Here is a 230,686-nt window from a genome sequence, read left to right on the forward strand (position 1 = left end):
GCTTTATTCGCTACGAGATGGTTGGATAGCGCTTCACTATCCTGAATGAAACGCCCTGTGCGGAGCCGCATGCAGGGTGTTGTGGGGGCTGGAGGTTAGAGACCTCCGGCTACCCGATTATGTTTGAGATTAACTCAAACGGCTGATAATTTTTGCTGCCCACTTATCAAGTAGCTTAGCTGGTGCAAAAGATAGGAATAGACCTATCAATGGAAATAATGCCGTGAAAATTGCAGCCACTACTTTGTCTGTTTGGTCTTTAGTTGGAACACCATTGATTTCAATTGAAGCACTGGGATCTAACGCGGCCTGAGTAAAAACAAATACCAAAATACTTCCAACAAGTATCAATGTACCGCCTGCTAGACGACTTAATCCTACAACAATATCTACTTTTTTCTTTAAATCTTCGTCCATAACCAACTCAAACATAACACCTAAATATGGGGCACAAACAGGTAGGCTATAATGGCGAAGCCGCCTGCCTGTTTGTGTCCCAGCCCGCCTGCGGGCGACATAATTTTTTTGTTATGCGTAATCATTTTATTGAACCACCATGCGCCAATATCTCTACTTTATTACCCGATGGATCTTTAAGCTTCAAAAACTCTCCGGCGATGTTGATTTCGAAAGAATAAACAACCCCAGTCTTTTCGAGAGTTTTTAGAATGGTTATTTGTTTATCGCCTATATGAATTGCAAACTCTGAGCATGGGCAAGAACCATCTAAATCTAAAATTAAATCTCCTGCCAAGCATATTAGCCTTGTGTCAGATTGAGCTTTAAATAAGGATAACGTCGTGCAATAAAACTCTCTAGTTTCCTTAAAGTTAGTTGAATGAAGTGTTAGATAAATCATTAATCTTCGATGCTTCCTTGCGCATAACGGCTAATTTAAAGGGCGCTTACTCGCTGGCTATACTACCCGAAGAATGAGGGGAAGCCAGCGAGTAAGCGTCCCGGTTTAAAATTTTTTGTTAGAAGTACTTGTTAGATACTGCATCGAAATTCTCTGCAAGAACTAGATACTCATCAACCCAACCGTTTTCCATAGCGATTTCTTGTAATGGTGCAGTTGGCAAAAAGAGATACTCTATTTTGGCCAATTTAGCTTTATTCTTGGTTTTGAGTGAAATTATTGAGCTTTTAATGATATCTGTCACTTTGACAACTTCCATATCGGACCAAACCGAATCATCAGATTCTGCTAAAAATGACTGAACATCTTCTAATATAGCTACGAGTTTTTCTGCAGCGTATGCATCTATTTTTTTGTTGAATATGGAATGCCAAATATAATTCATACGGTACTTCTAACAATTTAATATCGACCCATTGGGTCGTTTTTCTACTTTAACTTGGGTCGATTATATACTTTGTGCTAGCGATAACAAATTTACCTAAGTAAGGCCACTCACTTGGAAGTAGAGATTTCTCGATATCTGGTCTGAGGACTAAAATGACCAACGGGGTCGTTTTCTTGACTATAGGAGCAAACGGTTGTTTGAATTGTTCAATCGTAAATTTTTTGATGGCCACTATTGGCACAAATCGGCCCTTTAACACTCACCAATCGAACGTCCGCAAAGCGGGTAATAGTAGTCAGTCAACCACAATTATTGACTATCTCGTGGTGGTAATCAGAGCCCCAAAAAAGTCTTTTCCAGCCAACCGATGTTTTGAACGGTAGGGCCGTAAACAGGCTTTCCAACTACCGAATGTAAATTGCTGTTCTTTTTTACTCTGGGTTGGTTTAACCCGGCTAGACGGTGTTCGCAACTGGCTCGGGTCAACATGGCTTCACTGCTCAGCCTGATTTTGCGCACACGGCGGGAAACACAATGGCAATAGGACGTATCTTCAAGGCAGATTTTCGCCTTCCTGGCTTTTTCCATTTGAATTCTTCCTGAGTGTGCTTCTTGGGTTTCCTGTTTTGCATAATCTCGGGGATTTGGAAACTGTAACCATGTGCAGTTATGATGGCTGTCCAGATAAGTAAGTGACTTAAGAAAAGGACAGGTTAATGACGATTTCACATTCCGATATGGTTAAAGTATTGGCTAAGCCCGGTGAGCAAATTGCGACTGAGATCTCCGGGGAGGATGCACATCTCATGCACATGGCGATTGGTATCAGTGGCGAGGCAGGGGAGTTGCTGGATGCTATTAAAAAACAAGTGATCTATCGCAAAGAACTGGATTTGGAAAATGTGATCGAAGAACTGGGCGATCTGGAGTTTTACATGGAAGGCTTGCGTCAGGGGCTGGGCATCACGCGTCAGCAATGTCTTCAGGCCAACATTGATAAGTTGGGTACCCGTTATCAGAACTTTCAGTATAGCAACGAAAAAGCACAGGCCAGGGCAGACAAGCCTGAGGGGCAATAACAGCATCCGGAGTGAAAATGAAAAAAGTACTTTTTGTTTGCCTGGGTAATATTTGTCGTTCACCCACGGCTGAAGCGGTTTTTAAGAAAATGGCGAAAGAGGCTGGCTTAAAGGTTGAAATTGATTCTGCAGGTACTATTGCCACTCATACCGGTGAAGCGCCGGACAGTCGCAGTATGGAACATGGTAAAAAACGAGGATATAGCTTTCACGGGCAGTTTTCCAGAAAGGTAAAACAATCGGATTTTCAGTACTTTGACCACATTTTTGCGATGGACAAGAGTAATTTGAGAGATTTGTTGGCCCAGTGTCCGCAAGAATTTCAGCATAAGGTGCAACTGTTTTTAACGTTAAGTGGTGATCCAGAGCAAGAAGTACCGGACCCTTACTATGGGGGTGATGCGGGTTTTGAACGTGTTTTAGAACTGGTTGAGAATGCATCAACCGCTTTGATAACTCAGTTAAAAAGTGCCTGAATCGCGTTGTTAGATAGAGATTTTAATTCTTTAACTAAAATAATCTAATAAGTCTCGAATTTTAGGAGGTTATCTCTTGAATCGGGCATTTATTCATGTTTTAGTTTGCTTCCTTTTTAATAGTAGAACAGGTAGTAATTCCAGTGAAACAGTGGCAGCCAGATACATGGCGTGAATTTCCAATTTTGCAACAACCCCATTATGAAGATGCAGCGAAGCTCGCTCAGGTTGAATCTGAGTTAAAACGATTTCCGCCGCTGGTGTTTGCAGAGGAAACTCGTCATTTGTTTAGTGAGCTGGCTAACATTTCGCAGGGCAATGGCTTTTTGCTGCAAGGCGGTGATTGTGCAGAGTCATTTGATGAGTTTAATGCGCCTAAAATCCGCGATACCTTCAAAGTGATTCTGCAAATGGCCATTGTGCTAACGTTTGCTGGTCGCTGTCATGTCACCAAAGTAGCGCGTATGGCGGGGCAATATGCAAAGCCACGCTCAGCTGATCTGGAAACCAGAGACGGGGTTTCTTTACCCAGTTATCGCGGTGATATTATCAACAGCTTTCCATTTACACCGGAAGCCCGAATTCCTGATCCGCGTCGCATGATCGATGCTTATCATCGCTCTGCCTCAACCCTTAACCTTTTACGTGCTTTTGCTCAGGGCGGTTTGGCAGATTTGCACAAGGTAAACAAATGGAATATGGCGTTTGTTGAGAATAATCCGTTGAAAGATCGTTATCTCGATATGTCACACCGGATTCAGGACACCCTGTCATTTATGGAAGTGATAGGTCTGAATTCAGATAACACCGCATCATTACGGGAAACGTCTTTATATACCTCTCACGAAGCTTTGCTACTGAACTATGAACAGGCTTTGACCCGTGTAGATACCTTAACTGACAAGTGGTACAACTGTTCGGCACACATGTTGTGGATTGGTGAGCGCACCAGACAGCTGGATCACGCGCATGTTGAGTTTTTCCGTGGAATTCACAACCCTATCGGTGTAAAAGTCGGGCCAGGTATGCAAGGTGATGAACTGATTGAACTCATTGATGCGTTAAATCCGGAGAACACCCCGGGTCGCTTAACCCTGATCACCCGTATGGGCGCCGATAATCTGGAGCAGAAGCTACCGGCACTGTTACGCCGGGTTAAGGCGGAAGGTCGTCATGTGGTGTGGAGTTCAGACCCGATGCACGGCAACACCAAGAATTCTTCCAGCGGTTATAAGACCCGTAACTTTGATGATATTTTACGGGAGATTCAGCAATTCTTTGCCGCACATGATGCCGAGGGAACTCACGCCGGGGGTATCCATCTGGAAATGACCGGACAGCACGCCACCGAATGTACCGGTGGTGCGTATCAGATCAGCGATGCTGATTTGGCGGAATGCTATAAAACTCAGTGCGATCCGCGTTTAAATGCCGACCAGGTATTGGAATTGGCCTTCCTGGTATCGGACAACTTACGCAAATCCGTTTAATACTGTCAGGTCGGAGAGGGGATGCAATCATATCTGGATTGCATTATCTCTACCGACTTGCTCACCATGTTAGCCAATACCTCCAAATCAATATTTTTGAGTGGACCAAGGTAAAGGCATGACTTGCCCAGTTTGTATTTGCCTAATTGTGCTAACTCTGAATCAAACGCCTCAAAACCCGGCATGATATACACCACAGTATTTTGCGCTCTGGGGGCAAATCCGGTCACAAACCAATCACCGCTGTGACCGGAATCATACTCGTAATGGTACTGACCAAAACCAATCATGGTACCGGCCAACCAGGCCGAATAACCTGACGCCTTTGCCATGATTGGCAACAACAGTCGGGCATCATTTTCCCGGTTTTTATTTTTAAGGCTGCTCAGGTAGTTGTCTATGTCGGTATGCATGGTATTGATGGCCAAAAATGACAAATTTCTCTTATTGTAGTAATCAGTTTGTAAGCGGACAAATTAAAAAAACGACAAACTATTTATACCAGCCAGGGGGAGGGACAGGAAAGGGAATGTAAAAATAAACACCGCCAACTACGCTGGCGGTGTTTGTTAGACTTTGAAAGAGCGTTATTGCGGGAAACTGAATCTGTCCATAAAAATATCCCGTTGTCCATTCCAGTCCGCTTCATAAACAATCGCTACAGTATTGTCCGGTAGCACCAGAGCACTGAATCCTAACTGGATACCCCCGCTATACAACAATGTTGAACTTACCAGGGTATTGTTTTCTATCTGCAACTCATACAGGGAGTCATGAAAGTTGCCAATAATCCGGGAAGTGCCATAAACAGAAATTTAATCTAAAAAGAGGTGGCAGAAATTTGAGCACCGGCCACAGGTGCAAAAATGGCAGCGGATTACCCTGCCACCACTTCAATGGTTTGTACTTTGGAGTAGGGCTTGTTACTTTTTTTGCCTTTAATCAGAATTGTGACTGAATGCCTGCCAGGTTCCAGGGCATGGTATTTTAATCTGTAGATCCCGGCTTTGTGCTCCGGTGAAAAGCCGGCTTCATCCTGAAAAGAGATTTCCGGAGACCCATTAAATTTAAACTCAACGTCCTGGTAGCCTTTGGGAATACGATAGTAAATTGGAATCGACGCGTCTTTACCCTGGGAAGTAAGCACTTTTTTGGCATGTTTTAATGAAATCGGTGCCACCAGTTCTTCAATGTTGGGAGCCGGATACTGGGCATGCATTACCGGAAAACGACCAAATCCTGCGGTGGCATGCCTGTCACAGGCCTGCGTACTGGTTACCACACCACTCAGCAGCGCCCCTAAAGCGAACGTCGCATGTTGAAACCACTTTGTCGTCAATAGTCGCATTATTAATCCTCGTAGGGGGTAACCTGATTCATGGCCAGTCGGTAGGCTGAAACACCCATCGGGTTTTCTTGTTTTTCTATTTTGAGGGTGCCTTCAAACCAAAATGGCTGACTGAGGTGAGTCAGTGTAATTCCTTCGCTGCTTTTGGCAAAGATAATTTGATTGGGTGGTGGCGGTGGCATGTGCAAACAGGCTCCAAAATAGGGAACAATAAAATATTCGGTGATCTTTTCATCATCGGAGGTTTCCAGCGGCACGATAAAGCCCGGGATTTTAATCTTCTGCTCCGCCATCGTTTCAACCACTCTGGTTGAGCGTAGTGCCTGCTGAAAGCGCTGTGCTTTTTCGTCTTCAAAGTTTTTTTCAGTAAAATTATCGACGGAATCTTGTTGGGAGCCATCAGCGATGTCGAATAACACATCTGGCGGATTTAGTAAGGCCTCCAGATCATCCTGTGGGATCAGTTCTATCCATTCAACTTCTTTGTAGACACCGTTGGCCTGGCTAACGGAAAACACGATATTCAAAAGCAGAAAAATGACGATGGCTGTCACGGAGCGCAATGATGACCGTTTAAATGAATTGAAAAGCATAATTGAGTTCAGGGTACAAAAAGGGAAATAAGTTTGTTGTTATAACATATCAAGATGGTGGTGTGTATTCTTAACTGGACAGTTTTGGTGCTGACATGCAAAAAAAAAGCGGCAGGTTTGAGATTTTTTTGTAACAATAAATTGCTGTTGATTGAAAATGCGCGGCTATAGGGCTAGCGTCTCATCCTCACTAATAAAACGGATAATAACACATGAAACTTTCTCTACTTGGTTCAGTGATCGCACTGGCGCTAATGGGTTGCAGTGATAATCAAACTGCGCAACAACAAAATCAAACAACTCCAACTGCTGCAGAACAAACTGCTGCACCCACAGCTGAGCAAGTTGAGGCAGAAACCGCACGTCTGAACCAATGGTTCGATGAGAAGTATGAAGAAGGTATCATGCGCAGCCCAATTCAATTGGCATTTTTGGGACGCAAAGAGCGACAGGGCGAAATTGATCAGATGTCTGAGGCGGCCTTAGAAGAAGATCTGGCATTTACCCGCAAAAACCTGGAAGAGTTAAAATCTTCCTTTGATTACAACAAGTTAACCGATGATGCCAAAATATCCTATGATGTGTGGGTGCATGAAGCTGAAGCGGATATAGCCGCAGACGAGTTCCGTTACAATGGCTATGTCTTTGAGCAGATGAACGCCATTCACACTTTCTTCCCGACGCTGCTGATATCTTTCCACACGGTGGAAACCAAAGTCGATATGGATAACTTTATCAACCGCCTGAAAGAAACCGGGCGTGCGCTGGATCAATTAGTCGAAGGCTCTAAAAAGGTAGCAGAAAAAGGCGTCAGACCGCCGTACTTTGCGTTTGAAGAAGTCATTAAATCATCACAGGCAATTATTACCGGCGCGCCTTTTGATGATGGCGAAGACAGCTCTATCTGGAGTGCGGCAAAAGGTAAAATTGCCGCCCTGGTGGAAAAAGAAGAAATCGATGAACAAACCGCAGAGCAGCTGACCAGTCAGGTTAAAGATAATCTGATGAACCATTTTCAACCTGCTTACGAAAGGCTGATTGCCTGGCAAAAACTGGATCAACCCAATGCCAGTAAAGAAGCTCAGGGCGTTAGCGCTCTGCCCAATGGTGTCGCTTATTACAATGAGCGATTAGCCAATCAAACAACTACATCATTAACCGCTGATGAAATCCATGAGATTGGCCTGAGTGAAGTGGCGCGTCTGCGTGAAGAGATGATTGCCTCAAAAGAAGCTTTTGGCTTTGAGGGTTCGTTGGCGGAATACTTTGTGTTTCTGCGGGACACCAAAGATGATGAGCGCTTGTATTATCCAAACACTGACGAAGGTCGTCAGGGCTATATCGATGATGCGACCGCCGCTATCAATAACATCAAAACCTTATTACCTGACTATTTTGGAATCCTGCCGAAAGCTGACATGGTGGTAAAACGCGTGGAGCCTTTCCGCGAGCAAGACGGGGCAGCGCAGCACTATTACCCGTCAACTCCTGATGGCTCACGTCCGGGCATTTACTATGCTCACCTGTCTGATATGACAGCCATGCCAAAGCGTGAGCTGGAAGTTATTGCCTATCACGAAGGTTTGCCAGGTCACCATATGCAAATCGCGATTGCCCAGGAGTTAGAAGGTGTTCCCACTTTCCGCACTCAGGCTGGCTTTACCGCGTATATTGAGGGCTGGGCTTTGTACACAGAATGGTTGGCGAAACAAATGCCAGGAACTTATCAGGACCCGCTATCTGAGTTTGGTCGGTTAGGTTCTGAGATGTGGCGTGCGATTCGTCTGGTATTAGATACCGGTCTCCATGCAAAAGGCTGGACTGAACAGCAGGCGGTTGATTACTTCAAGGAAAATTCAGCCATAACTGAAGAGCAGGCGCGTTCAGAAGTGCGTCGCTATATGGTATTACCCGGTCAGGCTACCAGTTATAAAATTGGTATGTTGAAGATTCAGGAGTTGTTAGCTAAAGCAAAATCCGAGCTGGGTGAGCAGTTTGACTATCGCGAGTTCCACGACGTAATTCTGGGGGGGGTGCTGTACCATTGTCCGTTTTAGAAAGAGTGGTAGACAGCTGGATCGCGTCTAAAAAAGCCTGATAACTTGTCTTTTTTGTTTTCGAAAAGGTGACCTTAGTGTCACCTTTTTTGTCTCTCTTATAATTTTGCACAACGACTTGAATCTTCAGTCAGGGCACACATATCGGGGCTTACAACAATCTTTTAAAGTTTGAAATACATGTATCCCGTCACATTAGAATCCTTATCCGCTACCCGGCGCAGAGCTGCGCAGTTTATAGAAAGTCCCTGGGTTACGCGCATCATCATTACGTTGATTTTGCTTAACGCAATTACCCTTGGACTGGAAACCGATAGAGACATCTATGCCCGCTACGGCACTGTATTGCAATGGGCTGATAAGTTTTTACTGAGTGTGTTTACCCTTGAACTGGCCATTAAATTTTATGCCTATCGCGGGCATTTCTTTAAATCCGGCTGGAATGTCTTTGACTTTGTCATTGTCACTATTGCCTGGATTCCTGCCAGTGGGCCATTATCGGTGTTACGCGCCTTTCGTATTCTGCGGGCATTGCGTTTGCTGTCCGTGGTGCCGCAAATGCGACGGGTTATTTCGGCGTTGGGGCATTCAATTCCGGGGATGTCGTCCGTGATTGGGGTGTTGCTGTTGATCTTTTATGTGTGCGCCGTACTGGCGACAAAGCTGTTCGGGCAGCACCCGGACCCTAATATGCAGGAATGGTTCGGCTCCATCAGTGCATCTGCCTATACCTTGTTTCAGGTGATGACGTTGGAAAGCTGGTCGATGGGCATAGTCCGGCCCACTATGGATATTTTCCCCTGGTCCGGCGTGTTCTTTATTCCTTTTATAATTGTCACCAGTTTCGCGGTGCTGAATTTGTTCATCGGTATTATTGTGGATGCCATGCAAATGGCACAGGTAGATTCCAGAAAAGAAGACAAGGAAGAAATGAAGGAATTCACCCACGATGAAATTATGCTGTTAAGTGAGCAAATCGATATGTTGCAAAGTCAGTTGAGCAAAATGCAGCAGCAGTTAAAGCGCCCAGGAAATACAAAGCCACTTTGAACATTTCGTCAAAGCGTAAACATTGCTCCTGTGATTAATATCATTGCCACACAAACCCATTATTTTGTTTGGTTCCAACAGAATAAACAGGTAGATGCCGTCAGTGAGTTGGTAGCATAAGTAGAAGATATGAAGATAAATACTAAACACAATGAAGTTTTTGAGTTTCGCCCAATAACCACCAGTGACCAGGCCATGTTGGTTGATTTTTTTGAAGGGTTATCTCCTGAAACCTTATCTAAATTTGGGCCTCACCCGCTTACCAGCAAATACTGCAATGAAGCACTGAACCCCAACTTAGGAAAAGATGGCGTTTCCAGGTATATTATTGCTTCGAAAGAAAAAGTTGTCGGGTATTTTATCGTTGATTTTAATGAGTATCCGCATGAGAGAGCCAGATACAATGCGTATCAGATAGACCTGGATTTTCGGGTCGATCCGGTATTCGCTCCTTGTATCGCTGATACTTATCAAAATCAGGGAATAGCCGGCAAGGCATTCAAAGCGCTGATAAGCACTTTACAGGACAGCAAGTTGCGAAGTCTGGTGCTTATGGGTGGTACTCAGGAGCCAAATACACTGGCGCGTAACTTTTACAAACGCCATGGTTTTCAGGAGTTAGGTGAGTTTTATACCGATTACAATGGATTGAACAACATTGACATGAGATTGATGTTATAGCGTGAACCGGTAATGATATACGCCAAATTCGCTGCTTCGCTCGAAGTCGACGTTGGCGTTTTCAAAGGCCCAGTTCATGGCATCGTTATCCACCAGTACATCCGCTTTAAAGTGCTTTATTTTATATTCCTTGCCCAGTTGAAAAAGACGCTTAATAAAAAAGCTACCCAGTCCCTGGCCCTGCCAGTCATCCCGCACCTGAAAGGCAATCTCGGGGATACCATCACTGTCATCTAAAATCCATTGCCCAATGGCGACAATTTCGTGTTTTGCGGTTTCCGGGGGAGACAGGGCGACTAATGCCATATCCTTGCTGTAATCGATGTCTGAATACTGTTTCAGGATCTTTTGTGGCAAGGAGCGCAGCTTGGAAAAATAGCGCATATAAACGTTTTGATCCGATAGTTTATGAAAAAAGTCTCGTAACAGGTCTTCATCCACGGCTTTGATGGGGCGGATCAGCACTTTTTTCTGATGTCTGGTGGTATGCACACATTCCCAGTTTTTAGGGTAAATAGACTTAAATGAGTGTCCTGGCTGGGCAGAATGTACCAGATAAGACTGTTTGGCCTGCTCCAGCAGCTTAGCCCGGTATTTGGGGTGTGCGATATCAATCAGCGCCAGACAGCGCTCTCTGATACTTTTACCAAACAGGAAGGCGGTACCGTATTCGGTGATCACATAGTGCACGTCAACCCGGGTAATCGTGACGCCAGAACCTTCCGGCAGTGACATCAAAATATTTGAGTTGCCTTTAATGCTCAGCGAGGGCAGCGCCACTATGGGCTTACCATTAAGTGAATAACCTGCCGCTCTGATGGAATCATCTGAACTGCCAACCCCGGCGTAAAACCGATTACCCACCGAATCAACCGCCACCTGTCCGGTTAAATCCACCTTCAATCCGGTGATAATGGAAATCAGGTTGTTGTTTACGGCAATCCGGTCCAGTCGATTAACATAATAAGAGGGGTGAAACTCAATGGCCGGATTTTTGTGGATAGCCTTGTACAGTTCACTATTGCCATAGGCGTGACAGACAATTGTTTTACCCTGATGCACATTCTTTTGGCTGTTGTTGATCACGCCTTCCTGGATCAGTTTTAACAGTTTGTCGGTGAGCAGATCCGTATGCAGTCCCAGGTTTTTGCGTTTGCGCAAATAGGGAATGAGATCATCTGTCATGGCTGTCAGGTTAAATTTCAACGTGGCGCCATCGGGAATTTCGAACAGGATGTTGGCGGCGATTTTATCTAAAACGGTCTTTTCTATTTTAAAATCACCTAACCAGGGAAATAATTCGTCTTTATCGGGCAAAGGGCTGTGATTCTCTGTCCACCAGTGAATGTTTTCAGCTTTGATCAGTGAATTGCCCGCAGTCCAGGGCATATTTTCACAGATTTCGGCAATCACGATTTGCGCCGACTCTACTGCTTCCTGACTGAAATCCACCCCGGTGCCCAGACTACAATAGCCGTTATTGTCCGGCGGTGTTACTTTAATAATGGCGACTTCAATGGGGATGCGCTTTTCCCTGATCAGGCGGTGTAACCTGGCACTGGACACCGGCATATAGTCGGTGATGCCTTCACGGATATTTTTGGCGGCGCGATCAAAAGCATAAAAAGCCGTGGTGCGGATTCGGCTGACGTTTTGTTCCAGGTGGGGCAGCTCGCCGCCGGGAATAAACTGCAATATGTTGATATCTACCAGGTTATGGGCGCCGGTGACGATGGCTTTCAATGTACAGTGCGCTGTAGCAGCAGTACTACCAATGAATATCCGGCTCCCGTCGGGCACTTTCTCAGCCACCTGATCAAAGTTGAGCTTCTTAGCCTGCCATTGTTTGGATGCAGCATAGTCAGATACGCTATTCAATGGCTTGCGAAAGCCTAACTTACGCCAAAACACGGGTGCTCCGAAAAATTAGGTTGGGGTAATCGGCATCATAGCCAACCTGACAGGCCATTACGACAGATTATTTGCCATGATTAACCCGGTTGAAGCTGTCAGGGCTTCATTTTACTATAGCGCCTTTGTGCATTGTCACACCAATATTTCAGGTAAATTTTGCAGTTCATACAATCACTTCCAATCAGTCAGCATCTTTCTGCGATAGCAGCACAACTGGCAAGTCATAAACGCCTGGTGCTAACCGCAGAACCCGGTGCGGGCAAATCAACAGCCGTGCCTTTGTACTTACTCCAGCAGGACTGGTTAGAGGGTAAGAAAATCCTGATGTTGGAACCCAGACGGGTAGCGGCCAAAGCCATTGCTCATTTCCTGGCGTCGCAGTTAGGTGAGGCCGTGGGTCAACGCGTTGGATATCGGGTGAAAAATGAGGAAAAAGTCTCTCAGTTTACCCGATTAGAGGTGGTGACTGAGGGCATTTTAACCCGTCAGTTGCAGGGCGATCCCGAGCTGACTGATGTTGCTCTGGTGATCTTTGACGAATTTCACGAACGCAGTGTAAATGCCGATTTGGGACTGATGCTGGTGAAAGAGGTAATGTCAGCATTGCGGGAAGATCTGCACTGTTTAGTGATGTCGGCCACCATAGATAGTGACGCGATTAGTAACTATCTCGATTCCGCACCGGTGCTGCACTGCGAAGGACGCACCTTTCCGGTAAGTGTGCGTTATCAGGCGAGGCACAACAAACGATTACAGGAATCGGTGTGGCAGGCAGCGCAGGAGGTGGTATGTATCGGGAAAAATGCGACAACAAACCGTGACATTCTGGTATTTTTGCCCGGGCAAGGGGAGATAAATCGCTGCATTGAATACTTTCAGGAAAAGCTGCAAACCGATAAGTGCAGCTTGTTGCCACTGTATGCGGCTTTACCACTGTCACAGCAACAAGCCGCACTGGAGCCGGACCCACAGGGACGGAAAAAAATCATTTTTGCCACCAATATTGCCGAAACCAGCTTAACCATTGACGGTATTGGTCTGGTAATCGATTCCGGTTTGGAGCGGCAAATGATTTACGATGCCAAAACCGGAATGTCTCGGCTGGAAACCGGCTATATCGCTAAATCTTCGGCCACTCAGCGCAGTGGCCGTGCAGGTCGAACAGCTGAAGGTCTGGCTATTCGGTTGTGGTCTGAAAGCCAGCAGCAACAGCTGGCAGACTTTCGCCAGGAAGAAATATTGCGTACCGATTTAATGGACACTGTGCTGGAACTGGCGGTATGGGGGCAGCGTGATTTTCAACACATTGACTGGTTAACCCCACCGCCAATAGCGCATTTTGAGCGCAGTGTTCAACTGTTAACCATGATGGGCTTTCTTGAGCAGTCAGGTAAGCCCAGCGATAAAGGCAAACAGGCCTGCCAGCTCCCCTTGTCGCCGCGTCTGGCAGCTGTGTTGCTGGCAGCAAAGGGTGAGCAGGAGCAAATGATCGCCGCTGATATTTGTGCGCTGTTAAGCGAGCAGGACGTGCTTCGAAACTTTCACAGCGTCGCCTTTTCTCACCGTCTGCAGGCACTGTGGCAGGAAGCTGACTACAAAAACTGCATTCGCTATCAGGTCTTAAAACAGGTAAAAGCCACAGCATCAAAACTGAAAATGCGGATGGGGCTTAAACACCTGATATTGCCGGCAACAGAGCAAAGCTTTGACCTGGCTGCCCGGCTGTTATTGGCAGGGTATCCCGATTTACTGGCAAAACAACGTCAGACGCAGGGCAATACCTATTTACTGGCGAATGGCAGGGGCGCTGAATTAGATATGTCTGACCCTTTGCTTACGGCCCCCTGGTTGCTGGTGCTGGATATCAACGCCCAAACTCAAAGCGGACGTATCTGGTTGGCGATGGCCATCAGTGAGCAGAATGTCAGTGAGTTTGCGGCGATACAGGCCAGCAACGAAGAGAGTGTGTATTGGGATGACAAAGCCGGAGCGGCCCGAATTAAAATTAGCCGAAAATTGGGCGCGATCGTCTATCAAAGCCAGATCAGCGCCGACCTGAGCCTACACCAAAAACAGCAGTTTATGCTGCAACAGGTGAAGGATAAGGGGTTGTCCGAATTAAACTGGACACAAGACTGTCACCGGTGGTTGCAGCGCGCAGCTTGGCTTGCTTCGGTGGATGAAACGTTTCCAGGCATTAATGAACGCGCGTTATTAAACAGCTTAGAAGACTGGTTGTTACCCTACATAGGCACAACGACAACATTACCCGGATTGCGCAAGGTAAACCTCTTGCCACTGCTCACTGCGACCCTCAACTGGGAGCAGCAAGGATTATTAGAGCAGTATGCTCCTGAGCAGTTTGTCGCGCCAACCGGCGACAGATTCTCCATCACCTATGATGCTGCCCAGGGACCAATCGTGTCGTTGCAATTGCAGTCTTTGTTTGGGTTAACGGCGACCCCGTTATTGGGGAACAATAAAGTAGCACTGCGTTTTGAATTGTTGTCACCGGCAAGGCGGCCCATACAAACCACCAGTGATCTAAACGGATTTTGGCAGGGGTCTTATCATGAAGTGGCGAAAGAAATGCGCGGTCGATATCCTAAACATCGTTGGCCAGAGCAGCCTTTGTTGGAAAAACCGGGCAAGTCATTGAAGAAAAAATCACATTAGCGGGCAAAAACCACCCCGGAGTTAGCGTCTGAGATCATCCTTGGCTCTCAAATTCCGGGGCAGTTAAAAACGAGGTTAGACGCTATCAGGCGTTGTGATCTTCACACTCTGGCTTTTGCTCGCCGTCTTTTTCATCACATTTTGGCTTCTGCTCTTCGTCTTTTTTCTCGCACTCAGGCTTGGTGGTGCCGTCGTCGTTTTTGCAATCTTCCACGCTGCTGACAACTACCGGCTGCAGGGTTTCAAGGGTGTTGGCTGAGGCGCTGGTGAACATCGCTGCAGTGATAAGGTAAGCCAAAGTAACAAATACTGTTAATTTCTTCATAGGAATGTCTCCGTGAATTTAATTGTTTATTTTCTTAATTTGGCTTCGACAGGTTGATTAACACTATCAAAGCTTCGATAAGACTATGGCGAATTCTGTGCCAACTTTTTAAGTATTTGATATTTATAGAAAATATTGTTTTTGGTGGGGTTTTAATCAGGAATTTTTGTTGGGCAGAGGCAACAGTTTTCAGACAAGGTTCAGCCGGAAACTAATTTGTATGCCTTTGTTATTTTGTAAGGTATTGAAAAATAACAAAAAATACAAGCCTAGGGGATGCTTTTCTATACTGTCTCAAAAAAGCGACAGCTTAACAGCGCAGCGCTATTGGCTTAAAGTATGGCCCCAGTTAACAGGTTAGTGCAGGGATTTAAAAAATAAACAATGCCTGATATTTCAATATCTTCAATGTCATTGCGTACGCTTATTTTATGGAGCTTTAGCGCTGTTACGCTGCCGCTGGCATTGGTGTTGGCCTCATCGATGATGAGTGTAGGGGATGTGTCTTCTAAAGGGGTTAGTGCCGTAAAGCAAGTGGCTGATGTGGTGTTTACCAGTCAACAACTCTCTGCCTTATTGAATAATATGGAGCGCACTGCCAGTCAGTTTCAGGTATTGTCAGATGCGTCCCTTAAGCAACAATATCTGGCCTACCGCACAGAGTTTTTATCTACAGTTGAAAATGCCTACGGTGGGGCGCACTCATTACACCTGGATGAGGTACTCAATCAGTTGAGCGCGGCAGAACAAAGGGTATATGTCCGGGTTGTAGGAGATGAAACCTTAACACTGGCAGCGTTGCAGAGCGGCTTTGGTGAATTGCACGGCTATGCTCAGACACTGTTCAGAATGAATAACGATATTATTTCTGCCGAAATAAACGCCATTGAGCAAAGTGCATCTGAGGTGTCCGATAAACTTTTGCGTTCAACGCTGATTTTCCCTTTTACCTTGTTACTGGCTATTTGTTTTGTGCGAATTATCAACCGACCTCTGAAGCAATTGATGCCTCAACTTAAGCAACTGGAAATTGGTGATTTAAGTCATCCGGTAAAAGTAACCGGGGCCAAGGATATCAGGGACATTGCCGTGACCATTGAGAGTATGCGGGCACAACTTTTACGCCTGGAAGAACAAAAAACCTTAACCTTGCAGCATTTGTCTCATGAACTTAAAACTCCGCTGGCTGCCATAAGAGAAGGCACCGAACTTTTATATGACGGCACGTCAGGACAGTTGAACGAAGCACAACACCATATTGCCGGGATATTGCGCAGCAGCACCGGTCGTTTGCAAAAGCTGATTGAAGCCCTGCTTGATTTGAATATCATTATTGCTGCTAAACTACCGGAACAAACCCAGTATTGTGATATTGAACAGGTGGTCTCGGGGATACTGAATGATCGCAGCCTGGAAATCAGGGCTAAATCATTAACCATTGCATTCAGCAACAGGACAAAATCACCATTGCCGATGTATGAAGACCATTGCCGGATCGTAATGGATAATCTGTTGTCCAATGCCATCAAGTTTTCTCCTGAGCAGGGCACGATTACGCTGTCGGTGGATAACAAGGGTGAGCAGACTCAGATCGTCGTGGAAGATCAGGGGCCAGGTATTCCGGTGGATGATACTGAGCAGGTATTTGAATTGTTTTATCAGGCCAATAATCAACCAGACAGCAAAGTAAAAGGAAGTGGGATGGGCTTAACCCTAACGCGGGAAATTCTCAATAAGTATGGTGCAAAGGTTTGTATGAGCAATCGTGCAGCACAGCCTGGCTGTCAGGCCATTGTTCAGTTGCCAGTTAATACGGAGACAAATTAATGCGTGTTTTGCTATGGGTTTCTGTGTTGTTTTTTATGGCGGGGTGCCAGTCTCTTACAGCATCAAAACAAAAAAACAGCGCAATTGAAATAAAATCAGTGCGCCCGACACAACAGGATTTACCGGAAATTAACTGGAGTGCGCTGTACCTTGAATACAAAGCCATGACAGTGCACGAACTTGAACAGTCGTTGCTGCAATTACAGGCGGCACCGGTTACAAAAGAATCTGCCATAAGGCAGGTTTTTATTTATCTCACACCACATTCGCCGGTTAAAAACAGCCACATGGGCAGAACACTGCTGCGCCGTTGGCTGTCAGATTATCCGGAAGAAACGACAGGTCAATGGCAACTATTAATGGATACCCTGACCGAAACCACGCGATTGTCGGAGCGTTTGCAAAAAAATACCGAAACTCATCAAAGCCTGTTGCAGCAGCTGGAACAAGGCAAAGTGCAACTACAGCAACAGATTGAGCAGCTAAAATCTATCGAGCAACATATCAATGACAGAGATAACCGAACCAACGGCAAATAATCCCATGCAACCTATTCTGGTGGTAGACGATGATGAGGATTTGTTGACCTTAATAGCAATGCGGTTACGCGGCGCCGGTTATCAGGTGGACAGCACTTTAAGCAGTGAGTCAGCTTTAGGCATGATAGAGGCCAGTCGGCCGCAGTTATTGATCACCGATATGCGCATGGACGGCATGGATGGTATGGCGTTGTTTAAAGCCGTGCGGGCTAAATATCCGGCATTGCCAGTGATCATATTAACCGCCCATGGCACGATTCCGGATGCCATAAATGCCACTAAACAAGGGGTGTTTTCTTATCTGACCAAGCCATTTAACAGTCAGGAATTGCTGGAAAATGTCGCTCAGGCACTGCGCCTTAATCCCACTACCGATTGTGATCCACAAGATGCGCAACAGCTGCCGATGGATCATGAGATCATATACCGCAGTAACATCATGAAAGAAGTGCTTCTGCTGGCCAGTCAGGTGGCTCAAACGGATGTCAGTGTGTTTATTAACAGTCAGTCGGGCACGGGGAAGGAGCTGCTTGCAAAAGCGATCCATCACGCCAGTGACCGAAGTAACGCGCCGTTTATCGCAGTAAACTGTGCTGCCATTCCTGAAACCCTTCTGGAATCTGAGCTGTTTGGTCACGTCAAAGGCTCATTTACCGGCGCAAATAAAGATCATCTGGGTCTGTTTCAGGCCGCGGATGGTGGCACTTTGTTTTTGGATGAAATCGGTGATATGCCGCTGAGTTTTCAGGTAAAACTACTGCGGGTATTACAGGAAAAAGAAGTGCGTCGGGTTGGTGACACACAATCGGTCAGCATTGATGTCAGGGTTATTAGCGCGACGCATAAAGACCTGGAACAGGCTGTGGAAGACAAAGAGTTCCGCGAAGACCTGTTTTACCGCCTGAATGTTGTGGAATTGCGCTTGCCTTCTCTGGCGGAGCGACGAGACGATATCCCCTTGCTGGTAAATTACTTTTTCCAGCAGATTTTGCAACGTATCCAAAAGCCGCTGACAGGTTATACCGATGAAGCAATGGCACTGCTGATAGCAGCCCCCTGGCCGGGCAACGTCAGGCAACTTCAGAATGTTGTGGAACAAACGGTAGCATTAAGTCAGGGGCCATTGATCTCCGGTGAACTGGTGCAGCGGGCATTACGCATGAAATCCCCTGATACCCCATCACTGTCTTCAGCAAAAAATGATTTTGAACGGGCTTATCTGGCGGAACTGTTAAATGCGACGCTGGGGAATGTTACCCAGGCGGCAAAAATAGCAGGACGCAATCGTACTGAGTTTTACAAATTGCTGGACAAGCATCACTTAAAACCCGAACAATTTCGCTAGTTACCGCATTAAAGCGAATGACTGCTGAATGTGCAGTTGATATCCGGGTTGCGTCGCTGAACGGGGTGTGACAGTGCATTTTTTGTGGCCAATCCAATAAAAATCAAAAAAATTAAAAAAAATTTCATTGCATAAAAATGGGCAACGGCAAAGGTGGGTGCAGGAGGCTTATCTGCTTGGTACTGATTCAGCTAAGGCAATTGTGTTTAATGGGTTTAGGTGTAGTAAAAGTATCCCTGATGTTGGGTCTGTCAGGGTAGCGTTGAGCTGAATAATTATGGGATTTTTTGCATTTTAATCTATCGTACTGTGATGCCTATCCTAATTTGTTCGTTTTGTTTCACCCATCTCCAAATCCCTTAAGTTGATTTAACTGAAAAGCTTGTGATATACCTTGAGTAGTTCAAAAATAAAGCAAAAGTGAGCTTGTGGTGAATACCTTTCTTGCAACAGGATCTGACAACTGCGCGCCTTCAAGGCAGTCACAGTGTGTTGATGTTGCAATGCCAGCCACTCATTGCGCTTTGCTATCCCATACCATTACCTATCCAGAATGCTCAACAGATTACCATCTGTCTGAGTGGTTTGACGAATAGTCTCTATCTGAAACTGCCCGATATTTCCGCTTGCAAATAGCGGGCGTATTCCTGCAAGCAAAAAACAATAAAAATAATCAAAAACTGTTAACAACAACTGTTGGAAAAATCTATGAAAACATCAATGAAACTGGTGTCTGTCATGACACTTTTGGCTTCGTCTGTGGCCAATGCCTGCCTCACGCAGGAAAGCGAGTCAAATAACACTGAATCCAATGCTAATGACGGCATTTGTAGTGGTGTACTGATAGAGGGAAGTATCAGCTCCCGCAATGACAGGGACTGGTATCGATTCGATGCCGCCAGCAGCGGTACTATCAGTATCTCGCTGGATCACAATGGCAATAACGATTTCGACTGGGATCTCTATCGCTCTACCGGCAGCGCTGTCGCCTCCGGGGCCACCAGCGCTGTGCCGGAAACCGGATCATACTCTGGTGGTGCCGGTGAGTACTTTTTGAAAGTGAGCCGCTACAGTGGTACGGGGTGGTATGATCTGACTATTAACTACCCTGACAGTGGTTCAGGTGGTGGTGGCGGTTGTACTCAATACGGCGCTCGCCCGAGCAAACCCGGTGGATTACAGGCGTTTATCAGTGGCAACGCTCAGGATGTTTGTATCGCTGAACCGGCACAAGGGGCTGTGTTGTTAATGGGCGGTGGTCCTGATGTGGATGCGTCGTTTAGCCAGCGGGTCAATCCGCATATTGATGGTGGTGATGTTGTCGTGTTGCGAACTTCTGGCACTGATGCTTACAACAGTTACCTGCTGCCGTTAACCGGCGCAAATTCGGTTGAAACAATTATCGTAGATACTGTTTCCCGTGCTAATTCCGATTATGTGGAATGGGCGATTAAATCTGCTGAATTTGTGTTTATCGCCGGTGGTGACCAATCTGATTATCTAAATCAATGGCAGGGCACTAAGGTGCAGACAGCACTGCAACACGTCTATAGCAACAACGGTATCATTGGCGGTACATCGGCGGGCAATGCGGTACAGGGTGAGTATGTTTACGACCCCGACGGGGTGTTAGGTGCTATCAGTGAAGAAGTGGTAACCGATTTATGTCATGAAACCGTGAATATCTCGACTAACTTCCTGAATACCCCGGTGATGGCAAATATCATAACTGATACGCATTTCGCAGAGCGTGACCGCATGGGGCGGATGGCTAACTTCCTGGCTAATATTGGTTCTGGTAACACCGCCATCGGCGTAGATGAAGACAGCGCCTTGTTTGTTACTGAAGATGGTAATGGGATTGTTGATGGCACCGGCAATGTCTATGTTTTAAAAACTGACGGACAAACCAGTTTTACGCAGGCCAGTTGTGGTCAGGCACTCATTCTGGATGATCTGCTCAATTATCGTTTGCAGCCCGGAGACACGTTTAATGTGTTAACCGGCGCATCCAGTGTGAGTCCTACGCGGCTCGATATCGATGGCCGGTACAGCAATTTTTATAATCCGGTCAATCCCTATTAATTGTTAAAATCACGCACCATTTCTGTCATTGAAGTGGTGCGTCTTTCCACCTGTCTTGTTTACTGTGTCGTTCATCTAAAAGCACTGGAAAATCTTGCGCTTTAACACTGTAATTCCGCTGTTATGCCCGCGTAGGATTTACTGGAACAAACATGAACCTCACTCGCTCATCAGTTAAAAACCCGGCTGCCGTGTTGGTTATTGTGGCCCTGGTGTTCATCTTTGGCGTTATTGCCATGTTGAAATTGCCCATACAATTAACACCGGATATTGAACAACCTCAGATAACCATATCCACCGGGTGGCGAGCGGCTGCACCGGAAGAAGTGGAATCCGTGATTATTGAGCCACAGGAAAATGTGGTGAAAAACACCCGTGGCGTGGTGGATGTGGCAACGAACATCCAGCAAGGGTTTGGCAATATTACACTGACGTTTGATGTTGGCACCAACATGCAGCAGGCCATGCTGGATGTGATCAATAATCTCAATCAGGCACCGCCACTGCCTCTGGACGTATTTGAACCTGTAGTCGCTACCGGAGGAGGCCGGGGCGGACCCAATGCTGCTTCTTTACTGGTGCGTCCCGTTCCCGGCAATGATTTGGCTGACATGGCGAATCATCAGGCCTTAATTGAAGATGTGATTGAGCCCCGCTTAGCCCGTATCTCTGGTGTCGGACAGGTCAATCTGAATAGTCAGCGCCCCCGTGAACTGCGTATTACCTTCGATCCCTATAAATTGGCGGCTCTTGGTATCTCAATCGGCCAGGTGGCCAATACGGTTTCCAGAGCGTCAGATGTGTCGGGTGGCTTTGCGGATGTCGGGCGGCGCCAGTACACAGTACGATTTGCCGGGCAATACGATTTACAGTCTTTGTCTGACATGATCATTTCTTATAGTGGCGATCGACCGGTATTTTTGAAAGACGTGGCCAAGGTGGAAAACACCCTGGTTGACCGCTTTGGATTTACACTGCGAAATGGCGCGCCCGCCTATTACATCACGGTCAGTCGTGGCAATGAAGCCAATACCGTCGCCTTATTAGATGACATTAACCTGGCCATAAAAGAACTTAATGAAGGTCCGCTGGCTGAGGTTGGCCTGATGATCGATTTGAGTTTTGATTCATCGGTGCATATTCGCAATGCGTTGTTGCTGGTAAAGAGTAATCTGGGACTGGGCGTCTTTCTGGCTTTGGGCATCTTGTGGTTGTTTTTGCGCGGTTGGAAGGCCACCTTGATCATTGCTACCACCATTCCGTTATCTGTCATGGTGGCATTTCTGGTGCTCAGTATGTTGGAGCGCAGTCTGAATGTCATCTCTCTGGCAGGCGTGGCGTTTGCTGTGGGACTGGTTTTGGACGCCGCCATTATCGTACAGGAAAACATCGTGCGTTTGCGCGGTGAAGGCATGGAAAACAAAAAGGCCGTGGTTAAAGGCGCGACTCAGGTTGCCGGTGCTTTGTTTGCATCCACCGCCACCAGTGTCGCGATTTTCTTACCTATCTTGTTTATGAAAGGTATAGAAGGGCAGCTATTTTCAGATCTGGCCCTGACCCTCTCCGTTGCGGTTATTGCTTCGCTGGTAACGGCGGTGACCGTGTTGCCCATTGCCAGTCGGTATCTGTTGTCAGATGCGCAACAGCAAGATCCGCATGAAGGCTATTGGCAAAGACTGACCAGTCTTATCATGGCGTTAACCAATACCGCTCAAAGGCGATTAGGCTGGATTGTTGGTTTAATGCTGGGGTCGGTGCTGGTAACCACCAGCTTAATGCCACGCACGGATTTTATGCCAAGAGCCCCGATTGATGGTTTCTTCTTTTCCCTGAATTTGCCGCCGGGTGGCAATATCGAGTTTCTGGACGAAGAAATGGCAAATCGCTTCCGGGATAGAATTCAGCCCTATCTCGACGGTGAACTACAACCCAAAGTTAAAAGCTATAACTTCTACAGCTACGGCCCTGATTCTACTGGCGGATTTATTTATGCCGATGATCCTACCCGGGTGGAAGAATTAATGCAGGTAGTGCAAAACGAGGTACTGGCCGGTTTGCCTGATACCCAGGTATTCTTGTTCCGTGGCTCTATGATAAACGTGACCGGTGGCGGCAATGGTCGCTCGGTTAACATTGATCTACAAGGGCCGGATATGGAGCCTCTGATGGCTGCAGCCCAGATAGGTATTCAGACCATTCAGGCGCATTTACCTGGCACCAGCGCGCAACCCGTACCGGCTTTGTCAATGGCCGAACCTGAGTTGCGCTTGATACCTGATGATAGGCGTATCACGCAGGCGGGACTAAACCGCAGTGATGTGGCCAACGCTGTGCGGGCTTTTACCGACGGACTGTTTGTAGCAGAGTACTTTGACGGCAATGATCGCATGAATGTGATTTTACGCGGCTCACAATGGACTGATCCTGATGAGTTTGCCTCATTGCCGGTTTATACCCCCCTTTCCGGTATTCAGACCCTGGGCGAGTTAGCTACGGTGACGCGTACTGTCGGACCCAGCCAGTTGCGCAGAGTGGATGGTAAACGCACTGTTACCCTGATAATACGGCCACCGGAAACCTTGTCCCTGGAAGAAGCGATGGCACAGTTGGAAGAACATGTGATCCCGGCTATCAAAGCAGAACTTCCGGCAGACGCTAATTTACTGATCAATGGCAATGCCAACCGAATGCAACAGGCGATTTGGGACATGTTGCAGAACTTTGTGTTAGCTCTGGTAATTTTGTTCCTGCTGATGACGGCGTTGTTTAAATCCGCCAAAGACAGCTTTTTAGTGCTCACCGTAATGCCGATGGCGTTGGCGGGCGGGGTGTTGGGATTATGGGTACTGAACCTGTTTACTTTCCAGTCTTTGGATCTGCTGACAATGATTGGATTTATCATCCTGTTGGGCTTGGTGGTAAACAATGCCATTTTACTGGTGGATCAAACCCGTAGCTCTGAACGGGATGGATTAAGTCGTCGGGAGGCCGTGAGTCAGGCGGTGCGTATTCGGGCACGTCCGGTGTACATGAGTACCTTAACCAGTTTATTTGGCATGTTGCCTTTGATGATCTTACCTGGCGTAGGGTCGGAAATTTATCGTGGGCTTGCCACGGTTATTGTAGGTGGCATGGCGATCAGCGCCATGTTTACTTTGATTTTGTTGCCAGCCCTGCTGCGTATCGGAGAGCAACAACAGGAAAGCCACTATACTTCTTCAACATCAGACTTTGCGGGACGGGAGTCAGTCTAATGAAAATTCACATGAAATTATCAACAGGACTTGCCTGTTTATTGTTTGCCGTTAACGTGTCAGCCCAGCAGGCACCTGCCAAACCCGTCAAGGTTGGCACAGTGGAAAAATCCGTTTTTGTTCCAACGGTGGATATTGTGGGTAGTATCTACAGCCGCAATAACGTGCAACTCACCGCCGGTGTTGGCGGACGCCTGGAGTTTGTGGCCGAGCCTGGTACTTATCTTTTGCAGGGCGAAGAAGTCGCCAGAATTGATCAATTGCCATTGCAACTACAACAGGCTGAGCAACAAGCAGAAATCAGGCGCGAACAAATCAATATCAAATACCTCGCCAGGGAAGTTGAGCGTTTACAGAATCTGCGGGAAAGCAACAGCGCTTCGGCATTTCAACTGGATCAAACCCAATCGCAGTACGACCTGGCTCGCGCCGATCTGGAGATAGCGCAACTTCGGTTGCGTCAGATCAACGATCAGCTGAGTCGGGCGATTGTCAAAGCGCCGTTTGATGGTGTTGTGACTGAACGTGTCAGAGAGGCCGGTGGCGATGTGAATCGCAGTGATGTACTGGTGACGATGCTGGATACTGAAAACCTCGAAGGCCGTATTTTCGTACCTGTAAAATACCTGCCTTTTATACGCACCAGTAAAGATGTATTGATCAAATCTGCGAATAATCAAATTAATGCGCAAATTAAGGCCATTATACCGGCCGCCGACAGACAATCTCAGTCGTTTGAATTGCGGGTTAGCTTGCCGGCCGGTGCCAATGAAAGCTGGACCAGCGGTGAACTGATAACCGCCACTATTCCGGTACGGGCACCGCAGGAAACGCTGACCGTGCACCGGGATGCGTTAATTCTCAGAAAAGAAGGCACCTTTGTGGTGGTTATCGATGATGAAAATAAAGCCCACCGACATCTGGTGGAAGTAGGACAGGGCATGAAGGAACGGGTGAGTATTCAAAGTGAAGCGATTCAGGCGGGCGATAAAGTGGCGACACGAGGCGCTGAGCGTATTCAGGATGGTCAAACGGTGACGATTGCTGTGCCCAATGCCTGACAAATAACCGCAGGCCATGCTGCAAGCACTGGCCTGCCACCCGGATCACTGAATGATATTTGATTTAGGGATCCACTTTTCACTGATTTTGGTAAGTACCCCGTTGTCCGATAACTCCTGTAATGCACTGCTGATATCTTCCCGGTGTTCAAACAAAGGGCTGGCCTTGCTGATCACGGTAAACGACTCCAGTACCGTTGATGGCTGATAAATGGACTTTTTCATAATACGTTTCAGGTGGGGGCTTTTAAATTCGACGCCATCAAACAGGGTGTCAAAGCCAGCCAGTACATCAATGCGTCCGGCAATTAACAACTCGATACCGGTTTCACGATTTTTGACATCCATTTTAAGTAAGTTATCTGCCTGCTCAAACTTTTCAAAATACACGGTGCTGCCAACGTAACCAATAACGAAGTTGTCCTGTTGTAAATCCTTGAACTCATCGATGACACGTTTGTCGTCGTAGCGTTGGTAAAACACGGTTGAATGCACATCTTTCAGGTAAGCCGGTGGGACAAATTCCAGAAAAGCGGCCCTGGTGCTGGAATAAAGTAAAGAGTGCGCCATATCCACATTTCCATCGCGCAATGCGCGCATACAGGCCGACCAGTCGCACTCGTAATAGTCGTATGTAACCCCCAGTGTCTTAGCTAAAATTTGTGTCAGATCATGTTCGAAACCGGCATAACTGCTTCCTTTTTCAGTTTTACTGATGATCATATAGGGCGGAAGATGATTGGCGATCAGGCGAATTACCGGGCGTTCAACCGCCGGCATGAGCTTTTCCTTGCCCTGCAGAGAAAAGCTACAGAACAAGTATGTTACAAGGGTAATCCAGAAAAACTTACTCAAAAATAAATACAACAGAAATTTACCCAATTTACTTTTATCATTATAGTTATCAGGGATTGCATTGAACTCCGGGACGTCCAAAGTCACCTGAATAACCTAACATTTGGCGAAGGCTTATCTGTAGCCTTCATCTTACTCGGGAGTGAATAACTATGATGGCATTTAATAACAATGATATACAAAAAGCGCTAGGTCAATTAAACCTTAGTTGTAAAAATGAATGGAAGTTGGTGGATGGGTCGTTGCAAAAGCGTTTTAAGTTCAGCAATTTTATTGAAGCCTTCGGTTGGATGAGTAAAGTGGCTATTGTCGCTGAGAAAATGGATCATCACCCGGAATGGTTCAACGTCTACAATAAAGTCGATGTGACACTGGTCACTCATGATGCCAATGGCATTACCCAAAAAGATTTTGATTTGGCCAATCAGATGGAGTTGTTAGCTCAAAGTCGGTAAATAAAATCAAAGGCGATAGCCAGCACTACACACCGAATATTCCGTAAAGATCTGGTGCTAAAGCCCATCCCTGGAGCAGAGATATTATGGCTCCTGCAGGGTATTATCCTGGGGGAAGTGAGCCTTTAGGGCGGTCAGCTGGCTGTCATAGTGACGCCATATCCCTTGTCCTTTGCGGTTAATCGGCTGTTTAACCTGCTCAGAGCTGGGGGTTTTTATGGCTCTCTCGGTTTCGTAAAAGCGCAGGCAGCTTTCTTCGAAGGGCAGATTGCAAAATGCCAGAATTCGCCTGACCTGGCTTTCAAGATCATCCAGGACATCTTCATGTTGCACCCGCAATACGAAACCGGGCAATACTTCATCCCAATGGGCCATCAGTTTCTCGTAAGCCAGATAATAGCGAGCAAGAGTGTCGAGACTGTAGGAAAACTCTTGTCCTTCACCAAATAGTTGTTTGTAGCCACTGAAACAACAATCCATTGGTGCTCTGCGGGCATCAATGACTTTGGCGTTGGGTAAGATCAGCTTGATCAGACCAAGGTGCAAAAAATTGTTGGGCATCTTATCGATGAAGTAAGGTTTGTTGCTGCGATACACCTGGGTGTCCTGAATATATTGCTCACCAAAACGGGCGTAATAGCCAGAATCGATTTGTGTCAGGTTGTCCGGATAGGCATTTTTGTTGCCCCGCAGGCGAGTAACCAGACTTAAAATGTTATGCAATTCCATCGTTCCCTCAACCTGCGAGTGTGACGCCAGAATTTGTTCAAGTAGAGTTGAGCCCGCCCTTGGTAGCCCTACGATAAATATCGGCGCGGCATCATCACAACCCACATCCGGTAAATTGGTAAACAGGGCACTATTGCAGTGGGCTATTTGGCGCTCAACCTGTCGCTCAACACTGGCAATATCGTAATTGAGTTGCGCTTGCTTTAACTGGTTACCCTTTTGAAAATGTTCAAATGCCAATGGGTATTGTTTTTTGTCTTCATAGGCTTTGCCCAATGCAAAATGAAGATGAATCCGGTCATCGGTGCTGGTGTCGTCTGTCCTGGTCAGGGATGTCATGGCTTGCAGTTCTACATCCTGAAACTGATAGGTTTTGGTATTCGCCAGACTCCAGTAGGCATCACCAAAATCTGGTTTGATTTGCCAGGCGGTGCGGTAGGCCGCAATGGCTGCCTGCAATTGACCATCAGCTTTCAGGGCATGGCCCAATAACAGGTTGATGTAAGGCTGTTGTTCATCCTGAGCCAGCAGTGCCTGATACAGTGTCACAGAGCCCTGAATATCGCCAATACCCAGAAGCGCTCCGGCTTTGGCCAGTAAAAACGATTTTTCCTGCGGGTAGTGTTGTAAAAGTGTGTCACAGGTTTGAAGAGATTGCCGAAATTTGCCAATTTGATTGAGTAATTTTATGTATTCCAGCCCGGCATAATAGTGATCGGGATACAAGGCAACACAGCTTTCCAGCACAAACTCTGCTTCGGCATAGGCTTTGAGTTGCAAACCGATTTCGCCCAGTAATGTCAGGGCTTCTGCATGGTGTTTGTTCTGACTTAAGAACTGGCGGCATAACTTATCGGCTGTGTCTAAATGTCCCTCATACATGAGGTCTCTGGCACCTAAGATGGGCTTTGGCAGCGCCGAAAGTCGCTGGGTCTGTTTGCGGGCCAGTGCCAGAGCCTGACTATTCTGTGATTGCTGATAATAACTTTCTAAATAGCGCCAACTGGCCAGTAATGCCGGATTCAGTTGGGTTGCTTTATAAAAGTGTTTTGCGGCGTCATGGGGTTGGTTAAGCGCAACATAACAATGCCCCAATTCTTGCCAACACCTGGCGTGTTCGGGATACTGCTGAATAAGTTGTTGATTGCTGCTGATAGCCTTGTCAGGAGTACCACTTAGCCGGAAAGCAACGGCCAGCAGGTAGTGCAATTCCTTTTGACTGGCGACATCTTGTTCAGTCTTTATGCCGTTTTGGGCCAGCTTTATGGATTCGGCAAACTGCCCCTGGGCTAATGCCTTTTTAATCTCTGCAATCATCAATACGCCTGGTCAATTTTACGCGTTACGGTCTCATAAAAAAGGCAGGCTGAAAAGCCTGCCTGGTGATATCGAACTTATGTTGCCTCAGAACATATCATAAGAAAAACGTACCCCAACAGTACGTGGACGGTTTGTGACCACTTTGGGAGTAAATTGCTGATTATCGATGTGCAATATCGCGCTCTCATTGGTGATATTGTCAACGTATAGCTCAATTTTCCATTCGTCGTTGGTGACACCCACCGCCAGGTTGGCTAACAGGTAACTGTCCTGAACATAACGTCCACCGCGAAATACCTCGCCATTAGAGTCGGTATAGGTAACACCTTCGTATTCAGCGGCTTCATCCTGGATTGTGAGTCCGGAGCCCGTGCCGTAAACTAACTGCGTGGTATCTTCCAGTACATAGGCATCCATTTTCATGCTGGCCAGACGGTCACCGGTGTAAACCAATGAGCCGTTTATGTAACCGCTGAGATCACCTTCCAGGTCAAAATAATACCGGGCGCGTAAATTACCGGAAAAATCAGACGAGTAGGGGAGTTCACTGCCGATGGGTGGTGCGATTCCTTCCAGTTCAGGATTAATGGCGGTCAGCTCAGTGTCCAGTAAACTGAAAGCACCATTAATGATCAGGTTCTCGGTGGCCACCCAGGTAATATCTCCGTCAATACCTCGAATTTCCGCATCACCGACATTATCGGTAAAGACCAGGAAGCTGATATTGGTGGGGTCAAACCGAGACGTTTGCAAGTCTGTGATATCCGAGTAATAGGCAGTGGCATTCACCCGCAGGGTGCCATCCAGGAAGTCACCTTTCACGCCCAGTTCGTAGTTATCCAGGGTATCGGTTAATGAGTAAACCGGTATGCGGAAACCATCAAAGGCGCCATTTTGATTTGTGGCAAGCCCGCCACCCACGCGATTGGTTACCGGTGGTCTGAAACCTTCCGAGTAGGTCGCAAACAGCAATAAGTCCCGGTTAACTTTCCAGTCAACAGAGAACTTTAAAATGGTATCATCAACCGTGAGCACTCCGTCATCATCTAACAGGTCTACTTGCAGTTGCCCGGATTCAATGGCCGCCTGAATCAATTCAGGATCTTCTCCTACAGCCATTAATTCATCAGGGTCCAAAGTACCAAAAGCCCGTAACCGGCGGGACACATCAACCGTTGTGGTTGAGCCTTTGTATTCGTCTTCAATTTCGTACCAACGGGCACCGATTGTGGCGGTAACGGAGTCTGTGATGTCGTATTCCAGATTACCAAATACGGCAATTTGATTGATATCGTGGCTGACATCATTTACAAAGCTGACATCCGGCTCGAATGGGCCACCATCACTATTGATACCTTCTGTACCAACGGTGGTGCGCTGCATATCAGAGAAGAAGGCCAGGTCAGTATTGCCCAGCTTAAATCGGCCTATGGTGTCCAGGGATTGTTCATCTAAAAATATCCCGGCTGTTAAACGCCAGCGATTAGAAGCATCAGTATTGAAGCGAAACTCGTGCGTTGTTCGGGTCGTTTGGGTGTCTTCTTTATAGAATTTACTCGGATCTAAACAGCGCTCATCTTCCGGAGTTTCCGCCTGATAATGATTACACACATAATAGGCGGCAAATAAGCCACCATTAGTGTAGCCGGTGTAATCTACATTGGACTCGATTTCCCGATTCAGGTAACCACCTGTGTATACCAGCTCTAATTGATCCAGTCGTCCTTCAATCGTCCAGGTGGTTAAGCCAAACTCGTCTTTGTTGTCATCAGGCTGAAAGCGGTTGGTTGAGCTTTCACCTTCGAGATTAGGATCGTAGGCAAATACGCCTTCAGTTTCCAATACCTGTTCAGTATGTTGGATTAAGAAGGACCAGTCCTGGTTATCGTATAACGCACTAAATCTCGCCCCTGTGTACTGGGCATCGTTAAAATCATCTTCTACCAGGGAATTGTTGGTGGGTGAGACTACCGGTGTGTTTTCCGGATCGCTCAGCGGACCACCTGAAATTCTGTCGATAACCACAGCACTACCGATATAACCACCTTGTCCAGGTTGATTGGGAATATTGTCAATCCAGCCCCCCTGTTTATCGTTGTAGGCAGCGATACGAATACCAAAATTTTCCGATACCGGCGCGTTTACGTAGGCTTCGAATGTATTGCTGGCTTCACCGCCATCGGTTGTGGACAGATCCAGGTCAATTCCGGCGGTAAATCCGCTTAAATCTGGTTTGTTGGTGATAATACGCACCGTACCTGCCTGTGAACTGGCGCCAAACAGGGTACCCTGTGGACCAGGCAGTACCTCAACCCGTTGAACGTCAGTGGCGAAGATGTCCATGTTTCGGCCTTGCATGGAAACCGGTTGTTCATCCTGATAGAAGGCAACGGAAGGTTGCAGGGCCTGAACAGACGACACGGCAATGTTTGTTTGGGTGGTGGCCGCGCCGCGAATATAGATTTCGTTTTGCCCCGGGCCTGTGCCCTGAAATACTACGTTGGGCAGAAATTCGACATAGTCCTGGAAGTTGTCTATGCCTAAGTTTTCAAGTGCGCTGCCATTGATTGCGGTAACGGATACCGGTATTTCCTGAACTGATTCGGTTCTCTTGGTGGCGGTAACTTCAATGGTTTCAAGTGCGGCCTTGCCCGTGGATTCCTGGGCGTTGACGCCCGCTGTTGCCAGCGCGGCAATGACTGCACAACAAATTCTGGATTTATGCATTGTGTGACCTATGTGTGTGTTGTTGTGATTGCGGTGAGTATTAATGTTCCCTGGGAACTTATAAGTATTTCTATTTAAAGCTTAAATGTATTTCCTGAAAACTGCAAAATAAGTATAGTTCTAATGAATAGAGTTGAGGTGAATAGAGGCTGTGTTTCCCTCAAAAATGAAATTATTAAGCCATATTAATGTGTTCGATACTTAAAATGGCCTTTATAGAATATGTCATTATAATTAGAATACGATTTTAAATGCTGAGTTTCAGCTAATCCGATAACTCAAGGAAGGCCCTCACGCGTGATTTCCGCCAGCACATTTCGACACCTTAATTTAAATGTTTTTATCGTTGCAACTATCAGCATTACGGCGCTGGTGTTGTTTACTTTGCTGGCACCGCAATTCGCTGAGTCATTTTTTGATACGTTGCAAAGCGAAATTGTCAGTAGCGGCAGTTGGTTTTACGTCTTAACCGTAGCCGTTATCTTAGTGACGACACTGTATCTGGGGTTGTCGCAATACGGTGAAGTAAAACTTGGGCCAGATCACGCTCAGCCGGATTACAATCTGGCCACCTGGTTATCTATGTTATTTGCGGCCGGAATGGGCATTGGCCTGATGTTTTTTGGCGTGGCAGAGCCGCTTATGCATTTTATGGCTCCGCCTACCGCAGAGCCTGGTGGCATCGAAGCGGTAAAAGAGGCCATGAAAATGACCTTTTTTCACTGGGGCTTACACGCCTGGGCCATTTATGCCATTGTGGCGTTAATCCTGGCCTACTTTAGTTTTCGCAATAACTTACCATTGACCTTGCGTTCTGCGCTGTACCCAATTATTGGGGACAGAGTGCGCGGCTGGGCAGGCCACTGGGTAGACATATTTGCGGTGGTCAGTACCATTTTTGGCGTTGCCACGTCTTTGGGCTTCGGTGCCGCGCAAATTAACGCCGGACTGGCCTATTTAACCGGTATTGAAGTAAATACCAGCAATCAAATTTTGTTGATGATTGCGGTTATTGCTGTGGCTACCGTGTCTGTAGTGTCAGGGCTGGACAAGGGGATTAAGATCCTGTCTCAAACCAATATGATGATGGCCGTGGCCTTGCTGCTGTTTATACTTATTCTTGGTCCAACGGTGTTTTTGCTGCAGGCCTATTTGCAAAACACCGGGGATTATTTATCTGACCTTGTGCGCAATACCTTCAATTTATTTGCCTATCAGAAAAAAGACTGGATAGGCGGCTGGACCATCTTTTACTGGGGATGGTGGCTGGCCTGGGCACCGTTTGTGGGGATTTTTATCGCCCGCATATCTAAGGGCCGTACGATACGGGAGTTTATTCTTGGTGTGATGTTTATTCCCACCGCCTTTACCTTGTTTTGGATGACCGTGTTTGGCAATACCGCCATCGATTTAGTGCAGAATTTCGATTCGAATTTAGGGGCACTGGTCAATGAAGATACCTCCGTCGCCTTATTTGTTTTTCTTGAGAGCTTCCCGTTTTCTGACGTTCTGGTGGTGCTGGCGTTACTGATGGTGGTGGTGTTTTTTGTGACCTCCTGTGACTCCGGTGCAATGGTGGTAGACATGCTGTGTTCCGATGGTAATAACAACACACCTGTTTGGCAGCGCATTTACTGGGCGTTAGCAGTTGGTGTGGTAGCAATTGTATTGTTGTTCGCCGGTGGCCTGTCAGCATTGCAAACCATGACGATTGCCACCGCCTTGCCATTTTCCATTGTCTTGCTGCTGGCTATTGCCGGTCTGATAAAATCACTGCGTATCGAGCGTCATAAAAGAGAAAGTCTGGCCTTTAGTTCCGGGCCGTTAGTGACCTGCACCAACAAAGAGGGCTGGCGTGAGCGACTGGAGAGCATTGTTACTTATCCCAACAAAAAAACCGTGGAACAGTTTCTCGACAATGTCGTTAATGAGGCGTTTGAATCGGTGCGTACAGAGTTGCTGCAATATCAACTCGAGGTGGAGATAGTTCGCAAAACCAAAGCGATAGAAATGATCGTAAAACACGGCGAAGAAATCGAATTTGTTTACGGTGTGTACCGGCGTAAACACGAGCAGCCAGATTATGCCGCAAATGAGGCCGAAAGCCTGGACAATGATCATGAACAGTCTTACTATCGCGCCGAAGTTCACTTAAGAGAAGGTGGGCAGGATTACGATATTATGGGATGGTCCACAACGGCGGTTATCAACGACATCATCGACCAGTACCATAAACATCAGCATTTTTTGCATTTGATGCGTTAATGCTTAAAAACCCGTGACCGGATTGAGATATGGAAAAAGACGAAGAATTATTGGTAGCCCTGAGAAAGGTGATTCGGGCTATTGATCTGCGCTCCAGGCAGCTCAATCGGGAAGTTGGTTTAACCGGTCCACAATTGTTAGTGATGCAAAATATCGGCAAAGTGCCGGGCATCATGGTTCGTCAGATAGCTGACAATATTAATTTGAGTGCAGCAACCGTCACCAGTATATTAGATCGTCTGGAAGCGCGGGAGTTGGTGCAACGCATCCGCAGTACTGAGGACAAACGGCGGGTAGGGGTGTTTCTGACCGAAAAAGGTCAGGAGTTACTCAACGAAGCTCCGATGCCGTTTCAGGAACATTTCCTCAATCGTTTTGCCAGTCTTGAAGACTGGGAGCAAAGTTTGATGATTGCAACTATCCAGCGACTGGCCAGTATGATGGATGCCGAGAATCTGGATGCTGCACCGGTATTGGAAATCGCCAGTTTTGACGACAAAACGGCGCATGAGCCGAGCAATAAATAAACCAGGTTTCACTTTTATGCTTTTAGGTGTGCTGACTTAAACACCCAATTACCTCTCCGGCCATGTGCTTTTTTGCCCGGTAATAATGTCACATTCAGCACCCGTCGAAAGTCGTCGCTATAACGGCTTTCCCCACGACCCGTTTTTAAATTTAAACAGGTAAAAACTTATGGGTGATATTGTCATCGTCGGTGGTGGTGCCGGAGGCTTAGAGCTGGCCGTAAAACTGGGACGCTATTTCAAAAAATCTGATACCAACGTTCTGTTGGTAGATAAAAATCGAACACATATCTGGAAGCCCTTGCTGCATGAAGTGGCAGCAGGCTCTCTGGATGCGGACATTGATTGTCTGGACTATCTGGCACTGAGCCAGAAAAACGGTTTTCAATTTCAGTTAGGAGAAGTCACAGGACTTGAACGTGCCACTAAAACCTTGAAGCTGGCGGCAATGGTCAGCGACAGCGGTGAGACCATCTTACCCGCACGAGAGATAGTGTATGGCAAGCTGGTATTTGCACTGGGATCAGTGACCAATGACTTTGGCACCCCAGGAGTTAAAGAGCACTGCATCTTTTTGGATTCGGCTGGCAGTGCGCAACGTTTTCATGTGCAACTGCTGAACGAGTTTTTAAAACTGCAATCGGATAGCAGCAAAAGCAAACTGGACATTGCCATCGTCGGTGCCGGTGCAACGGGCGTAGAGTTGGCCGCAGAACTCTATAAAACCGCTGAATTATTAAAAGCCTATGGCTATCAAAATGTGTCCTCGGCGAAACTGAAAGTCACCGTAATCGAAGCCGGTCCGCGCCTGTTACCGGCATTACCCGAGCGCATAGCGCAAAAGGTGGCTCATGAACTGCGTCAGCTGGGGGTTTCTTTGATGCTGAATACCGCGGTATCAGAAGCCAGTAAAAACGGACTACAGACCAGACAAGGTGACTTTATACCGGCTGATATGTCGGTTTGGGCCGCTGGTATTAAGGCGCCGGAATTCTTATTTGCGCTGGATGGTTTGGAAACCAATCGCATCAATCAGCTGGTGGTGGATCGCACTTTGCAAACCAGTAACGATGCCAACATCTTTGCGATCGGAGATTGTGCCCATTGCATCATGCCGGATGATACAAAAGTGCCGCCACGAGCGCAGTCTGCACATCAGATGGCCAGTTGCCTATTTGATAATATCAAACGCCTGCACACCGGGCAGCAGGCTAAAGCGTATCAATACGTAGATTATGGTTCATTGGTGTCGTTGTCGTCCTATTCAACCATTGGCAGCCTGATGGGAAGCCTGTCCAAAGGCAGTGTGTTTATCGAAGGCAAATTAGCGCGAATGGTGTACATCAGTTTGTATCGCATGCATCAGATGGTGGTCTACGGCAAATTGAAAACCCTGTTTTTTATGCTGGTTAATCGCATCAATAAGCGGTTACGGCCTACCTTAAAATTGCATTAAACCAAGGCGGTGTAGTATCCGCCCAGGCTTGTTTTTAGCCTAAACACAGAGGGGTCGTACTCAGGTACGGCCTTTTTTGTTTTTTGACTATGCTAATAGTAACGAGGTTTAGCAATGGGCAAGTGATGGCGTTATTGGGCACGTTGGTAGGTGGCATTGGGTTATTTCTGTTGGGCATGATGCTGTTAACCGATGGTCTGAAACAATCTGCCGGACAACAACTGGAACAATATTTACACGCCGGTACCCGTTCAAAAGTCAGAGGCTTCGCTTCCGGTTTTACGCTGACCGCACTGGTACAATCTTCCAGCGTGGTGACTGTTGCCACGATTGGGTTTGCCAATGCCGGATTGCTGACTATCGGCCAATCTGCCTGGGTTGTGTTTGGTAGCAATGTCGGTACCACTATGACCAGTTGGATAGTGGCGCTGGTGGGCTTTAAAATTAAAGTAGAGTTGTTTGCTTTACCTCTGGTGGGCATGGGCGCCTTCCTGCATATTTTATCCCGTGGGTCTCGTCTCAAAGCACTGGGTTTGGCTGTTTCCGGCTTTGGATTGTTGTTTATCGGCCTGAATACATTGCAAGGAGCAATGCAGGGCTATCAGGGGGATTTTAGCTTTTTATTGTCTCGCCAGTCGGAACTTTACCAAATCATCCTGTTTACACTCATTGGCTGCATTATGACCACGCTGATGCAGTCTTTCAGCGCTGCTATGGCTGTGATCTTGACTTTGGTTAATACCGGTAGTGTTCCGCTGGTATTGGGCGCAGCGGCGGTGATAGGCGCCAATATTGGTACCACCTCAACCGCACTGTTAGCCACCATTGGGGCTACAGCAAACGCAAAGCGCGTGGCCTGGGCGCATGTGATTTTTAATCTGGTGGCCGCCGTTGCGGCATTTGGCATGTTGCCACTGGTGTCAGAGATATTCACCATTGGCTACGAGCGCAAGCTAATGGGCGGCAATGCCGCTTTCTGGTTAGCTGTATACCATACACTGTTTAATTTTGTTGGGGTGCTGATAATGATATTTATCGAACCCAGAATCACTGCCTTTCTGACAACAAGGTTTGTTGAGCAGGATCGCGCCCTGAAACTGCAATATGTGGATGCCACCTCCACAGAAGTGCCAGCCATCGCCGCTCGCTCAGTGATAAAAGAATTTGAGCATTTGGTAAAACGGTTAAGCGAGCAATTTGCCACCTATTCCACCGAAGAAACCCGACAAAATGGCGCTCAATTGCGCGCCTTGCTCGGTAAATTGGATGGTTTTGTTGTTAAAGTACTCAAACAACCTATGGATAATAATCTGGTGGAAGGGTTTAATCTGGCAATCAAGAATAGTCAGACCCTATCCAACTTAACGGTTTTGGTGGAAGACCTGCACCACTTAAGGGATTCCCTCGGCAATTCAGTGCTAACCGAGACGTTGAACGAGCTGACATTAACGTTTCAGTCAGTGCCGCTGCAGTTGGTAGCCGGAATGCCGGTTTCAGCGCTCAAAATTTCCCTCAAAGAATTAGAAACCAAAAGCAGCGATGTAAACGATAAGGTGTTTCAGGCACTGCAAAATAAACAGATCCACGAAAAGCAATTACGCGACGCCAATGCACTGCTGGATGTGCAAAAGCGCATTGCCAAATTGCTGGTTAAATTACAGAAACGACGAGAAGCAATGGCTGCTCTGGTGTCTGAATGAGCCTATTGCCGGATACCGGTTCCGGACAAAAACCGTGTTTGAAACGCTGCCGTTTTGGCATCAGGTTGTGAGCGCTCGACCACCTGTAATTTTGTGTAATGTCAATTTTTTTACTCCTAAAATATGCTGCCTGCGTCGAAGTTGCCGTGATTATGAAAAATCTCTGACTTCTTAATTATTTCCAATGTAAGGACAAGTACATGTCAGAATCAAACCAATACCTGCCACATGGTAGCTATCTTCTAACGGCTAAAGATGTGGAGGTGTCTATCAATGCCATCAGCACCCGTGTTGACGGCTCACATAACCCCAATGCTGCTGTGACATACCCGGCCACCGAAGCCCGTCATATTGGCGACATTATTAATGAAAACGGTAACCTGGTTGTGGGAGGCGGCAACGGAAGCAGGCCAAACCCGACCAATCAGTTCGGTGTTTTCGTACCTGCCGGTAGTTATCAATTAACCAGTATTGGCATTCACGTTACCATTCAGGCGCTATGTAAAAAAATCGATGGAAGCTGGGTGCGCTCTGTGCCGGTTCGCTACACTGCCAAAGACGCTGCGCAACTGGCAGATATATCCAATATCGACGGCCAACTGACGTTAGCTGAAAAGTAACGGTTTTTATTCAGAAGGGCAGAGTAGCAGCAAATCCGGCGGCACTAACGCTAACCACGATCTATGTTATTTTTACTCTGCCCCGTAAACGCCGCCCTCCCGAATAATATCGACCCGCCAGGCTCAATTAACCTGTAATGGATTGTAATACCCATCACCCCGAATACTTCATAGTCTTTTACTAAGCCTTGCGGTAAATGCGGTTAAACAACAGGGCGACTCACTAATTAAACTTGTTAAGAGGAAAGACTCATGGCGGCAACTTCAATTGAAATTAAATTGGTAATGCAAGGTGGTGGCGACTATCAGGAAGGCGTATCCGGATTGGTAGTAGGAAATCTGGTTGACCCTAATACCGGAGAATACTGGTACGGCCCATGTGATGCGAATCCCTGGACCTGGCATAACGAAGGTTCTAACGTAAATAGTTTTGCTCTGATGGCTAACTATGCTTATGGCAACAACGAAGCGACAGCATTTTCACAACTGGTGATTGAACCTCAGAATTTGTCGGCAGGAAATCACAAAGTCGTCGCTGTGCTGGAAACGGCTGATATCGAGGGCAGCGATACTAACCAGATTTTGCGTTTTAAAAGCGTCACCCTGGATGGTGCTGCCAGCCACGATGTGAATATCACTGAGTGGGGCAATGGACAGCAACCAACATCCACTTTTGCGCAAACGGTTGTCTGATGGGCGAACAAACATGACTTTGGGTTTTGCTGTTGTACAGCGACAGCAAACCAAAGTCACTTTAATTTCTATTGTTAGTGGCCCAACGGTTTTTCAGCGATATTCAGGCATAGCCTGTCCTAAGTGAGACTAATATTCAGCTGCTTTGTTTGACTTTTTTCGGCGCTGCAGCCTAATTCAACTACTGGCCATTGTTTGAAATCATTGTCGGGCCGCCGACTACGCCTTAAGGTGACCGGGCTGTGAAGTGACCCCCTTAAGAATCCCCCGCAGCCCCTGACGCGCAACAACATAAACATCGCCATCAGAACAACGACGACCATCAATGACAGCATCCCTGTGCCGGGCATTGATTGAGCTATCATCCCTGATAGCTCTCATCGTTGTTTTAACTGATGTCTTAATTTATTGCGCGTAAAGGGAGTTTCGGATTAGCACTTCGAACAAATATTGGTTTAATCGAGCCTGAAGGCGAATCTGTTTTGCTTTGTCTTTAAATGAGTTCTTTTGTTTCTGGACACTATGGTCATTAGATGAGCATTCATGTTCTCGCCTTGCTTTTCATACTTGAATGGTAAAACTTACAGGTTAAATTATGAGCACATTATTTAATTAATTTATGCGGTTGCACTGTGCAGAAAAGCAACGGATAATCAGTTGCGCAAGTAATGAATAAATTTCAGAAAAATTCAGATCAGGGATAAATCAGGATGAAGAAACGAATGTTAAGTGTGCTCTTGCTGGCAGCATTAAGCGCACCACAGGTAATGGCGGAAACGGTAACTGCCGAGAGTCAATTCCGTAACGCTCAGTCAGGTGAACAACACCAGCGGCGAGGACAGCAAAAGCAGGTACAAACCTTTACCCTGAATCTGTGGGCACCTGATGAAGTACCGCCAGCAGAAGCCAAACTGGCGGAAGTGGGAGATAGTTATCATTACCTCTATACCCCGGATAGCCTGAACTTTTCTATGGATGACACCAATCGCATCGTCAAATTCCGTTTTCATGATGATACCCAAAATCGCTATCAGTTTCGCTGGATAACAGCACAACACCCGGAAGATGTCACCCTCACCAAAAAGACAACCAGCAAAATCAATCTGGCCTTAGATGATGGCGAAATAGCCGAAAGTACCTATTTTGAGGTGTGGGTTTACGACACCGAAACCGGACAGCGATTTATGTGTGATCCTGACCTTGTAATTATAAGACCGCCCAATTAAATATTTGCGAGATGTAATCACGTGTAATTGAATCAATGGAAAAGGTTATTTAATCTTTAGTTAAATTTAAGTTTTAAAGTCAATTAAATTCAGGAGAATGATAATGTCAAATGCGGATGTTAACCTGGTTATAGAACCATGGACGACGGCCAATACTCATTTTAACTTATATGTTGAAAACCCCGGCACAGACGAAGAGTTTTTGGTTGCCGAATTTGCGGGTGAAAAATTTCCGTTAACTGGAGAACAACCCTTTGTTAAATTGACCTTCATTGGTAAATATGATCCAGACAGCTACCAAACTGGAAATCTGTTGTTTAATATCAAGACATCGGGATATACATTTCACAAAAACGATCATGGCATTAAGCCCGATAGTAAAGCTGGTAATTTTAATGTTACTGCAACATTGCAGACCCAAACCACCTGCGATGTCGGCCTGTCAATGGTTCAAAGTGAGGAAGGAAGTTTTAGTTTTAACTTTGACCTGAAGAATAATAATGGTGGGAAGAGTCATTTGTTTGATCCTGTAATAGTAATTATACGCCCACCACAGTAAGCTTTATAGATGATATTTAGTGATCACATCGTGAAAGTTGAATTCGGTCATTGATAGAAGTTAATTTTTCAAACTCTGTAAAATGACACAATTCATCAAACCAAGGGATGTAAAACCAGATTTTCCCTATCCCTTGGTTTATAGCTTCCTCTACGTGTAGCAGTGCTGATTTCGATTCATTTAACTTTGTTGAAATCATTGCGAAAGTAAACAACATGTTGGGATGAGTTGGTGCATGTTGTTTGGCGTAGTTAATTGTCTTATGGGCTTCATTTAATTTATCTAAGTGCATCAATGCTTGAGCTCGGGCTATTAGATTAGCCATATCATTTTTATTTTCTGTGACTTTTATGACTTTATTATAAACGACCAATGAGCGCTCTTTTTTTCCGGAGAGTAAAAGCGCATCTGCATAGTTTATTAAATATCCTATATGTTCTTCATCGTAATTCAGGGCTAATTCTGCAAATTCTAGAGCATTCGCGTATTCTTTTTTTAGCATGCTAACTATTGCTAGATTTGTGAAGGTAGCACCACTTGGTGATATGTCAGACATGGTTTTATATATTTTAATTGCTTCATCAAGCAAGCCTTGTTGTAGGTAAATACCTGCCAGCAATGTATTCACACTGTTAAGATTTCGATTTAGAGCTCTTGCATTTTCCAAACTTTCTAAGACAAGTTTCTGATTTCCCATCCACCAATAATTAACGGCTAAATGGTAATAAGCTATGGCTGTTGGGCGTATTTTAATCGCCTTTTGATACTCAAAAACTGCATCTTCGAAACTCTTGGTCTTCTGAAAGTAATTAGCTCTGAGTAGGTGCAGTTTTCCTTTGGGCAGTTGGCTTATATGAAGTTCACTCAATATATTATTAGCTACATCATATTGCTCTTGTTCTAATGCTAGCGCAAATCCATCAACCAAATAAAGTTCCGAACGTTTGAGCTCGCTGGGTACTGATTTATATACTGTCAATGCTTTAGATATCAATTGATCGTTATTGTTGTTTACATAAGCCTCTAACACCAACTCAAAATACAAACTATATACCGGATAAAAATAAGCATTGTTTTTAATCAATGCTTCCAGTCTTTCCAGCGATGTCTGGGTGTATTGTCCTTCTGTATACACCTGATAATAAATTTCCAAATACTCAGCATAATCCTCTTCGGAGATCACCAGGGATTTAGCGTTAATTTCAGTGATATTGCTATAGAGATTAGTTAGCTGAGTTTGCGCAAACTGATAAATGGGCTGATAACTTTCCAAATAGATGGGATTTTGCAGGCGGTTGGTGGTGTGCCATTTGGCTTCTTCGCCGTTATTGTCAGGTGTTTGATTATAGAGAGACAACACCAGTTCGCAGTGTTGTGCGTTACAAATCAGTTCCGGTGACACTATGTCATCAGCACCGGTACTTTTACCTATCAGGGCGATATCTCCCTGGGTATCGTCTAGTTCTGCTTGCGGGATCAGCATTAAATGAGGAGTGCTGATGATTAACTGTTGCAGCGCATCTTCGATACTGGTGAGTACCAGGTTTTTTTGCAGGCTTGATAACGGTTCGGTTTCGGTGATTTTGGGCTTCAGTACCGCCACATAACGGGTTTCCGGAGGCTGGTTGTTGAACCAATATAAGCCAATACTTAACAGTGCCACCAAAGCTAGGGCGAGAGCAGGTATTACAAAGGCTTTTTTGCGTTTCTGTACAGGCAGAGCTTCAACCGTTTGGGTTTCCATACCCAGCACATCTTGCCGCTCTAACATGCGTATTATTTGCTGTAACTGATCACAGCATTGTTTTGCTGTTGGACGTTGTGATGCGGTTTTATGCAATAGCCGATTAAGCAATATTACCAATTCTGCAGGTAGAGCAGGGGTAATGTGACCGGCATCCATGGCTTTGTCATTGACAATTTGTTGAGCAATGTCTGAAGCGGTGCTTTCTGTTGGGGTATCTTGCAGATTTAACCCTGTGTGTCCGGCAAAAGCGTGTTTGTCAGCTAACAGCTGAAAGGCCAGTAAGCCAAAGGAAAACAGGTCTGACGCGGTGGTCACTGTTTGGTTTTGCAACTGCTCCGGCGACATCCAGGGCAGACTACCTCTGATTTTATCCGAGGTTTTATTGTTTTTATCTACGGGCTTTGCGATACCAAAATCAGAGAGTTTGGCAATTACGTTTTCACTGTCTCGCGTATCCAGCAAAATATTATCGGCCTTGATATCACTGTGGATTATGTCGTGCTTGTGAATGGCTTCCAGCCCCTGAGCAATTTGATACAGGAGTCGCACTTTCTGGCGCAAAGTCAGGCTGGTTTCCAGCTGATATTTTTTCAGTGTGATTCCCGGCACGTACTCCATTACTATCGCTGGCGTGGGTTGTTCGATAACCGAGTGAACCTGAACTACATTGCTGTGATTTATTTTTGCTAAGGTACGGGCTTCTTGCAGAACGGCTTCAGTATATTTGGCATCTGTAATGTGGCTGTGCAGCACTTTAATGGCGACTTTACGGGCGAGTGCTTGATCCTCAGCGAGATAAACGTTCCCCATGCCGCCCTGACCCAGGGGTTTAACCGTGTTATAGCCTTGAAGCTGAGGAAAACTAGTTGAATCTGAGTGCGGTGTACTATCGTTCAATGCTATTGCCACTGGTTATTTGCTAAGAAAACATGCCATAGCCGGGCCGGCTTTTAACTATAATAATGGCTTTTCTGGATAAAATGCCAGACGTAGCGGGACTAAAATTCAAAATGTTTTTCTAAACACATTCAAGTGCTTGTGGGAATTGGCATTCCAGACTTGCGCCTTTGTAAATCGAAAAATGTTCACCACCGAAGCGGATCTTACCATTTTGACGTTCGAACAGGCGGTCGGCATTGTCGATCTGGCGTACCTGATCGGTAAATTGTTTGCGCGCCCGATGAATAAGAATATTCAGGTGATTGGTGTCCATTCCCAGATCGCGGGACAGCATTTCCATATCTACCCAACCCTGACTTTCCGCATCAATGCCCTGATTTGCATGGCGGGCTTTTTCTCTGGCCAGATGCAGGGTTAAATAATGATGGCTACGCACTTTAAAATCCACCTGACTTTCGGGGGTTTTTAATTGCAGGTGGGTGCTTTCTTCATCCAGGCTAAGGTCAAACCGAAACGCCAACTGCGCAATTTCGTGGTGTTCCAGCAACTGTGTTTCGTCGATGCGACTGAATAACTGCAGACGCCAGTTTTCAGCATCAACCAAAATTTGTTCACCATTAAACACTTTCCTGGGTGCCAGTTGCGTGCGTAAATCCTCGTAGTACCATTGTTGTTCCAGATCGTTGTAATACAGAGCAACCTGCAAGTTAGTTTCATCCGGTAACAGATTGTAATTACTCAAAAATATGGCGCGTTCAAGGGGGGCATCGGATGTTGCGGGTAGTAACAAGTTTTGTGGTGCATCAATGTCCAGCACTTTGTACAAATGCTCACGGGTATTGCAAAGTTGAATAGTATCTCCCGGCTTTAATGGGTAACTTTCACCTTTAACGAGTTTGTGCTCGTTTAGCCACACCCCGTTTTTACTCTGATCCCGCAATTGCCACTGCTGGTTTTCCCACTCGATCACGGCATGAACTTTACTGATAGCCGGGCTGTGTAACAAGGTGTCCACGGCGCCGGTAAGTCGCCCAAAGCGATGATAACTTTTAAGATAAATTGGGGTTTGGGTTGATTCGATTCTGATCAGTGCCATAGAGCTTCAATGCAATACTTGTTGGGTTTGAATTGTTATAAGAGTATCTGTTGTATCGGCCTGTAGTACGACAATTTAAGAGCGGTACAAACAGAACCTGTTGATCTTTGCTGCAAAATTGTACAGCAATGATCAACACGCTCTAATAACAGCCATATCTAAAACTATTTTACGCAGATTTTTCCATAATTGTGAATGTTATCTTTGCCAACCATTAATAGACAAAACAGCATACCTGCTCAGAATTAAGGTAGTCAGGTGTTGCGCTGGATTTTAACGTGGCTGAAAAACAGAAGCGTGGTGACAAGCAATAACGGCAGCAATGCAATGAGAAAGGTATTGGTAAATGCGATGTCTAGTTGCTTAGATGATGCGTGAAACAAGCCAGGGTCTGGCAATTGATTTGAAAATATTGCACCAGACAATGCCGTGCCTGAAAGAAGGCCAAGTTGCTTAATAAGATTAATGAGTCCAGCAATTTTCCCTGTTTGGCCTTGCTCTGCGGCGAGCATGATCTGGCTGTAACACGCTGCGAGATAGAGTTGCCTGCCACACGCCATGACTACCAAAGATAAAGCATAACCTGTCATGGCAATAAGCGGTGGCATAAATGCATAGCTCAAAGTGCCAACACAGAATACACAAAGCCCCGTGATTAACGCCTGGTGGGTGCCTGTTTTGTCTACCAGTTTTCCAGCCGGAACTCCTATGATTGCTGAAGTTATGGGGCCGATGGCCAACATAACTCCCACCCACTCAGGCGCAAGGGCTAAACGCCAGGTCAGATAATAGCTGCCAATGATAAGTGTGGACATGGCCGTCGCATCAATCAAAAAACTGCCCAGTAAAATCAGGTTGCGCTGTTTATTACAAAATAAGGCTAAGGGGAGTAATGGGGATTTAGCCGCGTACTGCGCTCTGATAAACATCAACAGGCTCAATATGAACAGTGCCAGATATTCATGGTTCAGGTTATGAGTGGTAAGCAAAACAAAGCTTGTGCAGGCAATAATCAGGAAAGTGGAGCCGGTCCAGTCAAACAACTGCTTTGGGCTGTGTTGTGATCTGTGGGAGGACGGTAGCATAAAGTGGCAGATAAACAGGCCAACTAAAGCTATAAGTGCGAGCAGCCAAAATACTGCGCGCCAGTTGCTAAAGTACAATAAGGCACCTGCGATAACCGGCCCGATTGCCGTGCCTGTGGCTGTTGCTGAGGCCATTAACCCCATTGTTTTTCCGTTATGACTTTGTTGTGAGTATTGTTTCGCAGCAGACCAAACCAAAGCCAGCATGACAGCAGTAGAAATGCCCTGCAGTATTCTAAACAGGACTAAAGCGAATATCGAAGGGGATAATGCGCACCCAATTGAAGACAGGAAGATGCCAAAACAACCCAACATCAAGGATTTGTTGCTACCATAGTTATCGCCAATACAACCGGCAATAAGCACCAACGACGTGGTGGCAGTCAGGTAAGCCAGTTGTACCCAATTAAGTTGATTCACTGGTGCGTTAAACTCAACAGCAATCTGAGGAAGAGCAACATTTATCATGCTAACCGCCATTGCAGGCAAGAGCAGTAGGAACGCCAGGGAGAAAAACACCGCCTGGTTGTTAGTGGTCATAAGTATCAGCAGTTGCAAAATTTGGGACTGGGAAATAGTATGCAACTTCAAGTTAACTTTAAGTCAAGAGGCGAAAGATGAGGACCATAGATATTGCCCAATTAGCAAAAAAATCAGGCATTCCGGCATCGACATTGCGCTACTATGAAGAGAAAAACATGATCCGCTCTATTGGCCGCAATGGCCTGAAACGGGTTTATGATGAATACGTGTTGGAGCAGTTGCAGTTTATCGCTTTGGGACAACGTGCCGGGTTTTCACTGCAAGACATTCAGTCTATGTTGGTGACAAAAGGTGGCTTTGAAGTTAACCGTGACATGCTTTCACAACGAGCAGAAGGCATAGCCCGTGAAGTTAAACAACTGAAAGCGATTCAACGGTGTCTGGAGCACGCCGCAAAATGCACTGCTGAACGGCACTCGGAATGCCCCAAGTTTCAACGCTTGTTGTCCGTAGCGGCAAAAGATGCCGCCAGAAAAAGAAAGTAATGGTGCTATCTAAAATCGCTTCATGCGCCCTGATTTTATTTCCTGTTTAAAGTCACAACTGGTGAATCTGAATTGCATAAAGTTGTCACTGAGGCAGTGAGTATGGTGAATATCACCAGGTAAAAACACCCGGCAGTCTCCCGTAGCCAGCACTTCTTTGCCTCGATTTACTAATTGTTCGTTTCCGTTGTTGTCAGTGAGAATCTTATAGGTGTTCATGGCTATAGTTCCCGATAGTACTGCATACAGCACCCAACCATTGCCATGATCATGTGGCTGACGGTAAAAATCAGCCGGTTCGTGATGGGCCAGCAGCATAAATCTGTGTTGCTCACTTTCATACAGCGTTTTTGCAGCAGGTTTTTCGTTAAATAGTGCGGCAAGCCATGGTTCTTTGGGGGAACTTTGGGTTAACGCCGTCAAGGCTGACTTTAAGCGATTGACATTGTCGCTGTTTAATCCGCTCCAGTTGTTTTCCGCCTGATGGATAAACTGTTCAAGGCTGCTTACTTTTTTAGGCTCAAGGCTGTTTTCTAATTTAGGCTCAAGGCTGTTGTGTTTCATAAATTGTATCCTTTTGAATTAGGGGAATTCAGAGGATAAAACTTCAAGTTAACTTTAAGTCAAGGGATTGTTTCGGTGTTTTATTTCAGGGTCACCATCGCACTTCGATGATGTCAGTTTCGGCGCTTAAGGATTCCACCAGGATGATATTTTGCTGGGACGGATTGATGTGAAAGTTCAACCGATCCATTGCTGGGTGAAGTGGTGCACTATGGCGACAGGGTGACTATTGAGCACCCAACGGCTTGTCGCACTTTACCCTGGCTGGTTTGGTGTTATTGGTATTGTGAGCTGAGCTTGAGTAATTCAACTGGCTGCAATGGGGTTTGGTTACGGTTTTAAGTCTTGTAATGACTGAGCTTTATAACTTTTAAGGCTAAAAAATTTAATCATTGTTTAAGTTGAAATGCCCGTTTTTCTTCTTGATAGTCCAAATTGGTACGTCTATTTGTAACTCTCAGGGGGACCAAATGTCACACATTTTATAGGTGTTTCATAAAATGTGTGACGGTATTTAATTAGAAAAACAAGTTGTAAATAGATTCAAGAATAGTCACTTTGCTTGGTGGATCAAGTGGTGGCTTCTTGCTGCCTCCTGCTTGTACAGAGGTGCTTGCCAGTGTGATTGTTAACGCTGCTGCAATGATTAGTTTCTTCATTATTGATTCTCCGATTTTTGTATTAAAAAAATGTGGCACATTTGACACAATGGAGATTATGAAGATTTCTTCGCGTATGAGCAATTTTTGGGCTAAGCTCGAAGCTCAATTGATTTTAGATGTCTTAAGCTTTCAATGATAATCATATAGATAATAAACAGTGAAAGCCCTTGAGCAATGGGAGTATTTGCGTAATAAATGATGGTCATTCTTATATCCAGAAGCTCTCTGACATAAAATTCCAGTGTAAGTGCCGTATGAAGTGCAATAAAGCAAGCGTTTGCTCGTAGTAGCATGAGATCCAAATCTAATGGTTGACCTCTTTTACCTGTTAAGTTTATTTGCCAGAAGACCCGTCTTCGAAGGGCGTATCGAACCATTATCGCTGCAGCCACCATTTAACAAGAGAGAAGAGTGAAGGGGATGCGGTCTGTGGAGAAATACCAATAAATTTCAACAGCAAATGAAAAAACAAAGAATAACACTCCAATCCATTTCAATGCTCCACGGGCAAATGAGTAGCTGCAGTATATAAAGAGCAGGTAGGCTGGCAGTTTAAACCATATTTCGTTTTGCAAAGTTCGCCAAACTAACTCTTCCATTCCTCTTTCGACAATGAATATGAGGCAAACTAACACAAGATCTTTGTTGCGCCTGAAGAATAAGGATACGGCAATAAACGTGATGATGATTATTGGATCAAATAAGTTCTCTTGACCAAAAAAATATGCCAGTGCGAGGCATATTATCGCAAAGATGACACCTGCAATTGTCTTCTCAGCAAACTCGAAAAGCATAAACTAAATGAGTTTAATGTTAAGTTTACGCAGTATATGAGTATGCCATTTTTCTTTTGTTTGTGGTTTTGCAGTCGTCCGGCAAATTTCCCACCAACGATCTTCTATGTCTGAGGTAAGACTTTCGATCTGTTGAAGGTAACAGTTCTCTATACCTACCAGCGTTTCTCGCGAAATAGATAGTCTTCCAGCAAGCTGTTGCTGTGTAAGACCTGCGTCTTTTCTAAGTTCTCTTAAAATCGCTGATTTTTCTTGGTGTTTAGCGCTGTTACTTTTTAATGCCATGATGATATGAAGCGAGTATGCTATTTCGAGTTATTATTTTCCCATAGTTCAAAACTGTAACACACAATCTGAAATTTAAAAAATTAATGATGGTTCTATTGTTTCTCTATTGTAACAGCCCGCTAATTACGCACGAAGTTCCTGATATTCATGGCGAATTTTATGGGTGAAACGAAACACGCCATTCTCAAACATGTGAGATGGCTTTGTCAGGAAAATTTTGTTATTAATTGGGGCAGGGCAAAATCTACTCAAAATTTGGCTAAAACTTACCTGACGTCCAGGTTAAACGCCATAAGTCAAACTGACTGCAAGAAGGAGAAAATAATGTCAGATAATCAAGAATCATCGTCAGAGACTCAGTCATTGTCGTTAAAAGACGATGCTGCAAAAACAAGCGCTCTGGTAGCTTACGGCCTTATGGTGGTTGGATTGTTCACCGGGATCTTCTGGATAGTTGGTGCTGTGTGGGCAATGGTTAAAAAGGAAGAAGCACAAGGTTCATTGTTTGAAGACCATTATGCCAACATTATAAAAACCTTCTGGTGGGGACTTGGTATTTCCATTGTGGGGTTTTTATTAATGGTTATCATTATCGGTCATTTTATTTTGATGGCAGTGTGGATATGGTCGATTTACCGAATCGTTAAAGGTCTTGCCAGGCTGACATCAAACAAAGCCTATCATTCGTAAGCACACCATCAGTGTACAGTACACAATCTTTACCGGAAGGTGGTATGGCCTAAAAAATCCAGGTTGTCTGGACTTTAATCACAAACACGCCCGGAAATGATACAAACTAAAGTTGGCAACTTTAAAGTGGGTGTCATGCGAATTCACAAAAACCAGCTTTTCTCCGACTGGCTTCAAATATGCGGGGTTTGAACCGAGTGAAATGTGCAGGAGATTAGGTCGTAATTGTACGAATAAAATACATGGGTTAGTCTTGGATTAAGTTTTTCACTTTCAACCTGATTGTTATGAACAAGCACGGCAATAATCCTCGTCCTAAAGATATTGAGCTTCAGGATATAGGGGCGCAAGTCCGGAACCGAAGCAACACCATCTATCAAAAACCCGCAGATCAAAAGCAAGGTATTCGTAACAACAATGGTGCAATGAAACCCAATTCTATCGGTCAGAATGCGCGCAAAAATGCGCCTCATGAGATGGAAATGATTGAGTTGCCGAAAATGAAAATGCATGGTGTGGCGCAGCAAATGCGTAATACAACGATGCAAAAAGTACATGCCGAAATTGGCAGTAACCGCAGCCCGATGATGGGAGAGGCCAATGAAAAACGCAACATTGGCTTAATGATGCGAGACGCCAGGCTGGACTATCAAATCGATCGTTCTGGCGATCATAAAGGCTTTTTTGGACGGGCCGCTAATTCCGGTAAACAGGCATTCAAAGACCTCGATAAAGTGAAAACTGCCGTTACATTAATTCCGGGTGTAGGTCTTATTAGTAATATCCGGGATGCATACCATTCCAAAAATCGGGCAAGTAGACTTTCCACCCAAAAAGAACAGTTTAACAAAGAAGCCGCGCCATTGTTTGAGACGGAGTCTAATCGGCTAAAAAATGCTTCCACTTTTTCCGCCTTAAAGGTGGCCGATCCTACCCCTTACGGTCTGTTTTCTAAAGGCGTTGTTTATGGCAATACGGGTAAAGATATCGCGACGGATAAATCCAGAAACCAACGTATTGATGCCTCCATTTTGCAGCAGCGACAAAATGAACCAATGTTGCCAATTGAAAGCCACAATGACAATCAGGCTAAAAGACATAAATTTGCGACCCAACAAAATCAGCAACTTTTTGATCTCGCTGTCAATGATCGCAAAGCCAACCAGGCTGCACGTAATCTGTTGACCAGTGCTTTTGTCAGCAATGCCAGGGGGCATCAGTCAGAACTTAAGCACCACAGCAAAACCTTAAGGGGCGTAAAAGGACACATAAGCCCCCCGCAAGGCGTCGATACTACGCCCAATCTCAAGCCTTCTGAAGTTAAACGTCAGATACAAAGTGAGCAGGCAATTAAAAACCTGAGGAAAAAGTAAAATTTCTGAATTGGTTTTAGTCGTAAACCAGAACAGTTTATTGGCAATTTGTTGAGGCACAGAACGGACATCACAAGTGCTTGTGGCACAAATGTGGCACTTTGTGCTGTTTGTGAGAGGGCATTGGTAGTGTTAATTTTGGGGTAAAGCCCTAATTAAGCGGGGCATGCTGAAAAATGGTGGCCCCACCTGGACTCGAACCAGGGACCTAACGATTATGAGTCGTGCGCTCTAACCAACTGAGCTATAGGGCCATTTTCTTCTTTGTCGCACTAGTGTGCGTTGTAACCATCCATGGTGAGCCATTCCAGCTCAGACTTCCTGTCTTCGCGTAAATTTCTCTCGACGTGATGTTAAATCACCTCTCGTCCTCTTCGAGGACCGAAATTTACCCAACTGAGCTATAGGGCCATTTCTGAATCGCTTATTGAGTGGGAGTGGTTCCCGTTAAGCGCTGCGCAGTATAGCAGTTTTATTTTTGTTGTCATTAGTTTGTCAACAAGTTGCTGCCAACTGCGCATTTTTACGGCAATTTAGCCGATTTTAATATTGAGCCTTCTGCTTAACATTATCAGTGTTCCGCCAATTAGGTACCACACAGGTAAACTGCCACCACCACCAGAAGATGAGGGCGGAGGTGTTGCCGGAGGTGGCGTGGTGGTTTGCGTCGCCTCTACTGATAAGGTGATTTGTTGGCTGCTTTGCACCGCAAAATCATCACTGGCGGTTACCTGAAGTTGTACTTCTTCCGCCGGCATGGTGAAAAATACATTTTGAGTGTCACTGTCGTTGAGTGTCACTGTGGGGCCGGAAATTTGTGTCCATTGCCACACCAGCACGTCACCTTCCGGGTCCACGCCATCGGCGCTGAGTTCAACTAACGCGCCCTGTTCGAAACTCAACGCTGACAATTCGTTGACCACCGGCGGCAAATTGCTGTCGTCATCGCGAATAACAATAGTGATACTGCCATTACTTCCAATAAAGTCCTCATTATCTGCACTGAGTTGTAGCACATAATTTTCAGTTGTTTCTGTGTCTTCGTCGTTTACGATTTGAAACTCAATAATTTTGCTTCCGGCTTCACCATCGGCCCAGGTCAGGCTGCCGGACGTTAGTTCCAAATCACTTTGTGTACTGTTGGTGAGAGCGTAGTCTACGGTAATACTTTGCTCGCTGCCGTTTAATCGGTTTAGTGTGACCTGTCCGCTGCCCTGAGTTTCCAAAACTGTCAGGGTGTCACCAGAGAAGCTGATATTGCCGTAGTTGATAACCCCGGGTATTCTGATTTCACTCAGATAGGTATCACCCAAAGTGGCACCATTGGTGGGGTTCATCAGGCGCAGGAACAGGCTTTCACCGGGTTCGCTGGTGTTTTCGTCATCGAGTGCGCTGATGCGAATGGTGCGACTGTCGTTTTCACCTTCGGCCCAGTTTAGGTCGTCCATATCAATCTGATAATCATTGCTGGTAGTAGTACCGGCAATTAATTCAACACTGACACTGGCAGCGCCGACAAAGTCTTTGATAACCTGAATTTCGATACTGTTGCCTTCTTCTACTGTCACTTTACTGGTACTAAAGCTGAAACCGCCGCTGCGGGTTTGGTCCCGTAGTACGTACAGGCCGCTGTTTATGTCACTAACCAAAATGAGGCCGCTTGGCAGGTAGGGGTATACGCCCCAGGCGCCGTTAAATGTGCTGCCATCTGAAATGGGGTAAGTATCGAAAAAACCGACGGTTTGCGGGTTTGTGGCATCGGTGATGTCTAAGATGGTTAAGCCACGTTCGTAATTAGACATGTAATAACGATTACCGCGCACAAAGCCGTTGTGATCGATTGCTTTGGTGGTACCTGTCCAGGTGCCAACTCGTACCGGGTTACTTAAGTCTGTGATGTCGAATACATACAGGGTTGAATTCAGGCCGCGGTTGCGTTCGTCCAGTTCATCGTGAACAAAGATATAGTTGCGATCTTCGCTCCACCAACCTGAATGCACATAACTGGCTGTGTCGTAGGTGGTGGTGGCCAGTTGCCTTGCATCATTGAGGTTGGTGTGATCCCATAAACGAAACTCCGCCTCGTTAAAATCCAACATCAGGGTACAACCGTATTGGTTGGCATTAATACATTGGGCCTGGCGTTCGTCGGTGATGTTTACTGATGAAGCGTCATGGGTGTACAGCAATGCATTCGCCATGGTTGGGGTGTATGCCGCCTGAGGCTGTGTTGGCTGCTGTAAAGAATAGGTGCGCATCGCACCATTGTAATTGGGCTGACCAAGGATATGTAAGCCTGGGCTGTTGTTGAGGCCGATATTTAAGGTGTAATCCACATTACTGATATACACATTATGCGCACGGGTATCAGTATTGGTGGTGTTGGCAACGGTCAGGCTACTGGGCAGGTCATTTAAATCTAAAATGGTCAGGCCTTCAGTGGCATTGTCTGCCGTCAGGTAGGCATAGGCCTGCCATAACCCCCGATCTGAATCGAAGTATTGGTACACCTTGACGTCGCGCCAGGTCGTGGCTTGTTGGGTAATTTTACCCACGACTTCGGGATTCTCAGGGTCGGCCAGGTTGACCACTGATACACCGTTGCGCAATCCAATGATGGCATACTCACAACCGGTATTGAGATCCACATGACCCCAGATGTCATTTGCGGCAGTATCTGGAAATTCTGACAAGGGTACATGGCTTACCAGGTCCACGCTGTTGCAGGCAAACTGATCGGCAGTGCCGTTTTCACAGGTCAGGCTTTGTTGCCGTTGTGCCAATGCTGCGAGTTGTCCGTTGGCTTTTTGTAACGCGACGGAAAATTGCTCTGATTTGCTATCCGCAATTACCTGAAAGCCTTTTTTCTGTGCCAACGCCCGATACTCAGGCGGCACACCAAGCAGTGTGGTTTGGTTTTTGTCAGGGGCGTGTACCTGGTAATGATCGGTGGTACTGTAACCGGCAAAGACCGGGTTGATTAGGTCTTCCAGATGCAATAAATCAGCCGGCGACGTTACCTGATAGTTGCCTTGCGCCACCAGAATTTTGTCGCCCTTTTTGGCCTGAAGCTGAGCATAAGCAATGCTTTGACAAGGACGAAAGCGATTGGCGCAATCGCCGCTGTCTTTACCAGACTGAGCCACAAATCGGGCTTTGTCGTGTTCAGAGTGGGCTAGTGCAGAAGGGGGCACCAGACTAGTGGCGAAAAATCCAGCGACAACCCCGGTGACAACCAAAGTACGCAAGTTTACTCTGTCCCTCCAGCGTCGCTGCGTCTTAGTGAATGCCGGTAAATAGGTGAATGTTGTCATAACTTTACTGTCCTTCTGAGTGCGTTAACCGCAACTGAATACCAGTCTCGTACCAAAGGCTGTGCAGTCTTACCTATGGTCTATATACTGTTCGAGTTTGTGTTAGGCTGTGGGCCGCCATCAATGCGTGTTTCCCACACCTTGTATTACTTTAAGATAGTCAATTTATCAGGAATGTCAGTGAAGGAAAAACTTTTCGCAGCAGTCATGGTTAGTTTATTACTAATGGTTTCTGCCTGTAATCGTAAACAAGACAACACACAATTGCAGGTCGCTTTGTGGTATCAGGGAGCGCAGGTTAACTGTCAGGCTATACCAATAGATAGCAACCCTTGGCAACTGGATACACTGGCATTTTACCTCAGTGATGCGAAGCTCGTCTCTGCTCAAAGCAGCTATCCGGTCAGGTTTTACAGTGACGTACCCGAGTTACAACTGATCCGATTAGATTCACACAACTGCCTGGGGCAGGTGACGTTGCGAACAGAAAAACCCTTCTCCTTCGGGGATTCTCTGGCTTTTACTTTGGGCGTGCCGTTTGATGTGAATCATCGCAACCCGGTAACCCAACCTATGCCGCTGAATATCCCGGACATGTTCTGGACCTGGCGCAATGGCTACAAGTTCCTGCGCCTGGACATGCACACCGAAGGTGATAACTGGGCGTATCATTTGGGCAGTGTTGGTTGCCTCTCTGACAGTGCCGTACGTGCGCCAAATTCCTCATGTACGCGACCTAATCGTCATCAGTTCCACCTGACAATACCCGACGCACAGTCATGGACATTGGTGCTGCACCTGGACAGGCTGATAGCAGATATGAGTCTTTCACAACAGAACCGCTGCGTAATGCATGGCGAGACTGAGCCGCTATGCGAGCATTTGTATCGCAATCTGAGTGCAGCAAGTCCGTCGATATTCAGTTTGGAACCGGTGCAGTGAGCTTAGGCCGGGTAATATTATTAATTTTTTTGTTTTGCTGTCTGACTGCATGCCAGAAAGCACCGACACCCTGGCAGTGGCAGATACCTGACGGGTTTCCCAGGCCGCAGGTGCCTGACGATAATCCGATGACTGCGGAAAAGGTTGAACTGGGCAGGCAACTCTTCTATGACCGCAATTTATCCGCTAATCAGGTGCAGTCCTGTGGCAATTGTCACCAGCAGCAGTTTGCGTTCAGCGAACCATTGCCTCATTCCAGTGGCAGCACCGGGCAAAAGGTACGACGCAACAGCATGCCTTTGGTTAACGTTGCCTATAATAGTCATTTAACCTGGGCCCACAGTGAGTTGACCACTTTGGAGGCACAAATTCTGATCCCCATGTTTGGCGAAGAGCCAATTGAACTGGGAATTACTGGCCATGAAAATAACGTATTAGCCCGATTTGACAATGATAAATATCGACCACTGTTTGCCGCGGCTTTTCCGGGAGAATCCCTCAGTTTCGAGCTAATTGTTAAAGCCTTAGCCAGCTTTGTGCGCAGTCTGACGTCATTTAATTCCGCCTTTGATCGCTACGCCTACTATGGCGAAGACGACGCCCTGAGCGAATCCGCTTTACGCGGGATGGAGTTGTTTTTTTCTGAACGCCTGGAGTGTCATCACTGTCATGGCGGTTTTAATTTTAGTCAGGCCAGTAAACACGCCGGACAGGCATTTGATGTAACGGCGTTTCACAATACCGGTTTGTATAATGAAGATGGCGCGGGTGCCTATCCTTCCTCTGATATGGGCTTGCTGGAGATCAGTCTTAAACCGGAACATATGGGACAATTCAGAGCACCGACGCTGCGCAATGTCGCGGTGTCAGCACCTTATATGCACGACGGCAGTGTTGCAACTTTGCAAGAGGTGATTGCGATTTATGCTGCTGGCGGCAGAGGCGAGGGCATAAACAACCCGTTGAAAAGCCCGTTTATGCACGGATTTATGCTCAATACCCAGGACTCGCAAGATTTACTGGCGTTTTTACACAGTTTAACCGACGAGGATTTTTTAACCAATCGACAGCACGCTGATCCCGGTGCAGAACCATGATTTCAGTCAGCCTTTAAACTGGCTTTCTACCCGAAAGTGTTGATCAATAGTGACATAAGGTGCGCCGGTTTCGGCGATCCATTTTTTGCCTTCTTCCTCACCTTTTAACATGGTGATGGTGGCAAGAGTGCCGGCCACAATGCATTGTTCCGCCCAGACACTAACCCCGGAAAGACCGTCCACCGGCCAACCTGTGATTGGATTAATGATGTGACTGTACTTTTTATCGTTCAGCACAAAACAGCGGGCGTAATCACCACTACTGGCAAGACCACCGGAGTGCAGCGCAATTTTCGCAACAGGTTCTCCTGGGATTGCCGGATGGCTGATCCCAATTTCCCAGGGTTTGCCATCAGGATGCGGACCGGCTGCAGCAATATCGCCGGCCAGATCTACCAGTCCGTGGCGAATTCCTACTTCGCCAATAAAGTTAGCCAGTACGTCTGCAGCGTACTCTTTTACGATACCGCCAAAGTCCAGTTCCATGCCGGCAACGGGTAAGCGAAAGGCCGTTTGCTCCATTGGTAGCTTTGCAAAACCGATTTTATCCAGTGTGCGGTTTATGTCTTCCTGAGAGGGGATTTGGGGATTTTTGAAATCCCAGATTTGGTGCAACACGCCTGAGGTAATATCAAACAATCCGTTGCTTTCCCGGTGAGCAATGGTGGCGTATTGCATCAGTATCCAGGTTTCAGTGTCTAATTCAAAAAGCTGCTCACTGCCAGCCGCCTTATTGATTTTGCTAATCAGGCTATCTGGTTGGTAGCGAGAATATTTTGCTTCCAGTCGGGCCATTTCTTCTACACAGGCGTTTTTGGCCTGGTTGAATTGTTGCTCTGAATCGCAATAAAAACTGAGTGCGCAGGGGGAGCCCATAGCCTTAAACTGAAAGTCAAATAAATCCATATAATCTAAAACGTAAAATCGACACCAACGCTGATCAGGGTGAAATCCAGCAGAGCAGGGTGTTCACTGTCAGCATCTGCTAAAAAGTGACCGCCACCGCTGGTGTATTTCTCACCACTGAGCATAAGTGCCCAATTTTCAAAAGCCTTTGTTATTTTTAAACCATAGGTTACTGCACCGTATTCTGACAGTCTATAGTCGGTAGAGTAATTTCCGTCGGCTCTGACTTCAGTGTGGAAGGTTTCATAAAAAAGGCGGCTGACTGTTCATAAAGTCGAACTGACGGCACAATTTGAATGCCAAAGTCCCAATTTTGGTACCAGGCTAAATCCAGCGTGTTTGAGCGTATATCCCAGTCATCGTCGTAGAAACGGTAATCCACATGGAGGGCCGCATTAACATCATCAAAAAAGTAGCGGTTTTGCACCGCCAGGGTTCGGGATATACGTTTGTCCGGTCGGGCATCGCCAATCAGCGCCCCTTCCACAAAGACCTGTTTGTAAGGATCGGACAGATAACCGCTTTTGCGCGATAATCCAAGCGCGATTTTTAACAGCCAGTGCTTGTTCATGATTCTGGCATAGCTTGCCAGGTAGGAGTTGCTGTGTTTGCTTTGTTCTGATGCCGGTCGGGTTCGGTAAATCTCGGCATCTACCGGGTTAATATCGTCGTTGCTGACATCCGCAGAAAATGCCCAGGTCGTGAGCCGATCGTCAGATTCTTTTGCATAGCCAACCGAAAAACTTTGGCTTTCATAGTCATCTTCAGAAGAACGCGCTGCGCCAAGGGTCAGTACATCTCTGTCCAGGGCTATCTTAAGAGACGCAGACAGATCTCTGCGGGTATCTTCGATAGACGCGCCACTCATGACTTGTTTAGGCGCTTCTCCTGGTAACTGAAAGGTATACCAGGGCGAAGCGCCAGACATTTTTTCGTGTTGAAAATCCACATTCAGTTGGGTGTTATCGCCAAGCGGTGCCACCAGACGAAATTGATTCACTTCGATGTCGTAGCGTTCGTATTGCTGGTTTAAGACGTTTTCCACCGGGACTGCAGATTCCTGGTAATTATAGTGGCGCACACCGAGTTGAAAATCCTGAGTAATTTGCTGGGCCTTTGCCTGCAAGGCAGGCAGGCAGGCCGCCGCAGTGGACAAAGCCAATAATGCATTGTTGTTCATGCTTGTTATCTCATCTGTTTAATTGCAGCCACAGCCACCACCGCTGTTGGTTGCGCCGCCGGAAGAGGCTTCTTTGCTGAAATAAACATGGCGATGAAATGCAGCCTGCATAGTGTCTGGTTCAAAAGCCATTTCATTTTTCGCAAATCGCCCTTTTTCCCAGGGCTCTACCGTGGTGACACAGGCCGAACAGAGAAAGCATAAGATAACGCAGAGGATTTTCTTCATGGTGTTCCTATCAGGTGCTCGATTTGTTGGATTTTTTTCTGTTTTTTGCGCTCATTAAAACCAATGTGCCGGCCTCGTATGATGCCATCTTTATCAATGACGAAGGCAACGGGCAATCCGGGTAATTTTAAGCTTTCAGCAAGTTGTTTTTCGGGATCGGTATAGATAGCGAAATCAGCGGGTATTTCGGCTAAAAATCGTTTTGCGTCATCAGCAAACTCGTCCATATTGATGGCGACAACTTTAAAGTCTTCGGTGGCGTATTTTTTTTGCAATTCATTCATAAACGGGAAGGACTTTTTGCAGGGTTTGCACCAGGACGCCCAGAAATCCAGATAGACAACCTGGCCTTTCAGTTGCGCGGTAGAAATTTGTTGGCCGGTTGCAAAATCGATTAAGGTTACTTCCGGCAAGGGCGATTCAGCATGGGCCTGACAGGCCGCCAGGTAAAATAAGGCTGCACTACACAGTTGACAACAAGCCGATAAAATTCGTTTCAAAACAATACTCCGTTATTTACTTAATCGCGGTTCAGGGGTGACTTTCAGTGCGCTGCGGCATGGGATTGCCTTTTTTCTGTTTGCCCTGGTCGCGCCATATCCAGGGCGGCACCCTCAAGGCATGCGCTTGTGACCATAACCCTTTTGCAGAATTCATCGCGTCACTCTGAGCTTCACTATAGGCTAACTGTAGCTCATAAGGCATTGCTTTGGGAGGAAGCCAGGCAAATCCCGTTTTAATCATGGCAAGGTTGATATTTTCGCCATCTACGATGATTTCGCCTGCCTCAGAAATGTGCATGTATTTGTCATAGACTTTTGAATGCAGGAACATTTTGGCTTCCCGGCCGTAAGGTTGTTCTCTTTCCGGAGCATCAATAAACTGCAGTTCTAAAGATTCAGTTGCGCCTGATGCGTGCTGCACCAGCAGCGTGTCACCATCAACAACCTGAATCACTTTACTGCCAGATACTGAAACAGGGTTGCAGGCAAAGAGGCAGGCCTGAAGTGCTATATACCATGAAAATTTGTAAAATCCTGTCATGATGTCGGGTCTGTGTGCATTGAACACAATAACTTTAGCCTTGCAAATTGTGCGGGACAACATTATTGCCAGCGTTTGGTGACTGGTTCACAAAATGCTTTATTGCCACAATGGTGAAAATTCCAACAAACTTTCAGCAAAAGCCTTAAATAAGTTGCGTTTTGAAGCACTTGCAGCTAAATAATAAGTGTTAAACCTTAATTATTCTGTTATCTTTTTTAGAGTTATTTTGTTGACTACAGACTGATATAAACGACAGAGCCTTAGAATTGGAGTAGACAATGACCGAAAGGCCTTACCTTGTAAGTGGTAGAAACACCATAATTCATAAAGTCCGCAAATTGGACTTAATTATTACCAATGGCGAAGAGCAGACGCCAATCATCGTCACTCATAAAGGTGTGAAAAAATACACCGGACGCGTGCCTGAAAACAAGCGTGAAGCCAAAATGATGGACGCCGAATTGGTGGATCTTACTTTGGGTGAATTGTTTGGTGACGAAAAAACGTTGCTGTTCGTGCAAACCATTAACGGCAAAGAATACAAAGTGGATTACAGCAAGTCTGATACGCCACTGTTTGTTAAAATTCATCAGGACAGCGTGATTTAATCTATCGCCTCTCAGTCCAGATACCCGTTTGAAACCCCTGATAAAGGGGTTTTTTATTGCCTGCAAGTTACTACTGAATGGTGTTTACCCATTGCTTCGGGCATTCGCTGGCAAATCCTTTGATGTATTTGTTTTTACCTTTGAGTTGCCGCGCTTTGCTTTGGTCAAAGATGTTTAAGCGGCAGATATCAATAGGGGTCACTTCGGAGGCATTGACCGTCGGTACAATCGTGGCTCGTTGCAGCGCCTCTGCTATCAGTTCAGAGCAAAAGAACTGGCTGAAATCTTCCCGGTTGTGCCCGATTGCCGCCAGAGGACCAAACAAACGCGGAATATCAAAGGCAGACAGCAAAGCCTGTTTAACATCATAAGGTTTAAATATTTGCGTATGTAAAAATCGATACCAGTGACTTTGTTTCAGAATTAACTTGTCTCTGGCAGCCTGATTCAATGGAAACCACCACACTTCGCCCGGGTAATATTCAATACGCTCACATAACTTATTGACCATGACCCCGGATTGACCATTCAGACGGGCGGCTTCAATGATGTTCTGCACAGTTGGACGGCCTGGATGATGCAGATTTTCGACATCCAATACCATGGCCACATGAGTAATGCTGGAGCGGGTAGCCAGTTTTACAATTCTGCTGAATTCACTTTTACCACTAAAGGCGATTAAATCTCCTGGCTGGATAAATTGTTTTATCTCCTGGTAATTACGCCGTTTAAGTTGCATTGTGGTAAAAATACTTCATTTGGTTATTTATTGGGGCGTTACGATAAACAACCTGTTATTCGCGGTCAATTATCTTAATTTTCCGGTACTTTAACGATCTGTCTTATGCTCCCGCAAAACATCGAAATTTTACTGATAAGCCACCATGGTCTGCCTAAGCTGAGAACAGAGTTAAACCTGAGTTTGACTTATCGCAGAACAACAAGTGAGGGTATCATGAAAAAATTAATATTAACCGCAATTGCAGCCACTTCCGTGATGATTTCCGGTGCAAGCTTTGCCGGGGATAAACTGGTGGAATACAAACTGGAGAATCTTTGTAAGGCGGTAAAGTCGGATAATCGATTTGATTTGTACAAAGCGATTAAACGCAATAATTTGCAAGCGGATGAAGTGGTGGAGGGGTTAATGTGCAATGGTGAAGATCCTATCACTTTTGCAAAATTAAACGGTGCGGAAAAAACTGCTAATCTGCTGATTGAACGCTCCGGATTTAATGGCAAAACCGTTATTATTGAAGATTTGGCAAAGAACTAAGTGGCTGGATGTAACAATCTGTAATTAAATTACATTTTATCAGCTATTTTTGTTGTTTCATCTCAGATTGATATTTTTGTCATATTTAATCAGTAGAATTATTTTTGTTGGGCGTAGTGACCCCAACTAAACAGTATTCAGTCTCGTAAGAGCGATACATGTTTTTATCCTGGACAAAATAGAGGGCACAGCCCTCTATTTTTTTATCTGTTTTATATACCTTGCCCGAAAATCTTTTTTATACCTTAATCTTTGGCGTTGCGCAGAACCGAGATTCCTTTGTTGTGAGACGTTCGCGAAAGCACTGGCAATACTTCAGTTGAGTGCCTGATTTCGCTGCATTGTGCCAATCACTGTTTGAATAACTGTTAACTGGGATCGGTCGCAAAGATGTAACCATCCATAAACAGGATTCTGTTTTTTCACAGCTTGTAACATCCCACTTTTGCTACTCCGGTGCTTTTGTCTACGCTTGATTTGGGGGAACAAATTCGGAGTTTAGTTGCAGGGGCATACACTGATGCAAAAAGCGTGTTTAAAGGTTTTAATTGCTGATGACGAGTTGTTGGCAAGACAAGGGCTAATGAGTCGCCTTTCCGGTTTTTCCCAACTGGAAATTTTACCACTTTGTGAGAATGGCAATGACGCCTTAAACAGTATCCGACAGCATCGTCCTGATGCGGTTTTCCTGGATATCGAAATGCCGGGATTAACCGGTATCGATTTACTCAATAAGTTACTTCAGGAAAAGGTACAACTGCCTTATGTGGTGTTCACCACAGCCCATCAAAATTTTGCATTGGATGCCTTTAATTTTGAATCCTGTGATTATTTATTAAAGCCCGTTGATGTTGAGCGCCTGACCATTTGTATCCAGCGAATTGAGAAAACCATAGAACAACAAAAAGCTTTTGCGCTGCAGGAAAAACTACAACAATTATTAACCCGAAAAACCGGTAAAACCTTGGACGGTTTTATTGAAAACCTGGAAAACGAGCATCATTGTCATCTCAATGATTTGCAAAACTATATTTCCTTTAAATCCGGTACTGAGTGGATAAAAGTTGCTTTACAGGACATCGACTGGATTGAGGCGGTAGGGGACTACATGTGTTTGCATATTAATGGTAAGCAGCAAATTATACGCAAAACCATGAAGCAACTGGAAAGTGAACTGGATTCTGCTCATTTCCCCAGAGTGAGCCGTTCTGCGATGGTTAATGCTACCAAAATTTGTAAGCTATCGCCGAATTCCAATGGGGAATATTATGCACATTTATCCTGTCAAACTGTGGTGAAAGTAACACGGAAGTACAAATACAAACTGGAGGAAATTCGCCGTAAAAACGCGCCTTGCCATTAAAAATTCGCTACTAAAATGTCGGTTATCTGAGCAACCGGCATTTATCGCCTGAAAAACGAACAAATTGCAGGAATATATTCATATATTCGACTAAAGTCGCATGGTAGTCTGTTCGATAAGTCCATATAAGTCTTTGGATATTCCCAAATAAGCTGCTATCTATATGTATAGTGTCAGTTTTTTATTTCACGCATCTGCCAACAGGGACACAAGAGAAAAATTATCGGTATGTTTTCAGTATTGATTTGTGATGATTCAATGGTTGCCCGTAAGCAAGCCGCCAAATGCTTGCCCGATGACTGGGAAGTGCAGATCCATTTCGCCAAACACGGTGGCGAAGCAATCGATGCGTTGAAAGAAGGCAAAGGCCAGTTGCTGCTGCTGGATCTGAACATGCCCATCATGGATGGCTATGAAACCCTCGAAAATATCATCAAAGAAGGTATAGATACCAAGGTTGTTGTGGTATCCGGTGATATTCAACCTGAAGCCCACGAACGGGTGAAGGCACTGGGAGCCTTAGATTTTATTGAAAAGCCGGTTAGCAAACCCGTTCTCAAAAAGATTTTGCTGGCCAATGGTGTACTGGAAGAAGTTAAAGAAGAAGTTAAAAACGAACCGGCAGTGGATGCCTTAGATCCGGATGTTCGGGATTGTTATCAGGAAATTACCAATATAGCGATGGGGCAGGCGGGAGATCACCTGGCGAGAATACTAAACGTGTTTGTTCGGCTACCCATTCCCAATGTAAATCTGATTGAAGTGTCTGAGCTACACATGATGTTGCAGGACATCGAGTTAAAAGATTCAGTGTCAGGCATATGCCAGGGGTTTGTTGGCCCGGGTATCAGCGGTGAGGCCCTGTTTATTTTAAGTGATTCCAGTTTTGGCGATGTTGCCAGAATTATGGGGATCAATGGCCAAGTCGATGATCAGGTGCAATTGGAATTGCTGATGGATGCCGCCAATATTTTGATCGGGACCTGTCTTAATGGGCTGGCGTCACAACTGGATTTGTATTTTAGTCAGGGACATCCGGTCGTTTTGGGCCAGCATCGCAGCATTTCGGAATTAATTTCCAGCAACAAATTGCGCTGGAAGCGCACGTTGGCAATAGAACTGAGTTATGGTTTGGAAGGGTATAATGTGCATTGCGACCTGGTACTGTTGCTGACAGAAGAATCCATGAAAGCCATGAATTACAAGCTTTCTCACCTCCTTGAAGATTGATGATGCAATGGAAGAATTAGACGATTTAGATGATTTAGCCGAATTCCATTGGATGATGGATATGCTGCAAACGGTGGACGTTGGTATCGTTGTTCTGGATACCCAATTCCAGATACGGGTGTGGAATGCTTTCATGGAGAGTCACAGCGGATTGTTGCCCAGTCAGGTACGGGATCGAAATTTGTTCCAGTTATTTCCTGAAATTGACCAGGCCTGGTTGCGCAATAAATGTCGTCCGGTGTTTGAGCTAAAAAATAGGGCGTTTATTACCTGGGAGCAACGTCCTTATATTTACAAGTTTCCTAATTATCGTCCAATAACGGGCACAGAAGACTTTATGTACCAGAATGTCACCTTGTCCCCCCTGACGGGTGCCACCGGAAAAGTAGACCATATGTGTATGATGATTTACGATGTCACCGATGTGGCAGCCAACAAAAAGCGCGCAGAAGCCGTGGAAGTTACGCTCAATGAGCTTAAGGAAAAGACCGGGCATCGCAGCATGTAGTCCCGCCCAACACAATGTCGCAGCGCGACTTAACTCTATTGTAAATGTGCGGTCACGCAATTTGACGTGATTTTTGTTGTGCTTGTCGGAATCGAAATGCAAATATGCCACTTATCTGTGAAAATAAAATGGTCGTGGTAGCGGTTTAGAACGGATGATTAGATTAGTAATTTTATTTCTGGGTGCAATAAGTTTGTCTGCACGTGCCGACCTCAAATGTGAGGTGGATCTCAATTATGGCATGGTGGTGACAGATAAGAGTATTCGCATTATTGATGAATCCCGAACTCTGTACCAAATCAACCATGATCATCAATTGATCGTGGCGGGGAACTGGATTGAGTTAAACGAGTCACAAGCCGAAAAACTGAAAGAACTGGCAGACGGTATTCATTACTCTGTACCTAAAATGATTATATTGGCCACCGAAGGGGTGGATTTAGCTATTGAGACTGTGGAGCATGTGTATGTTGGCCTGGTGGGCACTGACCACAAGAGTTTTGATAAACTCACCTCGGCGCTGGACAGGGTAAAAGAAAAGGTTAAAAAGAAATTTATTCACAGCCATGGCAACTATTATATTGGTCCGGGGAGCCTGGAGAATGTGGATGATCTTGTCGATCAGGAACTGGAAGCGCAAATAGAAGAAGCCATTAATACCTCATTGGGCGGCGTATTGTCAGCTATTGGTGGGTTAACTCCCGGCAATGATGAGAAAATGGAGTTGCGCATGGAAGAATTGTCCCAGCGCCTGGAAGTGATGGGCAATGAAATAGAGCGCACCGTCGGCCCTAAAGCGGATAGCCTGCGCAAAAAGGCGCAGTGGTTCTGCAATAAAATGGGCTATCTTGATCGGGTGGAAAATGAGCTCAGAAAAGAAATATCCCAGCTCAGTAAGATTGACGTTATTGTGGTGGGCCAGGGGTAGTCGTTAGTCATCTGCGTGAATACTGCTGTACGACTTGTACGGATAAAATTATGGTCTATTCTTTATACCGACTATTCTCATTAGGTAAAGGAAAACACCATGTCAAAACTCTCAGAAGCGCTCAATAACCTCAAAGATACCGCTGCGGATTTCTCCTCGCTGACGGTAACCACCTATACCGGCAATTTGTCGATAATGTTTCAAAATTCGCAAACCGTAGCTGACGGTGATACGCCCAGCCTCAGTAATATTGATTTAGACAGGTTGTTTACCTATGCCATTGGCAACGCTAATGTGACAGCCGATCCCGAAAGTAAAATCACGTTAAAAGCGATGAATGTCCATAAAATTGATGGTGATGCGGTATTGTATCGTGATGAGCAGATTAGCGACGATATTGAAAAGGCCCACAATCAGGCGGTAACCGCAGGCAGAGAGACCCGGGAAGGAATTCTGAATCTGATAAAAAAGATTGTCTCCTGAACGCCTTGTTTGCTTGTGATGCGATAAAATTGCCACTGCAGATGCAGGGGCAACCTACTTCAGACATCACATCGGCCAGATTGTTTATGCAATCCAGACTAACGGCATAGGGACTTGTATATGGATGTCGACGGATCATTCGACAGTATTGTTAAGCATCAGCAACAGGTGCAGCAGGCAATATCTGCAAAAGTTTTGGGTACACCCATTCAGGGTCAAAACAATAATCTGGCACTGTTAACTGAGCCGGTGGGTGAAGTAATATGCGAACGCTTGTACCGCCTGCAGTATCTGTCTGGCGAGCAGTGGCAAGCCTATCAACTGGCGCTGACTCAGTATCGCGCCGCTAGTATACAACCGTTGCAACAATGGCAAAGTGAATTTGCATCGGCGCTGGCCAGTTTGCAACGGGAAGCCGGATTAAAAGTCGATCGCTGGTTTGGCGCTAAGACCTTTCAGGTAATTCAGCAAGTCTTTACTTTTGAAGAACCCACACACATTGCGTTTTGGTTTAAACATCAAAACCGGGATTTTATCAACCGGGCAATCTTCCAGCGTCTTTATGCTATGGCGGTTTTACCGGGTGAAATGCCGAGACTATTCGACAATGCCGCGCCTGAATTCGCGCATCAACAGCTTGAACAATACATTAAACAAGGGTTGCAACTGTGGTCTGCCGTATTGAGAGCCTTTGACGTACCAGCTACAACGCTAAGTTCCGACGATGAATTGGTAAACTGGTTGTTTGACGTAGAAGGTTTGACCCGGCATTTGTCGGCCCATCGTTTACAGCTAAAAAACCGTTTTGACCGGGTCTATCTTGACCCTCATTGGGAGACGTTGCCTCTACAGGCGCTGTCTGATTTGAACGACACGCAACGGCAGTCGTTAGCCTTGAGGGTTATGTTGGCGCAGTCCCGCGTTGAGCTTTGGTTGCAGGGTTACGCATTGGGTAAGTCTGCAGATGAGGGTGTATTTATGCCGGGTGATACTATCCGGTATCATTTTTATAGCCCGGCCTTTACCCCTATGGGGGGATTTGGCACACAGCTGATTGGTCCGGGATTGCGAAGGCAGATGGCATTTTGGCGTGATAGCCATCATCTGTTTTCGGCGATTTCCGCGGATGACCTACCACCGGGCCTGCGCCTTGATCGCAAGGTAGTGACCCCGCTTCGTATTGCAAAAGACATCAAACAAAAACACCTGACCCTGGCCAGTATGGCATTGCATACTATTCATTGTGCAGCTGTGTTGGGAGCGTTGCCGCAACCCGACGAGTTAGAGCAACAAAACCGGTTGCAGGAAGAATATTTGAAACTAAAACCAGAGCATAAAACGACGCAAGTCTGGCAACAGGATCGACATTTTTTTGCTACCGTTTTAGACGGAGTTAAGCGCCTGTCACGTTGGTTGTGGGACAAGGTTAAATCAATATTTCAGGCGGTCACTGAAGCCGTGCAGCGGGTTGTACGTATGGTGCAGGCAATTGCCAGCAAAGGTCTGGCTTATTTTAATTGGGTGATTGATATTTTTTGTGCGACTGCCTGGTGGGTTACACAAAAGATCTGGGTAAACGAAGAAACTTTAGTGGTGGTCAGAGACAGTGATTTTGATATTGGTTTTTTAGCAGCCCCTGACTGCACTGAGGCAACGTTGCAGCAAGCCACTGACAAAATTCAGCACAAGGTCACTATGTTTCGTGCCGGTTGCATTTTGCTCTCTTTATTAATGGAGGTTTTTAAACTGGTTCTGGCTGGTGTAGGTGGTATTGCGAAATGGAAAATCGTAGACGCGGTTTGGGCTATCGCCAATTTCTATCGCGCATTATCTGAAGAAGATATCGCCTACCTTGATAGTGCGATGGCAATGGAGCTGGTGTAAATCACTGTTCAGATTCACAAATTCTTACTAATCAGGCTCCAATTGATTTTTTATCTTGTGTTTTAATACCGACACTTTAGCAAATTGTATTTAGTGACAGGAAGGCAGCGTGAAAACAGCGATTTTAGGGGTATTTTTATGGAGTTTTTTCAGCGTTGCCAATGCGGCCAGTCTTTGTGCTCGAGATTGTGCTTTTGTGCTCAAAGAGCAGTCCGGGAAATCAATAACCATTATCAATAATGAACGTGTTAATCAGGCCTTCACGCCGTATTCAACGTTTAAAATCCCTAACACACTCATCGCATTGGAAACCGGCGTTGTAGAGGATAGCTCACAACTGCTTAGCTTTGATACCAATACCTACCCAATAAAAGACTGGTGGCCGGAAGTGTGGCACAAAACCCCTTTGAATATCCGGACTGCTTTTCAAAAGTCGGCACTGCCTGTTTATCAGGCCATCGCTACGCAAATTGGTGTGCCACGAATGCAGCACTATATAGAGCAGTTCGGTTATGGGAACCAGGATATTTCTTCCGGCCTGGATAGTTTTTGGTTGAACGGTAGTCTTAAGATTTCTGCTATGCAACAGGTAGAGTTTTTACAACGTATGTATAGCGGACAATTGCCGGTTTCGGAATCTGCCTTAGCCCTGTTTAAACAGGTAATGTTAGTGGAGCAAACAGAGGAATACACACTATATGCTAAAACCGGTGGCGGGCCTGTCGCAAAAGACATAGTGCTGGGCTGGTATGTGGGTATCGTTGACCGGGGCGAAGAGGTGTATTACTTCGCCCTGAATATGGACGGCAAGCGCTTCAGCGAAATTCAGCAAAAGCGCATTGACGTTGCACGATATCAATTGCAAGAGGCGGGTGTACTCTAATATTTATGGCGGACTTATTGCAAAAATAAGTTCACTCTAAGAATAAACTCAGTAGTTCATTGAGATAGCGTTTACCTAATTCGGAAACCTGCCAGTGATGGGTGGTTTCCGTTAGCAATCCTTTTTGCAGTGCTACTGCCAAACGCGATGCTATGACTTTGCTGTCTGACGACAATCCGGTGCGCTGTTCTAATTCTTCTTTGGGACAAGGTTCCAGCAAGCGAAAGCGGTTCATAAAGTATTCAAAACCCAGATCATCGGCTTGTACCTGGGTTTCTTCGAATAATTTATTGCGGGTTAAATCCATATAGCCTTTTGGATGCTTTACTTTCGCAGTACGCACAATGCGATTGTCTGCTAAGGTAACCTTACCATGTGCACCGCAGCCTATACCCAGATAGTCGCCGAAGCGCCAGTAATTAAGATTATGCTGACATTGTTGACCAGCTTTACTGTAGGCGGATATTTCATATTGCTGATAGCCAGCAGCCCGCAATAAGGCATCCCCTTGTTCCTGAATATCCCAGAGAATTTCGTCTTCCGGTAAAGCCGGTGGTTTGGAGTAAAACAGCGTATTTGGCTCTATGGTAAGCTGATACCAGGACAAATGGGGAGGGTTTAATGCAATCGCTTGCTGTAGGTCACTTAATGCATCCTGCAATGACTGTTCAGGCAATCCGTGCATAATATCAATATTAAAGGAGTTCAATCCCACACTTTGGGCGATACCCGCTGCTTTTACTGCCTCCTGGCTGTCATGGATGCGTCCTAGTCGGGCGAGTTTCTGATTATCAAAACTCTGTACTCCAATCGAAATCCGATTGACACCAGCTTTGACGTAGCCCTTAAAACGCTCGGCTTCTACGGTACCCGGGTTGGCTTCCAGAGTAATTTCAATATCCTGAGCAAATGGGATCTGTTGTTGCACACCTTGCAGAATATCTGCAATGCCTTTTGCCGAAAATAAACTGGGCGTTCCACCGCCGATAAAAATACTGTGGATTTCCCGGGGTGTTTTATTCAGATCTAAATAAGCCGCGATATCCTGTTGCAGGTCTTGCAACAGGTGCATGATATATTCCTGTTCCGGTAAATCCGCGTGTGACTGACCCTGTTTAATGCCATGGGAATTGAAATCACAATAGGGGCATTTCTGAACACACCAGGGAATGTGAATGTAAAGTGATAATGGTGGCACGGACTGGGCTTTCTGACTAAGGTTGCTGAACTAATACACCCGCGTCAATTAACTGGGGTAATAGTAACTGAATGGCGGCACCGCGATGGCTGATTTTGTTTTTTTCCGCTTTGCTCATTTGTGCCGCACTGCGTTTTTGTTCTTCTACCCAGAATACCGGGTCATAACCAAATCCATCTTTACCGGTTGGTTGCGCTAAAATCTCGCCGCGCCAGATACCTTGTGCTATTACCGGTGTCGGATCGTCAGCGCTTCGCATAAACACAAGGCAACAGTGAAACTGGGCACCTCGTTGCGCGTCTGGTCGCTCAGCCAGGGTCTTGAGCAGCTTGTCAATGTTGTCGCTGTCGCTGGCGTTTTCACCAGCAAACCTTGCAGAGTATATGCCCGGCGCTCCGCCGAGGGCGTCTACGGCCAAACCCGAATCGTCTGCAATCGCCGCCAGACCGGTTTCTGAGGCGGCATGACGGGCTTTGATAATGGCATTTTCTACAAATGTTCTACCGGTCTCTGCAACTGACGAGACATTAAAATCTGATTGTGGCCGCAGAACAATATCAAAGGGTGACAACACTTCTGCCAGTTCTTTTACTTTGCCCGGGTTCCCGGTAGCTAATACAAATTCTTGTGGCATCAATCGTCCTATTTCTTCGCTTTTGCTTTGCTGTTTTTCTTTGTTGCCGTCTTTTTCTTTTTGGGCTTTTTAGGCGCGACTTTGGCTACTTTGTGTTTTGGCTCCAGGCCTTTTACTTTCTGGGCTTTGATAATGTCACCGGTGAAGCGGCTGATCTTGCCCATCATTTCCATTTCGTGCGCTTCCACCAGGGATATCGCATTGCCTTTTTTGCCGGAACGGCCGGTACGGCCAATGCGGTGTACGTAGACATCGGCAGAGCGGGGCAAGTCATAATTGATAACGTGACTGACATCGGGTATATCAATGCCTCTGGCGGCCACATCGGTGGCTAACATAATTGGGCTGTCACCATTTTTAAAGGCGGCGATGGCTTTGATTCGTCTGTCTTGCGGCATTTCACCTTGCAAAAATACATAACGTACATTTTGTGTTTGCAGCCATTCTGCCAGCTCTGCCAGACGTTCACGGGTTTTGATGAACACGACGCAACGGTTAACCTCGTCACTTTGCAAATAGTGCAACAGCAACTGACGTTTGTGCTCCAACGTATCGGCAAAATGGATCCATTGCAGAATTTTAGGGCGCTCTTTGCGCGAAGGTGTTGTTTCCACTGAAACCGGATCATTGAGTACAGTTAAAGCAAAGCGCTCGACGTCTTTACTGTCTAACGTAGCAGAGAATAAATGGGTTTGTTTGCGCCAGCGGGCTTCAGCACAGATTTGACTGACCACTGAGCCAAAACCCATGTCGAGCATGCGATCTGCTTCATCCAGAATTATCCATTCCAGTTCCCGACAATCAAAGGCTTCACGTTCGATATGCTCAAACAGTCTGCCCGGTGTCGCTATGACGATATCAACATTACTTTCCAGTAAGTCCAGGTCTGAGCCGTAATTAATGCCACCAATAATCGTACCGGACGTAATATCGGTGTAGGTGGCTATTTTTTGCGTTTGTTCATGCACCTGCAGTGCCAGCTCACGTGTTGGCGTCAGGATCAGAATACGGGGACCGTGCGGTTTTTTCGCCGGATAATCCAGTAAATATTGGCATGCGGGCAAAACAAAAGCGGCGGTTTTCCCGGTTCCGGTAGGTGCACTGGCTAAAACGTCCTTGCCGTCCAGTGCCGCCGGAATGGCTTCCATCTGAATACTGGTGGGTTTACTAAACCCCATTTCTGCGACGGCACGGCAAAGCTCGTCGTCCAGCTGTAAATCTTCAAACATGCATTAACCCATTAAATTTTTGCCGGATTATACCTGTTTTGCAGGGCTATGTTCGATTAAAAGTGCCAGGTATAAGCGATATTCGCGAAATCCATACCAGGGTTGTTATCATTCAGACCGCCATTAGAGTAATGCATGTAACGCAAGGCGACAGATTCCCGCAAGTTTTCCCCAAATTCGAAGATGATGCCAAGTCGATCTTCAAACTGGTAATGTGAGCCAATATCTTTTCCGGCAAAACGGGTATCTTCCACCAGGGAAACGCCAATACCAAATTCCCATTTGACCGGGTACTTGTCGTAAATCCGGGCAAACTCTTTACTAAATACCGGGGAAATAGCGAAAGCAAAGTTACTTTCATGACGCACCGGATCGCCAAATTCCCAAAAATTAAGACTAAATTCCCAGTACACGTCCAGGGTGCCCAACCACCTGAAGCTGTCAATTTGGGTAACCACAGGCCGGTATCCGAGACGCAAGCCTTTTAAATTGCCTTCTCCATGAAGGTACTCAATGGAAATAGCCTGATCGTAATTGTCCTCTAAATGCCACTGTTGCGCACTTGCCGGAAAAACCGCTGCAGTAATCAACATCAGGGTTGCTAAAAAAACGTTGTGCATTGTGATATACCATTCAAATTCATTATGTACTGAATGGTATATAAATTAAATGCAAAAGATTAGCGGTAAAAATAGATGATTAAGTTCTAAAATATTGAATTAAAATTGCTTGAAATGGTATTTACGTTATTTTAACGAATGCTATGCTCAGCCTTAACCTGTGCAACAATTTGGCAACGTCGCTCGCTGAGTTCCTGCTTTATTGCCGCACCTTTAAATCCGTCCGCAATGATATTTTGCACATTGACCTGCAGCGCCGCGTTGAGGCAAGTTAGCAGGTAAGGCGCCTGAGGATAGGGGCGATGTTCAAAACCGGTACGTCCTTTGGCATCGGCCTCACAGGCAAGCAACATATCCTGAAAGCGTTCAGGCTTGCGCCAGGCATCTACACTATCAAACAATTTTATGATGGTTTGCGGCCTTAATTCAAAGGCTTTGTGGACTTTGCCGTGATGTTCACAGGTTAATTTTGCCAGGTCCGTTTCCAGTTTAGGGGCTTTAATACGTTGGCATAATTGTTCAACCAGTGGCAGCCCGGCTTTTTCATGCCCATGATGACTGGGCCAGAATTGTGGTCTGGTGAGCCCTTTTCCTAAATCATGCAACAATGCGGCAAAACGCACCGGAATACGCTCACTCAACATGGCAGCTTGTTGTAAAACCATCATGACATGGACACCTGTATCTATCTCAGGATGCCATTTTTCAGGGTTAGGCACGCCCCACAGCGCATCCAGTTCCGGGAACCAGTCTTGCAAGCCGTTGCAACTGCGCAGGGTCTCAAAATAAACCTCTGGGTTGGGTTCTGACAGTGCTTTGGCTGTCTCAACCCATACCCGTTCTGCAGAGAGTGTTTTCAGTTCATGGCTTTGTGTAATTTCGGTCATCAGTGCCAGGGTTTCCGGGGCTATTTTGAACCCGTACCCGGCATAACGCGCCGCAAATCGGGCCACTCTGAGCACTCTTAATGGATCTTCAATAAAGGCATCAGAGACATGGCGCAGGATTCGCTGTTCTAAATCTTTCTGACCACCATAAGGGTCGATGAGAACACCGTACTCATCTTCAGCCATTGCGTTGACGGTTAAATCACGACGGATGAGATCATCCGCTAAGGTCACGCTGGAGGAGGTATCAGTGTCAAAGCCCGTATAGCCTTCGCCCGATTTTTTTTCTTTACGGGCGAGGGCATACTCTTCTTTACTTTTTGGGTGTAAGAATACCGGGAAATCTTTGCCAACCTGTTGATAGCCCGCCTGTAACATCTCCCTGGAAGTCGCTCCTGTGACTACCCAGTCTCGGTCTTTTACCTGGCGACCCAGGAGTTTGTCGCGTACAGCACCGCCCACTAAATACACTTGCATTATTTTTACGTTTTCTTCATCGCTGATTCATGATTAAGGTTTATTATGCCGGAAAATGTGAATTTTTACTTTTGATGTTTTGACTTAATAAACACAAATCGTCAGGATAGCCAACCAGAATGATTTGATTCAGCGGAAACCGGACAAGCAGATATGTATCTGAATTACTTTGGGTTAAAGGATAATCCCTTTTCTATAGCACCAAATCCCGAATATTTGTTTATGAGCCCCAGGCACAGAGAGGCCCTGGCACACCTGACTTTTGGTCTAAGAGAAAGCGGTGGTTTTGTGATGCTCACCGGGGAAGTGGGTACAGGTAAAACCACCGTAGCGCGTAAACTGTTGCAGGACTTACCGGCAACAACCCAGGTCGCGATGATATTAAATCCAACCTTGTCTGCCATTGAACTGCTGGCGACGATTTGTGATGAACTTGGCATTGAATACGAGCGCCAGCTTTCCAGTCTGAAGTACTTTACTGATTTGATACTAAAAAAATTAAGTGATAATCACCAAAACAATAAGAATACCATTCTTATCATTGATGAAGCGCAGCACCTGATGCCGGAAGTACTTGAGCAATTGCGCTTGTTAACCAACCTGGAAACCAACCGTGAAAAGCTGATGAAGGTTGTGTTAATTGGACAACCAGAGTTGCAACAGTTGTTAAAACGCAATGAGTTACGCCAGTTGGCACAGCGCATCACTGCCCGTTATCACTTATTACCGCTGACGTCAGGTGAGGTAAAGGAGTATGTTGCCCACAGATTACAGGTAGCCAATGGTGATCGTGGGGTATTTAGCCACGGCGCATTGCAGGCAGCCTATCAAATTACAGGGGGGATCCCCCGGGTCATCAATTTATTGTGCGACAGAGCTTTGACCATTACGGCCAGCAAACAAATGCTATCGGTTAAGCGGCACATTTTGGTGGCTGCGGCTCAGCAAATCTTAGGTGAGGATGTGGTTAAACAGCGTCAGGGTAAACAGCAAACCTTAATGCTGGTGTTGCTGTTTCTGTTAAGCACGACGTTGGGTTTTGCCATGGGGAGTTGGTATGGCTAAACAAATTGGTATTCAGGCGCTTCAGCCTGGTATGTTTATCCTGGGCATTATTGAGCAAAATGGCCCGGTCAGGATCAAAAAAACAGGTCTGGTAACCAGCCAGGAAATGGTTCAGGGGCTGGCAGAAATGGGAGTTGTTTCGGTTGCGATAGATCCGGAAAAAACCGTAGAACTGGAAATCGAAGATACCCACCACGTTTCGCAAACACAGTTTGTGATGCAGGCCAATGAAGAATCGCCACGCCAGGATGCAGATAATCAGTTAACCGAGCAGTTTAATCGCAGCCTGTTTATGCCTTCTTTGCAAAAAGTTCCTTCGGCCTGGCGATATTATGGCACTCAGGTTGGGATAGCGGCATTGGTGGTCTTTGTCGGATTTTTTACCGGCTGGTTTGCCAGTGGCTTCGCGAATAAGAGCAGTAGCCCAGTTAGCGTCTCAGAACCGGTGCAGGATACTGCCACTTTGGTGGCTGATAAACCTCAGAATCCGGCACAATCCGTACCGGTAAAAGACTCTGTGGCTGACAATACGGCGCAAACTCAAGCTGGCAGTATTGTAGCCGCAGTTGAACCGGAAACAACGGATAAGACGCAGGAAGAGACGGCGGCGCAAAATGTCGGTGAACCTGTTTCTCGCAATCTTGCCTCTCAAAATGCGCCATCATCAGCCGATACAGAAGAGACTGTTGCGGTGACAGAGGCAGCACCAGCGGCGGCGAGTTCTGCAGTGTCACCAGAGTTGATGAAACGTTTTGAAGCGGCGATGGCGGATTTGGAAAAAGAGTCGTCGCCAACGTTAGCGGATGATGGTGAAACCCTGGAATATGGTCGTGCAGAAAACACCTATAATTCCACTGACATTCAGCGGGTTGACCAGTTGCCAGCTCGCATAATGACGCGTTTGCCCAGTATGTCTTTTTCAGCACATATGTATGCCTCTAATCCCAATGACCGTTGGGTGAAGTTAAACGGTATCGAAATGGGCGAGGGGGAATGGCTTGATGACAAGTTATTTATTGAACGCATTGAACCACAGCATGTGATCTTAGTGTTTGAAGGGCACCAGTTCAGTATGCGGGCTTTATCCGAATGGTAACATGGCGCTAATCAAAGGGGTTTTGGTTTGCAAGAGAGTGAAGCCAGAGCATATTTTTTACGGGATATGCGCAAGGCAAAAAACAACGTTGAACGCTTTTATAAAGCTCAGCACGAGTTCGGCTCTAAAAAGCACGTACAACAGTTTTTAACGGATTTTCGTCAGGCTCATGCTGGCATCACTATTTTTGAGTATCGCAAGCCCACCCGTCACCCCTGGCACTTTCACCATACGTTCTTTTATATCGAACCCAAAGCAATTGAAGAAGACGGCATCGGAAAGCTGTTATTAGTTCAGCAAACCACGCTGGATTCAAAAAAGTTAGTCAAAGGTGATCTGAGCGACATTCTTGAGGTACAGGTAACCCGCGATTTAATGCTGCATGAGCACTTTTTCACTCGTTTAATTCAACGGGCAGAGTTATCCGGACTTAAAGCCGCACTCAACCTGACGGCACATTCTCTGGCAGAAGTGTTGGTTCAGATAAAATTTGCCCTGACTCAGTTTGAAGAGGGACAGACGCTACACCTGGTGTTTCCTGACAAAGTATTCATTGTGACTTGCGAAAAGGCACAGGCATTATTGATTTTTAAAACGGTCATTTTGGCCGAATTTATGACAGAGCGACAGTTGCGGATCTATTCAGGCGCGATTGCCCAGGCAAAAGTCTCTGAGAATGGCTTTGTATCACTGCGTGAAGATGAAGAAGCCTATGAATTATTGTTCTGAGCTTCATTTTTGCGGATCCCCTCTCAGTCATTCCTCACCTTCAACAGCTTCCGAGTGATGGTTTGAAAATTTTATTAAAGTTTTTTTAAAGGGCAGCCGATACGTCTCACAGGTAGGTTTTTATTTGTGAGTGAATCTGATGGGATCAAGAGTTGTACCCTCAAACATTTTGCGTTTATGGTTTTGGATGATCGACAGTTCTGGCTCTGTTGAGTTAGAGCAAAGCGCCACCGAATCTATTTTGAAATTTTACACCGATATGAATGTCGCCCGCAAAGAGCTGGAAATGCCCGCACACTTTTGAGCTTTCCGATAACATGGCTTGTTCTGTTCCGGAATAAGCGCTGTAGCGTTTTCTTTTTTACCTGTTCCTGATTTTTACCTTGTCTTTGCTGACCTTGCCCCAATACACTATCTGAAACGTCAAGTTTAAACCTCAGAAGGAGATAGTAATGACGCCGATTGATATAGGTATCAGTGAGCAAAATCGTTTGAAAATTGCCGATGGCCTGAAGCGTTTACTGGCCGACTCATACACGCTGTATTTGCAAACCCATAATTTCCACTGGAATGTTACCGGACCGCAGTTTCGTGAGTTGCATTTGATGTTTGAAGAGCATTATACCGAACTGGCAGTTGCCGTAGACGATATCGCTGAACGCATTCGAACTTTGGATGTACCGGCACCTGGGACATACAAAGAATTTGCGCAACTGAGCTCGATAGACGAAGTGGATGGTGTACCGGAAGCCGGTAATATGGTGGATATTCTGACTCGGGGACATGAGCAGGTGGTGAGAACTGCCAGAGAAGTCCTGGCGCTTTCTCAGGCGGCGGATGATGAATCTACCTCGGCGTTGGTGTCTGATCGTATGCGAATTCACGAAAAAACCGCGTGGATGCTAAGAGCCACCAGAAAACAGTAATCAGCAATGTTCAGGATGTTGTCGCTAAACAGCGACTACATCCTTAAATGGCACCCAGAAAAATATCCCGGAAGAATTTGGTCAGGTTAATTTTAAATTCATTGGGTCTGACGGTGCATTCAATCTCATCTGCTACTTTTGCCAGATCGACTCGCTTTAACTCAGTATGGGCGCCACTGGTGACACTGTAAAAGCACATGACTAATGGTTTAATAGGCTCGTCTTTGTTGGCCTTGACAATGATCCCTAATTTGCCACTTTTCAGTTTAACCAATGAACCAACCGGGTGCACACCAATACATCGAATGAATTGCTGTACCAGTGATTGGTCGTATTTTCCGGAGGTATCGGACAACAACTTTTTTAGCGCTGCAGTTGGTGTATAGCCTTTGCGATAGGGGCGATCACTGGTCATGGCGTCATAGCTGTCGATGATCGCGGCCATGCGGCCGTAGGTGTTTATCTGATCGCCTTTTTTACCTTCCGGATATCCTGAACCATCAAGTCGTTCATGATGATCCTGAATGACGCTCAGCACCACGTCGGAGACGTTTTCTTCCTGAGAAACCAGCTCTACCCCAAAATCCACATGCATTTTAATCATTTCCTGATCTTCAGCGTGGAATTTATCGCCTTTTTGCAATAGCTCTTCCGGAATGGTAGCCATGCCAATATCCATCAGAAAACCACCCAGGCAAAGATCTTCGGTCAGTTCTTTGTCGAATCCCAGGTGTCGGGCAAAAACACCCATGTATATGGCGCTGTTGACACTGTGCTCCCAGATGTAATCCGGGGCGTCTTTAATTAAAGAGACACAAGATAATGCATTGGGGTTTTCAAAAATACTGTCGATAATTTCTGACGAGACTTTGCGGATCTCTTCAATATTTGTTTGTTCGCCGTTACGCACTTTGTCGAGCAACTTACAATGAACCTGTTTTGCCTGATCGTGTAAGGTTTGCGATTGGTTTAGTGAATCTGAAAGTGACTTTTCCGGTGCTTTGTCTGCAACTGATTCCGTTTCCTGCGTTTGTTCTGGTTGATGTTTGGCGATTTCCTCAAGATTACTTTTACTGTAATCCACTTCCAGTTCCAGAATGCCTTTTTTCTTGAGCATGGCAATGAGTTCAGGGCGTTTTATCAGACCTTGAGATTTGACTTTCAGTTGACCACTTTGTTTGGTCACACGGCTGACAAACATCCCTGGCAGGAGTTGATCTATAGGAACGATAGCGATTTGATTTTGCTGCATATTATCAATTCAATCTGTCAGGTAAATGCGAATGTTCAGGTATTAATCGAGAAGTATTGCCAATATCAGGGATATTGGCAATGACACATTAGCATAATACTGAAAAAGATTGTGTTCGAATTATGCTAACCAGGCAGGAATGTGGGATTCGTAGTTGGCTATTTCGGTTTCACTTTCCATGGTTTGACCAATAGCATCAAGACCTTTGATCAGGTTGTGCTTGTGGTGGGCTTCAATGTCGAAGCGAAAGGTATTGCCATTGCATGACAGGGTTTGCTCCGGCAGGTTAAGTGAAATTGTGCAATCCGGGTCAGCCTGAACCGCAGAAAATAAACGGTCCATTTGCTCTCCTGGCAGTGCGACAGGCAGTAATTGGTTGTTCATGCAGTTGCCGTAAAAGATATCGGCAAAACTGGTGGCAACAACCACTTTAAAGCCGTAATCAGTCAGGGCCCATGGGGCGTGTTCCCGGCTGGAGCCACAGCCAAAATTTTCCCTGGCTAATAATACACTGGCACCCTGGTGTTCTGCTTTGTTCAGTACAAAATCTGGATTGGGTTCCTTTTCTTCCAGGTCCAGATAACGCCAGTCATGAAACAGATGTTTGCCAAAACCGGCTCGGCTGACAGAGGTCAGGAACTGCTTTGGTATAATCTGGTCGGTATCCACGTTAGCGCTGTCCAGTGGCACAGCTGTACCGGTAAATTCTGTAATCCCACTCATATTATTCTGCTCCATATTGTCTGACATCTACAAATTTACCATTCAGGGCGGCTGCCGCAGCCATTGCCGGACTGACAAGGTGAGTTCTGGCACCTCGTCCCTGGCGGCCTTCGAAATTGCGGTTGCTGGTAGATGCACAACGATCGCCCGGTTGTAAGATATCGTCATTCATCCCCAGACACATTGAGCAGCCGGGCAGACGCCATTCAAAACCGGCATTAATAAAGATTTCATCCAGCTTTTCGGCTTCGGCCTGCATTTTTACCTGAGCGGAGCCCGGTACCACAATGGCGGTGACATTTGCCGCTACTTTACCTTGTTTGGCGACTTTAGCCGCAGCCCGTAAATCTTCGATACGGCTGTTGGTGCAGGAGCCAATAAATACATTGTTGACGGCTAGTTCAGACAGCTTTTGGCCGGCCAGAATGCCCATGTATTTTAACGCTTTGGTGGCGGAATCTTTTTCAACCGAATCATTAAAGTCGTCGGGGCCAGGGATCGGACTGTTAATGCCGATGACCTGACCTGGGTTGGTGCCCCAGGTGACTTGTGGTTCAATCGATTCGGCCTTTAGTATCACTACCGTATCGAAATGAGCGTCAGGATCTGATTTCAGCTCTGCCCAGTCTGCAATGGCGGCTTCCCAGTTGTCTGCTTTAGGTGCATAGTCGCGACCTTTAATGTAATCAATGGTGATCTGATCCGGTGCAATGAGTCCCGCTTTAGCGCCTGCCTCAATGCTCATGTTACAGATGGTCATGCGCTCTTCCATACTCAGCGCTTCAATGGCACTACCTGCATATTCAATAACATGACCAGTTGCCCCGGCGTGTCCAATTTTGCCGATGATGGCAAGAATAATGTCTTTGGCCGTAATGCCAGGTGGCAATTGACCCTGAGCATCCACTTTCATGGTTTTGGCTTTGCTTTGTTTCAGCGTTTGCGTAGCCAGAACATGCTCAACCTGAGACGTGCCTATGCCAAACGCTAACGCACCAAATGCGCCGTGAGTGGCGGTATGAGAATCCCCACAAACCACTGTCATACCGGGTAAGATAAGCCCTAATTCTGGCCCGATAACATGCACAATCCCTTGCTTGTGATGGCCAACGGGGTATAACTCTATACCATTGGCTTCACAGTTGCTCATCAGTGTTTGCAATTGCAACTGGTTTGCCGGGCCACAGGCATCTATCGCTAAGGAGCGTGTAGATATACTGTGATCCATGGTGGCAAACGTTTTGTCCGGGCGTCTGACTTTGCGTCCTTTTTCCGCAAGACCAGCAAAGGCCTGTGGTGACGTGACTTCGTGGATCAGATGACGATCAATGTACAATAAAGTGTCGTTGCCTACCTGATCAACAATATGACGTTGCCAGATTTTTTCGTACAAAGTTTGCGCCATTAGTGACTCTCCTTAATGGTATTGGCGATGAAATCACCCACCTGGGCGGTGGTTTTGGCTTCATGGCGTTTGTCGGCAGGCAATAATTCTGCGGTTAAGACCTGTGACTGCAGAGCGGTTACTACCGCGTTGTCAATGGCGTCAGCTGCGTCGTTCTCGTTCAGGCTGTAGCGCAACAACATGGACAATGACAATATCTGAGCGATAGGGTTGGCTATACCTTTACCGGCGATATCCGGTGCGGAACCACCGGCGGGCTCGTACATGCCAAATCCATCCGCATTGATACTGGCAGAAGGCAACAGACCCATGGAACCGGTGATCATGGCGCACTCATCAGAAATAATATCGCCGAACAGGTTAGAGCATAACAACACATCAAAATCCGAAGGGTAGCGAATTAACTGCATGGTAGCGTTGTCGATATAGATGTGCTCCAGGGAGACATCCGGATAGTCTTTAGCGACTTCCTCGGTAACTTCACGCCACAGGCGACTGCAAACTAACACGTTGGCCTTGTCTACTGAAGTAACCTTTTTACTGCGTTTCTGCGCCGCTTCAAAAGCAATTTTGGCAATGCGACGAATCTCCATTCGGCTATAGCGCATGGTGTCAAAGGCATATTGTTCTTCACCTTCGCCTTCCATACCTTTGGGTTGGCCGAAATAAATGCCACCAGTTAATTCTCTGACAACCAGTACATCAAAGCCGCTGGCAGCAATGTCGGCGCGCAGCGGTGAGAAGGATTCCAGGCCTTCATAAATACGGGCAGGGCGCAGGTTACTGAATAACCCAAAATGACTGCGCAAAGTCAGTAATGCGGCTCTTTCCGGGCGCTGTTCCAGCGGCAGGTTATCCCATTTGGGGCCGCCAATAGAGCCAAACAAAATGGCGTCAGCATTTTCACAACCTTTCAGGGTTTTGTCAGGCAGGGCATGACCGTCCTGGTCGATGGCGTATCCGCCTACATTAAATTGTTCAGTGGTTATGTTGAGATCAAACTTATGCTTGATGGTTTCCAACACTTTTAAGGCTTCGTTCATGACCTCGGGGCCAATTCCGTCTCCGGCCAATACTGCGATATGTTTTCCTGACATGGTTATACACCTGCTATTCGTTGTACTTGTTTTTTCTGTTGATCAATCTGATCCGCCAGATACGTATTGTTCATTACATAAATTAAGGCTTTGACACCGGCCTCGACGATATCGGTAGCCAAACCAATACCGCTAAAACGACGGCCGTTGTAGGTAGCAATAACACTTACCTGGGCCAGTGCATCGGCACCTTCACCTTTGGAGTCCAGCTTAAAATCAACGATTTCTATGCTGTCTCTGCCTGTGGCTTTAATGATGGCATTAAAGGCTGCATCCACCGGACCGTTGCCGGTTGAGGATTCAGTAACTTCCTGGTCGCCGAACGCCACAATAACGGTGGCACTGGGCACAATATTTTTACCAGCGTTGGCGTGAAGATAATTTAACTGGTAGTAGGCTTCGTCCTGGCGGGTTTGATCAAAGAACACCAGTGCCTCTAAATCGTAATCGAAAACCTGACCTTTTTTGTCGGCCAGCTTCAAAAAAGACTGATACAACTTGTCTAAATCAAAATCACTGTCTTTGTAACCCAGTTCGTGCATTCTGTGTTTGATCACATGACGACCAGAACGCGAGGTCAGGTTCAGATTATTTTTGTTGATGCCCACCGATTCGGGGGTCATGATTTCGTAGGTGTTTTGCGCTTTTAATACACCATCCTGGTGGATACCAGAAGAGTGGCTGAAGGCATTCGTACCCACAATGGCTTTGTTGGGCTGTACCGGCATGTTACACAACTGACTGACCAGCTTAGAGGTTCTGGAAATCTCAGTGCTTCTGATATTGGTTTGCAGTCCTAACAATTGCTCTCTGGTTTTTAAAATCATGGCGATTTCTTCCAGAGAGGCATTACCCGCCCGCTCACCAATACCATTAATGGTACATTCGACCTGACGAGCGCCGTTTTCTACTGCAGCCAGCGAATTGGCAACGGCCAAACCTAAATCGTTGTGGCAATGCACCGAGATTGTGGCTTTGTCGATATTGGGTACCCGATTAAACAGGTTGTTAATGATGCCCCCAAACTCTGTAGGGGTTGTATAGCCAACGGTATCCGGGATGTTCACCGTTGTGGCACCTGCATTGATTGCAGCTTCAACCATACGACATAAGTAATCAATGTGTGTGCGTCCGGCGTCTTCGCAGGAAAATTCAATATCATCTGTGTATCTGCCGGCATGTTTGATAGCAGCAACGGCCATTTCTACCACTTCATCATTGGATTTTCTTAACTTTGAATCCACATGAATCGAAGATGTCGCAATAAAGGTGTGAATTCGAAAATGATCAGCTACCCTCAGAGACTCACCACAAGCATCGATATCTTGCATTACCGCGCGAGATAAGCCACATACCGTCGCGTTTTTTATCTCCCGGGCAATGGTTTGTACCGACTGAAAGTCGCCTGGCGAAGAAACCGGAAATCCCGCTTCAATGATATCTACACCCAATCGCTCAAGGGCGAGTGCAATCTGGAGTTTATCCTTAACCGTTAGGCTGGCGGGCAACGCCTGTTCACCATCACGCAAGGTGGTATCGAAGATCTTTACCTGATTGTCCATGTTAACTCCTGATTTGCTGTGCTATATACAAAAAAACCCGTGCTGTGCACGGGTTTTTCATGAATGCTTTTGGTTGTTTACTTACAACTCACCCGTGCAGTTTTGCCTGCCATAAGGAGTAGTAGGAGTGAAGTAAACTTAATTGCCATTTTGGGTTGAATGTTCTCAACGTCTGTATGGATGTATTTGTAACGTTTATACCCCGTTGGGTCAAGCTTGAGAGCGATGTTTTTCTCTGGAATTAGAATGTTTTTGGTTATATGGCATGAATAAATAGTTACTTAACATGTGTTAGCCACCGTTTTCCATTAAAACTAGGATAATCATCCTAGTGTCGTATGTTGTAGTGTTAATTTGTTGAACCATCTGCTTTGAATTTGCGTTGATGCTGAGTTAATGCACTGGCATCACGATTGTGAGTTGTTTGTCGTCTTTGATTCAAAGGGACAGCTGTCGTTGCTGTAAAATGCGCATGTTGCCTGTCGTTGAATCTTGCGTCATCCTGCCGACGCAACCTCAACTGAGCGCTATCATGCTGCAGAGCAGACAATGAAAAGTTTGAGGCGTTTTGCAATCCTCGTTGTTCATTAGCTCTGGATGCCATTAATAGCGTACGCTCTCTCGCTCTTTCTGTGCCGGTTAGAGTTTGATCACGAGAGCGTTGATCATGTCTGGTGGCACTGGCGCTTCTGGCTCTGGCATAAGTTCTTTCACGCTGAGCACTGGTTTCGTCCTGATTAATCCTGGCGTCATAGGCATGTTGCTGGCGCGGAGTAGGTACAGGCATTTTTAGATTCCCATGTTGTAGTTTTATTGAGTTTGGCAGAAATTTTCACAATGGCAAACAAAGTATGCTGTTGGAGACAGGTTTTCTTTTTGTAACTTCTGGAACCGAAATTTTTAGCAATGGATTGGAGTAGATGACTATAGTTGTTTAAGACAACGATTACGAGACTGAGCAAATTATAGTCGAGGAGGCAGACGCTTCTTTAAATTCCCCTGTTATTCATGGCAAATAGTACAATTTTATTGAGACTCTGCTGGTTATAGGTATGATTTTCTGCGGAAGTTTTATTGGCTACTTGGATAATTTAAAAAGGACTGTATATGAAAAGGACTACCTTGCGATTCACTTCAGCGTTTGTGCTGCTGTTACTATCCACTTCATGTGTGACTAATTCATCGATAGATTCAGACGGTTTGTATTATTCCGAGGAGAGCGATAGTGAAGAAAACGTCGTTTTACTTCGATTTCCTATTTCTAAAAGCTCGTCTGTTAAGGAAGTAAAGCGGCTCTTTCAGGACCGGGCAGTATCAATATGCGCGCATGACAGTGTTGTTGTTCGGGCGATAAGTATGAATACCAATAAACATCGAGGACTGGTTGAGGTGGGGGTTAACCTTTTACCCGCAACGTCAGAAAGTTATTATGCTCAGGGAAGCTTCTTTTGTGGCGCTGATGATGCTCAAATTGCGTGGTTTAATAACGCAGAGCAACGAATTCTGGCGGAACAACAGAGACTCGGTGTTAGCGCACTAAATTATAAACAGTCTTGTAAATTGATGCTGTCAGAGCCCAAGTCATTTTATAAAAAACGCTGGTTTACATTGCTGGAAGATAAATGTAAATCTTATCTAAATTCAGAAGGATAAAGGCCATCAGGGATGGCCTTATAAGCTCTAATTGCTATCCATGAAACTATAGTCGCCATTGGCAACCTGCCATCGAAGTATAGGTGGAGCAGTTAACGGAATATCGTATCGGTCAGTGCTGAAATGAAAATGTTGAATTTCGTTGTCAGTGGACCTCAGGATATACCACATACCATTTTCTACGCGTTTAATCGCGAAATCAGCTTTGCCATCGCCATCGTAATCAGCAGGGGCCGGGATATCATTTTCGCGACTACCAAAACGGGTTTTAACGATTTGTCCATCTGATGATTGTAATACTATCCATTCTCCGAGATAAGGGCGTCGAATGGCAATGTCATCTTTGCCGTCACCATCATAATCCGCAGGGACCTCAATATCACCGGGTTGTTTACCAAAGGTTACGCGGCGAGTTTCGCCATTCGATGATTGGCGTATATACCAGGTACTATTTGACTTCCGTTTTACTGCCACATCAGTGATACCATCGCCATCATAATCAGCCGGGACGGGGATATCATCACTAAAACGTCCAAATCGAATACGGCCAATTTCGTTGTCACTGGAGCGTTTAACATACCACATGCCGGTGCGAGGTCGTCTGACCGCGATATCGCTGATCCCATCGCCATCATAGTCACCAATAACCGGAATATCGTTTACATCCAGGCCAAAACTGACGGTATCTGATTTACCGTAGCTGGAATAATAGATTCGCCAGTGCATATCATTGGTGCGCAATATGGCATCACTGATGCCATCGCCATCAAAGTCACCGTGACTGAATAACAAGGCATTCCCGGCATTGGTGATGCTGTTGCCATCATTTAATAACGTGTCGGTATCTTTATACAGCCAGCTATCAGCATAGTTTCCTCTTTGCAGTGCCGGATCGGCTTTACCATCGCAATTGAAATCAGGCATGCCAGGATTTCTTTGACTTAAGCGACAAGCTTCGCTTACAGGGAAATAGAACATATCGACAGCAGTAGGCTGGCTAATTGTAAGATTGATTTTGAGTTTGGTTGTTTTTGAGTTGTCATTACGAACGGGCAGGAAAAACAGGGTAACGCCATCACCTAAATAAACACGGTGTTGTTGCTCATCGTTGTTAAACCCCCAGTGCGTATTGTACACCGCTAATTCCACGTCTAATGCTTCATCTATCGTGTCGCTATAACTGCTAAAAATTAAATAACCGTTGCCTATATGACCCTGGTACTGAATTTCCTCAACTTGCACTTCATTGGCATTATCTAATTCCAGCAAGTAACTCAGGTTACCCTGCACACTGCCCGTGGAATTTAGTTGTTCAGCTTGTGTCAGGTTTATCAATGTTGGAAGGCCGTTTTCGAAAGATTCTAAATAGCCCAACTCAATGGGGGTTTCATTACTGTCGTTTAAGGCGCTACCCACTAATGACTCAACTAAGTCGCTAAACCCATCGTAATCCGAGTCAAGGCGCAGATTGTTTGCTACTTCGGGATCAAAGCCTAAAGCTAGCTCCAAATCATCTGACAGACCGTCGTAATCCCTGTCATCCTGGCGAACATTGAAATTAAACTCGTAGGGTTCCGGGTCTGTCTCGTTGTCCAGGCCATCACCATCCACATCGGGATCGGAGTTGTCGCCGATGCCGTCACCGTCTAAATCAGTCCATTCGCTGGCATCAAGAGGGAATAGATCATCCTCATTTAAGAATCCATCATTATCGATATCTGGATCCGCGTTATTTCCCAAACCATCATTGTCAGTATCTATCCACTCACCGGAATCCAAAGGAAAAGCGTCTGCTTCATTTTGAACACCATCTCCGTCTATATCAGGATCAGAGTTATCGCCCTGACCATCTCCATCGAGATCACTCCATTCAGTCACGTCTAGCGGAAATGGATCTAGTTCATTTGAGTAACCATCATTATCGATATCGGCATCTTCGTAATCGGGAATACCGTCAGAGTCAGTGTCAACCATCATGGCGGAAAATATAGTGCTCAGTGCTGAATCGTAACAATTGACGGTGTTGCACACTTTCAGGTAAAACTGAATAGGGTCATCACTGTGTAAATTGATTTCAACAAGCTTGCTGTAAGTACCGTCCCATTCCGGAAAAAGATCTTCCAATGCTAAAGAATATAAAGTCTGCTCCTGCTGGGTGTACTCTTCACGCATTATCAACTCAATGGACTGAGCATATTGGCGTTCATAAATAAGTCTGAAGAGATAAGGGATTTCGAAACTAAATCCGTTTTGTTGGTTTTGCGTTACCCCTAACGTCTCCCACTGCGATAGCTCTATATAAGAAGGCTTTTTTAGACCATAATAAAAATCGACATCATCAGCATTGATTGCTGGGCAAGTCTCTTCCAGGCAAGTTCTGATCACATAGGTGTTAGCAACATTCTCATCCTGAGCTGTCCAGATTTCCTGTAATTGTTCAACAATATTTAGATTGTTACTATTTGGGTGAAAAACAAAATTCGTATTGTAATGAGTTATATAGTGTTGACTGTTGTAATACGGACTCAAATCTTTATCAGTAAATGCAATTGTCCATACTTTGTGACTGAACTCATCTGAAACAGTTTGGTTAACACCAAGCCCTGCTGGGTGGGCGTAAAAATTATCAAAAAAGTTTTGTCCAATTAAATTTTTTGCTTCTTCGCCCAACTTGTTGGCCGGTGTGCTTAGTCTGAATGCCGCAAGGTTACCTTGATCAAATTGCACGGCGGGGTAAGCAATTTCAAATAAGTCCATATCTAACTTTGTGTCGGAAGTGATGGCGACCTGGCTACCCTGGGAAAAGCTGATTACACCTTCATTATCAATTGCGATGCGGATTTGTGCATCTGATACCAAAAACTCTTCATTAAAATAATCCGATTTAAACCAGCAACCATCTTTATTCGCTAAATGCGTTATTTCTCCTAATAAAAAGCCGTGACCATCAATAACAAGTCGTTGTTCAATTGAGAAAATACATTTAAGGCGCACGAGGTCTAATTCAACAGTGAACCCATTTTTTAGATAATAAGGGGACGTTGTAATCAATGCTGATTCGTTATACTGAGGGTCACCCCAATCATCCTCTGAGTATGACCACACCTGAATGTATTCCACTTGTTCACTGCTCCCAAAATCAGTACTTAAAATATCGATATCTGTACCGAGTTGTTCAGTGCTGTAGGAATGTGTGGAAAACAAAAAAACTGTTGCCAGCGCCAATTGACAAAGTAGATATTTTGTCATGCTGTTGTTTTTGGGGCACTGAAACAAACAGGATAGTCTTTTCATTAGAAAACTCCATTTTCATAGATAGGTGATAAAATTTTTCTGAATTATACAGCGGTATGATGTGTTGACTATCGAATGGAAAAATTTATTCCATATGTATTGTAATAATTTAAGAACACGTAGATCAGTAAAGTTGTATGAGAAAGCATTAAACCGGAAAGCGGAAGTTTTTCCAGTGAATGGTAGTAGAAAGCAATAACTCTCTGAGGCTAAGTTTACGAGGATGGGTGATGCCTTTGTGGCTCCAGCGATGGCCGCAGCAGGCAGACGTCATTGTTGCTTTAAACGGTTTTTGCGGAATAACCAACTGTTGCTGCTTGTTTTGCAATACGGGTTGGGTTTCTTCCTGTGCTTCTAACGAAATCCATTTGTTTTTGTTGAGGTGTATGCGTTTGTTGGGCAAGTCCATGATATCAATGGAGTCCAGTTCCAGGTAGATATGCTCATAATCCATCAGTAATACCGGCACAGGTAAGCCATAACAGGAATGCTTCATATACCAGTCAACGGCTTCTTGTGTAAGGTACTGCTTGCCTGGACATTTACGCGGTTGTTTTAACTGCCAACTGGCGTTATGGATATCCACCGCCATAGGGTTTTCGGTTGTGAGCAGTTTATAAGCGGCATTTTTTACGTGGTAAGACAGCCCGGCCAGCTTACGCTGAATTCGGACGGTATCGAGATTATCTTGTTTGGCGATATCCAACAGGGTTGATTCAAACAGTGCAGTACACAGTTCGGCGTATTCCAGTTGTTGCTCACTGCCATGGAATATTGAGGTTTGGATATCGTTGCTGTCAAACATGGTGTGAGTCTGTCAGAGTTGCCACCGAAGTGGCAACACCTTATCAGTTTTATTGACCTTTAATGGCCGAACGACCAGCGTATGCAACAGAACTGCCCAGTTCTTCTTCAATGCGCAATAACTGGTTGTACTTAGCAACACGGTCAGAACGACACAGTGAACCAGTTTTGATTTGGCCTGCAGCGGTGCCCACAGCCAGATCGGCAATGGTGGCATCTTCAGTTTCACCTGAACGGTGTGAAATAACTGCCGTGAAGCCTGCGTCTTTGGCCATTTTGATGGCTTCCAGTGTTTCAGTTAATGAACCGATTTGATTGAATTTAATCAAAATGGAGTTACCAACGCCTTGCTCGATGCCGCGAGATAAGATTTTGGTATTGGTAACAAACAGGTCGTCACCTACCAACTGAACTTTATCACCGATTTTTTGAGTTAGTTCAGCCCAGCCATCCCAGTCGCTTTCGTCCATACCGTCTTCGATGGAGACGATAGGGTACTTGTTGCTCAGTTCAGCCAGGTAGTCCGTAAAGGCTGAAGGCGTGAAGGATTTGCCTTCACCGCTTAAGTTGTAGCTGCCGTCGCTGTAGAACTCAGAAGAGGCGCAATCCAGTGCTAAAGTGATGTCTTTATTCATCACATAACCCGCGTTTTCAACAGCTTCAACGATGACTGCCAGTGCTTCTTCGTTTGAAGCCAGATTTGGAGCGAAACCACCTTCGTCACCGACTGCAGTATTCAGGCCTTTGCCACTTAATACTTTTTTCAGGCTGTGGAAGATTTCTGCGCCCATACGCAGGGCTTCTTTAAAGGTAGCAGCGCCAACAGGCTGTACCATGAATTCCTGAATATCAACGTTGTTGTCAGCGTGCTCACCACCATTGATGATGTTCATCATAGGTACTGGCATGCTGTATTGTCCTGGCGTACCGTTGATGTCAGCGATGTGCTGATAAAGTGGCACTTTCTTTTCCATTGCTGCGGCTTTAGCGGCTGCAAGCGAAACCGCCAGGATGGCATTGGCACCCAGCTTTTCTTTGTTTTCGGTGCCGTCCAGCTCAATCATGATTTTGTCCAGCGCAGCTTGCTCAAGGGCATTTTTACCCAGCAATGCTTGTTGGATGTCATTGTTAACTGCGGCAACAGCCTTAGTTACGCCTTTACCTAAATAGCGAGATTTGTCGCCATCTCTTAATTCTAATGCTTCGCGTGAACCCGTAGAAGCACCTGAAGGTGCACAAGCGCGGCCCCAGGCTCCTGATTCGAGAAATACGTCTGCTTCAACCGTTGGGTTGCCACGTGAGTCTAAAACTTCGCGACCTACAATCTTTGTAATGTTTGCCATAAAAATATGTTCCTGAAAATGGGTTCGCAATTAATCCGCATAAACTAGCAAAAGCGTAGCAATATCGCTATGAAATATGGCTACGCCTGGCATTAAATCTGTTACAGATTAATTATTGTCTTTGTTGTATTTTCCCGCTGCTGCGACAAATCCTTCGAATAGCGGGTGTCCGTCCCTTGGTGTAGAGTTGAATTCAGGGTGAAATTGTCCTGCCACAAACCAGGGGTGATCATCGTTTTCGATAATTTCCACCAGGCGTTTGTCGGTAGACAACCCTGTCACTTTCAGACCAGCTGCTTTTATTTGCGGTAATAAATTATTATTCACTTCGTAGCGATGTCTGTGACGCTCGAAGATTGTATCTGAACCATATAAATCATGCACTTTACTGCCTGGCTCCAGGTGGCAAAGTTGGCTGCCCAAACGCATAGTACCACCCAGGTCGGATTCTTCAGATCGTACCTCAGTGCTGCCTGCGGCATCTTGCCATTCCGTAATCAGGCCCACCACAGGGAAGGGGGTTTCGGTGTCAAACTCAGTGCTGTTGGCGTTTTCCATACCGGCCACGTTGCGGGCGAATTCAATTAACGCTACCTGCATACCCAAACAAATCCCCAGATAAGGAACTTTGTTTTCCCGGGCGTATTGTGCGGTGCGAATTTTACCTTCGATACCGCGTTCGCCAAAGCCACCTGGTACCAATATCGCATCCAGGCCGGCAAGTACGGCTTCGCCTTTGGTTTCGACATCCTGAGAGTCAATATATTTAATTGACACATTCAGGCGATTTTTTAAACCAGCGTGTTTTAAGGCTTCGTTTACTGACTTATAGGCATCGGGTAGTTCGACATATTTGCCCACCATGCCAATGACAATTTCGCCTGTAGGGTTGGATTCGGCATACAGCACCTGTTCCCACTCGCTTAAATCGGCTTCCGGACATTCAATGCCGAAGCGATTCACTACGATATCATCCATGTTTTGTGCTTTTAACATGGCCGGGATTTTGTAAATGCTGTCGGCATCCCGCAAAGAGATGACGGCTTTTTCATTGACGTTGGTGAACAGGGCAATTTTAGAGCGTTCGTTGCTTGGAAGTGGAACTTCTGAGCGACAAACTAATAAATCAGGCTGAATACCCACAGAGCGCAGCTCTTTTACTGAGTGCTGTGTTGGTTTGGTTTTGATTTCACCAGAGGCTTTCATGTAGGGAATTAACGTCAGGTGCATATACAGTGCACGCTCGCGACCAATTTCCGTGCCTAACTGACGAATTGCTTCAATGAAAGGTTGTGATTCGATATCACCCACGGTGCCACCGATTTCTACTATGGCGATATCAACGCCTTCAGCACCTTCAACGATGCGTCGCTTGATTTCATTGGTAATATGAGGAATCACCTGGATAGTGGCACCCAGGAAGTCGCCACGGCGTTCTCGCTTCAGTACTTCTTCGTATACTTTACCGGTGGTAAAGTTGTTGCGCTTAGTCATGCGGGTGCGAATGAATCGCTCGTAGTGACCCAAATCCAGGTCAGTCTCAGCGCCATCGTCAGTAACAAACACCTCGCCGTGCTGAATTGGGCTCATGGTGCCTGGATCAACGTTAATATAGGGATCCAGTTTCAGCATGGTCACTTTCAGGCCCCGTGCCTCTAATATCGCCGCCAGTGATGCAGCAGCAATACCTTTACCAAGTGATGATACAACACCACCAGTTACAAAAATATAATTCGTCATGTAAAACCTAAAGGATACAATTGAGCGCCAAGAGGAGGCTCAAAGAGACTGTCAGATGGCGCTACAGTATACGGAAATGCGGCTTTGCAAACAATGAGTTAAGCACATTCTTTTTTGAGAAATCGGTTAATTGCGTAATTATTATGCCGTAGGCAAAGGAATTTTGTGAAATGAAGATTTATTGCTTATCTTTAAACACAGCGATTTGCGAAACAGGTTACGGTGAAGGTGAGAGTTTGTGGCAAAGGATCAGATAGATTTTAATACTGAAATTTTGATTGTGGATGATGATGAGCAAATTCGCAGCTTTATTCGCATTATTTTAATTAAACTGGGGTTTTCGAGGGTTGAAACATCCAGCAGTTGCAACGATGCAATCGACAGATTACGCCTTAAAAAGTACGGCCTGGTGATTTTAGATATCAATATGCCTGGTGTTGATGGCATGTCGTTACTGCGTCATATCCGCGATAAATATTCAGCTACCAATGTGGTTATGTGTTCCGGAGGCAGCACTGCTCAAAATGTAAAAGAGGCTATTGCCACCGGGGCCGTAAGTTTTCTTGCCAAGCCGGTTTTGGCAAAAAATATTATGAACCTGTTTGATAAACTGGATGTACCTTACAAAAATTTGCTGTCCCACTAAAACGACTCCCTCAGGAGTCGTCCAGTGATTTCAGTTTATACAGAATGTCCAGTGCTTCCCGGGGCGTTAAATCGTCGGGGTTAGTCGTTTGTAGCAGGGTCAGAGCCGGATTGGTGCTGGTGAGAAAATCATTTTGCACCGGCATTGGCAGGGTTGCATCCTCATGGGGAGTGCTTTCCAATGTTTGCAGTTTTTGTTTTGCCCGACGAATTACCGAATTGGGTACGCCAGCCAGTTCTGCTACTTGCAAGCCATAACTTTTGTTGGCTGCGCCTTCCTGCACTGCGTGCATAAAGCGAATACCGCCATCGTATTCCACCGCATCAAGGTGCACATTGACGATCCCTGGCGTATCGTCTGCCAGTTGCGTTAATTCAAAGTAGTGAGTGGCAAACAAACAATAACTATTGAGCTTACTGGCTAACCATTCCGCCGTTGCCCAGGCCAGAGATAACCCATCGTAAGTACTGGTGCCCCGGCCGATTTCATCCATTAAAACCAAACTGTGTTTACTGGCATTATTTAATATATTGGCCGTTTCTGTCATTTCCACCATAAAGGTAGAGCGACCCGACGCTAGGTCGTCTGAGGCGCCAATACGGGTGAAAATGCGGTCGATAATACCTATGCGCGCCTGCTCCGCCGGCACAAAACAGCCTATATGCGCCATTAATACAATGAGCGCGGTTTGCCTCATGTAAGTTGATTTACCGCCCATGTTGGGGCCTGTCACAATCAACATTTTCCGGTTTTCAGTGATGGCGATTGGATTGGCGATAAAAGGGCTGGACACCATGGTCTCTACCACGGGGTGACGACCGTGATGGAAATGTATTTCGTTGTCATCGGTCATCTCCGGTTGGTGATAACTCAATACTTCGGCCCGCTCCGCGAAGTTAACCAATACATCCAGTTGGGCGACAGATTCAGCGGTGTCCTGCAAAGCTGCCAGATTTGGAATTACTTTGTCAAAGAGTTGATCATAAAGTTGTTTTTCCAATGCCAGTGCCAGTGCCTGGCTGGACAGTACTTTATCTTCGTATTCCTTTAATTCGGGGATAATGTACCGCTCATAATTTTTCAGGGTCTGACGGCGCACATATTCAGGTGGCACTAAATGCGACTGACCTTTACTGACTTCGATGTAGTAGCCATGCACTTTATTGAAGGCCACTTTCAGGTTAGCGATACCGGTTTCTGACTGTTCCCGTTTCTCTATTTTTTCCAGAACGTCAGTGGCGCCTGTCATCAGCGCACGGTATTCATCCAGTTGACTGTTATAGCCGGGTTTAATCACGCCGCCATCGCGGATAAGCATGGGCGGCATGTCTACGATGGCATCATCCAGTTGTTGGTGCAATTCGGAGAAAAGTCCGATGTTGTCTTTTAACAATAAGGCTTCCGGATTGCCCAGCTCTTCCAGAAAAATATGTATCTCAGGAAGCTGCTGCAAGGCTTGTATTAAGCGGGAAAAGTCTCGCGGTCGGGCGCTTCTTAGGGCCATTCTGGACAGTATTCGTTCCAGGTCACCCACCAGTTTCAGATTTTCCTGAACCTGGACAAAATCAACTCGTTGGATTTGTTCAACCAGGTTGTGTCGTGCGCGAATGGCGTTGCGGCAGCGCAATGGCTCATGTAGCCAACGGCGCAACAGGCGGCTTCCCATTGGTGTTTTGGTCTGGTTCAGCACAGAAAATAAGGTGTTTTGCTCACCACCAGAGAGGTTCTTGGTAAGTTCAAGGTTACGGATGGTGGTAGCATCCAACTGCAACAGATGGGCATCTTCTGGCTTTTTCAAAGCACGAATATGAGGCAGGGCACTGCGTTGAGTATCTTTGACATACTGCAAAATGGCGCCTGCGGCAGCCAGGGCCATTTGCGATTTATCCTGTTCGATGCCAAAACCGGATAGTTCACGGGTGCCAAACTGTTCGTTGAGTAGTTTAACCGCTGTTGCCGGATCGAATTCCCATTCAGGCCTGCGACGTAGTCCGGCATTTTGGTCAAACAGCCAGGTATAAGGGAAGTCATCGGGGTAGAGGATTTCAGCCGGGCGGGCTTTTTCCAGTTCGGCTTCAAGTGCTTCTGTGCTTAGCAATTGACGTATAACAAAGCGGCCACTGCTCACGTCTAGTGTAGCGAAACCAATCTCTTGTTTGTGATAAGACACCGCCGCCAGCAGGTTTTCGGCACTGTTTTCTAACAGGGCTTCATCCGTTACTGTGCCAGGTGTAATGATTCGGGTAACTTTGCGCTCAACGGGGCCTTTACTGGTTGCCGGGTCGCCAACCTGTTCGCAAATGGCCACTGATTCACCCAGTTTTACCAACTTGGCCAGATAGCCTTCCACAGCATGGTAGGGAACTCCTGCCATCGGGATGGCATTGCCACCTGATTTACCTCTGGCTGTCAGGGAAATATCCAGTAGTTGCGCAGCGCGTTTTGCGTCATCCCAGAATAATTCATAAAAATCACCCATGCGATAAAATAACAGGATATCCTTATGTTCGACTTTGATGCGCAAATACTGTTGCATCATCGGGGTATGGTTTGCCAGAGCGGCTTCACTATAATCAGGTGACGACATATTTATTTTTTACTTATTTTTGAGAAGTTTCGATGATTTCAGATCAGATTTTGACACTTTCCGCTCAACTTGGTGAGCTACTCACAGACAAAAACTGGCAGATTACCTGTGCCGAGTCCTGTACCGGAGGAGGCATAGGATACGCCATTACCAGTGCCTCTGGAAGTTCAAATTGGTTTCACCGGGGTTTCATTACCTACAGTAATGAGGCTAAATCCGATCTCGTCGCCGTTGACCCCCAAATCATTAATAAGCATGGCGCGGTTTCACAACCGGTTGTAGAGCAAATGTCGCTCGGTGCTTTGAAAGCGGCGAACGCAAATGTGTCGGTGGCTGTGAGTGGTGTAGCAGGTCCCGGAGGGGGCACGCAGGACAAGCCGGTGGGGCTGGTATGGTTTGGTTTTATTGTCGGCGATGAACATTTTGCGTTCTCCAGAATATTTACAGGCGACAGGGCGCGGGTGCGGGAGCAAACCATAGAAGTAGCGATGCAAACGTTAACAGAACGATTGGCAAAATAAATCTCGCCAGCTAAGCTGTGCGGCTGAATCTGGTTGGTATGTTATCGCTAAGGGCGCTAAAATAACGCCTGTTTTACAGGCAGTGCAACCTTGGAACCTTAAAAAAACGCCAGTTTTTAAGCACTTATAAAAAATTTATAAATAATGATTGTAACTGTATGGTTATACAGTATACTTGCTCGTAAGTACTGGTTGAGTATACAGTTGTCTGGCGGCGTACTAATCCTGCAATAGCAACATCAATCATACTTACCTAAAGCTAACGAAAAAAATACACTCTGACTGGTAAACGGTTCGGGTATCGATAATTTCAGCCTCTCGGTGATCTGAGGGCGATAATGAAAAAAGGGGTTCACAATGGACGACAATAAATCACGCGCACTGTCTGCGGCACTTGGACAAATAGAAAAACAATTCGGTAAAGGTACTATTATGCGCCTTGGTGATAACCTGGCGATGGATATTGAATCTATTTCAACAGGGTCACTGTCGATTGATATTGCATTGGGTATAGGCGGATTGCCTTGTGGCCGAGTGGTGGAAATCTATGGTCCGGAATCATCCGGTAAAACCACACTAACACTGCAGGTGATTGCAGAAGCACAGAAGAAAGGTAAAACCTGTGCATTCGTAGATGCAGAACATGCGTTGGATCCGGTTTACGCTGCTAAGTTGGGTGTAAACGTTGAAGAGTTATTAGTGTCGCAGCCAGACACCGGTGAGCAAGCGCTGGAAATTTGTGACATGTTGGTTCGCTCCGGCGCCGTTGATGTGGTTATCGTGGACTCTGTGGCAGCGCTGACACCGAAAGCTGAAATTGAAGGTGAGATGGGTGACTCCCACGTTGGTTTGCAGGCGCGTTTGATGTCGCAGGCACTGCGTAAGTTAACCGCCAATATCAAAAAATCTAACACATTATGTATCTTCATTAACCAGATCCGTATGAAGATCGGGGTGATGTTTGGCAACCCAGAGACGACCACTGGTGGTAATGCATTGAAGTTCTACGCCTCTGTACGTCTGGACATTCGTCGCATCGGTTCGGTTAAAGTGGGCGATGAAGTAGTAGGTAACGAAACCCGGGTTAAAGTGGTGAAGAATAAAGTTGCACCACCATTTAAACAATGTGAATTCCAAATTATGTACGGTGAGGGGATCAGCAAAGAAGCCGAGCTGATTGATTTGGGTGTGCAGCAAAAAATGGTTGAAAAAGCGGGTTCCTGGTACAGCTACAACGGCAATCGTATCGGACAAGGTAAAGCCAACGTTGTGCAGTTTTTGAAAGACAACCTGGATATTGCCAACGAGCTTGAAACCCGACTCCGCGAAGAGTTACTGTTGAAAAAAACAGCTAAGGCAGACGAAACCAAAGAGGAAGCACCTGAGCTGTAAATCAGATTTATCGCTGTGATGTGGCTCTGAAAGCCATTGTTATAGCGAATATTCCGAACACATTTTTGTGTCTCCGTAATAAAACCCCTCGTTAGCGCAAGGGTATTTGCTGGGGCGGTTACTTTGGTAGCTGCCCCTTTTTTATGCACTTAATTAAAACTTCGGTATTTAACACTGACAGAATTTAATGTTAATGGCATTATTACGCCTCGAAATTTATCAGGTGCTTTACCGCCTGGTTAAACCAAACAAATGCGCACAAACAGGTTAAATTCATGACTGGAAAGCTAATCACTATTGAAGGTATTGATGGCAGTGGTAAGGGTACACAAAGTCAATTGTTGATTGAAAAGCTCAATCAATTGGGCAAAAAAGTAAAAATGTACAGTTTTCCGGCTTATGAACAAACTTTTTTTGGGCGTGAAGTGGGGGCTTTCCTGCGCGGCGAATTTGGCTCCATCGATCAGGTGCCCCCTAAACTGGCATCGGTGTTGTTTGCCAGTGATCGACTTGAACAAAAGCCTAACCTGCTCGCTGATCTGAATGCAGGCTACTATGTGATTTGTGACCGCTATGTGGAATCAAACATGGGCCATCAGGCGGCTAAGTTTCCAGAGCATGAACGCGCAGCATTTATTGACTGGTTGGAAGAATTGGAATATCAAGTCAATGGTTTGCCAAAACCTGATATTACCTTTTTTCTCGATGTGCCGTTGTCGGTATCAAAAGAGCTGGTACTAAAGAAAAAGCAGCGCAGTTACACCGATGAAAAAGAAGATATTCATGAAGCAGCCCACGGCTATCTTGAAAAGGTTTATCAGGTGTATCAGTATCTTAATCAAAAGAATCAGTGGTGTCGCATTCCATGCGTAGAGCAGGGTGCAATCAGAAGTATCGACACCATTAATCAAGAATTACTGGAAAAAGTGCAGTCCCTTTAAAATTATGTTTGCGGTTAAATAATGTGATAACGGTTAAGTCAGTCGCTTTGCCCAATTACCGTCGTGCTGTTGCTTACAATTTTCTTCTGTATCAAACAAAATATGATTTCTGAGCGGTTTAAGATTGATGTTTAACTTCTGGAGTTCAGAATGGATAAGCGACTGGATAAAATCGTTTTTGCCCGACAGTAAATAGTTATCCAGGCTTTCATTGGTATCAAAAACACAAATCACTTTCAGGCTGTTAGGGAAATCAGAATAGTTTACAAGATGTGTTAGCCATTGAAATCCGGCAATATCTTCTAATACCGCTTCGCACACCTCTGTCAATTCCGACCGAAGTTGATTATCTCGTTTTTTGTCTGATTTACGCATGGCATCTACACAAGTAGGTGAAACCTCAATAGTTTAATAAAGTACATGTATTTTAATGTGATTATTAGAGCGTATTGACCTTTGAGGTGCAATTTTACACGCAGGCGCACCCAGGGGAGCGTGAATTAGGCGCGTTACTCGTTGGCATTTTTAAGGAAAGCGGCAGCAATTTCTGCAATCGTATCAGAACACTTTATTTTCAGTACCTTCACCCGGAGTAATAAAGAGTAGCTGAGACTTTTGGACTGTTTTAGCGGTATGCCATACCCCACGAGGCACAATAACAAAGTCTCCTGAGCGACGTAAAGTAACCGCCCGGTCACCGACATTCTCCTTTAATATCATAGTAATTTCGCCTGACATTAGTACCACAATTTCGTCGCCTTTTGGGTGGATTTCCCAACTGGGCCAGTCACTTTCAAATGAGTGCATTGCAACCAGACTATGACCTTTAAACTGTTGGTATTGATTATCCAGTCGTTCGTATAACCCTGCATCGGCCAATTCAATCGTAGCCTCCTGATGAGGATTCACGACGACAAAGTTTTCAGTCAGATTGGTGGTTTTCATTGGAAGTCGCCAATAGTTTAGTCAGGGGTTAAATTATAGTTTATATCTGAATTTCCGGGTTTAAACTGTATAACCAGGCTGATACTGTTTCCCCGTTCTCCAACAACGCTGAAGTCGCTATTCTTTTGTATGCCTCACCTTCAAATTCATCAAGTGTTGGCCAGTGTTGCTGCAACTTATCAGATTGGAAAACATAGCCGTTTACAATATCACCCTCCGGATTTAATTTGACCGCCGGGTAGCCCATGGTTGCTCCCCAGCCCTGGTCGTGCAGGGTACCGCGCACAGTTGCTTTGGAAAAACTGCCGCCAATGTTTTCCAGCAAGTGGGCGTTAGGGCGGCCGGGGCATAAGGTTCCATAAACAAAAAGTCTTTCTGTCATAGCACAACTTCAATGAGTGATATTAAGCAATAGTGCTTATGGTAAACCCATAACGCTGCTTAGCAACACTAAAAACTCATCGACAGCCAGCAGGAATGTCATCTGGAAGCCTTTCAACACAGACCAGATTCATGGTTTTTTTCTCAGCGTGGTACTGAGTGAGGTTGATTGTCTCTTTTAAGCCCTCATCGGTGCTAAAAAACACTTTATGATCCAGCATAATGTCATTCAGCAATGTGACGCTACATTGCAGCGGATCTTCGTCTTTTTTTAGCGTTGGTAAGAATGCAGTACTTCCGTCAGTATTTAGCAGACCGATTCCTGATGCTCCTTCCGCTCCGGCACGCCAGGGAAAGTTGGGACACGCTGTATTGATTGGGATAGCAGTAACTCCTTGTTCAGCGCAGGAAAGAACTTCATCTTCTGACCAGTTGAAATCCACCTGTATGTGTTCAAGATAGGTGGGCATTAAAATTCGATAATCAAAGTTCACAATCTGGGCTGGTTTCATCCCGGTAAAGGTGAAACTGTCCGGCGTAACTAAGCCAATAAAGGGTTGTGCATCTTTTTTGGCTGCCGCGTTTTCAATTTGCTTTGTAGTGCGCCAGGCCGGTGGAGAGGCAATGTAGTATTTACTGACAACGTACTCTTTACCCGCATCAGACATTCTTGAGCCATAGGGTATTTCGCCCAATATCTGATTTTGCGTATTCCAAAACACCTGGGTTTCCACCACGGTATTGTTGCAGCCATACAGTGAAACAGGTTGCGGCACATCTTCAATCGCCGGTGAACGCCCTACGTTAACATTTAATATGCCACTTTGGGACGATTCAATAATCTGGGCCTGGGTTTGGGCTGAGTGCCAAATCAGGCATGTCGTCAGCGCAAGGGTAAATAGTGTTTTAGTGGTAATTGCTACTGATTGCTGTATGGACATTAGGTTCATCTTTTTGTATTCCATCTTAATGTTAGGTTTACTGAATTGTTACACCAAGATTGAATTGCAGCCAATAACACGGGATTACAGCATAAGAAGAGAAAAGGTAAGGATCACATCGAAAGTGTATAACCTTGCGGTTTACAGATGTTAATACAGTAAAAAAAGGGGCTGCATCGATAAGAATTCACCCCTTGGTGGGAACCGTTTTAATTTAAGGCTTGTTTCAGTGCTGCCAGACAAAGTTGTACGTTTTCGCTTCTGGCAGCATAACCCATAAGGCCGATGCGCCAGGCGTTACCGGCAAATGCTCCCAAGCCAGCGCCAATTTCCAGGTTGAATTCTTCCAACAGGTATTTGCGCACCTGAGCATCATCTACGCCTTGCGGGATACGCACTGTATTGAGTTGTGGCAGTCGTTCTTCTTTTGGCACGACAAACTCAAGACCTAAATCCAATAATCCGGCTTTTAACACCTCGTGTTGGTCACGGTGTCGTTGCCAGGCTGATTCCAAAGATTCTTGCTGTAGTAACAATAGCGATTCGTGTAAGGCATAAATAGAGTTCACCGGGGCAGTGTGGTGATAGCTTCGTTTTCCTTCGCCAGACCAGTAGCCCATCACCAAAGTTTGATCCAGGAACCAGCTTTGTACGGGAGTCTGACGGTTTTTGATTTTAGCTACCGCCTGCTCACTTAAACTTACCGGTGATATGCCGGGTACACAGGACAGGCACTTTTGGCTACCGGAATATATCGCATCAATTCCCCAGTCATCGACTCGTAGCTCTACGCCACCCAGAGAGGTGACAGCATCCACGATAGTTAAACAACCATGTTGGTGAGCCAGCTGACACAGTGTTTTTGCATCTGACAAGGCACCTGTAGACGTCTCTGCATGAACAAAGGCCAGGAATTTCGCATCAGCATTGTTTTTCAGGCAATCCTCTACGGTTTGTGGATCAACCGCGCGCCCCCATTCCTGCTCAATGACAATGGCTTCACCACCACAGCGGATAACGTTTTCCTTCATACGCTGGCCAAAGACGCCATTAATACAAACGATCACTTTATCGCCAGGCTCCACCAAATTTACAAAACAGGTTTCCATACCCGCAGAACCCGGTGCTGAAACTGCTATGGTAAATTCGTTCTTTGTCTGAAAGGCGTATTGTAGTAACGATTTAGTTTCTTCCATTAAGCCAATAAATAGCGGATCAAGGTGGCCAATGGTGGGTTTTGCCAGTGCCGCCAAAACTTGTGGGCTGACATCAGAAGGGCCAGGACCCATTAAGGTTCTTTTCGGGGGGTAAAAATGTGAAATTGCCATAGAGTAATACACTCCTTAATTTTTATAGTCCCAGCCTAACATGACGCTAACAAAATACCTGTTTAATTTGCTAATACAGGCTATTCACTATATTTATGACGGGTTCTTTGTGTATTCTGTTTGGTGATAGGGGCTTGCTGGACAGGTAGCTTTGGAAGTATCAACGTCGAATATTTTAGGACACGATATGAGTTCTCGTGTCAGGGAGCGCCGGGAATCCAAAGGGAACACTTTCCCCTTTGGTCGGCGTCAGCGCCCTGACACAATTTTTATATTGGAACGGGCCAGACGCCTTCTTAAAACAGTTTGAAACTACTTTTAAAAAAGTAACTTACTCAGGCACGCGCACCCAGCCTTCCATCAATACGCGGGCACTTCGGCTCATAATGGCCTTATCAGCCAACCATTTACCATCTGTATTTGATGCCTTCGCGCCAACTTTGAGTGTGCCTGACGGATGGCCAAAGGTTACGTCTTCTCGCTCAATCCCACCTGCGGCTTCGTTCACCAGAGTGCCCTGAATGGCAGCTGCAGTAGCGATGGCAACCGCTGCAGTGCCCATCATGGCGTGATGCAGTTTACCCATGGATAGTGCCCTGACATTCAAATCAATATCTTGCGCTGAGACGGTTTTACCACTGCTGGCGGAATAATCACTGGCCGGAGCAACAAAGGCTATTTTTGGGGTATGTTGTCTGGCTGCTGCTTCGGATACATCCTTAATTAAACCCATTTTCACTGCGCCGATTGCCCGCAAGGTTTCAAATCGTTCAAGGGCGTTGAGATCGCTATTAATACTATCCTGCAGTTCACAACCGCTGTACCCAATATCTTCTGCTCTGACAAATACTGTGGGAATCCCCGCATTGATCAAGGTGGCTTGCAACTTTCCGGAAGCAACCAGTTCTGTGGGTACCGTCAGTTCGTCTACCAGGTTTCCGGTTGGGAACATGTCGCCATCAGCATCAGCAGGGTCCAGAAATTCAACTTTCACTTCTGCCGCCGGAAAGGTCACACCGTCCAGTTCAAAATCACCCGTTTCCTGAACTTCACCATTTGTAATGGGTATATGAGCGATAATGGTTTTCTGGATATTCACCTGCCAGATACGCACAACCGCAATGCCATTTTCCGGGATGCGGTCTTTGTTTACCAGATTGTTACTTATAGCGAATGCCCCAACGGCTGCCGTTAAGTTACCGCAATTACCAGACCAGTCGATAAAAGGCTTATCAATGGCCACCTGACCAAACAGATAATCCACATCGTGCTCTGGTTTTTCACTCTTGCTCAGTATAACGGTTTTGCTGGTGCTGGACGTGGCACCGCCCATGCCATCTGTGTGTTTGGCGTAAGGATCGGGACTACCGATCACCCGCAATAACAGCTTGTCTCTGGCTTCACCTGGTACCTGAGCGTATTCGGGCAGGTCCAACAAATTGAAGAACATACCTTTACTGGTGCCGCCACGCATGTAGGTCGCGGGAATTTTGATTTGGGGTTTAAATTGAGTCATAAAAAACCTTCAAAAGAAAAGCGACACAGTGTGTCGCTTTTAAATTTTAATCTCTCAGGCTGCGCCTTCAGAGGCCAAAAAGTCTTTGGCAAAGCGTTGCAATACACCGCCAGCATCATATATGGAGACTTCTTCTGCAGTGTCCAGACGACAGGTCACCGGCACCTCTACCAGGACGCCGTTAGCGCGATGGATTACCAGGGTGAGCGTCGCGCCTGGTGCTTTGTCGCCTTTAACGTCAAAGGTTTCGGTACCATCAATACCCAGGGTATTGCGTGTCGTGCCTGGCTGAAACTCCAGTGGTAATACACCCATGCCAATCAGATTAGTACGGTGGATACGCTCAAAGCCTTCAGCCACGATAACTTCAACGCCTGCCAGACGGACGCCTTTAGCCGCCCAGTCGCGCGAAGAACCTTGGCCATAGTCCGCACCAGCGACAATGATCAGTGGTTGTTTGCGTTCCATGTAGGTTTCGATTGCTTCCCACATGCGGGTAATCTTGCCTTCTGGTTCGATTCTGGCCAGTGAGCCCTGTTTTACTTCGCCATTTTCTACCACCATCTCATTAAATAGCTTCGGATTGGCAAACGTAGCTCTTTGCGCGGTGAGGTGATCGCCTCGGTGCGTCGCATAAGAGTTAAAGTCCTCTTCGGGTAAGCCCATTTTGGCCAGATATTCACCAGCGGCACTATCCGCCATAATGGCGTTAGAAGGAGACAAGTGATCGGTAGTGATGTTATCGCCTAATACTGCCAATGGACGCATACCGGTCATAGTGCGCTCTCCTGCAAGAGCGCCTTCCCAGTATGGCGGACGGCGGATGTAGGTACTCTGAGGACGCCAGTCATAAAGCGGTTCCGTTTTCTCACCATAGTCCACACTCAGTTCAAACATGGGATCATAAACCTGACGGAAATGTTCGGGTTTAACGCTGGAAGCAACAATGGCGTCTATTTCTTCATCGCTTGGCCAAAGGTCTTTCAAAGTAACCGGGTTACCTTGCTGGTCATGGCCAAGCACGTCCTTTTCGATATCGAAACGTATTGTTCCGGCAATGGCATAGGCCACTACTAATGGTGGTGATGCCAGAAATGCCTGCTTGGCGTAGGGGTGAATTCGGCCATCAAAGTTGCGATTGCCGGATAAAACCGCTGTTGCATAGAGGTCACGATCGATGATTTCTTTTTGAATTTTAGGGTCCAGCGCGCCGCTCATGCCGTTACAGGTAGTACAGGCAAAAGCCACAACACCAAAGCCTAGTTGCTCCAGTTCAGGCAATAAGTTGGCTTCTTCCAGATATAGTTTTACCGCTTTGGAACCCGGTGCCAGTGACGACTTAACCCAGGGTTTTCTCACCAGTCCTTTAGCATTGGCATTTCGTGCCAGTAAGCCTGCAGCGATAACATTGCGCGGATTACTGGTGTTGGTGCAACTGGTAATTGCAGCAATGATAACTGCGCCATCAGGCATTTTATCGGGTTCATTTTCGACAACGCCGGCAATCCCCTGGCTGGCAAGATCAGCTGTCGCTACACGACGATGCGGATTGGATGGACCGGCCATGTTGCGTCCAACAGACGAAAGATCAAATTTAAGTACGCGCTCATATTCAGCATTGACCATCTCATCGGCCCACAATCCGGTGGTTTTGGCATAGTTTTCAACCAGTTGAATTTGCTCATCGTCTCGGCCTGTTAATTTCAGGTAATCGATGGTTTGCTGATCAATGTAAAACATGGCTGCGGTAGCGCCGTATTCCGGCGTCATATTGGAAATGGTCGCTCTGTCGCCAAGGGTCAGGTGGCTGGCGCCTTCACCGAAGAACTCCAGATACGCCGATACAACACGTTCTTTACGCAAAAATTCAGTCAGCGCTAATACGATATCAGTGGCAGTGATGCCCGGTTGCGGTTTGCCAGTGAGTTCAACACCTACGATATCTGGTAAACGCATGTAAGAGGCACGGCCCAGCATTACGTTTTCTGCTTCTAAACCACCTACACCAATGGCAATAACACCCAGTGCATCAACATGTGGGGTGTGACTGTCTGTACCCACTAAAGTATCAGGAAAGGCAACACCGTCTCGGGCCTGAATAACCGGTGACATGCGCTCAAGATTTATCTGATGCATGATGCCATTGCCTGGCGGGATAACATCCACGTTTTTAAAAGCCGTTTTAGTCCAGTTGATAAAGTGGAAACGGTCTTCGTTACGACGTTCTTCAATGGCACGGTTTTTATCGAACGCGTCAGCTTCATAGCCGGCGTGTTCAACCGCCAGCGAATGATCCACGATCAACTGTGTCGGCACCACAGGGTTTACTTTGGCCGGGTCGCCACCTTGTTCGGCAATAGCGTCTCGCAGGCCTGCCAGATCCACCAGTGCCGTCTGGCCTAAAATATCATGGCAAACCACACGCGCCGGAAACCATGGAAAGTCCAGTTCGCGTTTGCGTTCTATTATTTGGGTTAATGAGGCGGTTAGTTTTTCCGGTGCACAACGTCGCACCAGATTTTCTGCCAGTACTTTGGAGGTGTAGGGGAGTTTGTCATAACTACCGGCTTTGATGGACTCGACGGCTTGACGCGTATCAAAATAATCCAGTTTACTGCCGGGAAGCGGTTTGCGGTGATCAAAGTTCATCTTCATTCTACCTAAATTGAGTTAACGATAAGTGCCGAAAAGGGGGCTTACCCCCCAAAGGATTGTTTATCGTTCAGCAATTGGTGTAACCGCGCGTAAGTCCTCGCCAGTGTATTCAGCTGAAGGACGAATTATGCGATTGTCTGCGCGCTGTTCCATTACGTGTGCAGCCCAGCCTGTCAGGCGAGACATCACAAAAATTGGCGTAAAGAGTTTGGTTGGAATACCCATGAAATTATAGGCTGAAGCATGGAAGAAATCGGCATTACAGAATAGTTTTTTCTCTCGCCACATGACTTCTTCGCAGCGCACAGAAACCGGGTACAAAACGTCGTCACCCACTTCTTTGGCTAATTTCTCAGACCATAATTTAATGATCTCATTGCGCGGGTCAGATTCAGAATAGATGGCGTGACCAAAGCCCATAATTTTTTCTTTGCGGGCTAATTTGCCCATCATTTCTTGTTCGGCATGATCGGCAGAGGTAAAGCTTTCAATCATTTCCATAGCGGCTTCATTCGCGCCACCGTGCAGCGGGCCACGCAGTGAGCCGATAGCACCGGTCACACAAGAGTGCATGTCAGACAGCGTGGATGCACACACCCGGGCGGTGAATGTGGATGCGTTGAATTCGTGTTCTGCATAAAGAATTAATGAAACGTGCATAACCTGCTCGTGCAGTTCAGCAGGCTTTTTACCGTGTAACATGTGCAGGAAATGTGCACCGATAGAGTCATCATCAGTTTCCACGTCAATGCGTACGCCGTCGTGAGAAAAGCGATACCAGTAACACATGATGCTTGGGAAACAGGCCAGCATACGGTCAGTGACATCTTGCTGCATATCAAAATCGGCTTCGCCTTCCAGATTCCCCAGCATTGAGCAACCGGTGCGCAATACATCCATTGGGTGGGCGTCAGCCGGAATGCGTTCCAGCACTTCTTTTAAAGCCAGAGGCAGACCACGCATGGCTTTAAGTTTAACTTTGTATGCGTCAAGTTCAGTTTGATTCGGTAAATGACCTTTTAAGATCAGGTGGGCGACTTCTTCAAACTGACATTGGTTTGCCAGATCTTTTACATCGTAACCGCGGTAGGTTAATCCGGAACCGCTTTTACCAACGGTTGAAAGAGCGGTTTTACCTGCTACTTGTCCACGCAATCCAGCGCCACTGAGTACTTTTGCCATCGGAGGGTCTCCTTAAAATAGGGTATTGTAATTTTAGTCGTTAATTTGATTTATTGTCGGGCAATCGCCCGACACAGGATATGTTCTTGAAAGCCGTTTTATTTATTTTTGCCTTCAGCAAACAGGGCATCTAATTTTTGTTCGTATTCGTGGTAGCCCAAATAATCGTATAAATCCATACGGGTTTGCATTTGGTCAACGACAGCTTTCTGATCACCGTTTTGCAGAATTGAGGTATACACCAATTCCGCAGCCTTGTTCATGGCGCGGAAGGCACTTAATGGATAAAGCACCATATCGGCTCCCCATTCGCCTAACTGTTCTTTGTTCCACAATTCGGTTTTTCCAAACTCGGTGATGTTAGCCAAAATAGGCACATCCAGTGCTTCAGCGAAGGCGCGATAGTGTTCTTCTGTTTGCACTGCTTCAGCGAAAATGCCATCTGCACCGGCTGCAACATAGGCTTTTGCGCGGGCTATCGCTGCATCCAGTCCTTCCTGAGCAAACGCATCAGTACGGGCCATGATGAAAAAGTCTGGGTCTGTACGGGCATCTACTGCCGCTTTGATGCGGTCGACCATTTCATCGGTGCTGACAATCTCTTTATTGGGTCGGTGTCCACAGCGTTTTTGCGCTACCTGATCTTCCATGTGCACTGCCGCAGCACCGGCTTTTTCCATATCTTTGATGGTTTTGGCAATGTTAAAGGCGCCACCCCAACCGGTGTCGATATCCACCAATAGCGGCAAGTCGCAGGCAGCAGTGATGCGTTGCACGTCAGCAATAACGTCATTTAAGGAGGTCATGCCCAGATCAGGTAAACCGTATGATGCGTTGGCAACACCACCACCGGAAAGGTAAATGGCCTGATGGCCAATTTTCTTCGCCATAATGGCACTGTAGGCGTTAATAGTGCCGACGATTTGTAATGGCTTGTTGTCAGCCAGCGCTTGTCTGAATTTTTTTCCTGCACTCATAATTAGACTCCTGTAGGGTTTACCGAGGAAAGTTTTCTCGCGATATTTTGTCTTGAATAATCAATATGGCGGCGCATCAGAATCTCAGCTAATTCTTCGTCACGGTGACTGATGGCCTGAATAATGTTTTTGTGCTCGTCATACGCAGTGGTAACACGTGGGCCTGCCATGCCCAGTTGCACCCGGTACATTCTGACCAGGTGATAAATACCATTACTTAGCAGGCTGATAAGCTGCTTGTTTTTACTACCTATAATAATGCGGTAATGAAAATCCAGATCACCGGCTTCCTGATAATAGCGCTCGCCTGTTTTTACTTTATCGAAATGACTCGTCAATAGTTCATTCAGGCTGACAATCTCTTCATCTGTCATATTTCTGGCTGCCAATCTTGCAGCCATGCCTTCCAGTGACTCCCGGATTTGATAGAGTTCCGATAAACCTTCAGGGGACAGGGTGACAACTTTAGCGCCAATGTTGGCTTTGCGCTCGATGAGGTGATTGGCTTCAAGGCGGTTTATTGCTTCCCGAATAACAGCGCGACTGACACCATACTTTGTCGACAATTCGGTTTCGCTCAACTTTGAGCCTGCTACGATGACACCTTCCACAATATCATTGCGGATACTTAAAAATGTCTTGTCTGCGGTAGTAACCGGCATCGAAGCGGCTGAAAACATTAAAATCACACGAACGTTTAATTAATAATGTCGACAATTTTAGAGGGAAATACACAATAGTCAAATCGAAACTGGGTTTATTGTCGACAATTTGTGTGAGGTTGAGGTGGCAGTTAATAGCTGAACCATGTTCAGTTGTGTCGGCTTATATTAATAAACCTGGTTCATTTGATGTGTCAGGGCGCTAACTTTCGCTGCTGACGGGCGATTTGACGCTGTTGCCAGGCTTTTTTCACAGAGAAACGCCAGACATAGTTAAGCCCGAAGTAGCCGATAAGTCCGAAAACCACGGCACAAACAAAACAACCTAATAAAAACGCCGGGCCAATAGTTTCCATGCTGTTGACGACCCATTGCCAGGTGGGTTCGAACTCAAATTTGCTAGCCGGTGTCCCAATAATGAAAGTACCGACTTTATATGCGCCGTAAAATATCGGGGGCATGGTAAACGGGTTGGTGATCCAAACCGTGGCTACCGATACCGGCAGGTTAACTCTGAGAGGAATAGACAATGCAGCCGCCAGCCACATCTGAAAGGGCACCGGCCAAAATGCGAAAAACAAGCCAATACCAAAAGCACCACAGGCTGATTTACGATTTAAATGCCAAAGATTTGCATCGTGTAATAGCTTACCAAACACTTTGAGCGCCTTTTGCTCTCTGATGGATTGGTGATCAGGTAAAAATCGTTTGATTAACTTTTTTGGCATATATGTTACGGCTTTTGCAGTGGGATGCTGCTACATAATGAGACATTCACAATACTATGGACAGGTTTCTTTTCTCTTTTATTACCGCCAGTGCAACTTCATTAGTTTGGCCAGGCTTGTTGCCAGTCTGGACTATCTTGGTGTTGTTACTGCTGGGAATCGCATTGTTGAGAAAGTCAACTTCGCTGTCCGGTTGTTGTTTCGGTGTTTTATGGATGCTGAGTTTAGGCCATTGGGTAAACTATACGCAACCCAAACAAGCACTATTTTTGCAGCCCGTAACGCTTATTGGCGAAATTGGGACAGTTTTAGTGCCGGGAAATAATCTGAAGTTCGATCTGCTGGCGACACATTTTTTTAGCTCTGAAGGAAACCGCAAACCGATCGCGACGCTTCGCCCGATAAAAATTCGACTAAGTTGGTTGCAGCCATCGCTGCCGCTAAAAGACGGTCAACAGGTGCAACTTCATGTGAAGTTGAAACCTCGTTGGGGGCTGAGTAATGAAGCCGGATTTAATTACCAAACCTGGTTATTTGCCGAAAGTATTGTTGCAACAGGATATGTGAAATCGTCTGAGCTAAATCTTATTCAGGACAGCAGGGTTACGTTGCGCCAACAGATTACCGATGAACTGCTGCAGTATGAACGGCCCGAAATTCGCTGGTTGCTGGCGCTTGCCATCGGGTTCCGCGGGCTATTGCAATCTGAGGACTGGACGTTGTTGCAGGAAACCGGCACAGCCCATCTTGTCGCCATTTCAGGCATGCATCTGGGCATGGTTGCATTGTGGAGTTATCTGTTGTGTTGTGCCTTGTGTACCCTGTGGAATGCACTGCTGGCACGCCATGTTATTTCAAACATCCGTGTATTTGGGCTTACTGTCAGTCTTATTGTCAGTTTTGCTTATTTGTATCTCGCTGATTTTGCCGTACCAACCCTCAGAGCCTGGCTAATGCTGTTACTAGCGTGGTATTTGGTGGTTACCGGTATCCACTGGCCTGCCAGACGCTTTATCCTGACCAGCCTGGCGCTGTTTATTGTGCTGTTTCCTTTGAGTCTTTTTAGTTTTAGTTTCTGGCTGAGTTTTTCAGCCATTGTGATTCTATGGTTTTTATTCTGGCGATTTCCACTGCGGGGCAAAGGGGTTATCACTAAAGCCGGTTACTTCGTGAAGTTGCAATTAGGAATAAGCGTACTCATGCTGCCGGGTTTAATATGGATGTTTCAGGGGGTGAGCGTGATTGCGCCGGTCATTAATTTACTGGCCATTCCCTTTGTCACCTTAGTTCTGTTGCCGGTCAGCCTGATGGCGACGTTGGCTATCATTTTAGTACCGGAGTTAGCGCCGTGGCTTATGGCTTTAAGTCTGGAACTGTTTAGTGGCTGTGAACAACTGTTGACTCAGTTGATAGCGTTGCCGGTACATTGGTTCAACGTCTCACTAAGTCAGCCTGCTTCGGTTCTGTTTCTCTTATTGTTTGTCGTTGCGCTGTTAATGCCCCGAGTTGTTATCCCTAAACCTCTTTTTTTGTTATTTTTGTTGCCATCACTTTCCGAGTTTAAAATAGCGAACCACCCCTATTGGCAGGCGGATATCCTGGATGTCGGCAATGGCCTTGCGGTACTGTTACGCCGCAATGGCAGGGCAGTTCTTTACGATACCGGCGCCAGTTTTCCCGATGGATTTAGTATGGCACAGGCGGTGATAAACCCGGTATTGGACAAGGCAAAAATACGGCAACTTGATAAATTAATTATCAGTCATAGTGACAACGATCACATTGGTGGATTACCAGCCATTTTGCGAGATTACAGCGTTTCAGAGCTTATCGTGAAAAAAGGCGATTGTCGGCGTGGCATGAACTGGCATTGGCAAGGTATTCATTTCGAAGTCTTGTGGCCCGATTTCAATTTTCCTGAATTGTTAAAGGCTGATAATAACCAGTCCTGTGTTGTCATGCTGGATGATGGCAAACACCGATTATTGTTACCAGGTGACATCGAAGCAAAAGTTGAGGCATTGCTCGCTGACTGGCATCGCCAGGGTAAGATAGATTTGCGCGCTGATGTAGTTTTGGCTCCCCATCACGGCAGCAAATCTTCTTCATCCGGTGCTTTTGTTTTAGCTGTATCGCCCCAATATGTGCTGGTATCTTCTGGTTTTATGAATCGGTGGCGAATGCCCGCGGATATTGTAAAAAAACGTTATCACAAGATTGGCGCCAGTGTGTATAACACCGCTCAACTGGGGCAGCTGTCTGTGCGTTTTTATACATCACAAGGGCCGCAGGTATTATCCTGGCGAAATGATGAACATCCCAGGTGGTATTTACGGGATTGAGGTCAATATTGGCGTAAGTATGCTGTAATTTGATGGCTGAACGGCTACACTAGAGCCTGTTATTCGTACAGAATTCATAAGCTTACACTTTGCTTTGTTTAACACTGAAATTTTTTAATGAATCAAACTGAATATAACGGAGCGGTATTCGCTCGTTTTTGCGTTTATTTAAAGCGCTTTAAATTACCCTTTGTTGCCGCTATCACGGGGATGATTGGTTACTCCCTGATCGATGTTTTTGTTATCTCTCAACTGGAACACGCCATAGACAAAAGCCTGGTACAGGGGGATCTCGATTATTTACGCATTGCTGCCTATTTGATCGTCCCGCTTTTCATATTACGCGGGGTGTTTAATTTTATGGGAACCTACACCTTGTCCTGGATTGGCAATATGGTGGTCATGCAGATGCGTCAGGAACTGTTTTCCCGTTTCGTGCATTTACCTGTTTCGTTTCATGATCAGCATTCAACCGGTCAGTTAATTTCTAAAGTAATTTACGATACCGAGCAGGTATCGGTGGCAGCAGGTAAAGCCCTGTTAACTTTGGTGCGAGAAGGCGCCTTAGTGCTGGGCCTGTTAGCTATTATGTTTTATAAATCCTGGCAATTAAGCCTGGCGTTTTTGGTTATCGGGCCTGTTGTGGCTTTGATTGTGGCATATGTCAGCAAGCGATTTCGCATGGTGAGCAAAAACATCCAAAAATCCATGGGTAACCTGACCACCTCTGTTGAGCAGGTCCTGAAAGGTCATAAAGTGGTGTTGATGTTTGATGGGCAGGAAAAAGAACAAAACCGTTTTCAAGACAGGAACAACCACAATCGCCAGCAAAACATGAAACTGGTGGTGTCCCGAATTCTGTCGGTGTCCAGCATTCAGGTTATCGCGTCGTTTGCATTGGCAGTTGTTCTGTTTATTTCCAGTATGCCTGGCATGGTTGATAACCTGACAGCCGGGGTTTTCACCTCGGTGGTGGTCAGTATGACAATGTTATTAAAACCATTAAAGCAACTCACTACCGTTAACAGTGAATTTCAAAAGGGCATGGCGGCCTGTGAAAGTATTTTTATGATCCTTGACCAGCAGGAAGAAGAAAACACCGGCGTTAAAAAGCCGCAGCGGGTAGAGGGTAATTTGGAGTTTGACGAGGTTTGTTTTGCTTATGATCCTCAGGGCGAACAGGTGTTAAAACATATTTCTTTTAGCGTTCCCAAAGGGGAGACAGTGGCCTTAGTAGGGCGCTCGGGCAGCGGTAAATCCACGATTTCAAATTTGCTGACACGTTTTTATCAACCTCAGTCAGGTGAGATCAGGCTGGACGGATTACCCCTGGCAGATATTGAATTACGCGCACTGAGAAACCAAATCGCTGTAGTATCGCAGCAGGTGACACTTTTCAACGACACGATTGCTAATAATATTGCCTATGGAATGGAAGGCGTGGTTACTCGTGAGCAAATTGTGCATGCTGCTAAAGTTGCCCATGTGTTGGAGTTCGCCCAGGAATTAGAGCATGGACTCGATACTTTTGTCGGTGAAAATGGCCTGATGCTTTCTGGCGGGCAGCGTCAACGCATCGCAATTGCCCGTGCTGTTCTTAAAGATGCTCCCATCTTAATACTGGATGAAGCGACGTCGGCACTGGATACTGAGTCGGAGCGTTATATTCAGGAAGCATTGGAAACCCTGCAAAAAGAACGCACCAGTATTGTTGTGGCCCACAGATTATCCACCATTGAAAATGCCGATCAGATTTTGGTGATCAACAAGGGTGAAATTGTCGAACAAGGTAAACACAAACAATTGCTGGACAATAATGGGATGTACGCACAATTACACCGAATGCAATTTACCGAAGGTGCTTAATGAGTCGTTTGCAAGCCTCCTGGTACAAACCATTCAGCTGGTCCTTGTTATTGTTGCCACTGAGTCTGTTGTTTTGGCTGATCAGTACTTGCAGAAGAAAGGCCTATGGCAGTGATATCCTGAAAAGCCACAAATTAGACGTACCCGTAGTGGTTGTCGGTAATATCAATGTCGGTGGTAATGGCAAAACGCCATTGGTGATTTATCTCAGTAACTTTTTAAAGCAGCAAGGCTATCGCCCGGGTATCGTTTCAAGGGGCTATGGCGGTAAGGCTGCATCCTATCCAATGCAGGTACAAACCAATTCCGATCCGGCACATTGTGGTGATGAACCACTGTTTATCAGACAAAGAGTCAATTGCCCGGTTGTGGTGGACCCCAACCGGGTTCGGGGCGCAGACGCGTTGGTGAAACAGTACAAATGCAATATTGTGATCAGTGACGACGGCTTACAGCATTATCGCCTGGCCAGAGACATTGAAATAGCCGTTGTTGACGGTCAGAGAAGGGAGGGCAATGGTCTGTTGCTGCCCGCAGGTCCATTAAGAGAAGGCAAATGGCGACTTCAGCAGGTTGATTTTATCGTGTTGAACGGTGGTAAATTGAAAAAAGACGAATACCTGATGTCGTTGGAACCCGGACAATTAGTTAATGTTAAATTTAAAGGGCAAACCCGGCCTTTGAACCAAATAACGGGCGCGGTGTCGGCAATTGCCGGGATTGGCAACCCGCAACGCTTTTTCGAATTGTTGCACAGCAAAGGTATAAAGCTTGAAAGTACCCAGGCGTTTCCGGATCATTATCATTTTAAAGCGTCTGATATTCCGCAAGGTACTGTGCTGATGACCGAAAAAGATGCCGTGAAATGTGCCGGATTTGCACGGGAGTCATGGTGGTATTTACCGGTAAGTGCAAAATTAACCGAGAAGTTCAATCAGGACTTTTTGAGTAAACTTAGACATTATAGTTAACGCCTGATGGCTGATATGGGAAGGACAATACGATGCCTATCGATCCAAAATTAAGCGATATTTTGGTTTGCCCCTTGTGTAAAGGGAAAGTAATTTATGTGCGAGAATCTGAAGAATTGGTTTGTAAATTTGATAAGTTGGCCTTTCCGGTAAGAGATAATATCCCGGTAATGCTGGAGTCAGAAGCCCGCACCTTGACACTTGAAGATCTGAATTCAATTTCCTGAGTTTAACTATGGAATTTACAGTAATTATTCCTGCCCGATACCAGTCAAGCCGATTTCCTGGCAAACCACTGGTGGATATCAATGGCAAACCTATGGTGCAATGGGTTTATGAAAAGGCGGAGCAGTCCGGGGCCAGACGGGTGATTGTGGCAACGGATGATCAGCGTATAAAAGAGGTTGTCGAGGGCTTTGGTGGACAAGTCTGTATGACCCGGGCTGATCATGACAGCGGCACTGAAAGATTGGCTGAGGTGGTGCAATTGTTGGCACTGCCGGATGAAGAAATTATTGTCAATGTACAGGGGGATGAACCCTTTATTCCCGCTGAAAATATAGTGCAGGTCGCTAAAAATCTGGCGCAAAATCAGCAGGCAAAAATGGCTACCTTGTCAGTGAAAATCGATGATATTGATGAGGCATTTAATGGTAATGCGGTCAAGGTTGTCACAGATGCAAACGGGAATGCTCTGTATTTTAGTCGGGCGACTATTCCGTATGACAGAAGCCGATTTTTGGGCGTAAAACCATCTGACATTAAAGATATTGGCGATTTTTATCAGCGCCATATTGGGATTTATGCCTACAGCGCTGCATTCATCAAACAGTACATTGAACTCGATGTATCTCCTTTGGAGCACATTGAGTCTCTGGAGCAACTCAGAGTGCTCTGGCATGGGTATGCGATTCACGTAGAGCAGGCCCGGTGCACACCACCGCCTGGCATTGATACACCGGACGACCTGCAAAGAGCATTAAAAGAACATTAGGGAGTATTACATGGTAAATGTTGTTATTACCGGAGCTAATCGTGGCATTGGCTTAGAACTTACCCGAATTTACAAGGCACGCGGCTGTACAGTATGGGCTATATGTCGTCAGTCCAGTGAAGCGTTGGATGCTACCGAAGCGAATATCATTGATGGCGTTGAACTCTCAGATGTGCAGGGTTTGTCAGGTATGATTCATCCATTGCACGGTGTTGGTATTGATATACTCATTCACAATGCAGGCATTTTGCGTGACGAAAGTTTGAATCATATTGACGTCGCTACCATTGAACAGCAATTCAGAGTGAATGCTGTGGCGCCTTTGGTGCTGACAGATTTGTTACTGGATAATCTGAACGCCAACGCTAAAGTAGGTATCATCACCAGCCGTATGGGCTCGATGGGGGATAACGGCAGTGGTGGCCGATACGGTTATCGAATGTCTAAAGCGGCACTAAACGCTGCTGCAGTATCGCTGTCCCTTGATCTTAAACCGCGCAATGTTGCCGTTGCGGTTTTGCATCCGGGATATGTTCAGACGGGCATGGTGGATTTTCGCGGAGAAGTGCCTGCCAACGAGTCAGCACAACGACTGGTAACCCGTATGGATGAATTGAATATGGATAACAGTGGCACATTCTGGCACGCCAATGGTGAAGTTTTGCCCTGGTAGTGGGTGGCATGTCACAGAGAAGGGCGCTGTGCAACGCCCTTAGTTTTATGGAGCCAGGCTGGATTAACCGCGATTCCGCCCTAACTGATCATGGCTGGACACCCAGTCACCTGCGATGACTGCACAACCCAAAGAAATATCACCTGCAAGCACGGTGGCGGCCACTATTTCCGCGAACTTGTTAGCTTTGCCTTTACCCACACAGCCCAACATGTTTAAACACTCTCTTTGCGTGGGCAAACCGGTTCCACCACCAAAGGTTGCACAGATCAATGAAGGTAATGTCACTGCGAGATAAATATCGCCATTGTCCAGCAATTCATGGGTGAATAAACCCGCATGAGACTCTACGACATTGGCCTCATCCTGACCCGTTGCGATAAACAAGGAGGCAATGCCATTCGCCGCATGTGGACCGTTGTATGCCGCGCCCGCCATTAACGCACCGGTATTTGCCAGTACAGTGGCTTTGGCCAACATTTTTGTATCTACACCCATGATGGCCTTAAGGACTTCTTTTTTCACTGTTAATTCAGCGATTACCCGTTTACCACGTGAATGCAGCATGTTCAGGTGGGAGTGTTTTTTGTCGGTGTCCATGTTTCCGGACAACAGGTAGTTGGCACCGCCTGGATAATTGTGCTTAATCCATTCGCAGGCCATCAGCGTGGCTTTGCCAACCATGTTCTGACCGGCCGCGTCGCCAGTGGTGTAGTTAAAACGCAGATACCGGGATTTGGCCACTGACCACTGGTGAATATGCTTCAGCTTACCGATACTTGTGGTCGTTTCTGCTGCAGTCTTGATGCTGTCAAAGTTTTCTTTTACCCATTCGCCAAAAGCCCTGGCTTCGCGGGCATTGTCAAACAGAAATGCCGGTGCCCGTTGCATATACTGTTCAACTACGGTCGTGGTTACACCGCCACTTTCTGTGATCACCCGCATTCCGCGGGAATAACTGGCAACCAAGGTGCCTTCAGTTGTTGCCAACGGGATGTAAAAGTCACCCTGTGCATCTTCACCATTAATTCTCATTGGTCCTGCGACGCCAACCGGCATCTGACAAATACCAATGAAGTTTTCGATATTACCTGGCAGTACTCCGGTATCAATAGTGTACTGACCGGTTAAGGTCATGGGCTCGCCGGTTTTTGCTTCAATAAACTTGCGTCGCTCAGCTGCCATTTCCGGTGTGTAATCGTTCTCTTTACTACGCGGAATTCGAATATCATCTCTCATTTTTTGTGTGTCCTGTTTTAATGATTTTATTAAGGGTGATTTTTTTGACATCAGGCTTAGTAAATCATGTAACTGGTCTGACCACAAGTATTGATCTGTGATTTCCAATCAGGAACGGGAAATTTCACAGAAACGACATATTCGTTTTAGGCGGATACCGATACCAGAAGTATTGCCTGCAAAGTATAGGCAGTGGAGCGGGGCAGTCGTAAAACTAAAAAGGGCCGACTGGCCCTTTGTTTTACTTTAGTTTTTATCGGTAAGTTTCTGTTTCGTAATACAAAGGTTTCATCGGACCACAAAGCGTCAGTCGACTGAACAGTTGTGGAATAGTAGGCGTCGCAGAGGGCGTACTAAATTCAGTTACGCAACTTACCATATCGTCAAACAAGATCAGGTTATCGAACGTGGGCGGCTGCTGCAGTCTGTGTACTAATATAAATTCGTTGGTACCGACTTTGACCTTGTCGTAAACCTGTCGGATGCTGGACGGTTTAATTTCATCAAAGTTTCTCAGATACAACTGTTCATCGAATGCAATAACGGCTTGCTCATGCACTTTCATACCACCGCGATCAAAGTGCCCCATGTAAATATCCATAACCACTTCCAACTTTTCGCCTCTGAGCAGACGTTGCAGGTTAAAAGGTTGGGTTTTTGCCGTAACCAAATCAGCATCCCTTACCAGAAAACGGACTGAAGGAGTTTTAGTGTTGATTTTGTAGAGCAATTGTTGGTTATGAGGTTTCTCGTAACCTGGCATCGGGTACGCGAACAAGGTTGTGCCCATGCTAACCAGTACCATGTTATAGCTTCCCATATAAGCCGGGTCCAGCGGGGGAGGAGGCTGCTTGTCGTTGGCGAAACTGGCCTGACTTAAACATAAAAACAGGAATATCGCGGCAAACTTTGTCATTCAGAATGCACCCTTAATTGCGGAACACACCATCGTCTTTCGTAATAGTGTCGTAGAGGTTTGTCTTGGCCAACTGCTGTCAGCTGTGTCTGGCGTAAGTATCCTGGTTTTTATGTCAGAAAGACATACTGCTTTAGTATATAGCTGAACAATCAGGTATTAAGTGGCGATAATTTGATCAATATGGGCGTATAAGTGCATCTTTTGACAAGAGCGTGATCATCAAGGCTACAATGCGTCTGCTGTTGATGATCACGCAGTACCTGTTCAGACCGTTCTGGTGGCCATTGCGGGCGGAATGTTTGCCGCTTTTTTAGCCGGGCCCAGTACGGCCAATTGTCCCAGTACCCACAGGCACAGCATTCCAATCGGGATGTAATACCAACTGATGCGGTTTAATTCAAAAAAGTTCACCAGCAGAATGTTAAGTCCGATACTCAACGCTGCACCGGTCAAAACGCCGATACTGGTGATCATAAAGTTTTCCAGCATAAAATAGCGTACGATTTGCCATTGTGTTGCGCCAAGTGCTCTGCGAGTGCCAATTTGTTTCTTGCGTTTGTTGACGTTAAAACTCGCTAAACCGACAATGCCCATTCCTGTGATCAACACCAGTGTTGCCATGACGATGGTGAGAATTTTGATCATTGCTGCGTGGAATCCATAGCTCTCATTTCTTACATTCTCAAAGGACTCCATTCCTCTGACAAGCCGTTCATTGGCCCGCTGAGCCAGATACTCTTCTACTGCGCGCATCGCCTGATCCCGCATGCCATCTTGTGCCCTGACAAAGTAAGTGGTTGAGTTATTAAATGCGAAATATTCCGGCGACAACATGGTGTTTTCCAGTTGTTCCCAACCAATCCAGGGGGCCTGCAATGCATCAATGACTCCGATGATTTGCATGGGTTCATCGTTGTTAATGTAAGTTGTTTTACCTATGACTTCATCGATAGCGGTGTCGGGAAACAGGTCATTTGCAAGAGCCTGGGTGATGATGATGTTTTGTGGCCAACCTTCCTCACTGCCATCGCGATAACGCAATTCCTGTTCAGTAAAGTTTTGCCCGGCCAGTAACTGAACATCCAGAGCTTCCAGGCCATGATGGTCAACCATATACACGGCTGTAGCGACATCATCCTTGCCTTCACCCGCTTCGGTTTGAAGACTCATCGACCAGCCACCACCGCTGATCGGTATGGCATTAATGGTGGTTACATTGCGTACTGATGGCAATGCTCTGATTTGGCGCAGATCTTCCTGAATGGTATTTGGGTTGTCAAAATCACTGGCAAAACCGTTACTGTTAACATAAAAACTGTCGGCTTCATCCACGCCGCTGACGCGGGCCATCAGTGCTTCGCGTTCATCGATGATAAATATGGCATTGACCACGATGGTCATGGTGACTGCGATTTGCAGTGCTATCAACAAGGCTCCCATTTTATTGCGCAATAAAGTGCGAAAAATTGGGCCTAATTCCAGAGATGCGTTCATTGTTATCTCCCTACTGACTTTTAAGTTGACTGGCCGGAGCGATTGAACAGGCGCGCCAGGTGGGATACAAACCCGCTAATATGGTGGAGACCAGGGCAATCACAACCGCTAAAATTGCCATATTCATGTCTAAGCTGGTGAGTTTGTGGGCAAATTCACCATAAAGGGCTCTCAGTCCCTGCAATCCAAAAAAGGAAAAACCTAGTCCCAATAAACCACCTGCGACACCAATGCAGGCGGTTTCAACCGTGTGCTGAATAAATAAATCACCTTTTGTCGCACCGACAGCGCGGCGTAGGCCTATTTCACTGGATTTGCCCATAAATTTAGAAAGCATAAGTCCAATGGTATTGAGTAAACAAACGGCTAAAAACATCAGCGACAACCACATCATTATTTGCGCGTCGTCGGCAACAACCTCATTGTATTCCAGCCACTGTTGAACATTGTTTAATCGATTGTTGAGTGGGCGAGGGAAGCGGCCCAGTTCTTTTTGACTGTTGACATAGTTGTCTAAAAACAGCGCATAATCGCTTCGCTCAGCAGGATTGTCTAACTCCACCCAAAACTGAAAATTGACACATTCTGAGTTTAAAAATCCTTCGAAGCCTTCTTCATCGGGAGACTTCCAACAATTAACATTCCCCCAACTGGGCAGTTTCATTGTGCGTTTTAACTGTAATGGGATAAATAGTTCCGAAGGACGCCCAAAGTCATCATTGTTGAGATCGTAAAACTTTGGAATGGGGTGCCATTCAGCAATGACACCGACAATGGTAAACACTTCACCGGATAAGGTAACGCTTTGACCCACAGAGTTTTTACCGCCAAACAGGGTTTCGTTTATCTCTTTGGTAAGGACCACCAGGTGCCGGGCATTTTCGTCAGCTTGTTTATCCCACGCTGAACCATATAAAAAGGGCACGTCGAACATACTAAAGAAATCGCTGTAGGTGAGGCGGTATCCCGCCTGAAATGGCTTAATGTTCGGATCGGCGGGCTCTACAACACCGCCTGATTTTGCCATTGCTGCCTGGCGAATGCCCTGTTGGGCTTGCTGCAAGTTGGTGGCATCGGTCCAGGTGAGTTGATATGGGGGATCATTAGGGTCTACGGCAGCCTCAAAAGGCCCCCAGTTGTCCAATTGCACGTGAAACAGCACGTCACTTTTGTGTTTTATCGGGTTGTTGGACATCAGGTAATTTACTGTGATGGTGGTCATGCAGGCACCGATACCTAATGCAATAGCCAACACCATCAAACTACTTAACACCGGATTGCGGCGCATACTGATAAACGCCAACCTTAGGTAATAACTCATCATGGCTTTTTCCTCATCCGTTAACGACATCTCTGGTGTGTTCAGTGTTGACTTCATGTAACTCACTGACCTGACCGTCCCGGACGTGTATATTGCGTTTTGCCTGCGCCGCTAAACCCGGATCGTGGGTTACCATGACGATGGTGGTACCTTGCTGATTAATTTCTTGCAATAGCGTCATCACACTGTTGGCCATTTTACTGTCAAGGTTACCCGTTGGTTCGTCTGCCAATAAAAATCGCGGTGAACCGGCCAGGGCTCTGGCGATGGCTACGCGTTGTTGTTGTCCGCCTGAAAGTTGTGCTGGCAAGTGTCTCATTCTGTTGCTAAGTCCCACGGTGTCCAGGCTTTGTTCTATTCGCTGCTTGCGCTCTTTGCTGCTGAAACCTCGATATCTCAGCGGTACATCGACATTGTCAAACAAACTGAGATCGGGAATTAAGTTGAATCCCTGGAAAATGAATCCGATTTTTTCGTTTCTGACCCGGCTTCTGGCTGCATCACTAATGCCTGAAACGTCATTTCCGTCAAGAAAGTAACGACCTGCCGAGTAGGTTTCCAGTAATCCTGCAATATTCAAAAAGGTGGTTTTTCCCGAACCAGAAGGGCCGGTTACGGCGACAAAATCACCTTCGTTCACTTCCAGACTAAATTCTTTCAGCGCATGGGTTTCTACAACATCAGTGCGATATACCTTGGCAATATTTTCCATCTTTAACATGAGAATTTCCCCCAATTATTGTGTGAGTAATACGGTTTCAGCACCATCGAATGCTTCGGTACTGGAGACGATGATTTCATCGCCAACTGACAAACCTGCCAGAATTTCAACCGACCCCAGACTGCGGGCTCCGGTATGTATGGGTGTGCGTATGGCGCGGTTTTCCTGAATGAGATAGGCTATTTTCCCGCCGGCACTTTCCAGAAACTGACCTCGTTGCACCATCAGTACATCGGATTTGTTTTCCATTAGAATACGGGTCGTGAGACGTTGATTTTGACGTAATCCCAGTTCTGAAGAGTTGGCAAAACGCACCCGTCCGGTCACCTGATTGTTCTGGATTTCGGGGGAAATCGTGACCAGAACTGCCGAGTGCGTTTCACCGTTAAACTGTATTTCTGCATCCATTCCGATGGCCAAATCGTCGGCGTAGCTTTCCGGAATTTGCAGTTCAACCTCAAATTCACTGAGATCCACAACCGATAATATTGCCTGGTTTTGGGTTACCTGGTTTTTTTGCTCCACGGCAAGGTTGCCGACGATACCGCTAACCGGAGAGCGCACCGTTAACTCCTGAACTTTTCGTTGCAGATCGGCCACCAAAAGCCCCTGTCTGTCTACCTGAAGTTGGTTGGTTTTCAATTCAAACTCAAACGATTCAATTGCTAATTGCGCGTCTTCTACAGCGTGTTTGTGTTCCAGACGAGCGTTCTCCAGATCATCTTGTGCTTTTTCAAAGTCAATGGCGCTGATGCTGTTACTCTTTATGGCTTTGTCGGCGCGTCGTTTTTCTCTGTCAGCGGCAGTTAAGGCCACCAGGGCCTGATCAATGGATTTTTGATTGTTCAGTGCCTGCTGTTTGGCCTGAATTTTTTTTCGGTCCAGTTCTATCTGTAAACGCTGTAAAGTCGCTTCCTCTTGTTGTAATTCATTGGTGAGTTCTGGGCTTTCAATGGTAGCCAGAATTTGCGCTTGCTGTACTGAGTCTCCGGCATCCACCCGGTAAGTGATAGTGCCCTGAGCGGGGCTGTACAACTTAGGGCTGACAGCGGCTACGACCCGTCCCTGCACCGACAGATCTCTGACAAAATCACCACGGGTGACTTTGGCCAGTCGTAATCTTTCCCGGGAAACAGACAGATCTGAATTCGCCCAGTCGCTGTACGAAGGTGCGACAACACCGATAATAGCCACAACCACCACCGCGGCAATCCCACCCTTAAACCATTTGTGTTTGTTTGATGCAGGTGCCAGAACGACATCCTGACCACTGGTATCTGTGATTTTCATGCATTTCCCCGAAATATTAACCAAAACTGAACAATCACAGACTAAGTCGCGGCGATGATTTAAAAGGTTTAACGCAATCCGGAAAAATTTTTAGACAGAATGTTGCAAATTGTTTTTATTCTGGAAAAACAGTTTGTTATGACAGGAATTCAGGCGACAATATTTATGTTTTTAGCGCTTTATTTTTACTTGTTTTCACTGCTAATTCGCAGAATAATGCAGGTATGTAGTAGTGGTGGTGCAGGGAATGAATTTTAATCAGATTGAAACGGCTTATTTGCCTGAAATTCTCAGGTTAAACAATCGGGAAGTCCCGCATGTCAATGAGTTAGACTTAAAAACTCTGACGATTCTATGCAATGAAGCGGCGTTTGTAGAAGTTTGTACTGACGAATATGCCATTTCAGGGGTCATAATGGGCTTTATGAAAGGGGCGGATAATCACGGCTTTAATTTTAATTGGTTTTGTGACCGGTTCGATAATTTCCTGTACATAGACCGCATTTTCGTTAGCCCCATATACAAAGGTAAGGGGATCGGCAAAGGTCTTTATCAACAAGCTGAATCCTTTTGTCGCAAAAATGGTATTGAGGCCTTGTGTTGTGAGGTTAATGAAGAGCCGCCCAATCCAGCGTCTCATTTATTCCATCAACGCTGTGGTTTTGAACCTGTGCAATCGGTATTGCACCCTGAGGGGAAAACCGTACAGATGTATCGAAAGTTGATCGCCTGATGATCATCAGAGCCGATGATGTATCGGATGACAGAGTTGTGGCATTGTTGCAAGAGCACATCGCGGACATGTACGCCACCTCGCCACCAGAGAGTGTACACACTCTGGATTTAACCGCGCTGACAAACCCGGATATTAGTTTCTGGTGCATCTGGGATGGTGATTCTGCGGCGGGATGCGTTGCATTAAAAGAGCACGCACCGCATTGGGCGGAGATTAAATCGATGCGCACGGCCAATAAATATCGGGGCAAAGGCATCGGCCGCTTATTGTTGGATCACGTTATTCAGCAGGCTTATACCAGGCAGTATCAATGGCTTCGATTAGAAACCGGCGCTGAACCTTTTTTTCAACCTGCACGCACGCTTTATAGCAAGTACGGGTTTGAAGTCCGTGGCCCTTTTGCTGACTACGGCGACGATCCCCACAGCGTATTTATGGAAAAGTCCTTCTGAAATCTTGCAGACAGAACAATTAGACCATTGATAAATTAATCTGTTTTTAGCTTAGAGAGGAGATAAAAGCTCCGATGTTTTGCTTTGTTCAACGACATAGTCAATAAATTTTCTGACCCTCAATGGAAGTCGTTCTCTGGTGCCATAACACAAATGCAGTTCCAGTGGAGCAGGGCTGTACTGTTCAAGCACACTAACTAAGCTTCCTTCGCGCAGATACTCACTGACGCTATATCGGTCGGTTTGAATAAGCCCCAATCCTTTTCTGCACGCTTCCACCATTGGTGCCGGATCATTAAATGTGAAATTGCCCGAAGTATCAATTTTTACAGGTTTGCTGGTATTAAACTGCCATATCCAGCGTAGTTGATTTCCGGGGAACACGTATTGCAGGCAGTTGTGGTTTAACAAATCTTCTATTGTTTCCGGTACGCCATATTTCTCCTGATATACAGGCGAACAGTATACGCCCAATGGGTTGGTACCTATTTTTCGGGCAATGATGGTTTGATGTTGCACTGAACCGATTCGGAAAGCGATATCAATGCTATCTCTTTGAATATCTTTAACTGCATCACTGGAATCAAATGAGAAGGACACTTCAGGGTGTTGTTGAGCAAAATCAGTTGCCAGTTCTAAAACAATGTTCTCGCATAGCTTTTTTGTACAGCTTATGGAAATCTCGCCACTGACAATGTTTCGACTTTCTGCAAATATATGATTGATTTCTTCCAATTCTTTGATCGGGGCATTTGATCTTTGATAAAGCAGTTTTCCTTCATCAGTCAGTGTTAAATCACGGGTGGTTCTAAAAAAAAGTTTGACGCCTAAAGTGTTTTCAAGACGGGTAATGTTTTGACCCACTGCTGCTGCCGATACGCCTAAATATTGGGCCGCTGCCGCCAATGTCCCATGCTCTACAGTTTTGACAAAAGAGATAATTGTTTTTGAAGCGTACATATTAATTATAAATGTTTTCTTTATTTTGACGTAAGAAAATATTGCATATTGTTTGTTAATGCAATGAATTAGCATGCCTTTTCTGGTTAACAAGAAAGGTCAAATTGATGAGATTTAAAGACAAAGTAGTTTTGATTACAGGTGGAAACTCTGGTATCGGTCTGTCGGCCGCGAAGCAATTCGCACGAGACGGAGCAAAAGTGGTTATTTCAGGACGAAGAAGAAATGTACTCGATGACATAACCGGTAGCCACGCAAACATTTATGGTGTAGTTGCTGATGCTGCTGACCCTGACTCGGCACAGGTGGTTATTGATTATGCGGTGACGAACTTTGGTCGAATTGATGTATTGGTTAACAATGTTGGTGCAGGATGCATTGGTGGCATAGAGCAATTACCCTTTGCTGCGATAACAGACGTATTCAACATTAATGTTTTGTACGCAATTAAGATGATTCAAAAGTCATTACCTTATTTGGAACAGGTAGAAGGGAATATTGTCAACCTGAGTAGTACCTATGGTCACAAAGCCGCGCCATTTTTAAGTGTGTACGGTCTCAGTAAGGCTGCGATTGAACACCTGACCAAAAGCCTGGCCATTGAACTGGCATTTAAACATGTCAGAGTTAACGCGGTTGCGCCCGGGCCTACTGAAAGTGAATTTTTGCAGGCTCGAATGAACCTTAGCCCTGAAGAGATTGTTGCAGTTAAGAAGACCGAGATTGCGAAAATTCCCCTGGGAAGAAGAGGGGTTCCCGATGATGTGGCTCACTGGGTAGTTGAGTTGGCCGCTTCTACCGGCAGTTGGATAACCGGGCAAATCGTTGACGTGGATGGTGGACTTTCCATTTCTTAAAGTTGCTCATCGGAACGGTAGGGGGTAATTGCGTGTACCGCTTACCCCCAAGATATTGATTTACATCAAATACCTTTTGCCCAATGTTGTGTATAAACAGCAGTATCCTGAGCATATTCATGTGTGATGGTTAACCGCTTGTTTTTTTGCATTTCGGAATGAGGTAATTATGTATAAAACAATAGTATGTGCCGTTGAAATCGGCAATGAAGGCAGAGAGTTACTCACTAAAGCCAGTACATTGGCGGATAAGTTTGGTAGTCGATTGATTGTTGTTAATGTGCTGCCCTATACGTTTTTGCCAAAGGATTATCAGAAGGAACTGACCGAAAAAGCGATCCCTGAATTTGAGAAATTGGTGGCTGAGTTCAAAGTGGCGAAAAAGAACAGGGTGCTTAAAGTTGGTAAACCTCACGAAATTATTTGCCAGGTAGCAAAGCGTAAAAAGGCTGATTTAATCTTGCTGGGAACGCACTCAAAAAAAGGCCTGCAATCACTGATTGGCTCTACTGCCTCGGCGGTGTCTAACAATGCGGTTTGTGATGTGTCTTTGGTGAGAATGAAATAGTGTTTAAACACATGAGCCTGACCCTTCAGGTCAGGCTCTTTGTGGTTATTTTATCCTAAGCGGCTTTGATGATTTTAGCCACTAATCCTTTACTGTCATTAATCATATTATGGGTTTTGCGGCGCAATTTGAGCAGCAGCAAATAGGCCAGCGGTACCAGCAACAAACTGGTCATGGTGGAAAAGACTAATCCGCCAATAATCGCGATTGCCATGGGGGAATAAGGCGGGCCGTCACCACCAACATTGGTATCACCCAGTGCCAAAGGCAGTAAACCCAGCACAGTGGTCGCCACTGTCATCAAGACCGGTCTTACCCGGGTCAGACATCCTTCCATGATGGCATCATGGACACGATGGCCTTCGTTGACTAATTGATTGATGCGGTCCACTAAAACAATGCCGTTATTGACCACGATCCCCATGAGGATCAGCATGCCAATCATGCCCATCACCGACATTGGGGTACCGGTCAGTGCAAAGGTCCAAAATACGCCGGTAAATGAAAACAGCACCGAAGTAATCACCGCGGTTGGCAATACCAGAGACTCAAACAATGCAGCCATTACAATATAAATCATGGCGATAGCTAACAGCATATTGGTCAGCATGATCGATTCTGACTCTCGCTGTTGTCTGAAACTACCATCCAAAGACCAGCTATACCCGGTGGGCAGCTCCAGACTACCCATGATTTTTTCAATTTTTTCACGGGCTTCGTCCAGCGTCATGTCTTCTTCCATGTTGGCCCCAATCGCAATTGCCGTTTGTCGATAATAACGATTGATTTGCGACAGTCTGCTGGTTATTTGCAAATCTGCAACCATGTCCAATGTGACTGTTTTGTTGCCATCGCGCGCTACAGGTAGCGATTTTAATTCTGCGATAGAGTGTTGCAATGCTTCGTCAAACATCAGTCGAATATCTACTTCACCGTTGTTCCCATGGCGGAAAGTGCGCAGGTTATTGCCGCGTAATGCGGTTGCCACAATACTGCCAATATCCTGAGAATTTAAGCCAAATCGATAGGCTTTTTGCCGGTCAACGTGGATTTGTAATTCCCGTTGGTTGTCATCTATCTCTGTCTTAACATCCGCTAAACCGTCAATATTGCTCAGTACCGGCACTACCTGGTCGGCAATACGCAGCAAGCTTTCCGAAGACGGGCCTAACAAGGTCAAACGAACTCCGCCGCCACCGCCATCGTCCCAGCGAAAACTGGGTTCAGCTCGCGCAAATTTAGGCAACGCATCACGGATCATTTCCTGAATTTCTTTCTTTTTAACAGGCAGTTCATCGTTCAGGGTAATACCGGAAACAGCAAACCCGGGTGTGTAGTAACTGTAGATGGATTTGATATGGAATTTTTCCTGATGTTCATACAAAAATGTCTCCAGTTTAGTGACTGTTTTTTCTACTTCATCCAGGGTGTAGTTACCATTGATATTGTAGTTAAGCCAAATGCGATTTCTGCTATCCATACCTTGCTCGTTATCAGGTACCAGCTGCGCAATGAACACCGTGCTGACAATCATCAATAAACCGATAATAGCACTCCACCCCTGGTGAGAAAGTGTCCAGGCCAGCATGCGTTCATAGCGTTGTTTCATGATGCTGGGCTTTGCATTTTTTTTACGCGGTTTGTGTTTGATCTTTGAAGCCAACAATGGGATCAGTGTCTGTGCGATCAACAGTGAAGCAAACAGCGATATGCAGATGGAAATTGCCACATGCTCCAGGAAGATTGTCAGGCTGACTTTTTTACCAATGATATTCGGTAAGAACACAATAGCAGTGGTTGCAGTACCTGCGATCACCGCCAGGCTGACTTTGGACACACCAATTTTGGTGGCGGTAACCGCATCTTTTACATTGGCTTTTTCCTGTTCAATACTTTCAGTGACCACCACGGCATTGTCGACCAACATGCCCACAGCCAGCATTAGCCCCATCAAAGACAAAATATTGATGGTGTAACCAAAAAAGAACATAAACCCCAGCGTAATACACAATGAAAACGGTACAGAGAGCACCACTATCAGGGTGGTGGTGAAGCGACGTAAAAATGCGTACAGCACCAGTATTGATAAAAATGCACCCATTAATCCGGCATCCACCAAATCTGACAATGAGGATGTTACAGATTCAGCTTCATCATCAAAAATAAGCAGGTTGATACCATTAAATGCCGGATTTTCATTTGCTTCATCAATCACATTCCAAACCCGCTCTGATACTTCAACCAGATTAGAGCCAGACTCGCGAAAGATGTTAAAACCGACCGCGTAGGTTTGATCCAGGTGTCGGCCTTCAGAGCGGCGTGGAGTCTCATACTGAATCTCAGCGATGTCTTTTAACTGAATACCTTTGGCCACATACAGCGCTTCAATTTCCTGCATGCTGCGATATTCGCCTTGCGGTGTTACAGATATTTTTTCCTGATTTTCAAAGATGTGACCGGCACTCATGGAAAAATTGGCGGCCTGTAATGTCCTTACCAGGTCTCCCACATTTACATGCAGGGCTGCCATGCGTTCCTGATCGATGCGAATGGCGATTTCTTTTTTCAAAACGCCATAAAGCTCAACTCTGGAAACGCCTTCGACGCGTTCAATCGGTTGCTTCAGGTTGCGTTCCAGCAAATCATAAGCATTGGACAGGTCGCGTTCGCTGGACACCCGAAGTTGGAAAATGGGCAGGTCATTGGTATTGAACTGATACACCAGTATGCGTTCAACATCGTCAGGTAATAAGTGCCGTATTGCATCGATCTTTTCACGTGCTTCGATACTTTTAGCATTGATGTTTTCATCCCAGTTGAATTCAATTCCTATTTCAGCGCCATTTTCTCTGGAGGATGAACGCAGACGTTGAATGCCTGACATGGTTGCCAGTGCTTCTTCTACTGGCCGGGTGATCATTTTCTCTACCTCGGCTGGCGAAGCGTCCCGGTAGGGGACATTAATATAGATTTCCGGAATATCAATACCGGGGAACTTCTCCAGTGGCAATAAGCGACTGGAGATAAGCCCCAGTAGTAACATCGAGGCAAAAAACATGCAGACGGTAACAGGGCGACGTAGCGCGAAGTTGGCCAGCCCCGCACCCATTAACTGAAACTTGTTTTCAGGTTGCTGGTTCATTTTCAGGCTCCTGCATTGCCGTTAGCTGATCCCAGTTCGGCTGGATCAGTTTGCGGATCTTTTTGCGCAAATTTCTTGCGATCAAACAAGCTGTACAAAATAGGAATGAAGAACAAGGTCAATAAGGTCGCGAACATCAGCCCGAAAATAACGGTGATAGCCATAGGTTTGCGAATTTCAGCGCCTTCACCGAATCCCAGCATCATAGGTAATAAACCCAACGTGGTGGTCAGCGTTGTCATCAGGATAGGACGAAATCGGGTCAGTGCAGATTCTTTAATAGCGTCTATTTTCGCGACACCTTGCTCTCGTAACTGATTGATTCTGTCTACCAAAACAATGGCGTTGTTGACCACAATACCTGCCAGCATAATGAGGCCGATAAATACCACAACGGATACTGATGTTCCGGTCAGATATAGCCCGTAAATCGAACCGGCACAGGCCAGTGGCACAGTGAACAAAATTAAAAACGGATGCAGCAGTGATTCAAACTGAGAGGCCATTACCAGGTAAACCATGAATATTGCCAGTGCCAATGCAAATTTCAGCGACTGGAACGACACTTCCATTTCTTCATTTTGGCCGGAAATGTTTGCCTGCATACTCAAAGGCAATTGCATTTCGGCTAACAGTTTTTCGGCATCGGCAACTGCATCACCTAAATCACCGTAGGCCAGATTGGCTGAGATGATAGCAACGCGCTCCTGACCAACACGGGTGATCTCGCTGGGACCGATAGAGGTTTCTATATCGGCGACTGCATCCAGCGTGATGGGGCGGGCTGCGCCCGGATTAACAATAATCTGCGAAACATCTGCTGCTGAATCGCGCTGGGTTTCCTGAGTTCGCACCAGAATATCCACTTTGCGATCATTGATGGAATATTTACTGGCCACTTCACCGCCTATTTTGGCTGCGACTAACTGGGCAACATCAGGTGAAGACAAGCCTAATTGTGCCAGTTTGGCGTGGTCAAAATGCACTTTGAGCTCTGGATTGCCCGATTGCAACGAGGATTTCACATCCGCAAATCGATCATTACTTTCCAGCGTAGTCACGATTTGCTCGCCGTAGCGACGCAACATACCCAAGTCATAACCCATTAGTTCAATTTCCAGAGGTGTGCTGAAACTAAACAATTCCGGTTTGCCAAACTTACTTTGTACCCCGGCCTGTGACTTTAAGTACTCACGCATCGCTGCCTGAGTTGCTATTTCATCCGCTGGTAGCGAACCGGGTTTAAGTACCACATTTAGTTTGCCCCAGTAATCCCCGCCCTGACTGGGTGAGGCATTCATCAAACTACCGGTACCTGCGATGGAATAGGTGCGCTGCACGTAGGGCAGGCTTTCAGTAAAACGCGATAACTCGTTTAACACCTGATCTGTGGTTTCTAATCTTGCTCCGGTAGGAAGTGTGACCTCGACATCGAACTCTCCCTGTGCCATCGGTGGAATTAACTCGATGCCCAATTTACTGACCAGTGCTAACGAACTGAGGGATATCAGCAAAATAGCGCTAATGATCAGGGCTCTTTGGGCTAAAGCAAAATTTAACAGTCCCTGATAGCCGACATAAATGGTGTTATAGGCTTTATCAAATACCCATAAAATTGGCCGGAACAGGTAACCCAATACTTTGCGTAATACCCGTGCAATCAGAACTACCAGGCTACTGATCAATAGTGGAATGAAATAAAAGATACCCTTAAGCAGGTACCTGACTGGCAACGTCAGGTAATAGAAAAACTTGCCCAGACGGGTAGTGGGAACACCCTTTGTACGTGCTGGTCCTAAATCCAATGTATCTGCTTCGGATTCTTTGTTTGCACGACTGGCCATCATAGGGATGATAGTCAACGCCACCAGCAAAGAGGCACCCAGTGCAAAGGTGACGGTCATGGCCTGGTCACCGAATAACTGGCCCGCAATGCCTTCCACAAACACCAGTGGAAAAAACACCGCCATAGTGGTCAGGGTTGAGGCCACAATGGCCATTGATACTTCTTTAGTGCCCTGGGCTGCTGCGGTTTTATTATCCAGCTTTTCCCGTTTTTTACGGTCGATGTTTTCCAGCACCACAATTGAGTTGTCTACCAGTAAGCCGATAGCCAGCGCAATGCCACCCAGGCTCATAATATTCAGGCTAATGCCGTTGCCATACATTAGATTGAAGGTGGCAATGATAGAAACCGGGATTGAAATGGAAATAATAAAGGTTGGCCAGATGTTTTTCAGGAACAGGTACAAAATCAGCATGGCTAATAATCCACCGACAATACCGGCTGATTTAACTTCATCAATGGCATTTGAAATAAACGTAGATTGATCGTAAACCAGCTGCATCTTGTATTGTTCAGGGATCTCTTCCTGAATTCGTTGCAGGCGGTTTTTGACGTTTTGTGCGACTTCTACGGTATTGGCATCTCCCTCTTTGTAGATGGCAATTTCGACTCCTTCAAAACTGTCAAATCGGGTAATCGAGGTGCGCTCTTTGTGACTGTCTTTTATTTCAGCGATATCCCCAAGTCGAATGTGCCGACCATTGCGGGTAGCAATAAACAAATCCCGCATCTCATCCAGCGTCTCAAACTGGTTCAATGTGCGGACCAGGTACTCCTGCGAGCCGTCTTCTACCCGTCCACCTGAGGTGTTTACATTTTCCTGTTGCAGCCTTGTCACGATTTCACTGATGGTTATATTCAGCTGGCTGGTTTTTTGTTGATTGATAAGTACCTGGATCTCGTTTTCCAGACCACCACCGACTTTGACCGAAGCGACGCCTTCCACTGATTCCAGTTTGCGTTTAATTTGCTCTTCGGCGTAAATGCGCAAACGCTTCATTCCAGCTGTATCTAAACTGGTAAGCTGCGTTTGTTGAATAGCAGGTTTTTCTGACGAGTCGCTATTGTCGTTTTTAGGGGCGGGTAACGCGCCACCCAAACCATAGCGCATGATGGGGTCCAGCGAGGGGTTAAAACGCAGCAGTAACGGTTTAGAGACATCCAGCGGTAATTGCAGAATATCTAATTTTTCTCTGACATCCAATGAGGCTAAATCCATGTCGGTGCCCCATTCGAATTCCAGTAAAACATCCGACTGGCCTGCTTTAGAGGTGGATTTAACGGTTCTGACACCTTTAACCACACCAATGGCTTCTTCGATGGGTTTGGAAACCAGTTGCTCCAGTTCACCGGGGGCGGCGCCTTCATAATCCGTTCTGATGGTCAGTGTTGGGTAGGACAACTCAGGTAAAAGGTTAATAGACAATCTGGACAACGACACCATGCCAAACAATAATACCGCAAAAGTAAACATCCACACAGTAACCGGGCGCTTAACCGCCACATCAATGATACTCATCTTATTCTCCGAAATGTGTGGCTGACTTAACCGTTAACGATTTCTACATTTGCCTGATCTTTCAGGTTGTGGTGGCCGGTAATAACAACCTGCTCAGAGCCATCCAAACCTTCTGTGATTTCTACAAATTGACCTTCCTGATAGCCGATTTTCACTGCGATTTTCGTGGCAATGCCATCTTTGACCACGAATACATTTATCTGGTCATCAATGTGTAACAGGGCTTTACGAGGTAATAAGGTGGCATTTTGATGAGTGTCATAGTTAAGCTTCACCTTGGAGAACATGCCGGCTTTGAGGTGATTATCTTCGTTGGGCACTCTTAATGTTACCTTGAAGGTGCCGGTTTCTGCATCTATAACCGGTGAGATACGCTCCACATAGGCGTCAATGTTCTGGTCGCTCAGGGCAGTAATAGACAAGGTGGCTTTTTGTTCTTTGTGAACGCGAGCCAACTCTTTTTCCGGCAAGTGCACGATACCGTAAAGTTGGCGTTGCTGCACAATCTGAAACATTCTTTCACGTTGGAAAGACTCTGTCAGGTTACCTACTTTGGCGTTTCTTTCTGCAATATACCCCGAAATAGGGGCGCGAATGGTGGTTTCTGCTAAATCCAGCTCAGCCAATTCTAACGTGGCTTTGGCAGATTCAAACTGTGCAGTCAATTTGTCGTAAGTGTCATCGCTGACCAGTTTTTTGTTGTAGACCTTATCAATTTTATCCAACTCTTTTTGAATACCGCGTAGATCTGCTTTGGCGCGATTCAGGTTCAGGATATAGCGTTCTTGTTCCAGTTTGGCCAGTGATTGACCTTTTTCTACATAGTCGCCTTCTTCTACATAAATATGTTCGATAATTCCGGAAGCCCGGGCAACTACAAAGGCTTCTTCTTTTGCTTCCAGAACCGCCGTGGTTTCGTAGTTCGACGAAATGTTGCCTATGGTTAAATCCGCTACTTCAACCGGGATTGAAATGATTTCTTCTGCTTCTTCGGCGTTATTGGTGGCTTCGGCTTCACCACAGCCAGATAAAAGGGCGGTGCTAACGGCAATACTGCTGGCAAGTAAAAGGGTTTTTAAGTTGTTATTGTAAGTCATTGTCTTCCCCTGAAATAAATTAGAACAATTTGCGAAACTTGCCAATCGATAGCATTCACCATGCCATTTGAAAAATACCTTTAAAAACATGGTGTTAACTTCACCGTTTAACATTCCTTCGATTAACCATTCCCAGATGTTAGTGAATATCACTAAGTATTGGTGATATTAGTTAAAATTGGTCAAAACGTGTTTTGACGTAAATAAATTGTAAACCTGTTTTAATGTCAAACCTACCGTCGATTGGATATTCCGCTATTATTGGCAGTATCTATTGTAAGAATTCTTTACATAGTGGAAGGTATGTCGATACCGTTTACAAAAAAGTTTGAAAGGAAATAAAAATGAAGGCATTAAAATATGCAGTATTGGGACTAACAGGTTTGATCGTGCTGGTACTGGTGGTGGGTTTTATTCTGCCATCAGAATTTCACGTGCAGCGCCAGATACAAATCAGTGCTCCTGCAGATAAAGTTTATCCTCATATCGTTAATTTAAGAGAATGGAAAAAGTGGGGTGTCTGGTTTGAACGTGATCCTGATATGCAGGTTACCTATACCGGCCCGGACGGATTTGTGGGACAAAAATCCAGCTGGGTGAGCGAAACCCAGGGGTCTGGTGAGATGACGATTACCGAACTTTCTCCCCTGAAAAAGGTGGTTTACAACCTGTACTTTCCCGATTTTGGTATGGGCAGCACTGGTGAACTTACCCTGACCGAGGAAAATGGCACTACTACGGTAATTTGGGCAGATTACGGAGATGTCGGTGGCAATCCCATTAACCACTATTTTGCGGCCATGATGGACGGTATGGTTGGGCCGGATTTTGAAGCCGGTCTTAAAAACTTAAAAAACCTGGTGGAATCTCAATAGCCGACGGCGACGGAGAGTGGGAGTGAGACTCCCTGCGCTCAGCGACGTGAGTGTAGTTAGTCTTATTTTTTCCTTTATTCATCCCGTTGCAGCCGAGCAGCAGGCACAAAGGATTTTCTTCTCCCGGCTTTTTTGTTACAACAAGGGCCGGGCCATAAAGGAAATAATCACATCGCATGAGCGCCGTTAAAAACAATCACCTCACTTCACTGCTGAATATCTGGTTTCCACAAAAAGATGAACTGGACTGGGTTCTGGCCACGATCATTGAGACTGATGGCTCCAGCTATCGCAAACCCGGCGCCATTATGTTCATCAATAGTCTCGGACAATACTATGGATTGCTGAGCGGAGGTTGTCTTGAAGCAGACATCATGCGTCAGGCAAGAAAGTGTTGGGACAGCGGTAAAAGTCACATTATTCAGTATGATATGCGCGATGAAGATGATATTGCGTGGAAGCTGGGTATAGGTTGTGGCGGAATGGTGCGTATTTTGTTGCAGCCTGTTACGGCGCAAAATCACTACCTGGAGTTAACCGCGTTAAAAACCCAACTGGACACTAATCAACGCTGCATATACATGCTTTTGGCTGAACAGGCAGAGGCCAAAAACCAATGTATCGCACAGGTTCCCGAAGATAAAAGTTGGACATTAAACCGCCTGAATCAGATCAACAATGAAAACTGGTTTGTCAGTGAACAGTTACCTGTTGTCCGGCTGGCGATTTTCGGCGGAGGTATAGACGCTATCCCTCTTGCCAATATTGCTAAACAATTGGGTTGGCACATTACTTTGTTTGATGAAAGGCTGGGGTATGCCAAAGAGGCCTTTTTTGCTTCAGTCGATGATATTGTCCGGGATAAACTGGATGATCTGCACAATCATCCTGCCTTGGCTCAGGTGTCAGCCGTTGTGTTGATGAATCACAATGTCACAATGGATGCTAAATCATTGCTCTTAAGTCAGTGCAGCGGTGCAAAATATGTAGGAATGTTAGGCCCGCGCCATCGAACTGAACGGGTTTTTAAAGACGTAAATATCGTTGAGTCACAATTGACAAAACCGCTCCACAATCCCATCGGATTTGATCTCGGTGGTGAGCTACCTGAATCTATCGCACTGAGTATGCTGAGTGAAATTCATGCGGTATTGTATGGTGCCAGTGGTCGTACCCTGACCCGGACACGCCCCGCGGCAAAACTAGCAGGTTAAGTTAGTGTCTGGATATACGCTGGGCACGCTGATGTTGGCGGCGGGACAAAGTCGCCGCTTTGACGGTATTAAGCAACTGGCGACGTTGCAGCAGTCATCTATGCTGCAACAGGCGTTGGAGAAGCTTTCTGGCATTGATTGTGACTGCCGGGTGGTCACATTAGGGGCCAATAAAGCCACCATAGAATCCGCAATTAACCTACCTGCAAATATTTTCGTTAAAACGGTTTCTGATTGGCAAAACGGCATTTCCGCCAGCATCAAAAGTGGTCTGGAAGCGCTTGAACATTGCTCTCATGTTTTAATTTTGTTGGCTGATCAACCGGATATTTCTGCGCATCAAATTGAACAACTTATCAGTTTGAGCCGTAGCAACCCGAAGCAGATTATTTGTGCACATTATGCGGGAAAAAATGCCGTCCCTGCTATTTTTCCTGCCAGCGACTATGCTTTATTGCACAGCTTGCAAGGTGATATGGGTGCCGGTAAGCACCTGAACAGTCCCAAATACAAAGAAAACGTTATCCCGGTTGCATTGCAAAGTGGTGCTACCGATATTGATACCCTGCAAGATTTGAGTCTCTGGCAAAAACAACAAAAGGTTAACCTATGATTACATTTACCCTGAACGGAAAACCCACAAAGGTCGAAGCTGAGCCTGAAATGCCATTGCTTTGGGTGATTCGTGATTTATTAAACATGACAGGAACAAAATACGGGTGTGGATTAGGGGTATGTGGCGCCTGCACCGTGCATATGGATGGTCAGCCTATTCGTGCCTGTGCCACGCCAGTTTCGGTAATCGCCGGAAAGTCAGTAACCACCATTGAAGGGCTGAGCAAAGATGCCAGTCATCCGGTGCAGCAGGCATGGGCGGAGCACAATGTACCACAATGTGGATATTGTCAGTCTGGTCAGATGATGTCAGCTGCGGCATTGCTGGCTTCCAATAACGATCCCAGTGATTCAGATATTGATAACTATATGCAGGGCAACCTGTGTCGTTGTGGTACCTATCCACGTATAAAAGCGGCAATTAAAACGGCGGCAAAATTTGTGGAGGTGAAATAATGTTTATTGAACAACTGCAACACCATGATTCGGTTATGCACAACATCAGTCGCCGTGGGTTTTTGAAAACCCTGGGTATTGCCGGTTCTGGCCTTGTATTAGGCGTGACATTACCGTCATTCTCGCCGGCCTATGCTGCTGAGTCAGGCAATGGTGAAATGAACCTGTTTGTCAGTATCGACGAGTCAGGCGAGGTGAATATTATCTGTCATCGCTCAGAAATGGGTCAGGGTATACGCACTTCATTACCGCAGGTGTTGGCTGATGAATTGCAGGCTGACTGGGAGAGGGTCAATGTAGTACAGGGCTTGGCGAATGCCAGTTACGGCAGTCAAAATACTGATGGCTCGCGTTCAGTTCGCCATTTTTATCAGACCATGCGAGAGATGGGGGCATCAGCCAGAACCATGCTGGAACAGGCGGCTGCAGAAAAATGGGGAGTGCCCGTAGAAGAAGTTAAGGCAATTGATCACAAGGTTGTCCATCAGTCTGGCAAAAGTCTGGGGTTTGGCGAGTTGGCAGCTGCGGCCAGTAAACTGACACCTCCGGATGTCGCCAGTTTGGTGTTTAAAAACAAGCAAGATTTTAAGTATATCGGCAAAGGGCTCACTATTGTTGATATGCACGATATTCAAACCGGCAAGACCCAATTTGGTCAGGATGTACACATGGAAGGTATGTTGTACGCCAGTATTGTTCGGGCACCTGTGGTTGGTGCAAATGTGCTGTCGTTTGACAAAGACGCTGCACTTAAAACTCCAGGTGTTGCTGATGTGGTGGCAATGCCGGAGCGCAGTTTTCCCGTGGGGTTTAATTCGCTGCCGGGTGTTGCAGTGTTAGCCAGTAATACATGGTCTGCGCAACAGGCAGCCAAAAAGCTCAGTATTGAATGGACACAACATGAAAACCAGTCACATGACTCGGGCGCTTTTCTGGCAACGTTACAAGAAAGAGTGAAATCCAAAGGCAAGGTGCAGCGTAGTGTAGGCGATGCTTATGCGGAATTGGACAAGGCTGAAAATACAGTTCAGGCGTCATATTCAGTACCTTATCTGGCCCATGCGACAATGGAGCCGCCTGCTGCTACGGCGGTTTTTAAAGATGGCCAAATGGAGATTTGGGCTTGTACTCAAACCCCTCAGTCCACGCAAAATACCGTAGCTCAGGTATTAGGGCTGGAGCCTTCTCAGGTCAAGGTAAACGTGACTTTATTGGGGGGCGGATTTGGCAGAAAATCCAAACCTGACTTTTCCGTTGAAGCCGCTATTTTAGCGAAACACAGTGGCAAACCGGTGAAAGTAGTATGGAGTCGAGAAAACGACATTCAGCATGGTTATTATCACGCCATCAGCGCGCAACATTATCAGGCCGGACTGAATGACAAGGGGCAGGTGAGTAGTTGGATACAACGCAGTGCATTCCCCAGTATAGGTTGGACCTTTAGTGGTAATACTAATGAACCGCAATCCTGGGAATTGTCGCTGGGGTTTGGTGATGTACCTTTTCAACTGCCACATTTATCCTGTGAATCTCATGAAGCTACAGCTCATGCGCGCATAGGATGGATACGCTCAGTGTGCAACATTCAGCATGCCTTCGCTCTGGGATCATTTGTGGACGAAGTCGCGGTTGCCGCTGATAAAAGCACACCGCAAATGTGGCTGGAACTGATTGGCGAGGATGCCAATATTGATCCAGGTCAGCAGGGATTCGAGTTTAGCAATTATGGCGAGACGTTGGAGCGGTTCCCGCTGGATACCAAGCGCCTGAAACACTGCCTGAATGAAGTCATTGCCAAATCCGGTGCGGATAAACCAACGGCTGCCAATGAAGCCTGGGGGGTCAGTGTTCATCGCAGCTTTGTCAGTTACGTCGCTGTGGCTGCTAAAGTCAAAGTTGATAACAACAAGGTAACAGTGTTGGAAATGCACTCTGCCATTGATGCCGGTACTGTAGTTAACCCGGACAGAGTTAAATCCCAACAGGAAGGCTCCATGATTTTTGGTTTGTCCATCGCTTTGTTAGGCGAAATCAGCTTTAAAGAGGGTAAGGTGCAGCAGTCGAATTATCATGACTATCAGGTATTGAGAATGAATCAGTGTCCTGAGATCTATACGCACATTATTGACTCAGACGCGGTACCAGGCGGTGTTGGTGAACCCGGTACTCCGCCTGTTGCTGCGGCAGTGGCGAATGCGATTTATCACGCCAGTGGCAAGCGAATTCGCGACCTGCCGGTTAAGAATCACATGCAAGTGTAGGTCGAAATCAGGTTGAATAGGAGGACACCGACGGTGTCCTTTTTCTTATCCTTAAGCCAGAAACAAATATTCACTGAGCAATGTTTCCGGAACTTAATTCACGGCGCGAGACTGAATAAATCGAATACGCAGACTCAGTAATATGGCTGCGACAGTCAGTCCCATTATTATCCCCAGCCAGAATCCCGTGGCGGCCATTGCCGGTACTATGGTATCCGTTAATGCCAGTAAATAACCCATGGTTAAGCCAACCCCCCAGTAGGAGCAAATCGTGATAATGAGCATGGCTTTAGTGTCTTTATAGCCCCTTAATATGCAACCTCCGATAACCTGAATGGCATCGGAAAACTGGAAAACCGCAGCCAGGAACAGTAAGTCTGCGGCCATATTAATAACGTCGGCTTCGGTACTGTACAAGCCTGAAAGTTCATAGCGTAACAACACTGAAATCAGCGCGTTTATGGCAGCAAATGCCAGCCCCAGTGCTACCGCGGTATAACTGGCATCTTTTGCGGCCTTTCCCCGGTTTTCCCCTAACAGGTAACCTATGCGAATGGTGACGGCCAGACCAATACTCAGAGGAACCATAAACAGCACACCGGATACGTTCAGCGCAATCTGGTGAGAAGCCACAATTTTCGCACCCAGCGGAGACAGTAACAAGGCAATCACTGAAAACAGGGTAACCTCAAATAACAACGCCAGGCCTATGGGAAGTCCAATCTTTAAGTGAGCGACAATTTTGCTGATATCCGGTTTACTGGAATGGCTAAAAAATGGTGCGAAAGCCAGTTCTTTGGAAAACTTCACGTATAACCAGTTGCAGGTCATCATCGCTACAAACACCAGACCTGTGGCTATTCCGCAACCCGCCCCCCCAAAGGCCGGTACACCAAATTTGCCATAAATAAACACGTAGTTGGCCGGTATGTTCACAATCAGGCCAACAATCATGATAACCATACTGGGTTTGGTGTGGGATAACCCCTCACTGTACTGACGCAAGACCATATAAACACAAAACGCCGGGAAGGCGACAAATACATATTGCAGGTAATCGGCCGAGATGCGGTGCAGATCGGCCGCCATATTAAAAGGCGTAAAGAATTGATAAGTATAAAAGCTGGCAATGAACACCAAAAAACTGAGGCCCAGTCCGATATAGAGAGCCTGATGGCCGACTTCCGGGATTGGCGCATGATTTTTAGCACCATGCAGACGTGAAATGATTGGTGGCAATGCCATAATGATACCCTGAACCAGGATCATTACCGGGAAAAACAAGCTGGATGCAACGGCTACGGCGGCCATATCTGTAGAAGACAGGCGACCTGCCATTAAGGTGTCAGAGACACCCATCAGCATTTGTGTGAGCTGAGCAACAAGCAGAGGCCCGGCTAACTTAAGTAGTGAGCGTGACTCGGTTCTGAAAGAGCGATATTTCAAGCGGTTCTCAATCTAATTTAACAATGGATCAAATGGCAGAATCTTAACTTTGGCATTTTTCGCCAGTTGACTGCAGTCAGCGTCGATGACCACAAAACAGTTGGCATCAGTAAAGGAATTCATGATACCGGAGCCCTGTTTATTACCGGGCATAACCCGAACATTCTGGTCACCATCCAGCCACATTCTGGCCCGCAAAAACTCCGCTCTGCCGGGTCTGCGTTTAAGGTCCTTATCCAGGTGGCCGGTTATTTCCAATGAATTGTGATTAACTTCACCGGCTAACTTTCTCAAGCCCGGTACAACCAGCTGTAACAGGGTTACGAAAGAGGATACCGGGTTGCCTGGCAGCCCGGAAAACAGCGTTTTTTGAATGCGCCCAAAGGCATAAGGTTTACCTGGTTTGATGGCAATTTTCCAGAACGTAATATCGCCAAGTTCCTGTAAAACCGGTTTGACAAAATCGGCATCACCCACAGACACACCGCCAGAACTAATAACCCAGTCATTGTGTGCTGCGGCTTCAGCAAATGCTTTGCGCGTGGCTTCCAGTTGGTCGGGGATGATACCAAAGTCGGTGACTTCGGCCCCCAGTTTGCGCAACATTGCAGTCAGTCCAACCCGATTACTTTCGTAAATTTGACCCGGTTGCAACGCCTTTCCTGGTTCAATCAATTCATCACCGGTCGCCATAATGGCCACTTTTATCTTGCGATACACCTGAATATCACGCATACCAACCGAAGCCAGTAACGATAAGTGTTGTGGAGCAAGGCGGGTGCCTTTGGGCAAAATAACACTGTCGCGCTGAATATCTTCGCCGGCTTTACGGATATTTTCTCCGGCAGTGATGGTCTTCAAACAAACGAGTTTATCGTCAGTCACTTTTGCCTCTTCCTGCATAACTACGGCATCAGCGCCCTGGGGAACTGGGGCACCGGTCATGATCCTGACGGCTTCACCTTGTTGCAAAGAATTGACATAAGCCTGTCCCGCCATGACCGCGGCAACAATCTGAATAGTAGAGCCCGCATCACTGGCTTTGAGCGCATAGCCGTCCATCGCTGAATTGTCACTGGGCGGTACATTCATCGGGGAAATAATATCTTCTGCGGTTATCCGACCGGTGGCCTGATCTGGCGTAACGGATTCAGTTTCCTGTACGGGTAGTATCTTATCTAGTTGTTGTACTAAAGCTTGTTCAACAGGTAAAAGACCGGGGGAATTACAACCAGACATGATAAATACGCCCTATGTTTGACAGTTATATACAGGATGAGGGTTCGATAAAACCGAGCCGCTCTTTATACCTGCGTTCTGATGTGGGTGCAATATTGTATTTGGAGAGTCCGTAGAAAACTCGATGAATTAGCGCCCTGAAAAAGGCGCTAATTTATTGTGCAGATAAACACAAGGCTAGCGGAATAGTCGTCTTGTGGCTATCAGGTGCCGGTCTGATTTGATAACCACACCGTTTGATAGGGTTGTAATGTGATTTCTTCGGTAATATCAATAATTTCACTATCGCTGATTAAATCTCGCCAGCGATCAGTGACCGTCAGGTTTAATTCGCCCAGTCGCAGCACCTGAGGTTGATCCGTGATATTGCTGATACAAAAAATACTCTGTCTTCGGTCCATGCTTTGACGCCAAAAACCAAATAACTGCAATCCCAGATGCAAGGTGAATTGTATTGCGTTTGGATGAAAGGCTTTTTGAGCGGTCCTGATATCGATAAGGGCTTTCATGCGTTCTAACACTTTGTGATGATGATTGAACCTGGAGCCCAATTCCATCTTTAACATGTCGTAGTTCCAGCGTTTGCGATTGATAGCGCGGTTGTGGTGAGTATTTTTCAACTTCTCATAGTCGTTGTTGGTACCCAGCATACTGTGTATGTAAATTCCGGGGATGCCCTCCAGGCCCAGCATTACGGCATGGGCACAAATAAAGCGTTCTAATCCCCACTTATCGGGCCCGTCAGTAGTACCTTGTAGGGCGTCAAACAAGGCGATATTCATTTCGTAAGCTTTTTGCTCACCGGTTTCTGTTGTGCGCCACGAAATACGCCCCCCAAATTGCTTCATGGTATTGATCAGGGTTGACAATTCATCCTCTGAAAGCAGCCCTTCGGCGGGTCTTAATCCAATGCCGTCGTGAGAGGCAATAAAATTAAAATAAGTGGTGCCGTTTTGCGCCGGAGGCATGCTCATTAACCAGCGTTTCAGATACAAACAGTTCCCGGTTATCAGGGTATTTACCAAAAGTGGCGGCAAACTAAAATTGTATATTGCGTGTGCCTCGTTGGCATTCCCAAAGTAGGTGAGGTTTTGCGTGTTAGGGATATTGGTTTCCGTAATAATTACAGCGTCAGGCTGGCTGTGCTCAATCAGTGAGCGCAATAATCGTATCACCTCATGTGTCTGCATAAGATTGATGCTGGGAGTCCCGGCAATTTTCCACAAAAAAGCCACGGCATCCATGCGAAAAATACGCACACCTGAATCAAGATACTGCCGGATGATAGAGACAAACGCCAAAAGCACATCAGGGTTGCGGAAATCAAAGTCAACCTGGTCATGACTAAAGGTACACCAGACGTGTTCCAGTCCTTTTGCTGTCTCGGTTTCGCGCAATAATGGCGAGGTACGGGGTCGAACAACCTGAGAAAGGTCATCGTCAGGCGACGCCGTGAAAAAGTAATCTGATCCCGGTCCTTCTCCCCGGATAAAGTTCTGGAACCAGGCACTGCGACTGGAACAATGGTTGATAACCAAATCAGCCATAAGGCGTCGATCACTGGCTATGGCTTCGATATCCTGCCAGTCTCCCAGCGCTTCATTGACGCTGGAATAGTCAATGACTGCAAATCCGTCATCGGAACTATAGGGAAAAAACGGCAAGATATGTACGCTGTTAATCGTGTCTGCAAAGTATTTATCCATAAAATGGCGCAGCGTCTTTAAGGGATGTTCGTCATCCCGGACGATACTGTCACCGTATGTGATCAATACGACATCCTGTTGATCCCAGTTGTTTTGAAATACGCCAGGCTGTTTGATGTCTTTATCCAGATGCATCAGTGCCAGTAATTCTTCACTCAGCGTCTCATAAGAACGGTTTAGCGTAATGCCATCGTAAATAACTTCCAGCTGCTGTTGCAGTTTGTGTTTTAGGTTTTCTAACAGCTCAGACATCGCCGGACTCCTTAACTAAATTCATTGAAGTCTAATTCAACTGCTTCTTTAATCTCATCGAGAATATCGGGCACAGCACTAACAACCCGGTTCCATGTAGGAATAAAGGGCGTCTCCATCGGGTTTTCCAAAAAGTGCTGACCAGCCGTCATGATATTTTGTGCAAACATTTCTACGGCATTTTCCTCATTATGAATATCAAACTTAAGCCCATTCATAATGGCATCGTTGTTGAAAGTCTCAACAAAATCAAGCGCGATACGGTAATAGGTAGCTTTTAGTGAACGGAAGGTACCAGCATCAAACTTTTCCCCCTGAGTGGCCAGTTTTCTGAATAAGGCTTTGGCGATATCTATAGACATTTTAGACAGGCCGGCTTGTTGATTATCCAGTGACAGATCCTGGTGCTTATGATCATAAGTTTTAGCTATATCTACCTGACAGATACGGTTGTGAGAATAATTGCGGTGCATTTCCGACAGGGTGCCAATTTCCAGTCCCCAGTCACTGGGGATGCGCAAATCATTTAATACGTCACGCCGAAATGAAAACTCACCGGCCAACGGATAGCGGAAACTGTCCATATATTCCAGGTAGTCATTGTGACCGCAGACGCGTTGCAGGGCGCGAATTAAAGGGGTAACTAACAAACGCGATACGCGACCATTAATTTTGCCGTCGGCAACGCGGGCATAATAACCCTTGCTAAATTCGTAGTTAAATCTGGGGTTTGCCACTGGGTAGAGCAGACGCGCTAATAAACCTCTGTCGTAAGTCAGAATGTCGCAATCATGCAGGCCGATGGATTCTGCTTTTTTGGTTGCCAGTATGTATCCCATGCAGTACCAAACATTACGCCCCTTGCCCAGTTCTGTGGGGGCCAGTTCCATCGCTTGTAACTTTGCATCGATGGCCTTAAGGCGTGGCCCGTCATTCCACAGTACGCGATGGTGTTGCGGCAGTTTTTTAAAAAATTGCAGAGCATGGCGGTACTGTGATTCATCGGCTCTGTCCAGGCCGATAACCACCTGTGATAGATAGTCTACCTGGCTGATGTCTTCAATAATGTTGGGTAATGCTTCGCCCTCCAGTTCGGAAAATAATGAGGGCAGTAACAAGCCCATAGGACGAGTCTGACTAAAGGTTTTTAACTCGGCTTCGAGATCTTCTGCACTGCGGTCGGCCAGATTGTGTAGTGTTGTAATAACACCGTTTTGGTAAAAGTCTGCCATAGTTCTTTACTCCTGATTGAAGACGATTTTTTCGAGGCATTCAGACCAGCCTTCTGGTCCGCAGAGGGTACTTTGGTAAAGGTGTTTTGATTTTTTTATTATTGGGAAAGGGTGTTGTAATGATTTTATTTGGATGGCGATATCTGCCGCTTCCAGCATGGCACTGTCGTTTTGACTGTCTCCCAGTGCGATGCTGGTGAATTGTTGCTCCTCACATTCTTGTGAGAATACCTGAGTGAGCCATTGCAGGGCTTTGCCCTTATCAGTTTCACCACAGATGTGGGTAAAACGACCGCCGGTCAATACCGTGGCACCTGCAGCTTGCATACTGTGTAAAAATTCTCTTTTGGCGTATTCATCGCCTGACCAGTGCACAGGTTCGCCGTAATGTCTTTGCATGGCAAGCTGCGCATCTTTTGGTGTTAGTCCGGTTAAATTCACCACTTCGGCAACATCCATTTGAGAAAACCCCCTGAACATGCCAAAAAAGTGTTGTCCGTGTTGCTGAATTATCGATAACCAATGGGCTCTTTCCTGTGTGAACGACTTTATCCACATGTCATCTTTTTCAACGGTTTCCGGCGGTTGCCACGGGAAAAAGTCTTTAGGGATAGCGATTGCTGCGCCATTTTCAAAAATAAACGGGGTTTGCAATTTAGCTTCGCGTCGAAAGGCTTCGATCTCTGCAAAGGTTTTACTGGTATTGGGAATAATAAAATGGCCGGCAGATTTTAGCTTTTCCAGGGTGTTTAGCGCTGGCGCAAAACTGTAACTGTCATGGTCTAAAAGCGTTCCATCAAGGTCGGTGTAGATTAGAAAGGTTGTTAAGGACACGGCGCTTTACTCCAAATTAATATGCTATAAACCCGAAGTGGCGTAAATGTTTCTGTGGTCGTCCAGTTCAAACACCACATCACAGCGCTGAGGCAGCGAATTAAGGCATTCCTCAGTGAGACGCTGATAAAACTGAATAAACTGCAATATGCCCGATTCATCCATTACGCGACTCTTATCAGAATCCTTAATCTTAGCGGATAATTTTTGCTCCTGCTCCAGTCGCCATTGAAACACATTGTCAAATCCCGGAGCCTTTAGCATTACCCAGTAATTCATGAGACTGTAAAGCGGTTCGTAATGTGCTGTGATTTGTTGATTTACCCAGTTTCGCCATATCAGATTTGCGTCCTGTTCTGCTTCCAGGGCATTCACCGGATAACGCAGTTGCAACGGAGATTGTGCAGTAACACCCCAGCACCAGCCTTCCATGATAACCAGATCCACGGGGCCGGTAACTTCAGGCCATTCTCGTTCGGCGTAGGGGTTATCCGTTGCTTTATTGAAACGCGGTAGTCGAATGCTTTCTGGCGTGCTCATTGTCCTGAGTGTTCTTGCCATCAGGTCAGTATTGTGTGTGCCCGGCACGCCGCGAGTGGCCAACAGCGGCGAGATTTGTGTTGCCAGTTGCAGCCGGGTTTTTCTGTCATGGTAAAAATCATCCAATGACAGTACCGCAACCTTTAATCCGCTGGCGCTAAACCACTCGCCCAGAAAGGCGCTCAGGGTAGATTTTCCTGAACCCTGGCAACCGTTTACCGCGACATAGAAGGTGCTGCCGTGCTCTGCCATTGCCATCGTTATTTTTTCCGCCAAAGGCAAAAAACATTGGGAAACCGTTTCGGCAAAATTGTCCGGTAATTGATGAGTTGCTAAAAAGTCATTCAAAAATGTGGCTTTGATAGCAAATACTCCTGATTAAATGGGTTGTTGCATTGCTGAGGGCTTCAACATCCATGCCAGCGCCCGGCTGATCTGATATTTAACTTTAAGCCTATAAAACATAAGGGGTACAGGCTAATGATAGCGGATATTAAACGAAGACAGGAATATTGTATTGCACCAAAATGGTGAGTTGCGGGGTGGATATCATTAGTGTTGGTGCAATTTTTTGCTGCAGATTGGTGCGAAATGCTTAAGCGATATAAGGCATAAACAAAAGGTACAGCCAAATCAGCAAACTGTTGCTGCTGAATAGGGTGAAATACTTGAGTAAATTACTCAGGTAATTTACCATTGCCGCCATTAATAGGACAGATGCCTTGTTATTCTCTGAAGTGCGTTCAGAGAAGGTATTTTGGTCAGCAAAATTAAAGATGATGGTATGTCTGAACAAATAGAAGACGCGTTAAGAAAAGAGTATGAAGCGGGATTTGTTTCTGCGATTGAATCAGAAACCTTTGCCCCTGGTTTGGATGAAGACGTTATTCGTCGCATCTCAACGATCAAGGGTGAGCCTGAGTGGATGTTAGATTGGCGTTTAAAGGCCTTCAGAATCTGGCAAAAAATGGAAGAGCCTGAATGGGCTCATTTGCATTATCCCAAAATCGACTATCAGAATATTTCTTATTATTCTGCACCTAAGAGTATGGCTGATAAGCCGAAATCTCTGGACGAAGTCGATCCGGAGTTACTGGCAACATACGAGAAATTAGGAATTCCACTGCACGAGCAGGAAATGCTGGCGGGCGTGGCTGTTGATGCTGTTTTCGATTCAGTATCCGTGGTTACCACCTACCGCGAGAAGCTGGAAGAGGCGGGTGTTATCTTTTGCCCAATCTCCGAAGCCGTGCACAAATACCCGGAACTGGTCAAAAAATATCTGGGCCGTGTCGTACCTCAACACGACAATTATTTCGCTGCGCTGAATTGTGCGGTATTTACCGATGGTTCCTTTGTTTATATTCCAAAAGGCACGCGTTGTCCGATGGAGCTATCAACCTACTTCAGAATTAACGAACAAAACACCGGACAATTTGAACGCACACTGATTGTCGCCGATGAAGGGAGTTATGTCAGTTATCTGGAAGGATGCACGGCACCGCAACGAGACGAAAATCAGTTGCATGCTGCGGTCGTTGAGTTAGTCGCCCTGGACGATGCTGAAATCAAATATTCCACGGTACAGAATTGGTACCCGGGTGATGCTGAAGGCAAGGGCGGGATATACAACTTTGTAACCAAGCGTGGCATTTGCCACACCAATGCCAAAATCTCCTGGACTCAGGTGGAAACCGGTTCAGCGATTACATGGAAATATCCGAGCTGCATATTGAAAGGCGATAACAGTGTGGGTGAGTTCTACTCTGTGGCATTGACCCGTGGTAAACAACAAGCGGATACCGGCACCAAGATGATTCACATTGGTGAAAATACCAAATCCACCATTATTTCTAAGGGGATTTCAGCGGCGCAGAGTAACAACAGTTATCGTGGCCTGGTACAGATGCACAATAGTGCCAAAAAGGCCCGGAACTTTACGCAGTGTGATTCGTTGCTGATTGGTGATCAGTGTGGTGCTCATACATTTCCCTATGTAGAAAGCAGTAACCCCAGCGCCATTGTAGAACACGAAGCTACCACGTCAAAAGTGAGTGATGAGCAAATGTTTTTGTGTCAACAGCGCGGCCTGGATGCAGAAAAAGCCGTATCTATGATTGTTAATGGCTTTTGTAAAGAGGTCTTTAAAGAGCTGCCCATGGAGTTCGCTGTAGAGGCCGGTAAGTTGTTAGAAATCAGTTTAGAAGGCTCGGTGGGTTAAACCAGCGTTCCCAGCAAGGTAAAGAATTAATGTTAAAGATCAGAAATTTAAAAGCAAAAGTTGAAGATAAAGAGATTCTGAAAGGCTTGAGTCTCGAAGTTAAACCGGGTGAAGTCCATGCCATTATGGGCCCTAATGGTGCCGGTAAAAGTACCCTAGGCTACGTGTTAACTGGCCGTGATGGTTATGAAGTAACCGACGGTGATGCAACGCTAAATGGCGAAGATTTGCTGGAGCTGGAAATCGAAGAGCGCGCCCGCGCCGGATTGTTTTTGGCATTCCAGTATCCGGTAGAAATTCCCGGTGTCAGTAATCTGGAATTTATGAAAGCCGCTGTTGATGCTGCGCGTGAAGAGCGCGGCGAAGACGCGCTGAGTTCCGCAGACTTTTTAAAGGCGGCAAAAGCAGCCTGTAAGCAGGTAAACCTGCCACTGGACTTCCTGAAACGCGGCGTCAACGAAGGTTTCTCTGGTGGTGAGAAAAAGCGTAATGAAATTATGCAGATGTTGCTGTTACAGCCGAAATTATGCATCCTGGATGAGTCTGATTCAGGTCTGGATATTGATGCTTTGAAAGTCGTAGCTGAAGGGGTGAACAGTCAGCGTGACGATCAGCGCAGCTTTATCGTTGTGACCCATTACCAGCGCTTGCTGGACTATATCAAACCGGATTTTGTACACGTATTATCAGACGGCAAGATCGTAAAAAGTGGCGATGCCTCGTTAGCGCATGAACTGGAAGCCGAAGGCTATGCCTGGTTGGAAACTTATGATCGCCAGGCCGAAGAGGAAACGGCATGAGTGCATGGTTAGCCAACGCGATTGAAAAAAGTCATTCAGTCAACGACTGGCTGACAGCAAAGCGCCAGGGGGCCCTGGCGTTATTGCAGGAAAAAAACTGGCCAGGGCGCAAAACTGAAGACTGGAAATACACCTCTGTTCGCGCATTGGAAAAGCGCGCTATCAGTTCTGCGGCCAATGCTGGCGAGGTTAACGTTGCAACTATTGCTGGTCTGGAAGCGATTGAACTGCATTTCATCGATGGCCATTTTCAGGGTGTTAAACAATCTCTTCCCGAAGGCCTCAGTATTGTAGAACTGAGCAAAGCAGATGCTGAAGTTCAGGCGTGGGCTGTTGAGGCATTTTCTGCCTGCAAGCCAAAGAAACATCTGTTTGGGCTAATTAATGATACTTTGGCAGATAATGGCCTGGTGATTGATGTAGCGGAAGGTGCTGACATTAAGCAGCCAATGCGCATAGTCAATGAAATTACGCAAGACATCGATGTGCAGCATCGGGTGCTGGTTCGCTTAGGCGAAGGCGCAAAAGCTACTGTGATTGAACAAGCGGGCGGCACGCAGGAAAGTTATTTTTCTGGTTTTGCCGAGTACTTTTTGGCTGAAAAGGCAGCACTTGAACACTATCGCTTTTGTTTGCGAACTGGCAAAGCCTTGAGCATTGGCGGCAGTCATTTTGAACTGAAAAGCAACGCTCAGATAAATTCTACTCTGGTGGGGTTTGGATCTGAGTTGTCCCGACTCGACGTCGATGTTATGCATCGCGGCGAAGGTGCACATGCAAAAATCAATGCCGTTTATTTGTTGGATTCCGGCGAAATCTTCGATTTGCATTCCTGCATTGAACATGAAATTGGGCATTGCACCACGGATGAAACCGTACGCGGTATTGTCGGCGACAAAGCAACCGCTACCTTTAACGGTCGAATTCACATTCACCGCGACGCCCAAAAGACTCTGGCGGAGTTAAGTAACAAGAATTTGCTGTTAACAGATAACGCCCAGATCAATACTAAACCTGAATTAGAAATTTACGCGGATGATGTGCGCTGTGCCCATGGTGCAACTGTGGCAGAGTTGGATAAATCGGCGCTTTACTATCTCACCAGTCGTGGTGTCAGTAAGTCTCAGGCGCTGGTAATGCTGAACTTTGGATTTATTAATGCCCTGGTAGACGAAATGCCTAACTCTGCGTTGGCTGAATGGTTAAGACCGCAATTGCAGGAACGCTTTGCCAAAATGAATCAGGAACCCGCACAAGCATGAGTTTTAACCCCGCGGAAATAAAAAAGCAATTTCCAATTTTGCAACGGCAGATAGACGGCAATCCGTTAGTGTACCTGGATAATGCTGCGACAACGCAAAAGCCGCAGGCTGTGCTTGATGCACTGAGTCATTATTACACGCATTGCAACAGTAATGTACATCGCGGTGCCCACACGCTGGCAGATGAAGCCACCAGACTCTATGAGGCGGCGCGGGAAAAGGTAGCCCGTTTTATCAATGCTTACGACAAGAAGGAAGTGATCTGGACGGCGGGCACCACAGAAGCCATCAATATTGTTGCCAATGGCGCTAAGCAGTTACTCAAATCCGGTGATGAAGTCATCGTTACTGAGATGGAGCACCACGCGAACCTGGTCACCTGGCAACAGGTGTGTAAAATTTCTGGCGCCAGTCTGAAAGTCGCCCCCATTACTGACGATGGTGAGCTGGATGTTGCAGCGTTTCAGAAGCTGCTGAATGGCAATACCCGATTGGTGGCCATGCCACATATCAGCAATGCGCTTGGCACCATAAATCCATTGCATGAACTAATTCCAATGGCGAAATCGGTAAATGCACTGGTACTGGTTGACGGTGCGCAGGGGATTGCTCATGGCGATGTTGATGTTCAGGCGTTAGGTTGCGACTTCTACGCATTTTCCGGACACAAGATATTCGCGCCTACGGGAATTGGTGTGTTGTGGGGTAAAGCTGAAATCTTGTCTGACTGGCCCGTATGGCAAACCGGTGGCGAAATGATTTCGGTTGTGACTTATGACAGCGCAACCTGGGGTGAGTTACCGAACCGACTTGAAGCCGGTACACCAAATATCGCGGGGGCCGTTGGATTGGGAGCTGCCATTGACTGGTTTAGTGGTCTCGATCTGGAAGCGGTAAAGGCTCATGAGCAGCTATTGATGCAAAAAGCGGTGGAATTATCCACAGGTGTTGATGGTCTTATTATTAAGGGCAATGCACCCCATAAAATAGGTGTGTTTAGCTTCATTATCGAAGGTACGCATCCGGCTGATATCGGCTTTTTACTGGATAAACAGGGGATTGCCATCAGAACCGGTGATCATTGCGCACAACCATTGATGAAGCGGTTAGGGGTTCCAGGAACAGCCCGTGCTTCCTTTTCTATCTATAACACGGTAGAAGATGTGGAAGCGCTGTTTAAAGCATTGCAGAAAGTCAAAATGATGTTGATGTAGAGAGTTAAGATGACGGTAAATACATTTGATCCAACGGCATCGTTGGTAACCGTAACTGATTCGGCGAAAGCCCACTTTGCAAAAATGTTGGGCAATAATCAGGACAAGATGATTCGCTTAAGCACAAAGGTGAGCGGCTGTTCCGGCTATGCTTATGTTCTGGACGCTGTTGATGCTAAAAAAGATAACGATCTGGAAATAACGCTGGATAACGGTTTGTTGCTGTTAATCGCTGCTGATGCGGCTCCGCTGGTACAGGACACTGAAATAGATTACGTTAAAGTGGGTATCAACGGTGAGATTCGCTTTAATAACCCCAACGTGGTCAGTGAGTGTGGCTGCGGTGAAAGCTTTAACGTAGGTTAATCCCCAGATGCAAAAAAAGATGGTGGTCACTCAGCGGGAGTGTCCGGCGAGACGCGTACCCTCTGGTGATCAAACGGTCATTCCGGCTAATCAATTTGTTACCATTAATCAGGCTCTGGGAGGTAACTACACCGTTACCTGGATGGGCAACATGTTGCGTATTGATGGTACTGATGCCGATGCCATTGGCATGAAGCCTGAAGAGCTGACTTTTGATTCTGTTGAACATAACGACATCCGCGAAACTCAGGTTAATCAGGCTCTGGATACTATTTTCGATCCGGAAATACCCATTAGTCTGGTGTCGCTTGGGCTAATTTATAAAGTGGATATTGACCAGGACAGTGGCAAGGTTGATATTGATATGACGCTGACTGCACCTGGCTGCGGAATGGGGCCGGTATTAATCAGTGATGTAAAATATCGCGTTGCTAAAGTACCCAATGTCAAAGACGTTAAGGTTAACCTGGTATTTGATCCGCCCTGGTCAAAAGACATGATGTCTGAAGAGGCGCAGTTGGAAGCTGGCCTGTTTTTTTAATCTCTATTCAAAATCTATCTTATGAGCTTACCCACAACTGACGAAATATTAGATGACCTGGCGTTTTTTGACAGCTGGGAAGAGCGCTACAAGTACATTATCGATTTAGGCAAGGCCTTGCCGGCTTTCCCGGCAGAATTACAAACTCCCGACAGACTGGTTAAGGGCTGTCAGAGTAACGTTTGGTTGGAAATTGCCGGTGACAATGAACGCATCGAGTTTCTGGTGGACAGCGATGCCGTTATCGTAAAAGGATTATTGGTATTAGTGCTGGCGGCCTATAACAACAAGTCGGCACAACAAATTCTGGCATTTGATATTGATGCATACTTTAAACAGCTTGATCTGGAGCGGCATATCAGCCCGACGCGGGGTAATGGTCTGAAGTCTATTGTTGCTCGTATAAACAGTATCGCCAAAGCCGCACTGGCATAAACGCCGCCATTTTCGGCTTATCTCACTCCTTGTGATCTTTTTCACACCTCGTAACCATTAGTTATGATTAATGCACGATTAGGCATTGAATTTAAGAGGCTCCGGAGGTAACTTGAACACCTTGATAAACTCCGAGCCTGATGACCTAAGTAGCGTCGGCTATTGCTGCAATTCGCTATAAGGAACTCTGGCCGTTTTGCTTACCGGAGCACGATGCACCGGCGCAAAACACGGGTTGGGCGAGAAATCAAACAGCCTCCCGAAAGTTGATATTTAAGGATAAATACCAGCTTTAATTTGGAAAGGTGTTCAATGTTAGAAGATACTTTTGGTCGCAGATTTCACTATCTGCGATTATCCATTACTGATGTCTGTAATTTCCGGTGCAGTTATTGTTTACCGGACGGCTACCAATGTGATTCGGATCGCGATTTCCTGTCACTGTCTGAAATAAAGACCATCGCACAAGCATTTGCAGAGCTGGGTACTTCCAAAATCCGCCTTACCGGTGGCGAGCCGTCACTGCGCAAAGATTTGCCGGACATCATTGCTACCTGCGCGCAAACTCCTGGAATAGACAATGTCGTCATCACCACCAATGGTTATCGCTTTCCCGACGTCATTGACGAATGGCAAGATGCCGGAATTGGGGGGATTAATGTCAGCATTGATTCGTTAGATCCCAATGTGTTTAACGCCATTACCGGAGCCGACAAACTCAAAGCCATTTTGGCGGGAGTAGAAAAAGCAGCGTCGTTGGGAATTCCGGTTAAAATCAATTCTGTACTAATGAAAGGCGTTAATGAACAAAGTCTGAAACAGTTTCAGGCCTGGCTGAAAGATACCTCGGTAACCCTGAGATTTATTGAACTGATGGAGACGGGATTAAGTCATCAGTTTTTCAAACAACATCATGTACCTGGTGAACCTTTGAAACAGCAATTGTTGCAGGAAGGTTGGACACGGATTGTCAGAGGAAAATCAGCGGGTCCGGCACAGGAGTTTCAACATCCGGATTACGCCGGACGGATAGGCCTGATCATGCCTTACAGCAAAGATTTCTGTGACAGCTGCAACCGCTTGCGCATATCCGCAACCGGCAAGTTACATTTGTGTTTGTTTGCCGAACAAGGTCTGTCGTTGCGAGAAGAAATCGCTTCAGGCGACCAGCTGGCACTGCAACACAAAATTTCCACTATGCTCAATGACAAAGAAGTAAGCCACTGGTTACAGGATGGCTTTACCGGTGCCACAAAAAACCTGGCAATGCTGGGTGGCTAAACTTAACAGGAGTAAATAGAATCCAATGTCTGCCTCTGAACAAAAACTCAATATCGCGATATTAACTGTGTCAGATACGCGCACAGAAGAAACGGACACCTCAGGTCGTTATTTAGCAGAGGCTGTTACCGAAGCCGGTCATGCACTGATAGAAAAGGCCATAGTGATTGACGATAAATATCGATTGAGAGAAATCGTGTCCCGCTGGATAGCGGCAGATAATATTCATGTGGTGATTAGTACAGGTGGAACCGGATTTACCGGCAGAGATACCACGCCTGAAGCCTTAAGTGTCCTGTTTGACAAAGATATCGAAGGTTTTGGTGAATTGTTCAGGCATATTTCCTATCAGGAAATCGGTACTTCTACGGTACAGTCCAGAGCCTTTGCAGGTATCGCTAATAAGACGGCGATTTTTTGTTTACCAGGATCAACGGGGGCTTGCAAAACTGGCTGGCACGGCATCCTGAAAGAACAGCTGGATGGCACTCACAAGCCCTGTAATTTTGTCGGTCATTTAACTAATTAATATGAAAAACGTTGTAAATAACAGCTCGCCGGGTTTAACCCATATCAATCAAAAGGGTGAGGCCGCGATGGTGGATGTCACTGAAAAAGCGATAACCCAGCGCGCCGCAGTAGCCACAGGTAAAGTGAGTATGTCACCAGCGACATTTGAGCTGATTGTTGCTGGTGAGCATGCCAAAGGCGATGTTTTAGCCGTGGCGCGAATCGCCGGTATTCAGGCCGCTAAAAAGTGTGCAGACTTAATCCCTTTGTGTCATCCGCTGATGTTGAGCAAAGTACAGGTGGATTTTGAGCCTGATCCAATACGCCATCAAATTAAAGTTAAAGCTCTGTGTAAACTGGCTGGTAAAACCGGGGTGGAAATGGAAGCGTTAACGGCAGTATCAGTAGCCTGTTTAACCTTGTTTGATATGTGTAAAGCCGTAGACCCGGAAATGATCATCTCAGATATTATGGTGAACAGTAAAACTGGCGGGAAAACTGGTAATTGGCAGCACAGCAAAGTGGGCGAGGTGCCGGAATGATAACCGTATTATTTTTTGCGCAATTACGAGAACAACTGCAATGCGATAAATTGCAATTGGATGACTATCCGCAAACTGTGGCTGAATTGCGCGCCATGTTAGGTAAAAAATCACCTCTGTGGTCTGAATTATTAGTTAGTGACACTGCACTGGCTGCGGTCAATCAAACCATTAGTCATGATCAGGTATCCCTGAACAGTGGTGATGAAGTGGCATTTTTCCCGCCTGTAACCGGAGGATAGTTTGACCAAATTTACTGTGCGGATACAGGAAGCCGACTTTTCTCTTGAGCATGAATATCAGGCCGTGTTAGCGGGGAAGGCTGAGGCGGGTGCTGTGGTGTCTTTTGTCGGGCTGGTACGTGACTTTAATGACGGTCGCAATGTCACCGGATTAAAACTGGAACACTATCCCGGTATGACTGAAAAAGCCCTCAATGACATAGTGCAGCAAGCGAGTGAGCGATGGCAGCTGCAGGCGGCAACAGTAATTCATCGGGTAGGGCAGTTATCGCTTGCTGAACAAATAGTGTTAGTGATCGTTACCAGTGCGCATCGTGGTGACGCTTTTGACGCCTGTGAATTTATTATGGACTTTTTAAAAACTCAGGCGCCTTTTTGGAAAAAAGAAACCACTGATAACGGTGAGTTTTGGGTTGTCGCGAAATCGGCTGATCAGGACAAGGCAAAAACATGGTGACGCAGCCGCACATTTAGCGCAAAGCCACGCAGTCGCTATTACTTTTATTCCCGATATTATCGTTCGGCGATTAATGTGGCCCTAAGCGGAGCGGGATAACCTTCTATGGTTTTACTGAGATCGTCTTTATCCAGAAAGTCCTGCAGTGAATGGCTGGTCATCCAGTCAGTTCGGCGTTGCTCGTCAAGGCGGGTCTCGTCCAGATTGACACAGCGAATATTTTTAAATCCGGCTCTGGCCATCCAGTGTTCCAACGCTTTAATACTGGGAATAAACCAAACATTGCGCATTTGTGCGTAACGTTCACCAGGTACTAGTACTGTGTTTTCATCGCCCTGTACAACCAGGGTTTCCAGCACCAGCTCACCACCGATTTTCAGTTGATCTTTTAATTGTTGCAGGAATTCAAACGGGCTTTTTCTGTGATAAAGCACCCCCATAGAAAATACCGTGTCAAACGCCTTAAGTGCTGGCATTTGTTCTATTCCCAGGGGAAGGAGGTGGATGGGTTGATTCCGGGCAAAGTGTTTTATCGCCTGAAACTGAATCAAAAACAGTTGAGTGGGATCTATGCCAACCACCATTTCTGGTTTATCTGCCAGCATACGCCACATGTGATAACCACTGCCGCAACCTACGTCCAGCACAGTTTTCCCCGCCAGCGATCTGATATGCGGGGCTATGCGCTCCCACTTCCAGTCAGAGCGCCACTCTGTATCTATATGAATATCATGAATGAAAAAGGGCCCCTTGCGCCAGGGCATAAATTGCTTTAGCAGGCCTGCTATCTGTTTTTGTTGATAGTCAGTAATATCAGCCGCAGAGCCGATACGTACTTCATTGAGCAAGTCCATATTAGACGGCGCGGTGTCCGGCAGCTGTTCCAGCAATTTGCACCATTTCTTAAAATCACCGTGTAATGCCTCTTTGTGCCATTTAGCTAAGTGGGCAGGTAAAGTTTCCAGCCAATGCGCTAGTGGTGTGGGAGCGATTTGCTCATAAAACTGATAAAACCATTTCATGGTAATTTGTCTCTAATCAAGTTTGGGTTTTATTGCCAACATAGAGGCAAAATTAAAGCACTGAAACCAGGTCAACGCCTCGGTGAATCCGATATCTTTCAGGCGATTCAGGTGAAACGGTAAGGATTCCAGTTTCATGATATTTTCGATCGCCGTGCGTTTTTGACTGATTTCCAACTCACTGTATCCATTGCGGCGCTTAAACTCATGGTGTAATTCAATGAGGCTTTCATCAGCGGTGGAATGGCCCAGAGACACTTTTTCTGACAAGATTAAAATTCCACCTGGCAACAGTCCGTCAAAAATGTTTTTGAGCACAGCATAACGTTGTTCAGGGGGAATAAACTGCAAGGTAAAATTGAGAATGACCACAGAAGCGTCTGAAATATTTATCTGTGTAATATCTGCCTGCGCGACATTAACCGGAATCTCTGATTTAAAAGCGGCTAAATGACTCTTGCAGCGACTTACCATGTCAGGACTGTTGTCTATCGCTTCGATTTTTACGTTGTTTGCTTTTACGTATTTTCTCACCGATAAACTGGCCGCTCCCAATGAGCACCCCAGGTCGTAGATGGTGCTGTTATCCTGGGCAAACTGTTGTGCCAGCAAGCCTATGTTGTCAACTATGGTACTGTAACCTGGGACCGAGCGTTGGATCATGTCTGGAAACACGGCAACCACGTCCTGATCAAATTTGAAGTCAGCAACTTTATCGTGAGGTTTGGAATAAATCAGATCTTTGTTCAAGTGTGTTTCAGGTCGGCTAAAAAATCGTATTTTAGCGCAAAATTACCCTGGCCAAAACATTTCTGATGGGGTCAATGAATAAATGATGAGCAATTTCTTTTTGAGAAACAATGCAGTAACTAAAAATATTAGACTAAAGTCGTAGACTGAACCATAATGCTTTTCACTGCTGTTAAAAATCAAAGGTTTACGATGACAAAGTTTGTAGTAGCGGATGATCACCCATTATTTCGAGATGCGTTGACGGCGGCATTAGAGGCTTTAATAAAAGACCTGGAAATTATACAAGCCGGAACACTGGATGAGACCATTTCTTTGTTAGAGCAGAACAAAGATATTGACCTGGTATTGCTGGATTTACACATGCCAGGCAGTGAAGACTTTTATGGTGTTATTCGCATTACTGAAGACTTTCCCGACGTGCCGGTGGCAGTTGTTTCTGCCAGCGACTCGCCAATTGTGGTCTCTAAAGTAATGGCATTTGGTGCCAGAGGGTTCATTCCTAAAACCACACCATCAGCGGATACAGCAGCCGCGATCCAGTCAATATTGGGTGGAGCTAATTGGTTACCTGAAGGATTCAGAGACAATCTCATCAAAGTCGAAAGGGAAGACATTGATATTGCTGCCAGAATGGCAGAACTAACACCGAAACAGTTCCAGGTATTAAAACATCTGCAAGGTGGTATGTTAAATAAACAAATCGCCTTTGATTTGAATATTACTGAAGCCACAGTGAAGGCGCATATCAGTGCAATCTTCAAAAAATTGGAAGTCAATAACCGAACTCAGGCAGTTTTAGTTGCAGAGAAGCTACAACTCAATTAACGTTTCTCACCCCGTAATTAAATCTGAGATATAAAAATGATAAATCCGGATCTTCCTTTGGTGGATTTGCATCGTCATCTTGACGGTAACATTCTGCCTGAAACAATCTGGCGTTTGGCCAACAAAAACGGCATTGAATTGCCCGTAAACTCGCTGGAAGCTCTCATTCCCCTAACACAAATCCAGGATCAAACCAGCGATTTGTTGGCATTCTTACAAAAACTGGATTACGGCGTTTCTGTGCTCGCATCAATTGATGACTGTTACACCGTAGCCTACGAGAACATGTTAGATGCCAAACGTCAGGGTATCGATTATGTAGAACTGCGTTTTTCTCCTTATTATATGGCGATGAATCACAACCTTAATATGGCCGATGTTGTGGCTGCTGTTGTCGATGGGGTCAGAGCCGGCGAAAAGGATACCGGAGTTAAAGCAAACCTGATTGGTATCTTAAGCCGAACGTTTGGTGCGGAAACCTGTATGGCGGAACTGGAGTCCTTATTGGCGCACAAGGAAAAGATAGTCGCCCTGGATCTGGCAGGTGATGAAATCAACTTCCCGGCACATTTGTATAAAGAGCATTTCAAAAAAGGTCGTGACGCTGGGTGGAGTATTACTGTTCACGCCGGAGAGGCAGATGGCCCACAAAGCGTGTGGAATGCCATTGAAATGTTAGGTGCGACGAGAATTGGACATGGTGTAGCGGCGACACAGGATCCAAAGTTAATGGAATATATGGCAAAAAATGGCATTTCCGTTGAATCTTGTCCTACTTCAAATTATCAAACTGCAACGGTAAAAGCGGTAAAAGACAGCCCTATGCCTACCTTTATGGAAAATGGCATTGTGGTGAGCCTGAATACTGACGATCCGGCAGTATCTAATATCGATTTACCACACGAATATCAGGTTGCTAAAAGCGTTATTGGATTAACTGACCAACAGTTGCGTCAGGTACAGGAAAATGGCGTTCATGCCGCATTCCTGTCAGATTCTGAGAAAAAAGCCTTACTCAATAGCAAGCGGTAAGCCTGCCCGGGCGACAGTGCTAAGGTTACTGTCGCCTGAAAATTCTACTATTCAGCACAAATCTCGCGTGCTAAATACACAAATTAATCGCTTCTTGACCAACTAGTCAATACTTGCGACACTCCGTGAAGTCATTCAATTAGGGCATAGATTGACGGTTGCAGTCGCAATTTTAAACAATTGGCTATAAAACCACTCTGTTTATAAAGTTTTAATCTAAAATATCTGCAACAAGTATTATAATTAGAATAGAATAATAAAAAAAACACTGACTTAACTGATTTAACACACTCTAGGACACAGCAACATGATAAAAAAATCAGCTATTGCAGTCGCACTTCAGTGCGCGCTTATTTCACTTGGTGCTCAGGCACAGGAACAGGAAGCTGAAGACAACAGTGGTTTAGAAACCATTACTGTAAAAGCCCAAAAGAGAACCCAGAGCATTCAGGACGTTCCAATCTCTATCTCTGCGCTGAATGGCGAGAAATTTGAAGCTATCTTTTCTGGCGGTGATGACATTCTTTCACTGGCGGCAAGAGCGCCTGGTTTGAATGCTGAATCATCAAATGGCCGTGTTGCCCCGCGCTTTTACTTGCGTGGTTTAGGTAATACCGACTTTGACCTGGCCGCATCACAACCAGTTTCTATCGTGATGGATGATGTAGTAAAAGAAAACGTTATCCTGAAAAGCTTTCCATTGTTTGATATCGAGCAAGTGGAAGTATTGCGCGGTCCTCAGGGCAGTTTGTTTGGTCGAAACACGACCGCTGGTATCGTTAAGTTTGATACCCGCAAACCTACTCAGGAATTTGAGGCTTTTGTTGAAGCATCTTTAGGTTCCATGAGCACCGCAAACCTGGAAGCCGCTGTAGGTGGTGGTTTATCGGATAATCTGTCAGGTCGTTTCTCGATATTATCGCAAAATCGTGGTGACTGGATTGATAATGCCTTCACAGGTGAAAATGATGCCATGGGCGGCTACAATGAACTTGCCTGGCGCGGACAGTTATTGTGGGAGCCGGGCTTAGGTGATACCTCTGTGTTACTGCAAGTATACGGGCGTGATCTGGAAGGTACAGCGTCTATTTTCCGGGCTAATGCGCTAACTACAGGAAGTAATGAGTTTAATAGTACCTATGACAGAGATGTAGTTTATTACGACGCTGATCTGGATGGTGACGGTCAACAAGATCGCAACCCGCAAAACTATGAGAATACCGGTGTAACTCTGCGCATTGATAAAGAGTTGCGTAACGATATTACCTTCTCCTCTATCACCGATTATAACGTTGCCGAAGGTGACTCGTTGGGTGATATCGATGGCGGTGTTTCGGTACCAGGTGATTACGATAACGATGGTGAAATCGATAATACTTATCCAGGCTTTATCCCATTTACTGCGGTAACTCAGGACAGGCTCGATGATTTACATCAGTTTACTCACGAAGTGCGTTTTGTTGAGTCCGGCCCGGATGATTTAGACTGGACTATTGGTGCGTACGTGTTTGACGCTGAATTTGATGTCACATCAATTGATGGCTTTTATGGCGCAACACGTGTTCGTCACTCCAACCAGTCGTGGGCACTATTTGGACAAATGGCCTACGATGTCAGCGACGATACCACGGTGACATTTGGTCTGAACTACACCAACGATGAAAAGCAATTAACAGTGGTATCCCAAAATGTTGATGGTTTTGCTCTGGTGATCGGTGCAGCAAGTATCCAGGATTATCCAGATGTACAAGTTGACGATAGCCAGGTTAGCGGTGACTTGTCCATTAATCACAGCATCAGCCGTGATGTCAGTGTCTATGCGCGTGCTGCGGTAGGTTTCCGTGCCCCGACCATTCAGGGTCGTGACGTGGCTTTCGAATCTGCGCCATCTGTGGCGGACTCAGAAACCGTAACCTCGTTTGAAGCCGGTTTTAAAGCGGATTTATTGGATCGCGTATTGCGTTTAAACGGTGCAATTTACCACTATGAAGTTGAAGATATGCAGTTCTCAGCAATCGGTGGTGACGGTAACTTCACTCGTCTTATCAATGCTGACAAAGGTATTGGACAAGGTTTTGAAGTTGAAGCAACCTGGTTGGCTGCAGAAGGACTCACTTTAACAGCGGGTTACAGCTATAACGATACTGAAATCGATGATCCAAACCTTCGCGTTTCTCCGGGTTGTGGCGCTGGTCAATGTACACTTGTTGACCAAACTGACGCAAACGGACTGGCAATCGTTGACGGAAACCCATTCCCTCAGGCACCAAAAACCAACTTCAGTTTTACCGCCCGTTACGCATTTGAAATTGAAAGCGGTGAAATCTTCGCCTACACCGACTGGGTGTATCAAGGCGAAACCAATCTGTTTTTATACGATTCAGTTGAGTTCACAACCGATTCTCAATTCGAAGGTGGTTTGAGAGTGGGTTACGAGAACTTTGATGATCAATACACGGTAACTTTGTTTGGTCGTAATATCACCGATGAGGAAAATCTTCGCGGTGCCATCGACTTTAACAACCTGACTGTTATTGACAACAACCCAAGAGTTTGGGGCGTAGAGTTCAGGAAAGAGTTTTATTAATTCTATTTAATAAGAATTCATTCTAGTTGGAGCCGCCTTTAAGGGCGGCTTTTTTGTGTTTATTGCTTATTCAATGTACAGATTTATTAAATAACAGGCATAAAAAAAGCGTCCAATTGGACGCTTTTTGAACACTGATTAAGGCGTATTATTTCTTAATTGGTGTAAATGGACGTTGTGCTTCACCGGTATAAAGCTGACGAGGACGACCGATTTTTTGACCTTCCTGACCCAGCATTTCATGCCAGTGAGAGATCCAACCAACGGTTCTGGCCAGAGCAAAAATACAGGTAAACATATTGGTAGGAATACCAATTGCTTTCAGGATAATACCTGAGTAAAAATCGACGTTCGGGAACAATTTCTTGGATGCGAAATACTCATCCTCAAGCGCGATTTTTTCAAGCTCCATAGCCACTTGTAACAAGGGATCTTTCACGTCGAGTTCCGCCAATACTTCGTGGCAACTCTCACGCATCACTGTTGCACGTGGGTCATAGTTTTTATACACCCGGTGACCGAAGCCCATCAGGCGGAACGGGTCGTTCTTGTCTTTTGCTTTTGCGATAAACTCAGGAATGCGCTCTACAGAACCAATTTTCTCTAACATGTTCAAACAGGCTTCATTCGCACCACCGTGAGCAGGACCCCACAATGAGGCTACGCCGGCTGCGATACAGGCGTAAGGATTAGCACCTGAAGAGCCCGCCAGACGAACGGTAGAGGTTGACGCGTTTTGCTCGTGATCCGCGTGCAGGGTGAAAATACGATCAACAGCTCTGGCAACGGCCGGAGTGACTTTGTATTCTTCTGCAGGTACAGAGAACATCATGTTCAGGAAGTTTTCTGCGTAGGACAGGTCGTTACGGGGGTAAACGAAAGGCTGACCGATGTTGTATTTGTATGCCATTGCTACCAGGGTTGGCATCTTAGCTACCAGTCGATAGGCGCTGCGCAGACGTTTATCCGGGTCACTCACGTCAAGATCATCGTGATAAAACGAAGACATGGCACCGACCGTACCACATAACATCGCCATAGGGTGCGCATCAGGGCGGAAACCGTGGAAGAAATTGTTCATGGTTTCATGAACCATGGTATGACGGGTTATTGTGGATTTAAAGTTCGCGTAGGTCGCGGCATCCGGCGCTTCGCCGTGTAAAAGCATGTAGCAAACTTCAAGGTAATCTGCGTCGCGAGCCAACTCTTCGATGGAATAACCTCTGTGTAATAGCACACCTTTTTCACCATCAATAAAGGTAATTGATGATTCGCATGAGCCAGTTGCCATAAAACCTGGGTCGAAAGTGAAATGCCCGATTGAACCCAATTTTCTTACATCTATAACTGGGTTGCCGGCTGTGCCCGTGAGTACGGGGAGTTCTATTTCTTTATCACCAACTTTTAATATGGCTGAATCAGCTGCCATAAAAATTCTCCTTTCGAATGTTCTAGGGGGGTGCTCATTGATTCGTCAAAAATGGACGAGGCTTGTAAAGTAGACGGTAGTTTTACTTTATCCTGATAGTATAAGTCAATTTTAATGCGTATTTCATCGGTAAGTATGCATATTTCTGAAACTTTGATCACATTGCTCAAAATTTTTACAATCACGTCTTTGATCCGTAACAAAAATTGTATTTCCTGAATCCCAAAGATATACTTCAGTGCGAAAACGTAAATCTGCCAGACAGGCGAAGTTATTGGTCTGCAAGCATATTTCGTTAATAAAATGTAAATAATCCAATTTAAAATACATACGTATGTAAATTGTGATGACATTCAAGGTGGGATACTCATTTGTTACAGTTGTTACAAAAGAGTTAACACACAAACATTCCAGGTTGGCGACAAATCGTGAATAAACAAAGACCCGTAAATTTAGAACTTAATACGATTAGTTTTCCCCCATCAGCTCTGGTTTCAATTTTACACCGTGTAACAGGTGTTGCTTTGTTCTTCGCACTGTTACTGGTAATTGGAGCATGGGCTAGTTCATTAACTTCAGCTGAAAGCTTTGCCTCTGTCACTGAGTTGATGAATGGCGTTATTGGTAAGTTATTGGTTATCGGCACAGTGTCAGCATTGACTTATCATATTCTTGGCGGTGTCCGTCATATGTTTATGGATATGGGACATTTCGAAGAATTAGAGTCAGGTAATAACAGTGCTAAATTTATTATTGGCCTGTGGATAGCGCTGACTGTCGTGATGGGAGTAGTGATATGGTAACTAATCAGGCAAGTATCAAAAGAGATGGTGTGCAAGATTTCGTCTCTTTGCGTACCACCGCAATCGTAATTTTGGCATACAGCATATTTATGCTGTGGTTTTTCGTTTCTACACCGACGGTGACCTACGAGGTCTGGTCTGGTTTGTTCTCCAATCTGGCTGTGAAAGTATTCACGCTTGCTGCACTGGTTTCCGTGATGATCCACGTGCGTATCGGTTTGTGGCAGGTGTTAACTGACTATGTAAAACCACACAATGTCAGAGCCGTTATCCAGTTTCTTTTAAACCTGATTGCATTCGCCTATGTAGCAGTCGGTTTGTTCGTCTTGTGGGGTGTGTAAGTGAAAGTTGCAGTTCATGAATTTGACGCGGTAGTAATCGGTGCCGGTGGTGCCGGAATGAGAGCCGCTTTACAAATTTCTCAGTCAGGCAAGTCTTGTGCACTTTTGTCTAAAGTTTTTCCAACGCGTTCTCACACCGTTTCCGCTCAGGGCGGTATTACCGTAGCATTGGGTAATGCCCACGACGATAACTGGGAATGGCACATGTATGATACGGTAAAAGGGTCTGATTACATTGGTGATCAGGACGCTATCGAATATATGTGTAAAACTGGCCCGGAAGCCATTATTGAAATGGAAAACATGGGTTTGCCATTTTCTCGTTTTGAAAACGGCAAAATTTACCAACGTCCTTTTGGCGGACAGTCTAAAAATTTCGGCGGTGAGCAGGGCGCTCGTACTGCTGCTGCAGCTGACCGAACTGGTCACGCTCTGCTGCATTTGCTCTATCAGCAAAATGTTAAAAACAAAACAAAAGTGTTCAGCGAATGGTATGCACTGGACCTGGTAAAAAACCAGGACGGTGATGTTGTCGGCTGTACGGCGATTGATATTGAAACCGGTGAAGTCGTTTACTTCAAGTCTCGTGCTGTGGTGCTGGCTACTGGTGGTGCTGGTCGTATTTATGCCTCAACCACAAATGCTCACATTAACACGGGTGATGGTGTTGGTATGGCGTTGCGCGCAGGCGTTTGTTTGCAAGATATGGAAATGTGGCAATTCCACCCAACGGGTATCGCGGGAGCCGGTACGCTGGTTACAGAGGGCTGTCGTGGTGAGGGTGGTTATCTGTTGAATAAAGATGGCGAGCGCTTTATGGAGCGTTATGCACCTAACGCCAAAGACCTTGCGGGTCGTGACGTTGTAGCGCGTTCCATGATGACCGAAATCCGCGAAGGCCGCGGTTGTGAGGGCCCATGGGGTACACACATTAAATTGAAGCTGGATCACCTCGGCAAAGACGTACTTGAATCACGTCTGCCCGGCATTCTGGAGTTGTCCCGTACCTTCGCGCACGTCGATCCGGTTAAAGAACCTATTCCGGTAATCCCAACCTGTCACTACATGATGGGCGGTATCCCAACTAATGTTGATGGTCAATGTCTGACGGTGGCACCGGATGGCAGTGAACAAGTAGTTAAAGGTTTATTTGCTTGTGGTGAGATTGCCTGTGTATCAGTACATGGTGCAAACCGTCTGGGTGGTAACTCACTACTTGATTTGGTGGTGTTCGGTCGCGCGACAGGATTACACCTGGGTGAGGCCCTGAACGAAATCGACAGTTCTCGCGAAGCTTCTGAGTCTGATTTGGATGCCGCGCTGGCGCGCTTTAATCGTTGGGAATCTTCCGAAATTGGCAAGGGTGAAGATCCGGTTCAAATCAAGAAAGACATGCAGCAATGTATGCAGCTAAACTTCTCAGTGTTCCGTGAAGGTGACGCCATGGCAACTGGTCTCAACGAATTAAAAGAAATTCGCGAGCGCCTGCAACACGCCAGACTGGACGATAAGAGCACCGAGTTTAATACTCAGCGTATCGAATGTCTGGAATTAGATAACCTGATGGAAACTGCCTATGCAACTGCGGTAGCTGCGAATTTCCGTACAGAAAGCCGCGGCGCCCATAGCCGATTCGACTTCCCGGATCGCGACGATGAGAATTGGTTGTGTCACTCTGTTTATATCCCGGAGACCGAATCTATGCGCAAGCGTGATGTTAATATGACGCCCAAGACGCGTGAAGCATTTCCACCTAAGACGCGGACATACTAAGGAGCACTGCAATGATAAGAGAAATTTCAGTTTATCGTTACAATCCTGATGTTGATAATGCGCCCAGGATGCAGGACTATCAGCTTGAGGTTGAGGAAGGCCAGGATATGATGGTGCTTGATGCACTGCTGGCTTTAAAAGAAAAAGATCCTACACTATCTTTTCGTCGTTCTTGCCGTGAAGGCGTATGTGGCTCTGATGGCGTTAATATGAACGGTAAAAACGGTTTGGCCTGTATTACGCCTCTGTCCGCGTTAGGAAAAGGCAAGATCGTTGTCAGACCTTTACCCGGTTTGCCAGTTGTACGTGACCTGGTGATTGATATGACTCAGTTTTACACTCAGTACGAGAAGGTAAAACCGTTTCTAATCAACGACTCGAAACAGCCGCCAGCCAGAGAACACCTGCAGTCACCAGAAGAGCGTGAAGAGCTTGATGGCCTTTACGAGTGTATTTTGTGTGCCTGTTGTTCAACTTCTTGTCCGTCATTTTGGTGGAACCCAGATAAGTTCATTGGCCCTGCAGGTCTGCTACATGCCTATCGCTTTTTAGCCGATAGTCGTGACACGGCAACTGAAGAGAGACTGAATGACCTGGATGATGCATTTAGTGTATTCCGGTGTCATGGCATTATGAACTGTGTCAATGTATGTCCTAAAGGGCTGAACCCAACAAAAGCCATTGGTAAAATTAAATCCATGCTTTTGCAACGGGCTGTTTAGTTTTAATAAACGTTAATTGCGTTTTATTTTGATTACTAAATAGCCAATCACAAGTAGGTTGGCTATTTTTTTATTGGTACTTTGTTGGTCTTGAAAAAGACCTGTTGAAAATGAATACGATGAAGGGACGGTAATGCACGAAAGCGTCATGAAAGCGTGGTGGGATTCTTCCCATATGGCTGGTGGTAACGCTGCTTACGTTGAAGAACTTTATGAAGCGTACCTGGAAGATCCACAAAGCGTTTCAGATGAGTGGCGAAGCACGTTTGACAAACTGCCAAAAGTAGATGGTGTTTCAATTGAAACGCGTCATAGTCTTGTCCGAGACGAGTTTAAAAAAATGGCTGCATTGGGGCTGGCTGGCAGAGCGCCAGTAGGGGCACCAGCAGGTGAAGCCGGGGACCTGAAACAGGTTAAGGTGTTGCAACTTATCAACGCATACCGATTTCGCGGTCATCAACATGCAAACCTTGACCCACTAGGCTTATGGCAGCAAGAGCGAGTCAGAGACCTTGAACTTTCCCACCATAACCTTTCTGAAAAAGATTTCGACACCGTATTCAACATAGGCTCCTATGCCGTGGGACAAGAAAAAATGTCCTTGGGTGAGTTGTTTAAATCTCTTAACCGTACCTATTGCGGCTCTATCGGTGCAGAGTATATGCACATTACCAACACCGAAGAGAAACGTTGGATTCAGCAATACCTGGAAGCGGCACAAGCGAAACCCGATCTGGCCAGAGAGCAAAAAATTAATGTTCTCAAGGGACTGAACGCCGCCGATGGTATGGAAAAGTATCTTGGGGCTAAATTCCCAGGGGCCAAACGTTTCTCACTGGAAGGTGGTGATTCGCTGGTACCTATGATCAAAACCCTGATCACACAAGCCGGTGCAGCAGGCTCTAAAGAAGTCGTGATTGGTATGGCACACCGTGGCCGACTCAACGTATTAGTTAACGTACTGGGTAAAAATCCTTCAGTACTTTTCGATGAGTTTTCCGGTTTACACGATGAGTCCCTCGGTTCAGGTGACGTAAAATATCACGCTGGTTACTCTTCAGATTTCGCAACACCGGGTGGTGCTGTGCATCTGGCACTGGCTTTTAATCCGTCACACTTAGAAATTGTTAACCCGGTTGTTATGGGATCTGTACGTGCCAGGCTCGACAGACGTGGTTGCAGTGATGGCTCCATGTGTTTGCCTATTACCATTCATGGTGATTCTGCAATTGCCGGTCAGGGGGTGGTGCAGGAAACTTTCAATATGTCCCAAACCCGCGGTTTTCAGGTGGGTGGCACAGTTCGAATTGTGGTTAACAATCAGGTGGGTTTCACTACCTCTAAAACCGAAGATACCCGTTCGACACAATACTGTACCGATATTGCAAAAATGGTTCAGGCACCGATATTCCACGTTAACTCTGACGACCCTGAAGCTGTCATGTTCGTCTCTAAAATGGCGTTGGATTATCGCAACACCTTCAAGCGTGATGTGGTTATTGATTTGGTCTGTTATCGCCGACATGGTCACAACGAAGCTGATGAGCCGAATGCAACTCAGCCGTTGATGTATCAGAAGATTCGTAAGCATCCGGTACCACGTCAGATTTATGCTGATCAACTGGTTACCGAAGGCGTGCTGTCAGAACACGATGTAGACAAACTGGTGGCTGAATATCGCGCTGCGCTGGACCACGGTGCTTGTGTGGTTGAAGAGTGGCGTCCTATGACAGAACACTCGGTAGACTGGACCCCTTACATCGGCCATGACTGGGATGTACCCTATGACGGTAGCGTCAGTATCGAGAAGCTGAAACAACTCGGTGAAAAAGTCTGTGCGATACCTGATAGCTTTAAGCTCCAGTCCCGCGTTAATAAACTCTACATGGACAGACTGTCCATGATGAAGGGCGAAAAGTCCTTAGACTGGGGAGCTGCTGAAACCCTGGCTTATGCAACGTTAGTTGAAGCCAAAACCGACATTCGTTTCACCGGTCAGGATGCCGGACGCGGTACCTTCTTCCATCGTCATGCCGTTATGCATAATCAGGCAGATGGTGCAGAACACACTCCACTGCAGCATATTGCTGATGAACAGGGCGTGTTTGAAATCTACGACTCTGTACTTTCCGAAGAAGCGGTTATGGCGTTTGAGTTCGGATACGCAACAGCTGAACCGGGCACACTGACCATTTGGGAAGCGCAATTTGGTGATTTTGCCAATGGTGCGCAGGTGGTCATCGACCAATTTTTAAGTTCAGGTGAGCACAAGTGGGGTCGTCTGTGTGGTTTGACTTTGTTGTTACCACATGGATATGAAGGTCAGGGACCAGAGCACAGTTCAGCCAGACTGGAACGATTTTTACAATTGTGTGCCGACCACAACTGGCAAGTGTGTGTGCCCTCAACGCCGGCTCAGGTATACAATATGTTGCGTCGTCAGGCCGTCCGCCCGATGCGTCGTCCACTGATCGTTATGTCTCCTAAGTCATTGTTACGTCACCCTCAGGCGGTATCTTCTTTGGAAGAATTGTCGGCCGGTGTTTTCCACAATGTCATAGATGAGATTGACGACCTTAAGCTTGCTAACGTCAAGCGTGTCGTCATGTGTTCAGGTAAGGTCTACTACGATTTGTTAGACTATCGTCGCAAAAATGAAATTAGCGATGTGGCGATTATTCGTATTGAGCAGCTATACCCGTTTCCTCATGCCGAAATTGAAAAAGTGGTGCAGCGTTACAAGCATGTCAAAGACTGGGTATGGTGTCAGGAAGAACCTCAAAACCAGGGAGCCTGGTACTGTAGTCAACACCATTTCTGGGATTCCATTCCCAAAGGTGCCAAGGTTACCTACGCGGGTCGCGCAGCGTCATCTGCGCCGGCTGTCGGTTATTTATCAGTCCACAATCAACAACAGAAGAAGTTGGTTGAAGAGGCAATCGAGTTAAACAAGGATTAAAATGAGCATTGAAATTAAAGTTCCCGTATTGCCGGAATCAGTGGCTGATGCAACGATAGCCACCTGGCACGTTAAAGTAGGTGATAAAGTGTCTCGCGACCAAAACCTGGTTGATATTGAGACTGACAAAGTGGTTTTAGAAGTGGTTGCACCGGAAGACGGTGTTATCACTGAAATTAGCAGCCCGGAAGGTGAAACTGTTCTTGCCGAGCAAGTCATTGCTTTGGTGGGAGCCGGTGCAGCTGACAGCTCAGACAGTTCCGCAAAAACGGAAAGTAAAGCACAATCTAATTCAGACGAAAGCGCAAAAGGTGAATCAGTGGATATTAAAGTACCGGTGTTACCTGAATCGGTAGCAGATGCAACAATAGCAACCTGGCATGTACAACCAGGCGAGGCCGTATCTCGTGATCAAAATCTGGTAGATATTGAAACGGATAAAGTGGTGTTGGAAGTTGTCGCGCCAGCAGATGGTTCGATTTCAGAAATCCTGCACAATGAAGGTGATACTGTAACCGCAGAACAGGTTATTGCTAAGTTCGCCGCCGGTGCCGGAGCTGCTGCGCCAGCCCCTGCAGCTGAAGAAAGCGACTCAGATGATGAAGTGCTCAGCCCTTCAGTGCGTCGTTTATTAGCTGAAAAAGACATAGATCCTGCAAAAATTAAAGGATCAGGCAAAAATGGCCGCATCACTAAAGAAGATGTAGAGAAACACCTCAAAGGTGCCAGTGCCGCGCCAGCTCCTGCGGCTGCTGCAGCAGAACCTGCCGCTGCTTCATTGGCTGAGCGCACAGAAAAGCGCGTTCCCATGACACGTCTGCGCAAAACTATTGCAAATCGTTTGTTGGAAGCTAAAAACTCAACAGCGATGTTAACCACGTTCAACGAAGTAAACATGAAACCCATCATGGATCTGCGTAAGAAATACCAAACGGTATTTGAAGAAAAGCACGGTATCCGTCTTGGCTTTATGTCCTTCTATGTAAAAGCTGTAACGGAAGCGCTGAAGCGTTATCCAGAAGTCAACGCTTCAATTGATGGTGACGACATTTGTTATCATAATTACTTTGATGTTTCTATTGCAGTTTCTACACCTCGCGGGCTCGTGACTCCGGTATTGAAAGACTGCGACCAATTAGGTCTGGCAGGTATCGAGAAAGGGATCAAGAGTCTGGCACTTAAAGGCCGTGATGGTAAGTTAACCATGGATGAATTAACCGGCGGTAATTTCACAATTACCAACGGTGGTGTATTTGGTTCATTAATGTCTACGCCTATCATTAACCCACCACAAAGCGCTATTTTAGGGATGCACAAAATTCAGGACAGACCTATGGCAGTGGACGGCAAAGTAGAGATTCTTCCTATGATGTATCTGGCGTTGTCTTATGACCACAGAATCATCGATGGTAAAGAGTCAGTCGGCTTCCTGGTCACAGTTAAAGAGATGCTGGAAGACCCGACACGCTTACTGTTGGATGTATAAGGAAGTATTGCCGTCTCTGACGGCATTACTTTATTGGTGCAGGATGCACACTGACAACTTATTTCAGGTCGATTTAGTCGACGTTTTTTAAATAATCACGGAAATTTCACCATGAATTTGCATGAATATCAGGGTAAACAGCTATTTAAAGAATATGGCTTACCCGTCTCAGAAGGTTATGCAACCGACACTCCTCAGGCTGCTGCTGAAGCTGCCGATAGCATTGGTGGCAACGAGTGGGTTGTCAAATGTCAGGTCCATGCCGGTGGTCGCGGTAAAGCTGGCGGTGTAAAGCTGGTTAAAAGTAAAGACGAAATCAAAGAATTTGCTCAGAAGTGGTTAGGCCAAAATCTGGTTACTTTTCAGACTGACGAAAACGGTCAGCCGGTTAGCAAAATCTTAGTAGAATCATGCACTGATATTGCTGATGAGTTGTATCTGGGTGCAGTAGTTGATCGTGGTACACGTCGCGTTGTATTCATGGCTTCAACTGAAGGTGGTGTTGACATTGAAACTGTTGCTGAAGAAACACCAGAAAAAATCTTAAAAGCGGAAATCGATCCGCTGGTTGGTCCGCAGCCTTATCAGGCGCGTGAAATGGCCTTCAAACTGGGTCTGCAGGGCGTACAAATCAAACAATTTACCAAGATCTTCATGGGTCTGGCTAAAATGTTTGAAGACCTAGACGTAGCGCTGATCGAAATCAATCCTTTGGTTGTTAAAACTGATGGCGACCTGCACTGTCTTGACGCCAAAGTAGGTATTGATAGCAATGCGATGTACCGTCAACCTAAGTTGAAAGACATGCACGATCCATCTCAGGAAGATGCGCGTGAAGCTCATGCTGCACAGTGGGAGCTGAACTATGTTGCACTAGACGGTAACGTAGGTTGTATGGTTAACGGTGCTGGCCTTGCAATGGGTACCATGGATATCGTAAACCTGCACGGTGGCAAGCCTGCAAACTTTCTGGATGTTGGTGGCGGTGCTACAAAAGAGCGCGTTGCTGAAGCATTCAAAATCATCTTGTCTGATGACAATGTAAAAGCCGTTTTGGTTAATATCTTTGGTGGTATCGTGCGTTGTGACATGATCGCTGAAGGTATTATCGGTGCCGTTAAAGAAGTTGGCGTTACCGTACCAGTAGTGGTTCGTTTAGAAGGGACTAATGCAGACCTGGGCCGCGATGTTCTGGCAAACTCTGGTTTGGATATTATTGCTGCAACAAGTCTGACTGACGCAGCTCAGCAAGTAGTTAAAGCAGCGGAGGGCAAATAATGTCTGTATTAATTAATAAAGATACTAAAGTTATCTGTCAGGGCTTCACTGGTGGTCAGGGTACTTTCCACTCTGAGCAAGCGATTGCCTACGGTACACAAATGGTCGGTGGTGTTACACCTGGCAAAGGTGGTACTGAACACCTGGGTCTTCCGGTCTTCAATACAGTCCGTGAAGCGGTAGAAGCAACTGGTGCAACAGCAACCGTTATCTACGTACCTGCTCCTTTCTGTAAAGACTCTATCATCGAAGCTGCAGATGCCGGTATCGAGCTAATCGTATGTATCACTGAAGGTATTCCTACGCTGGATATGCTTTACGTAAAAGAATACGTAAACCAGAAAGGCGTGCGCATGATTGGTCCTAACTGCCCAGGTGTAATCACTCCGGGTGAATGTAAGATTGGTATCATGCCTGGCCACATCCACTTACCTGGTAAAGTTGGTATTGTTTCTCGTTCTGGTACCTTAACCTATGAAGCGGTTAAGCAAACTACTGACGAAGGCTTTGGACAGTCTACCTGTGTAGGTATCGGTGGTGATCCTATTCCTGGTTCTAACTTTATCGATATCCTGCAAATGTTCCAGGATGATGACGGTACTGAAGCTATCGTTATGATCGGTGAGATTGGTGGTACTGCTGAAGAAGAAGCGGCTGCCTTTATCAAGGAAAACGTTACTAAGCCGGTAGTGTCTTACATTGCAGGTGTAACGGCTCCTCCTGGTAAGCGTATGGGCCATGCTGGTGCGATCATCGCGGGTGGTAAAGGTACAGCAGACGATAAATTTGCGGCACTTGAAGCGGCTGGTGTTAAAACCGTTCGTTCTCTGGCTGACATTGGCAAAGCATTGCGCGAAATTACTGGCTGGTAAGCCAGACATTTTTCGATTATGCCTGCGTCAGGCAATTTACTAAAAAAATCCCCGGCAATGTCCGGGGATTTTTGTTTTCATTATCAAGCCCACTTGCCATATTATTGCTATAAACATCCCGGTAACTAGTTAACGGGATTAGAGATTAACTTTTCAGGTTTTTTGTTCGGAGAATAAATGAATAATTTGCATACGATTTCTGTCTCTGGAGTCGAAGTTAACAATGCTCTGCCATTTGTTTTATTTGGTGGTATGAATGTACTGGAGTCGCGTGACCTGGCTCTTACCATCGCAGAGCGTTATAAAGAAGTGACTACAAAGCTCAACATCCCCTACGTTTTCAAAGCCTCGTTTGATAAGGCCAACCGCTCGTCAGTGCATTCTTTTCGTGGTCCGGGTATGGATGAAGGGTTAAAGATTTTTGAAGAAATCAAACAGCAGTTTGATGTGCCGGTTATTACAGATGTTCATGAACCTCATCAGGCGCAACCGGTTGCGGAAGTTGCAGACGTTATACAGTTACCGGCATTCCTGGCCAGGCAGACAGACCTGGTGGTAGCGATGGCAAAAACCAATGCTGTGATTAACGTAAAGAAACCCCAGTTTTTGGCACCACATGAAATGCGCCATATCATCAATAAGTTTTTAGAAGCGGGCAATGAAAAGATCATTCTATGTGAACGCGGATCGTGTTTTGGTTACAACAATCTGGTTGTAGATATGTTGGGTATGGATGATATGAGAGCAATGGCACCGGTTATTTTTGATGCGACTCATGCATTGCAGCGTCCTGGAGGTCGCAGTGACTCAGCAGATGGCCGTCGGGCACAGGCAGCGCAGTTGGCACGTTCAGGCATGGCTTTAGGTCTGGCAGGCTTGTTTATTGAGTCGCATCCGGATCCGGAAAATGCCAAATGTGATGGACCTTGTGCATTACCGCTGGATAAGCTGGAACCTTATTTATTGCAGATGAAACAGTTGGATGAATTAGTCAAAGGATTTCAGCCATTGATTACGGCTTGATTTTTTGGAGTAAGGAAAGATTAAGGTAGTCAGGCAATCAGTTGCTCCTGCGCTGTGCAGGAGCAATGAGTGTCCAATAAACGAAAGCTTTAGGCAAATTGCCTTAAATTCGTAAAATCTGCGCTGTTATTCAGCGATGATTTGTGTGGAAATGCTTTGCGTCTCTTCGTTGAATCTGGCCAATGCCAAAAATTGTTCTACATTTTGTTTGAAAGTCATTTCTTCCAGTTGTAGTTTAGCCGCATTCTCAACTGCGGGCACACTGATTTCAGCAACCGCCAGTTGAACACTGTCAGCGATCTCTGTTTGAATTTCTACCGTTTCGATAGTAACGTCATTAGCAGCAACAGTCGCTGAAAAGACAAAAGTAGATAGACAGATTGTAATTAATTTTTTAAAGTTTTTCATAGAATTCACCTAAAGTTAAAATAATGTAAAAAAGACACTTTGCTTATCAGTTTTGTTTACTTGTATTTTACAAAAGCCTTGTAAAATAAAGATTTTTAGCTGATGTGCGTACTATAGATGTTTTTTTGACTAACTAAAAACGAGAAAAAATATGCCAAGTGCATTAGAAAAACTAATGCGAATGCAGATGTTGGAGGCTTTCCCTCTAAATTTTACTTGCAATCTTTAATTTATGAACTTTCTATGACGAAAAATACCTGATTATGAACGAAAGATTACCGCCACTGAACGCGTTGAAAGCATTTGAAGCTGCAGCCAGACATTTGAGCTTTACCCGGGCATCAGAAGAGCTTTTTGTCACTCAGGCTGCAGTGAGCCATCAAATCAAAGCGCTGGAAGAGTTTCTGGGGATGAAATTGTTTATCAGGAAAAATCGCACCTTATTATTAACCGAGATCGGTCAAAGCTATTACCTGGATATCAAAGAAGTCTTTGCCTCGCTGTACGAAGCCACAAAACGATTACATGCAATGGGGGCAAAAGGGTCCATAACCGTCGCTTTACCACCAAGTTTTGCAGTGCAATGGCTGGTACCTAAGCTTTCGGATTTTTCTGCTAAAAACCCGGATATAGATGTTCGGATCAAAGCGGTTGACTCAGATGATGGCTTTCTAACCGATGATGTAGACCTGGCGATTTATTATGGCAGAGGTCGTTGGAGTGGTCTGCAGGCTGATAAACTGTATGCTGAGTATTTGACACCGGTTTGTTCGCCTATGCTATTTCAGGGGGATAAACCATTAGATAAGCTTGATGACTTAAAACACCATCAATTACTGCACGACACATCCAGAGAGTTTTGGAAGCAATGGATCAGACACTTTAATATTTTGGGCGTGAATGTGAATCAGGGGCCTATTTTCAGCCATACAATGTTAATTTTGCAGGCGGCTGCGCTGGGACAGGGTATCGCACTTGTTGACAGCGCCCTGGCGCGTCCGGAAATTGCATTAGGTCGTTTGATTTGTCCATTTGAAGAACGGGTTGAAACGCAAAAGGCCTACTATTTGGTGTGCAGGCAATCCCATGCCGAGCTGGGTAAAATTCAGGCATTCAAAGACTGGATGTTAGAACAAGTTAGCGAGGACTAGGGTTTGGCTTACATTGCTCAACTCATTTTGGCTCATGGTGCCGGTCAGGGCATGGAGAGCGATTTTATGCAGCAATGCAAAACACTGTTCGAAGTGGCTGGCGTAAAATGTACTCTGTTTGATTTTGATTATATGTCGGAGATGAAAAGGCTCGGTCGACGTCGTCCACCCGAGAGATTGCCGAAGTTGATAGAGCAGTTTAATGCGCAGTTCGTTGAGCCCGGTGAATTGCCACTTTTTATTGGTGGAAAATCTATGGGGGGCAGGGTGGCCAGTCATGTACTGCAAGCATCCCCGGCATTAGGGGGCATTTGTTTCGGTTACCCCTTTCATCCACCGGGTAAATCGGAAAAAATCAGAACAGAACACCTGAGCTCTATCTCTAAACCTCTGCTGGTGTTGCAGGGCGAAAGAGATCCGTTCGGTAAACCCGAAGAAATTGAAAGCTACAGATTACCTGATAGCCTGATGGTAACCTTTATTCCGGCAGGTGAGCACAGTTTTATAACCACCAGGAGTAGTGGCGTAAGCTGGCAGGAAAATATGCAGTTTGCCGTTGCTCAGGCCTGTCAATTTATCAAGAACATATTAGCAAGAAGTTAGAATGATGAAACTATTTTTATTACTGGGGGCCGCACTGGCCATGCTTTCTGTGATTTTAGGCGCATTTGCCGCTCATGGTCTGAAACAGAAATTACCTGAAAATTTGTTAAGTGCCTTTTCGACCGGCGTTGAGTATCAGTTTTTCCATGCGCTGGCTCTGATATTGATTGTGATTTTGGCTAAGCTTTTTCCTCATCACTTATGGACATGGTCCGCAAGTCTGATGTTGGCCGGCATAGTGTGCTTTTCCGGTAGCTTGTATGCGTTATCTCTCAGTGGCATTAAATGGTTCGGTCCCATTACTCCGCTGGGAGGTTTGTTGTTTATTGCCGGTTGGGCAGTGATGTTGGCGGCAATTAACAAAGGATATCAATAGTGGCTTCACAGATTTTAGGTTATTGCCGTCCGGGTTTTGAAGCTGATGCCGGGTTGGAGTTACAGACTCGTGCCGCCGAGCATGGTTTTTATGGCTATTTTAAAGCTGAACGATTGTCAGGCTTTTATCTGTTTGAGTGCCCTCAGTCTTTGCAACCACTATTTAAACGGTTGGCATTAACGCAACTGATTTTTACCCGGCAATGGCTCCAGGTGTTGGCGCATTACGACAATTTGTCAAAAGACGACAGGTTGTCTGATTTAACCGATTCCTTTGCTGAGTTACCGGTGATTTCTGAAGTCCGGGTTGAGCACCCCGATACTGAAGACGGGAAAGAGTTGTCTCGTTTCTGCCGTAAATTTACTGTGCCATTGAGGCAAGCTTTAAAACAGCGCAAGTTGTACCAGGAAAGCAAGGGACTGACCTGCCTCTTTGCTTTTTTCGTTAAAAGTACCGGATGTTATCTGGGTATAACCCCAATGAACAATATCAGTCCATTACCCGGCGGTATCATGCGCCTTAAGTTTCCGGCAGAATCACCCAGCCGCTCAACGCTAAAATTAGACGAAGCTTTCTTAACCTTTATTCCAGAAAAAGAGCGGGAAGAACGGCTCAGGGCCGGATTAAATGCGGTAGACCTGGGGGCGTGCCCCGGAGGATGGACTTATCAGTTGGTGCGCCGGGGGATGTTTGTGCAGGCCGTGGATAATGGCCTGATGGCCGAGTCATTGATGGACAGTGGGCAAGTGACTCACTTTCAGGAAGATGGTTTTAAATTTAAACCCCGCAAGAAAAATATTCATTGGCTGGTGTGCGATATGATTGAGCAACCACAAAAAGTAGCCCGTCTTATGGCGCAATGGGTGTCCGACGACTGGTGCAAAGAAGCCATGTTTAATCTGAAATTACCAATGAAAAAACGTTTCGAGTCCGTGCTGGAATGTCTGGCTATTATCGCCGAAGTGCTGCCGGGTAAACTGGAACTTTCAGCGAAACATCTGTATCACAACCGGGACGAGATCACCGTGCACTTAAAAAAACAGGAGAAATAATTTGGATCTAAAAAATGTCAAAGCCGTGTTATTTGATCACGATGGTACACTGGTGGATTCAGAACTCGTGCATTATCAAATCTGGCTAGAGACCACAGGGCTAAGTCCGGAACTGTTCACCGAAGAAATGAACACCTTACATTGTGTCGGTATCCCCGCTGATGTAAATGCTGCCTATATCATCGAGCAGTTTGGGCTTGACTGGGAGCCACAACAACTCATTGCGCAAAAACGCGAAAATACCCAGCAATATTTAAAGAACCATTGTTTTCCGGCAATGCCCGGCGCCAACCGGATCATGAAAAATTTTGCCAGTCTTGGCATCCGAATGGCTATTGTGTCGGGTTCAGAGCGCTTTGCAATTGAGCGCTCAGTATCAGGTAATAACTTCACGCAGTACATTGAATACATTACTACCGGTGAGGAAGTGCCAAGCAATAAACCCGCTCCGGATGTCTATCTCAAAGCATTGCAAAAAATGAACCTGTCGGCGTCAGATTGTATTGCGATTGAGGACACTGAACACGGCGTCAATGCGGCGGTGGCAGCAGGAATACCTTGCGTGGCAATTCCGAATCCTCATTCCAGGGCGCAAAACTTCACTGAAGCGGATGTACAATGCCAAAGTCTGTCGGCGTTTTATACTTATTTTATTGAAAACCGGTAACGCCGCTTAAACGAGTTCACTGCGATTTTCAATTCCGGCAAGCGATCCGGATTGGTTTCGCTGGATGGGGCGTATTCATGGAAAATAAAAAGTTTGGTGATGTGCCTGAAATCCTCAGCGCATTGTTCTGAAATTCGACCGTGAATCCGACTCTGAAAACTATCAGGCCCTTCCTGTGGTAAGCGATTCAGGCCATGGCGACTTAATGTCTTCAATGCCTGATTGTATAAGTGCAGGTGTCGGTTTTCTATTTTAGGTAGCCAAACCCGATAATTGAATAGCAACAACAGTGCACAGATCAACGTTAGCGTAGCCAGGCTTATGGCAACCACTCTGCCGGTAGTGAGTTTGCCTGCCAACATTTTAAACAGGGTAAATTGCCTTTGTTGATCAAAACCCAGTACCCAGCTACTCCAAAAAAAATCCACATCAGCCATTAACAAGCGCAGCCGATTAAAAATAGCAATGCTCTTTAGTTTTGCTAGCGACATGGGTGAATCTTCCAGAAATGAGTTTTCATGGGCTACTGCACTTTCTAAACCCAAACTGATACGCTCCGGTGAAACCAGTGCCGTTGGATCTTTGCGGATCCAACCCCGGTCAGGCAAATAGATTTCAACCCAGGCATGAGCATCGTATTGATACACGCTGATGTAATTGTTCTCCCGTGCTTCCCCGCCTTGATAACCACCCACTAAACGGGCCGGAATGCCTGCAAGGCGCATAATATAAGCGTAGGCGCTGGCATAGTGTGAGCAGAACCCGGCCTGATACTGGAACAGAAATTCGTCTACCGGATTTAATAACATGGCCCTGGGTTTTAAGGTATATGAGAACTTCTCACGGACGAAGAAAGCTTCGACTACCTCTATAAATGCCTGATCATCAGGATATCTGGCGCGAAGTGCCGCTACCCAGCTTTGCGTTTCCGGGTTATAGCGTTGAGGTAGCATCAGGTTGATATTGGTATCAGTGTAGTAGGGCGTGAAATTGAGCGGCATTTCAGTAAAAGAGCGCACACTGTATTTAAATTTGCTGGTGACCAGAATACGGCTCTGCAACTGGTAGTCGTGACTAAACCAGGTTTGTTCAGTGTCGGAGCGTGGTATATCCAGAGTGTATAGCCAGTTCTGATGACTGGGCTCCATGATGACGTCGTATTGCAGGCTGGCGCCATAGAGGCCTGGGCTGTAATTGTAATTCCCGGCTTCCATTCGTTCTTTTTCTCTGGCGCGATGTCTGGATACCGACCAGCTTTTTCCGTCAAATGCCTCATAGACCAGAGTACGCCAATACAGTGCCTGCTTATCCGGAATGTCGCTTTCAAAGGCGGCCCGGAACACCAGATCATCTGACATCGATAATTGCGCAAAATCGCCAGGGGTAATGGTGTCCGAAATCCCGGTTTTTGCACCGTTATTACCGGGCATTTTCCACAAAGGGCCAATTTGCGGTAAAACTAAGAACAACAGTACTGCAATTGGAAAGGCCTGGAGCATAAGCAGGCCGATGCGTTTGCTTTGTTTGTGAATAGCGCCAGAAGGACTTACATGAAAGCTCAGTGATAATAAGATAATAAATAATTGAGACACATAAATCAGTGCGTAGAAAATTCCCTGATTGAAGATAAAGCCACAGCCAATAATGAAAATCTGTACCAGGGCCAGAATTAAAAAATCTCTGACTTTGCGCATCATCATTAATTTTAATGCACCGGACATTACCAGCAAATTCACCATACTGAGTAATAATCCCAGGTGCCAACCTGTATAGGCCAGTACCAGTGCGGATAACAATGCCAACAAATTAATCGTGGAGGTTTTAGGGAGGTGCTTGTGCCATTCTAAAAACAGCGCAATCCGAATCAACACACTGACTAATACGAGTATCGATACCCAAAACATAATGGGTTCAAATAGGGTTAAAGTCAGTAATAACAGGTTAATACTGAGTATCAGGTGTGCTGTGTTGGCTGTGCGTTTCAAGGCTGGTACTCCGCCTTCGCTTGTCCGTTTGGAGAATAAAGAGAAAGTTTCTCCAGACAGGTTTCCAGATGGCTGTTACCGGTATCCGGTGTAACCTCAGTCTGCCCGAGACGCAACCCAAAACAGGCCTGTCTCTGCGATAAATCAATCGCTAACCAGGTTAGCTGACTAATTGCCAATTCCAGATCGTCGGTCAGATAATTTTTCAGATCTAGCCATATCGCAGCGTGATTTGCATCCGCAAATTGTTTGGTCATCATCTCCTGACCTTTTGCCACTAACTTCCAGGCAACCCGGTTTAACGACTCACCGGGCGTGTAGGGTTTTAGTGAATCAAAATCAGTATTGCCTATTGATGTGCTGAGCTGCGCACCGTCCTCATCTGTGGTAGTGAGGCTTTCGGTACGTAAATCGCACGGAATGGGGTTTGGATACACCAAAATTTGCGCTTTAAATCGCAAATGGGTCCAACATCGAAAAAGCCCTATTGGGTAATAGCTTTCAATGGTGATTCTGGGGGGAATAAAATACCCGCGTCGCCGGGTTTCTACGAGAATAACAACCGGGTTACTGTATTGTTCAGATTCAATTGAACGTTGTACCGGTTGTTGCCAAAGCCGAAAGTGTAATCGACCGTGGCAATTCAGGGCGGCAATCGCTTTTTTATCATTTTCACCCAGCCACAGTGGCAACGCGCATTCGCTACCGGCATAGGCTGGTTTCACTTTACCCAGTTGCACTTTTAGCCGGGCAAAATTGGCGTAACTGTTTAATAAGGTCACCAGAAATATGGCCAGTAAAAAATAGGCTAACAGCAACATCAGATTATTGCGGTAGTTTGTACCTAGAATAAACAACAAACCACACAACAAACAAAAAGCGATACCAAATTTTGAAGGAAAAATGAACACATTACTCATGTTCATTTGAAACCTTCGGTCGTCGGGAATGCGGTTGTTTAACCAACGCTCTAGTCTGCGATTCCACCAGCTACCCAGTTTTAACATCATGTTTCGTCTCAGGCAGCCAGCGTATCAACAGATTCCATCAACTTGTTAGACAGGTTATCTGCGGCATTGGCGGAGCTAAAGCTGCTTCTCAGGCGATGTTCCGCCACTGACGGTAGCACGGCCTGAACATCCTCCGGTATTACATAGTCCCTGGAAGATAAAAAAGCCCATGCTTTTGCTGCCAGCAGGATAGCTTTACTGGCTCTGGGGGAGAGGGGATTGGGAAACTCTTCCGATTCTCTGCTAAAGGTCACCAGACGCAAAATATAGTCGATGACGGCCGCTGATGTATTGATTTTTGGTATCTGGCTTTGAATGTCCAAAAATTGTGTTGTGTCGATAATGGTTTTGGGAGGCATAGTCGAGTGGCTGGTTAGTTCCATCAGCATTTGTCGCTCTGATTGCCAGTCGGGGTAACCAAGTTGTATGCGCATAAAAAAACGGTCTAATTGCGATTCTGGCAAGGGGTAGGTACCCGACTGGTGCAGTGGATTTTGGGTTGCTATCACAAAAAAAGGATTGGGCAGTGGCCAGGTCGTGCCATCGACACTCACCTGGTGTTCCTCCATCGCTTCCAGCAAGGCGCTCTGTGTCTTTGGACTGGCCCGATTTATTTCGTCGGCCAATAACATTTGTGAAAACAAGGGGCCTTTGTGAAAAGCAAACTCCTTACTGGTATTGTCAAAAATGCTAATACCGATAATATCAGCTGGCATTAAATCCGAGGTAAATTGAACCCGGTTGAACTCCAGGCCGATAGTGCTGGCAATAGCCTGCGACAAACTGGTTTTACCCATACCGGGCAAATCTTCTATCAGTAGGTGGCCCTTTGCTAACAAGCAGGTTAATGCCAGTTTGATTTGATGTTTTTTGCCCAGGACAACTTGAGAGATGGCTTCTATTGCTTGTTCTAATTGCGTTTGCATGGCAGGTCGAATTTAATTTCTTTGATTTAACTTTAGTCGATTGGCTAAGTTAATCCAAACCTAAAATGAAACAATTAAAGAGTTTTTAAATTGTGAACCAATTCAGATAATTCGAATATCTTTTTTAAATTTAAAAACACAAGAGATTAAATGTAACAAAATGAAATTGCACACATTGAGTTTAACGCATTTCATACAAGGGTAGGGCTGAAGAGGAATTAATTAAATGAACTCGAAAGCGGGTATTAGCATTTTGGTCCAGTCACGAGCCTGAATTACTCGTGAACTGAAACCAGGCCCGGAGGGCGAATATTAATTAATGCTAAAATCTTCCAGCGATTTACCTTTTTTTAACTGTTCTGCGAACACCAGCGGCATACGACCAATACCCGTCCAGTTATGCACTTCGCCATCGCTGTCGGTATAGGAGTATTTGATTGGTCTTTTTTGACCAACACGCTTAGAACTTGGAATCGCATTATTTGACGCTAAATCTTCAAAGGTAATTCCGGCATCCTGTAATTGCTTTTGAATTTCAGCAATCTTATCCAGTTTCTCCTTTTCCGCTGCCTGCTTCTCCGATTCTTTTTGCTTTCTGGTCTCGATTATGTTTCTAAGTTTAACAACTATTTCTTCCAGTTCCTGAATTGAAAGCTCTTTAACTGCGCCTTGTAGCTTTCTTCCATGCGTAAGTGTTTTGAGAAATTCGTTCATGCTGCTGTCCTATTGAAACTTATTTTACTCATTAATTTGGTTTGAAATTACCATTAACAGAGGCAAAGAATCAATCTTAAATTTATAAATTAATGCAGGGATGTCAAATTAATTTAAAGGTTGCCGAAATCACAACGTAGGAATTAAAGAAAATGTGGGACAGAAGGCACAATTTGTAGATTTGGTAAGTTTAATGCTCCATTTAAATCTAAGAGCAGCCTGTACAGGCTACTCTTAAATTACCGTATTACATATTTGGATAATTGGGGCCCCCGGCGCCTTCCGGGACGGTCCAGGTGATATTTTGCTGAGGATCTTTTATGTCACAGGTTTTGCAATGAACGCAATTTTGAGCGTTAATTTGAAACTGTTTTTCACCAGATTCATTTTCAACAATTTCATAAACACCAGCAGGACAATAACGTTGTGCTGGTTCATCGAAAAGTGGCAGATTAGATTTGAGCGGGATATCTGCATCTTTTAATTTAAGGTGACAGGGTTGATCTTCCTCATGATTCGTATTGGATAGGTACACAGAAGACAATTTGTCGAAGCTCAACTTACCATCGGGTTTAGGGTAATTGAATGGCTTGCAGTCCTTCGCCTCTTTAAGTGTGGCGTAGTCCGCCTTATTGTCTTTTATGGTGACCGGGAACTTTCCGCCGAACCAGTTTTGTTCCAGGGTGTTAAATGCGCCGCCAATAAAGGTGCCGTATTTGTGAATAGCAGGGCCGAAATTACGCGCTCTACACAATTCGTCATAAAGCCATGATGCTTCGAAACGTGTTGTAAGTTCGGTTAAGTCTTTACCTGCAGATTCCGCATCGTTTTGCAGTTCAGCAAAGATAGTTTCGGCGATCAAGGTTCCGGATTTCATCGCGGCGTGATTGCCTTTAATTTTGGAAAAATTGAGGGTGCCAGCATTACAGCCCGCCAAAAAACCGCCGGGAAAATGCATTTTAGGTAATGAGTTTAAGCCACCTTTAGCAATCGCTCTGGCGCCATAACTCACGCGTGTTCCACCGTCCAGGTATTGTTTAAACACCGGGTGATGTTTCATCCGCTGAAATTCATCAAAAGGACTGAGGTGGGGATTCTCATAGCTCAAATCCACAATCAGTCCTACCAGTACCTGATTGTTTTCTGCATGATACAAATAGGCACCGCCAGAGGTATCTGTTAACGGCCAGCCTGCTGAGTGAACTACCAGGCCTTCCTGGTGCTGCTCAGCCGGGATGTCCCAAATTTCTTTGAATCCAATAGCATAGTGCTGCGGCGACTTACCAGCGTCCAGTTGGTACTTTTCAATTATCTGTTTGCCCAAATGACCACGGCACCCTTCGGCAAAGATGGTATATTTGGCGCGTAGTTCCATACCAGGCATATAGGAATCTTTTTCTTCTCCCGCAACACTGATCCCCATATCACCGGTAACGATGCCGGCCACACTGCCATCTTCGTGATACAACACGTCAGAAGCTGCAAAACCCGGAAAGATCTCAACCCCTAAACTTTCGGCCTGTTCCGCCAGCCAGCGGCAAACATTGCCCATGCTGACAATATAATTGCCCTCATTATGCATAGTTTTGGGCGTCATGAAGCCGGGTAGTTTAGTGGCAGGCTTTTCGTTCTTAAGATAATAAATATGGTCTTCTGTTACTTTCGTGTTAATGGGCGCGCCTTTATCTGCCCAGTCCGGAAACAATTCGTCCAGGGCTTTGGTCTCTAAAACTGCACCGGAAAGAATATGGGCACCGACTTCTGAGCCTTTCTCAACGACGCAGACCATTAATTCTTGTTGCGCTTCGTTAGCCTGTTGCATTAGTTTACAGGCGGCTGCAAGTCCGGCGGGTCCGGCACCAACGATGACAACGTCAAATTCCATCGATTCGCGTTCCATTATTCCTCCTCAGGTTGGTCAGTATCACAGTGTGTAATGATGTTCTATCAGAAGCACTATAACTGCTGGTCTAAAAATGTGTACAAAATTCGCGGAGAGCGAGTTAATAATATATTAACAATAAGTTGACGTTTACGTTAACAGTAAGTACATTTCGAATCCAACAAAATAGCAGCAGATGTAATTTGTATCCTACACGCGCCTGACTTAATCTGTTCAGACGCAAATAAAACAACGAGGTCGAAATGAAAATACTAGTCCCGGTAAAACGTGTTATCGACTACAACGTTAAAGTCAGAGTGAAAGCTGACAATACTGGCGTTGATTTAAGTAACACTAAAATGTCAATCAATCCTTTCTGTGAGATCGCGGTGGAAGAAGCGGTCAGGCTTCAGGAAAAAGGCATTGCTACTGAGATTGTTGTGGTTTCTATCGGTGATAAAAGCTGCCAGGAAACGATACGCACAGCGTTGGCACTGGGTGCTGATCGCGGTATTCAAATCGAAACAGATGAAAATCTGGATTCACTTCAGGTGGCGAAACTGCTGGCCAAAGTCGTAGAAGAAGAACAGCCTGAACTGGTTATCTTAGGTAAACAGGCGATTGATTCCGACAATAATCAAACCGGTCAGATGTTAGCTGCATTGACCGACATGCCCCAGGGCACGTTTGCATCAGAAGTCATTGTGGCTGACGGTAAGGTTAAGGTAACCCGTGAAGTTGACGGTGGCTTGCAAACTGTTGATTTAAGCTTACCTGCGGTGGTAACCACCGACCTGCGATTGAATGAACCGCGCTATGCCAAACTGCCTAACATTATGAAAGCCAAGCGCAAACCACTGGACGTTAAACTTGCGGGTGATTTTGGTGTTGATTTGACTTCCAAAGTCAAGGTGTTGAAAGTCACGCCTCCGGCTACACGTGAAGGTGGTATTAAAGTGGCAGATGTAGCTGAGTTGGTAGCAAAATTAAAATCAGAAGCAAAGGTGATTTAAATGACAGTATTAGTTTACGCAGAACACGATAACGTTCATTTAAAAGCAGAAACAGCCAAATTGCTCACTGCTGCAAAGGCCATGGGTGACGATGTTCATGTTTTAGTGGCGGGTAATGAGTGTGGCGCAATCGCACAAGAAGCAGCGAAACTGGCAGGTGTGTCTAAAGTAATCCATGTAGATGATGGGATTTATAAAGAGCAACTCGCAGAAAATGTCAGTGCTTTGGTATTGAGCATGGCGAGCGATTACAGTCATGTTATTGCTGCGGCAACCACAACAGGTAAAAACTTTTTACCCCGCGTAGCAGCGTTGCTGGACGTGGCACAAATTTCAGACATTATTGCAGTTGAAGCTGCGGATACCTTCGTGCGTCCGATTTATGCTGGCAACGCCATCGCGACGGTTCAATCGGAAGACACAATCAAAGTAATTACTGTCCGGGCTTCTGCGTTCGATGCGGTTACCGCTGATGGCAGCGCTGAAGTGATCAGCATTGCAGCCTTACCAGCTTCAGACAAAGCGCATTTTGTATCTCAGGAACTGACCAAATCAGAAAGACCGGAATTAACCGCTGCTGAGGTGATTATCTCCGGTGGTCGCGGTATGCAAAATGGCGAGAATTTTGCCTTGCTTAACGGTATCGCTGATAAGTTAGGTGCTGCCATTGGTGCATCACGTGCAGCGGTTGACGCGGGTTTTGTACCCAACGATATGCAGGTGGGGCAGACGGGGAAAATCGTCGCACCGCAACTGTACATTGCCGTTGGTATTTCCGGCGCTATTCAGCACCTTGCCGGTATGAAAGATTCTAAAGTTATTGTTGCTATCAACAAAGACGAAGAAGCGCCAATCTTCCAGGTGGCTGATTACGGTCTGGTGGGGGATCTGTTTGAAGTGCTACCTGAACTGGAAAAAGCACTTTAAAAGATATCAAAATTTAAAAAAACCGGGAGCTTCCCGGTTTTTTTATGGTTGAAGATTACTCTTCAGAATTACGCTTTTTCTTCATTGGTAAATGTCCTACATCGTCACCGGCAAGTGCATTAAATTTTTTCTTGCGTTTGGCTTTTTGCCAGGGTGAAGCATCAGCCCCATCATCACTTTTCTGGGTGTTCTTCGCTCCTGGTTTAGTTGGTTTAGCGGACAGCCCCTTAAATTTAGCTTCCAATCCTTCAACCGTTTTAAATTGAGGCTCATCGGCAAGAAACTGCTTCAGCAAAACAAAACTCTTCCAGTCTTTTTTGCTGACCAGGGATATGGCCTGACCCTTCGCACCGGCTCGCCCTGTACGTCCTACACGGTGAACATACTCAGTCGCTTTAATAGGTAAGTCCATGTTGATGACCAGGCTCACAGAGGGAATATCCAGGCCTCTGGAGGCCAGATCGGTGGTGACGAGGATTTGTGCTTTATTGTTGGAAAAGTCAGACATAATTTGATTGCGCTGACTTTGCAACATTTCGCCGTTAATCGCCAGGCTGCTCAGTCCTTCTTCATTAAGCAGGTTGGCAACCCGATCGGTGTCTGCCCGGGTTGCGGTAAACAGAATAATCTGACTGCGAATTGCCTGTTCCTTGATAAAGTGTTTTAGCAGGGCTTCTTTGTGCTCAATATGATCCGCAAAATAAAAAGACTGTTCAATATCACTGTGAGCAATGTGCTGATTGTCCAGGGTAATGCGATGTGGTGCTTTGAGCACCAACTCAGATATCTGCGCTAAATCAGCATTATCAAAAGTGGCTGAAAACAACATGGTTTGACGTTTTCTGTGATTAGCAGCCTGATCAATAATCGTCAGTTGATTACTGAATCCTAAATCCAGAATGCGGTCTGCTTCATCTAAAATGAGTAACTCCAGGCCATCAAGAAACAAGCTTTTGTCTTCGATGTGGTCGGCTATACGGCCAGGTGTGCCAATAACAAAGTTGGGGTAGCGTTTTAATTGCTTTACCTGATCGTTAAAGTTCTCTCCACCAATCAGCAATACCGGTTTACCGGCTTGCGGAGGCAGTAATTTTTTTAGCTCACCCAATACCTGCTTGGCCAGTTCTCGGGTGGGGGCCACGATCAATACGCGGGGGTCCTGTTTACTGAGGGCTTTTTCCCGGTATATGCGCTGTACGGCCGGGATCAAATAGGCCAGAGTTTTACCTGATCCGGTTTTCGAAGAAGCAAGAATATCTTTACCTAAAAGTGCCTGAGGTATGGCGCTTGCCTGAATATCTGTGGCTGTTTCCAGATTCTGGATCTGAATTGATTTCTGAAGTCGATGATCCAGGGGTAATTCGCTGAATAACAAAGGGGTAACTCACTTTAAATTTAATGAGTTAAATATATCACAATACTGAAGCGGCGGGCTAACGCTCTGTTCTCCCGCCTTACAGATTTTATATTAAAACTGCATTTCAGGAATGTCGCCTTCAGCGACTAATTTTCCTGCAGTTTTCTCGCGGATCTCATCTACGCTGACGCCAGGTGCGCGTTCTTTCAAATGGAATGCGCCATTGTGTACCTCAAGCACTGCAAGGTCGGTGATTATTCGGGTAATACAATTTACACCGGTCAGTGGCAGGGTGCAGGCTTCCAGTAGTTTGGACTCACCTTTTTTATTGGCGTGGGTCATGGTAACGATGATGTTTTTAGCACCGGCCACCAAATCCATTGCGCCACCCATGCCTTTTACCAATTTACCCGGGATCATCCATGACGCAATATTGCCATTAACATCAACTTCAAATGCGCCCAATACGGTGATATCAACGTGACCACCACGGATCATGGCAAAGCTCTCCGCTGAGTTGAAAATAGAGGCACCGGTGATGGCTGTCACCGTTTCTTTACCGGCGTTGATCATGTCTGCATCAACCTGTTCTTCGGTAGGGTAAGGGCCCATGCCCAGCAAACCGTTTTCTGACTGCAACATTACTTCAATATCATTCGGTACGAAGTTTGCCGCCAGAGTGGGTATACCAATACCTAAATTGACGTAGTCACCATCTTTAAATTCTTTTGCCACGCGCATGGCAATTTGATCTCTGCTTAATGCCATTGTTATTGCTCCTGACTGCGGGTTACACGGCGCTCAATGCGTTTTTCGAAAGTGCCTTTGATAACGCGATTGACAAAAATGCCAGGCGTATGGATTTGAGTGGGCGGTATTTCCCCAGGCTCTACGATTTCTTCTACTTCAACGACGGTAATTTTGCCTGCGGTAGCGGCCATAGGATTAAAATTCATGGCGGTGTCACGATACACGCAGTTGCCGTAACGGTCTGCTTTCCAGGCTTTTACTATCGCAAAGTCACCGGTAATGGATTCTTCTAAGACGTAGCCACGGCCATCAAATTCACGGGTTTCTTTACCTTCAGCAACGGGAGTGCCGTAACCGGTCGCAGTGTAAAATGCGGGAATACCGGCACCGCCTGCACGCATTTTTTCTGCTAACGTGCCTTGTGGTGTTAATTCAACTTCTAATTCACCAGCCAGTAGCTGTTGTTCAAACAATGCATTTTCACCCACGTAGGAAGACACCATTTTTTTAATCTGGCGATCTTCCAGTAAAACGCCTAATCCGAAGCCGTCAACACCACAATTGTTAGACACAACGGTCAGCCCGCTAACGCCCATTTTTCGGATTTGTGCAATCGCACCTTCGGGAATGCCACACAATCCGAATCCGCCCGCAATGATGGTCATATTATCTGTCAGACCATCCAGGGCTTCTTCGAAACTGCTAACAACTTTATCAAAACCTGCCATATTCGTTCCTGAGTTAACTAAATGTTAACAAAGTATCGTTGACATTGTTTGATTTGTAAAATTTAATATATTGAAATAAAGATTTAAAATATAAATAAATGAACATTACCCTAAAACAACTTCGCGCCTTTGTTGAACTGGCTTCAACCAAAAGTTATGCCTCAGCATCTGAGCGTCTCAATCTCAGTCAACCTGCACTCAGTATTTGCATCAAAAATCTTGAGTCTGAGGTGGGGGGCACCTTGTTTAGTCGCACCACACGCAATGTTGATTTAACGCCGGAAGGGCAGGCGTTTTTCCCTAAGGCCAGAAAACTACTGATGGATTGGTTCGCCACTTTTGAAGCCGTCAACGAAATGTTTACCTTGCAACAGGGGCGTATCACTATCTCGGCAATGCCTTCTTTTGCATCATCACGTCTGCCACCGGTTCTAAAGGCGTTTAATCAACGTTTCCCCAATATCAGAATTGATGTAATTGATGTCGTTATGGAAACCGTGATTGCGTCCGTCATCAAAGGTGAGGCTGAACTGGGAATCGTATTTGAGCCGGATAATCTTGCTGAGTTAGCCTTTGTGCCGTTACTCGAAAATAATTTTGTCGCAGTGATGCACGCCGATCATCCGTTGGCCAGTAAAAACCAGATACAATTGACGGAACTTGTCGATCACCCTTTGGTGATGATGAATCGCGGCTCTTCGATTCGTATGTGGCTTGAAGAAGCGTTTTCAAAGTCGGCAATACAAGCTTCAATAGCTGCTGAAGCATGGCAGTTAGATACGTTGGGAGAAATGGTCAAAGTCAATCTTGGTCTGGCGATTGTACCGGCACTGTGTCAGCAACAAATGCAGCGCAAGGAACTGGTCTGTATTCCGCTGGATTATCCACAGTTAAGGCGTAATGTTGGGATAATTGAAAAGGCCAACAGCAGTTTGTCTGCGTCGGCCAAAGAACTAAAGAAAATGCTTACTGAAAGTTTTTGAGTGGAGTGCTTTACATCACCACTTTTTCTTTGGTGCGAACAATTCGTCCAGCTCGTCTCTTTCCTGCTCGGCGCGTTTGGCGCGGTCTTCGGCATTGGCCTTAGTGAGTGATTCCTGGATGTTAAGTAGTTGTTCTTTGATGCGGGCGGTCTGACCCCGGGTATAATCATCTTGCATCGGAAAGGCGTTGAGTGCCGCCACAGATTTTTCCAGATATTGACGTGCAGAACCCATCATGCCGGCATTCATGGCCGCAGCGGCACGACGACTCAGGGTTTCAATGTTGACTCTTAATTGCAGTTTATCCAGGCGTTTGTCTTCGGTGGCAAAGGTTTGCGTATCCACTTTACCGCGACCTTGTTCTGAACGCAGCAATGCCCGTTGTTTTTTCAGGCACTGAATAAAGACGATAATCTGTTTGTCTGAATCGGGCAGCTGGATCAGGTCGTCACCCTGGTTCCCATCCAGTGATATGTCTTTGACTCGTTGTTCAGCATCCCTCAGACGCTGCTTTAAACCTGGCTGTTTAGGGTCCATTTCGTGCATCACCTTCAATGCACCTAACACGCGCTTTTGCAAAATCTGCATCAATTGCGGTGAGGTGGGAACATTGGACGAGGCCATTATCACGTCTTCAGTTTCATCAAGAATGGTTTTTTGTTTAGCCAGTTCAACCCGACGCTCGGATTCAATCTTTTCTTTGTGCTGTTGGATAGCATTAATCATGATGGCTATTACCAGCAGCGCAACAATTAAAATAATGACGATAGTAAAAATCATGTGCCTAAATTGCCTTTTTTCATTATAGTTTTCTGTACCAAAGCCGGGTGAAAAACCTTTTCTTACTTTACAGTAAAGCTCATCAGGCTTCAGTTTTTTAGGTTTTACGTCAAAAAATTGAGATCCTTTACCGATTTAGCAAGCATGATCTTGTTCGAGGGAACTCTAAATCTGCTCAATACTTTACATGCACTGAGTTAAATCATGCAAGTTAAACTGATTTTTCATCTTTTAAAAATGGCGTCGATTCGGCATTTACGATCCGTTTGGGTGAATCGGGAAGCCATATCTACCCATTTAAGGATTTTGCAAAATTATTCAGGGCAGTAGTAGCGTAAACACGCCACCGCCTAACGAACCACCATTTGAAAGATGTATCGATCCCTTGTTGTCACCATTTACATGGGCTTCCGCAATCAATCGCGCAAAAAACAATCCCAGTCCGGTTCTCCCGGTACCAATGTTGAGTTGACTTATCTCAATTTGAGAAATGGCTAACATATTATCCGGGTAACCCGGGCCATCATCTTCAATAACAATGCGCAAAAAGTTGTCTTGTTCCGCAACATCAATATGTAACTTTTGCTTGCCGTAGCGAATACCATTCACGATGACATCACTCACCAATACATTGACCAGATCCTGGTCAAAATACCAGTGCAGATCGTCTTCCTGCTGAATGCTGACTTCAATGCCCCGGGTGTTAATGTGATTCTGATTGTAGGCAATCACATCATCAATAAAGTCATCAATGTAGTGCTCATCTAAGTTCAGGGGCAGGTTGTCTAATTGCGTGCGATACAAGGAAAGTAATTGAATCAGTCCGGTATTTAACCTGGCCGCTTCATAATGAATTGACGCCGCTTCTTTGATGCCGACACCATGCTCCCTGAGCGTGCTTTCTAATTCTTCAATGGTCTGAATCATTAAAGACAATGAGTTTTTCATATCATGAACAGCCGAAGCCAGTACGGAAGAAAAGTCGATTTTATCGTTACGCTGTTTCACGATGAGAATTTCTCAAAAATTGGGTAGAGAGCTCTATAAAAGCAGAAAACCTAAAGTACAACAATAGCTTAATAGTTAAATTTTGCGTTATTGTGAAGTCTTTCTGAGAACTTTTTCAGGTTTTTTCTAAAATTTTATGGAATTAATGTCGCCAAAGGTATATATATTTTGCATATGCAAACAAATACAAGGTAGGTTGCCAGCCTCATGAAATTACAGCAGCTTCGTTATATTGTTGAAGTTCTAAACAATAATCTTAATGTTTCCGCCGCTGCAGAAAGTCTCTACACAAGCCAGCCCGGTATCAGCAAACAAGTCAGAATGCTGGAAGATGAGCTTGGCGTGCAGATCTTTGGCCGCAGTGGTAAACACCTGACACATGTGACCGAAGCTGGAAATGACATCATTAATATTGCCAGAGAAATTTTGGCAAAAGTTGAAAGTATTAAGTCTGTTGCCAGAGAGCACAATTTGCCTGATCAGGGCAAACTGAATATTGCGACCACGCACACGCAGGCGCGCTATGCACTACCCGATGTCATAAAAGGTTTCATGAAGAAGTATCCCAGGGTCAGCTTACACATGCATCAGGGAACCCCGTCACAAATCAGTGACCTGGCCGCTAAAGGGGAAGCTGACTTTGCCATCGCCACGGAAGCGTTGCACCTCTATAACGATCTGGTGATGTTGCCCTGCTATCACTGGAATCGCAGTATCATAGTGAATCAGGAACACCCACTGGCGAAAAAGGGCACTATTCGCATCGAAGACATTGCGCAATATCCGTTAGTAACTTATGTCTTTGGATTTACCGGCCGTTCTGAGTTGGATGAAGCCTTTAGTCGGGCCGGTCTGGAACCTAAAATTGTCTTTACTGCCACTGATGCCGACGTTATTAAAACTTATGTACGGTTGGGGGTGGGTATCGGCGTTATCGCTTCTATGGCTATCGATGATAATCTGGATACGGATCTTGTTAAAATTGACGCCAGCCATCTGTTTAATTACAGCACCACCAAAATTGGTTTCCGCAAAGGCTCATTCTTGCGCAGTTACATGTATGACTTTATCGAGCGCTTTGCACCGCATCTGACCAAAGATGTCGTGGAGCGAGCTATGATGCAAAAGAGTAATGATGATATTGAGCGAATGTTTAAAGATTTGACGTTACCGGTGCGATAGGGCGCCACACCAAATAAAGAAAAGGTTGCCGAAGCAACCTTTTAACATTCAACAATGTTAACTGCTAAACCGCCTCGTGCGGTTTCTTTGTATTTGGACTTCATGTCGTTACCCGTGTCCCACATGGTTTTAATCACCTTATCCAGTGTTACCTTTTGTACACCTGTACCACGAAGCGCTAATCTGGAGGCATTGATGGCTTTTACCGCTCCCATTGCGTTGCGTTCAATACAGGGCACCTGAACCAGTCCACCAACCGGATCACAGGTTAGCCCCAGGTTGTGTTCCATACCGATTTCAGCGGCATTTTCGACTGCGGCAACTGAACCGCCAATTATTTCGGTCAGGGCACCTGCCGCCATTGAACAGGCGACACCCACTTCACCCTGACAGCCAACCTCAGCGCCCGAAATAGACGCATTCTTTTTGTACAATATACCAATCGCTGCCGCGGTCAGCAGATAACGGTAGGCGGTGTCTTTATCGACAGTTTGCACAAACTTGTCATAATAACTCAGGACTGCAGGAATGATCCCGGCCGCACCATTAGTGGGAGCAGTTACCACCTTACCGCCAGCGGCATTTTCTTCATTTACGGCCAGAGCAAACAGGTTAACCCAGTCCATCGCCAGCATGGGATCCTGACTGTGTTCGCACTTAAGGCGACGGTACAAACCGGGCGCTCGTCGGGTTACTTTCAAACCACCGGGTAATATGCCTTCGGTTTCAATCCCGCGTTTAATACAGGCTTGCATTACCTGCCATATTTCCCATAGTTTATCGATGATCACCTGTTTTGGCTGAAACACTTTTTCGTTTTCCAGCATGAGTGCGCTGATACTCAGTCCATTGTCGCGACATTTCTGCAGTAACTCTGCTGCGGTATCAAAGTTGTAGGGGACTTCCTGTTCTTCGTGAAGTAGTGCCGTTACTTTTTCTTTTTCAAAGTCCTGCTCTTTGATAATAAAGCCACCACCTATAGAGTAGTATGACTGACTGAACAGTACCTCTTCGCCTTTCATGGCGTGCAAGGTCATACCGTTGGCATGGTGCTCAAGGGTTTTGCGACGGTGAAATACAATGGCGTCTTTGCGCGGAAATGCGGTGAGTTTTTCGCCATCCAACATCAGTTTTTGGCTTTTATCCACTTCTGCCAACATGGCATCAACGTTATCGACATCAATGGTTTCTGGTAATTCACCCAGCAAACCAAGAATGACTGCCTTACCGGTGCCGTGTCCTTTGCCTGTCTGACCAAGTGAGCCAAACAGCTCGGTGACAACCGCGTCAGTTTCCTGGAACAGGTTTTTTGCTTTCAACAATTGGTTGAAATCTTTTGCGGCCCGCATGGGGCCGACAGTATGTGAACTGGACGGGCCAATTCCGATACTGAACATATCGAATACACTGATCATGATTATCTCGTAGGGTCTTTTTATTGTTAGTGGATATTGTCTGATGAATTAGGCTGAATGCAAAGCATAGTAAAGGTCTTACCAGATAACCTGTTGTAAAGCCTTATCCACAGTGGATAAGTGTCAAGTCAGGTGCCGGGAAAGTGCTCTGATAAATGCCGCGGTTGCTCCCCAAATCATGTGTTCCTGCCAGGGAATAAAATAAACCGGATAAACGCTGTTATTGCGCTTCACGGTATGCACCAGATGGTTGTCATGGTTTATCACTGTCGCCAGGGGTACTTCAAATACCTGATCCACTTCATCCTGATTAATCACCAGATCAAAGTCCGGTTTTACCAGGCTGACATAGGGCGTGACCTCATAACGGGAAATTGTTCTGAAAGTGGGTAATGTACCCACAATATCGATGTTTTCTCTTTTGAGACCAATTTCTTCTTCAGTTTCTCTGAGTGCAGTTGCCTTGAGATCGATATCCGTATCATCAACACGGCCACCCGGGAAACTGATTTGTCCGGCATGGTGTTTGAGGTGAGAGGCCCTGCGGGTCAACAACACTGAAAGCTCATCGCGCATGACCAGTGGGATCAGTACGGCAGCAGGCTTGCCTTTTTGACGCAACGGATAGTCCGGCTCGGGAGTAATATTGCGCGCGTGGTAAAAGCGTTGCTTAAATTCCTCCAGTTTCATAGGACCTTCTTTCTGACAAAACGTATCGTAGGCAGGATTTTTTTCACCTTGTGAAAGGTTTCTTCATATTCCGCTTGCGGCTCTGAGTCAGCAACGATACCTCCACCCGCCCAGCAGTATACCTGGCCTGATTCAAACAGTAAGGTGCGGATACAGATGCTGCTGTCAAAATCCTGATTTACGCCCAGATAGAAAATGCTACCGCAATAAATATTGCGCCGATGAGGTTCTAACTCATCGATAACTTCCATTGCGCGGATTTTGGGTGCGCCGGTTATCGAGCCGCCGGGAAAGGCATCCTGCAACAATTGCAAAGGGTGGCTGGACGGTTTTAACCGGGCCCGAATAGTACTGACCATGTGATGCACGGCACTGAATGACTCAATTTCAAAAAGCCCGGTAACCTTTACACTATTGGCCACCGCATTTTTACTGATGTCATTGCGCAGTAAGTCTACGATCATCAGGTTTTCGGCCTGATCTTTTTCTGAATTTATCAGTGCCTGCCGGGAGTCTTCGTCATCAATAGGATCGTTAAATCTGGGACGGGTACCCTTGATCGGTTTAGTTTCAATAATATCGCCTTTAACAGACAAAAAACGCTCGGGAGAGCAACTGATAATGCAGCTTTCATCATTGCGAATAAAGGCTGAAAATGGTGCCGGATTAACTTCAGTCAGCGCTTCAAAAGCGGCCCATTCTGAACCCTGATAAGGGGCTTTAAAACGCTGCGCCAGATTTACCTGATAACAATCACCTGCCAGCAGATATTCGTGAATTCTATCCAGCTTTTGCAAATAATCAGCTTCACCCATATTGCTTTGCCATGTTTCGGTAAGGCGGAACTCCGCGGTTTGTCTGGGTTGATTTTGCCATGGCTGATAAAATCGCTGCCCGGCTGAGGGAATCGTAACCAGATTAAACCTCGGACAAGCAAACTCTTCACTAAAACACAAATACGCTTTTTTAGTGGCCTGGTTTTCTAACACACTCCAACTGTAAAAGTTGGCGGTAAAAACCGGCGTTTGATACTCGTCCAATGCGCTACCGGGCAGAATTTCCAGGAAGCGACCAAAATCATAAGCCGCAAACCCTATCAGACCACATTGAAAGGGCAGGTCTATACTGTTTTTCGAGGTATCGCCAAACAGCCGGATTTTAATCTCATGAGCTTTGTTGACAATGTCTGCCGGACGGATAGTGGCATTGTTAAATTCGTTGTATACCGCCTGCAATTTTTTTTGCCCTGAGTCAGGCATATGCCAGCTGTCATCAATCTGGTAGTGACAACTTAAGCGCCCATCGGCAAACAGTTTTAAGGTGAAAATAGGGGAGCCGCTGGCTATGTGAAATTTGGCGTTTTCATGAGTCGAATCCCCGGAATGCAACAGGACCGCACCGGCGGTATTTTCTATGCTTGAAAACCAGTCTGTTAAACAACGAAATGGACTAAATTTTATACGGTCGACGGTAACGTTATGCATGTGAGTCTTAAAAACTGTGAAATTCTTATTCTGATTTTAGGTAATTGCTAGTGCAGCGTTGCTGATAACCGGCCGTGCAGGTTATCATAAAAGCGGTATTCTACCTTAGATTAAGGGGATTACAGTAGTGCTGACTTTGCATAATCGGCAAAAGGGCTAGCACTAAATCACATTTAAGTTAGACTTTAGCCACCATCGAGCTGTGCCCCGGCATTTTCGTGGCTCGTTTTTGTTAATTATTCCACAATGAGGTAATCATGGCCGTTATCCGTCAGCAAGACTTTATCGATAGTATTCAGGACGCGTTGCAATTTATTTCTTACTACCACCCCCTGGACTATGTAAAAGCGGTTGAGCAGGCTTATCTGAAAGAAGAAAGTCAGGCGGCAAAAGATGCCATGGCACAGATTCTGATCAATTCACGAATGTCAGCGGAAGGCAAACGCCCGATTTGTCAGGATACCGGCATTGTGACCTGTTTTGTTAAAATTGGTATGGGCGTAAGCTGGGACAAAACCGACATGACAGTGCAGCAAATGGTGGACGAGGGCACACGCCGTGCTTACCTTGACCCGTCTAACCCATTGCGTGCCTCCATCGTTGCTGATCCTGCCGGCGCCCGTAAGAACACAAAAGATAATACTCCAGCGGTAGTTCACCTGGATATGGTGGAAGGCGATAAAATAGAAGTCATGATTGCCGCTAAAGGTGGTGGCTCTGAAAACAAATCCAAAATGGTAATGTTAAACCCCAGTGATTCTATTGCAGACTGGGTAGAAAAAACATTACCTACTATGGGCGCAGGATGGTGTCCGCCGGGAATGTTAGGCATTGGCATTGGCGGCACTGCGGAGAAAGCTGCGGTGTTGGCAAAAGAAAGTCTGATGGACCCCGTTGATATTCAGGAACTCATGGAACGCGGCGCAGAAACCACCGAAGAAAAACTGCGCCTGGAAATCTTTGACAGGGTTAACAGGCTGGGTATTGGTGCTCAGGGACTGGGCGGTTTAACAACTGTGGTTGATATCAAAATTAAATCTATGCCTACTCACGCCGCCTCAAAACCGGTGGCCATGATCCCCAATTGTGCGGCCACGCGCCATGCTCATTTTTATCTGGATGGGTCGGGTCCGGCGGAATTAAAAGCCCCGAAACTGGAAGACTGGCCAGAAGTTACCTGGGAAGTGGGTGAAAATACCCGCCGGGTTAATCTCGATGAACTGACCAAAGAATCCATCCAGGACTGGAAAATGGGCGAAACTGTTTTATTGTCTGGAAAGTTATTAACCGGTCGTGATGCTGCTCATAAGCGTATCCAGGGTATGCTGGAAAACGGAGAAGGCCTGCCAGACGGCGTTGATCTGAACAATCGTTTTATCTATTACGTAGGTCCGGTCGATGCGGTGGGTGATGAAGCTGTCGGTCCGGCAGGTCCAACTACGGCGACCCGCATGGATAAATTCACTGACATGATGCTGGAACAAACCGGCCTGATTGGTATGGTTGGTAAAGCAGAACGCGGGCCTTCAACGGTAGAAAGCATTGCCAAAAACCATGCTGTATATCTGATGGCCGTTGGTGGCGCCGCTTATCTGGTATCCAAAGCCATTAAAAAGGCGCGCGTGGTTGCTTTTGAAGATTTGGGTATGGAAGCCATCTACGAATTTGAAGTGGAAGATATGCCGGTAACTGTGGCGGTAGACAGCAAAGGTAACAACGCCCACGCTGATGGCCCTGCGATCTGGAAAGCGAAAATTGCCGACCTGGATAAAGCGCTGAGCTAATGTTCCAGCCGGTTTGGCATAGAATGCATTAGGCGTTTTGAAAGGCTGGTTGCTTTTGTAACCAGCCTTTTTTATAACTGACGTATCGAACTATTTTAACAAGGAATCCAATGGCCTTAGATCCTGTTTTGTGGGCAATATCCGGTGCACTGGTGGCGGCGACTGTGGTGTTCATATTGCTTAAAATGCGCTTCAATAATCAGGTGCAGTTGGCACAGCAAACTCAGATAACCCACCAGATGCAATTGCAAACCTTGAACGAACAACTGGGGTTTTTAAAACAACAGGATGAAGTATTGCGCCAGGAAGCAATGCAGCTCAAACATCAAAATGAACTGCTGAATCGGCAGTTTATAGAGCAGTCTGAATCACTGAGCCAATACAAAATGCGCAACGCCCGAATGGAACAGCAGTTACAGCAACTGAGCGGGCTGGAAGAAGAGAATGACGAATTACAGGAACAATTGGATAATTTAAAAAGTCTTTATGCAGATACGCGTAACAACCTGGAATCAGAAAAAACCGCCCGAGAACACGAAAATAAAGCCGCCCAGGAAAAGTTACAGATTTTGCAAAACGCCGAACAGCAACTGCAAAAACAGTTTGAAAACCTGGCAAATCAAATCTTTAAAAACCACTCATCAGAGTTCGAAAAACACAGCCAACAAAAACTGGCGTTGTTGTTAGATCCGCTGAAACAGCAAATCGAAGGCTTTCGCAATCAGGTAAGTCAACAGGCGATACGGGAAGGACAGGAAAGAGCCTCACTGAAAACTGAAATTATCAATTTACAACAACTCAATAAGAAGATAACCGAAGAAGCCTCAGCACTAACCCGTGCCCTGAAGGGTGACAATAAAAAACAGGGGAATTGGGGCGAAATGGTTTTGCAAAAAATTCTGGAAGAGAGTGGCCTGCGCGAAGGCCATGAATATGATACTCAGGTGAGCAAAAGACGAGAAGATGGCAAGTTACTGCAGCCAGATGTGTTGGTACACTTACCGGAAAACAAAGAAGTGATCATTGATTCCAAAGTCTCTTTGAATGCTTATGAACGGTTTTATAACGCTGGCTCGCAACAGGAGCAACAACGCTACCTCAAGGAGCATATCCAGTCCGTTAAAGGGCACATTAGAGAACTGGGGCGCAAGGAATATCACGACCTGCTGGGCGAACGAAGTCTGGAATACGTTTTAATGTTTATTCCGGTAGAGGGCGCGTTTATGCTGGCGCTCGACGAATCCCCTGAGCTGGTTAAACTGGCCATGGATTACAATGTATTGCTGGTGAGCCCGACCAATTTACTGGTAGCCTTGCGCACTATCCACAATATCTGGCAATATGAATACCAAAATCAAAATGCCCGCAACATTGCTAAAAAAGCAGCCGATCTGTACGACAAGTTTTATGGTTTTGTGGTGGATATGGAAAAGCTGGGCGAGGCAATCAATTCGGTACAAAAACGATTCAATGACGCCAACAGCAAACTCTATGAAGGGCGTGGTAACCTCATCAAAAAAGCCGAAGAGTTTCAGTCTTTGGGGGTGCAGCCATCCAAAAAATTAACAGAAAACATGCTGAAAAACGCTGATTTGTGAGCCACTTCACAATTTAAACCTGTGCTTACTAAGAATTACTACCGATATAGAAAGTAACTATCGCAAACAGGTTGCATCTATGGATAACGTTAAATTACTGGATATTCTGGGTCGCATTCCGCTGTTCAATGATTTGTCTGAGTCCGATCGTAAGGTAATTGTAGCAATGCCGAAAGCATTTGACGTTTTTTCTGCCGGTGATGTCATCGTCAGAGAAGGCGAAAAAGAAGCCTGTTTTTATATTTTACTGACGGGAATCGCCAAAGTATTTCTCAATGGACAGGAATTGGCCACATTGCGTCCGCCACAATTTGTTGGTGAAGTGGGCTTTATTTGCAATGAACCGCGTATTGCCACTGTTATTGCCAAAGAGCAGGTCATGGCAATGAAGCTGGATGCCGCAAACTTTTCCAAACTGCCAGGTGCCATAAGGGAAGCAGTGAAAGACCGTATTATTGCCGGTCTGATCGCCAGGTTGAGTGATGGCAATCAATCCTTAATGTTGTTGCGTAGTCGAAACAAGTATCCGACATCGGTAGCACAAGGGATGCGCAACATGAATTAAAATTTCCGCTAGGCTTAATTGTTCAGGTGGCCTACAATCAACTCAGACAGAAAGGTTTTAGTGGCTGGAAGTCGCAGGAATTATGAATAATTTAAAGTTAATGGAAATTCTTTCACGGGTCCCTTTGTTTAAGGATCTGCAGCCCATCGAAAGAGAGTCTGTACTCAAAATGCGCGCGGTATTCACGCCGATTAAATCCAAAGAGTGCTTTATCAAAGAAGGCGCACATGAACCCTGGTTCTACATTATCCTGGCTGGTAAAGCCACAGTTACCCACCGGGGCCGTAATATCGGTACCTTAATTCCTGGTCAGTTTATCGGTGAAGTAGGCTTCATCTGTAAAGAGCCTCGTTCAGCCTCCGTTATTGCCGAAGATGAAATGGTGGTGATGAAGGTGGATTACGAAGCGTTTCGCAAAATACCGGTAAGAATACGGGAGTCCATCAAAGACAAGATTATTTCCGGTCTGGTGGACAGAACCATGCTGTTGAATGAAAAACTCATCAAGCAGGAAGATGAAATGGATCGGCTGAACACCCGGATAGCCGACTATGAAGCCGAAGCCGAAAACCGATTGCCCGGGCGCAAAAATAAATAAATAATAGCGAAGGTATACCGTTATTGGTGGCTAATTAGGTAAATTTCAGGCGGGTGTCACGGTAATTCTACATGCGCGTTTGCGTGTCATTTACTTCAGAAAACTATGTGGACATATATGGTCACTCCGGCTGAGTCAAGTGGATTCAGTCGCTTTTTGTGTTTTAAGGTACGCGTTTTAGTTAAGTCATTGTCTATTACCCTAAACAGTACACTGCATAATGAAATACGGTCTTATGACATATATCCGGCGTCGTAATGACCTGGTTAGCTGGTCGCGCCCTCATGAGATCCAAGAAGTCTTATTCGCCTTAGCACCCACAATGTCTCAAAGACAGATGTCCACCCGAGGTTCCAAATAAGACATAACCGTTTAAATCATCAATGCTTGTTACCGCTCAATCCTGTGGTTAGTGTAAATGATTAATGAGTTCAGCATGTTACGCTGAACACGCGAGTTTGGCGTCAAAAGGCGTTTGCTTAGCCAGTACCGCCCAAATGATTCTTGCTAATTTATTGGCAAACGCGGTAACACATTTGCAGCTGTGCATTTTAGCTTTAATTTTTTGTAGCCATTTACTCACGTTATCATCGTGTTTATGGCACCAGTTCAGTACCGCTCTGGCACCGAGCACAAGCATTCGCCTGAGACTCTGATTCCCTCGTTTGGTGATTTTGCCCATGCGATTCATTTCACCACTGGCATGTTGTGATGGTGTTAGCCCAATCCATGCCGCAAATTGACGACCATTTTTAAAAGAATGAATGTCGTTAACACTGGCCAAAATGGTAGCGGCGACATGAGGACCTACACCGGGAATACCCATGAGCAAAGCGTAGTCACTTCTGTCTGCAATTAACCCCTGAAGATAGTTGTCTGTTTCATCAATCCGAATTCTCATCTCTTGAATCTGGTCAAATAATTGCTGAATAAAACGTCTGGCAACATAACTGAGTTCATTGCTCGCATCTTCGAGTATCATAGGCACCGCTTTTAGCAATGCGCCGGGTTTGGTAGAACAAACTTCTCCATACTCTGCCAATAATCCGCGTAGTTGATTTATCGTGCTGGTACGTTGGCGTACCAACAACTCACGTATTCGTTGCAAAGATTGGATATCTTGTTGCTCAACGGGCTTGATATCGATAAAACGAGTTTTCGGTCGAAACGAAGCCTCGGCTATCGCTAATGCATCATTGGCATCGTTCTTATTACCGACCAAAAAGGGTTTAACAGCAAAAGCGGGAACACACTTCACAGTATGACCAATTTGCTCAATACGCCTCCCCCAAGGGTTGGCACTGTAGCACGCTTCCATTACAACCAGTGTCGGTTCAAATTGACGCAGTTCATTCAACAGATTGCTCCGCCGTACTTTATTGTTGGACAGAATTTGTCTGGACTCATCAAGGGCGCATACTTGAAAAATATTCTTTGCTAAGTCGATACTTATCACGCTACATTTCATAGTGGTCACTCCGTTAGATTGTTTGCTTGAACACTTCAATCTTGGCACATTGTGATGCCGATAGGAGTGGCCATCTCAAGTACCCATGCTAAAAACATCATTTTAAAACCATCAATTTGAATATGAGCCTGTCCTGTCTATTGTGTCCTGCCAATTTTTACTGTCTTGGAAATCTATCGAGGTTTAATAATTAGCACGGACACCCATTCTAAATTCGACATTTCAAACCACAAAACTAAAACGCAAATACCAGGACTACTTTGCTATTTTGTGATGGCTGTCCCGCTAATATCTTGAATTTTAATCAATCCCTTAGCTTAGCCAGGATAAATTCAATGGCGGTGTCGTTGTTAAATGAGTCGTGATTGCTGGCAACGATGATCTCTTCGTTGGCTTGTTGATTCAGGGTGGCACTGGTCCATGATACAACACCGTCCGAAATTGTCAGACAGGTATGGCCTGCGCAATGTAATTCTTTGTCTAAACCTACTATCGACCAGGTACGTTCTGGTAGCGGGAAACTATTTAATTTGTTCATCAGTGGATGGTCGGGGCGCAGCACTTCAATACTGTTTGGGCCATGAGTAGCCAGAAATGGACGCATTGGTGGGGTGATGGTCTCAATTCCAAACTTTTTTACCACATCAGCAAACATGTTGGTGAAATTACTGGGAAGATTAATTAATCCTGCGCCCAGTCTGCCTATCCAGGAGCTGGCCATTTCACTGCCGCGATGAGGCGTATCCAGGAAAAACAAATTGTTCAGCCGGGCAGGCGGGCTAAAAATAAAGATATCCTGCATTTGCGGATTGCTTTCTAAGACACTGGTCATGTCTTGCGGTGACTTTGAGAATGCGGTATCCCACAGTTGTTGCCCGGTATCAACGGCAAAGGTCTTGGCAATGATGCCGCCCATACTGTGGCCAATGATACTCAGACTTTGACCCGCATAATCCGATTGGTGAAATCTCCCCATCATGGTTTTTAATCGTTTTCTCAGTCGCATGGCGTTGTAAAAAGGAGGCGGGCCGGATGGATAAAAGGCATGCCAAATCTGATATCGCTTGTTCAATGCTTCATCATTCATGATAGCCATGGTGAGTTTGCGCCAAATCAGCGGGCTGGAATTTAAACCGTGGATCATCAACAATGGCGTTTTATGCGGGGAAAATTCCTGAATAGCAAATATGCCAAAACGATGCTCAGCCCGTTCAGCGGTTAGCAAGCCAATAAAGGAAGATTTATCAATATCAGCTTTGTTGATAAGGGTGAGAAATGCCGCAGCCGGTGCATAGGCTAATTGAGATTGATAAAGAGTGTTGCGGTTGTGAAAATTCATCCGCTTGCCTTTAATATGAATGAGTAGCTCCTGGTCTGAAATACTTACCTCATGGACAAAAAAGGTGATTGGGCGATATATACCTTCCAGCGGATATTCATGGTCATCTATCTGATAGGAATTCGCTCGATAAGCAACGGCGGTAATACCAATTCCTGAAAACACTTCAGGCCGTAAATGAGCTTCTGTGTTTTGCATGTTGGCTGTGAGGTAAATCTCCTCAAAAACCTGACCAAGCCGATCAGGTTCTGTTTGCACTTGTATATGTGGTGCGGTGAAACTGATTAAATCTGATTGTGATGTCAGGATTTGCAGCAGCGCTGCGTTATAGTGCGGTATTATTTTAGCTTCTGATTCTGTATAGCGTGTTTCGGCATTGTGCTTAAGCCATTGATGACAACTAACTAAAGTCATTTGAATCGGCGTATTCTTTTTCGGTGCAGTGCACATGCTGAATAACTGTGTCTGTGATTGTGTCTGGGATTGTACGGAGACTTGATGCAGTTGTTTTATTTGCGAGTCGGAAAGCGAGGGGATTGCGACAATCTTATCTGTTTGCCTGTGCCAATCAATAAAGCGATTGCTACTACAGCCAGCCAGTAATAGCTGCAACAGGCAAAGTAGCGTGATGAAACTGGTGTTGTTCTGATGTGTAGAGGTGATCAATTCAGGGCATCTATATATTCAGATGCCCTGAGTGTAGTGCAAGTTAGTCTTCTACGCGACTGCCCCACAAGTCGTATTCGTCGGCGTGTTCAATTAACACGTCGACAAAATCGCCCGGTTGCACCTGAGTATCGCCATTGAGATAGACCACACCGTCTATTTCCGGTGCATCGGCATAGGTTCGGCCAATTGCGCCTTCTTCGTCTACCTCGTCAATCAACACCTGCATAATCAAACCAACGCGCTGTTGCAATCTGTCGGCACTGATTTTTTGCTGTTTTAGCATGAAGCGCTCGTAACGATCTTGTTTTGTGGCTTCATCGATTTGATCCGGTAAATCGTTGGCAGTGGCGCCTTCTACTTCTGAATATTTAAAACAGCCAACCCGATCTAATTGCGCTTCATCCAGAAAATCCAGCAGCTCCTGGAATTCCTCTTCGGTTTCGCCAGGGAAACCCACAATGAAAGTGGAACGGATCACCAGTTCAGGACAGATCTCACGCCATTTTTTGATGCGCTCTAAGGTGCGCTCAGCCGCGGCAGGGCGTTTCATCAGTTTCAAAATTCGTTTGTTGGCATGCTGGAAGGGAATATCCAGATACGGCAGGATCTTGCCTTGTGCCATTAAAGGAATCACTTTATCCACTGAAGGATAGGGGTAAACATAGTGCAATCGCACCCATATGCCCATGTGACCCAGTTGCTCAGCTAATTCTGTCATGCCGGTTTTTACCGGCATTCCGTCCCAGAATCCGGTTTTGTTTTTAACATCTACACCGTAGGCACTGGTATCCTGAGAAATCACCAGTAGTTCTTTTACGCCAGCGTTGCTCAGTCTCTCGGCTTCACTCAGTACTTCACCAACAGGACGACTCACCAAGTCACCACGCATGGACGGGATGATGCAGAAAGTACATCTGTGATTACAGCCCTCAGAAATTTTCAGGTAAGCGTAATGGCGCGGCGTTAGTTTAACACCTTGTTCAGGAATTAAATCGCTGAATGGGTTGTGAACTGGCTTGGGCAAGTTGTCGTGTACTTGCTCAACCACAGTTTCATAGGCATGAGGGCCTGTTATTGCCAATACATTGGGGTGAACTTCGCGAATTTCGTCTTCTTTTACACCGAGACAGCCGGTAACAATCACTTTACCGTTTTCCGCGAGGGCTTCACCAATGGTGTCCAATGATTCCTGAACTGCTGAATCAATAAAACCGCAGGTATTGACGATAACCAAATCGGCATCGTTGTATGTCGGCACCACATCATAGCCTTCGGTGCGAAGCTGGGTCAGAATACGTTCTGAATCCACCAGGTTTTTAGGGCAACCCAGACTCACAAAACCAATTCTCGCGTTGCCACTGTCAGCAGTCGCCAGATTTTCCTGAGACTGTTGCTCGATAACCTTTTTAGGGGTATCCATTGTGGTGGTTTGCGAGGGATCAAATTGTTTTACGGTCATACAGGGCCTTTAGTCTTGGTGGTAATGCGTAGTTTAGTTAAAAAGCGCGCGATTATACAGGAAGATGTGTAACGGGGTACAGTCAAAGTCGCTGACGGTCGTGAGTAAAACAAAAAAAAGCGGCCCGAAAGCCGCTAAAGCACAGTGGTAAGTTGGTTTATAAGGTAACGCGCACTATCATGGCCTTACCAGACGCAGAACGGCCATTGATCAGGTACTTATTGTTGCCAAGGTCAGTAACACTGTATACATCTTCCAACAGAGACGCTTTGTCGTAAGTGATGTTATCGAATTGTGGTAACTCACTATTGCTGGCTTTGTCAGACGAGTCTCTTTGCAATTGTGTGTCGCTAATTGATTGAACCGCGATAGAACCGGTTTTAGAACTGCCGCTGGTGAGGCGACTGGCGTTTTGGTTGTTACACTTTCCCCGATTAACCGCACAGCTTTCAGTGATCTGCCACATCATACCGAACTTATCAGATGACTTGATTTTTACGCCACTGTTAAAAGTCACCGTTTCGTCCAGTTTGGCATAGCCAACAATTAAACGACCATCCGCGCTCACGGCGGAAGCACGATAACGCCATTGCCCACCGTCACCGCTCACACTCATAGTACGGTTCCCGGCCTTGTAAGGGGGTAATTGTCCGTTTCCCGTATCAATGTCGTACTTTACCGGGTTGAATTTGCCATTAACCATTTCAAAGACATGGATGGATGACAGGTCATCTCCCCAGGTCCAGCCATTGGCAATCAAAAGATCGGCCTGAACACCATTGTGATCGTATTTTGCCAACATAGTGCTGTCATAAATACTGGCCCTGTGCATCTGAAATTGTCTCCATGGGCTGTCTTCATCGATAGAATGCAGTGGCGTGAAGCGATTCTCAAACTGACAGGTACCGTTTAACGCAAAATCAGTGAGATCCAAGGTGGTGGTAATAGTGCCATGACGGGTATGCTCTATGCCGTTTTCTGCAATCAGCGTAAACGCCTCATCTGTTGATGAGCTGGCAAAAATTTTAGCAATACCAGTGACTCTGCCACCATTGACATAAACGGCGTTGATTGCGCCTGAATAATCCATCGCACAGGTTTCGATTGTCGCAGCCCGGGCCTGTCCAGTAAGAGTTATACTAAATAATGCTATCAGAGCGGCAAAAGATGTTTTCATTGTGTTTTCCTTTTTTACTGCTTATCCGTTTCAGCGGTAATGTGCTGTGTTGGACCTGTAATGTGGGCAAATTTAAAGGGTTTCTCAAAAGTGGTAAACGCGTGTTTTCGCGAATTAGACTAAAGTCGTAATCCGGTAATACTTTAGTCGTAGACAAAAGGAGGCATTACTGTGTTGCCTGTTTTGAGTATCACCTCAACGAAGGCTGTAGCTTATGGGGGGCAGGCTGGCTACGCTTTTTTAGTCAACTACACTAATTTCACTTACCCGCTATACTTGATGATTCAATACAAGGGGAGTGGTTTATGAAACTAGGCGCATTTTCTGTCAGTCTGGCAGTTAAGGACATTAATAAATCGAAAGCCTTCTATGAGGCATTAGGGTTTGAAGAGTTCGCGGGTAATATCGAACACGGTTACATGATCCTGAAAAATGACTCCAGTACTATCGGATTGTTTCAGGGTATGTTTGAAAAAAATATGCTGACTTATAACCCAGGCTGGGCACAAGATTGCAGTACGTTGGATAACTATCAGGATGTCAGGGAGATTCAGCAGGCGCTGCGTGAAAAGGGACTGGAACTGTTAGACACCGTTGATGAGGACTCAAAAGGGCCGGGTAGTATCATGCTCGTCGATCCGGATGGTAATCCGGTATTGATTGATCAACACATCTAATTCTGCATCAATAATGTCGCTTTGTAGTTAACTTGTAGACGAGTTATAACAAATTTGTAAAAACTAGGATGGATATCCTAAAAATAACGCAGGCATGGGGCAAATTCTGATTGCCCCGATAAATTTCTCCCAAAAATCGCAACACGTTTTTAAGCGAACAAGACTACACTTACAGCCATCAAATAACGCTGGTTCTGCACGTTCTGAATTTGATAATCAGGTCGTGTGAGACACTCACAATAAGGCGATAATATGAAAACCAGAAACCATCTTTCTCATGTTGGTATTGCACATGAAGTGAATATCATCAGCAACGGGCTGATTGATATTCCTATGCTGCAAATCCTGTCTCAGGACGGTGTTGTCCATAAAGAAGCTGTTGAACCTGAACTTGATCAGGAAACTGCGTTAAAAATGTATACCACTATGCAGTTTACCCGCGTATTAGACGAGCGCATGGTGGCGGCTCAGCGACAGGGACGCATTAGTTTTTACCTGGCTTCTACCGGCGAAGAAGGTGCAACGGTTGCCAGTGCGGCGGCTCTGGAGCCACAAGACATGATCATGTCGCAATATCGTGAACAAGGTTCTCTGGCATACCGTGGGTACAGCACAGAGCAATTCATGAATCAGATGTTCAGCAATGAAAAAGAGCCGAATAAAGGGCGTCAGATGCCGATTCACTACGGTGCCAAAGAACTGAACTTCATGACTATCTCCTCGCCGCTGGGCACTCAAATTCCGCAGGCAGCAGGCTATGCTTATGGTCAGAAAATGGCCGGTGAACCCGCTGTAACCATTTGTTATTTTGGTGAAGGTGCCGCGTCGGAAGGTGACTTCCACGCAGGTGTTAACATGGCTGCGGTACTGAATTGCCCGGTGATCTTCTTCTGCCGCAACAATGGCTATGCCATTTCCACTCCGGCAGAAGAGCAATTTGCCGGTGACGGTATTGCTTCTCGCGGTATCGGTTATGGGGTTAAAACCATCCGGGTTGATGGTAATGATGTATTAGGTGTTTATGCGGCAACGCAAAAAGCCCGTGAAATCGCCCTGGCTGAAAATTGCCCGGTACTTATCGAAGCCATGACCTACCGCTTAGCGGCTCACTCCACTTCTGATGATCCCACCGGTTATCGCTCCAAGGAAGAAGAAGCTAAGTGGCAGGAAAGAGATCCAATTGCCCGTATGGCTAAATGGCTGGTTTCCAAAGGCTGGTTGGATGAAGACGCTAACAAGAAAGAAGTGGAACAAATGCGTCAGGAAGTGCTGCAGGAGCTGAAGCGCGTTGAGCAGGTGCCAATTTGTAAAATCGATGAGTTAGTTACCGACGTATACGCCGAAGTGCCGCCAATACTGCAAAAACAACTCAGCGAATTAAAAGCTCATATTAAGAAGTATCCGGAAGCTTATCCTAAAACCGCAGGGAGAATTGACTAATGGCTAAAATGAATATTTTACAGGCGGTAAACAATGCCTTGCATATCGCCATGGAAGACAATGAAAAAGTCATGGTGTTTGGTGAGGATGTCGGCCATTTTGGTGGCGTATTCCGGGCTACCAGTAACCTGCAGGAAAAATTCGGACGCGACAGAGTATTTAACACGCCACTGGTAGAGCAGGGCATCATAGGTTTTGCTAACGGTTTGGCCTCTCAGGGCTCTGTTCCCGTTGCTGAGATTCAGTTTGGCGATTACATCTTCCCGGCTTTCGATCAGATCGTTAATGAAACCGCTAAGTTCCGCTATCGTTCTGGTGGACAGTTTTCAGTAGGCAGCCTGACTATCCGTACACCTTATGGTGGTGGTATTGCAGGCGGTCATTATCACTCGCAATCTCCGGAAGCGTTTTTTGCTCACTGTCCAGGCATTAAAATTGTTATTCCTCGTAATCCCTACCAGGCCAAAGGTTTGTTGTTAGCCTCTATTCGCGACGACAACCCGGTATTGTTCATGGAGCCTAAGCGCCTATATCGCGCTTCTGTTGGCGAAGTGCCGGAAGAAGATTATCAGTTGCCATTAGGTAAAGCAGAAGTGGTTAAAGAAGGTTCTGATATCACCTTGCTGGCCTGGGGTGCACAGATGGAAATCATCGAAAAAGCCGCTGAAATGGCGGAAAAAGATGGCGTTTCCAGCGAAATTATCGATTTGCGCAGTATTCAGCCCTGGGATGCTGATACTATTTGTCAGTCAGTAGAAAAAACCGGCAGATTGTTAATCAACCACGAAGCTCCGTTAACCGGTGGCTTTGCTGCTGAAGTGGCTGCGACAGTGCAGGAGCGTTGCTTCCTGAATCTGGAATCACCTATTGCGCGTGTCTGTGGTTTGGATACTCCGTATCCTTTGGCACATGAAAAAGAATATATGCCAGATCACCTGAAAACCTATGAAGCCATCATGCGTACTATGCACTTTTAATCGGGGAAGACTATGACGACAGAATTTATTTTACCTGATATCGGCGAAGGCATTGTAGAGTGTGAGCTGCTTGAATGGCTCGTTAAAGAAGGCGACCGTATTGCTGAAGATCAGCCGGTGGCGGAAGTGATGACAGACAAAGCCGTAGTGCAGATCCCCGCTATGCACGATGGCGTAGTGGAAAAGCTGCATTATCAAAAAGGCGATATTGCCAAAGTTCACGAGCCTCTGTTTGCTATGACAGTAGACGGCGCGGCAAGTGAGGCAAGCGCACCTGCTGCACAAAGCCAACCAGAGCCAAAACAGGAAGTCGCATCTTCAGGTGCTGCAACCACAGGCGGTGCAGTGATTGACTTTATCCTGCCTGATATTGGCGAAGGTATTGTTGAATGTGAGCTGGTTGAATGGTTGGTAAGCGAAGGTGATATTGTTGCAGAAGATCAGCCTGTCGCTGATGTTATGACGGACAAAGCACTGGTGCAGATCCCGGCCAAAGATGCCGGTACTGTGGTTAAGTTGTATTACGCCAAAGGCGAAATCGCCAAGGTACATGAACCTCTGTATGCTATTCAGACTGAGGGCGCTTCATCTGGCGCTGCGCCTGTGGCAAAAGTGGAGACCAGTTCCTCTGCAAATGTTACTGCAACCGCGAATACTGCAACTGCGAGTAACAATGATGCCCCTGTCAGACAGGGTAAAGCCCTGGCCAGTCCGGCTGTACGTCGCCTGGCTCGTGAAGCGAACATTGATATCGCTAAGGTTCCTGGTTCTGGCAAAAAAGGCCGGGTCATGAAAGAAGATGTTAAAGCTTATCTTGAGGGAGGCGCTAATCAGGCTAAGGCTGCTGACACTACAGCAACTGCTGCTGCGCCGTCGTCTGGTGGCACACGGGTAGAGCCTATTCGCGGCGTTAAAGCCGCTATGGCCAAGCAAATGACGGATTCGGTATTTACCATTCCGCATTTCAGCGTCAGCGAAGAAATCGAAATGGATGCCTTGATTGCACTGAGACAGCAACTCAAACCACAATTTGAGAAGCAGGATGTGAAGCTGACATTTATGCCCATCTTCATAAAAGCCTTGTCGATGGCCTTAAAACAGTTCCCCATCATCAATGCTCAGGTGAATGATGCTTGCACTGAGGTCACCTATTTCGATGATCACAATATTGGCATGGCGGTAGACTCTAAAATTGGTTTGTTAGTGCCTAACATCAAGCAGGTACAAAATAAGTCATTGTTTGAAGTGGCACAGGACGTTAACCGCATTGTTGACCAGGCCAGAGCAGGGCGCTTGTCTCAGGAAGACCTGAAGGGCGGTACTATCAGTATTTCTAATATTGGCGTACTGGGTGGCACCACGGCAACGCCGGTAATTAATAAGCCGGAAGCCGCTATTGTTGCTCTGGGCAAAATGCAGCGTCTGCCTCGTTTTGATGAGAACGACAATGTAAAAGCAGTAAATATCATGACGGTAAGCTGGTCTGGTGATCACCGCATCATCGATGGCGCTACTATGGTTCGCTTCAATAACCTTTGGAAATCCTACCTGGAGAATCCCTATTTGTTGTTGGCCGAAATGAAGTAATCACTTGATTAAAGTTTATGTTTAAATCCCCGCACTCGCGGGGATTTTTTTAATACCTTTTTGGTGGTTTTGCGTATCTGGCTTTTGTTGTCAGGCAATTTTGGTCATTGAAATCAAGTGTTTTGGCGCAGATTCAACCCAAGGGTTAACTATAAAAAAAGTAAACCAGGAAGTCCGTAATCGTATGAAAAGATCATTGAGAGCTTAAGGTGTTTAATTTGGGGAAAAGGTCACAACCAATATTGAATCACCATAGTCTATCTAAGTTGTGGTTAACAACGTAGCGGATTTCGCAGAAGACGCAATTAAGGGGGGCAGGGCTAACTTTTTCAGCGTTCTACTTAAAAAGAAATGCTCACCTTCATCTCGAGAAACACCAGACTATTCATTCCCTATACCCTTTCAGCAATACCACGCGAGCTAAGTAAATTAGCTTTACGCTATCTATTGTTAATTCCAGCCACAAGCCTAAATACAGAGTTTCAATCTTTAAAAAGTGGCTCATGGAAATCACCTCTGTCCTGCAAACCGGTTATGTCTGGTTGTTGGTGTTAGCCTTATTACTGTTAAAGGCCCTGTTGATTGCTGGCATGCGGTACCTGGTAAAATGGGGGCGTAAGATGCCCAAAGGCGCCTATTTGTTTTTGGCACTGTTTCCTCTCATTTCCATCTTTCCAATCCCTCCACCGCAATTTAAAAATGTAGAGAAAGCCAAACAAGAACAGCGTAAACGCAAAGAAGACGGTGGTGAGCCTCCTGAGCAAGAGTAAAATCTCATTACTTTAATGTCGACAATATAATGAATATTTAGGATGTTTATTCGTTTAATATAATGATATAGCTTAATATTGTCGACATTAGGGGCTTGTAAAGGAAGGGTAATGGACTGGTATGTGTTTTTCGGAACTTTAAATTCGCTATTGATAGTTGTTAGTGTTTATGGAATTTATGCACAGCTAAACACGGTTTGGCAACGCAAGAGCACAGCCAAACTCAGAAGCGAGAGTACCTCACTGTTATCGTTGAATCAGTTTACTGTAAGTTATTTTGCCTATCTGGCCTTTTTTATCTACGGCTTCTCTGTAGAGCCTTTTAATCACTATATTGTTTGGCCACGATTACTTGCCGCTATTCTGGTACTTTTGATTTTGTATGAAATATGGGTTGGCCGAAATACCAGAACATCAGCCTGGAGTTTCATTCGCTGCGCAGTCAGTTTAGTTGTGGCGCTCCTGGGCCTTTTGTCAGCTGGAACTTTTGTCGATGAAGGAAAAGTTGTCTCTACTATGATTTTCTGTATCGTTTCTTTTTTATTGGCACAGGGATATTGGCATCAGATAAAACTGGTGATTGATTCAGGGCATACCGGGGCAATAAACCTGAAAATGAGCCAGTTTATTTTGGCAATGGATTTCTCAACCATCGCCTTTGCGTTGACTATGCCGGTAACAGATAGTTGGCCACTGATACTTTTAGCCACTACCAGTGCGATTACCAAACTCATCATTATCTATTTATTTGTCTGGGTTAAGATTAGCCCTGTAGCTGCGAAGAGACGTGTTAACCCATAAGGTGTAAATCTTTTAGCATATTGCGGCCTTTTGTAGTTAAACTATTGGCCATGAATGACATGAAAATCTCTGAAATCAAAGCAAGCGGCTCTTGCAATTGTGGCAAGGTTAAATTTGAACTTCTTCAAGCTTTAACTGATGTTTTTGTATGTCATTGCTCAATCTGTCGCAAAGCAACCGGCAGTGGCGGTATCGCAGTAACAATCGTGCCCGATACCTCATTCAGAATTGTCAGCGGCAGCGATGCCGTTCGTCAATGGACAAAGCCAAATCATGACTGGTTGTGTAATTTTTGCCAGTATTGTGGATCGCCATTGCCGGGTAAGAATGACGAGTTACATACATATGTGCCGGTGAGTTTGCTGGACAGCGGCTATGAGGAGTTGCAGGTTAAACATCATCTCTTCGTTGATAGCAAAGCTCCCTGGGAGTATATTGCTGGCCCGGGAAAGCAACATCTGCAAGCGTTTCAGCCCTGGTTTTAAAACAATAAAAAAACAATAAAAAAGGAAAAAATTATAGTGAGATGGATTCTATTGTTCAGTTTTACGGCGCTTGCTTTTATTAGCCAGGCGGAAAACAAACAACCTTCAAAAACAGATACAAGTTTTGAACTTCAATCAGACATTCTCAACGAGACTCGCAGCATAACCGTTTACTTTCCGGCGTCTTATGGTGTAGATACTGCCAAAAAATATCCTGTTATTTACGTGTTAGACGGCGAGATCAATGGTGCACTGGTGGCCGAAGTAAATCGGAGAATGGTGATCTCAGGTGGTGCTAATGAGCAACTGGTGGTGGCTATTCACAGCACAGATCGCATCAGGGATTATGCGCCTACTGTGAATCGGGATCCCAGAGGCCCTCTTGGTGAAGGTGGGGGCGGCGATAAGTTTCTACAGTTTTTAAAAACTGAACTAATGCCAGCCATAAATGTGGATTACCGAACTAATACCTACAATGCCATTGCCGGACATTCTGTAGCAGGCTTATTAGTGGTGCATAGTTTTCATGCTTACCCTGAGCTTTTTCAGGCGCATTTGGCATTTAGCCCGTCAGTGTGGTGGGGAGCGAGAGAAACCTCTGTGGCTGCACAAGACTATATAATGTCTGATGAGGTTCAGCCCGGATTTTTGTATCTCAATATTGGCAATGAAGCCGGTGAAATGCGAGATGTTTACAACCAGTTTGAAGCCGCAATTCGCAAGAACCGCCCGTTGGATTTGTCCCTGCTTTCAGAGTCTTTTAACTATGACAGCCATGGTTTAACGTTTCCGGCGGGATTATATAACGCGTTGCGGGGTATGTATCAGCATCAAGTTAGTATTGCTCAAGAGGGTAAGTCATGAAAATAACCAGGACATGCCTGATTTTACTGGGCTTTATTACAGTGGGTATAAGCGCTGATCCCTTATCTGAACAGGAGTTGATAGTAAAAGCTCAAGCTTTTATTGCTGCCAAAAATGCCCGCCAGCAACCCGATTCTTCAGAAAAGGATATTGACCGCTTTATCGCGTTGATTGCTGATGAGTTTGTGGATGAGCATGTCAAATTTGACGTTACTGTGACGGATAAAACAGAACTTAAAAAGGGAATGTTGGCAAAACTAAGCGATGAAATTGAATTTAGCCACATGGAAATTTTGGATATGATGGTGGGACGCAATGTCGTTTTTGTGAAGTACAAAGAGCACGCGAAAGGGAAACCGGCACATCTCGAGCAGTTTATCGAATACTCGACAGTTAATTTAATGTCGCTGGAGTTTAATGAGAAGGGGTTAGTGACCCATATTCGTCGTCATCACGGTATTTGAAACGGAAAAAATATGTATCATGGTAGCTGCCTGTGTGGCGCGATTAAAATAGAATTAACAGGCAAGATTAGCGATATCATTCACTGTCACTGTTCATTGTGTCGTAAGAACAGTGGTACTGCTTATGCCACCAATGGTTTTATCAATACGGCAGATTTTAAACTTGTTGATGCTCAAAATAAAATGGCGAGTTATGAAGTTAAACCAGGTAAAAAACGCCATTTTTGCGGCCAGTGTGCCTCCCCGGTGTACAGCTCCAACGCAGATAACCCTGCAAAGCTACGCTTGCGTTTGGGTATCTTAGATAGCGATATCAATGAGCGACCCGGCTCTCATAATTTTATGGGTTCTAAAGCCAGTTGGGATGATATGGATGCGCCGCTTCCGCGCTATGACGAATTCGAACCCGCCCGTAGCAAATCCTGACTGCCGCATCAGCTAAGCAGATTACCACACAGACCCGGGTTTGACTGAAACCCTGTAATCTGTGCTAACCTGGGCTCACATGAGCCATGTCTTATTCGCTTTTGTGGCAGGCGTCTTCCTGGTATTTGTCGGGCCAGGGCTCCAGCCAAAATTTCCCATTGTTAACCGGTACCCAACCAGGCAGAATGGGATTGCAAATATTTAATACTTTTCGTTTATCCAGGTTGATATTTTGCATTGCCGCAATAGATGACGGATGTGAATTGAAAAACTGCTCAAAACTACCATCCTGAAAGGCCGTTTTCAGGCCATATCTGAGCCTCTCTGCCAGTGGCAGGTTATGTGCGTTGACATACAGGGCAGTCATGTTTGGGTATCTGAGTAGCAGTCCTTGCTCCATCACAACGGGTTTGTTCTGATGTGTTTCTAACTCGGTTGATATTTGCAGGGCACCACGGGGAAAGTAGTCGAATCGACTATGTATCAACATATCCATTAAGGTACCTACATTGCCAGCAGTGAGTACATTGAGATTGTTGTGACCCAATATTTCCGCATCAGACCAGCCGACGCCTTGCCCAGCGATCATACGACTAAGGTCGCGCAGATTTTTTACGCCAGCAAATCGTTCTTCTTCCCCTTTCCTGATGATCAATAACCGGTACCCCATTAATCCTTTTTTATGGGAATGGGCACCGGCAGAAAGCGCTTGTCCCGCTGAGTATTTACCGTTAGGGCGATGACGTGAATGTCTTTTTGCTTTTCAAGATAATATTCCATGCGTTTTACGGATAATTTATATTCCAGCAACTTAGCCTGGCATGGTCCGAATCTGTCTTCCGACTTTTTTAAAATAAGTTGAATTAGCTGAAAAACATAGTCGTTTTCAGGGGTTTTGGAATCAAACTTGGGAGGAAATACCAGTACCGGGGTCCCATTTTCGTCAATGTCGCAGGCAACTCCTTTGTAGACGAGACCAAAGTATAGAAGTAGCAAAAATAACACAACGCGCTTAAGGTTCATCGCATGCCTTCATTTCGGTGTGCACTGTATTTTAGCGAACAAAGTCTATATTTTAGCAAGTGTCACCCTGGCTGGTTAATTGCTATTAACTTGTCAGTTTAGAAGAATTAGAAACGGCGCTGTATTGGACCATAGTATAAGAATACAGGTTAACCTGGGTGTTTTAGCTATTCCGGCCCTGACGGGGGGCAAATCCATAAAACCATATAGGCAGCAAGTACCGCTTCATGCAGTAAGGCCTGGGACTTCAAACGTCCTTTCCAAAATATTTATGGAAAAATTTGAACAGCGTTAGTTGGCTCGAAGGGTGAGTACCGGAGAAGGGGGCGGTTAAAGGCGGTCTGTGTACTCATCTTCCCTGTTGGCTTCTTTGGCAATGTATTCGTTTAATGAGCGCATAAACCCGCTGATACCGGTGAATTTATCCTGACCACACAAATAGGCCCTGCGCACACAGCGGGAAACACAATGGTAATAGGGGGTATCTTCAAGGCTGATTTGCGCCTTCCTGGCTTTTGGCATCTGGACTCCTCCTGAGTCTGATAAGAACCACTTCTATTTTGCACAACTCGCTGAGTTTGAAAACTGTACCGAAGTACAGTTTTGATGGCTGTCTTGGTTAAATTTGAATTGAGGTTACGATGGGTGTCCTGATTAAGTTTTTGCGGGGGGATTTATTTACTTTGTAATTGGTTAACATAGTTAACAAAGTCATCGGTGTAGAATTGACTCACTTGTGACCAGCACTGAGCAAAGTAGTCTCTTTGCATGGTGGCCAGCATGCGTCTTTCGTAGGCTTCCATAACCTGTTGCGAAATTCGACACTCTTTGTGTTTCAGATAAACCAGTTCATAGAGCTGAAAGTTACGCCTGACAAACATTTCCACGCGCCATTTGTCGGGTTGGCTGATGCTGGCACCATTGTCTAATTTGTCCAGTATTTCCGGTAATGAGGAATTTATATTGTCTTCAAAAAGATGAATGCTGCGTTCCAGCAACGCCTGGATTGAGTTATTGCGGACCTCTTTGGTGTTTTGGCGTATCTGATAAGACAAATATAACAGGGTGATAACCACGGCGATACCGCCGACAAAATCACCAAAATTACCCAACATTTCAAAGTTCATGCAAGTTACAGCAAGGATTGTTTGTAATTATATTCAGTGTAGCAAAAAATATTGGCGAATAAATGAGGGATTAAAACAGCGGAATTGCCGGGATTATTCACCCGACAAATAATCGATAACTTCCTGCATGCCTCGCTTATTAGTGTCGGCCAGGTAATGGATATAGGTTTTGATTTCAATGGGGACCGTCTCCAGCCGATCCATGTTACCCGAAAATGAGTCGGCAATTTTGTCCGGCAGAATAAGACTACCGCCATTTTTGGCAAAATATGACAAGGCGACCTGGATGGAACCCGTTCGAAAGTTTGCCTGTCGCGTTTTGGGATATTGCTTCTCAATGGCTTCGCTGGATTTTACTCCCCAGTCAATATGGATATATTGCTCTAATGCTTGCTCTATATCTTGCTGATTACTGCTATACAGGGCCAAAGACGATGTCAGGATACAGTCGCTTACCACTTCATCAGATTTAATTGGCTCAAGGCTAAAAGCCAGGTCTATCAGGCGTTCGTGAAGCAGGCGCACCATAGATTCATTATTGATCACCTCTGCGCGTACAGTCAGGTCGGTAAACTGGTTTTGAATCCCGGGCAACTCATCTTGTAAATACAATTCCCAGGCATTAGGAGTACCTGCAATAACAATGTGTTGAATTTCGGTGTCTTTCAGGGATCGCCTGGCTTCGCCCAGGGTATGACTCAAATTTTCGGCAAAGGGCAGCAGCTTTTCGCCAGCCGGGGTTAGCTTAATACTATTGCGCTGCCGCACAAATAGCGCTGTATTGAAGTACTCTTCTAATTGCTTTATACGGGCACTCACGGCTGACTGAGTAAGATATAGGTTTTCGGCAGCTTTGCCAAAATGCCGTGTTCTCGCCACTTCAATAAAGGTGTTTAAAAAGCGTATATCCATTGCATCAAACATCTCGAACCTTTTCATGCGTTGATACCTCGGATTGGTTGAAAATACAAGTTGAACAAACAAAATGGGTGTCATAGACACCCATTTCACTATGAATTTGTGGTTAACTGCTTAGCTTTTAGGCAGTTGAGTTACCGGGGCGTAGCCCTCGGATTCCAGTTCTGCATTAACACATTCCAGCAGGTAGGCGGACAATAGTGCACTGCCAATGCCTTCATCTGCAGCGATATCTTTACAGTATCCTATGATCTCATTGAGCAATTCTTTCGGGGCTTTTTCTGCTTCATTGGCGCTGGCATTGGTTTGTACTGCCAACAACGATGCGATTAACAACGTTTTAAGTTTCATTTATTTTCCAGTTCAACAGTTAATTTTTTTCTTTGCGCATTTTGCGTATTTTGGTTCGACCGTCTTTACTTCTTATACGAGACAGACTTCTGTCTAACAAATATAAGTTAGCGTTGTTTTTACGGGTCCATTGTTCGTTGTCATCCGCAGAATCAAACGTCATCTTTGAAGTTGCCATTTTCCTCTCTGGTTAATGATTGGCAATGTTCATAGTGATGTAATATTAAACAATGTGGAAACGAATAAATTTGTTCGTAACGATAAAAAAATGTCGTTTTAACTCCCGTAACAAGAGCTGTAAAAAGCGCCTGACTATTAAATTCACTGTTAAACAAGGTAACTATTAAACAATGGCTAAGACCATCGTTGTCGCCGACGACATCAATCATTTGCCCACATTGGATGCCACCGTTGTGGATTTTGCTCATTACCTGGCCGAGTTTCCGAAACTCAACGAGGGAAAAACCCGGGTGATCAACCTGTGCAACACCGAGGCTTATCTAAGTCAGGGCTATCATTGTTCATTACTGGCGGAAGCCCGGCAGCACAAAGTAATGCCTTCGGTAAGTACCATAAACGATTTAGCCTATGTGGATAACAAGGCGGGGCGCGTCGTGTTGACCTTGCCAAGAGGGTTAATTAAGCCCCAGGAAGTGATCACCGATAAACCGATTATGGTGTATTTTGGTTGGTGTGAAGAGGAGTCCGCAAGCCGTCTTGCTACGTACTTATTTGTGAAGTTCCCAAGCCCTATATTGCGAGTATTGCTTGATCAAAAAGACGGTCAGTGGCAGGTTGTGGTGCAGGATGTCTATTTTCAAAATCTGAGCCAGCCTCAGCAACAATTGTTTTTCAAACAACTCGATCTGTTTACCCGCAAGGTCTGGCGTAGTCAAAGCCGTAAAAAGTATCGCTGGGATATGGCCATCTTGGTAAACCCTAATGAAAGAACGCCGCCCAGTGATAAGGTGGCTCTGAGTAAATTTGTTCGGGCAGCAGAGCAGCATGGGATTCGTGCTGAACTGGTCACCCATGAACAAATCGACTTACTGAACCGATACGATGCCTTGTTTATTCGGGAAACCACCGCAATCCAGAACCACACATACGCGTTATCTCGCAGGGCTGAGCAGGAAGGATTGGTGGTGATGGATGACCCGACATCGATATTGCGTTGTTGCAATAAAGTGTTTTTACAGGATGCCTTTAGCTATAACAAGGTGCCCGCACCGAAAACCCAGTTTGTTACCCGTTACACGCCTGAGATTCTGAATCAACTGGAACTGGACTTTGGCTATCCCATGGTGCTGAAACTACCCGAAAGCTCGTTTTCTCTTGGGGTTTTTAAAGCCAAGGAACGCAAAGAGCTGGAAGAGTATTTATCGAAGTTACTGAGTGAATCTGCGTTGGTGTTGGTTCAGGAATACCTCTATACCGAGTTTGACTGGCGAATTGGCGTACTAAATGGCAGAGCCCTATATGCCTGTCGATATCACATGGCTCGCAATCACTGGCAAATCTACAACCATGGTGCGAAGCGCAGTACCTCTGGTGGCTTTGATACTATGCCAACCTTCGAAGTTCCCAAGATGGTGTTAGATGCGGCAATAAAGGCCTGTAGCTTTATTGGTAATAGTTTGTATGGCGTAGATCTTAAGCAGATTGAAGACAAGGTGTACGTTATTGAAGTGAATGATAACCCCAGTATTGAGAGTAAAGTGGAAGATAAATATCTGGGCGATGAACTATACATGCAGGTAATGCAGGAGTTTGCTGATCGCCTGGAAGCCAGGGGCAAAGAGTGAATACAGCAGTAAAAATGGCAACAGCGGAATTGATTCAGGAAGCTAAAAGCTCTGATATTCAGGCGCTTGTTGCATTGGAAGCCCAATGCTTTGCCACTGACAGGTTGAGCAAACGGCAGTTCCAGCACTGGTTAAAAGCTAAAAACAGAGTGTTTCTGGTGGCCAAAGCCGGAAACGGGGATTTATTGGGCTACGGGCTGGTTATCATGCGCAAAGGAACGCGTCTGGCCCGCTTGTATTCTATTGCTCTGAGTCAGTCCGCAAGGGGAACCGGATTGTCCGGACGCTTGTTAACCGCACTGGAGCAAGGTTCGGTAGACATGGGTAAATTCTTCATGCGCCTGGAAGTCGCCAATAACAATCAGGCTGCAATTCAGCTTTACCAAAAGCAAGGGTATAAGGTATTTGGCGTCTATCAAAAGTATTACGAAGATGAATCAGACGCACTGCGTATGCAAAAGTCCATACGCCAGGCATACAGTGCCAAGGTAACAAAGGCTTTCCCCTGGTATCAGCAAACGACTGAGTTTACCTGTGGGCCATCTGCGCTAATGATGGCCATGGCGTCAATGGAGTCCGACTTTCAGTTATCACAACTTACTGAACTGGACATCTGGCGAGAGGCCACCACAATATTTATGACCTCTGGTCACGGTGGATGTCATCCGTTGGGATTGGCGTTAGCTGCTGCGAAACGAGGCTTTGAGGCCAAAGTTTACATGAACCAGCAAGTTCCGTTGTTTACCGATGGAGTCAGGAATGAGAACAATAAACGCATTCTAAACTCGGTTGAGGAACAATTTCTGGAGCAGGCCATACAAGCGAATATTGAAGTGTGTCTTGCGGAATTGTCTCAGGAGGATATAGCTGAAGTGTATCAGCTTGGTGGCAGAGTTTTATGCCTGATCAGCACTTACCAATTTAATGGTAATAAAGTTCCTCATTGGGTTACGGTCACGGGCATTGATCAACAGTGTTTGTATCTGCATGATCCGGATCTGGATGACGACAAAGAACAGGCAATTGATTGCCAACATATCCCGATTGCTCTGGAGGATTTTGTGCAGTTGTCACGCTACGGTAAAGCCAGATTGCGAACCGCTGTTGTCCTGTTTCCGCGCTGAATGCCCTTCCAGTAAAATGCTTAAAGGTCCGGCACTTAACGTTAAGTCCGGGCCTAAATAAGTTGATGCAGATTGCGCTTTCGCTTACCTTGTAGCCCTCCGTCAATACTGAGTCGGTTAAATAGCGCGATACATGACCACCTCTAACTTAAAACACTTTTATATCCCGGAAGAACAGTCAATTTATCTTTTGTCGCATCAGGATGCACAAAAATTAAAAGACTGGTTGCAACTCTGTAAAGAGCAATTGCAGTTGCTGGGTTATGAGCACATTGAGCTGATAGGCAAGGGCGCGTTTGGTTTTGCCTTTGCCGGTATTTCGCCTGAGGGGCAGCAGCTAGTGTTTAAGTTTTCACGAGCTAATTTGCCGCAGCATGTTCAGGACAGACTGGAAGAAGAAGCCTTTATGCTGAATCATGTGGAGCATCCCAATGTACCACCTCTGGTGGAATTTCAGCGCGTCGGCAAACAGGCTATTTTGGTTATGGAGCGTGCATTAGGCCTGGATTTAGAGCAACTGAGTTTACAGGAAGGGCCATTAGCAGTGCCTAAACTGATTCATATTGCTTTACAAATGACCGATATCCTCAACAGCTTGCGCGCTTTTAAGCATCAGGGCCAGGATAAACCCATAGTGCACGGTGACATCAAGCCATCAAATATTGTCTATAACCCTGAAAGTGGCGATGTTGGTCTAATTGACTGGGGGTCTTCGGTTTTTGCTCAGGTGGACGCCTCCGGGCAGTATGTCAGCAATAATGTGATGGACCTGATGTCCGGTGATTTACAACAAACCAATGCGCGCTTAGGCGATGTCTATTTTATTGGTGAAGAGCAGCTAAACGGTGAGTTGTCATCTCCCAGATTTGATGAACAGGGTTTAGCCAGTACACTCTATGCGCTGGCCTCAGGGCAATCCTGTCGTTTTGGTAAACGGGTTATCACCCCCAATTCCGTAGGGCTTCCTAAAGAAATGGCACAAACCCTGACGGCCATGTTAAGTGACGATGTTCATCTTAAACGGGAAGCCGGGGATTATTTTCTGCGGAACATGCATTACATGGCCAACCTGGTTTTTGGCGACCCCAAAATCGCTCCCGAACAGGCGTTAATTCCCTGCTGGCACCACGAGGATCAAAAAGAAATAGACACTGTGGTTTACAGCTCAAGAAAATCGTTCCTGCGGGAAGAGGGAGACAGTAGTGAATTGCGTTACCTGAATGATGCGCAATTTGAACGCTACTACAAAAATTATATGCAGGGCATGGGCGAAAATGAAAAAGCCTTTGTCAGCGCAGTTTCACGACTGGGTAAGTTTCCGGTGTTGGGTGGTATTGTGGTTCGCTGGCAGGCAGATGGCGTCTATATCGATTCTTCTTTGAATATTAACCGGCCTGCGCTGCTGCCTTCCTTTATTGCGTCGGTTAATAACGTAGTGCGTCTGGCACGAGCCATTCACCGGGTAGGTATATTTAAAAGTTGTATGTTCAATGCCAGAGATACCTTGCATGTCGAAAGAACCTCAGTTGAACAGCCCTTTATTCCGGCAGCTGATGACGCGATTTTTTATGAAAAAAGTTTGATTTCAGCCTTGGAAGAAGAAGGAAGAACCCATAGTTACTTTGAGGATGGCGATGATCCGGATGAATTATTACGACTCCCGGAGCCTATGCTGGAAGTGATTAAACGGTTAAACAATATCCATCATACCGGTTGCATTATTTTCGAGGCATTAACACTGCATTTAAAAGTGCACAGTTATTACAAATTACTGGATCACAGTAAGGAAAACGAATTTCGTGAATGTTTGCAGCAAATTGTTGCATTAATACCGAAAATCGAAGGCGAAGGGATTTCCGGTTTTATGAAATTACCCTATAAAGATACCCGATTTTTTGAACATCATGATCATCTGCCGGATAAATACTATCCGAAAGATCCAAGAGGAAACCAAAATCATTAATCGCGAAATAATTGAACCGCTTTCAATTAGGTTTCTGAATGTCATTCAGTAAATGGAATCACACAATATCCAATGAGTAAGTTACCAAAAATCAATGAGTTATTAAGCCCTGATAAAATTGAAGAAGATTTTTTTCTTTTTCCAAGTTGGGATTTAGGCTTCAGAGCCTTGTACGGTGGTCAGGTGATGGCTCAGGCGCTCAGTGCCGCTCAACAAACAGTGGAAGCCCCCTTTGTGGTGCATTCTTTACACTGTTACTTTCTGTTGCCCGGCGATGCAAAGCTGCCGGTGTTTTGTCAGGTGGAAAGAGTACGAGATGGGCGTAGTTTTGCGACACGTCGGGTTAAGGCGATTCAAAAGGGCAACATTATTTTTGATTGTATGTGCTCGTTTCAGTTACCTGAGAACGGGTTTAATCACCAAACCCCCAAAATGCCAAAGGTACCCGGGCCTGAATCCCTGAATAATGATATTGAAAAATACGAATCTCCCAGCATGCAGGTGTCGGAAAAATTAAAAACCGCTATTCCTTTCCACAAACCAATTGAAATACGCAGTGTTAAATCTGACGAGGATAGTGCACAACAGTTTGTCTGGATGCGTTTGCGGGAACACAGCGAAGTTGAAGATAAGCTTCCCTTTCATCAGCGTGCTCTGTGTTACGCCTCTGACTACTACTTTTTGATGAGTGCAGTGCGTAAACATGGTCTGTCACCGTCGGACAGTAATTTGCGTCTGGCCACGATAGATCACGCCATCTGGTTTCATCGCGGTTTCGATTTTAATGACTGGGTGTTATATGTTTCTGAAAGCCCTACCAGCGCCAGTGGCCGGGCCTATGTCAGAGGACAATTGTTTTCCAGTAACGGGGATTTAATCGCATCAACGACTCAGGAAGGGTTATTGCGGCTTAAACAGGAGACCAAAAAATGATTTATTCACTCGGCGATTTAACGGTTAGCCAACATGATTCCGTGTTTATTGCACCCGGCGCACATGTCGTCGGTGATGTCGAGCTACAAGAAAATAGCAGTGTCTGGTTTAATGCGGTGATTAGAGGGGACTGTGACAAGATCACTGTCGGCAAAAACAGCAATATTCAGGATGGCAGTGTGTTGCACACGGATGAAGGTGTTCCTTTGACTATTGGCGAAGGGGTTACCGTGGGACACAAGGTGATGCTGCACGGTTGCACAATTGGTGATTATTCTTTAATTGGTATCAATGCGGTGGTGCTCAATGGCGCTAAAATCGGTAAGCATTGTGTTATTGGTGCCAATGCACTCATCACCGAAGGCATGGAAATTCCGGACGGTTCATTGGTGGTGGGGTCACCCGGTAAAGTCATTAAGTCGCTATCTGATAAACAACGTGCACAGCTGGAACTTTCAGCCGCTCACTATGTGCAAAATGCGCAGCGTTTTAAATCGCAATTAAACGTTCAGGGATAAATCACGATAGATGTGACAGTACTCTCAATTTGTAAAAGCAGGCGCCTGCAATGAATTGCAAAGCGCCTTTTTTTAGATTTTAAAAGAAGTGCGTGTACGAAATTCGGTAGGTGGTACCGTAAGCGTTGTGGTTGATGGTGTCGAACCCACGACTTGAGCCATAAACTACAGGTGGATCGCGGTCAAACAGATTGTCGATATTTAGCTTGATGGTGGCATTCTTAAGAATGATACCAAACCGGGCATCGACGGTGGTCCAGGAGGAAACATTGCGGCTACTGTCGGCATCGGGTAAAACACCCATCGCCACCAGCTCATCAATTTCTCGTCCGCGCATGCCCTCAATGTCATCTTCGTAGCCATCCACATAACGCAATGTGACTCCGCCATAATAGTCGTCATTGCCCCAAACCATCGACAGGTTGGCAATGTTTTCCGGATAGCGATAGGTACCGATCAACTCTTCAATTTCGTCTGAACCTGGTTTGTTTCTGTCAAAGCTGAGGTAATGTGTCCAGTCTAAATCAAGGGACAGTACGCCATCCCACAAGGCCATATCGTGTGCAATTTTAACATCCAAACCTGAGACATCCTGAGTTCCGGTGTTTTCTAATGGAATAACATGGTCACGGTTAAATGGCAGTTCCGGATCACGTGGCTCTGCCAGTAAAACATAGCGATCCAACAAGCCAAACAGGTCATTGGTTTGATCAACCAGTAGTCCGTCAGGACCTAATACCTGAACATAGTGCAGATCATCGTCACTGTAGCCTGGTAAATAATCGCCATTAACATCAGTGATCACAGTACCTTGTGCATTCACCAGATATTTATTGCCATCGTCTCCACGGATTGCATCAGCGTAGGTGTCTATACAAACTTCATCTCCATAGGAAATACCCGTACTTCCGGTTGGCACTAATCCACAGTGACGCAAAGAGTCGTCAGTAACAGCCTCGGCCAAAACGCCGGTCATGTTGGTATCAACAATATTTTTGTGTTCAAACGACCAGTAGTCAGCGGTAATTGTGGTGTCATCGGCAGGACTCCAGGCGAATCCGATACTGACAGAATCGGACTCTTCCGCTCTTAAACTTCGACTGCCCAATTCCAGGGTATTCTCGGTGACTTCACGACCATCGCCACTGCAATACAGGTCTGAAACCTGCGCGTTGGCAGCACAGTCAAATGTGGACGTTGTGGTTCTTAGTTCAATACCCGCCTGGGTTAATGAGGGGGCGCGAAAAGAAGAGGCAAAGCTACCACGTATGATGAGTTGGTCGGTTGGTCTCCATGAAATACCCACCTTTGGGTTAAACGTGCTCCCAAAATCATCGTAGTGATCGTATCGGCCGGCGAGTTGCATATCGACGGTTTCGTGTAGCGGGATATAGAGTTCCGCAAAGGCCCCATATTGGGTACGATCAGCTCTTGCCAGGCTGGAACCGAAACCGAAGACATCCACCAGATACTCATTATCAAAGTTTGCTCTGGAGTTTGCAGACGGGATATCTTCCAGGTCTTCCTGACGGTATTCTACGCCAAAGGCGGCGCGAATATAGTCATCACCAAATTCCATTAGCTCGCCATTGAAACGTGCATCTATGCCAAATACCGAACTCTTACCATTACGGGTAGGGCGCTCCTGTGCCACTGCTAAAATAGCATCGTTATTTGCATCGTTGATAATGAAGGGATTGAATGCCCCTAATAAACCCGCGCTGCCACAGTTAAGTGTGTCTGAATCACCGTCGTAGTCAGCAATACTGCCATCGGCGCACAACTCGCCATGGACAGCAGCGTTATATTTGTATCTGTTATAGATACCCGAGATTGCTTCCTGCTCTGATTCAGATTCAGAGTAAGTGACCGCCGTTTCCCATTGCCAGTCGCCGATTTCACCGGCCAGTGACGAAACCAAACGGAAAGATTGTGTTTCATTCTCTATAGTTCGCGGGTCCTGAAAGCGGGCGTCATAGCGAAAGCCATACAGATCCTGACCCGCCTGAGTTGTAAATGGGTCGTCCCAGATGATGTCATAAGGGCTGGATACCCCTTGCCAGGCTTGTAAATCTGCTTCCGAATAAATATCCAGCGCACTGTAAGGGGCAAACGGACCTTCACCATCAAATTCATCGTTAATGGGAGCTGGAGTTGAGATCGCTACTGATTCAGAGCGACTGAAAAAGAAGTCTGTATTCCACTGCACGTCACCGATATCCCGGCTGTATATCGCCCCTACGGATTGAGATTCTAATTCAGAATCTAGCAAACTATCTCCATTTGAATAATACGCGCAAATATCTTCGCCAAACTCCGTTACGGTAGTTGGGTAAGGGCAGTCAGGGTTGGGCAATTCATTGCCATCCCGTGAAGAAAAATAATAAATGTTGGGATAGGGGAGTTTAGGTAGATAAGAATAGCTGTTTACTAATAAAGGCTCTGCAGAAATGGGTCTGTCACTGGCTTCAAAAGCATTTTTGTCATACAAGTCTGCAAATAACGTCAGATTACCACCCGCAACGGCGCCGCCCCATACGATATTGACACTCTTTTTCGATTCGTCTGAGCTTTGCACGCTATCCTCAAACGAAACATTTAGCTCCGCACCCTGATAATCTTTTTTGAGAATGTAATTGATAACCCCGGCGACAGCATCGGCACCATAAATTGCCGACGCACCGGTTGCCAGTACCTCAATACTTTCAATGGCAGCCAATGGAATACTATTAACATCAACAAAGTTTTCTGTG

Annotated in this window: 209 protein-coding genes, 1 tRNA gene, 2 pseudogenes and 1 riboswitch (1 of these 213 cut by a window edge); of the genes and pseudogenes, 114 read left to right on the top strand and 98 right to left on the bottom strand. The window is 45.9% G+C overall.

Going from position 1 to position 230,686, the window contains the following annotated elements:
* Positions 1–129 precede the first annotated feature (129 nt).
* The 4 genes from LJ740_RS00005 to LJ740_RS00020 form a co-directional block, all read right to left on the bottom strand.
* A complete protein-coding gene (locus tag LJ740_RS00005) occupies positions 130–417 on the bottom strand; it encodes a hypothetical protein (RefSeq protein WP_229526963.1) in 288 nt (95 codons plus the stop codon).
* A 121-nt stretch (positions 418–538) separates the two neighbouring features.
* Positions 539–754 carry a hypothetical protein gene (locus tag LJ740_RS00010; RefSeq protein ID WP_229526964.1) on the bottom strand — a complete coding sequence of 72 codons (216 nt, stop codon included), beginning with the start codon at positions 752–754 and terminating at the stop codon, positions 539–541.
* A 223-nt stretch (positions 755–977) separates the two neighbouring features.
* On the bottom strand, positions 978–1,304 hold the full coding sequence (locus tag LJ740_RS00015) for a hypothetical protein (RefSeq protein ID WP_229526965.1): 327 nt from the start codon (positions 1,302–1,304) through the stop codon (positions 978–980).
* A gap of 336 nt (positions 1,305–1,640) precedes the next feature.
* Positions 1,641–1,895 carry a hypothetical protein gene (locus LJ740_RS00020; RefSeq protein ID WP_229526966.1) on the bottom strand — a complete coding sequence of 85 codons (255 nt, stop codon included), beginning with the start codon at positions 1,893–1,895 and terminating at the stop codon, positions 1,641–1,643.
* Positions 1,896–2,023: 128 nt separating this feature from the next.
* Between LJ740_RS00020 and LJ740_RS00025 the strand changes: the two genes are divergently transcribed.
* The 3 genes from LJ740_RS00025 (at position 2,024) to LJ740_RS00035 (ending at position 4,352) form a co-directional block, all read left to right on the top strand.
* Entirely contained in the window at positions 2,024–2,386 is a 363-nt protein-coding gene (locus LJ740_RS00025) for a nucleoside triphosphate pyrophosphohydrolase family protein (protein ID WP_229526967.1), read from the top strand.
* 17 nt (positions 2,387–2,403) lie between these two features.
* Complete coding sequence (locus LJ740_RS00030; protein ID WP_229526968.1) at positions 2,404–2,862, top strand: low molecular weight protein-tyrosine-phosphatase; 459 nt, start codon at positions 2,404–2,406, stop codon at positions 2,860–2,862.
* A gap of 143 nt (positions 2,863–3,005) precedes the next feature.
* Positions 3,006–4,352 (top strand): class II 3-deoxy-7-phosphoheptulonate synthase, encoded by a 1,347-nt coding sequence (locus tag LJ740_RS00035; RefSeq protein WP_229526969.1) that lies wholly within the window; start codon positions 3,006–3,008, stop codon positions 4,350–4,352.
* Between the two features lie 5 nt (positions 4,353–4,357).
* On the opposite strand, the gene LJ740_RS00040 is transcribed toward LJ740_RS00035, so the two are convergent.
* From LJ740_RS00040 to LJ740_RS00050, 3 genes are all read right to left on the bottom strand, one after another.
* Positions 4,358–4,789, bottom strand: a complete 432-nt coding sequence (locus LJ740_RS00040) for a DUF1801 domain-containing protein (protein ID WP_229526970.1) — start codon at positions 4,787–4,789, stop codon at positions 4,358–4,360.
* Between the two features lie 440 nt (positions 4,790–5,229).
* Positions 5,230–5,700, bottom strand: a complete 471-nt coding sequence (locus LJ740_RS00045; RefSeq protein ID WP_229526971.1) for a hypothetical protein — start codon at positions 5,698–5,700, stop codon at positions 5,230–5,232.
* A 2-nt stretch (positions 5,701–5,702) separates the two neighbouring features.
* Positions 5,703–6,293: a DUF3299 domain-containing protein gene (locus LJ740_RS00050; protein ID WP_229526972.1), complete on the bottom strand. Its 591-nt coding sequence runs from the start codon at positions 6,291–6,293 to the stop codon at positions 5,703–5,705.
* 212 nt (positions 6,294–6,505) lie between these two features.
* On the opposite strand from LJ740_RS00050, the gene LJ740_RS00055 reads away from it, so the two are divergent.
* The 3 genes from LJ740_RS00055 to LJ740_RS00065 all read left to right on the top strand — a co-directional run bounded on the left by LJ740_RS00055 (position 6,506) and on the right by LJ740_RS00065 (position 10,081).
* Positions 6,506–8,350 (top strand): DUF885 domain-containing protein, encoded by a 1,845-nt coding sequence (locus LJ740_RS00055; RefSeq protein WP_229526973.1) that lies wholly within the window; start codon positions 6,506–6,508, stop codon positions 8,348–8,350.
* Positions 8,351–8,530: 180 nt separating this feature from the next.
* Positions 8,531–9,400, top strand: a complete 870-nt coding sequence (locus LJ740_RS00060; RefSeq protein ID WP_229526974.1) for an ion transporter — start codon at positions 8,531–8,533, stop codon at positions 9,398–9,400.
* Positions 9,401–9,529: 129 nt separating this feature from the next.
* The gene (locus LJ740_RS00065) at positions 9,530–10,081 is read left to right on the top strand and encodes a GNAT family N-acetyltransferase (protein ID WP_229526975.1); all 552 of its coding nucleotides are present in this window, start codon (positions 9,530–9,532) and stop codon (positions 10,079–10,081) included.
* Here LJ740_RS00065 and LJ740_RS00070 read toward each other — a convergent pair.
* Entirely contained in the window at positions 10,076–11,992 is a 1,917-nt protein-coding gene (locus tag LJ740_RS00070; RefSeq protein WP_229526976.1) for an acetyl-CoA hydrolase/transferase C-terminal domain-containing protein, read from the bottom strand. The genes LJ740_RS00065 and LJ740_RS00070 overlap by 6 nt on opposite strands.
* A 159-nt stretch (positions 11,993–12,151) precedes the next feature.
* Here LJ740_RS00070 and hrpB point away from each other — a divergent pair, with 159 nt between their 5' ends.
* Positions 12,152–14,671 (top strand): ATP-dependent helicase HrpB, encoded by a 2,520-nt coding sequence (gene hrpB, locus LJ740_RS00075; RefSeq protein ID WP_229526977.1) that lies wholly within the window; start codon positions 12,152–12,154, stop codon positions 14,669–14,671.
* 85 nt (positions 14,672–14,756) lie between these two features.
* Here the strand turns inward: hrpB and LJ740_RS00080 are convergent, their stop codons facing one another.
* Positions 14,757–14,996: a hypothetical protein gene (locus LJ740_RS00080; protein WP_229526978.1), complete on the bottom strand. Its 240-nt coding sequence runs from the start codon at positions 14,994–14,996 to the stop codon at positions 14,757–14,759.
* Between the two features lie 384 nt (positions 14,997–15,380).
* Between LJ740_RS00080 and LJ740_RS00085 the strand changes: the two genes are divergently transcribed.
* The 6 genes from LJ740_RS00085 to LJ740_RS00110 all read left to right on the top strand — a co-directional run bounded on the left by LJ740_RS00085 (position 15,381) and on the right by LJ740_RS00110 (position 25,107).
* A complete protein-coding gene (locus LJ740_RS00085; RefSeq protein WP_229526979.1) occupies positions 15,381–16,823 on the top strand; it encodes a sensor histidine kinase in 1,443 nt (480 codons plus the stop codon).
* Positions 16,823–17,362 carry a hypothetical protein gene (locus LJ740_RS00090; RefSeq protein ID WP_229526980.1) on the top strand — a complete coding sequence of 180 codons (540 nt, stop codon included), beginning with the start codon at positions 16,823–16,825 and terminating at the stop codon, positions 17,360–17,362. The genes LJ740_RS00085 and LJ740_RS00090 overlap by 1 nt, the downstream gene beginning before the upstream one ends.
* On the top strand, positions 17,331–18,707 hold the full coding sequence (locus LJ740_RS00095) for a sigma-54-dependent transcriptional regulator (protein WP_229526981.1): 1,377 nt from the start codon (positions 17,331–17,333) through the stop codon (positions 18,705–18,707). The genes LJ740_RS00090 and LJ740_RS00095 overlap by 32 nt, the downstream gene beginning before the upstream one ends.
* 708 nt (positions 18,708–19,415) lie before the next feature.
* Complete coding sequence (locus LJ740_RS00100; RefSeq protein WP_229526982.1) at positions 19,416–20,792, top strand: Type 1 glutamine amidotransferase-like domain-containing protein; 1,377 nt, start codon at positions 19,416–19,418, stop codon at positions 20,790–20,792.
* A gap of 152 nt (positions 20,793–20,944) precedes the next feature.
* A complete protein-coding gene (locus LJ740_RS00105) occupies positions 20,945–24,046 on the top strand; it encodes an efflux RND transporter permease subunit (RefSeq protein ID WP_229526983.1) in 3,102 nt (1,033 codons plus the stop codon).
* An 11-nt stretch (positions 24,047–24,057) separates the two neighbouring features.
* Positions 24,058–25,107 (top strand): efflux RND transporter periplasmic adaptor subunit, encoded by a 1,050-nt coding sequence (locus LJ740_RS00110; protein ID WP_229526984.1) that lies wholly within the window; start codon positions 24,058–24,060, stop codon positions 25,105–25,107.
* Positions 25,108–25,152: 45 nt separating this feature from the next.
* On the opposite strand, the gene LJ740_RS00115 is transcribed toward LJ740_RS00110, so the two are convergent.
* Positions 25,153–25,887 (bottom strand): substrate-binding periplasmic protein, encoded by a 735-nt coding sequence (locus LJ740_RS00115; RefSeq protein ID WP_229526985.1) that lies wholly within the window; start codon positions 25,885–25,887, stop codon positions 25,153–25,155.
* Positions 25,888–26,117: 230 nt separating this feature from the next.
* On the opposite strand from LJ740_RS00115, the gene LJ740_RS00120 reads away from it, so the two are divergent.
* Positions 26,118–26,417 (top strand): 4a-hydroxytetrahydrobiopterin dehydratase, encoded by a 300-nt coding sequence (locus tag LJ740_RS00120; protein WP_229528009.1) that lies wholly within the window; start codon positions 26,118–26,120, stop codon positions 26,415–26,417.
* 84 nt (positions 26,418–26,501) lie between these two features.
* On the opposite strand, the gene LJ740_RS00125 is transcribed toward LJ740_RS00120, so the two are convergent.
* Positions 26,502–28,463: a tetratricopeptide repeat-containing sulfotransferase family protein gene (locus LJ740_RS00125; protein WP_229526986.1), complete on the bottom strand. Its 1,962-nt coding sequence runs from the start codon at positions 28,461–28,463 to the stop codon at positions 26,502–26,504.
* Positions 28,464–28,550: 87 nt separating this feature from the next.
* A complete protein-coding gene (locus LJ740_RS00130; protein ID WP_229526987.1) occupies positions 28,551–31,193 on the bottom strand; it encodes a TonB-dependent receptor in 2,643 nt (880 codons plus the stop codon).
* A 297-nt stretch (positions 31,194–31,490) separates the two neighbouring features.
* Between LJ740_RS00130 and LJ740_RS00135 the strand changes: the two genes are divergently transcribed.
* The 6 genes from LJ740_RS00135 to LJ740_RS00160 all read left to right on the top strand — a co-directional run bounded on the left by LJ740_RS00135 (position 31,491) and on the right by LJ740_RS00160 (position 38,454).
* Positions 31,491–33,458 (top strand): BCCT family transporter, encoded by a 1,968-nt coding sequence (locus LJ740_RS00135; RefSeq protein ID WP_229526988.1) that lies wholly within the window; start codon positions 31,491–31,493, stop codon positions 33,456–33,458.
* A gap of 29 nt (positions 33,459–33,487) precedes the next feature.
* Positions 33,488–33,985: a MarR family winged helix-turn-helix transcriptional regulator gene (locus LJ740_RS00140; RefSeq protein ID WP_229526989.1), complete on the top strand. Its 498-nt coding sequence runs from the start codon at positions 33,488–33,490 to the stop codon at positions 33,983–33,985.
* 169 nt (positions 33,986–34,154) lie between these two features.
* Positions 34,155–35,441, top strand: a complete 1,287-nt coding sequence (locus LJ740_RS00145) for an NAD(P)/FAD-dependent oxidoreductase (RefSeq protein ID WP_229526990.1) — start codon at positions 34,155–34,157, stop codon at positions 35,439–35,441.
* 125 nt (positions 35,442–35,566) lie between these two features.
* Complete coding sequence (locus tag LJ740_RS00150; RefSeq protein ID WP_229528010.1) at positions 35,567–37,141, top strand: Na/Pi cotransporter family protein; 1,575 nt, start codon at positions 35,567–35,569, stop codon at positions 37,139–37,141.
* A 200-nt stretch (positions 37,142–37,341) separates the two neighbouring features.
* A complete protein-coding gene (locus LJ740_RS00155) occupies positions 37,342–37,761 on the top strand; it encodes a hypothetical protein (protein WP_229526991.1) in 420 nt (139 codons plus the stop codon).
* Positions 37,762–38,013: 252 nt separating this feature from the next.
* Positions 38,014–38,454: a hypothetical protein gene (locus LJ740_RS00160; RefSeq protein ID WP_229526992.1), complete on the top strand. Its 441-nt coding sequence runs from the start codon at positions 38,014–38,016 to the stop codon at positions 38,452–38,454.
* 219 nt (positions 38,455–38,673) lie between these two features.
* Here the strand turns inward: LJ740_RS00160 and LJ740_RS00165 are convergent, their stop codons facing one another.
* Positions 38,674–38,835 carry a hypothetical protein gene (locus tag LJ740_RS00165; RefSeq protein ID WP_229526993.1) on the bottom strand — a complete coding sequence of 54 codons (162 nt, stop codon included), beginning with the start codon at positions 38,833–38,835 and terminating at the stop codon, positions 38,674–38,676.
* Positions 38,836–39,176: 341 nt separating this feature from the next.
* On the opposite strand from LJ740_RS00165, the gene LJ740_RS00170 reads away from it, so the two are divergent.
* Positions 39,177–39,680, top strand: coding sequence for a hypothetical protein (locus LJ740_RS00170; RefSeq protein WP_229526994.1), 504 nt, complete (start codon positions 39,177–39,179; stop codon positions 39,678–39,680).
* A gap of 103 nt (positions 39,681–39,783) precedes the next feature.
* Positions 39,784–40,239: a hypothetical protein gene (locus LJ740_RS00175; protein ID WP_229526995.1), complete on the top strand. Its 456-nt coding sequence runs from the start codon at positions 39,784–39,786 to the stop codon at positions 40,237–40,239.
* Between the two features lie 16 nt (positions 40,240–40,255).
* On the opposite strand, the gene LJ740_RS00180 is transcribed toward LJ740_RS00175, so the two are convergent.
* The 3 genes from LJ740_RS00180 to LJ740_RS00190 form a co-directional block, all read right to left on the bottom strand.
* On the bottom strand, positions 40,256–42,895 hold the full coding sequence (locus LJ740_RS00180) for a protein kinase domain-containing protein (protein WP_229526996.1): 2,640 nt from the start codon (positions 42,893–42,895) through the stop codon (positions 40,256–40,258).
* A 109-nt stretch (positions 42,896–43,004) separates the two neighbouring features.
* Positions 43,005–43,982, bottom strand: a complete 978-nt coding sequence (locus LJ740_RS00185) for an FHA domain-containing protein (RefSeq protein ID WP_229526997.1) — start codon at positions 43,980–43,982, stop codon at positions 43,005–43,007.
* A gap of 254 nt (positions 43,983–44,236) precedes the next feature.
* A complete protein-coding gene (locus LJ740_RS00190; protein ID WP_229526998.1) occupies positions 44,237–45,607 on the bottom strand; it encodes an MFS transporter in 1,371 nt (456 codons plus the stop codon).
* 77 nt (positions 45,608–45,684) lie between these two features.
* Here LJ740_RS00190 and LJ740_RS00195 point away from each other — a divergent pair, with 77 nt between their 5' ends.
* A complete protein-coding gene (locus LJ740_RS00195) occupies positions 45,685–46,095 on the top strand; it encodes a helix-turn-helix domain-containing protein (RefSeq protein ID WP_267498119.1) in 411 nt (136 codons plus the stop codon).
* A 9-nt stretch (positions 46,096–46,104) separates the two neighbouring features.
* Here the strand turns inward: LJ740_RS00195 and LJ740_RS00200 are convergent, their stop codons facing one another.
* Entirely contained in the window at positions 46,105–46,659 is a 555-nt protein-coding gene (locus LJ740_RS00200; RefSeq protein WP_229526999.1) for a cupin domain-containing protein, read from the bottom strand.
* 558 nt (positions 46,660–47,217) lie between these two features.
* Here LJ740_RS00200 and LJ740_RS00205 point away from each other — a divergent pair.
* Positions 47,218–47,457, top strand: a complete 240-nt coding sequence (locus LJ740_RS00205) for a hypothetical protein (RefSeq protein WP_229527000.1) — start codon at positions 47,218–47,220, stop codon at positions 47,455–47,457.
* A gap of 661 nt (positions 47,458–48,118) precedes the next feature.
* Here LJ740_RS00205 and LJ740_RS00210 read toward each other — a convergent pair.
* Positions 48,119–48,400 (bottom strand): helix-turn-helix transcriptional regulator, encoded by a 282-nt coding sequence (locus tag LJ740_RS00210; protein ID WP_229527001.1) that lies wholly within the window; start codon positions 48,398–48,400, stop codon positions 48,119–48,121.
* Between the two features lie 327 nt (positions 48,401–48,727).
* Here LJ740_RS00210 and LJ740_RS00215 point away from each other — a divergent pair, with 327 nt between their 5' ends.
* Complete coding sequence (locus LJ740_RS00215; protein ID WP_229527002.1) at positions 48,728–49,093, top strand: DUF4870 family protein; 366 nt, start codon at positions 48,728–48,730, stop codon at positions 49,091–49,093.
* 287 nt (positions 49,094–49,380) lie between these two features.
* Complete coding sequence (locus LJ740_RS00220; protein WP_229527003.1) at positions 49,381–50,466, top strand: hypothetical protein; 1,086 nt, start codon at positions 49,381–49,383, stop codon at positions 50,464–50,466.
* A 177-nt stretch (positions 50,467–50,643) separates the two neighbouring features.
* Here the strand turns inward: LJ740_RS00220 and LJ740_RS00225 are convergent.
* Positions 50,644–50,720, bottom strand: a tRNA-Ile gene (locus tag LJ740_RS00225).
* 279 nt (positions 50,721–50,999) lie between these two features.
* Positions 51,000–53,780, bottom strand: coding sequence for a choice-of-anchor B family protein (locus LJ740_RS00230; protein WP_229527004.1), 2,781 nt, complete (start codon positions 53,778–53,780; stop codon positions 51,000–51,002).
* 180 nt (positions 53,781–53,960) lie between these two features.
* Between LJ740_RS00230 and LJ740_RS00235 the strand changes: the two genes are divergently transcribed.
* A complete protein-coding gene (locus LJ740_RS00235; protein WP_229527005.1) occupies positions 53,961–54,722 on the top strand; it encodes an MbnP family copper-binding protein in 762 nt (253 codons plus the stop codon).
* A complete protein-coding gene (locus LJ740_RS00240) occupies positions 54,653–55,819 on the top strand; it encodes a methanobactin export MATE transporter MbnM (protein ID WP_229527006.1) in 1,167 nt (388 codons plus the stop codon). Before LJ740_RS00235 ends, LJ740_RS00240 begins: the two co-directional genes overlap by 70 nt.
* A 6-nt stretch (positions 55,820–55,825) precedes the next feature.
* Here the strand turns inward: LJ740_RS00240 and LJ740_RS00245 are convergent, their stop codons facing one another.
* From LJ740_RS00245 to LJ740_RS00270, 5 genes and pseudogenes are all read right to left on the bottom strand, one after another.
* Entirely contained in the window at positions 55,826–56,725 is a 900-nt protein-coding gene (locus tag LJ740_RS00245) for an FAD:protein FMN transferase (RefSeq protein ID WP_229527007.1), read from the bottom strand.
* Between the two features lie 161 nt (positions 56,726–56,886).
* Positions 56,887–57,905 (bottom strand): annotated as a pseudogene (locus LJ740_RS00255) (DUF3570 domain-containing protein); the annotation flags it as partial.
* Positions 57,906–57,923: 18 nt separating this feature from the next.
* Positions 57,924–58,133 (bottom strand): DUF4266 domain-containing protein, encoded by a 210-nt coding sequence (locus LJ740_RS00260; RefSeq protein ID WP_229527009.1) that lies wholly within the window; start codon positions 58,131–58,133, stop codon positions 57,924–57,926.
* Positions 58,130–58,633: a TlpA family protein disulfide reductase gene (locus LJ740_RS00265; protein WP_229527010.1), complete on the bottom strand. Its 504-nt coding sequence runs from the start codon at positions 58,631–58,633 to the stop codon at positions 58,130–58,132. The genes LJ740_RS00260 and LJ740_RS00265 overlap by 4 nt, the downstream gene beginning before the upstream one ends.
* 31 nt (positions 58,634–58,664) lie before the next feature.
* Positions 58,665–59,177: a thermonuclease family protein gene (locus LJ740_RS00270; RefSeq protein ID WP_229527011.1), complete on the bottom strand. Its 513-nt coding sequence runs from the start codon at positions 59,175–59,177 to the stop codon at positions 58,665–58,667.
* A gap of 281 nt (positions 59,178–59,458) precedes the next feature.
* Here LJ740_RS00270 and LJ740_RS00275 point away from each other — a divergent pair, with 281 nt between their 5' ends.
* A complete protein-coding gene (locus LJ740_RS00275) occupies positions 59,459–59,788 on the top strand; it encodes a hypothetical protein (RefSeq protein ID WP_229527012.1) in 330 nt (109 codons plus the stop codon).
* 70 nt (positions 59,789–59,858) lie between these two features.
* Here the strand turns inward: LJ740_RS00275 and LJ740_RS00280 are convergent, their stop codons facing one another.
* Positions 59,859–60,527, bottom strand: a complete 669-nt coding sequence (locus LJ740_RS00280) for a hypothetical protein (RefSeq protein WP_229527013.1) — start codon at positions 60,525–60,527, stop codon at positions 59,859–59,861.
* Positions 60,528–60,743: 216 nt separating this feature from the next.
* On the opposite strand from LJ740_RS00280, the gene LJ740_RS00285 reads away from it, so the two are divergent.
* The 8 genes from LJ740_RS00285 to LJ740_RS00320 all read left to right on the top strand — a co-directional run bounded on the left by LJ740_RS00285 (position 60,744) and on the right by LJ740_RS00320 (position 68,343).
* Positions 60,744–61,064, top strand: coding sequence for a DUF3718 domain-containing protein (locus LJ740_RS00285; protein WP_229527014.1), 321 nt, complete (start codon positions 60,744–60,746; stop codon positions 61,062–61,064).
* A gap of 520 nt (positions 61,065–61,584) precedes the next feature.
* Complete coding sequence (locus LJ740_RS00290; protein ID WP_229527015.1) at positions 61,585–62,427, top strand: LytR/AlgR family response regulator transcription factor; 843 nt, start codon at positions 61,585–61,587, stop codon at positions 62,425–62,427.
* A 228-nt stretch (positions 62,428–62,655) separates the two neighbouring features.
* Entirely contained in the window at positions 62,656–63,657 is a 1,002-nt protein-coding gene (locus LJ740_RS00295) for a response regulator (RefSeq protein WP_229527016.1), read from the top strand.
* A gap of 7 nt (positions 63,658–63,664) precedes the next feature.
* Positions 63,665–64,165, top strand: a complete 501-nt coding sequence (locus LJ740_RS00300) for a PAS domain-containing protein (protein WP_229527017.1) — start codon at positions 63,665–63,667, stop codon at positions 64,163–64,165.
* 154 nt (positions 64,166–64,319) lie between these two features.
* The gene (locus LJ740_RS00305) at positions 64,320–65,093 is read left to right on the top strand and encodes a YggN family protein (protein ID WP_229527018.1); all 774 of its coding nucleotides are present in this window, start codon (positions 64,320–64,322) and stop codon (positions 65,091–65,093) included.
* 99 nt (positions 65,094–65,192) lie between these two features.
* Positions 65,193–65,576 (top strand): hypothetical protein, encoded by a 384-nt coding sequence (locus LJ740_RS00310; protein ID WP_229527019.1) that lies wholly within the window; start codon positions 65,193–65,195, stop codon positions 65,574–65,576.
* Positions 65,577–65,696: 120 nt separating this feature from the next.
* Positions 65,697–67,460: a hypothetical protein gene (locus tag LJ740_RS00315; RefSeq protein WP_229527020.1), complete on the top strand. Its 1,764-nt coding sequence runs from the start codon at positions 65,697–65,699 to the stop codon at positions 67,458–67,460.
* Positions 67,461–67,569: 109 nt separating this feature from the next.
* Positions 67,570–68,343, top strand: a complete 774-nt coding sequence (locus tag LJ740_RS00320) for a penicillin-binding transpeptidase domain-containing protein (protein WP_229527021.1) — start codon at positions 67,570–67,572, stop codon at positions 68,341–68,343.
* A 31-nt stretch (positions 68,344–68,374) separates the two neighbouring features.
* Here the strand turns inward: LJ740_RS00320 and hemW are convergent, their stop codons facing one another.
* The 5 genes from hemW to LJ740_RS00345 form a co-directional block, all read right to left on the bottom strand.
* On the bottom strand, positions 68,375–69,541 hold the full coding sequence (gene hemW / locus LJ740_RS00325; RefSeq protein ID WP_229527022.1) for a radical SAM family heme chaperone HemW: 1,167 nt from the start codon (positions 69,539–69,541) through the stop codon (positions 68,375–68,377).
* A 16-nt stretch (positions 69,542–69,557) separates the two neighbouring features.
* Positions 69,558–70,175, bottom strand: a complete 618-nt coding sequence (gene rdgB / locus LJ740_RS00330) for an RdgB/HAM1 family non-canonical purine NTP pyrophosphatase (protein ID WP_229527023.1) — start codon at positions 70,173–70,175, stop codon at positions 69,558–69,560.
* Positions 70,176–70,183: 8 nt separating this feature from the next.
* Positions 70,184–71,404: an ATP-dependent RNA helicase SrmB gene (gene srmB, locus LJ740_RS00335; RefSeq protein WP_229527024.1), complete on the bottom strand. Its 1,221-nt coding sequence runs from the start codon at positions 71,402–71,404 to the stop codon at positions 70,184–70,186.
* Positions 71,405–71,460: 56 nt separating this feature from the next.
* The gene (locus tag LJ740_RS00340; protein WP_229527025.1) at positions 71,461–72,024 is read right to left on the bottom strand and encodes an acyloxyacyl hydrolase; all 564 of its coding nucleotides are present in this window, start codon (positions 72,022–72,024) and stop codon (positions 71,461–71,463) included.
* Positions 72,025–72,155: 131 nt separating this feature from the next.
* Positions 72,156–73,388, bottom strand: coding sequence for a multifunctional CCA addition/repair protein (locus LJ740_RS00345; protein ID WP_229527026.1), 1,233 nt, complete (start codon positions 73,386–73,388; stop codon positions 72,156–72,158).
* A gap of 153 nt (positions 73,389–73,541) precedes the next feature.
* Between LJ740_RS00345 and LJ740_RS00350 the strand changes: the two genes are divergently transcribed.
* The 5 genes from LJ740_RS00350 to LJ740_RS00370 all read left to right on the top strand — a co-directional run bounded on the left by LJ740_RS00350 (position 73,542) and on the right by LJ740_RS00370 (position 77,204).
* Entirely contained in the window at positions 73,542–74,453 is a 912-nt protein-coding gene (locus LJ740_RS00350) for an ExeA family protein (RefSeq protein ID WP_229527027.1), read from the top strand.
* Positions 74,446–75,549, top strand: coding sequence for a general secretion pathway protein GspB (locus LJ740_RS00355; RefSeq protein WP_229527028.1), 1,104 nt, complete (start codon positions 74,446–74,448; stop codon positions 75,547–75,549). Before LJ740_RS00350 ends, LJ740_RS00355 begins: the two co-directional genes overlap by 8 nt.
* Positions 75,550–75,576: 27 nt before the next feature.
* Positions 75,577–76,278, top strand: a complete 702-nt coding sequence (locus LJ740_RS00360; RefSeq protein ID WP_229527029.1) for a hypothetical protein — start codon at positions 75,577–75,579, stop codon at positions 76,276–76,278.
* A gap of 139 nt (positions 76,279–76,417) precedes the next feature.
* Positions 76,418–76,582, top strand: coding sequence for a hypothetical protein (locus LJ740_RS00365; protein WP_229527030.1), 165 nt, complete (start codon positions 76,418–76,420; stop codon positions 76,580–76,582).
* A gap of 148 nt (positions 76,583–76,730) precedes the next feature.
* The gene (locus LJ740_RS00370; protein WP_229527031.1) at positions 76,731–77,204 is read left to right on the top strand and encodes a Dps family protein; all 474 of its coding nucleotides are present in this window, start codon (positions 76,731–76,733) and stop codon (positions 77,202–77,204) included.
* Between the two features lie 43 nt (positions 77,205–77,247).
* Here the strand turns inward: LJ740_RS00370 and LJ740_RS00375 are convergent, their stop codons facing one another.
* The 6 genes from LJ740_RS00375 to LJ740_RS00400 form a co-directional block, all read right to left on the bottom strand.
* Positions 77,248–78,456, bottom strand: coding sequence for an HD-GYP domain-containing protein (locus LJ740_RS00375; protein WP_229527032.1), 1,209 nt, complete (start codon positions 78,454–78,456; stop codon positions 77,248–77,250).
* A 120-nt stretch (positions 78,457–78,576) separates the two neighbouring features.
* Positions 78,577–79,179, bottom strand: a complete 603-nt coding sequence (gene leuD, locus LJ740_RS00380) for a 3-isopropylmalate dehydratase small subunit (protein WP_229527033.1) — start codon at positions 79,177–79,179, stop codon at positions 78,577–78,579.
* Between the two features lies 1 nt (position 79,180).
* Complete coding sequence (gene leuC, locus LJ740_RS00385; protein WP_229527034.1) at positions 79,181–80,584, bottom strand: 3-isopropylmalate dehydratase large subunit; 1,404 nt, start codon at positions 80,582–80,584, stop codon at positions 79,181–79,183.
* Positions 80,584–81,681, bottom strand: coding sequence for a 3-isopropylmalate dehydrogenase (gene leuB / locus LJ740_RS00390; RefSeq protein ID WP_229527035.1), 1,098 nt, complete (start codon positions 81,679–81,681; stop codon positions 80,584–80,586). Before leuB ends, leuC begins: the two co-directional genes overlap by 1 nt.
* Before the next feature lie 2 nt (positions 81,682–81,683).
* Complete coding sequence (gene leuA, locus LJ740_RS00395; protein WP_229527036.1) at positions 81,684–83,243, bottom strand: 2-isopropylmalate synthase; 1,560 nt, start codon at positions 83,241–83,243, stop codon at positions 81,684–81,686.
* Positions 83,244–83,592: 349 nt separating this feature from the next.
* Positions 83,593–84,030 (bottom strand): hypothetical protein, encoded by a 438-nt coding sequence (locus tag LJ740_RS00400; protein ID WP_229527037.1) that lies wholly within the window; start codon positions 84,028–84,030, stop codon positions 83,593–83,595.
* A 569-nt stretch (positions 84,031–84,599) separates the two neighbouring features.
* On the opposite strand from LJ740_RS00400, the gene LJ740_RS00405 reads away from it, so the two are divergent.
* Positions 84,600–84,896, top strand: a complete 297-nt coding sequence (locus LJ740_RS00405; protein ID WP_229527038.1) for a hypothetical protein — start codon at positions 84,600–84,602, stop codon at positions 84,894–84,896.
* A gap of 27 nt (positions 84,897–84,923) precedes the next feature.
* Here the strand turns inward: LJ740_RS00405 and LJ740_RS00410 are convergent, their stop codons facing one another.
* The 4 genes from LJ740_RS00410 to LJ740_RS00425 form a co-directional block, all read right to left on the bottom strand.
* Positions 84,924–88,190 carry an FG-GAP repeat domain-containing protein gene (locus LJ740_RS00410; protein WP_229527039.1) on the bottom strand — a complete coding sequence of 1,089 codons (3,267 nt, stop codon included), beginning with the start codon at positions 88,188–88,190 and terminating at the stop codon, positions 84,924–84,926.
* A 148-nt stretch (positions 88,191–88,338) separates the two neighbouring features.
* On the bottom strand, positions 88,339–88,995 hold the full coding sequence (locus LJ740_RS00415; protein WP_229527040.1) for a hypothetical protein: 657 nt from the start codon (positions 88,993–88,995) through the stop codon (positions 88,339–88,341).
* A gap of 49 nt (positions 88,996–89,044) precedes the next feature.
* Entirely contained in the window at positions 89,045–90,337 is a 1,293-nt protein-coding gene (eno, locus tag LJ740_RS00420) for a phosphopyruvate hydratase (protein ID WP_229527041.1), read from the bottom strand.
* 108 nt (positions 90,338–90,445) lie between these two features.
* Positions 90,446–92,077, bottom strand: a complete 1,632-nt coding sequence (locus tag LJ740_RS00425) for a CTP synthase (RefSeq protein WP_229527042.1) — start codon at positions 92,075–92,077, stop codon at positions 90,446–90,448.
* Positions 92,078–92,315: 238 nt separating this feature from the next.
* Between LJ740_RS00425 and LJ740_RS00430 the strand changes: the two genes are divergently transcribed.
* Positions 92,316–92,723 carry a response regulator gene (locus LJ740_RS00430; protein ID WP_229527043.1) on the top strand — a complete coding sequence of 136 codons (408 nt, stop codon included), beginning with the start codon at positions 92,316–92,318 and terminating at the stop codon, positions 92,721–92,723.
* Positions 92,724–92,733: 10 nt separating this feature from the next.
* On the opposite strand, the gene mutS is transcribed toward LJ740_RS00430, so the two are convergent.
* The gene (gene mutS / locus LJ740_RS00435; RefSeq protein WP_229527044.1) at positions 92,734–95,310 is read right to left on the bottom strand and encodes a DNA mismatch repair protein MutS; all 2,577 of its coding nucleotides are present in this window, start codon (positions 95,308–95,310) and stop codon (positions 92,734–92,736) included.
* A gap of 32 nt (positions 95,311–95,342) precedes the next feature.
* Between mutS and LJ740_RS00440 the strand changes: the two genes are divergently transcribed.
* The 3 genes from LJ740_RS00440 to tmk all read left to right on the top strand — a co-directional run bounded on the left by LJ740_RS00440 (position 95,343) and on the right by tmk (position 98,164).
* Positions 95,343–95,831, top strand: coding sequence for a CinA family protein (locus LJ740_RS00440; RefSeq protein ID WP_229527046.1), 489 nt, complete (start codon positions 95,343–95,345; stop codon positions 95,829–95,831).
* Positions 95,832–96,188: 357 nt separating this feature from the next.
* Complete coding sequence (recA, locus tag LJ740_RS00445) at positions 96,189–97,223, top strand: recombinase RecA (protein ID WP_229527048.1); 1,035 nt, start codon at positions 96,189–96,191, stop codon at positions 97,221–97,223.
* Between the two features lie 275 nt (positions 97,224–97,498).
* Positions 97,499–98,164, top strand: a complete 666-nt coding sequence (gene tmk, locus LJ740_RS00450) for a dTMP kinase (protein WP_229527050.1) — start codon at positions 97,499–97,501, stop codon at positions 98,162–98,164.
* 33 nt (positions 98,165–98,197) lie between these two features.
* Here tmk and LJ740_RS00455 read toward each other — a convergent pair whose 3' ends face one another.
* From LJ740_RS00455 to LJ740_RS00505, 11 genes are all read right to left on the bottom strand, one after another.
* On the bottom strand, positions 98,198–98,539 hold the full coding sequence (locus LJ740_RS00455) for a Fis family transcriptional regulator (protein WP_229527056.1): 342 nt from the start codon (positions 98,537–98,539) through the stop codon (positions 98,198–98,200).
* Between the two features lie 183 nt (positions 98,540–98,722).
* Positions 98,723–99,109 (bottom strand): cupin domain-containing protein, encoded by a 387-nt coding sequence (locus tag LJ740_RS00460; protein WP_229527057.1) that lies wholly within the window; start codon positions 99,107–99,109, stop codon positions 98,723–98,725.
* 40 nt (positions 99,110–99,149) lie between these two features.
* Positions 99,150–99,491: a gamma-glutamylcyclotransferase family protein gene (locus tag LJ740_RS00465; RefSeq protein ID WP_229527058.1), complete on the bottom strand. Its 342-nt coding sequence runs from the start codon at positions 99,489–99,491 to the stop codon at positions 99,150–99,152.
* Positions 99,492–99,567: 76 nt separating this feature from the next.
* Positions 99,568–100,431 carry a hypothetical protein gene (locus LJ740_RS00470; protein ID WP_229527059.1) on the bottom strand — a complete coding sequence of 288 codons (864 nt, stop codon included), beginning with the start codon at positions 100,429–100,431 and terminating at the stop codon, positions 99,568–99,570.
* A gap of 209 nt (positions 100,432–100,640) precedes the next feature.
* Positions 100,641–101,759, bottom strand: coding sequence for a pyridoxal-phosphate-dependent aminotransferase family protein (locus LJ740_RS00475; protein WP_229527060.1), 1,119 nt, complete (start codon positions 101,757–101,759; stop codon positions 100,641–100,643).
* A gap of 331 nt (positions 101,760–102,090) precedes the next feature.
* The gene (prpF, locus tag LJ740_RS00480) at positions 102,091–103,275 is read right to left on the bottom strand and encodes a 2-methylaconitate cis-trans isomerase PrpF (RefSeq protein WP_229527062.1); all 1,185 of its coding nucleotides are present in this window, start codon (positions 103,273–103,275) and stop codon (positions 102,091–102,093) included.
* A gap of 54 nt (positions 103,276–103,329) precedes the next feature.
* Entirely contained in the window at positions 103,330–105,924 is a 2,595-nt protein-coding gene (gene acnD / locus LJ740_RS00485; protein ID WP_229527064.1) for a Fe/S-dependent 2-methylisocitrate dehydratase AcnD, read from the bottom strand.
* A gap of 66 nt (positions 105,925–105,990) precedes the next feature.
* Positions 105,991–107,112 (bottom strand): bifunctional 2-methylcitrate synthase/citrate synthase, encoded by a 1,122-nt coding sequence (prpC, locus tag LJ740_RS00490; protein WP_229527066.1) that lies wholly within the window; start codon positions 107,110–107,112, stop codon positions 105,991–105,993.
* Between the two features lie 98 nt (positions 107,113–107,210).
* Entirely contained in the window at positions 107,211–108,089 is an 879-nt protein-coding gene (prpB, locus tag LJ740_RS00495; RefSeq protein WP_229527068.1) for a methylisocitrate lyase, read from the bottom strand.
* 2 nt (positions 108,090–108,091) lie between these two features.
* A complete protein-coding gene (locus LJ740_RS00500; RefSeq protein WP_229527069.1) occupies positions 108,092–108,769 on the bottom strand; it encodes a GntR family transcriptional regulator in 678 nt (225 codons plus the stop codon).
* 176 nt (positions 108,770–108,945) lie between these two features.
* The gene (locus LJ740_RS00505; protein WP_229527070.1) at positions 108,946–109,479 is read right to left on the bottom strand and encodes a DUF2062 domain-containing protein; all 534 of its coding nucleotides are present in this window, start codon (positions 109,477–109,479) and stop codon (positions 108,946–108,948) included.
* A 56-nt stretch (positions 109,480–109,535) separates the two neighbouring features.
* Here LJ740_RS00505 and LJ740_RS00510 point away from each other — a divergent pair, with 56 nt between their 5' ends.
* From LJ740_RS00510 to LJ740_RS00535, 6 genes are all read left to right on the top strand, one after another.
* Complete coding sequence (locus tag LJ740_RS00510) at positions 109,536–111,821, top strand: DNA internalization-related competence protein ComEC/Rec2 (protein ID WP_229527075.1); 2,286 nt, start codon at positions 109,536–109,538, stop codon at positions 111,819–111,821.
* Between the two features lie 117 nt (positions 111,822–111,938).
* A complete protein-coding gene (gene msbA, locus LJ740_RS00515) occupies positions 111,939–113,687 on the top strand; it encodes a lipid A export permease/ATP-binding protein MsbA (protein ID WP_229527085.1) in 1,749 nt (582 codons plus the stop codon).
* Complete coding sequence (lpxK, locus tag LJ740_RS00520; RefSeq protein ID WP_229527087.1) at positions 113,687–114,658, top strand: tetraacyldisaccharide 4'-kinase; 972 nt, start codon at positions 113,687–113,689, stop codon at positions 114,656–114,658. The genes msbA and lpxK overlap by 1 nt, the downstream gene beginning before the upstream one ends.
* A gap of 32 nt (positions 114,659–114,690) precedes the next feature.
* Entirely contained in the window at positions 114,691–114,885 is a 195-nt protein-coding gene (locus tag LJ740_RS00525; protein ID WP_267498120.1) for a Trm112 family protein, read from the top strand.
* Positions 114,886–114,893: 8 nt separating this feature from the next.
* Entirely contained in the window at positions 114,894–115,652 is a 759-nt protein-coding gene (kdsB, locus tag LJ740_RS00530) for a 3-deoxy-manno-octulosonate cytidylyltransferase (protein ID WP_229527088.1), read from the top strand.
* Positions 115,653–115,662: 10 nt separating this feature from the next.
* Positions 115,663–116,325 (top strand): SDR family oxidoreductase, encoded by a 663-nt coding sequence (locus tag LJ740_RS00535; protein WP_229527089.1) that lies wholly within the window; start codon positions 115,663–115,665, stop codon positions 116,323–116,325.
* Positions 116,326–116,388: 63 nt separating this feature from the next.
* Here the strand turns inward: LJ740_RS00535 and LJ740_RS00540 are convergent, their stop codons facing one another.
* From LJ740_RS00540 to LJ740_RS00565, 6 genes are all read right to left on the bottom strand, one after another.
* Positions 116,389–117,564 carry a hydroxymethylglutaryl-CoA reductase gene (locus tag LJ740_RS00540; protein ID WP_229527090.1) on the bottom strand — a complete coding sequence of 392 codons (1,176 nt, stop codon included), beginning with the start codon at positions 117,562–117,564 and terminating at the stop codon, positions 116,389–116,391.
* Positions 117,565–117,817: 253 nt separating this feature from the next.
* Entirely contained in the window at positions 117,818–118,480 is a 663-nt protein-coding gene (locus LJ740_RS00545) for a hypothetical protein (RefSeq protein WP_229527092.1), read from the bottom strand.
* A 267-nt stretch (positions 118,481–118,747) separates the two neighbouring features.
* The gene (locus tag LJ740_RS00550) at positions 118,748–119,977 is read right to left on the bottom strand and encodes an ABC transporter permease (protein ID WP_229527094.1); all 1,230 of its coding nucleotides are present in this window, start codon (positions 119,975–119,977) and stop codon (positions 118,748–118,750) included.
* A 10-nt stretch (positions 119,978–119,987) separates the two neighbouring features.
* Positions 119,988–121,301: an ABC transporter permease gene (locus LJ740_RS00555; RefSeq protein WP_229528014.1), complete on the bottom strand. Its 1,314-nt coding sequence runs from the start codon at positions 121,299–121,301 to the stop codon at positions 119,988–119,990.
* A 10-nt stretch (positions 121,302–121,311) separates the two neighbouring features.
* Complete coding sequence (locus LJ740_RS00560) at positions 121,312–122,019, bottom strand: ABC transporter ATP-binding protein (RefSeq protein ID WP_229527096.1); 708 nt, start codon at positions 122,017–122,019, stop codon at positions 121,312–121,314.
* 15 nt (positions 122,020–122,034) lie between these two features.
* Entirely contained in the window at positions 122,035–123,309 is a 1,275-nt protein-coding gene (locus tag LJ740_RS00565) for an efflux RND transporter periplasmic adaptor subunit (protein WP_229527097.1), read from the bottom strand.
* Positions 123,310–123,556: 247 nt separating this feature from the next.
* Between LJ740_RS00565 and LJ740_RS00570 the strand changes: the two genes are divergently transcribed.
* Together LJ740_RS00570 and LJ740_RS00575 are read left to right on the top strand one after the other, a co-directional pair.
* Positions 123,557–124,042: a GNAT family N-acetyltransferase gene (locus tag LJ740_RS00570; RefSeq protein WP_229527098.1), complete on the top strand. Its 486-nt coding sequence runs from the start codon at positions 123,557–123,559 to the stop codon at positions 124,040–124,042.
* Entirely contained in the window at positions 124,042–124,497 is a 456-nt protein-coding gene (locus LJ740_RS00575) for a GNAT family N-acetyltransferase (RefSeq protein ID WP_229527099.1), read from the top strand. The genes LJ740_RS00570 and LJ740_RS00575 overlap by 1 nt, the downstream gene beginning before the upstream one ends.
* A gap of 51 nt (positions 124,498–124,548) precedes the next feature.
* Here the strand turns inward: LJ740_RS00575 and LJ740_RS00580 are convergent, their stop codons facing one another.
* On the bottom strand, positions 124,549–125,550 hold the full coding sequence (locus LJ740_RS00580; RefSeq protein WP_229527100.1) for a LysR family transcriptional regulator: 1,002 nt from the start codon (positions 125,548–125,550) through the stop codon (positions 124,549–124,551).
* 14 nt (positions 125,551–125,564) lie between these two features.
* Here LJ740_RS00580 and LJ740_RS00585 point away from each other — a divergent pair, with 14 nt between their 5' ends.
* On the top strand, positions 125,565–126,314 hold the full coding sequence (locus tag LJ740_RS00585; protein ID WP_229527101.1) for an SDR family NAD(P)-dependent oxidoreductase: 750 nt from the start codon (positions 125,565–125,567) through the stop codon (positions 126,312–126,314).
* Positions 126,315–126,483: 169 nt separating this feature from the next.
* On the top strand, positions 126,484–126,882 hold the full coding sequence (locus tag LJ740_RS00590; protein WP_229527102.1) for a universal stress protein: 399 nt from the start codon (positions 126,484–126,486) through the stop codon (positions 126,880–126,882).
* Between the two features lie 55 nt (positions 126,883–126,937).
* On the opposite strand, the gene LJ740_RS00595 is transcribed toward LJ740_RS00590, so the two are convergent.
* From LJ740_RS00595 to LJ740_RS00605, 3 genes are read right to left on the bottom strand one after another with little or no spacing between them, the layout of a single operon-like run.
* The gene (locus LJ740_RS00595; RefSeq protein ID WP_229527103.1) at positions 126,938–130,024 is read right to left on the bottom strand and encodes an efflux RND transporter permease subunit; all 3,087 of its coding nucleotides are present in this window, start codon (positions 130,022–130,024) and stop codon (positions 126,938–126,940) included.
* Between the two features lie 2 nt (positions 130,025–130,026).
* The gene (locus tag LJ740_RS00600) at positions 130,027–133,389 is read right to left on the bottom strand and encodes an efflux RND transporter permease subunit (RefSeq protein WP_229527104.1); all 3,363 of its coding nucleotides are present in this window, start codon (positions 133,387–133,389) and stop codon (positions 130,027–130,029) included.
* Positions 133,390–133,415: 26 nt separating this feature from the next.
* Positions 133,416–134,486: an efflux RND transporter periplasmic adaptor subunit gene (locus LJ740_RS00605; RefSeq protein WP_229527105.1), complete on the bottom strand. Its 1,071-nt coding sequence runs from the start codon at positions 134,484–134,486 to the stop codon at positions 133,416–133,418.
* Between the two features lie 344 nt (positions 134,487–134,830).
* Between LJ740_RS00605 and LJ740_RS00610 the strand changes: the two genes are divergently transcribed.
* From LJ740_RS00610 to LJ740_RS00630, 5 genes are all read left to right on the top strand, one after another.
* Positions 134,831–135,361: an SRPBCC family protein gene (locus LJ740_RS00610; protein ID WP_229527106.1), complete on the top strand. Its 531-nt coding sequence runs from the start codon at positions 134,831–134,833 to the stop codon at positions 135,359–135,361.
* 176 nt (positions 135,362–135,537) lie between these two features.
* On the top strand, positions 135,538–136,575 hold the full coding sequence (locus LJ740_RS00615; RefSeq protein ID WP_229527107.1) for an XdhC family protein: 1,038 nt from the start codon (positions 135,538–135,540) through the stop codon (positions 136,573–136,575).
* 4 nt (positions 136,576–136,579) lie between these two features.
* A complete protein-coding gene (locus tag LJ740_RS00620; protein ID WP_229527108.1) occupies positions 136,580–137,188 on the top strand; it encodes a nucleotidyltransferase family protein in 609 nt (202 codons plus the stop codon).
* Positions 137,185–137,646: a (2Fe-2S)-binding protein gene (locus LJ740_RS00625; RefSeq protein WP_229527109.1), complete on the top strand. Its 462-nt coding sequence runs from the start codon at positions 137,185–137,187 to the stop codon at positions 137,644–137,646. The genes LJ740_RS00620 and LJ740_RS00625 overlap by 4 nt, the downstream gene beginning before the upstream one ends.
* Positions 137,646–139,907, top strand: coding sequence for a xanthine dehydrogenase family protein molybdopterin-binding subunit (locus LJ740_RS00630; protein WP_229527110.1), 2,262 nt, complete (start codon positions 137,646–137,648; stop codon positions 139,905–139,907). Before LJ740_RS00625 ends, LJ740_RS00630 begins: the two co-directional genes overlap by 1 nt.
* A gap of 93 nt (positions 139,908–140,000) precedes the next feature.
* On the opposite strand, the gene LJ740_RS00635 is transcribed toward LJ740_RS00630, so the two are convergent.
* The 6 genes from LJ740_RS00635 to LJ740_RS00660 all read right to left on the bottom strand — a co-directional run bounded on the left by LJ740_RS00635 (position 140,001) and on the right by LJ740_RS00660 (position 147,504).
* Complete coding sequence (locus tag LJ740_RS00635; RefSeq protein WP_229527111.1) at positions 140,001–141,353, bottom strand: MATE family efflux transporter; 1,353 nt, start codon at positions 141,351–141,353, stop codon at positions 140,001–140,003.
* Between the two features lie 12 nt (positions 141,354–141,365).
* The gene (moeA, locus tag LJ740_RS00640; protein WP_229527112.1) at positions 141,366–142,592 is read right to left on the bottom strand and encodes a molybdopterin molybdotransferase MoeA; all 1,227 of its coding nucleotides are present in this window, start codon (positions 142,590–142,592) and stop codon (positions 141,366–141,368) included.
* Between the two features lie 203 nt (positions 142,593–142,795).
* Positions 142,796–144,550 (bottom strand): sugar phosphorylase, encoded by a 1,755-nt coding sequence (locus LJ740_RS00645; protein WP_229527113.1) that lies wholly within the window; start codon positions 144,548–144,550, stop codon positions 142,796–142,798.
* Between the two features lie 11 nt (positions 144,551–144,561).
* Positions 144,562–145,782, bottom strand: coding sequence for a glycosyltransferase family protein (locus LJ740_RS00650; protein ID WP_229527114.1), 1,221 nt, complete (start codon positions 145,780–145,782; stop codon positions 144,562–144,564).
* 6 nt (positions 145,783–145,788) lie between these two features.
* Complete coding sequence (locus LJ740_RS00655; RefSeq protein WP_229527115.1) at positions 145,789–146,616, bottom strand: HAD-IIB family hydrolase; 828 nt, start codon at positions 146,614–146,616, stop codon at positions 145,789–145,791.
* Positions 146,617–146,640: 24 nt separating this feature from the next.
* Complete coding sequence (locus tag LJ740_RS00660; protein ID WP_229527116.1) at positions 146,641–147,504, bottom strand: kinase; 864 nt, start codon at positions 147,502–147,504, stop codon at positions 146,641–146,643.
* A 436-nt stretch (positions 147,505–147,940) separates the two neighbouring features.
* On the opposite strand from LJ740_RS00660, the gene sufB reads away from it, so the two are divergent.
* From sufB to moaE, 12 genes are all read left to right on the top strand, one after another.
* Entirely contained in the window at positions 147,941–149,377 is a 1,437-nt protein-coding gene (gene sufB, locus LJ740_RS00665; RefSeq protein WP_229527117.1) for a Fe-S cluster assembly protein SufB, read from the top strand.
* A 29-nt stretch (positions 149,378–149,406) separates the two neighbouring features.
* Complete coding sequence (gene sufC / locus LJ740_RS00670; RefSeq protein ID WP_229527118.1) at positions 149,407–150,177, top strand: Fe-S cluster assembly ATPase SufC; 771 nt, start codon at positions 149,407–149,409, stop codon at positions 150,175–150,177.
* Positions 150,174–151,439, top strand: coding sequence for a Fe-S cluster assembly protein SufD (gene sufD / locus LJ740_RS00675; protein WP_229527119.1), 1,266 nt, complete (start codon positions 150,174–150,176; stop codon positions 151,437–151,439). The genes sufC and sufD overlap by 4 nt, the downstream gene beginning before the upstream one ends.
* Positions 151,436–152,653: an aminotransferase class V-fold PLP-dependent enzyme gene (locus LJ740_RS00680; protein ID WP_229527120.1), complete on the top strand. Its 1,218-nt coding sequence runs from the start codon at positions 151,436–151,438 to the stop codon at positions 152,651–152,653. The genes sufD and LJ740_RS00680 overlap by 4 nt, the downstream gene beginning before the upstream one ends.
* A gap of 9 nt (positions 152,654–152,662) precedes the next feature.
* On the top strand, positions 152,663–153,019 hold the full coding sequence (locus tag LJ740_RS00685) for a HesB/IscA family protein (RefSeq protein WP_229527121.1): 357 nt from the start codon (positions 152,663–152,665) through the stop codon (positions 153,017–153,019).
* 7 nt (positions 153,020–153,026) lie between these two features.
* Positions 153,027–153,560, top strand: coding sequence for a putative Fe-S cluster assembly protein SufT (gene sufT, locus LJ740_RS00690; protein ID WP_229527122.1), 534 nt, complete (start codon positions 153,027–153,029; stop codon positions 153,558–153,560).
* 21 nt (positions 153,561–153,581) lie between these two features.
* Entirely contained in the window at positions 153,582–153,995 is a 414-nt protein-coding gene (locus tag LJ740_RS00695) for a SufE family protein (RefSeq protein WP_229527123.1), read from the top strand.
* Between the two features lie 117 nt (positions 153,996–154,112).
* Positions 154,113–154,319: riboswitch (molybdenum cofactor riboswitch) on the top strand.
* On the top strand, positions 154,308–155,276 hold the full coding sequence (gene moaA, locus LJ740_RS00700; protein ID WP_229527124.1) for a GTP 3',8-cyclase MoaA: 969 nt from the start codon (positions 154,308–154,310) through the stop codon (positions 155,274–155,276). Its footprint overlaps the riboswitch before it by 12 nt.
* A gap of 25 nt (positions 155,277–155,301) precedes the next feature.
* Positions 155,302–155,805, top strand: a complete 504-nt coding sequence (moaB, locus tag LJ740_RS00705) for a molybdenum cofactor biosynthesis protein B (RefSeq protein WP_229527125.1) — start codon at positions 155,302–155,304, stop codon at positions 155,803–155,805.
* A 1-nt stretch (position 155,806) separates the two neighbouring features.
* Positions 155,807–156,328, top strand: a complete 522-nt coding sequence (gene moaC, locus LJ740_RS00710; protein WP_229527126.1) for a cyclic pyranopterin monophosphate synthase MoaC — start codon at positions 155,807–155,809, stop codon at positions 156,326–156,328.
* Positions 156,325–156,570 carry a molybdopterin converting factor subunit 1 gene (gene moaD / locus LJ740_RS00715; protein ID WP_229527127.1) on the top strand — a complete coding sequence of 82 codons (246 nt, stop codon included), beginning with the start codon at positions 156,325–156,327 and terminating at the stop codon, positions 156,568–156,570. The genes moaC and moaD overlap by 4 nt, the downstream gene beginning before the upstream one ends.
* Before the next feature lies 1 nt (position 156,571).
* Entirely contained in the window at positions 156,572–157,027 is a 456-nt protein-coding gene (gene moaE / locus LJ740_RS00720; protein ID WP_229527128.1) for a molybdopterin synthase catalytic subunit MoaE, read from the top strand.
* Positions 157,028–157,083: 56 nt separating this feature from the next.
* Here moaE and cmoB read toward each other — a convergent pair whose 3' ends face one another.
* Positions 157,084–158,049: a tRNA 5-methoxyuridine(34)/uridine 5-oxyacetic acid(34) synthase CmoB gene (gene cmoB, locus LJ740_RS00725; RefSeq protein WP_267498121.1), complete on the bottom strand. Its 966-nt coding sequence runs from the start codon at positions 158,047–158,049 to the stop codon at positions 157,084–157,086.
* 12 nt (positions 158,050–158,061) lie between these two features.
* A complete protein-coding gene (gene cmoA / locus LJ740_RS00730) occupies positions 158,062–158,799 on the bottom strand; it encodes a carboxy-S-adenosyl-L-methionine synthase CmoA (protein WP_229527129.1) in 738 nt (245 codons plus the stop codon).
* 192 nt (positions 158,800–158,991) lie between these two features.
* Here cmoA and LJ740_RS00735 point away from each other — a divergent pair, with 192 nt between their 5' ends.
* The 3 genes from LJ740_RS00735 to LJ740_RS00745 all read left to right on the top strand — a co-directional run bounded on the left by LJ740_RS00735 (position 158,992) and on the right by LJ740_RS00745 (position 163,246).
* Complete coding sequence (locus LJ740_RS00735; RefSeq protein ID WP_229527130.1) at positions 158,992–159,627, top strand: response regulator transcription factor; 636 nt, start codon at positions 158,992–158,994, stop codon at positions 159,625–159,627.
* A gap of 36 nt (positions 159,628–159,663) precedes the next feature.
* The gene (gene add / locus LJ740_RS00740) at positions 159,664–160,659 is read left to right on the top strand and encodes an adenosine deaminase (RefSeq protein WP_229527131.1); all 996 of its coding nucleotides are present in this window, start codon (positions 159,664–159,666) and stop codon (positions 160,657–160,659) included.
* Positions 160,660–160,966: 307 nt separating this feature from the next.
* On the top strand, positions 160,967–163,246 hold the full coding sequence (locus tag LJ740_RS00745; RefSeq protein ID WP_229527132.1) for a TonB-dependent receptor: 2,280 nt from the start codon (positions 160,967–160,969) through the stop codon (positions 163,244–163,246).
* Positions 163,247–163,394: 148 nt separating this feature from the next.
* On the opposite strand, the gene gltA is transcribed toward LJ740_RS00745, so the two are convergent.
* Positions 163,395–164,675 (bottom strand): citrate synthase, encoded by a 1,281-nt coding sequence (gene gltA / locus LJ740_RS00750; protein ID WP_229527133.1) that lies wholly within the window; start codon positions 164,673–164,675, stop codon positions 163,395–163,397.
* Positions 164,676–165,103: 428 nt separating this feature from the next.
* Between gltA and sdhC the strand changes: the two genes are divergently transcribed.
* From sdhC to kdsA, 9 genes are all read left to right on the top strand, one after another.
* Entirely contained in the window at positions 165,104–165,478 is a 375-nt protein-coding gene (gene sdhC, locus LJ740_RS00755) for a succinate dehydrogenase, cytochrome b556 subunit (RefSeq protein WP_229527134.1), read from the top strand.
* Positions 165,472–165,819 carry a succinate dehydrogenase, hydrophobic membrane anchor protein gene (sdhD, locus tag LJ740_RS00760; RefSeq protein ID WP_229527135.1) on the top strand — a complete coding sequence of 116 codons (348 nt, stop codon included), beginning with the start codon at positions 165,472–165,474 and terminating at the stop codon, positions 165,817–165,819. The genes sdhC and sdhD overlap by 7 nt, the downstream gene beginning before the upstream one ends.
* Entirely contained in the window at positions 165,820–167,592 is a 1,773-nt protein-coding gene (gene sdhA / locus LJ740_RS00765; protein ID WP_229527136.1) for a succinate dehydrogenase flavoprotein subunit, read from the top strand.
* Positions 167,593–167,603: 11 nt separating this feature from the next.
* Positions 167,604–168,314 carry a succinate dehydrogenase iron-sulfur subunit gene (locus LJ740_RS00770; RefSeq protein WP_229527137.1) on the top strand — a complete coding sequence of 237 codons (711 nt, stop codon included), beginning with the start codon at positions 167,604–167,606 and terminating at the stop codon, positions 168,312–168,314.
* Between the two features lie 133 nt (positions 168,315–168,447).
* The gene (gene sucA / locus LJ740_RS00775) at positions 168,448–171,273 is read left to right on the top strand and encodes a 2-oxoglutarate dehydrogenase E1 component (protein WP_229527138.1); all 2,826 of its coding nucleotides are present in this window, start codon (positions 168,448–168,450) and stop codon (positions 171,271–171,273) included.
* Position 171,274: 1 nt separating this feature from the next.
* Positions 171,275–172,759 carry a 2-oxoglutarate dehydrogenase complex dihydrolipoyllysine-residue succinyltransferase gene (gene odhB, locus LJ740_RS00780; RefSeq protein ID WP_229527139.1) on the top strand — a complete coding sequence of 495 codons (1,485 nt, stop codon included), beginning with the start codon at positions 171,275–171,277 and terminating at the stop codon, positions 172,757–172,759.
* Positions 172,760–172,870: 111 nt separating this feature from the next.
* Complete coding sequence (sucC, locus tag LJ740_RS00785) at positions 172,871–174,037, top strand: ADP-forming succinate--CoA ligase subunit beta (RefSeq protein ID WP_229527140.1); 1,167 nt, start codon at positions 172,871–172,873, stop codon at positions 174,035–174,037.
* Positions 174,037–174,909, top strand: a complete 873-nt coding sequence (gene sucD / locus LJ740_RS00790; RefSeq protein WP_229527141.1) for a succinate--CoA ligase subunit alpha — start codon at positions 174,037–174,039, stop codon at positions 174,907–174,909. Before sucC ends, sucD begins: the two co-directional genes overlap by 1 nt.
* A 177-nt stretch (positions 174,910–175,086) precedes the next feature.
* Positions 175,087–175,932, top strand: coding sequence for a 3-deoxy-8-phosphooctulonate synthase (gene kdsA, locus LJ740_RS00795; protein ID WP_229527142.1), 846 nt, complete (start codon positions 175,087–175,089; stop codon positions 175,930–175,932).
* A gap of 126 nt (positions 175,933–176,058) precedes the next feature.
* On the opposite strand, the gene LJ740_RS00800 is transcribed toward kdsA, so the two are convergent.
* Positions 176,059–176,340, bottom strand: coding sequence for a hypothetical protein (locus LJ740_RS00800; RefSeq protein ID WP_229527143.1), 282 nt, complete (start codon positions 176,338–176,340; stop codon positions 176,059–176,061).
* 263 nt (positions 176,341–176,603) lie between these two features.
* Between LJ740_RS00800 and LJ740_RS00805 the strand changes: the two genes are divergently transcribed.
* Genes LJ740_RS00805 through LJ740_RS00825 form a run of 5 tightly spaced genes read left to right on the top strand, consistent with a single transcriptional unit; the run spans position 176,604 to position 180,189 of the window.
* Positions 176,604–177,491, top strand: a complete 888-nt coding sequence (locus LJ740_RS00805) for a transcriptional regulator GcvA (RefSeq protein WP_229527144.1) — start codon at positions 176,604–176,606, stop codon at positions 177,489–177,491.
* A 3-nt stretch (positions 177,492–177,494) separates the two neighbouring features.
* A complete protein-coding gene (locus tag LJ740_RS00810; RefSeq protein WP_229527145.1) occupies positions 177,495–178,094 on the top strand; it encodes an alpha/beta family hydrolase in 600 nt (199 codons plus the stop codon).
* Position 178,095: 1 nt separating this feature from the next.
* Entirely contained in the window at positions 178,096–178,470 is a 375-nt protein-coding gene (locus LJ740_RS00815; protein WP_229527146.1) for a DUF423 domain-containing protein, read from the top strand.
* Positions 178,467–179,522 carry a 23S rRNA (cytidine(2498)-2'-O)-methyltransferase RlmM gene (gene rlmM, locus LJ740_RS00820; RefSeq protein WP_229528016.1) on the top strand — a complete coding sequence of 352 codons (1,056 nt, stop codon included), beginning with the start codon at positions 178,467–178,469 and terminating at the stop codon, positions 179,520–179,522. Before LJ740_RS00815 ends, rlmM begins: the two co-directional genes overlap by 4 nt.
* A gap of 1 nt (position 179,523) precedes the next feature.
* Positions 179,524–180,189 (top strand): HAD family hydrolase, encoded by a 666-nt coding sequence (locus LJ740_RS00825; protein WP_229527147.1) that lies wholly within the window; start codon positions 179,524–179,526, stop codon positions 180,187–180,189.
* On the opposite strand, the gene LJ740_RS00830 is transcribed toward LJ740_RS00825, so the two are convergent.
* From LJ740_RS00830 to LJ740_RS00850, 5 genes are all read right to left on the bottom strand, one after another.
* A complete protein-coding gene (locus LJ740_RS00830; RefSeq protein ID WP_229527148.1) occupies positions 180,168–182,174 on the bottom strand; it encodes a transglutaminase family protein in 2,007 nt (668 codons plus the stop codon). The genes LJ740_RS00825 and LJ740_RS00830 overlap by 22 nt on opposite strands.
* Complete coding sequence (locus LJ740_RS00835) at positions 182,171–183,184, bottom strand: DUF58 domain-containing protein (RefSeq protein WP_229527149.1); 1,014 nt, start codon at positions 183,182–183,184, stop codon at positions 182,171–182,173. The genes LJ740_RS00830 and LJ740_RS00835 overlap by 4 nt, the downstream gene beginning before the upstream one ends.
* A gap of 8 nt (positions 183,185–183,192) precedes the next feature.
* Positions 183,193–184,110, bottom strand: a complete 918-nt coding sequence (locus LJ740_RS00840; protein ID WP_229527150.1) for an AAA family ATPase — start codon at positions 184,108–184,110, stop codon at positions 183,193–183,195.
* Between the two features lie 312 nt (positions 184,111–184,422).
* Positions 184,423–184,824, bottom strand: a complete 402-nt coding sequence (locus LJ740_RS00845; RefSeq protein WP_229527151.1) for an H-NS histone family protein — start codon at positions 184,822–184,824, stop codon at positions 184,423–184,425.
* 247 nt (positions 184,825–185,071) lie between these two features.
* The gene (locus LJ740_RS00850) at positions 185,072–186,724 is read right to left on the bottom strand and encodes an electron transfer flavoprotein-ubiquinone oxidoreductase (RefSeq protein ID WP_229527152.1); all 1,653 of its coding nucleotides are present in this window, start codon (positions 186,722–186,724) and stop codon (positions 185,072–185,074) included.
* A gap of 245 nt (positions 186,725–186,969) precedes the next feature.
* Here LJ740_RS00850 and LJ740_RS00855 point away from each other — a divergent pair, with 245 nt between their 5' ends.
* Together LJ740_RS00855 and LJ740_RS00860 are read left to right on the top strand one after the other, a co-directional pair.
* A complete protein-coding gene (locus LJ740_RS00855) occupies positions 186,970–187,719 on the top strand; it encodes an electron transfer flavoprotein subunit beta/FixA family protein (RefSeq protein ID WP_229527153.1) in 750 nt (249 codons plus the stop codon).
* Positions 187,720–188,646: an electron transfer flavoprotein subunit alpha/FixB family protein gene (locus LJ740_RS00860; RefSeq protein WP_229527154.1), complete on the top strand. Its 927-nt coding sequence runs from the start codon at positions 187,720–187,722 to the stop codon at positions 188,644–188,646.
* Positions 188,647–188,701: 55 nt separating this feature from the next.
* On the opposite strand, the gene LJ740_RS00865 is transcribed toward LJ740_RS00860, so the two are convergent.
* The 3 genes from LJ740_RS00865 to LJ740_RS00875 all read right to left on the bottom strand — a co-directional run bounded on the left by LJ740_RS00865 (position 188,702) and on the right by LJ740_RS00875 (position 191,481).
* Positions 188,702–190,021 (bottom strand): DEAD/DEAH box helicase, encoded by a 1,320-nt coding sequence (locus tag LJ740_RS00865; RefSeq protein WP_229527155.1) that lies wholly within the window; start codon positions 190,019–190,021, stop codon positions 188,702–188,704.
* 93 nt (positions 190,022–190,114) lie between these two features.
* Entirely contained in the window at positions 190,115–190,771 is a 657-nt protein-coding gene (locus LJ740_RS00870) for a CoA transferase subunit B (RefSeq protein WP_229527156.1), read from the bottom strand.
* Positions 190,772–190,773: 2 nt separating this feature from the next.
* Complete coding sequence (locus tag LJ740_RS00875) at positions 190,774–191,481, bottom strand: CoA transferase subunit A (RefSeq protein ID WP_229527157.1); 708 nt, start codon at positions 191,479–191,481, stop codon at positions 190,774–190,776.
* A gap of 98 nt (positions 191,482–191,579) precedes the next feature.
* Here LJ740_RS00875 and LJ740_RS00880 point away from each other — a divergent pair, with 98 nt between their 5' ends.
* Positions 191,580–192,464, top strand: a complete 885-nt coding sequence (locus tag LJ740_RS00880) for a LysR family transcriptional regulator (protein WP_229527158.1) — start codon at positions 191,580–191,582, stop codon at positions 192,462–192,464.
* 15 nt (positions 192,465–192,479) lie between these two features.
* Here LJ740_RS00880 and LJ740_RS00885 read toward each other — a convergent pair whose 3' ends face one another.
* Both LJ740_RS00885 and LJ740_RS00890 read right to left on the bottom strand, forming a co-directional pair.
* Positions 192,480–193,244, bottom strand: coding sequence for a hypothetical protein (locus LJ740_RS00885; RefSeq protein ID WP_267498122.1), 765 nt, complete (start codon positions 193,242–193,244; stop codon positions 192,480–192,482).
* Positions 193,245–193,562: 318 nt separating this feature from the next.
* Positions 193,563–194,252, bottom strand: coding sequence for a sensor histidine kinase (locus tag LJ740_RS00890; protein ID WP_229527159.1), 690 nt, complete (start codon positions 194,250–194,252; stop codon positions 193,563–193,565).
* Positions 194,253–194,459: 207 nt separating this feature from the next.
* Between LJ740_RS00890 and cysB the strand changes: the two genes are divergently transcribed.
* Entirely contained in the window at positions 194,460–195,434 is a 975-nt protein-coding gene (gene cysB, locus LJ740_RS00895) for an HTH-type transcriptional regulator CysB (RefSeq protein ID WP_229527160.1), read from the top strand.
* A 41-nt stretch (positions 195,435–195,475) separates the two neighbouring features.
* Here the strand turns inward: cysB and LJ740_RS00900 are convergent, their stop codons facing one another.
* The 3 genes from LJ740_RS00900 to pabB all read right to left on the bottom strand — a co-directional run bounded on the left by LJ740_RS00900 (position 195,476) and on the right by pabB (position 199,023).
* Positions 195,476–196,849, bottom strand: a complete 1,374-nt coding sequence (locus LJ740_RS00900) for an L-serine ammonia-lyase (protein ID WP_229527161.1) — start codon at positions 196,847–196,849, stop codon at positions 195,476–195,478.
* A gap of 123 nt (positions 196,850–196,972) precedes the next feature.
* On the bottom strand, positions 196,973–197,539 hold the full coding sequence (locus tag LJ740_RS00905; protein ID WP_229527162.1) for a CoA pyrophosphatase: 567 nt from the start codon (positions 197,537–197,539) through the stop codon (positions 196,973–196,975).
* Complete coding sequence (gene pabB / locus LJ740_RS00910) at positions 197,536–199,023, bottom strand: aminodeoxychorismate synthase component I (RefSeq protein ID WP_229527163.1); 1,488 nt, start codon at positions 199,021–199,023, stop codon at positions 197,536–197,538. Before pabB ends, LJ740_RS00905 begins: the two co-directional genes overlap by 4 nt.
* A 257-nt stretch (positions 199,024–199,280) precedes the next feature.
* Between pabB and LJ740_RS00915 the strand changes: the two genes are divergently transcribed.
* The 4 genes from LJ740_RS00915 to LJ740_RS00930 all read left to right on the top strand — a co-directional run bounded on the left by LJ740_RS00915 (position 199,281) and on the right by LJ740_RS00930 (position 203,568).
* A complete protein-coding gene (locus LJ740_RS00915) occupies positions 199,281–200,807 on the top strand; it encodes a fumarate hydratase (protein ID WP_229527164.1) in 1,527 nt (508 codons plus the stop codon).
* A gap of 110 nt (positions 200,808–200,917) precedes the next feature.
* Positions 200,918–202,405 carry a DNA recombination protein RmuC gene (gene rmuC, locus LJ740_RS00920; RefSeq protein WP_229527165.1) on the top strand — a complete coding sequence of 496 codons (1,488 nt, stop codon included), beginning with the start codon at positions 200,918–200,920 and terminating at the stop codon, positions 202,403–202,405.
* 79 nt (positions 202,406–202,484) lie between these two features.
* Positions 202,485–202,970 (top strand): cyclic nucleotide-binding domain-containing protein, encoded by a 486-nt coding sequence (locus tag LJ740_RS00925; protein WP_229527166.1) that lies wholly within the window; start codon positions 202,485–202,487, stop codon positions 202,968–202,970.
* Positions 202,971–203,052: 82 nt separating this feature from the next.
* On the top strand, positions 203,053–203,568 hold the full coding sequence (locus LJ740_RS00930) for a cyclic nucleotide-binding domain-containing protein (protein WP_229527167.1): 516 nt from the start codon (positions 203,053–203,055) through the stop codon (positions 203,566–203,568).
* 439 nt (positions 203,569–204,007) lie between these two features.
* On the opposite strand, the gene LJ740_RS00935 is transcribed toward LJ740_RS00930, so the two are convergent.
* The 4 genes from LJ740_RS00935 to LJ740_RS00950 form a co-directional block, all read right to left on the bottom strand.
* On the bottom strand, positions 204,008–205,036 hold the full coding sequence (locus LJ740_RS00935; RefSeq protein WP_229527168.1) for an IS110 family RNA-guided transposase: 1,029 nt from the start codon (positions 205,034–205,036) through the stop codon (positions 204,008–204,010).
* A gap of 304 nt (positions 205,037–205,340) precedes the next feature.
* Positions 205,341–206,789: an esterase/lipase family protein gene (locus LJ740_RS00940; protein ID WP_229527169.1), complete on the bottom strand. Its 1,449-nt coding sequence runs from the start codon at positions 206,787–206,789 to the stop codon at positions 205,341–205,343.
* Positions 206,790–207,084: 295 nt separating this feature from the next.
* Positions 207,085–208,503 (bottom strand): 30S ribosomal protein S12 methylthiotransferase RimO, encoded by a 1,419-nt coding sequence (rimO, locus tag LJ740_RS00945; protein WP_229527170.1) that lies wholly within the window; start codon positions 208,501–208,503, stop codon positions 207,085–207,087.
* Positions 208,504–208,660: 157 nt separating this feature from the next.
* The gene (locus LJ740_RS00950) at positions 208,661–209,680 is read right to left on the bottom strand and encodes a hypothetical protein (RefSeq protein WP_229527171.1); all 1,020 of its coding nucleotides are present in this window, start codon (positions 209,678–209,680) and stop codon (positions 208,661–208,663) included.
* A gap of 305 nt (positions 209,681–209,985) precedes the next feature.
* On the opposite strand from LJ740_RS00950, the gene LJ740_RS00955 reads away from it, so the two are divergent.
* The 10 genes from LJ740_RS00955 to LJ740_RS01000 all read left to right on the top strand — a co-directional run bounded on the left by LJ740_RS00955 (position 209,986) and on the right by LJ740_RS01000 (position 218,171).
* A complete protein-coding gene (locus LJ740_RS00955; protein WP_229527172.1) occupies positions 209,986–210,357 on the top strand; it encodes a VOC family protein in 372 nt (123 codons plus the stop codon).
* 252 nt (positions 210,358–210,609) lie between these two features.
* The gene (locus LJ740_RS00960; RefSeq protein WP_229527173.1) at positions 210,610–211,797 is read left to right on the top strand and encodes a thiamine pyrophosphate-dependent dehydrogenase E1 component subunit alpha; all 1,188 of its coding nucleotides are present in this window, start codon (positions 210,610–210,612) and stop codon (positions 211,795–211,797) included.
* Positions 211,797–212,774, top strand: a complete 978-nt coding sequence (locus tag LJ740_RS00965) for an alpha-ketoacid dehydrogenase subunit beta (protein WP_229527174.1) — start codon at positions 211,797–211,799, stop codon at positions 212,772–212,774. Before LJ740_RS00960 ends, LJ740_RS00965 begins: the two co-directional genes overlap by 1 nt.
* Before the next feature lie 12 nt (positions 212,775–212,786).
* Positions 212,787–214,361, top strand: a complete 1,575-nt coding sequence (locus LJ740_RS00970; RefSeq protein ID WP_229527175.1) for a dihydrolipoyllysine-residue acetyltransferase — start codon at positions 212,787–212,789, stop codon at positions 214,359–214,361.
* Positions 214,362–214,864: 503 nt separating this feature from the next.
* Entirely contained in the window at positions 214,865–215,131 is a 267-nt protein-coding gene (locus tag LJ740_RS00975; protein WP_229527176.1) for a hypothetical protein, read from the top strand.
* 111 nt (positions 215,132–215,242) lie between these two features.
* Positions 215,243–215,932 (top strand): hypothetical protein, encoded by a 690-nt coding sequence (locus LJ740_RS00980; RefSeq protein ID WP_229527177.1) that lies wholly within the window; start codon positions 215,243–215,245, stop codon positions 215,930–215,932.
* A 59-nt stretch (positions 215,933–215,991) separates the two neighbouring features.
* Positions 215,992–216,417 carry a GFA family protein gene (locus LJ740_RS00985; protein ID WP_229527178.1) on the top strand — a complete coding sequence of 142 codons (426 nt, stop codon included), beginning with the start codon at positions 215,992–215,994 and terminating at the stop codon, positions 216,415–216,417.
* A gap of 36 nt (positions 216,418–216,453) precedes the next feature.
* On the top strand, positions 216,454–217,281 hold the full coding sequence (locus LJ740_RS00990) for an alpha/beta hydrolase (RefSeq protein WP_229527179.1): 828 nt from the start codon (positions 216,454–216,456) through the stop codon (positions 217,279–217,281).
* A complete protein-coding gene (locus LJ740_RS00995) occupies positions 217,278–217,745 on the top strand; it encodes a nuclear transport factor 2 family protein (RefSeq protein WP_229527180.1) in 468 nt (155 codons plus the stop codon). The genes LJ740_RS00990 and LJ740_RS00995 overlap by 4 nt, the downstream gene beginning before the upstream one ends.
* Before the next feature lie 12 nt (positions 217,746–217,757).
* A complete protein-coding gene (locus LJ740_RS01000; RefSeq protein WP_229527181.1) occupies positions 217,758–218,171 on the top strand; it encodes a GFA family protein in 414 nt (137 codons plus the stop codon).
* Between the two features lie 91 nt (positions 218,172–218,262).
* Here the strand turns inward: LJ740_RS01000 and LJ740_RS01005 are convergent, their stop codons facing one another.
* From LJ740_RS01005 to LJ740_RS01035, 7 genes and pseudogenes are all read right to left on the bottom strand, one after another.
* On the bottom strand, positions 218,263–218,826 hold the full coding sequence (locus LJ740_RS01005; protein ID WP_229527182.1) for a hypothetical protein: 564 nt from the start codon (positions 218,824–218,826) through the stop codon (positions 218,263–218,265).
* Between the two features lie 14 nt (positions 218,827–218,840).
* Entirely contained in the window at positions 218,841–219,194 is a 354-nt protein-coding gene (locus tag LJ740_RS01010; RefSeq protein ID WP_229527183.1) for a hypothetical protein, read from the bottom strand.
* A 405-nt stretch (positions 219,195–219,599) separates the two neighbouring features.
* A pseudogene (locus LJ740_RS23405) lies at positions 219,600–219,716 on the bottom strand (transposase); the annotation flags it as partial.
* A 152-nt stretch (positions 219,717–219,868) separates the two neighbouring features.
* Positions 219,869–220,321 carry a hypothetical protein gene (locus LJ740_RS01020; protein WP_229527184.1) on the bottom strand — a complete coding sequence of 151 codons (453 nt, stop codon included), beginning with the start codon at positions 220,319–220,321 and terminating at the stop codon, positions 219,869–219,871.
* Positions 220,322–220,414: 93 nt separating this feature from the next.
* A complete protein-coding gene (locus LJ740_RS01025) occupies positions 220,415–221,260 on the bottom strand; it encodes a LysR family transcriptional regulator (protein ID WP_229527185.1) in 846 nt (281 codons plus the stop codon).
* A 93-nt stretch (positions 221,261–221,353) separates the two neighbouring features.
* Positions 221,354–221,590 (bottom strand): hypothetical protein, encoded by a 237-nt coding sequence (locus LJ740_RS01030; RefSeq protein WP_229527186.1) that lies wholly within the window; start codon positions 221,588–221,590, stop codon positions 221,354–221,356.
* 19 nt (positions 221,591–221,609) lie between these two features.
* Positions 221,610–221,768: a hypothetical protein gene (locus tag LJ740_RS01035; RefSeq protein WP_229527187.1), complete on the bottom strand. Its 159-nt coding sequence runs from the start codon at positions 221,766–221,768 to the stop codon at positions 221,610–221,612.
* Positions 221,769–221,940: 172 nt separating this feature from the next.
* On the opposite strand from LJ740_RS01035, the gene LJ740_RS01040 reads away from it, so the two are divergent.
* The 5 genes from LJ740_RS01040 (at position 221,941) to LJ740_RS01060 (ending at position 227,933) form a co-directional block, all read left to right on the top strand.
* A complete protein-coding gene (locus LJ740_RS01040; protein WP_229527188.1) occupies positions 221,941–223,395 on the top strand; it encodes a RimK family protein in 1,455 nt (484 codons plus the stop codon).
* Positions 223,396–223,409: 14 nt separating this feature from the next.
* On the top strand, positions 223,410–224,519 hold the full coding sequence (locus tag LJ740_RS01045; protein WP_229528018.1) for a GNAT family N-acetyltransferase/peptidase C39 family protein: 1,110 nt from the start codon (positions 223,410–223,412) through the stop codon (positions 224,517–224,519).
* Between the two features lie 133 nt (positions 224,520–224,652).
* Positions 224,653–226,482, top strand: coding sequence for a serine/threonine protein kinase (locus tag LJ740_RS01050; RefSeq protein ID WP_229527189.1), 1,830 nt, complete (start codon positions 224,653–224,655; stop codon positions 226,480–226,482).
* A 72-nt stretch (positions 226,483–226,554) separates the two neighbouring features.
* Positions 226,555–227,415: an acyl-CoA thioesterase gene (locus tag LJ740_RS01055; RefSeq protein WP_229527190.1), complete on the top strand. Its 861-nt coding sequence runs from the start codon at positions 226,555–226,557 to the stop codon at positions 227,413–227,415.
* Complete coding sequence (locus tag LJ740_RS01060; RefSeq protein ID WP_229527191.1) at positions 227,412–227,933, top strand: gamma carbonic anhydrase family protein; 522 nt, start codon at positions 227,412–227,414, stop codon at positions 227,931–227,933. The genes LJ740_RS01055 and LJ740_RS01060 overlap by 4 nt, the downstream gene beginning before the upstream one ends.
* A gap of 79 nt (positions 227,934–228,012) precedes the next feature.
* Here the strand turns inward: LJ740_RS01060 and LJ740_RS01065 are convergent, their stop codons facing one another.
* On the bottom strand, positions 228,013–230,686 hold the 3' portion of the coding sequence (locus LJ740_RS01065; protein WP_229527192.1) for a TonB-dependent receptor domain-containing protein. The gene runs 401 nt beyond the window's last position; only the last 2,674 of its 3,075 coding nucleotides appear in the window; the start codon falls outside the window, past its right edge; its stop codon occupies positions 228,013–228,015.

Source organism: Planctobacterium marinum (assembly GCF_020687805.1).
Classification (GTDB): Bacteria; Pseudomonadota; Gammaproteobacteria; order Enterobacterales; family Alteromonadaceae; genus Planctobacterium; species Planctobacterium marinum.

Bases quoted from the DNA above. Each gene is read 5' to 3' on its own strand.
- add (WP_229527131.1), top strand. From the start codon at position 159,664: ATGATAAATCCGGATCTTCCTTTGGTGGATTTGCATCGTCATCTTGAC.
- LJ740_RS01010 (WP_229527183.1), bottom strand. From the start codon at position 219,194: ATGAACCTTAAGCGCGTTGTGTTATTTTTGCTACTTCTATACTTTGGT.
- sucC (WP_229527140.1), top strand. From the start codon at position 172,871: ATGAATTTGCATGAATATCAGGGTAAACAGCTATTTAAAGAATATGGC.
- LJ740_RS00940 (WP_229527169.1), bottom strand. From the start codon at position 206,789: ATGACTTTAGTTAGTTGTCATCAATGGCTTAAGCACAATGCCGAAACA.
- LJ740_RS00060 (WP_229526974.1), top strand. From the start codon at position 8,531: ATGTATCCCGTCACATTAGAATCCTTATCCGCTACCCGGCGCAGAGCT.
- srmB (WP_229527024.1), bottom strand. From the start codon at position 71,404: ATGTTTGAAGATTTACAGCTGGACGACGAGCTTTGCCGTGCCGTCGCA.
- LJ740_RS00100 (WP_229526982.1), top strand. From the start codon at position 19,416: ATGAAAACATCAATGAAACTGGTGTCTGTCATGACACTTTTGGCTTCG.
- LJ740_RS00745 (WP_229527132.1), top strand. From the start codon at position 160,967: ATGATAAAAAAATCAGCTATTGCAGTCGCACTTCAGTGCGCGCTTATT.
- LJ740_RS00195 (WP_267498119.1), top strand. From the start codon at position 45,685: ATGAGGACCATAGATATTGCCCAATTAGCAAAAAAATCAGGCATTCCG.
- LJ740_RS00985 (WP_229527178.1), top strand. From the start codon at position 215,992: ATGAAAATCTCTGAAATCAAAGCAAGCGGCTCTTGCAATTGTGGCAAG.
- LJ740_RS00045 (WP_229526971.1), bottom strand. From the start codon at position 5,700: ATGCGACTATTGACGACAAAGTGGTTTCAACATGCGACGTTCGCTTTA.
- sufT (WP_229527122.1), top strand. From the start codon at position 153,027: ATGCAAAAAAAGATGGTGGTCACTCAGCGGGAGTGTCCGGCGAGACGC.
- LJ740_RS00050 (WP_229526972.1), bottom strand. From the start codon at position 6,293: ATGCTTTTCAATTCATTTAAACGGTCATCATTGCGCTCCGTGACAGCC.
- LJ740_RS00370 (WP_229527031.1), top strand. From the start codon at position 76,731: ATGACGCCGATTGATATAGGTATCAGTGAGCAAAATCGTTTGAAAATT.
- LJ740_RS00965 (WP_229527174.1), top strand. From the start codon at position 211,797: ATGGCTAAAATGAATATTTTACAGGCGGTAAACAATGCCTTGCATATC.
- LJ740_RS00875 (WP_229527157.1), bottom strand. From the start codon at position 191,481: ATGGCAGGTTTTGATAAAGTTGTTAGCAGTTTCGAAGAAGCCCTGGAT.
- LJ740_RS00150 (WP_229528010.1), top strand. From the start codon at position 35,567: ATGGCGTTATTGGGCACGTTGGTAGGTGGCATTGGGTTATTTCTGTTG.
- LJ740_RS00175 (WP_229526995.1), top strand. From the start codon at position 39,784: ATGTCAAATGCGGATGTTAACCTGGTTATAGAACCATGGACGACGGCC.
- LJ740_RS00545 (WP_229527092.1), bottom strand. From the start codon at position 118,480: ATGACAAAGTTTGCCGCGATATTCCTGTTTTTATGTTTAAGTCAGGCC.
- LJ740_RS00455 (WP_229527056.1), bottom strand. From the start codon at position 98,539: ATGCGTAAATCAGACAAAAAACGAGATAATCAACTTCGGTCGGAATTG.
- eno (WP_229527041.1), bottom strand. From the start codon at position 90,337: ATGGCAAACATTACAAAGATTGTAGGTCGCGAAGTTTTAGACTCACGT.
- LJ740_RS00800 (WP_229527143.1), bottom strand. From the start codon at position 176,340: ATGAAAAACTTTAAAAAATTAATTACAATCTGTCTATCTACTTTTGTC.
- LJ740_RS00215 (WP_229527002.1), top strand. From the start codon at position 48,728: ATGTCAGATAATCAAGAATCATCGTCAGAGACTCAGTCATTGTCGTTA.
- LJ740_RS00055 (WP_229526973.1), top strand. From the start codon at position 6,506: ATGAAACTTTCTCTACTTGGTTCAGTGATCGCACTGGCGCTAATGGGT.
- mutS (WP_229527044.1), bottom strand. From the start codon at position 95,310: ATGTCGTCACCTGATTATAGTGAAGCCGCTCTGGCAAACCATACCCCG.
- LJ740_RS00995 (WP_229527180.1), top strand. From the start codon at position 217,278: ATGAAAATAACCAGGACATGCCTGATTTTACTGGGCTTTATTACAGTG.
- LJ740_RS00230 (WP_229527004.1), bottom strand. From the start codon at position 53,780: ATGACAACATTCACCTATTTACCGGCATTCACTAAGACGCAGCGACGC.
- LJ740_RS00695 (WP_229527123.1), top strand. From the start codon at position 153,582: ATGAGCTTACCCACAACTGACGAAATATTAGATGACCTGGCGTTTTTT.
- LJ740_RS00575 (WP_229527099.1), top strand. From the start codon at position 124,042: ATGATCATCAGAGCCGATGATGTATCGGATGACAGAGTTGTGGCATTG.
- LJ740_RS00275 (WP_229527012.1), top strand. From the start codon at position 59,459: ATGACCGAAAGGCCTTACCTTGTAAGTGGTAGAAACACCATAATTCAT.
- LJ740_RS01060 (WP_229527191.1), top strand. From the start codon at position 227,412: ATGATTTATTCACTCGGCGATTTAACGGTTAGCCAACATGATTCCGTG.
- LJ740_RS00595 (WP_229527103.1), bottom strand. From the start codon at position 130,024: ATGAACCAGCAACCTGAAAACAAGTTTCAGTTAATGGGTGCGGGGCTG.
- sucD (WP_229527141.1), top strand. From the start codon at position 174,037: ATGTCTGTATTAATTAATAAAGATACTAAAGTTATCTGTCAGGGCTTC.
- LJ740_RS00145 (WP_229526990.1), top strand. From the start codon at position 34,155: ATGGGTGATATTGTCATCGTCGGTGGTGGTGCCGGAGGCTTAGAGCTG.
- sufB (WP_229527117.1), top strand. From the start codon at position 147,941: ATGTCTGAACAAATAGAAGACGCGTTAAGAAAAGAGTATGAAGCGGGA.
- LJ740_RS00340 (WP_229527025.1), bottom strand. From the start codon at position 72,024: ATGCACAACGTTTTTTTAGCAACCCTGATGTTGATTACTGCAGCGGTT.
- LJ740_RS00375 (WP_229527032.1), bottom strand. From the start codon at position 78,456: ATGCAGCAAAATCAAATCGCTATCGTTCCTATAGATCAACTCCTGCCA.
- LJ740_RS00685 (WP_229527121.1), top strand. From the start codon at position 152,663: ATGACGGTAAATACATTTGATCCAACGGCATCGTTGGTAACCGTAACT.
- LJ740_RS00500 (WP_229527069.1), bottom strand. From the start codon at position 108,769: ATGTTTTCAGCCGCTTCGATGCCGGTTACTACCGCAGACAAGACATTT.
- LJ740_RS00295 (WP_229527016.1), top strand. From the start codon at position 62,656: ATGTTTTCAGTATTGATTTGTGATGATTCAATGGTTGCCCGTAAGCAA.
- prpC (WP_229527066.1), bottom strand. From the start codon at position 107,112: ATGGCAAAAGTACTCAGTGGCGCTGGATTGCGTGGACAAGTAGCAGGT.
- LJ740_RS00260 (WP_229527009.1), bottom strand. From the start codon at position 58,133: ATGAAGAAAATCCTCTGCGTTATCTTATGCTTTCTCTGTTCGGCCTGT.
- LJ740_RS00645 (WP_229527113.1), bottom strand. From the start codon at position 144,550: ATGTCTGAGCTGTTAGAAAACCTAAAACACAAACTGCAACAGCAGCTG.
- LJ740_RS00855 (WP_229527153.1), top strand. From the start codon at position 186,970: ATGAAAATACTAGTCCCGGTAAAACGTGTTATCGACTACAACGTTAAA.
- LJ740_RS00005 (WP_229526963.1), bottom strand. From the start codon at position 417: ATGGACGAAGATTTAAAGAAAAAAGTAGATATTGTTGTAGGATTAAGT.
- leuA (WP_229527036.1), bottom strand. From the start codon at position 83,243: ATGGACAATCAGGTAAAGATCTTCGATACCACCTTGCGTGATGGTGAA.
- LJ740_RS00815 (WP_229527146.1), top strand. From the start codon at position 178,096: ATGATGAAACTATTTTTATTACTGGGGGCCGCACTGGCCATGCTTTCT.
- LJ740_RS00065 (WP_229526975.1), top strand. From the start codon at position 9,530: ATGAAGATAAATACTAAACACAATGAAGTTTTTGAGTTTCGCCCAATA.
- leuD (WP_229527033.1), bottom strand. From the start codon at position 79,179: ATGAGTGGGATTACAGAATTTACCGGTACAGCTGTGCCACTGGACAGC.
- LJ740_RS00110 (WP_229526984.1), top strand. From the start codon at position 24,058: ATGAAATTATCAACAGGACTTGCCTGTTTATTGTTTGCCGTTAACGTG.
- LJ740_RS00935 (WP_229527168.1), bottom strand. From the start codon at position 205,036: ATGAAATGTAGCGTGATAAGTATCGACTTAGCAAAGAATATTTTTCAA.
- LJ740_RS00555 (WP_229528014.1), bottom strand. From the start codon at position 121,301: ATGATGAGTTATTACCTAAGGTTGGCGTTTATCAGTATGCGCCGCAAT.
- LJ740_RS00460 (WP_229527057.1), bottom strand. From the start codon at position 99,109: ATGAAAACCACCAATCTGACTGAAAACTTTGTCGTCGTGAATCCTCAT.
- LJ740_RS00505 (WP_229527070.1), bottom strand. From the start codon at position 109,479: ATGCCAAAAAAGTTAATCAAACGATTTTTACCTGATCACCAATCCATC.
- LJ740_RS00345 (WP_229527026.1), bottom strand. From the start codon at position 73,388: ATGCAAGTGTATTTAGTGGGCGGTGCTGTACGCGACAAACTCCTGGGT.
- tmk (WP_229527050.1), top strand. From the start codon at position 97,499: ATGACTGGAAAGCTAATCACTATTGAAGGTATTGATGGCAGTGGTAAG.
- LJ740_RS01000 (WP_229527181.1), top strand. From the start codon at position 217,758: ATGTATCATGGTAGCTGCCTGTGTGGCGCGATTAAAATAGAATTAACA.
- LJ740_RS00170 (WP_229526994.1), top strand. From the start codon at position 39,177: ATGTTAAGTGTGCTCTTGCTGGCAGCATTAAGCGCACCACAGGTAATG.
- leuB (WP_229527035.1), bottom strand. From the start codon at position 81,681: ATGTCAGGAAAACATATCGCAGTATTGGCCGGAGACGGAATTGGCCCC.
- sufD (WP_229527119.1), top strand. From the start codon at position 150,174: ATGAGTGCATGGTTAGCCAACGCGATTGAAAAAAGTCATTCAGTCAAC.
- sdhD (WP_229527135.1), top strand. From the start codon at position 165,472: ATGGTAACTAATCAGGCAAGTATCAAAAGAGATGGTGTGCAAGATTTC.
- LJ740_RS00605 (WP_229527105.1), bottom strand. From the start codon at position 134,486: ATGACTTACAATAACAACTTAAAAACCCTTTTACTTGCCAGCAGTATT.
- LJ740_RS00540 (WP_229527090.1), bottom strand. From the start codon at position 117,564: ATGAGAGATGATATTCGAATTCCGCGTAGTAAAGAGAACGATTACACA.
- LJ740_RS00160 (WP_229526992.1), top strand. From the start codon at position 38,014: ATGGCGGCAACTTCAATTGAAATTAAATTGGTAATGCAAGGTGGTGGC.
- LJ740_RS00315 (WP_229527020.1), top strand. From the start codon at position 65,697: ATGGATGTCGACGGATCATTCGACAGTATTGTTAAGCATCAGCAACAG.
- LJ740_RS00880 (WP_229527158.1), top strand. From the start codon at position 191,580: ATGAACATTACCCTAAAACAACTTCGCGCCTTTGTTGAACTGGCTTCA.
- LJ740_RS00585 (WP_229527101.1), top strand. From the start codon at position 125,565: ATGAGATTTAAAGACAAAGTAGTTTTGATTACAGGTGGAAACTCTGGT.
- LJ740_RS01025 (WP_229527185.1), bottom strand. From the start codon at position 221,260: ATGAAAAGGTTCGAGATGTTTGATGCAATGGATATACGCTTTTTAAAC.
- sucA (WP_229527138.1), top strand. From the start codon at position 168,448: ATGCACGAAAGCGTCATGAAAGCGTGGTGGGATTCTTCCCATATGGCT.
- LJ740_RS00080 (WP_229526978.1), bottom strand. From the start codon at position 14,996: ATGAAGAAATTAACAGTATTTGTTACTTTGGCTTACCTTATCACTGCA.
- LJ740_RS01030 (WP_229527186.1), bottom strand. From the start codon at position 221,590: ATGAAACTTAAAACGTTGTTAATCGCATCGTTGTTGGCAGTACAAACC.
- leuC (WP_229527034.1), bottom strand. From the start codon at position 80,584: ATGGCGCAAACTTTGTACGAAAAAATCTGGCAACGTCATATTGTTGAT.
- gltA (WP_229527133.1), bottom strand. From the start codon at position 164,675: ATGGCAGCTGATTCAGCCATATTAAAAGTTGGTGATAAAGAAATAGAA.
- LJ740_RS00845 (WP_229527151.1), bottom strand. From the start codon at position 184,824: ATGAACGAATTTCTCAAAACACTTACGCATGGAAGAAAGCTACAAGGC.
- LJ740_RS00805 (WP_229527144.1), top strand. From the start codon at position 176,604: ATGAACGAAAGATTACCGCCACTGAACGCGTTGAAAGCATTTGAAGCT.
- LJ740_RS00270 (WP_229527011.1), bottom strand. From the start codon at position 59,177: ATGACAGGATTTTACAAATTTTCATGGTATATAGCACTTCAGGCCTGC.
- LJ740_RS00615 (WP_229527107.1), top strand. From the start codon at position 135,538: ATGAGCGCCGTTAAAAACAATCACCTCACTTCACTGCTGAATATCTGG.
- acnD (WP_229527064.1), bottom strand. From the start codon at position 105,924: ATGAACTTTGATCACCGCAAACCGCTTCCCGGCAGTAAACTGGATTAT.
- LJ740_RS00015 (WP_229526965.1), bottom strand. From the start codon at position 1,304: ATGAATTATATTTGGCATTCCATATTCAACAAAAAAATAGATGCATAC.
- LJ740_RS00625 (WP_229527109.1), top strand. From the start codon at position 137,185: ATGATTACATTTACCCTGAACGGAAAACCCACAAAGGTCGAAGCTGAG.
- moeA (WP_229527112.1), bottom strand. From the start codon at position 142,592: ATGTCTGGTTGTAATTCCCCCGGTCTTTTACCTGTTGAACAAGCTTTA.
- moaC (WP_229527126.1), top strand. From the start codon at position 155,807: ATGAAAAACGTTGTAAATAACAGCTCGCCGGGTTTAACCCATATCAAT.
- LJ740_RS00300 (WP_229527017.1), top strand. From the start codon at position 63,665: ATGGAAGAATTAGACGATTTAGATGATTTAGCCGAATTCCATTGGATG.
- LJ740_RS00310 (WP_229527019.1), top strand. From the start codon at position 65,193: ATGTCAAAACTCTCAGAAGCGCTCAATAACCTCAAAGATACCGCTGCG.
- LJ740_RS00020 (WP_229526966.1), bottom strand. From the start codon at position 1,895: ATGGAAAAAGCCAGGAAGGCGAAAATCTGCCTTGAAGATACGTCCTAT.
- pabB (WP_229527163.1), bottom strand. From the start codon at position 199,023: ATGCATAACGTTACCGTCGACCGTATAAAATTTAGTCCATTTCGTTGT.
- LJ740_RS00980 (WP_229527177.1), top strand. From the start codon at position 215,243: ATGGACTGGTATGTGTTTTTCGGAACTTTAAATTCGCTATTGATAGTT.
- moaA (WP_229527124.1), top strand. From the start codon at position 154,308: ATGTTAGAAGATACTTTTGGTCGCAGATTTCACTATCTGCGATTATCC.
- LJ740_RS00870 (WP_229527156.1), bottom strand. From the start codon at position 190,771: ATGGCATTAAGCAGAGATCAAATTGCCATGCGCGTGGCAAAAGAATTT.
- LJ740_RS01035 (WP_229527187.1), bottom strand. From the start codon at position 221,768: ATGGCAACTTCAAAGATGACGTTTGATTCTGCGGATGACAACGAACAA.
- recA (WP_229527048.1), top strand. From the start codon at position 96,189: ATGGACGACAATAAATCACGCGCACTGTCTGCGGCACTTGGACAAATA.
- lpxK (WP_229527087.1), top strand. From the start codon at position 113,687: ATGAGTCGTTTGCAAGCCTCCTGGTACAAACCATTCAGCTGGTCCTTG.
- LJ740_RS00510 (WP_229527075.1), top strand. From the start codon at position 109,536: ATGGACAGGTTTCTTTTCTCTTTTATTACCGCCAGTGCAACTTCATTA.
- LJ740_RS00285 (WP_229527014.1), top strand. From the start codon at position 60,744: ATGAAAAAATTAATATTAACCGCAATTGCAGCCACTTCCGTGATGATT.
- rdgB (WP_229527023.1), bottom strand. From the start codon at position 70,175: ATGCCACAAGAATTTGTATTAGCTACCGGGAACCCGGGCAAAGTAAAA.
- LJ740_RS00185 (WP_229526997.1), bottom strand. From the start codon at position 43,982: ATGGCACTGATCAGAATCGAATCAACCCAAACCCCAATTTATCTTAAA.
- LJ740_RS00565 (WP_229527097.1), bottom strand. From the start codon at position 123,309: ATGAAAATCACAGATACCAGTGGTCAGGATGTCGTTCTGGCACCTGCA.
- LJ740_RS00930 (WP_229527167.1), top strand. From the start codon at position 203,053: ATGAATAATTTAAAGTTAATGGAAATTCTTTCACGGGTCCCTTTGTTT.
- LJ740_RS00950 (WP_229527171.1), bottom strand. From the start codon at position 209,680: ATGAAAACATCTTTTGCCGCTCTGATAGCATTATTTAGTATAACTCTT.
- kdsB (WP_229527088.1), top strand. From the start codon at position 114,894: ATGGAATTTACAGTAATTATTCCTGCCCGATACCAGTCAAGCCGATTT.
- cysB (WP_229527160.1), top strand. From the start codon at position 194,460: ATGAAATTACAGCAGCTTCGTTATATTGTTGAAGTTCTAAACAATAAT.
- LJ740_RS00155 (WP_229526991.1), top strand. From the start codon at position 37,342: ATGTCAGAATCAAACCAATACCTGCCACATGGTAGCTATCTTCTAACG.
- prpB (WP_229527068.1), bottom strand. From the start codon at position 108,089: ATGAGTGCAGGAAAAAAATTCAGACAAGCGCTGGCTGACAACAAGCCA.
- LJ740_RS00210 (WP_229527001.1), bottom strand. From the start codon at position 48,400: ATGGCATTAAAAAGTAACAGCGCTAAACACCAAGAAAAATCAGCGATT.
- LJ740_RS00095 (WP_229526981.1), top strand. From the start codon at position 17,331: ATGACAGAGATAACCGAACCAACGGCAAATAATCCCATGCAACCTATT.
- LJ740_RS00610 (WP_229527106.1), top strand. From the start codon at position 134,831: ATGAAGGCATTAAAATATGCAGTATTGGGACTAACAGGTTTGATCGTG.
- LJ740_RS00915 (WP_229527164.1), top strand. From the start codon at position 199,281: ATGGCCGTTATCCGTCAGCAAGACTTTATCGATAGTATTCAGGACGCG.
- LJ740_RS00025 (WP_229526967.1), top strand. From the start codon at position 2,024: ATGACGATTTCACATTCCGATATGGTTAAAGTATTGGCTAAGCCCGGT.
- LJ740_RS00525 (WP_267498120.1), top strand. From the start codon at position 114,691: ATGCCTATCGATCCAAAATTAAGCGATATTTTGGTTTGCCCCTTGTGT.
- LJ740_RS00350 (WP_229527027.1), top strand. From the start codon at position 73,542: ATGTATCTGAATTACTTTGGGTTAAAGGATAATCCCTTTTCTATAGCA.
- LJ740_RS01040 (WP_229527188.1), top strand. From the start codon at position 221,941: ATGGCTAAGACCATCGTTGTCGCCGACGACATCAATCATTTGCCCACA.
- LJ740_RS00840 (WP_229527150.1), bottom strand. From the start codon at position 184,110: ATGCAAACGCAATTAGAACAAGCAATAGAAGCCATCTCTCAAGTTGTC.
- LJ740_RS00410 (WP_229527039.1), bottom strand. From the start codon at position 88,190: ATGAAAAGACTATCCTGTTTGTTTCAGTGCCCCAAAAACAACAGCATG.
- LJ740_RS00475 (WP_229527060.1), bottom strand. From the start codon at position 101,759: ATGGCAATTTCACATTTTTACCCCCCGAAAAGAACCTTAATGGGTCCT.
- LJ740_RS00245 (WP_229527007.1), bottom strand. From the start codon at position 56,725: ATGGATTTATTTGACTTTCAGTTTAAGGCTATGGGCTCCCCCTGCGCA.
- LJ740_RS00200 (WP_229526999.1), bottom strand. From the start codon at position 46,659: ATGAAACACAACAGCCTTGAGCCTAAATTAGAAAACAGCCTTGAGCCT.
- LJ740_RS00355 (WP_229527028.1), top strand. From the start codon at position 74,446: ATGGCTAAACAAATTGGTATTCAGGCGCTTCAGCCTGGTATGTTTATC.
- LJ740_RS00240 (WP_229527006.1), top strand. From the start codon at position 54,653: ATGCGAGCATTTGTATCGCAATCTGAGTGCAGCAAGTCCGTCGATATT.
- LJ740_RS00535 (WP_229527089.1), top strand. From the start codon at position 115,663: ATGGTAAATGTTGTTATTACCGGAGCTAATCGTGGCATTGGCTTAGAA.
- LJ740_RS00290 (WP_229527015.1), top strand. From the start codon at position 61,585: ATGCAAAAAGCGTGTTTAAAGGTTTTAATTGCTGATGACGAGTTGTTG.
- rimO (WP_229527170.1), bottom strand. From the start codon at position 208,503: ATGACCGTAAAACAATTTGATCCCTCGCAAACCACCACAATGGATACC.
- LJ740_RS00165 (WP_229526993.1), bottom strand. From the start codon at position 38,835: ATGAGAGCTATCAGGGATGATAGCTCAATCAATGCCCGGCACAGGGAT.
- odhB (WP_229527139.1), top strand. From the start codon at position 171,275: ATGAGCATTGAAATTAAAGTTCCCGTATTGCCGGAATCAGTGGCTGAT.
- LJ740_RS00955 (WP_229527172.1), top strand. From the start codon at position 209,986: ATGAAACTAGGCGCATTTTCTGTCAGTCTGGCAGTTAAGGACATTAAT.
- LJ740_RS00735 (WP_229527130.1), top strand. From the start codon at position 158,992: ATGACAAAGTTTGTAGTAGCGGATGATCACCCATTATTTCGAGATGCG.
- LJ740_RS00590 (WP_229527102.1), top strand. From the start codon at position 126,484: ATGTATAAAACAATAGTATGTGCCGTTGAAATCGGCAATGAAGGCAGA.
- LJ740_RS00085 (WP_229526979.1), top strand. From the start codon at position 15,381: ATGCCTGATATTTCAATATCTTCAATGTCATTGCGTACGCTTATTTTA.
- LJ740_RS00305 (WP_229527018.1), top strand. From the start codon at position 64,320: ATGATTAGATTAGTAATTTTATTTCTGGGTGCAATAAGTTTGTCTGCA.
- LJ740_RS00885 (WP_267498122.1), bottom strand. From the start codon at position 193,244: ATGATTTTTACTATCGTCATTATTTTAATTGTTGCGCTGCTGGTAATA.
- LJ740_RS00030 (WP_229526968.1), top strand. From the start codon at position 2,404: ATGAAAAAAGTACTTTTTGTTTGCCTGGGTAATATTTGTCGTTCACCC.
- LJ740_RS00970 (WP_229527175.1), top strand. From the start codon at position 212,787: ATGACGACAGAATTTATTTTACCTGATATCGGCGAAGGCATTGTAGAG.
- LJ740_RS00680 (WP_229527120.1), top strand. From the start codon at position 151,436: ATGAGTTTTAACCCCGCGGAAATAAAAAAGCAATTTCCAATTTTGCAA.
- prpF (WP_229527062.1), bottom strand. From the start codon at position 103,275: ATGACTCAATTTAAACCCCAAATCAAAATTCCCGCGACCTACATGCGT.
- LJ740_RS00600 (WP_229527104.1), bottom strand. From the start codon at position 133,389: ATGAGTATCATTGATGTGGCGGTTAAGCGCCCGGTTACTGTGTGGATG.
- LJ740_RS00220 (WP_229527003.1), top strand. From the start codon at position 49,381: ATGAACAAGCACGGCAATAATCCTCGTCCTAAAGATATTGAGCTTCAG.
- sufC (WP_229527118.1), top strand. From the start codon at position 149,407: ATGTTAAAGATCAGAAATTTAAAAGCAAAAGTTGAAGATAAAGAGATT.
- msbA (WP_229527085.1), top strand. From the start codon at position 111,939: ATGAATCAAACTGAATATAACGGAGCGGTATTCGCTCGTTTTTGCGTT.
- LJ740_RS00280 (WP_229527013.1), bottom strand. From the start codon at position 60,527: ATGCAACTTAAACGGCGTAATTACCAGGAGATAAAACAATTTATCCAG.
- LJ740_RS00975 (WP_229527176.1), top strand. From the start codon at position 214,865: ATGGAAATCACCTCTGTCCTGCAAACCGGTTATGTCTGGTTGTTGGTG.
- LJ740_RS00630 (WP_229527110.1), top strand. From the start codon at position 137,646: ATGTTTATTGAACAACTGCAACACCATGATTCGGTTATGCACAACATC.
- LJ740_RS00770 (WP_229527137.1), top strand. From the start codon at position 167,604: ATGATAAGAGAAATTTCAGTTTATCGTTACAATCCTGATGTTGATAAT.
- LJ740_RS00190 (WP_229526998.1), bottom strand. From the start codon at position 45,607: ATGACCACTAACAACCAGGCGGTGTTTTTCTCCCTGGCGTTCCTACTG.
- LJ740_RS00405 (WP_229527038.1), top strand. From the start codon at position 84,600: ATGAATACCAATAAACATCGAGGACTGGTTGAGGTGGGGGTTAACCTT.
- LJ740_RS00470 (WP_229527059.1), bottom strand. From the start codon at position 100,431: ATGTCCATACAGCAATCAGTAGCAATTACCACTAAAACACTATTTACC.
- LJ740_RS00400 (WP_229527037.1), bottom strand. From the start codon at position 84,030: ATGCCTGTACCTACTCCGCGCCAGCAACATGCCTATGACGCCAGGATT.
- LJ740_RS00925 (WP_229527166.1), top strand. From the start codon at position 202,485: ATGGATAACGTTAAATTACTGGATATTCTGGGTCGCATTCCGCTGTTC.
- LJ740_RS00850 (WP_229527152.1), bottom strand. From the start codon at position 186,724: ATGGAACGCGAATCGATGGAATTTGACGTTGTCATCGTTGGTGCCGGA.
- LJ740_RS00905 (WP_229527162.1), bottom strand. From the start codon at position 197,539: ATGAAACTGGAGGAATTTAAGCAACGCTTTTACCACGCGCGCAATATT.
- LJ740_RS00090 (WP_229526980.1), top strand. From the start codon at position 16,823: ATGCGTGTTTTGCTATGGGTTTCTGTGTTGTTTTTTATGGCGGGGTGC.
- kdsA (WP_229527142.1), top strand. From the start codon at position 175,087: ATGAATAATTTGCATACGATTTCTGTCTCTGGAGTCGAAGTTAACAAT.
- LJ740_RS00130 (WP_229526987.1), bottom strand. From the start codon at position 31,193: ATGCATAAATCCAGAATTTGTTGTGCAGTCATTGCCGCGCTGGCAACA.
- LJ740_RS00125 (WP_229526986.1), bottom strand. From the start codon at position 28,463: ATGATTGCAGAGATTAAAAAGGCATTAGCCCAGGGGCAGTTTGCCGAA.
- LJ740_RS00465 (WP_229527058.1), bottom strand. From the start codon at position 99,491: ATGACAGAAAGACTTTTTGTTTATGGAACCTTATGCCCCGGCCGCCCT.
- LJ740_RS00140 (WP_229526989.1), top strand. From the start codon at position 33,488: ATGGAAAAAGACGAAGAATTATTGGTAGCCCTGAGAAAGGTGATTCGG.
- LJ740_RS00120 (WP_229528009.1), top strand. From the start codon at position 26,118: ATGGCATTTAATAACAATGATATACAAAAAGCGCTAGGTCAATTAAAC.
- LJ740_RS00415 (WP_229527040.1), bottom strand. From the start codon at position 88,995: ATGTTTGACAGCAACGATATCCAAACCTCAATATTCCATGGCAGTGAG.
- LJ740_RS00365 (WP_229527030.1), top strand. From the start codon at position 76,418: ATGGGATCAAGAGTTGTACCCTCAAACATTTTGCGTTTATGGTTTTGG.
- LJ740_RS01045 (WP_229528018.1), top strand. From the start codon at position 223,410: ATGGCAACAGCGGAATTGATTCAGGAAGCTAAAAGCTCTGATATTCAG.
- LJ740_RS01020 (WP_229527184.1), bottom strand. From the start codon at position 220,321: ATGAACTTTGAAATGTTGGGTAATTTTGGTGATTTTGTCGGCGGTATC.
- LJ740_RS00860 (WP_229527154.1), top strand. From the start codon at position 187,720: ATGACAGTATTAGTTTACGCAGAACACGATAACGTTCATTTAAAAGCA.
- LJ740_RS00115 (WP_229526985.1), bottom strand. From the start codon at position 25,887: ATGCCGGCGGTTGAACGCCCGGTAATTCGCCTGATCGCCAATCATCTT.
- LJ740_RS01050 (WP_229527189.1), top strand. From the start codon at position 224,653: ATGACCACCTCTAACTTAAAACACTTTTATATCCCGGAAGAACAGTCA.
- LJ740_RS00650 (WP_229527114.1), bottom strand. From the start codon at position 145,782: ATGGCAGACTTTTACCAAAACGGTGTTATTACAACACTACACAATCTG.
- LJ740_RS00570 (WP_229527098.1), top strand. From the start codon at position 123,557: ATGAATTTTAATCAGATTGAAACGGCTTATTTGCCTGAAATTCTCAGG.
- LJ740_RS00425 (WP_229527042.1), bottom strand. From the start codon at position 92,077: ATGACGAATTATATTTTTGTAACTGGTGGTGTTGTATCATCACTTGGT.
- LJ740_RS00440 (WP_229527046.1), top strand. From the start codon at position 95,343: ATGATTTCAGATCAGATTTTGACACTTTCCGCTCAACTTGGTGAGCTA.
- rmuC (WP_229527165.1), top strand. From the start codon at position 200,918: ATGGCCTTAGATCCTGTTTTGTGGGCAATATCCGGTGCACTGGTGGCG.
- LJ740_RS00960 (WP_229527173.1), top strand. From the start codon at position 210,610: ATGAAAACCAGAAACCATCTTTCTCATGTTGGTATTGCACATGAAGTG.
- moaD (WP_229527127.1), top strand. From the start codon at position 156,325: ATGATAACCGTATTATTTTTTGCGCAATTACGAGAACAACTGCAATGC.
- LJ740_RS00900 (WP_229527161.1), bottom strand. From the start codon at position 196,849: ATGATCAGTGTATTCGATATGTTCAGTATCGGAATTGGCCCGTCCAGT.
- LJ740_RS00835 (WP_229527149.1), bottom strand. From the start codon at position 183,184: ATGATGTTAAAACTGGGTAGCTGGTGGAATCGCAGACTAGAGCGTTGG.
- moaB (WP_229527125.1), top strand. From the start codon at position 155,302: ATGTCTGCCTCTGAACAAAAACTCAATATCGCGATATTAACTGTGTCA.
- cmoB (WP_267498121.1), bottom strand. From the start codon at position 158,049: ATGAAATGGTTTTATCAGTTTTATGAGCAAATCGCTCCCACACCACTA.
- LJ740_RS00105 (WP_229526983.1), top strand. From the start codon at position 20,945: ATGAACCTCACTCGCTCATCAGTTAAAAACCCGGCTGCCGTGTTGGTT.
- LJ740_RS00560 (WP_229527096.1), bottom strand. From the start codon at position 122,019: ATGTTAAAGATGGAAAATATTGCCAAGGTATATCGCACTGATGTTGTA.
- LJ740_RS00550 (WP_229527094.1), bottom strand. From the start codon at position 119,977: ATGAACGCATCTCTGGAATTAGGCCCAATTTTTCGCACTTTATTGCGC.
- LJ740_RS01055 (WP_229527190.1), top strand. From the start codon at position 226,555: ATGAGTAAGTTACCAAAAATCAATGAGTTATTAAGCCCTGATAAAATT.